Source organism: Pseudomonas sp. LBUM1664 (assembly GCF_059695895.1).
Genome location: NZ_CP166791.1, coordinates 2,340,354 through 2,569,319, shown reverse-complemented (window position 1 = coordinate 2,569,319; position 228,966 = coordinate 2,340,354). Strand labels below are relative to the sequence as shown.

215 protein-coding genes and 6 pseudogenes (2 of these 221 running past the window's edge) are annotated in these 228,966 nt (G+C 59.6%); 124 read left to right on the top strand and 97 right to left on the bottom strand.

Going from position 1 to position 228,966, the window contains the following annotated elements:
* Both ACA047_RS12150 and ACA047_RS12145 read right to left on the bottom strand, forming a co-directional pair.
* On the bottom strand, positions 1-34 hold the start of the coding sequence (locus ACA047_RS12150; protein WP_497359420.1) for an MATE family efflux transporter. 1,322 nt of this gene lie to the left of the window's left edge; only the first 34 of its 1,356 coding nucleotides appear in the window; the start codon lies at positions 32-34; the stop codon falls past the left edge of the window.
* Between the two features lie 75 nt (positions 35-109).
* Complete coding sequence (locus ACA047_RS12145) at positions 110-724, bottom strand: LysE family translocator (protein WP_497359419.1); 615 nt, start codon at positions 722-724, stop codon at positions 110-112.
* A 547-nt stretch (positions 725-1,271) separates the two neighbouring features.
* Here ACA047_RS12145 and ACA047_RS12140 point away from each other — a divergent pair.
* The 13 genes and pseudogenes from ACA047_RS12140 to ACA047_RS12080 form a co-directional block, all read left to right on the top strand.
* A pseudogene (locus tag ACA047_RS12140) lies at positions 1,272-2,216 on the top strand (methyl-accepting chemotaxis protein); the annotation flags it as partial.
* A gap of 10 nt (positions 2,217-2,226) precedes the next feature.
* Positions 2,227-2,595, top strand: coding sequence for a response regulator (locus ACA047_RS12135; protein ID WP_047227658.1), 369 nt, complete (start codon positions 2,227-2,229; stop codon positions 2,593-2,595).
* A gap of 15 nt (positions 2,596-2,610) precedes the next feature.
* Positions 2,611-2,895: an STAS domain-containing protein gene (locus ACA047_RS12130; RefSeq protein ID WP_497359418.1), complete on the top strand. Its 285-nt coding sequence runs from the start codon at positions 2,611-2,613 to the stop codon at positions 2,893-2,895.
* Between the two features lie 40 nt (positions 2,896-2,935).
* Positions 2,936-5,035 (top strand): chemotaxis protein CheA, encoded by a 2,100-nt coding sequence (locus tag ACA047_RS12125; protein WP_497359417.1) that lies wholly within the window; start codon positions 2,936-2,938, stop codon positions 5,033-5,035.
* Between the two features lie 33 nt (positions 5,036-5,068).
* Positions 5,069-6,727 carry a methyl-accepting chemotaxis protein gene (locus tag ACA047_RS12120; RefSeq protein WP_497359416.1) on the top strand — a complete coding sequence of 553 codons (1,659 nt, stop codon included), beginning with the start codon at positions 5,069-5,071 and terminating at the stop codon, positions 6,725-6,727.
* Positions 6,728-6,766: 39 nt separating this feature from the next.
* A complete protein-coding gene (locus ACA047_RS12115) occupies positions 6,767-7,303 on the top strand; it encodes a chemotaxis protein CheW (RefSeq protein ID WP_497359415.1) in 537 nt (178 codons plus the stop codon).
* Positions 7,300-8,136: a CheR family methyltransferase gene (locus ACA047_RS12110; RefSeq protein ID WP_497359414.1), complete on the top strand. Its 837-nt coding sequence runs from the start codon at positions 7,300-7,302 to the stop codon at positions 8,134-8,136. Before ACA047_RS12115 ends, ACA047_RS12110 begins: the two co-directional genes overlap by 4 nt.
* Positions 8,133-8,630, top strand: coding sequence for a chemoreceptor glutamine deamidase CheD (gene cheD, locus ACA047_RS12105; RefSeq protein WP_497359413.1), 498 nt, complete (start codon positions 8,133-8,135; stop codon positions 8,628-8,630). The genes ACA047_RS12110 and cheD overlap by 4 nt, the downstream gene beginning before the upstream one ends.
* Before the next feature lie 2 nt (positions 8,631-8,632).
* Positions 8,633-9,700 carry a protein-glutamate methylesterase/protein-glutamine glutaminase gene (locus tag ACA047_RS12100; protein ID WP_497359412.1) on the top strand — a complete coding sequence of 356 codons (1,068 nt, stop codon included), beginning with the start codon at positions 8,633-8,635 and terminating at the stop codon, positions 9,698-9,700.
* A gap of 607 nt (positions 9,701-10,307) precedes the next feature.
* Complete coding sequence (locus ACA047_RS12095) at positions 10,308-12,056, top strand: ABC transporter permease (protein WP_497359411.1); 1,749 nt, start codon at positions 10,308-10,310, stop codon at positions 12,054-12,056.
* 10 nt (positions 12,057-12,066) lie between these two features.
* A complete protein-coding gene (locus ACA047_RS12090) occupies positions 12,067-13,371 on the top strand; it encodes an ABC transporter ATP-binding protein (RefSeq protein WP_497359410.1) in 1,305 nt (434 codons plus the stop codon).
* 40 nt (positions 13,372-13,411) lie between these two features.
* Positions 13,412-14,488 (top strand): sensor histidine kinase, encoded by a 1,077-nt coding sequence (locus ACA047_RS12085; RefSeq protein WP_497360315.1) that lies wholly within the window; start codon positions 13,412-13,414, stop codon positions 14,486-14,488.
* Positions 14,475-15,122, top strand: coding sequence for a response regulator transcription factor (locus tag ACA047_RS12080; RefSeq protein WP_497359409.1), 648 nt, complete (start codon positions 14,475-14,477; stop codon positions 15,120-15,122). The genes ACA047_RS12085 and ACA047_RS12080 overlap by 14 nt, the downstream gene beginning before the upstream one ends.
* Here ACA047_RS12080 and ACA047_RS12075 read toward each other — a convergent pair.
* The gene (locus ACA047_RS12075) at positions 15,114-16,910 is read right to left on the bottom strand and encodes an FUSC family protein (protein ID WP_497359408.1); all 1,797 of its coding nucleotides are present in this window, start codon (positions 16,908-16,910) and stop codon (positions 15,114-15,116) included. The genes ACA047_RS12080 and ACA047_RS12075 overlap by 9 nt on opposite strands.
* 282 nt (positions 16,911-17,192) lie before the next feature.
* Between ACA047_RS12075 and ACA047_RS12070 the strand changes: the two genes are divergently transcribed.
* Both ACA047_RS12070 and ACA047_RS12065 read left to right on the top strand, forming a co-directional pair.
* Entirely contained in the window at positions 17,193-18,554 is a 1,362-nt protein-coding gene (locus tag ACA047_RS12070; protein ID WP_497359407.1) for an MFS transporter, read from the top strand.
* 104 nt (positions 18,555-18,658) lie between these two features.
* The gene (locus ACA047_RS12065; protein WP_497359406.1) at positions 18,659-19,471 is read left to right on the top strand and encodes an IclR family transcriptional regulator; all 813 of its coding nucleotides are present in this window, start codon (positions 18,659-18,661) and stop codon (positions 19,469-19,471) included.
* A gap of 78 nt (positions 19,472-19,549) precedes the next feature.
* On the opposite strand, the gene ACA047_RS12060 is transcribed toward ACA047_RS12065, so the two are convergent.
* A complete protein-coding gene (locus ACA047_RS12060) occupies positions 19,550-20,614 on the bottom strand; it encodes a hypothetical protein (protein ID WP_497359405.1) in 1,065 nt (354 codons plus the stop codon).
* A gap of 295 nt (positions 20,615-20,909) precedes the next feature.
* Between ACA047_RS12060 and ACA047_RS12055 the strand changes: the two genes are divergently transcribed.
* From ACA047_RS12055 to ACA047_RS12045, 3 genes are all read left to right on the top strand, one after another.
* Complete coding sequence (locus ACA047_RS12055) at positions 20,910-22,196, top strand: PucR family transcriptional regulator (protein ID WP_497359404.1); 1,287 nt, start codon at positions 20,910-20,912, stop codon at positions 22,194-22,196.
* 222 nt (positions 22,197-22,418) lie between these two features.
* Positions 22,419-22,841 (top strand): HIT family protein, encoded by a 423-nt coding sequence (locus tag ACA047_RS12050; protein ID WP_497360313.1) that lies wholly within the window; start codon positions 22,419-22,421, stop codon positions 22,839-22,841.
* Positions 22,842-22,971: 130 nt separating this feature from the next.
* Positions 22,972-23,625 (top strand): DUF998 domain-containing protein, encoded by a 654-nt coding sequence (locus ACA047_RS12045; protein WP_497359403.1) that lies wholly within the window; start codon positions 22,972-22,974, stop codon positions 23,623-23,625.
* A 150-nt stretch (positions 23,626-23,775) separates the two neighbouring features.
* Here ACA047_RS12045 and ACA047_RS12040 read toward each other — a convergent pair whose 3' ends face one another.
* Positions 23,776-24,708, bottom strand: coding sequence for a DMT family transporter (locus tag ACA047_RS12040; RefSeq protein WP_497359402.1), 933 nt, complete (start codon positions 24,706-24,708; stop codon positions 23,776-23,778).
* Between the two features lie 109 nt (positions 24,709-24,817).
* Here ACA047_RS12040 and ACA047_RS12035 point away from each other — a divergent pair, with 109 nt between their 5' ends.
* Together ACA047_RS12035 and ACA047_RS12030 are read left to right on the top strand one after the other, a co-directional pair.
* On the top strand, positions 24,818-25,684 hold the full coding sequence (locus ACA047_RS12035) for a LysR family transcriptional regulator (RefSeq protein ID WP_497359401.1): 867 nt from the start codon (positions 24,818-24,820) through the stop codon (positions 25,682-25,684).
* Between the two features lie 221 nt (positions 25,685-25,905).
* Positions 25,906-26,532, top strand: a complete 627-nt coding sequence (locus ACA047_RS12030) for a LysE family translocator (RefSeq protein ID WP_497359400.1) — start codon at positions 25,906-25,908, stop codon at positions 26,530-26,532.
* Positions 26,533-26,580: 48 nt separating this feature from the next.
* Here the strand turns inward: ACA047_RS12030 and ACA047_RS12025 are convergent, their stop codons facing one another.
* Entirely contained in the window at positions 26,581-27,354 is a 774-nt protein-coding gene (locus ACA047_RS12025) for a substrate-binding periplasmic protein (RefSeq protein ID WP_497359399.1), read from the bottom strand.
* A gap of 254 nt (positions 27,355-27,608) precedes the next feature.
* Between ACA047_RS12025 and ACA047_RS12020 the strand changes: the two genes are divergently transcribed.
* Positions 27,609-28,256, top strand: a complete 648-nt coding sequence (locus ACA047_RS12020) for a VOC family protein (protein ID WP_497359398.1) — start codon at positions 27,609-27,611, stop codon at positions 28,254-28,256.
* A gap of 184 nt (positions 28,257-28,440) precedes the next feature.
* On the opposite strand, the gene ACA047_RS12015 is transcribed toward ACA047_RS12020, so the two are convergent.
* The 12 genes from ACA047_RS12015 to ACA047_RS11960 all read right to left on the bottom strand — a co-directional run bounded on the left by ACA047_RS12015 (position 28,441) and on the right by ACA047_RS11960 (position 37,427).
* The gene (locus ACA047_RS12015; RefSeq protein WP_497359397.1) at positions 28,441-28,815 is read right to left on the bottom strand and encodes a hypothetical protein; all 375 of its coding nucleotides are present in this window, start codon (positions 28,813-28,815) and stop codon (positions 28,441-28,443) included.
* Positions 28,770-29,054 carry a LysR substrate-binding domain-containing protein gene (locus tag ACA047_RS12010; RefSeq protein WP_497359396.1) on the bottom strand — a complete coding sequence of 95 codons (285 nt, stop codon included), beginning with the start codon at positions 29,052-29,054 and terminating at the stop codon, positions 28,770-28,772. Before ACA047_RS12010 ends, ACA047_RS12015 begins: the two co-directional genes overlap by 46 nt.
* 175 nt (positions 29,055-29,229) lie before the next feature.
* Complete coding sequence (locus ACA047_RS12005; RefSeq protein WP_497359395.1) at positions 29,230-29,772, bottom strand: flavodoxin; 543 nt, start codon at positions 29,770-29,772, stop codon at positions 29,230-29,232.
* Positions 29,773-29,807: 35 nt separating this feature from the next.
* Positions 29,808-31,139 (bottom strand): ATP-dependent Clp protease ATP-binding subunit ClpX, encoded by a 1,332-nt coding sequence (gene clpX / locus ACA047_RS12000; RefSeq protein WP_497359394.1) that lies wholly within the window; start codon positions 31,137-31,139, stop codon positions 29,808-29,810.
* Entirely contained in the window at positions 31,132-32,016 is an 885-nt protein-coding gene (gene nifM, locus ACA047_RS11995; protein ID WP_497359393.1) for a nitrogen fixation protein NifM, read from the bottom strand. The genes clpX and nifM overlap by 8 nt, the downstream gene beginning before the upstream one ends.
* Positions 32,006-32,491: a nitrogen fixation protein NifZ gene (locus ACA047_RS11990; RefSeq protein WP_497359392.1), complete on the bottom strand. Its 486-nt coding sequence runs from the start codon at positions 32,489-32,491 to the stop codon at positions 32,006-32,008. Before ACA047_RS11990 ends, nifM begins: the two co-directional genes overlap by 11 nt.
* Before the next feature lie 13 nt (positions 32,492-32,504).
* Positions 32,505-32,852, bottom strand: coding sequence for a nitrogenase-stabilizing/protective protein NifW (gene nifW / locus ACA047_RS11985; protein WP_497359391.1), 348 nt, complete (start codon positions 32,850-32,852; stop codon positions 32,505-32,507).
* A 43-nt stretch (positions 32,853-32,895) separates the two neighbouring features.
* Positions 32,896-33,678 (bottom strand): serine O-acetyltransferase, encoded by a 783-nt coding sequence (cysE, locus tag ACA047_RS11980; RefSeq protein ID WP_497359390.1) that lies wholly within the window; start codon positions 33,676-33,678, stop codon positions 32,896-32,898.
* Positions 33,675-34,823 carry a homocitrate synthase gene (gene nifV / locus ACA047_RS11975; protein WP_497359389.1) on the bottom strand — a complete coding sequence of 383 codons (1,149 nt, stop codon included), beginning with the start codon at positions 34,821-34,823 and terminating at the stop codon, positions 33,675-33,677. Before nifV ends, cysE begins: the two co-directional genes overlap by 4 nt.
* Positions 34,824-34,859: 36 nt before the next feature.
* The gene (gene nifS, locus ACA047_RS11970; RefSeq protein WP_497359388.1) at positions 34,860-36,068 is read right to left on the bottom strand and encodes a cysteine desulfurase NifS; all 1,209 of its coding nucleotides are present in this window, start codon (positions 36,066-36,068) and stop codon (positions 34,860-34,862) included.
* Between the two features lies 1 nt (position 36,069).
* The gene (gene nifU / locus ACA047_RS11965) at positions 36,070-37,044 is read right to left on the bottom strand and encodes a Fe-S cluster assembly protein NifU (RefSeq protein ID WP_497359387.1); all 975 of its coding nucleotides are present in this window, start codon (positions 37,042-37,044) and stop codon (positions 36,070-36,072) included.
* Between the two features lie 59 nt (positions 37,045-37,103).
* Entirely contained in the window at positions 37,104-37,427 is a 324-nt protein-coding gene (locus ACA047_RS11960) for a HesB/IscA family protein (RefSeq protein WP_497359386.1), read from the bottom strand.
* A 385-nt stretch (positions 37,428-37,812) separates the two neighbouring features.
* Here ACA047_RS11960 and ACA047_RS11955 point away from each other — a divergent pair, with 385 nt between their 5' ends.
* Positions 37,813-39,045 carry an MFS transporter gene (locus tag ACA047_RS11955; protein ID WP_497359385.1) on the top strand — a complete coding sequence of 411 codons (1,233 nt, stop codon included), beginning with the start codon at positions 37,813-37,815 and terminating at the stop codon, positions 39,043-39,045.
* Here ACA047_RS11955 and ACA047_RS11950 read toward each other — a convergent pair.
* Positions 39,012-39,788 (bottom strand): 2OG-Fe(II) oxygenase family protein, encoded by a 777-nt coding sequence (locus tag ACA047_RS11950; RefSeq protein ID WP_497359384.1) that lies wholly within the window; start codon positions 39,786-39,788, stop codon positions 39,012-39,014. The two genes, ACA047_RS11955 and ACA047_RS11950, sit on opposite strands and share 34 nt — an antisense overlap.
* Positions 39,789-40,289: 501 nt before the next feature.
* Between ACA047_RS11950 and ACA047_RS11945 the strand changes: the two genes are divergently transcribed.
* Positions 40,290-40,508, top strand: coding sequence for a Nif11-like leader peptide family natural product precursor (locus ACA047_RS11945; protein WP_497359383.1), 219 nt, complete (start codon positions 40,290-40,292; stop codon positions 40,506-40,508).
* Positions 40,509-40,561: 53 nt separating this feature from the next.
* Here ACA047_RS11945 and ACA047_RS11940 read toward each other — a convergent pair whose 3' ends face one another.
* The 14 genes from ACA047_RS11940 to nifH all read right to left on the bottom strand — a co-directional run bounded on the left by ACA047_RS11940 (position 40,562) and on the right by nifH (position 52,297).
* Positions 40,562-41,326, bottom strand: coding sequence for a Rossmann-like domain-containing protein (locus tag ACA047_RS11940; RefSeq protein WP_497359382.1), 765 nt, complete (start codon positions 41,324-41,326; stop codon positions 40,562-40,564).
* Positions 41,327-41,425: 99 nt separating this feature from the next.
* On the bottom strand, positions 41,426-41,722 hold the full coding sequence (gene fdxB, locus ACA047_RS11935; protein ID WP_497359381.1) for a ferredoxin III, nif-specific: 297 nt from the start codon (positions 41,720-41,722) through the stop codon (positions 41,426-41,428).
* Positions 41,723-41,733: 11 nt separating this feature from the next.
* Positions 41,734-41,937 carry a CCE_0567 family metalloprotein gene (locus tag ACA047_RS11930; RefSeq protein WP_497359380.1) on the bottom strand — a complete coding sequence of 68 codons (204 nt, stop codon included), beginning with the start codon at positions 41,935-41,937 and terminating at the stop codon, positions 41,734-41,736.
* Positions 41,938-42,012: 75 nt separating this feature from the next.
* Positions 42,013-42,495, bottom strand: a complete 483-nt coding sequence (locus tag ACA047_RS11925; RefSeq protein WP_497359379.1) for a NifX-associated nitrogen fixation protein — start codon at positions 42,493-42,495, stop codon at positions 42,013-42,015.
* Positions 42,496-42,524: 29 nt separating this feature from the next.
* Positions 42,525-43,007: a NifB/NifX family molybdenum-iron cluster-binding protein gene (locus tag ACA047_RS11920; RefSeq protein ID WP_497359378.1), complete on the bottom strand. Its 483-nt coding sequence runs from the start codon at positions 43,005-43,007 to the stop codon at positions 42,525-42,527.
* Positions 43,004-44,386, bottom strand: a complete 1,383-nt coding sequence (gene nifN, locus ACA047_RS11915; RefSeq protein ID WP_497359377.1) for a nitrogenase iron-molybdenum cofactor biosynthesis protein NifN — start codon at positions 44,384-44,386, stop codon at positions 43,004-43,006. Before nifN ends, ACA047_RS11920 begins: the two co-directional genes overlap by 4 nt.
* A 10-nt stretch (positions 44,387-44,396) precedes the next feature.
* Positions 44,397-45,812, bottom strand: a complete 1,416-nt coding sequence (gene nifE / locus ACA047_RS11910) for a nitrogenase iron-molybdenum cofactor biosynthesis protein NifE (RefSeq protein WP_497359376.1) — start codon at positions 45,810-45,812, stop codon at positions 44,397-44,399.
* A gap of 176 nt (positions 45,813-45,988) precedes the next feature.
* Positions 45,989-46,720, bottom strand: coding sequence for a 4Fe4S-binding leucine-rich repeat protein (locus ACA047_RS11905; protein ID WP_497359375.1), 732 nt, complete (start codon positions 46,718-46,720; stop codon positions 45,989-45,991).
* An 8-nt stretch (positions 46,721-46,728) separates the two neighbouring features.
* On the bottom strand, positions 46,729-46,998 hold the full coding sequence (locus ACA047_RS11900; RefSeq protein WP_497359374.1) for a DUF6129 family protein: 270 nt from the start codon (positions 46,996-46,998) through the stop codon (positions 46,729-46,731).
* Between the two features lie 31 nt (positions 46,999-47,029).
* Entirely contained in the window at positions 47,030-47,764 is a 735-nt protein-coding gene (locus ACA047_RS11895; protein ID WP_497359373.1) for a dinitrogenase iron-molybdenum cofactor biosynthesis protein, read from the bottom strand.
* Positions 47,765-47,768: 4 nt separating this feature from the next.
* Positions 47,769-47,990, bottom strand: coding sequence for a putative nitrogen fixation protein NifT (gene nifT, locus ACA047_RS11890; protein ID WP_497359372.1), 222 nt, complete (start codon positions 47,988-47,990; stop codon positions 47,769-47,771).
* A 112-nt stretch (positions 47,991-48,102) separates the two neighbouring features.
* Positions 48,103-49,674, bottom strand: coding sequence for a nitrogenase molybdenum-iron protein subunit beta (gene nifK / locus ACA047_RS11885; protein ID WP_497359371.1), 1,572 nt, complete (start codon positions 49,672-49,674; stop codon positions 48,103-48,105).
* A 90-nt stretch (positions 49,675-49,764) separates the two neighbouring features.
* Positions 49,765-51,246, bottom strand: a complete 1,482-nt coding sequence (nifD, locus tag ACA047_RS11880) for a nitrogenase molybdenum-iron protein alpha chain (RefSeq protein ID WP_497359370.1) — start codon at positions 51,244-51,246, stop codon at positions 49,765-49,767.
* 169 nt (positions 51,247-51,415) lie between these two features.
* On the bottom strand, positions 51,416-52,297 hold the full coding sequence (nifH, locus tag ACA047_RS11875; RefSeq protein ID WP_497359369.1) for a nitrogenase iron protein: 882 nt from the start codon (positions 52,295-52,297) through the stop codon (positions 51,416-51,418).
* 390 nt (positions 52,298-52,687) lie between these two features.
* Between nifH and ACA047_RS11870 the strand changes: the two genes are divergently transcribed.
* Both ACA047_RS11870 and ACA047_RS11865 read left to right on the top strand, forming a co-directional pair.
* Positions 52,688-53,575, top strand: a complete 888-nt coding sequence (locus tag ACA047_RS11870; RefSeq protein ID WP_497359368.1) for an SIR2 family protein — start codon at positions 52,688-52,690, stop codon at positions 53,573-53,575.
* A 49-nt stretch (positions 53,576-53,624) separates the two neighbouring features.
* A complete protein-coding gene (locus ACA047_RS11865; RefSeq protein ID WP_497359367.1) occupies positions 53,625-54,188 on the top strand; it encodes a hypothetical protein in 564 nt (187 codons plus the stop codon).
* Between the two features lie 37 nt (positions 54,189-54,225).
* Here the strand turns inward: ACA047_RS11865 and ACA047_RS11860 are convergent, their stop codons facing one another.
* From ACA047_RS11860 to rsxA, 8 genes are all read right to left on the bottom strand, one after another.
* Entirely contained in the window at positions 54,226-54,948 is a 723-nt protein-coding gene (locus ACA047_RS11860) for a dinitrogenase iron-molybdenum cofactor biosynthesis protein (RefSeq protein WP_497359366.1), read from the bottom strand.
* A 66-nt stretch (positions 54,949-55,014) separates the two neighbouring features.
* The gene (locus ACA047_RS11855) at positions 55,015-55,281 is read right to left on the bottom strand and encodes an RnfH family protein (RefSeq protein WP_497359365.1); all 267 of its coding nucleotides are present in this window, start codon (positions 55,279-55,281) and stop codon (positions 55,015-55,017) included.
* Positions 55,282-55,303: 22 nt separating this feature from the next.
* A complete protein-coding gene (locus ACA047_RS11850; RefSeq protein ID WP_497359364.1) occupies positions 55,304-56,035 on the bottom strand; it encodes an electron transport complex subunit E in 732 nt (243 codons plus the stop codon).
* A 2-nt stretch (positions 56,036-56,037) separates the two neighbouring features.
* Positions 56,038-56,712, bottom strand: coding sequence for an RnfABCDGE type electron transport complex subunit G (locus ACA047_RS11845; protein ID WP_497359363.1), 675 nt, complete (start codon positions 56,710-56,712; stop codon positions 56,038-56,040).
* Positions 56,709-57,803: an RnfABCDGE type electron transport complex subunit D gene (locus ACA047_RS11840; protein WP_497359362.1), complete on the bottom strand. Its 1,095-nt coding sequence runs from the start codon at positions 57,801-57,803 to the stop codon at positions 56,709-56,711. Before ACA047_RS11840 ends, ACA047_RS11845 begins: the two co-directional genes overlap by 4 nt.
* Positions 57,800-59,266 (bottom strand): electron transport complex subunit RsxC, encoded by a 1,467-nt coding sequence (rsxC, locus tag ACA047_RS11835; RefSeq protein WP_497359361.1) that lies wholly within the window; start codon positions 59,264-59,266, stop codon positions 57,800-57,802. Before rsxC ends, ACA047_RS11840 begins: the two co-directional genes overlap by 4 nt.
* A gap of 20 nt (positions 59,267-59,286) precedes the next feature.
* A complete protein-coding gene (locus tag ACA047_RS11830; protein ID WP_497359360.1) occupies positions 59,287-59,805 on the bottom strand; it encodes an RnfABCDGE type electron transport complex subunit B in 519 nt (172 codons plus the stop codon).
* A 35-nt stretch (positions 59,806-59,840) separates the two neighbouring features.
* Entirely contained in the window at positions 59,841-60,413 is a 573-nt protein-coding gene (gene rsxA, locus ACA047_RS11825; RefSeq protein WP_497359359.1) for an electron transport complex subunit RsxA, read from the bottom strand.
* A gap of 443 nt (positions 60,414-60,856) precedes the next feature.
* Between rsxA and nifL the strand changes: the two genes are divergently transcribed.
* From nifL to ACA047_RS11785, 8 genes are all read left to right on the top strand, one after another.
* Complete coding sequence (gene nifL, locus ACA047_RS11820; protein WP_497359358.1) at positions 60,857-62,416, top strand: nitrogen fixation negative regulator NifL; 1,560 nt, start codon at positions 60,857-60,859, stop codon at positions 62,414-62,416.
* Between the two features lie 16 nt (positions 62,417-62,432).
* The gene (gene nifA / locus ACA047_RS11815; RefSeq protein WP_497359357.1) at positions 62,433-63,998 is read left to right on the top strand and encodes a nif-specific transcriptional activator NifA; all 1,566 of its coding nucleotides are present in this window, start codon (positions 62,433-62,435) and stop codon (positions 63,996-63,998) included.
* 48 nt (positions 63,999-64,046) lie between these two features.
* Positions 64,047-64,724: a thiopurine S-methyltransferase gene (locus ACA047_RS11810; RefSeq protein WP_497359356.1), complete on the top strand. Its 678-nt coding sequence runs from the start codon at positions 64,047-64,049 to the stop codon at positions 64,722-64,724.
* A 174-nt stretch (positions 64,725-64,898) separates the two neighbouring features.
* Complete coding sequence (gene nifB / locus ACA047_RS11805; RefSeq protein WP_497359355.1) at positions 64,899-66,401, top strand: nitrogenase cofactor biosynthesis protein NifB; 1,503 nt, start codon at positions 64,899-64,901, stop codon at positions 66,399-66,401.
* Between the two features lie 39 nt (positions 66,402-66,440).
* The gene (locus ACA047_RS11800) at positions 66,441-66,719 is read left to right on the top strand and encodes a 4Fe-4S dicluster domain-containing protein (protein ID WP_497359354.1); all 279 of its coding nucleotides are present in this window, start codon (positions 66,441-66,443) and stop codon (positions 66,717-66,719) included.
* 10 nt (positions 66,720-66,729) lie between these two features.
* The gene (locus ACA047_RS11795; RefSeq protein ID WP_497359353.1) at positions 66,730-67,179 is read left to right on the top strand and encodes an ArsC/Spx/MgsR family protein; all 450 of its coding nucleotides are present in this window, start codon (positions 66,730-66,732) and stop codon (positions 67,177-67,179) included.
* Complete coding sequence (locus tag ACA047_RS11790; RefSeq protein WP_497359352.1) at positions 67,176-67,769, top strand: nitrogen fixation protein NifQ; 594 nt, start codon at positions 67,176-67,178, stop codon at positions 67,767-67,769. Before ACA047_RS11795 ends, ACA047_RS11790 begins: the two co-directional genes overlap by 4 nt.
* 65 nt (positions 67,770-67,834) lie before the next feature.
* Positions 67,835-68,845: an FAD:protein FMN transferase gene (locus ACA047_RS11785; RefSeq protein ID WP_497360311.1), complete on the top strand. Its 1,011-nt coding sequence runs from the start codon at positions 67,835-67,837 to the stop codon at positions 68,843-68,845.
* 80 nt (positions 68,846-68,925) lie between these two features.
* Here the strand turns inward: ACA047_RS11785 and ACA047_RS11780 are convergent, their stop codons facing one another.
* From ACA047_RS11780 to gabT, 3 genes are all read right to left on the bottom strand, one after another.
* Positions 68,926-69,414 (bottom strand): Lrp/AsnC family transcriptional regulator, encoded by a 489-nt coding sequence (locus ACA047_RS11780; protein ID WP_135846009.1) that lies wholly within the window; start codon positions 69,412-69,414, stop codon positions 68,926-68,928.
* A 44-nt stretch (positions 69,415-69,458) separates the two neighbouring features.
* On the bottom strand, positions 69,459-70,115 hold the full coding sequence (locus tag ACA047_RS11775) for an HAD family hydrolase (protein ID WP_497359351.1): 657 nt from the start codon (positions 70,113-70,115) through the stop codon (positions 69,459-69,461).
* An 89-nt stretch (positions 70,116-70,204) separates the two neighbouring features.
* Positions 70,205-71,497, bottom strand: a complete 1,293-nt coding sequence (gabT, locus tag ACA047_RS11770; protein WP_497359350.1) for a 4-aminobutyrate--2-oxoglutarate transaminase — start codon at positions 71,495-71,497, stop codon at positions 70,205-70,207.
* Between the two features lie 286 nt (positions 71,498-71,783).
* On the opposite strand from gabT, the gene ACA047_RS11765 reads away from it, so the two are divergent.
* The 5 genes from ACA047_RS11765 to ACA047_RS11745 all read left to right on the top strand — a co-directional run bounded on the left by ACA047_RS11765 (position 71,784) and on the right by ACA047_RS11745 (position 76,881).
* The gene (locus tag ACA047_RS11765) at positions 71,784-72,710 is read left to right on the top strand and encodes a 2-hydroxyacid dehydrogenase (RefSeq protein ID WP_497359349.1); all 927 of its coding nucleotides are present in this window, start codon (positions 71,784-71,786) and stop codon (positions 72,708-72,710) included.
* Positions 72,711-72,849: 139 nt separating this feature from the next.
* Entirely contained in the window at positions 72,850-73,935 is a 1,086-nt protein-coding gene (locus tag ACA047_RS11760) for a hypothetical protein (RefSeq protein ID WP_497359348.1), read from the top strand.
* Positions 73,932-75,017: a DUF6161 domain-containing protein gene (locus ACA047_RS11755; protein ID WP_497359347.1), complete on the top strand. Its 1,086-nt coding sequence runs from the start codon at positions 73,932-73,934 to the stop codon at positions 75,015-75,017. The genes ACA047_RS11760 and ACA047_RS11755 overlap by 4 nt, the downstream gene beginning before the upstream one ends.
* Positions 75,018-75,272: 255 nt before the next feature.
* The gene (locus ACA047_RS11750; protein WP_497359346.1) at positions 75,273-76,130 is read left to right on the top strand and encodes a GNAT family N-acetyltransferase; all 858 of its coding nucleotides are present in this window, start codon (positions 75,273-75,275) and stop codon (positions 76,128-76,130) included.
* A 43-nt stretch (positions 76,131-76,173) separates the two neighbouring features.
* Positions 76,174-76,881: a cupin domain-containing protein gene (locus tag ACA047_RS11745; RefSeq protein WP_497359345.1), complete on the top strand. Its 708-nt coding sequence runs from the start codon at positions 76,174-76,176 to the stop codon at positions 76,879-76,881.
* A gap of 150 nt (positions 76,882-77,031) precedes the next feature.
* Here ACA047_RS11745 and ACA047_RS11740 read toward each other — a convergent pair whose 3' ends face one another.
* The 13 genes from ACA047_RS11740 to ACA047_RS11680 all read right to left on the bottom strand — a co-directional run bounded on the left by ACA047_RS11740 (position 77,032) and on the right by ACA047_RS11680 (position 92,838).
* Complete coding sequence (locus ACA047_RS11740; protein WP_497359344.1) at positions 77,032-78,111, bottom strand: tartrate dehydrogenase; 1,080 nt, start codon at positions 78,109-78,111, stop codon at positions 77,032-77,034.
* A 40-nt stretch (positions 78,112-78,151) separates the two neighbouring features.
* The gene (locus ACA047_RS11735; protein ID WP_497359343.1) at positions 78,152-79,609 is read right to left on the bottom strand and encodes an NAD-dependent succinate-semialdehyde dehydrogenase; all 1,458 of its coding nucleotides are present in this window, start codon (positions 79,607-79,609) and stop codon (positions 78,152-78,154) included.
* 251 nt (positions 79,610-79,860) lie between these two features.
* Positions 79,861-81,018 carry an acetylornithine deacetylase gene (argE, locus tag ACA047_RS11730; protein WP_497359342.1) on the bottom strand — a complete coding sequence of 386 codons (1,158 nt, stop codon included), beginning with the start codon at positions 81,016-81,018 and terminating at the stop codon, positions 79,861-79,863.
* Complete coding sequence (locus tag ACA047_RS11725; protein WP_497359341.1) at positions 81,015-82,169, bottom strand: NAD(P)/FAD-dependent oxidoreductase; 1,155 nt, start codon at positions 82,167-82,169, stop codon at positions 81,015-81,017. The genes argE and ACA047_RS11725 overlap by 4 nt, the downstream gene beginning before the upstream one ends.
* Positions 82,166-83,557, bottom strand: coding sequence for an FAD/NAD(P)-dependent oxidoreductase (locus ACA047_RS11720; protein WP_497359340.1), 1,392 nt, complete (start codon positions 83,555-83,557; stop codon positions 82,166-82,168). Before ACA047_RS11720 ends, ACA047_RS11725 begins: the two co-directional genes overlap by 4 nt.
* Positions 83,539-83,847 carry a (2Fe-2S)-binding protein gene (locus ACA047_RS11715; protein WP_497359339.1) on the bottom strand — a complete coding sequence of 103 codons (309 nt, stop codon included), beginning with the start codon at positions 83,845-83,847 and terminating at the stop codon, positions 83,539-83,541. The genes ACA047_RS11720 and ACA047_RS11715 overlap by 19 nt, the downstream gene beginning before the upstream one ends.
* The gene (locus tag ACA047_RS11710) at positions 83,844-85,688 is read right to left on the bottom strand and encodes an ABC transporter ATP-binding protein (protein WP_497359338.1); all 1,845 of its coding nucleotides are present in this window, start codon (positions 85,686-85,688) and stop codon (positions 83,844-83,846) included. Before ACA047_RS11710 ends, ACA047_RS11715 begins: the two co-directional genes overlap by 4 nt.
* 1 nt (position 85,689) lies before the next feature.
* On the bottom strand, positions 85,690-86,565 hold the full coding sequence (locus ACA047_RS11705; RefSeq protein ID WP_497359337.1) for an ABC transporter permease: 876 nt from the start codon (positions 86,563-86,565) through the stop codon (positions 85,690-85,692).
* Positions 86,562-87,518 (bottom strand): ABC transporter permease, encoded by a 957-nt coding sequence (locus tag ACA047_RS11700; RefSeq protein WP_497359336.1) that lies wholly within the window; start codon positions 87,516-87,518, stop codon positions 86,562-86,564. The genes ACA047_RS11705 and ACA047_RS11700 overlap by 4 nt, the downstream gene beginning before the upstream one ends.
* Positions 87,519-87,561: 43 nt before the next feature.
* Entirely contained in the window at positions 87,562-89,205 is a 1,644-nt protein-coding gene (locus ACA047_RS11695; protein ID WP_497359335.1) for an ABC transporter substrate-binding protein, read from the bottom strand.
* A gap of 86 nt (positions 89,206-89,291) precedes the next feature.
* On the bottom strand, positions 89,292-90,566 hold the full coding sequence (locus ACA047_RS11690) for an NAD(P)/FAD-dependent oxidoreductase (protein ID WP_497359334.1): 1,275 nt from the start codon (positions 90,564-90,566) through the stop codon (positions 89,292-89,294).
* A gap of 35 nt (positions 90,567-90,601) precedes the next feature.
* Positions 90,602-91,270, bottom strand: a complete 669-nt coding sequence (locus ACA047_RS11685; RefSeq protein ID WP_497359333.1) for a haloacid dehalogenase type II — start codon at positions 91,268-91,270, stop codon at positions 90,602-90,604.
* A 683-nt stretch (positions 91,271-91,953) separates the two neighbouring features.
* The gene (locus tag ACA047_RS11680) at positions 91,954-92,838 is read right to left on the bottom strand and encodes a LysR family transcriptional regulator (RefSeq protein ID WP_497359332.1); all 885 of its coding nucleotides are present in this window, start codon (positions 92,836-92,838) and stop codon (positions 91,954-91,956) included.
* Positions 92,839-92,934: 96 nt separating this feature from the next.
* Here ACA047_RS11680 and ACA047_RS11675 point away from each other — a divergent pair, with 96 nt between their 5' ends.
* From ACA047_RS11675 to ACA047_RS11650, 6 genes are all read left to right on the top strand, one after another.
* On the top strand, positions 92,935-94,071 hold the full coding sequence (locus ACA047_RS11675) for a DSD1 family PLP-dependent enzyme (RefSeq protein WP_497359331.1): 1,137 nt from the start codon (positions 92,935-92,937) through the stop codon (positions 94,069-94,071).
* Positions 94,061-94,459, top strand: coding sequence for a RidA family protein (locus ACA047_RS11670; protein ID WP_497359330.1), 399 nt, complete (start codon positions 94,061-94,063; stop codon positions 94,457-94,459). The genes ACA047_RS11675 and ACA047_RS11670 overlap by 11 nt, the downstream gene beginning before the upstream one ends.
* A gap of 153 nt (positions 94,460-94,612) precedes the next feature.
* Positions 94,613-95,797, top strand: coding sequence for an NAD(P)/FAD-dependent oxidoreductase (locus ACA047_RS11665; RefSeq protein ID WP_497359329.1), 1,185 nt, complete (start codon positions 94,613-94,615; stop codon positions 95,795-95,797).
* A gap of 27 nt (positions 95,798-95,824) precedes the next feature.
* Positions 95,825-96,655: a GNAT family N-acetyltransferase gene (locus ACA047_RS11660; protein ID WP_497359328.1), complete on the top strand. Its 831-nt coding sequence runs from the start codon at positions 95,825-95,827 to the stop codon at positions 96,653-96,655.
* Positions 96,656-96,847: 192 nt separating this feature from the next.
* Positions 96,848-98,308, top strand: coding sequence for an aldehyde dehydrogenase family protein (locus ACA047_RS11655; protein ID WP_497359327.1), 1,461 nt, complete (start codon positions 96,848-96,850; stop codon positions 98,306-98,308).
* A 74-nt stretch (positions 98,309-98,382) separates the two neighbouring features.
* Entirely contained in the window at positions 98,383-98,748 is a 366-nt protein-coding gene (locus ACA047_RS11650) for a VOC family protein (RefSeq protein WP_497359326.1), read from the top strand.
* A 23-nt stretch (positions 98,749-98,771) separates the two neighbouring features.
* Here the strand turns inward: ACA047_RS11650 and ACA047_RS11645 are convergent, their stop codons facing one another.
* From ACA047_RS11645 to ACA047_RS11635, 3 genes are all read right to left on the bottom strand, one after another.
* Positions 98,772-99,164, bottom strand: coding sequence for a GFA family protein (locus ACA047_RS11645; RefSeq protein ID WP_497359325.1), 393 nt, complete (start codon positions 99,162-99,164; stop codon positions 98,772-98,774).
* 68 nt (positions 99,165-99,232) lie between these two features.
* Complete coding sequence (locus ACA047_RS11640) at positions 99,233-99,976, bottom strand: CPBP family intramembrane glutamic endopeptidase (RefSeq protein ID WP_497359324.1); 744 nt, start codon at positions 99,974-99,976, stop codon at positions 99,233-99,235.
* A complete protein-coding gene (locus tag ACA047_RS11635) occupies positions 99,973-100,902 on the bottom strand; it encodes a LysR family transcriptional regulator (RefSeq protein ID WP_497359323.1) in 930 nt (309 codons plus the stop codon). The genes ACA047_RS11640 and ACA047_RS11635 overlap by 4 nt, the downstream gene beginning before the upstream one ends.
* A 140-nt stretch (positions 100,903-101,042) precedes the next feature.
* Here ACA047_RS11635 and ACA047_RS11630 point away from each other — a divergent pair, with 140 nt between their 5' ends.
* The gene (locus ACA047_RS11630; protein WP_497359322.1) at positions 101,043-101,453 is read left to right on the top strand and encodes a RidA family protein; all 411 of its coding nucleotides are present in this window, start codon (positions 101,043-101,045) and stop codon (positions 101,451-101,453) included.
* A gap of 89 nt (positions 101,454-101,542) precedes the next feature.
* On the opposite strand, the gene ACA047_RS11625 is transcribed toward ACA047_RS11630, so the two are convergent.
* The 3 genes from ACA047_RS11625 to ACA047_RS11615 all read right to left on the bottom strand — a co-directional run bounded on the left by ACA047_RS11625 (position 101,543) and on the right by ACA047_RS11615 (position 103,125).
* Entirely contained in the window at positions 101,543-102,022 is a 480-nt protein-coding gene (locus ACA047_RS11625) for a VOC family protein (RefSeq protein WP_497359321.1), read from the bottom strand.
* A gap of 85 nt (positions 102,023-102,107) precedes the next feature.
* On the bottom strand, positions 102,108-102,344 hold the full coding sequence (locus tag ACA047_RS11620; RefSeq protein ID WP_497359320.1) for a hypothetical protein: 237 nt from the start codon (positions 102,342-102,344) through the stop codon (positions 102,108-102,110).
* Positions 102,337-103,125 carry an MlaA family lipoprotein gene (locus ACA047_RS11615; protein WP_497359319.1) on the bottom strand — a complete coding sequence of 263 codons (789 nt, stop codon included), beginning with the start codon at positions 103,123-103,125 and terminating at the stop codon, positions 102,337-102,339. The genes ACA047_RS11620 and ACA047_RS11615 overlap by 8 nt, the downstream gene beginning before the upstream one ends.
* Before the next feature lie 168 nt (positions 103,126-103,293).
* Here ACA047_RS11615 and ACA047_RS11610 point away from each other — a divergent pair, with 168 nt between their 5' ends.
* Both ACA047_RS11610 and ACA047_RS11605 read left to right on the top strand, forming a co-directional pair.
* Positions 103,294-104,004, top strand: coding sequence for a response regulator (locus ACA047_RS11610; protein WP_497359318.1), 711 nt, complete (start codon positions 103,294-103,296; stop codon positions 104,002-104,004).
* Entirely contained in the window at positions 104,001-105,347 is a 1,347-nt protein-coding gene (locus ACA047_RS11605; RefSeq protein WP_497359317.1) for a sensor histidine kinase, read from the top strand. Before ACA047_RS11610 ends, ACA047_RS11605 begins: the two co-directional genes overlap by 4 nt.
* A gap of 16 nt (positions 105,348-105,363) precedes the next feature.
* Here ACA047_RS11605 and ACA047_RS11600 read toward each other — a convergent pair whose 3' ends face one another.
* Positions 105,364-105,771: a winged helix-turn-helix transcriptional regulator gene (locus ACA047_RS11600; protein WP_497359316.1), complete on the bottom strand. Its 408-nt coding sequence runs from the start codon at positions 105,769-105,771 to the stop codon at positions 105,364-105,366.
* Positions 105,772-105,923: 152 nt separating this feature from the next.
* Between ACA047_RS11600 and gstA the strand changes: the two genes are divergently transcribed.
* The 4 genes and pseudogenes from gstA to kefC all read left to right on the top strand — a co-directional run bounded on the left by gstA (position 105,924) and on the right by kefC (position 110,012).
* The gene (gene gstA, locus ACA047_RS11595; RefSeq protein WP_497359315.1) at positions 105,924-106,544 is read left to right on the top strand and encodes a glutathione transferase GstA; all 621 of its coding nucleotides are present in this window, start codon (positions 105,924-105,926) and stop codon (positions 106,542-106,544) included.
* 36 nt (positions 106,545-106,580) lie between these two features.
* Positions 106,581-107,420, top strand: coding sequence for an SDR family oxidoreductase (locus tag ACA047_RS11590; protein ID WP_497359314.1), 840 nt, complete (start codon positions 106,581-106,583; stop codon positions 107,418-107,420).
* Positions 107,421-107,672: 252 nt separating this feature from the next.
* A complete protein-coding gene (kefF, locus tag ACA047_RS11585) occupies positions 107,673-108,194 on the top strand; it encodes a glutathione-regulated potassium-efflux system oxidoreductase KefF (protein ID WP_497359313.1) in 522 nt (173 codons plus the stop codon).
* A 1-nt stretch (position 108,195) separates the two neighbouring features.
* Positions 108,196-110,012: pseudogene (gene kefC / locus ACA047_RS11580) on the top strand (glutathione-regulated potassium-efflux system protein KefC).
* Between the two features lie 10 nt (positions 110,013-110,022).
* Here kefC and ACA047_RS11575 read toward each other — a convergent pair.
* Positions 110,023-110,895 (bottom strand): aldo/keto reductase family oxidoreductase, encoded by an 873-nt coding sequence (locus ACA047_RS11575; protein ID WP_497359312.1) that lies wholly within the window; start codon positions 110,893-110,895, stop codon positions 110,023-110,025.
* A gap of 100 nt (positions 110,896-110,995) precedes the next feature.
* On the opposite strand from ACA047_RS11575, the gene ACA047_RS11570 reads away from it, so the two are divergent.
* The 4 genes from ACA047_RS11570 (at position 110,996) to ACA047_RS11555 (ending at position 115,129) form a co-directional block, all read left to right on the top strand.
* Positions 110,996-111,904 carry a LysR family transcriptional regulator gene (locus tag ACA047_RS11570; protein WP_497359311.1) on the top strand — a complete coding sequence of 303 codons (909 nt, stop codon included), beginning with the start codon at positions 110,996-110,998 and terminating at the stop codon, positions 111,902-111,904.
* Between the two features lie 153 nt (positions 111,905-112,057).
* Positions 112,058-112,438, top strand: coding sequence for a RidA family protein (locus ACA047_RS11565; protein WP_497359310.1), 381 nt, complete (start codon positions 112,058-112,060; stop codon positions 112,436-112,438).
* A gap of 268 nt (positions 112,439-112,706) precedes the next feature.
* Positions 112,707-113,264 carry an acyl-CoA thioesterase gene (locus ACA047_RS11560; protein WP_497359309.1) on the top strand — a complete coding sequence of 186 codons (558 nt, stop codon included), beginning with the start codon at positions 112,707-112,709 and terminating at the stop codon, positions 113,262-113,264.
* Positions 113,265-113,365: 101 nt separating this feature from the next.
* On the top strand, positions 113,366-115,129 hold the full coding sequence (locus ACA047_RS11555) for an L-lactate permease (RefSeq protein ID WP_497359308.1): 1,764 nt from the start codon (positions 113,366-113,368) through the stop codon (positions 115,127-115,129).
* Positions 115,130-115,271: 142 nt separating this feature from the next.
* On the opposite strand, the gene ACA047_RS11550 is transcribed toward ACA047_RS11555, so the two are convergent.
* On the bottom strand, positions 115,272-115,607 hold the full coding sequence (locus ACA047_RS11550) for a hypothetical protein (RefSeq protein ID WP_497359307.1): 336 nt from the start codon (positions 115,605-115,607) through the stop codon (positions 115,272-115,274).
* 338 nt (positions 115,608-115,945) lie between these two features.
* Here ACA047_RS11550 and ACA047_RS11545 point away from each other — a divergent pair, with 338 nt between their 5' ends.
* From ACA047_RS11545 to ACA047_RS11535, 3 genes are all read left to right on the top strand, one after another.
* Positions 115,946-116,896 (top strand): TAXI family TRAP transporter solute-binding subunit, encoded by a 951-nt coding sequence (locus ACA047_RS11545; protein ID WP_497359306.1) that lies wholly within the window; start codon positions 115,946-115,948, stop codon positions 116,894-116,896.
* 77 nt (positions 116,897-116,973) lie between these two features.
* Entirely contained in the window at positions 116,974-119,001 is a 2,028-nt protein-coding gene (locus tag ACA047_RS11540) for a TRAP transporter permease (RefSeq protein ID WP_497359305.1), read from the top strand.
* Positions 118,998-119,378, top strand: coding sequence for a DUF1850 domain-containing protein (locus ACA047_RS11535; RefSeq protein ID WP_497359304.1), 381 nt, complete (start codon positions 118,998-119,000; stop codon positions 119,376-119,378). The genes ACA047_RS11540 and ACA047_RS11535 overlap by 4 nt, the downstream gene beginning before the upstream one ends.
* Positions 119,379-119,407: 29 nt before the next feature.
* Here the strand turns inward: ACA047_RS11535 and ACA047_RS11530 are convergent, their stop codons facing one another.
* Entirely contained in the window at positions 119,408-120,538 is a 1,131-nt protein-coding gene (locus tag ACA047_RS11530) for an ATP-binding protein (protein ID WP_497359303.1), read from the bottom strand.
* Between the two features lie 263 nt (positions 120,539-120,801).
* Between ACA047_RS11530 and ACA047_RS11525 the strand changes: the two genes are divergently transcribed.
* The gene (locus ACA047_RS11525) at positions 120,802-121,773 is read left to right on the top strand and encodes an EamA family transporter (RefSeq protein WP_497359302.1); all 972 of its coding nucleotides are present in this window, start codon (positions 120,802-120,804) and stop codon (positions 121,771-121,773) included.
* A 206-nt stretch (positions 121,774-121,979) separates the two neighbouring features.
* Entirely contained in the window at positions 121,980-122,840 is an 861-nt protein-coding gene (locus tag ACA047_RS11520; RefSeq protein WP_497359301.1) for a CAP domain-containing protein, read from the top strand.
* 75 nt (positions 122,841-122,915) lie between these two features.
* Here the strand turns inward: ACA047_RS11520 and ggt are convergent, their stop codons facing one another.
* The gene (ggt, locus tag ACA047_RS11515) at positions 122,916-124,643 is read right to left on the bottom strand and encodes a gamma-glutamyltransferase (RefSeq protein WP_497359300.1); all 1,728 of its coding nucleotides are present in this window, start codon (positions 124,641-124,643) and stop codon (positions 122,916-122,918) included.
* 164 nt (positions 124,644-124,807) lie between these two features.
* On the opposite strand from ggt, the gene ACA047_RS11510 reads away from it, so the two are divergent.
* The gene (locus ACA047_RS11510; RefSeq protein ID WP_497359299.1) at positions 124,808-125,242 is read left to right on the top strand and encodes a GNAT family N-acetyltransferase; all 435 of its coding nucleotides are present in this window, start codon (positions 124,808-124,810) and stop codon (positions 125,240-125,242) included.
* A gap of 58 nt (positions 125,243-125,300) precedes the next feature.
* Here the strand turns inward: ACA047_RS11510 and ACA047_RS11505 are convergent, their stop codons facing one another.
* Positions 125,301-125,651 (bottom strand): hypothetical protein, encoded by a 351-nt coding sequence (locus ACA047_RS11505; RefSeq protein WP_497359298.1) that lies wholly within the window; start codon positions 125,649-125,651, stop codon positions 125,301-125,303.
* Between the two features lie 143 nt (positions 125,652-125,794).
* On the opposite strand from ACA047_RS11505, the gene ACA047_RS11500 reads away from it, so the two are divergent.
* The 8 genes from ACA047_RS11500 (at position 125,795) to ACA047_RS11465 (ending at position 129,979) form a co-directional block, all read left to right on the top strand.
* Positions 125,795-126,055: a hypothetical protein gene (locus ACA047_RS11500; protein ID WP_497359297.1), complete on the top strand. Its 261-nt coding sequence runs from the start codon at positions 125,795-125,797 to the stop codon at positions 126,053-126,055.
* Between the two features lie 2 nt (positions 126,056-126,057).
* Positions 126,058-126,393, top strand: a complete 336-nt coding sequence (locus ACA047_RS11495; RefSeq protein WP_497359296.1) for a DUF6388 family protein — start codon at positions 126,058-126,060, stop codon at positions 126,391-126,393.
* Positions 126,394-126,508: 115 nt separating this feature from the next.
* Positions 126,509-126,901 (top strand): sulfurtransferase complex subunit TusD, encoded by a 393-nt coding sequence (tusD, locus tag ACA047_RS11490; protein WP_497359295.1) that lies wholly within the window; start codon positions 126,509-126,511, stop codon positions 126,899-126,901.
* Positions 126,901-127,263, top strand: coding sequence for a sulfurtransferase complex subunit TusC (gene tusC, locus ACA047_RS11485; protein ID WP_497359294.1), 363 nt, complete (start codon positions 126,901-126,903; stop codon positions 127,261-127,263). Before tusD ends, tusC begins: the two co-directional genes overlap by 1 nt.
* Complete coding sequence (gene tusB, locus ACA047_RS11480) at positions 127,263-127,556, top strand: sulfurtransferase complex subunit TusB (RefSeq protein WP_497359293.1); 294 nt, start codon at positions 127,263-127,265, stop codon at positions 127,554-127,556. Before tusC ends, tusB begins: the two co-directional genes overlap by 1 nt.
* Complete coding sequence (locus tag ACA047_RS11475) at positions 127,553-127,888, top strand: TusE/DsrC/DsvC family sulfur relay protein (RefSeq protein ID WP_497359292.1); 336 nt, start codon at positions 127,553-127,555, stop codon at positions 127,886-127,888. Before tusB ends, ACA047_RS11475 begins: the two co-directional genes overlap by 4 nt.
* Positions 127,885-128,886, top strand: coding sequence for a glycosyl transferase family protein (locus tag ACA047_RS11470; protein ID WP_497359291.1), 1,002 nt, complete (start codon positions 127,885-127,887; stop codon positions 128,884-128,886). The genes ACA047_RS11475 and ACA047_RS11470 overlap by 4 nt, the downstream gene beginning before the upstream one ends.
* Positions 128,887-128,974: 88 nt before the next feature.
* Positions 128,975-129,979: a glutathione S-transferase family protein gene (locus ACA047_RS11465; protein ID WP_497359290.1), complete on the top strand. Its 1,005-nt coding sequence runs from the start codon at positions 128,975-128,977 to the stop codon at positions 129,977-129,979.
* A gap of 66 nt (positions 129,980-130,045) precedes the next feature.
* Here the strand turns inward: ACA047_RS11465 and cysG are convergent, their stop codons facing one another.
* The 6 genes from cysG to ftsK all read right to left on the bottom strand — a co-directional run bounded on the left by cysG (position 130,046) and on the right by ftsK (position 137,624).
* Positions 130,046-131,440 (bottom strand): siroheme synthase CysG, encoded by a 1,395-nt coding sequence (cysG, locus tag ACA047_RS11460; protein ID WP_497359289.1) that lies wholly within the window; start codon positions 131,438-131,440, stop codon positions 130,046-130,048.
* Positions 131,441-132,721: a serine--tRNA ligase gene (gene serS / locus ACA047_RS11455; RefSeq protein WP_497359288.1), complete on the bottom strand. Its 1,281-nt coding sequence runs from the start codon at positions 132,719-132,721 to the stop codon at positions 131,441-131,443.
* 15 nt (positions 132,722-132,736) lie between these two features.
* Positions 132,737-133,111, bottom strand: coding sequence for a fluoride efflux transporter CrcB (gene crcB, locus ACA047_RS11450; RefSeq protein ID WP_497359287.1), 375 nt, complete (start codon positions 133,109-133,111; stop codon positions 132,737-132,739).
* Positions 133,108-134,433, bottom strand: a complete 1,326-nt coding sequence (locus tag ACA047_RS11445; protein WP_497359286.1) for a replication-associated recombination protein A — start codon at positions 134,431-134,433, stop codon at positions 133,108-133,110. The genes crcB and ACA047_RS11445 overlap by 4 nt, the downstream gene beginning before the upstream one ends.
* 104 nt (positions 134,434-134,537) lie before the next feature.
* Positions 134,538-135,161 (bottom strand): outer membrane lipoprotein periplasmic chaperone LolA, encoded by a 624-nt coding sequence (gene lolA, locus ACA047_RS11440; RefSeq protein ID WP_497359285.1) that lies wholly within the window; start codon positions 135,159-135,161, stop codon positions 134,538-134,540.
* 57 nt (positions 135,162-135,218) lie between these two features.
* A complete protein-coding gene (gene ftsK / locus ACA047_RS11435; RefSeq protein WP_497359284.1) occupies positions 135,219-137,624 on the bottom strand; it encodes a DNA translocase FtsK in 2,406 nt (801 codons plus the stop codon).
* Between the two features lie 362 nt (positions 137,625-137,986).
* Here ftsK and ACA047_RS11430 point away from each other — a divergent pair.
* The 4 genes and pseudogenes from ACA047_RS11430 to infA all read left to right on the top strand — a co-directional run.
* Positions 137,987-138,139, top strand: a pseudogene (locus ACA047_RS11430) (thioredoxin-disulfide reductase); the annotation flags it as partial.
* 133 nt (positions 138,140-138,272) lie between these two features.
* Complete coding sequence (gene aat, locus ACA047_RS11425) at positions 138,273-138,953, top strand: leucyl/phenylalanyl-tRNA--protein transferase (protein ID WP_497359283.1); 681 nt, start codon at positions 138,273-138,275, stop codon at positions 138,951-138,953.
* A gap of 56 nt (positions 138,954-139,009) precedes the next feature.
* Entirely contained in the window at positions 139,010-139,717 is a 708-nt protein-coding gene (locus ACA047_RS11420) for an arginyltransferase (RefSeq protein ID WP_497359282.1), read from the top strand.
* Positions 139,718-139,817: 100 nt separating this feature from the next.
* A complete protein-coding gene (gene infA, locus ACA047_RS11415) occupies positions 139,818-140,036 on the top strand; it encodes a translation initiation factor IF-1 (protein WP_002553999.1) in 219 nt (72 codons plus the stop codon).
* A 278-nt stretch (positions 140,037-140,314) separates the two neighbouring features.
* On the opposite strand, the gene clpA is transcribed toward infA, so the two are convergent.
* Positions 140,315-142,585, bottom strand: coding sequence for an ATP-dependent Clp protease ATP-binding subunit ClpA (clpA, locus tag ACA047_RS11410; protein WP_497359281.1), 2,271 nt, complete (start codon positions 142,583-142,585; stop codon positions 140,315-140,317).
* 29 nt (positions 142,586-142,614) lie between these two features.
* Positions 142,615-142,977 (bottom strand): ATP-dependent Clp protease adapter ClpS, encoded by a 363-nt coding sequence (gene clpS, locus ACA047_RS11405; protein WP_003180089.1) that lies wholly within the window; start codon positions 142,975-142,977, stop codon positions 142,615-142,617.
* A gap of 241 nt (positions 142,978-143,218) precedes the next feature.
* Between clpS and cspD the strand changes: the two genes are divergently transcribed.
* The gene (gene cspD, locus ACA047_RS11400; RefSeq protein WP_497360309.1) at positions 143,219-143,470 is read left to right on the top strand and encodes a cold shock domain-containing protein CspD; all 252 of its coding nucleotides are present in this window, start codon (positions 143,219-143,221) and stop codon (positions 143,468-143,470) included.
* An 80-nt stretch (positions 143,471-143,550) separates the two neighbouring features.
* Here the strand turns inward: cspD and icd are convergent, their stop codons facing one another.
* Entirely contained in the window at positions 143,551-144,807 is a 1,257-nt protein-coding gene (gene icd / locus ACA047_RS11395) for an NADP-dependent isocitrate dehydrogenase (RefSeq protein ID WP_497359280.1), read from the bottom strand.
* Positions 144,808-145,288: 481 nt separating this feature from the next.
* Between icd and ACA047_RS11390 the strand changes: the two genes are divergently transcribed.
* The 12 genes from ACA047_RS11390 to ACA047_RS11335 all read left to right on the top strand — a co-directional run bounded on the left by ACA047_RS11390 (position 145,289) and on the right by ACA047_RS11335 (position 159,064).
* Positions 145,289-147,514, top strand: coding sequence for an NADP-dependent isocitrate dehydrogenase (locus tag ACA047_RS11390; protein ID WP_497359279.1), 2,226 nt, complete (start codon positions 145,289-145,291; stop codon positions 147,512-147,514).
* A gap of 135 nt (positions 147,515-147,649) precedes the next feature.
* Positions 147,650-148,096, top strand: a complete 447-nt coding sequence (locus ACA047_RS11385; RefSeq protein ID WP_497359278.1) for an NUDIX hydrolase — start codon at positions 147,650-147,652, stop codon at positions 148,094-148,096.
* Positions 148,097-148,155: 59 nt separating this feature from the next.
* Positions 148,156-149,280: a tRNA 2-thiouridine(34) synthase MnmA gene (mnmA, locus tag ACA047_RS11380; protein ID WP_497359277.1), complete on the top strand. Its 1,125-nt coding sequence runs from the start codon at positions 148,156-148,158 to the stop codon at positions 149,278-149,280.
* Positions 149,277-149,900: a high frequency lysogenization protein HflD gene (gene hflD / locus ACA047_RS11375; protein WP_497359276.1), complete on the top strand. Its 624-nt coding sequence runs from the start codon at positions 149,277-149,279 to the stop codon at positions 149,898-149,900. The genes mnmA and hflD overlap by 4 nt, the downstream gene beginning before the upstream one ends.
* 125 nt (positions 149,901-150,025) lie before the next feature.
* Positions 150,026-151,396 (top strand): adenylosuccinate lyase, encoded by a 1,371-nt coding sequence (gene purB, locus ACA047_RS11370; protein WP_497359275.1) that lies wholly within the window; start codon positions 150,026-150,028, stop codon positions 151,394-151,396.
* Between the two features lie 82 nt (positions 151,397-151,478).
* Positions 151,479-152,645 (top strand): ribosomal protein uL16 3-hydroxylase, encoded by a 1,167-nt coding sequence (locus ACA047_RS11365; protein ID WP_497359274.1) that lies wholly within the window; start codon positions 151,479-151,481, stop codon positions 152,643-152,645.
* Positions 152,638-153,063: a GNAT family N-acetyltransferase gene (locus ACA047_RS11360; protein ID WP_497359273.1), complete on the top strand. Its 426-nt coding sequence runs from the start codon at positions 152,638-152,640 to the stop codon at positions 153,061-153,063. Before ACA047_RS11365 ends, ACA047_RS11360 begins: the two co-directional genes overlap by 8 nt.
* A 169-nt stretch (positions 153,064-153,232) precedes the next feature.
* Positions 153,233-153,994: a secretin N-terminal domain-containing protein gene (locus tag ACA047_RS11355; protein ID WP_497359272.1), complete on the top strand. Its 762-nt coding sequence runs from the start codon at positions 153,233-153,235 to the stop codon at positions 153,992-153,994.
* Positions 153,995-154,451: 457 nt separating this feature from the next.
* Complete coding sequence (aceA, locus tag ACA047_RS11350; RefSeq protein WP_497359271.1) at positions 154,452-155,777, top strand: isocitrate lyase; 1,326 nt, start codon at positions 154,452-154,454, stop codon at positions 155,775-155,777.
* A 268-nt stretch (positions 155,778-156,045) separates the two neighbouring features.
* The gene (locus ACA047_RS11345) at positions 156,046-156,777 is read left to right on the top strand and encodes a GntR family transcriptional regulator (RefSeq protein ID WP_497359270.1); all 732 of its coding nucleotides are present in this window, start codon (positions 156,046-156,048) and stop codon (positions 156,775-156,777) included.
* A 121-nt stretch (positions 156,778-156,898) separates the two neighbouring features.
* Positions 156,899-158,188 (top strand): MFS transporter, encoded by a 1,290-nt coding sequence (locus ACA047_RS11340; protein WP_497359269.1) that lies wholly within the window; start codon positions 156,899-156,901, stop codon positions 158,186-158,188.
* A 27-nt stretch (positions 158,189-158,215) separates the two neighbouring features.
* Positions 158,216-159,064 (top strand): amidohydrolase family protein, encoded by an 849-nt coding sequence (locus ACA047_RS11335; protein WP_497359268.1) that lies wholly within the window; start codon positions 158,216-158,218, stop codon positions 159,062-159,064.
* A 164-nt stretch (positions 159,065-159,228) separates the two neighbouring features.
* Here ACA047_RS11335 and ACA047_RS11330 read toward each other — a convergent pair whose 3' ends face one another.
* Both ACA047_RS11330 and ACA047_RS11325 read right to left on the bottom strand, forming a co-directional pair.
* Entirely contained in the window at positions 159,229-159,933 is a 705-nt protein-coding gene (locus ACA047_RS11330; protein ID WP_497360307.1) for a methyl-accepting chemotaxis protein, read from the bottom strand.
* 198 nt (positions 159,934-160,131) lie between these two features.
* Positions 160,132-161,016: pseudogene (locus ACA047_RS11325) on the bottom strand (methyl-accepting chemotaxis protein); the annotation flags it as partial.
* A 1,040-nt stretch (positions 161,017-162,056) separates the two neighbouring features.
* Here ACA047_RS11325 and ACA047_RS11320 point away from each other — a divergent pair.
* The 15 genes from ACA047_RS11320 (at position 162,057) to ACA047_RS11250 (ending at position 178,917) form a co-directional block, all read left to right on the top strand.
* Positions 162,057-162,470 carry an NADH-quinone oxidoreductase subunit A gene (locus ACA047_RS11320; RefSeq protein WP_003203367.1) on the top strand — a complete coding sequence of 138 codons (414 nt, stop codon included), beginning with the start codon at positions 162,057-162,059 and terminating at the stop codon, positions 162,468-162,470.
* A gap of 10 nt (positions 162,471-162,480) precedes the next feature.
* Positions 162,481-163,155: a NuoB/complex I 20 kDa subunit family protein gene (locus ACA047_RS11315; RefSeq protein WP_497359267.1), complete on the top strand. Its 675-nt coding sequence runs from the start codon at positions 162,481-162,483 to the stop codon at positions 163,153-163,155.
* 72 nt (positions 163,156-163,227) lie between these two features.
* Positions 163,228-165,012, top strand: coding sequence for an NADH-quinone oxidoreductase subunit C/D (gene nuoC, locus ACA047_RS11310; protein ID WP_497359266.1), 1,785 nt, complete (start codon positions 163,228-163,230; stop codon positions 165,010-165,012).
* 2 nt (positions 165,013-165,014) lie between these two features.
* Positions 165,015-165,512: an NADH-quinone oxidoreductase subunit NuoE gene (gene nuoE / locus ACA047_RS11305; RefSeq protein WP_497359265.1), complete on the top strand. Its 498-nt coding sequence runs from the start codon at positions 165,015-165,017 to the stop codon at positions 165,510-165,512.
* On the top strand, positions 165,509-166,867 hold the full coding sequence (gene nuoF, locus ACA047_RS11300) for an NADH-quinone oxidoreductase subunit NuoF (protein ID WP_497359264.1): 1,359 nt from the start codon (positions 165,509-165,511) through the stop codon (positions 166,865-166,867). Before nuoE ends, nuoF begins: the two co-directional genes overlap by 4 nt.
* A gap of 138 nt (positions 166,868-167,005) precedes the next feature.
* Positions 167,006-169,720: an NADH-quinone oxidoreductase subunit NuoG gene (gene nuoG, locus ACA047_RS11295; protein WP_497359263.1), complete on the top strand. Its 2,715-nt coding sequence runs from the start codon at positions 167,006-167,008 to the stop codon at positions 169,718-169,720.
* Positions 169,717-170,724: an NADH-quinone oxidoreductase subunit NuoH gene (gene nuoH / locus ACA047_RS11290; RefSeq protein ID WP_497359262.1), complete on the top strand. Its 1,008-nt coding sequence runs from the start codon at positions 169,717-169,719 to the stop codon at positions 170,722-170,724. Before nuoG ends, nuoH begins: the two co-directional genes overlap by 4 nt.
* 11 nt (positions 170,725-170,735) lie before the next feature.
* Positions 170,736-171,284, top strand: a complete 549-nt coding sequence (nuoI, locus tag ACA047_RS11285; protein WP_003180051.1) for an NADH-quinone oxidoreductase subunit NuoI — start codon at positions 170,736-170,738, stop codon at positions 171,282-171,284.
* A gap of 9 nt (positions 171,285-171,293) precedes the next feature.
* Positions 171,294-171,794, top strand: a complete 501-nt coding sequence (gene nuoJ / locus ACA047_RS11280) for an NADH-quinone oxidoreductase subunit J (RefSeq protein ID WP_497359261.1) — start codon at positions 171,294-171,296, stop codon at positions 171,792-171,794.
* A gap of 4 nt (positions 171,795-171,798) precedes the next feature.
* Positions 171,799-172,107, top strand: coding sequence for an NADH-quinone oxidoreductase subunit NuoK (nuoK, locus tag ACA047_RS11275; RefSeq protein ID WP_003180046.1), 309 nt, complete (start codon positions 171,799-171,801; stop codon positions 172,105-172,107).
* Positions 172,104-173,957 carry an NADH-quinone oxidoreductase subunit L gene (gene nuoL / locus ACA047_RS11270; RefSeq protein WP_497359260.1) on the top strand — a complete coding sequence of 618 codons (1,854 nt, stop codon included), beginning with the start codon at positions 172,104-172,106 and terminating at the stop codon, positions 173,955-173,957. The genes nuoK and nuoL overlap by 4 nt, the downstream gene beginning before the upstream one ends.
* 39 nt (positions 173,958-173,996) lie before the next feature.
* Positions 173,997-175,529 (top strand): NADH-quinone oxidoreductase subunit M, encoded by a 1,533-nt coding sequence (gene nuoM / locus ACA047_RS11265; protein WP_497359259.1) that lies wholly within the window; start codon positions 173,997-173,999, stop codon positions 175,527-175,529.
* Between the two features lie 7 nt (positions 175,530-175,536).
* The gene (gene nuoN, locus ACA047_RS11260; protein WP_497359258.1) at positions 175,537-177,000 is read left to right on the top strand and encodes an NADH-quinone oxidoreductase subunit NuoN; all 1,464 of its coding nucleotides are present in this window, start codon (positions 175,537-175,539) and stop codon (positions 176,998-177,000) included.
* A gap of 132 nt (positions 177,001-177,132) precedes the next feature.
* Positions 177,133-178,242 carry an NAD(P)/FAD-dependent oxidoreductase gene (locus tag ACA047_RS11255; RefSeq protein WP_497359257.1) on the top strand — a complete coding sequence of 370 codons (1,110 nt, stop codon included), beginning with the start codon at positions 177,133-177,135 and terminating at the stop codon, positions 178,240-178,242.
* Positions 178,243-178,440: 198 nt separating this feature from the next.
* The gene (locus ACA047_RS11250; protein ID WP_497359256.1) at positions 178,441-178,917 is read left to right on the top strand and encodes a PA2171 family ribosome-binding persister protein; all 477 of its coding nucleotides are present in this window, start codon (positions 178,441-178,443) and stop codon (positions 178,915-178,917) included.
* Between the two features lie 56 nt (positions 178,918-178,973).
* Here the strand turns inward: ACA047_RS11250 and ACA047_RS11245 are convergent, their stop codons facing one another.
* The 7 genes from ACA047_RS11245 to ACA047_RS11215 all read right to left on the bottom strand — a co-directional run bounded on the left by ACA047_RS11245 (position 178,974) and on the right by ACA047_RS11215 (position 185,728).
* Positions 178,974-179,852 (bottom strand): LysR family transcriptional regulator, encoded by an 879-nt coding sequence (locus ACA047_RS11245; protein ID WP_497359255.1) that lies wholly within the window; start codon positions 179,850-179,852, stop codon positions 178,974-178,976.
* A gap of 220 nt (positions 179,853-180,072) precedes the next feature.
* On the bottom strand, positions 180,073-180,702 hold the full coding sequence (ycaC, locus tag ACA047_RS11240; protein WP_497359254.1) for an isochorismate family cysteine hydrolase YcaC: 630 nt from the start codon (positions 180,700-180,702) through the stop codon (positions 180,073-180,075).
* A gap of 143 nt (positions 180,703-180,845) precedes the next feature.
* Complete coding sequence (locus ACA047_RS11235; protein WP_497359253.1) at positions 180,846-182,684, bottom strand: amidohydrolase; 1,839 nt, start codon at positions 182,682-182,684, stop codon at positions 180,846-180,848.
* A 189-nt stretch (positions 182,685-182,873) separates the two neighbouring features.
* Entirely contained in the window at positions 182,874-183,497 is a 624-nt protein-coding gene (locus ACA047_RS11230; protein ID WP_497359252.1) for an antibiotic biosynthesis monooxygenase, read from the bottom strand.
* Positions 183,490-183,903 (bottom strand): DoxX family protein, encoded by a 414-nt coding sequence (locus ACA047_RS11225; RefSeq protein ID WP_497359251.1) that lies wholly within the window; start codon positions 183,901-183,903, stop codon positions 183,490-183,492. Before ACA047_RS11225 ends, ACA047_RS11230 begins: the two co-directional genes overlap by 8 nt.
* Positions 183,900-184,847 (bottom strand): LysR family transcriptional regulator, encoded by a 948-nt coding sequence (locus ACA047_RS11220; protein ID WP_497359250.1) that lies wholly within the window; start codon positions 184,845-184,847, stop codon positions 183,900-183,902. The genes ACA047_RS11225 and ACA047_RS11220 overlap by 4 nt, the downstream gene beginning before the upstream one ends.
* A 59-nt stretch (positions 184,848-184,906) precedes the next feature.
* Entirely contained in the window at positions 184,907-185,728 is an 822-nt protein-coding gene (locus ACA047_RS11215) for an alpha/beta fold hydrolase (RefSeq protein ID WP_497359249.1), read from the bottom strand.
* A gap of 382 nt (positions 185,729-186,110) precedes the next feature.
* On the opposite strand from ACA047_RS11215, the gene ACA047_RS11210 reads away from it, so the two are divergent.
* The gene (locus tag ACA047_RS11210) at positions 186,111-188,915 is read left to right on the top strand and encodes an ATP-binding protein (protein ID WP_497359248.1); all 2,805 of its coding nucleotides are present in this window, start codon (positions 186,111-186,113) and stop codon (positions 188,913-188,915) included.
* Here the strand turns inward: ACA047_RS11210 and ACA047_RS11205 are convergent.
* Positions 188,862-190,352 carry an ATP-binding protein gene (locus ACA047_RS11205; RefSeq protein WP_497359247.1) on the bottom strand — a complete coding sequence of 497 codons (1,491 nt, stop codon included), beginning with the start codon at positions 190,350-190,352 and terminating at the stop codon, positions 188,862-188,864. The two genes, ACA047_RS11210 and ACA047_RS11205, sit on opposite strands and share 54 nt — an antisense overlap.
* A 182-nt stretch (positions 190,353-190,534) precedes the next feature.
* Positions 190,535-191,485, bottom strand: coding sequence for a GlxA family transcriptional regulator (locus ACA047_RS11200; protein ID WP_497359246.1), 951 nt, complete (start codon positions 191,483-191,485; stop codon positions 190,535-190,537).
* Positions 191,486-191,773: 288 nt separating this feature from the next.
* Here ACA047_RS11200 and ACA047_RS11195 point away from each other — a divergent pair, with 288 nt between their 5' ends.
* Complete coding sequence (locus tag ACA047_RS11195; RefSeq protein ID WP_497359245.1) at positions 191,774-192,496, top strand: pirin family protein; 723 nt, start codon at positions 191,774-191,776, stop codon at positions 192,494-192,496.
* 77 nt (positions 192,497-192,573) lie between these two features.
* Here ACA047_RS11195 and ACA047_RS11190 read toward each other — a convergent pair whose 3' ends face one another.
* A complete protein-coding gene (locus ACA047_RS11190) occupies positions 192,574-193,605 on the bottom strand; it encodes a GlxA family transcriptional regulator (protein WP_497359244.1) in 1,032 nt (343 codons plus the stop codon).
* 277 nt (positions 193,606-193,882) lie between these two features.
* Here ACA047_RS11190 and ACA047_RS11185 point away from each other — a divergent pair.
* From ACA047_RS11185 to ACA047_RS11125, 13 genes and pseudogenes are all read left to right on the top strand, one after another.
* A pseudogene (locus tag ACA047_RS11185) lies at positions 193,883-194,965 on the top strand (HAMP domain-containing protein); the annotation flags it as partial.
* Between the two features lie 6 nt (positions 194,966-194,971).
* Positions 194,972-195,826 (top strand): methyl-accepting chemotaxis protein, encoded by an 855-nt coding sequence (locus ACA047_RS11180; protein ID WP_497360305.1) that lies wholly within the window; start codon positions 194,972-194,974, stop codon positions 195,824-195,826.
* A gap of 268 nt (positions 195,827-196,094) precedes the next feature.
* Positions 196,095-197,087, top strand: coding sequence for a SphA family protein (locus ACA047_RS11175; RefSeq protein WP_497359243.1), 993 nt, complete (start codon positions 196,095-196,097; stop codon positions 197,085-197,087).
* A gap of 58 nt (positions 197,088-197,145) precedes the next feature.
* Positions 197,146-198,327 carry an MFS transporter gene (locus ACA047_RS11170; RefSeq protein WP_497359242.1) on the top strand — a complete coding sequence of 394 codons (1,182 nt, stop codon included), beginning with the start codon at positions 197,146-197,148 and terminating at the stop codon, positions 198,325-198,327.
* 47 nt (positions 198,328-198,374) lie between these two features.
* Positions 198,375-199,820: a carotenoid oxygenase family protein gene (locus tag ACA047_RS11165; RefSeq protein WP_497359241.1), complete on the top strand. Its 1,446-nt coding sequence runs from the start codon at positions 198,375-198,377 to the stop codon at positions 199,818-199,820.
* A 322-nt stretch (positions 199,821-200,142) separates the two neighbouring features.
* Positions 200,143-200,994, top strand: a complete 852-nt coding sequence (locus tag ACA047_RS11160) for a fumarylacetoacetate hydrolase family protein (RefSeq protein WP_497359240.1) — start codon at positions 200,143-200,145, stop codon at positions 200,992-200,994.
* A gap of 3 nt (positions 200,995-200,997) precedes the next feature.
* Positions 200,998-201,819: an IclR family transcriptional regulator gene (locus ACA047_RS11155; protein WP_497359239.1), complete on the top strand. Its 822-nt coding sequence runs from the start codon at positions 200,998-201,000 to the stop codon at positions 201,817-201,819.
* Between the two features lie 21 nt (positions 201,820-201,840).
* Positions 201,841-203,487 carry a bifunctional 3-(3-hydroxy-phenyl)propionate/3-hydroxycinnamic acid hydroxylase gene (locus tag ACA047_RS11150; RefSeq protein WP_497359238.1) on the top strand — a complete coding sequence of 549 codons (1,647 nt, stop codon included), beginning with the start codon at positions 201,841-201,843 and terminating at the stop codon, positions 203,485-203,487.
* Positions 203,488-203,508: 21 nt separating this feature from the next.
* A complete protein-coding gene (locus ACA047_RS11145; protein WP_497359237.1) occupies positions 203,509-204,357 on the top strand; it encodes a VOC family protein in 849 nt (282 codons plus the stop codon).
* 72 nt (positions 204,358-204,429) lie between these two features.
* Positions 204,430-205,908, top strand: a complete 1,479-nt coding sequence (locus ACA047_RS11140; RefSeq protein WP_497359236.1) for an aldehyde dehydrogenase family protein — start codon at positions 204,430-204,432, stop codon at positions 205,906-205,908.
* An 86-nt stretch (positions 205,909-205,994) separates the two neighbouring features.
* Entirely contained in the window at positions 205,995-206,993 is a 999-nt protein-coding gene (locus ACA047_RS11135) for a helix-turn-helix domain-containing protein (RefSeq protein WP_497359235.1), read from the top strand.
* A gap of 47 nt (positions 206,994-207,040) precedes the next feature.
* Positions 207,041-207,664: pseudogene (locus ACA047_RS11130) on the top strand (HAMP domain-containing protein); the annotation flags it as partial.
* A gap of 72 nt (positions 207,665-207,736) precedes the next feature.
* Positions 207,737-208,525, top strand: a complete 789-nt coding sequence (locus ACA047_RS11125) for a methyl-accepting chemotaxis protein (RefSeq protein WP_497360303.1) — start codon at positions 207,737-207,739, stop codon at positions 208,523-208,525.
* Between the two features lie 125 nt (positions 208,526-208,650).
* Here ACA047_RS11125 and ACA047_RS11120 read toward each other — a convergent pair whose 3' ends face one another.
* Genes ACA047_RS11120 through ACA047_RS11110 form a run of 3 tightly spaced genes read right to left on the bottom strand, consistent with a single transcriptional unit; the run spans position 208,651 to position 214,390 of the window.
* Complete coding sequence (locus ACA047_RS11120) at positions 208,651-210,048, bottom strand: efflux transporter outer membrane subunit (protein WP_497359234.1); 1,398 nt, start codon at positions 210,046-210,048, stop codon at positions 208,651-208,653.
* Positions 210,045-213,191, bottom strand: coding sequence for an efflux RND transporter permease subunit (locus tag ACA047_RS11115; protein WP_497359233.1), 3,147 nt, complete (start codon positions 213,189-213,191; stop codon positions 210,045-210,047). Before ACA047_RS11115 ends, ACA047_RS11120 begins: the two co-directional genes overlap by 4 nt.
* A gap of 2 nt (positions 213,192-213,193) precedes the next feature.
* Positions 213,194-214,390, bottom strand: a complete 1,197-nt coding sequence (locus ACA047_RS11110) for an efflux RND transporter periplasmic adaptor subunit (RefSeq protein WP_497359232.1) — start codon at positions 214,388-214,390, stop codon at positions 213,194-213,196.
* 113 nt (positions 214,391-214,503) lie between these two features.
* On the opposite strand from ACA047_RS11110, the gene baeS reads away from it, so the two are divergent.
* Positions 214,504-215,919 (top strand): sensor histidine kinase efflux regulator BaeS, encoded by a 1,416-nt coding sequence (baeS, locus tag ACA047_RS11105; RefSeq protein WP_497359231.1) that lies wholly within the window; start codon positions 214,504-214,506, stop codon positions 215,917-215,919.
* 3 nt (positions 215,920-215,922) lie between these two features.
* Positions 215,923-216,606, top strand: a complete 684-nt coding sequence (locus tag ACA047_RS11100) for a response regulator (RefSeq protein ID WP_497359230.1) — start codon at positions 215,923-215,925, stop codon at positions 216,604-216,606.
* A 24-nt stretch (positions 216,607-216,630) separates the two neighbouring features.
* Here ACA047_RS11100 and ACA047_RS11095 read toward each other — a convergent pair whose 3' ends face one another.
* The 3 genes from ACA047_RS11095 to ACA047_RS11085 form a co-directional block, all read right to left on the bottom strand.
* Positions 216,631-217,080 carry a hypothetical protein gene (locus tag ACA047_RS11095; protein ID WP_497360301.1) on the bottom strand — a complete coding sequence of 150 codons (450 nt, stop codon included), beginning with the start codon at positions 217,078-217,080 and terminating at the stop codon, positions 216,631-216,633.
* A gap of 107 nt (positions 217,081-217,187) precedes the next feature.
* Positions 217,188-218,450, bottom strand: coding sequence for a HAMP domain-containing sensor histidine kinase (locus tag ACA047_RS11090; RefSeq protein ID WP_497359229.1), 1,263 nt, complete (start codon positions 218,448-218,450; stop codon positions 217,188-217,190).
* Positions 218,447-219,130, bottom strand: a complete 684-nt coding sequence (locus tag ACA047_RS11085; RefSeq protein ID WP_497359228.1) for a response regulator — start codon at positions 219,128-219,130, stop codon at positions 218,447-218,449. Before ACA047_RS11085 ends, ACA047_RS11090 begins: the two co-directional genes overlap by 4 nt.
* Positions 219,131-219,365: 235 nt before the next feature.
* On the opposite strand from ACA047_RS11085, the gene bamA reads away from it, so the two are divergent.
* Positions 219,366-221,732, top strand: coding sequence for an outer membrane protein assembly factor BamA (gene bamA, locus ACA047_RS11080; protein ID WP_497359227.1), 2,367 nt, complete (start codon positions 219,366-219,368; stop codon positions 221,730-221,732).
* Positions 221,733-221,866: 134 nt separating this feature from the next.
* Here bamA and ACA047_RS11075 read toward each other — a convergent pair whose 3' ends face one another.
* Entirely contained in the window at positions 221,867-222,568 is a 702-nt protein-coding gene (locus ACA047_RS11075) for a GntR family transcriptional regulator (RefSeq protein WP_497359226.1), read from the bottom strand.
* Positions 222,569-222,749: 181 nt separating this feature from the next.
* Here ACA047_RS11075 and ACA047_RS11070 point away from each other — a divergent pair, with 181 nt between their 5' ends.
* The 5 genes from ACA047_RS11070 to ACA047_RS11050 form a co-directional block, all read left to right on the top strand.
* Positions 222,750-223,583 (top strand): fumarylacetoacetate hydrolase family protein, encoded by an 834-nt coding sequence (locus tag ACA047_RS11070; protein WP_497359225.1) that lies wholly within the window; start codon positions 222,750-222,752, stop codon positions 223,581-223,583.
* A gap of 80 nt (positions 223,584-223,663) precedes the next feature.
* On the top strand, positions 223,664-224,584 hold the full coding sequence (locus tag ACA047_RS11065; RefSeq protein WP_497359224.1) for a VOC family protein: 921 nt from the start codon (positions 223,664-223,666) through the stop codon (positions 224,582-224,584).
* Positions 224,585-224,704: 120 nt separating this feature from the next.
* On the top strand, positions 224,705-226,324 hold the full coding sequence (gene mhpA, locus ACA047_RS11060) for a bifunctional 3-(3-hydroxy-phenyl)propionate/3-hydroxycinnamic acid hydroxylase MhpA (protein WP_497359223.1): 1,620 nt from the start codon (positions 224,705-224,707) through the stop codon (positions 226,322-226,324).
* A 67-nt stretch (positions 226,325-226,391) separates the two neighbouring features.
* The gene (locus tag ACA047_RS11055) at positions 226,392-227,753 is read left to right on the top strand and encodes an outer membrane beta-barrel protein (RefSeq protein WP_497359222.1); all 1,362 of its coding nucleotides are present in this window, start codon (positions 226,392-226,394) and stop codon (positions 227,751-227,753) included.
* Positions 227,754-227,814: 61 nt separating this feature from the next.
* A protein-coding gene (locus ACA047_RS11050; RefSeq protein ID WP_497359221.1) for an MFS transporter crosses the window boundary here: on the top strand, positions 227,815-228,966 show its 5' portion. Its footprint extends 105 nt past the window's final position; the window shows 1,152 of its 1,257 coding nt (coding positions 1-1,152); its start codon is at positions 227,815-227,817; its stop codon lies off the right edge, out of view.

Sequence of the window (228,966 nt, the reverse complement as noted above, 5' to 3'; positions counted from 1 at the left end):
TTTTCCAGAGGGGCAGATGGGTTTGGGTGGACATGGGGGCTCGTGGCAGAAGGTGGAGGATCCAGGATCAGTAATCTAGCTCAATCTGTGCATCGGGTTAATGACAGGTTCATTGGACCAATTGCCGAACCCCCAGCAGCCCGATCAACCCCCCACACAACCGGTCGATGAATTTCTTACTGCGCCGATAGCCCGAAGAAATCCGCGGCTTTGACAGGGCAAGCGTCACCAGGGTGTACCAGGTCGATGACACCACCCCCACCACCGCCAGCATTGCCAGGAACGTCGCGCTGGAGACGTGGGTCGGTGTCGCAGCGGAAAAAACCGCCGCAAAGAACGCCATGGATTTCGGATTGCCGATGTTTGTCACCACACCTTGCATGAAAGCCTGCCGAAAACTGCCAGCCCCGCTCTGAGTACCCGACACCGGACTGGCTCCGGCCTGACGCCACAGACGCCAACCGAACCAGATCAGATATCCGGCACCCAACACCTTGACCACCAACGCCGCCCAAGGGAATGCGGCGAAGACCACGCCGATACCGGCGATGGCACACGTGGCCCAGAACAGATTGACCAACACGATACCGGTCACCAGGGCCAGCGCCTCCAGGCGCGTCGCCGCCACAGCCTTGTGGACCACCGCGACAAAGTTGGGCCCGGGAATGATCACCCCAGCGATATAAACCACTAGCACCGTGAGAATGGCGGGACCGTCGATCATGAGCGTTCCTTTGCGTAGGCAGGCAGACGAAGCTATACCAAAACGAACCTTCAATACAGGACAGAGCGGCACAAATACCGAATGAGTGCGAGCGGATGATCTCGACATTTTGCAGACTGCGTCTAATTTTTGCTGGCGCAGTGCCACTGTCCGAGCAGGCCAACGCCTACGGCAATGCCAGAATCGGACGATCGGTCTTAAAGTCCGAGTGGGGGGCGCAGATAACCAGTTATTCGCAAATAACCTGTTTGCAACACTGTTCAAGGACCGAACCATGACGTCGTACCCACACGGTCATTCCCTTGCCCCAACCCCGCCACGCATCCTCTGGGGTGCAGTGCTTGTGGCCATGGGTGCAAGCGTCGGCACGCTGGCACTCAACGGTCCGAGTGCACAAAACATCGGTTTAAGTGCTGCGCTCCTGGCCCTTGGCCTGGGTGCTGGCGTGTGGGGCGCACGGTCTCAGCGTCGTCAGCTCGACAGCGCCGTCGCCGCAGCCACTGCCCGCCACGAGCTACACGCCGCCGAACACCTCACCCATAAAACCAACGCACAACTCAACGAAGTCATCCTCGGGGCCATGCCGATCTGGGCCAAGCAGGTGGAAAGCTCCCGGCAGCAGACCGAAACCGCCATCGTCTCGCTGACCAGCCGCTTCACCGGCATATCTTCACGCCTGGAAGACACCGTGCAAGCCTCGCAACTGGCGGCCGGTGAACTGGCCGGCAAAAGCAGTGGCGGTGCCGTGCAGGTGCTGGCCCAGAGCGAAAGCGAACTGGTCCAACTCATCGATTCCTTGAAGGCCACCCAAACCAGCCGCGATGAAACCCTGGCTCAGGTGCGTAACCTGACCGCCTACACCGGTGAACTGCGGACCATGGCCGCCGATGTCGCAGCGATTGCCGCACAGACCAACCTACTGGCCCTCAACGCCGCCATCGAAGCCGCCCGCGCGGGCGAAGCCGGACGTGGTTTTGCCGTGGTGGCCGACGCCGTGCGCAGCCTGTCGAGCAAATCCAGCGAGACCGGCCAACAGATGTCGGCCAAGGTCGACATCATCAATACCGCCATCACTCAACTGGTCCAGGCCGCCTCCAGCGGCGCGGACCAGGACAGCCATTCGGTGACCCACTCCGAAGAGAGCATCCAGCGCGTGCTGGAACGCTTCAAGAGCGTCACCGGGCGGCTCGCCGATTCGGCCGCCATGCTGCAACAGGAAAGCTTCGGTATTCGCGACGAACTCACCGAAGTGCTGGTAAGCCTTCAATTCCAGGATCGGGTCAGCCAGATCCTCAGCCACGTGCGCGACAACATCGAGGACCTGCATGTGCACATGCAGCAGGCCAGTCAGTCGCTCGATCAGGCTGTCGCCATCGATGCCCGTCAATGGCTGGCACGCATGGAAACCACTTATGCCACCGACGAGCAACGCCGCAATCACCACGGCAACTCGGGCGCGCAACAGATTTCACAGGAAATAACCTTCTTCTAGGAGAGCCTTCATGGCTAAAAGTGTATTGGTTGTCGACGACTCCGCGAGCGTTCGGCAGGTGGTCGGCATTGCGTTGAAAAGTGCGGGATACGACGTGATCGAGGCCAGCGACGGCAAGGATGCACTGGGCAAGCTCAATGGCCAGAAAGTGCACCTGATCATCAGCGACGTGAACATGCCCAACATGGACGGCATCACCTTCGTCAAGGAGGTCAAGAAGCTGGCCAGCTACAAGTTCACGCCGATCATCATGCTCACCACCGAATCCCAGGAGTCGAAAAAGCTCGAGGGCCAGGCCGCGGGCGCCAAGGCCTGGGTGGTCAAGCCGTTCCAGCCGGCGCAGATGCTGGCGGCGGTTTCCAAGCTGATTCTTCCTTGATCGTCGGAGGCTGCGATGCCCTTGCTGTATGAAGCACAAGGCGACACCGCGCAGGTGCAGATCGACGGCGAGCTGACGATCTACACCGCAGCCGACCTGGCAGCGCAGCTGCTGCCATGCCTGGGGAATACGCCTCGCATGGCACTGGACCTGTCACAAATTACCGAAATGGACGGCGCCGGCCTGCAACTGCTGCTGATGGTGTTGCGTGAGGCGCCGAAGACCGGCACTCACCTGACGCTGACCGGGCGCAGCAAGGCCGTCACCGAAACGCTGGAGTTGTGCAATCTAGTGGCCTAACCCACTGCACCGCCGGCCCGACACGACAAAGGATATGCGCGTGAGCATCAATCTCGATCAGGCACAACAAACGTTCATCGTCGAGGCACGGGAGTTGTTGCAGGCGATGGAAGAGTCGCTGTTGCAACTGGAAACCGACCCTGGCGACGATGATGCCGTCGGCGCGATCTTCCGGGCAGCCCACACCATCAAGGGCTCGGCCGGGCTGTTCGGCCTGGAACCCATCGTCAGCTTCACCCATATCGTCGAAGACGTGCTCGATCGCCTGCGCAACGGCAGCGTTGAAGTGGATGCCGGCCTGATCGCCGTGTTGCTCAAGTCCAGTGATCACATGCTGGAATTGATCAACGTGGTGGCCAACCAAGGCTCAACCCTGCAGCCACCGGCCCTGAAACGGGAAATGGAATTGTGCCAGATCCTGCAGGAGTACCAGTTGCCCGCGCCTGCCGTCGACCCGACACCGACGAGTGAAGCCCAAACAGACGAGCCATCCGAAACGAGGCTCTGGCACATTTCCCTGCACTTTGGCCTGGACGTATTCCGCAACGGCATGGACCCGCTGTCGTTCCTGCGCTACCTGCAAACCCTCGGTGAAATCGTCCACATCGCCACGCTGACAGACACAATGCCAGCCGCCGAAGCCTGGGATGCCGAGTCCTGCTACCTGGGCTTCGACATCGAGTTTCGCTCGGCCGCCAGCCACGGGGCGATCAACGAAGTCTTCGATTTCGTCCGCGAAGACTGCGAGATCGAGATCGTTGTCGTTGATGACGCCCTACCCCAGGCGAACACCGGCCTGGTTGCAACGGCTCAGGAGCAGCCCGACGAAAACACAGGGCTGGTCACCACCGGCGAGTTGATGCCAGACCAACGCAAGACGCCACGCATGCCTGCCCAGGTCTGCGCCGACAAACAGACCGTGACGAGCGACAGCAAAGCCAAGGACGGTACCTATGTGCGGGTCAATGCCGACAAGCTGGACGAGTTGATCAACCTGGTGGGCGAACTGGTCATCGCCAGTGCCGGTGCCAGCCTGCTGGCCCGCACCTGCCAGAACGCGCCGTTGCAGGAGTCCACCTCGACAGTGTCCGGGCTGGTGGAAGAAATCCTCGACGGCGCCCTGCGCCTGCGCATGATCCCCATCGGCGAAACCTTCAACCGCTTCCGCCGGGTGGTGCGCGATGTCAGCCAGGAACTGGGCAAGGACATCGACCTGATCATCAGCGGCGCGGAAACCGAGCTGGACAAGACCGTGGTGGAGAAAATCGGCGACCCGCTCATGCACCTGTTGCGCAACGCCATGGACCACGGCATCGAAACCGCCGAAGCACGACTGGCGGCCGGCAAGCCGGTCAAGGGGCATCTGCACCTCAACGCCTACCACGACTCGGGCAGCATCGTGCTGGAAATCGCCGACGACGGCGCCGGCCTGAACCGCGACCGGATCCTGGAAAAAGCCCAGGAACGTGGCTTGGTCGCCGCAGGCGCCAGCCCCACCGACCAGGAGATCTACAACCTGATCTTCGAACCCGGTTTTTCCACTGCCCAAGCCGTCACCAACCTTTCGGGACGGGGCGTGGGCATGGACGTGGTCAAGCGCAACATCACCCTGCTGCGCGGCACGGTCGACCTGGACAGCCAGCCAGGCAAGGGCACCGTGGTGCGCATCCGCCTGCCGCTGACCCTGGCGATCATCAATGGTTTTCTGGTGGGCATCGGCCAGTCCACTTACGTCATTCCGCTGGACATGGTCCAGGAATGCATCGAACTGAGCGAAGACGATGGGCTGACCAGCCGCGAACAAGGCTACCTCGACCTGCGCGGTGAAGTCCTGCCCCTGGTGTACCTGCGTGATCACTTCGACCATGAAGGCCCGGCCTCGCGCCGGCAGAACGTGGTGGTGGTGCGCTACGCCGAACTCAAGGCCGGGCTGGTGGTGGATGACTTGCTGGGTGAATTCCAGACCGTCATCAAACCCCTTGGCAAGCTGTTCGGCGCACTGCGCGGCATCAGCGGCTCGACCATCCTGGGCAGCGGCGCCGTGGCGTTGATTCTCGACGTACCGGCACTGCTCGCCCAAATCGCCCAAATAGAACCCCGTTACACCTCACCCCTATTACAACAAGCCAATGCTCGCTGACGCTTTAGCAACTCCATGGAGAGGTACTTCCCAATGAAATGGTTCTACGATCTTAGAATCGCCACGAAACTGATCACCTCATTTGTTGTGGTGCTGGCCCTGACCACCGTCATGGGGGTGTTCTCGATCATCCAGCTAGGCCAGGTGAACGGCACCACCATCGAGATGCGTGAAAACTGGATGCCTTCCATGCGTGCGGCCTCAGGCATGCGCTTCTTCGGGGCGAACTATCGCCTCAAGGAAAACCGCCACATTGCCGCCGATTCGGCACAGGAACGCACCACCATCGAGCAAGAAGCGGAAGACGCCAAAAAGGCCTTCGAAACGCGCCTGGCAACCTATGAAAAGCTGCTCTCCAACGCAGAAGACCGCCAGCTGTTCGAAACCACTCGCAATGACTGGACCGCCTATCTGGCGATCAGCAAGGACCTGTTTGCACTGTCCCGGCAAAATCTGACCGACGAAGCCCACGCGCTGCTCAAGGGCGAGTCCAAGCGTCAGTTCGACCTGGTGACCACCGACCTGCAAAAACTGGTTGAATTCAATGACGCCGGGGCCGGCGCAGCCAGCGAACACGGCACGCAGCTGTATGAACAAGCGCGCCTTTCAATTATTGCCGTGCTGATTGCTGCCCTGCTGGTGGGCCTGGGCCTGGCGCTGTTCATTTCGCGAATCATCTCCCGCCCCTTGAAGCAGGCCGCAGCCGTCGCCGAACAATTGGCCGAAGGCAACCTGAACGCGAAAATCGAAAGCGGCTCCAAAGACGAAACCGGCATGGTGCTCAACGCCATGCAAAACATGGTGGGCAAACTGTCCCATATCATCAGTGAAGTGCGTAACGCAGCAGATAACCTGGCCAGCGCCTCTGAAGAAGTCAGCGCCACCGCACAATCGATGAGCCAGGCCACCAGCGAACAGGCCGCCAGCGTCGAGGAAACCAGTGCTTCCATCGAGCAGATGAGCGCCAGCATCAATCAGAACACCGAGAATGCCAAGGTCACCGACGGCATGGCCAGCAAGGCCGCCAAGGAAGCCACCGACGGCGGCGAATCGGTGCAGCAGACCGTGGTGGCGATGAAGAAAATCGCCCAGCGCATCAGCATCATCGACGACATCGCCTACCAGACCAACCTGCTGGCGCTCAACGCGGCGATCGAAGCAGCTCGCGCCGGTGAACATGGCAAAGGTTTCGCCGTCGTCGCCGCCGAAGTGCGCAAGCTGGCCGAACGCAGCCAAGTGGCGGCCCAGGAGATCGGCGAACTGTCCTCCAGCAGCGTCGACATGGCCGAGAAGGCCGGGCATCTGCTCAACGAGATGGTCCCTTCCATCAACAAGACCTCGGACCTGGTGCAGGAAATCAGCGCCGCCTCCGAAGAACAGGCCGCCGGCGTGGCGCAGATCAACACCGCCATGACCCAGCTCAACCAGGTCACCCAGCAGAACGCCTCCAGCAGCGAAGAACTGGCCGCCACCGCCGAGGAAATGAGCAGCCAGGCCGAACAACTGCAACAGGCCATGAGCTTCTTCACCCTGGACACGCCGCCCAAATCGGCCGCCCAGTCTTTGAGGGTGGACAACACACCTGGCCCGTCCAGCCGCAAGCCGGCCCGGACCTCCGTGACCGTGTTGCCCAAAGCGTTTGCCTACAACATGGCCAGCGCACCAGACGAATCCGAATTCACCCGGTTCTGACCGTCCGTTCCCACAGGCTCGCTTAAAGGAGAAAAAGGCATGGGCGCCATCGCTACCACACGTCAAACCGCACTGGCGGTCGAGGAAGAAGCGCAATACCTGACGTTTATGCTCGGCACGGAGATGTTTGCCATCGGCATCCTGTGCATCAAGGAAATCATCGAATACGGCAACCTGACGGTGGTACCGATGATGCCGTCCTTCGTGCGCGGAGTGATCAACCTGCGCGGCGCGGTCGTGCCAGTGGTGGACCTGTCGGCGCGTTTCGGCCGGCAGAACTCGGCGATCACTCGGCGCAGCTGCGTGGTGATCATCGAGGCCAACACCGAGGACGGGCACGCACAGGATATCGGCCTGCTGGTGGACACGGTGTCGGCGGTGCTGGAAATCCCGGCGTCGCAAATCGAACCACCCCCGAGTTTCGGGGCAAAGATCCGCGCCGACTTCATCAGCGGCATGGCCAAGGTCGATGGCAAATTCGTGATCGTGCTGGAGGTGGGCCGGGTGCTGTCCATCGACGAGATGTCCCAGCTCGCCCAGTCCAGCCCCGCCGCGCAGGAAGTTGAAGCCCAGTGAGTACTGAAACCTGCAAGGACCGCACGGTGAACGCACTGGCGCTCAACGATCATGAATTCAGCCAGTTTCAATCCTGGCTGTACCAGGCCGCGGGCATCAACCTGTCGCCGGCCAAGAAGGCCCTCGTGGCCGGGCGATTGTTCAAACGCCTCAAACACTATGAGCTGGGCAGCTACGGCGAGTATTTCAAGCTGATCATGAACGGCCAGCGCACCGACGAATTGCAGGTGGCGCTGGACCTGCTCACCACCAACGAAACCTACTTTTTCCGCGAGCCCAAGCATTTCGATTTTCTGCGTCAGCATGTGCTGCCCAACGCGGCGCCGGGCAAGACCTTTCGCCTGTGGAGCGCAGCCAGTTCGTCGGGAGAGGAACCCTACAGCCTGGCCATGACCCTGGCCGAAGGGTTGGGCACCACGCCCTGGGAAGTCATTGGCTCAGACATCAGCAGCCAGGTGCTGGCCAAGGCTCGTGCCGGGCATTACCCGATGGAACGCGCTCGCACCCTGCCCCAACCGCTGCTGGTGAAATATTGCCTCAAGGGCACCGGCAGCCAGCAAGGCACGTTTCTCATCGACCGGGCGCTGCGCAACCGGGTCAACTTCATCCAGGTCAACCTCAACGACACCTTGCCGGAGCTGGGGGAGTTCGATGTGATTTTCCTGCGCAACGTCATGATTTATTTCGACCAACCCACCAAAAGCAAAGTGGTCGCCCGATTGATCCCTCGGCTCAAGCCTGGCGGGTATTTCATCGTGAGCCATTCGGAAAGCCTCAACGGCGTGTCCGATGCGTTGAAACTGGTGGCGCCATCGATTTATCGCAAACCATGAGCGCCGTGATGAGGGAAGTGGCCGAGGTTTACCTGGCACCGGGGGAGTTTCGCTTTGCCACTTGCCCGACCCGGCTGCGCACCATTCTCGGCTCCTGTGTGGCGATTACCCTGTGGCATCCCGAGCGCAAGATCGGCGGCATGTGCCACTTCATGTTGCCCAGCCGGGTGCGCTGCAGCACCGCCCTCAACGGCATGTACGCCGACGAAGCCATCGAGCTGTTCATCCGCCAGGCGCGGTCCCATCACACCGAGCCCGAGGAGTACCAGCTCAAGTTGTTCGGCGGCGGCGAGATGTTCCCCGAGCTGCAACGCCACGTGCCCTACGGCGATGTGGCGCGGATGAATGTCAACGCAGCGCTGGAGATGGCCGCCCTCTATCGCCTGGACCTGATCGCCCATGACATGGGCAGCACCGGCCACAGAAGCATCATCTTCGACCTTTGCAACGGCGACGTATGGGTCAGGCACCAACCAATAAGGACCCGGCATTAACCATGTCAAAAAAGATAAATGTATTGCTGGTGGATGACTCCGCCGTGGTCCGCCAGGTGTTGCTGGCGATCCTCAGCGACACGCCGGACATCCACGTCATGGGCGCCGCCTCCGACCCGATCTTCGCCATGGACAAACTGGCCCGCGAGTGGCCCGACGTGATCGTGCTCGACGTGGAGATGCCGCGCATGGATGGCATCACTTTCCTGAAAAAAATCATGAACGAACGCCCCACGCCGGTGGTGATCTGCTCGTCCCTGACGCCCAAAGGCGCGGAAACCACTTTGCAGGCCATGGCCGCCGGTGCGGTGGAAATCATCACCAAGCCCACCAGCGGTTTGAAGAACTTCTTGCTGGAGTCAGCGCCAGAGCTTGTATCGGCCATTCGGGCCGCCGCCCAGGTCAACGTCCGGAACCTGGGCAAGCGCCCTGCGCCGCTGACGCCTGCCGCCAAACTCACCGCCGACGCCATGCTGCCCGCCGCCAACGGCCACGCCATGGCGCAGACCACCGAACGCATCGTCGCCCTGGGCACCTCCACCGGCGGCACCCAGGCGTTGGAAGCAGTGCTGAGCGCCCTGCCGCGGGTATGCCCGGGCATCGTCATCGTCCAGCACATGCCGGAAAAATTCACCGCCTCGTTCGCCGCCAGGCTCAACAGCCTGTGCCAGATCGAAGTGCGTGAAGCCCGCAACAACGACCGTATCCACCCGGGCCTGGCGCTCATTGCCCCCGGCGGCAAACACATGATGGTGACCCGCAGCGGTGCGTTCTACCACGTGCAAGTGGTAGACGGCCCGCTGGTCAACCGCCATCGCCCTTCGGTGGACGTCCTGTTTCGCTCAGTGGCCAAATTCGCCGGCCGAAATGCCACCGGCATCATCATGACCGGCATGGGCGACGACGGCGCCCGGGGCCTGAAGGAAATGCTCGACGCCGGCGGCAGCACCGTGGCCCAGGACGAAGCCAGCTGCGTGGTCTTCGGCATGCCCAAGGAAGCAATCAAACTCAACGCCGCACAACGGGTGATGGGGTTGCAGGAGATTGCGCAGGTGATTTTGCACAGGTAGGCAGCAAGGACTGATCACTGCCACCCTGACCAACACAAAACCCGTGGCAAGGGAGCTTGCTCCCGCTGGGACGCGCAGCGGCCCCAAGATGTTGAGGTGATCGACCGGTAGATCGAGGTGTGAGCTTAGGGCTGCTTCGCCGCCCAGCGGGGATAAATCCCCTCGCCACAGGTTTCCCGCAACCTGCAGCTACACCGGAGAAATCGTCGCAAGCACTCCAATCAAAAGGGTCAACGCCAAAAAACCACCCAAAAAAATCGCCATCTTTGCCATGAGCACCCCTGGACAAAAAAATTGCAGTACATGGATCGCCTGGCAGGCAAACCGTGTACTTATTCTGGGGTGGAGAGTGGGTTCGTTACAGAGGCACCTGCCGCAAGAAAGTGCGGATCAGATGAAGCACTTCCAACCCATCGAACATGAGTACGCCCCTCGGTATACCAAAGTATATTTTCTTGTCCCTAGTCATTCTGGCCCTCCGCAACAGCAAAGCTTAATCTTGCCGGGTGTTAAACGTCGTCAATTAAAAGCGCTTTAACTTCATGTTTGCCAATGACCCTTGGCGAGCCCGTACCCCTGACTTTGAATCCTGTAAAAGAGGTGATCAATGCGCACTTCATTCCCAGCACCTGCATTGACTTCTTTCAAGAACAGGCAACACGTCGCCACCACTTCCTGGTGGGCCGATGTCGCCCTCTTTAGCCTTGCAGTGCTCTTGGCGGCCTTTATATTTTATGGCCTGGATCAAATGAGCCAGCCGCTCGGCGTCCTTGATTCATCGCCGTTATCGCTGGACCTGGCCTACCTGCCGGAATATACGCTGCGCACCACATTGCGCATGTTCATCGCGTTGTTTGCTTCATTTCTTTTTACGGTGGTCATCGCCACATTGGCAGCGAAAAGTCGCAAGGCCGCCATGATTATTCTGCCAGCACTGGATATTCTCCAATCCGTACCGGTACTTGGATTCCTCACCTTTACCGTTGTTTTTTTCATGGGCTTATTTCCAGGCAAACAATTGGGCGTGGAGTGTGCAGCGATTTTCGCCATTTTCACCAGCCAAGTCTGGAACATGACGTTCAGTTTTTATCAATCGCTCAGGACAATGCCTAACGATCTTTACGATGTCAGCCGACAGTTCGCGTTTTCACCGTGGCAACGGTTCGTCAGGCTGGAGTTGCCTTTCGCAACGCCGGGCCTGGTGTGGAACATGATGATGTCTATGTCGGGCGGCTGGTTTTTTGTGGTGGCTTCCGAGGCCATCACCGTAGGCAACACGACCGTCAGCTTGCCAGGTATCGGTTCATGGCTGGCACTGGCGATCGAACAGAAAAATATTGCCGCCATCGCTTGGGCAGTGTTGGCCATGGTCGGGGTAATCATCCTGTATGACCTGTTGTTTTTCCGGCCGATAGTGGCGTGGGCGGACAAATTTCGATTCGAACAGACCGCCTCCCAGAAGCGCCCAAGGTCCAGGGTTTACGATTTGCTGAGGTCGACTCGTCTGGTGCCGTTGGTGTTGCTGGCGCTGGAAGAGATAAAGACCTGGTTGTTTCTGGACAAAATCCCGAAGCTGCCTCGAATCCGATTCAAAACCAGCGCCCGTTTCAGCCGTGCGGCCGACTGGGTCTGGATAGCCCTGGTAGCCATTGTGTGCATGGTCGGCATTGTTCAACTATCGCGCTTCATTGGCAGCACATTAGGTTTAGAGGACGTCATCAGTGTATTTGGCTTGGGACTGACCACGATGTTGCGCGTCGGCGTGCTCATCGTTCTTGCCAGCGTGTTTTGGGTGCCCATCGGCGTCTGGATCGGCTTGAATCCACGCTGGGCCGAACGCTTGCAACCCGTCGCCCAGTTGCTGGCGGCATTCCCGGCCAACGTTTTGTTTCCGTTTGCGGTTGTTACCATCGTTGCCCTGAAGTTGAACCCCGATATATGGCTATCGCCGTTAATGATACTGGGCACTCAGTGGTACATCCTGTTCAACGTTATTGCAGGTGCCAGTGCTTTGCCGACCGATTTGCGCGAGGCAGCACGCAGCTTCCATGTGAGCGGTTGGCAGTGGTGGCGCCAAGTCGCGCTGCCGGGGATTTTCCCTTATTACGTCACCGGTGCCCTCACGGCAGCAGGAGGGTCGTGGAATGCCAGCATCGTCGCCGAGGCGGTTTCCTGGGGCAATGACCATTTGTACGCATCCGGGCTGGGTTCCTTTATCGCTCTGGCCACCTCGGCCGGGGACTTCCAGCGAGTAGCGCTGGGTGTTTCGGTCATGTCGATTTTTGTTGTGGGTTTCAACCGCCTGTTGTGGCGTCCCCTGTACGGTTTTGCCGAACGCCGGCTTCGAATTGATTGAGGGTGATCCAATGGAAGTAATAGACAAACGTTGTCTGGTCGACGTGCAGCAATTAGGGCATGTCTATGGCACTGCAGGCGGCGCCGAGCGAGTTGTATTGGACAATGTCTGCATGCGCCTGAACGATGGGGAAATCGTTGGCCTGTTGGGTCGTTCGGGGTCTGGAAAGTCGACCTTGCTACGCTCTATAGCGGGGCTGATTTCGCCCACCTCGGGCATGGTTGATTTTCCTGTCGATGCCCAAGGGGTATCGAGCTCGGTTCGCATGGTATTCCAGAGCTTTGCCCTGTTCCCCTGGCTGACCGTGCTGCAGAACGTGGAGATAGGCCTCGAGGCCTTGAACGTGGCGGTGCCTGAACGGCGGCGGCGTGCTTTGGCAGCCATCGACATGATCGGGCTCGATGGTTTCGAAAGCGCCTTCCCGAAAGAGTTGTCGGGCGGCATGCGCCAGCGCGTTGGCCTGGCGCGCGCCTTGGTGGTTGCCCCGGATATTTTGTTGATGGACGAGCCGTTCTCGGCATTGGACGTGCTGACGGCCGAAACGCTGCGCACCGATCTGCTGGAGCTGTGGTCTGAAGGGCGGATGCCGATCCGATCAATATTAATGGTCACCCATAACATCGAAGAAGCCGTCTTGATGTGTGACCGCATCTTGATTTTCTCCTCCAATCCGGGGCGAATCATGAGCGAAATCCCGGTCAATCTCAGTCAGCCACGCAATCGTGCGGATCCGGCTTTCCAAGCGTTGGTCGAGCACATTTATGTGCAAATGGCCGGGGGGGCAAATGCCGATTCTCCCCGCCAGGGCATGTTTGCCGGAACCGGGGTGGGAATGGTTTTACCGTTGATTTCCACCAACGCCGTGGCCGGGTTGATCGAAGCGGTACAGGACCATCCTTATGACGGTCAGGCGGATTTGCGTGAACTTGCAATGGGATTGCGGTACACCGCCAGTGATCTTTTTCCTGTCGCTGAGGTGCTGCAATTAATGCGCTTCGCCGAAATGCAGGACGGCGACATCTCGCTGCTGCCAGCCGGGCGACGTTACGCACATTCGGATGTAGATGAGCGCAAGCAGCTGTTTGCCCAGCACTTGCTTAAGTATGTGCCGTTGGTGGGTCATATCCGAAGGGTGCTGGATGACCGCCCTACCCGCACGGCACCCGCCAGACGTTTCCGTGATGAGTTGGAAGACTTCATGTCGGAACACGACGCCGCCAACACGCTGGACTGTGTCACTCAATGGGGACGCTACGCTGAGTTGTTTGCCTACGACGAGGTGGCGGATCAGTTCAGCCTGGACAACCCGTCCTGAGGTATAAAGTGCAGGGTTAAAGCCCTTGATAAATGGAGCGATGCGAGATGAACATTCAGTGAGAAGAACTCAGTTGGCATTGCGCCTGATGCTTTTGCTGGGGTTGGCGCTGGGCATTGCAGCGATCGACACCATTACCGATCTTGAAATTGCGGTTGGGGTATTTCAGATCGTGGTGGTGCTGATCGCAGTGAGGGTCTTGCCAACGCGCGCAGTGGCAGGCGTATCGATCATATGCATGGTATTGACGATCCTGAGTTATCGGCTCACACGCTTTGGTGATTCAGAAGCGGGATTGATCAATGTTTTGATCAGCCTCGCTGCCATCGCCGGCACCACGTATCTGGCGCTGCGTTTATCGGCAGCGATTCGCACAGTGCATCAAACCCGAGCGCACCTGGCGCACATTGCCCGAGTCAACATGCTGGGTGAGCTGGCCGCCTCTATTGCCCACGAAGTGAATCAGCCACTGGCTGCGGTTGCCGCCAGCAGCGGTGCCTGCCTGCGCTGGATGGCAACCGAACCACCCAACCTGCCCAAAGCCCATCAGGCCGTGGAGCGAATCATCGCCGATACGCACCGCGCCAGTGACATCATTGCCCGGTTGCGCGGCATGGCACAGCATCAAGCGCCGACCAAGCAGTGGCTGAACGTCGCCGACACGGTTAACACGGCGCTGCGACTGTTGGCCGGAGAGCTGAACGAGCAGAGCATCACGTTGCGCGTACATGTCCAGGAAGGGCTGCCCCCCATGCTGGTAGATGAGGTGCAAATCCAACAAGTGATACTGAACCTGGCAATGAATGGTGTCGACGCGATGCGCCAGGTTGAACTTGACCGCCGGATCCTGGAGGTTCAAGTAACGCTTGAGTCACGCCATCAACTGCACTTTTTTGTTTCCGATCAAGGCAGCGGTCTGTTATCAAGCGACTGTGAGCGGGTGTTCGACGCCTTTTACAGTACCAAACATGAAGGGATGGGAATGGGCCTGGCCATCAGCCGTTCAATCATTGAGGCACATGACGGGCGTATCTGGGCCTCGAGCAATCCACAGTCTGGCGCTACCTTCCATTTCACTTTGCCTGCCGTTGTAAGGGAATCCGATGAACGAAACTGACGTCGATGATCTTGCCGAATCGATGATCTACATCGTCGACGATGACAGCTCGGTGCGTGCATCGCTGCAAGACCTGCTGGCATCGGTAGGCTTGGCGAGCCTGGCATTTGGTTCTGCGCGTGAGTTCATGGACGCCGACCTGCCGGATACTCCAGCGTGCCTCATCCTGGACGTGCGGATGCCGGGCTTGAGTGGGCTGGACTTCCAGCAGGAAATGGCACGCTTGAATATCTTGATTCCGGTGGTATTCATCACCGCCCACGGCGATATCCCCATGTCAGTGAAAGCCATGAAGGCCGGGGCACTGGAATTTTTGACCAAACCTTTGCGTGAACAGGATCTGCTTGATGCCATCAGCCTGGGCCTGAGCCGTGACAAGCAAAGGCGTAAAGCGGCGGGGATGGTGGATGAGTTGAAGCGCCGTCATTGCACGCTGACTGACGGAGAGCGCGAGGTCATGGATTTAGTCGTGTCGGGGCTGCTGAATAAACAAGTCGCGGCTCAGTTGGGTTTGAGTGAAGTTACGGTGAAGGTGAGACGCGGCGCCTTGATGCGCAAAATGAATGCGGATTCATTGGCGACGCTGGTCAAGATGTCGGAGCGGCTCAAGGCTTCTCCAACTGCTTCAAGGTAGCTCAGCGCCAGTTTTCGTTTCGCTTACCCACTCGGCAGCCGCGAGCTTTTTCAAGCGGTGCTCTAATGCGCAGACTTGATGTTTATCGGCACAATGGTTAGCAACAAGTTGTGCAATGGCTGCGCATTCGAACGCCGTGATGAGCGTTGCAGAGGCATGTTTCTCCAGGCTAATCAGCCTTGAGAGAAGATCCCTGATCTGATCATAAGTTTGTGCCTGAGCACGTAAGCCAGGTGCATTCGACATCTTCAGTGCCAGGCGCGCGATACCCTTGGACAGTCGTTTGCGTTGGGAGCCGGGCGATGAAGGAACAAGCCATCTGTAGGTCAGTACGGCGGTGAACACCCCGCCAAGAATCGCGGCCATCTGCAGGAGGGAATGTTCGAAGGAGGTGTCCGTATGCAATCCAGGTTGAGCTATCAACAAAAAGGTCATATTCAGATCGATTGCCAATTTCGCTGTACCGGGGCGAGCCATCAGCAGCGCACCGATCATCAAGAATGGAGCGATAACGAGGGCCAGCTCCCAAACTACGTCAACCTCAGGCAACAGCCAGAAGCGGCAGACCACACCAAGAATTGCGCCAGCGATCGAACCAATAAGCACATCTTTTAGGGCTGCATTGGCGTGGTTATGACTGGAGAACAACGAGGCGAACAACACCGCCGTCATCACCATCAGAGGGCCGTCTGACCAATCCAATCCCCACCACACTGCGGTGGTGATACATATCGCGATCAGGGGTCTGGACGCGGCTAGACAAGTAGCGCGCCAATCGAGCTGTTTAAGTCGCTGCAACCCATCACTGCTTGGGGTTTGGACAGCATCCAATGAGAAAAAAACACGCTGTAGCTTTTTAACGAACAGCCTTTCTGCGGGCACGTTGTCAGCGAGTTTATGCACCTCAATGCTCACGGCGAGCGCCATCTCAGACGCCGACTTTGCATCAGTCACTTGCGACAGATCAGAGAAAACCCGGAGTGAGCCGCAAACATCGAAGTGCCTGCTTACGAGCAAATCGACAATCGCGTCCAGCGTGTCGCGAGCACGACGGGCGCGTAAACGCATCGTTCGCGAACCTGCAGCAACTTCGTCCAGAAAAAGATCAAGTGCGGCTATTTCCTGTAACAACGCACTTAAATCTTTCCCGTCGTGTGCGGTACGTGCCTGAAGGCTATTGAGACTGTAGTGAACACCTGAAACGGCCAACGCTTCGAGTCGGCTGTCCAAGAACTTCGGCGATGCGGACGCATCTGTAAATGCCCATGAAAAAAGAACTGAAGCCAGCACTCCGATGACCGTGCAATAGACTCTGCCAAGGGCGAGGTCTACATCAAGCACTGGGTCTAGCACACCAAATAACGCCACGATCGCTGCGGTATATCCCGCAAGCACAAAACCGTAATTTCGAAAATGTCGAAATTGGTTGCCTACCCCGGCGCACGCCGTGATCCAACCTGTCAATGCCAGCATCAGCCAGAGGTGATGATCAAAAAACACCGTCAGCAAAAGCCCACCCGCTAAAGCACCCACCGCTGTACCGATCAGTCGGGCGCCAATGCGCTCGATCAGGAGGCCTCGCGTGGGTTGCGCTACCAACCAGACCGTCATCGCGGCCCACCAAGGATGGTGCAGGTCGCAAACTTGCGCAAAGACCAGTGCCAAGAGGGCCGCCGTGGTGGTACGCAGACTGAACAGCTGTGCCGAACGCGAAGGCCACTGAAACCAAGACGGCGTAACAAACCGGCCAGCCAGCCGACGACATGATTGATTTATCCGTTTACTCATTTATGGCGCGACATCCCGCAGCTGACTTGAGAAAAATGTAGACACGCACGACTCATCACCTTGAATACGCTGACTGCTGCTCAATCGGGTTTCACGCAGGCTGGCCCCATCTTCCCGGACTCATTGAGGCACGCCGACTTCAAGCCTAAAAATAGCATAATTCCGATATTTTGGGATTTTGTATTATTTCCGCTTTACAGGATTTTCTCTTCGCAATAGATTTGACCTCAGTCAAGGGCACCGGCGTGCCCCAGACAACAAAAACAATAAGAGGTACATGCCATGCACGCTCCTACGTCTAACAACATCCTCTGCGACGTCGTGGATGCTCGCCCTATCTCCCGATTGCAATGGGAAGTCCTTGCCCTGTGCGTACTGGTCGCCGTACTTGATGGGTTTGACACGCAGATCGTCGGATTCCTGGTGACGGCCATGGCCTCCACCCTGGACGTGACCCCACAGGCCCTGGCCCCAGTGTTCGCGGCGGGTTTATTTGGCTTGATGCTCGGCGCGCTGCTGCTGGCGCCGATTGCAGATCGCTTGGGACGTAAAAAAATCCTGGTGTTGTCGATTCTGCTGTTTGGCACATTTGCGTTGCTGACCGCATTTGTGACGACCGTCTCGCAATTGCTCGTCGTGCGTTTCCTGACCGGAATAGGCCTCGGCGGGGCGATCCCTAATCTCGTTGCGCTGATCTCTGAATACAGCCCGCGGCGTTATTCGCGCAGTGCGGTCACGCTGCTGTTCTGTGGCATGCCACTGGGTGCCATGCTGGCTGGCTTGACCGTCAACCAACTCCTGGCGTCCTGGGGGTGGCAGAGCCTTTTCCTGATTGGTGGCGCACTGCCCTTGATGGTCGCCGTCGTCGTCATGTGGCGCCTTCCTGAGTCAGTGGAGTTCCTCAGCCGAAACCCCGGCAATCGCAATACCCTGCGCGCTATCATCAAACGGCTCGCACCAGACCTCGCCGAACTGCCCGCCAATCTCGGCCAAGTGCGCACACAGGCAGCCTCCTCGACTTCCCTGAGCAACCTTTTCAAAGCTGGCATGTGGCGCCGCACGCTGCTGCTCTGGCTACCATATGCCATGAATTTGCTGATTTTGTACTTCATCATGAGTTGGATCCCGACGCTGCTGGTCGCAGCCCATGCCCCCCTGAGCATGGGCATACACGCCATTATTCTCTTCAGTCTGGGGGGCGTGATCGGCTCGGTCATACAAGGCTGGCTGATGAACCGTTGGGGTTCGGTGAACGTGTTGACCATCGAGTTTATGGGCTACCTGACTATCGTGCTGGCCCTCAGCCAATCACCTATCTCGCTTTATTCGCTGTTCCCCGCGATGTTGGTTCTGGGTGTTTTGGTGCAGGGGGCACAGGCGGGTCTTAACGCGCTGGCCGCCGAGCTGTACCCACAGGAAATACGCTCTACCGGCGTCGGCTGGGCGCTCGGCGTCGGGCGCGTGGGCTCCATTGCAGGGCCTGTGTGCGGCGGCTTAATGCTGGCAGCGGGCTGGGTTTTGGCAGAAATCCTCAGCGCAGCACTGATACCAGGAGTCATCGCGCTGACGGCAATTACCCTGCTGCGCCTTGACCCCTCCAGCAAGCAAAAGCCAACACCTTCTCAGCCTGCGCCTCATCATTGATGTAATCAGCGGCGTGCCATGGAGGGTCACCCGCGATGAGATCGTCGAAATTGAAGTCGAGCGCTTTGGTATCCTGCGCAACAGTATTGTAGACGAGCGCTGACATGCCAAGACCGTTTGATTCCGATGACAACGCCGAGTACCTGGCTGACCCCAAAGGCTCCAGCCTGGAGCGGATGCTGCGAATCCTCGACCTGTTCACCGAGCGCCATCCCATCTGGACGATCGATGGGATGGGAAATGCGCTGGGGTTCACCCGTTCCACTGCCTACCGTTACGTACGCGAACTGACTGAAGCCAACTTGCTGTTTCAGGTAGATGCCGGTCGCTATGCCCTCGGTGCGAGAATCATTACCTGGGATCGCCAACTGCGCGTCAGTGACCCCTTGGTACGTGCTGCGCACGCCCTGGAGTCTACCTTTCCACAATGGGGTGCCGAGCAAATCTGGTTGGTGTGTCGACTGTTCAAGGATCAAGTGGTCTGCGTCCATCAGACCGGTAACCTGGCCAATGAGGTGAGCTATTCACGAGGGTCGCCAAGACCTCTGTTCATGGGTGCTACCTCCAAGGCGATCCTGGCCAACATGGGCTCGCGACGCCAAAGCCAACTGTTTCTGGAAAACCCGAGCGACGTCGAATCCAGCAACCTTGGCAAGACGTGGGAGCAGTTCCGGCGCTCGCTCCAACGCTTGCGCCGTCAAGGCTATGTGCTCAGTATCAGCGAAGTGGATGCTGGCGTCTTCGGCCTGGCGGCCCCGATATTCGACGGCGACGGCAAAGTCGTGGGCAGCGTTAGTTGCGTGCGTCCGACTTCACAACACGACAGCGAACAAGATGAAGTGCAAGGCCAGCAAATCCTCGCCCTTGCCGACAATCTTTCACAACTCACGAACACGCTGGCGCATAGACCAGAATAACTGGACTGATCAGCCCGGCAGTCAAGGAGGGAACAAACGCCGGGCGGATTGGCTTTTATGCCAACAAGGTTCTTGGAATTATTCGTCGCTGCCTAAGGCCGCTACCTGAGCCTCAATAGACCTGATGCTTTGTTTATCGGTAGCATTTTGGGGTGTAACGCCGTCGCCCAACGTCGCATGGAAAGGACAACCCATAAATTTCGGATCATTCTTATACATTTCGATGTAATGCTTGGGAAAATCCTTGTCCAGCTCCTGAATGTTCATTCGCACTTCAGCTTTTTCTTCACCGGACATGTTCATCCGCGCCTCGATATAGCTTTCAGTTGGATCGTCGGAGTTCATTTCCATCATGCCCAAAATGTAACCGGCTAATTGCGGTAGAAGCTCAGCTGCAACCGGGTCAGGGCGATCGACCTGCAGGGTGTCAAGCGTGGTGGTCAGTGACATGGCGCGTAGCAATTGATGGCCAAACCAATGCAATTCTTTGGGGAAGAAGCGGAAGACAAACTGTTCATGAATTGCCGTAATAATAAGGTTGCCGCGTTCCAGCTTAGGTTTTGGAGCGTTCTCGAAGGCTTCACAAAATTCGACCAACCCGTCAAAGTTATCAGGGTAGCCAGTGATTGGCTGATCGTTTTCAGCACGAAACAGGTTGCACATGTCACGCCAGAACAGGTGCGCCGCAATCTTCTCGTTCTCAGTGAGCCCCGGCGCGCCTATCTTCAACTTCAGACGGTGCATGGTGAGGGCGGTGAACGCGCACACGTACACGTAATCGTCGTTATAGGAGAAGGCACCGGGATACTTTTTGGCCCAATGCGCATGAAGATTATTGATACCTTCAACTGACTTGATCGTGCGGCTATCTTCAGGACCGTAGAACCACCACAGGGCATTGGCACTGCCGGTTTGCTCCACGCGTGATGTCGAACGGGAAACAACTTTACCCCCGTCTTCACGCCAAACAGTCTTCGATCCCCAGTCGGTGACGACAAAATTCGGGAAGGTCAAAGCGTAGATGAAGTTCTGCATGAAATCGTTCAGCCCGTAGCTGTTCGATAAACGCCAGATTTCAATGTAATCCTTGTGTGGGTCGAGGCTTTGGATTTTGGCTTGAATCCACTTTTTAGGGACGGACATGTTGATCCTCTCATTTTTAGCGACAAACAGTAGTTACGAAAAAGGGACCTTCGACTAGCGGCCTTTAGTTGCCAGACAAAAGCGGTCACACCGCAACGTCTGGGTCACCTTCATAGGGAGGTAACGCTGCTAACGATAGGACGTCGTCCCAGATGAGTCTCCAGTCTGTCGATCCAAATTCGAAAGGGGTTTTGGTACTGCAGTATTATGTCGACGCTATACTGCAATCACACGTTGCTCTGACATGCCACGTACCATTACATAAATAACTATTGCGATATGCAGGGAGTACGACTTGACCTGTGACCTCTATCATCACCTAAAGCCTAAAGCCTCAATTGAGGACGCTTTTTCTAATGCAGTAATCCAGCAACAACAGCTGAAATACGCGGTATTGAAAATGGGTGAAGGTGCGGTGGCTTGGGCGCTTGAGGAGGCGGTCAATTCCCTCAAGCGTCTACAGAGTGAATTTCAAATGGTGCCCGACTTGCCAGCTTCAGAAATACGTCTCAACCTTGAAACACTCATCCTCGATGTATTCATGAGCCCGCTATCGAGAAATAGTGAGCCTCTCACGCTGAAATTGATCCCTTCGATAGCGCGTCAAGCTACACGTCGTGAAGTCCCATTCAGCAACATCGTTAAAAATATGCGCGCCAATCAGATTATCTGGATCAATAATTTCTTCGCCGCGTCGGCGTTCAAGGTATTCGCACCGTCAACTGTTCAACGGTTAGTGACCAGCGGCGCAAGCGTGGTCGATGAGCTCATCGAGCACTTTGTACTTTGCTACCTGGACGAGCGCCAGCAGCTCATGGAAAGTCAAATTGCGAGACGGCGCGCCCTCGTGGAAAAGTTGATCGGCAATGCCGTCATTCTTCAACCATTCGATCTAGAGCAGATCAAAAATGACCATGATCTGGACCTTAACCATTACCATATCGGTATCATTATTTCTGATCTCGACCCCCAGCACAGCTCAGACTTGGGCAAATTACAACGCAATTTACAAGAGGCCATCAGCGGCGCCTCCCCATTGGTGGTTTCTTCTACTCAACACGTGACATGGGCCTGGATCAGTACGCCGCATCCCCCGACGTCGGCCCAATTAAAACGACTTGAAGAAACATTGGGGCTTTTAAGTGGGACTTACTGTGCGCTGGGCGAGCCTGCGAAAGGACCCGCTGGATTCAGACGGACCCATCTTCAAGCAAGAGATGTCAGCAGCGTTGCAACGACCTCGTCCATTAGGGGGGTTACGCGCTGGGCTGATCATGTTTTAACGATTCTGATTGGCCAGGATCTTGAAAAGGCCGCCTGGTATGTCGATTCCGTCCTCGGCCCTCTGGCGGACAAATCCCAGAAAGCCGCGGGCTACCGCCACACTCTCGGCGCCTACTTGCAATCAGGCAATAGCTTGCTCCATGGTGCCGAAGCGCTAGGAATTCACCGAAATACACTGGTGTACCGACTGCAACAGATCGAGCTGCTGTTGGACTACCCTATCAAGCAACGAGAACTCGAAATACGCTGCGCCTTACTCTTGGTCACACAGTACGACTTCCAGGTGCTTAAGGATTAAGCGCACCAGCAGGCGAAGGTTGACTCGTGACCACAGAGCCGGATTCACTGTGGCGAGGGTATAAATCCCCTCGCCGCAGGTTCCACGCGACGCGCATATAAGCGTATTGATGGAAAATGTCACATAGTTGAAGAAGTGACCATTATCGACAGGGAGTCCACTTTGGAGTTACCGCCGCAGTTCATCATCCATGAAACCACCCACTGGGTAATCAACCATCACATGGCATCCGCCCTGCCGGGTTATTTGATGCTCGGGGCCAAGGCCCACGTTAATTCCTTAGCGCAATTATCCGGACCAGCGCTTGCGGAGTTAGGTGGGCTAATGGCCGAAATCCAGAATGCTCTTGAAACGCAACTGAACCCCAAATGGCTTTACATCAGCCGATTCGGCCATGACCCCCGCTACCCCATCCACTTCCATTTCATTCCGGTGTACCACTGGGTCGAAGAACTGTTTTGGCAAGATGCGCGGTACAGGCTACTGGAAACCTTCGGGACTCCCGAAAATGCTCAGACACTGACCGATGGCGCGGAGCTGACGTTGTTCATTTGGCGCGAGTTTGGCGAAAGCCCCATGCCACCGGCCATTCAAGGGCCCTCGATCAGCCAGGTTATTGAATGTCTGCGCACGTCATTCAACTAATGGCACTGTCGCATGCGCAAGCTGCCTTGCAAAAAATCGGTAACGCCGCAGGGGTCCTACCAGCTAGCATAGCGGCCAGATTTTGCGTCACGCGCAAACGGCCATCACCTACGACAGGGAATGTCGCAACATGAAAACCATTGATCGGGCCTTGCTGGGGCTTGGCATACTGATTCCGTTCTGGCTATTTTTCGGTGTTGCTCTGACTGCACGGGCCTATCCAGGCTATAGCCACTTAGATCAAGCCATGAGCCAACTCGGCGCCGTGGGTGCGCCCACTCACAACGTCTCTGCCTGGGTGAACAATTTCCCGCTGGGCTTGATGTTCGTGCTCTTCGCAATAGGCGTGGCGAGACGGTTCAAGGCATCGCGGCTGGCCTTACTTAGCGCCGCACTGATCCTGGTTCATGGTTTGGCAAGCTTCGCGACCGGCTACTTTTCCTGTGACCAGGGCTGCGCCCCGGTCCAGGCGTCGAGCTCACAGCAAAACCACAATCTTGCGGGGCTGCTAATGTTCCTCTCACTCACCCTGGCGGCAGCGCTGTGGACGCTTCTCGGCAAACAACTGCTTTCGTCGTTCAGGTTCGGAATATTCTCGGCGATCTGCGTAATCCTGGCCATCGTGACGGTTACGCTGATGGCGACGGCATTGGCCGACGGTCACCTGTTCGGTCTGTACCAGCGGCTCAATTATGGGGTTTCGGTCGTCTGGGTTGCGTCATTGGCCATAGTTTCCTTACGTGAAGAAGCCGATGCCTATGTGCCAAGCGAGGCACTGAGATAACGCCAGATCATAAGTGTGGTGCTTCCTAAGGCCAACCTTAAAAAGTTGTCAGTGATTTCTTCGATTTTCCCCAAAGCGATCACCTGCCGTAGGACAGTGTTCCGTGGCACTCCATGTGGCTACAACACCCAACGTCATTGCCTACACTCGCTACAGAATCGACCGGCTTTTTGCTACTGTTGCCGGTTCAAGATTCAACGCAAGTACGCTCGTCAACACGATAACTGCCCCAACAATGACCATCGCCGACGGGCGTTCGGCCAGAACCAAAGAAGCCATAAACATGGCCGTGGGCGGTATCAGGTAAAGCGCCATGGAGGCACGGCTCACGTTGCTGTGCGCCAGCACGTAAGCCCAAGCGAGGTACGCAAGCGCGCTGGGGAAAATGCCTAAAATAAACACCGCCAGATTCACCGAAACCGAAGCGTGTTGCGCCGCGTTCAATATTCCCGGCGCGAAAATGAACAACGCAACGGTGCCCGACCAGACGGTGTAACAAACAATGGTCAATCCGTCGTAGCGATGGGAATGGCGCTTTTGCAAAGAGAAATACAAGCTCCAAGACACCGCTGCCAACAGGATCAGTAGTCCGTGCGCGTCGAGGTCACCAAGGCCACGATCACCCGTGACTACCACGGCAGCGCCAAGCAAGCCGCTCAGTACACAGATCCATTGCCAACCATTGACTCTATCCTTGAAGACAAAATGCGCCAGTAACGCGCTGAACAACGGCGTGGACTGAGCCAGAACACTGGCCGCCCCGGCACTGACGCCCCGCTGACCGTAGTTGAGGGCGATGTGGTGCAGACTCACTGCAAAGAAACCCAGCACCGCCAACAATGGCAGGTCCCTAAGTCGCGGCCGGGAAATGCCCTTCACCAACGCGACGAGGGCCATGAACACCGAGGCAATGAGAAACCGCATCAGCGCCAAGTGACCGGGCTCGTAAGCCTGCAAGCCGATGCGAATGCCAATTGGAGAATAGGCCCAGCAAAGAATCACAAACATCGTCGCCAGGATAATTTTCACGCTGGGTCTGCTGGGGTTCTTCAAGCCTTCAAACAGCACACAACGCGTTTTCATTAGAGTTCCTGCTCATTGAGCATCTGGCCGACTTGCCTCGAAGTATCAAAACCACCCCACTTCAGCACAAGTGACTTAAACTCAAACAACCATTCACTTTTGGTGAGCTATGGAACTGTCCCAACTGCGCATGCTCAGGACGGTCTACGACACCGGCAGCATCGCCCGCGCCGCCGAAGTGCTGCACTGCGTACCGTCCAACATCACTGCACGCCTCAAGTCCTTGGAGCGGGAGCTCGGCACGCCGTTGTTTTTCCGCGAGGGTCGTGGGCTGCGGATCAGCCCGGCGGGCGAGGTGTTTCTGAAGTACGCGACAAAAATACTGAACCTGACGGAAGAAGCCCGCCGCGCAGTAGCCCCCAACAGCGCGCCGAGCGGCCCACTGCGCATTGGCGCTATCGAGTCCAGCGCCACGGGCCGCCTGCCTCAGTTATTAGCCAAATATCACGCGCAGTACCCGCAGGTGTCCTTGGAATTGAGCACGGGGACTTGGACTCAATTGCTGGACGATATCCAGCATCACCGGCTCGATGGCGTGATCGTAGCGGTGGACATAGAGCGGCCCGGACTCAAGCGGGCCGTGATGTACCGTGAAGATCTGGTGCTCATCGCGTCCGAGTCCCACGGACCGTTACGCGGCGCGGCAGATCTGCAAGGCAAGGCGATCTTCATGTGGCCCACGGGCTGTCCGTATCGCTTTGCGCTGGAGCAGTGGTTACTGCGTCATGACCAAGTGCAACCGATCATCAGCATCGCCAGTTACGGTGCCATCGTCGGCTGTGTCAGCGCCGGCGCCGGTGTCTCGCTTGTGCCCCGGGGGATCTATGAACAGTACCGCCAGGGTGCGGGCTGGACAGGGTATGAATTCCCCGAGCTAACGGGTATCAATAACCTTTTCTACTGGCATGAAAACGCCGGCCGGCATCCTGCCAGAGAGGCGTTTTTAGCCATGTTGCAGACGGAGTTTGAGGGGTAGCGTTCAAACATTCCTCTGTGACGAATGGATAAATCCCCTCGCCATAGGTCCCTCATACCCGCGCCTGCAAGCGCACCGATGGAACATTTCACATCGTTGAAGGATCGACCCTGACCGCGGTATCGACAGGCCGCGCTCAGGTTTGCCTTTGCAAGAGCGCAAGGGCTACAGTTTGCGCTACGTGAGGCTGGACGCCTCGATCACGCTCAAGGAGAAACACCGTGTTTCCACTCGATATCTGGCTTGCCTACACCGCTGCGTGCCTGCTTTTGGTAATCGCGCCTGGTCCAGACAATCTGTTGGCCGTGGGTCGCGGCCTCAGCCAGGGGAAAACGGCCGCGATATTATCGGGATTGGCATCCGGCGCAGGAATTCTCTTTCATGTGACGGCCGCTTCGTTAGGCCTGACGCTGCTGATGCAGACCTCCGCAACAGCGTTCTGGATCGTCAAGTTTATCGGTGCCGGCTACTTGCTCTGGCTAGGTATCAAGGTGCTGCGCTCGCGTAGCCTACTTAGCTTTCATCCGGCAACTCGACAATCCCTGCCGAGCATTTTTCTGACTGGCTTCTTCTCCGCAGCATTGAACCCCAAGCCGGGCTTTTTCGTGTTGGCATTCATCCCGCAGTTTGTCGACCCGCAACGCGGCTCAGTGAGTATCCAAATGCTGGTGTATGGCGTGTGGTTTGCCGTACTTACGGCAGCTGGATTCGCACTCATGGGCGTCTTCGCCACTGCACTCTCCGGTTTTTTACGCCAGCGGCCACGGCTCGTGAATGGTCTGAACGTGGGAGCAGGACTGACCTTTGTGGCATCGGGGGTATCGATCGCGACCCTCAGCCAAAAATAGAGCATGGGCTCGCGGGGCGAGGGTCTTGCCCCGCGGAGTAAACAACCGTCAGCGGGCTTTCGCCGGTTCCGCGCTTTTTTGCCCGATAGCTTGCTCGTACCGACGCTGGATTCGCTCCAACTCGCCAGAGCGGCGCAGCTGTTCCAGGGCGCGGGCCCACGCGGCTACCCGTTCGTCTTCACTGTCGAGGCTGAAGGCGATGTACAGCGATGAGCGGTAGAGTTCGATGGGAATTTTTCGCAGCGTGCCGGGGGCGATGTTCAACTGGCGGCTGTAGTAAGCCACCCCCGCGTCAGTGTCACCTACGATGATGTTGGTGCGCCCGGCGAGCAACATGCGGTAGAGCTGCCGGCTCTCGGTTGCACTTTTGTCCAGGTTGTTGAAGCCCAGCGACTGCAGCATCTGAGGCACCAGGCCGGCATGCCGCGTGGTGATCTGCGGGGCGCGCAGCAGTTGCTCCAGGGAGTTCACCGGCGATGCATTGGCCAACTGATAGGGGTGAATGGACTCTTCCACGATCGGTCCGACCCACTTGTATAACGGCTCGCGTTCCGCCGTGCGGAACATGGAGTACATGATGGTCTTGTGTCGGCTCTTCAATATCTGGGTGGCTCGCATACTGGGCTTCAGCAGCACCTCAAAATCGTCCCCGGTCAGCGCCATGATGGCCCGAACGATCTCCGTGGTCATGCCGGTAAGCTGATTGTTCTCTTGGTAGTTGTACGGTGCCCATTCTTCAGTGACGACTTGATACTCCTCGGCCCTGGCAACAGTGCCGAGCAATAGACAGAGCAGCACTGCAGCAGGTGTCGAATGTTTCACGTGTTCTCCTGGTGGGCGGTTCGGTGCCGCAAGATAAGCATAGACCCAAAAACGCGTCTAACGCCCCCCGCTGGGCTGCGTAGGCAGCTTCCTCAAACTTGCCACGTCAATCAACCAGACTTTTCGCAGCCGGCATTTGGGCTGCTGCGCAACCCAGCGGGGATAAATCCCCTCGCCACAAATAGCCCCAACCCACGTCTGCAGTGATACCGTTGAGCGATGGATGAGATCTGCTCTAAGCAGGGGCTGAATAAATGAAAACCACTATCGATCACCTTGTCATCGTGGCACCGGACCTCGATACCGGCTGCGCGTTCGTGACTGGCGCATTGGGAGTCGACCTTCAACCGGGCGGCGCCCATTCGCGCATGGGCACCCATAACAGGCTGCTCCACCTTGGCCCTGCGCTCTACCTTGAAGTGATCGCCGTGGACCCCGGCGCTAAACGCCCGGATCGGGCCCGCTGGTTCGGCCTTGATCAACTCGGCCCCCATTCGCCCGCGTGCCTGGCGACATGGGTTGCACGGACCGATGATATCCATGCAGCTCGTCACGCTTGCCCCGACCTTGTCGGGGATGTTGAACCCATGACGAGAGGAACCTTGGACTGGCAAATAACCATACCGGCTGACGGAAACCTTCCCTTGGCCGGATCAGCACCCACCCTGATTCAATGGGCGCATGGACCTCATCCCGCGAGCACGCTTCAGGACAAAGGCTGCTCGCTGTTGGCATTGGACGTCTTCCATACTGATCCGGAAAAAATCAAAGCGATTTTGACGGCCATGAATTTTTCTGGTCCGGTTCATCTTCATGCACTTGAGGATGCTTCAACACCCTATCTGCTTGCGCATATTCAAACGCCAAGTGGCCTGAAGATATTGCCGCTTTCAGGCGCTTGATCAGCGCCTGGCAGACGGGGCCCATCTCAATGGGCCAATGCAAACGCCGAAGATGCCTGGCCTTTTCCATAGAGGCTCAATTTCGCAACAATGCTCAGAAGCGCCAGCGCGGCAAAAATGATGCTACTCCATACCAGATTTTGCGTACCCAGACTCGCGATGACCCAGCCCGCCAACGACGCACCTATCGTGATACCCAGGTTCGAGAATGAGATATAGAGGCTATTGGCAAACTCTGGCTGATGACCAGGCCCACGGAATGCAGCAGCCCCCACAAGACGGTCAATATAACCATTGCCGAGAATGATCCTCCGAGGAAGTAAACCAGTCCGTAGATACCGATATAAAGCACCGGATAGATGACCGTGGTACGTATTGCATTCTTTTGCAGCCAAGCGCTGAACAAAAAGTTACCAAACAAGCCGAACACACCAAACGCCATCAACAACAGATCACCGTCACCAAGCTCGGGCCTTACGCGGATCTCCTGATCTTCGAGACCCTTTTCCCCTTTCAGCAACCAGGTGGCGCGCGGCCTTTTCGCCATCCGATAATGCAATCGTGCTCCAGAAGATCGGTTTTGCTGTTGATCGACGGCCGGCCGCGCAGGTAGTCGGGATATGCACAAATCACGAGCTGTTGCTCCCCCAGTCTTCGCGCGATCAATTCAGGATCATCTTTCAGGTCACCAATTCTCACGACCAGATCAATGCCTTCGGCGACCATATCGACAGTGCGTTCTGCGAAAGTGATGCTCAGGTCCAACTGCGCATACTGACGCGAAAGTTCGATCAGCATCGGAGCGATAGCCGTCGGCCAAAAGCGGCCGGAAGGTCAATGCGCAGCCTCCCCCGCGGTTCGACTAGCCCCGTAGTGCAACACTCCTCTTTCAGGGGTATTTGAGGCAGACCACGCGAAGAAGCACAGAACACCGGCTGACCGCCCGAGAGCGGCCAGGGACTTCTTCATCGCTTCACAAAGTCAGATCGAATGGCCCGGAAATCAACTTCAACCAGCTGTCCAAACGCTGTTCGGTCAAACCGCCCTGGTTATCCAAGTCCAATGCCAGACCGACAAATTGCCCATCCACCACCGATTCGGAATGCTCGAACTCATAGCCGTCAACGGGCCATCTGCCCACCAGACGCGCACCACGGCTGGCGAAGAAGCTGTGCAGTTCGATCATCGCGTCAAGAAACTCCTCACCGTAGCCCACCTGGTCGCCCAGGCCATAGAGGGCGATGGTTTTACCCGTGAAATCGGCATCGCCTAGTTTGGGCAGGAACTCTTCCCAGCTCTCGTTCTCGCAATCGGCCGAAAGCCCCGGCAGCACACCGTCGCCCAGCGTTGGCGTCCCCAGGATCAGGTATGAATACTGGAGAAAATCTTCGGGGGTGGTGCGATTGACGTTCAGCGGGTCCGCCATGGTGTCATCGTCGAAGCGTTTTTTGATCAGTTTGGCGACCTTACGGGATTTACCTGTGTTGGTGCCGAAGAAAACTCCAATCCTGGCCATTGTTCACCTCTTGATTCAACTGTGGGTTAGCATTTTTAGAGCGTATCCAGCACCAGCTTCACAGCAGGTTGCGGCTCCCTGTCCGGTGAGGAGCGCGACTCGGTAAAGGCCTCCCCCTCTTCCATCAGTTCCTCGGTCACGATCAGGCTTTCGACGCCCTGCTCGTCCAGGTGCAATTGCAGGGTGCAGCGGCACAACCGCGGTTGCGAAGGCATGCTGAACATGACCGGCTGCAGGGCGTTTTCCAGTACCGTCCGCAGCCCGCGAGCACCGTTCTTGCGAGTCAGGGCCTGGGCGGCGATGAACGATAACGCATCGCTGGTGACGTCCAGCGTCACGCCCTGATAGGCAAACAGCTGCTGGTATTGCTTGATTAGCGCGTTGCGCGGTTCGGTGAGGATCCGCAGCAGCGTGGCGTGGTCCAGTTCCTGGAGGAACGTGATGATCGGAAAGCGGCCGATGAATTCCGGGATCAGGCCGAACGCCTGCAGGTCGTCAGGCAGCACAGAGGCGAGCAATTCGTCGATCGGCGGGCGCGCACGCTGAGTGACCGCCTGAAAACCGATACCGGAGCCCTTAGGCTGGACGCGGTTGGCCACCCACTCTTCCAGCCCGGAAAAAGCCCCACCGGCGATGAACAGGATATGGCTGGTATCCACCACCTGCTCTTCACTCTGATCACCGCGTCGAGATGATTTGCCCAGCCGAACTTCACTGCCCTCGATCATTTTCAACAGGGCCTGCTGCACGCCCTCACCGGAAATATCGCGCACGGTACTGCCCCCGCCGCTGCGCCGAGCCAGCTTGTCCACTTCGTCGATATAAACGATGCCCCATTGCGCCTGCTGCACATCACCACCCGCGGCGTCGAGCAGGCGGGAAATGATGCTGTCCACATCATCCCCCACGTAACCTGCTTGAGTCAGGGTGGTGGCATCGGCGGTAGCGAACGGTACGCCCAGGGTCCGCGCCAACGTGCGCACCAGCAGGGTCTTGCCAGTGCCCGATGGCCCGGCCATAAGGATGTTGGATTTTTCCAGCTCGACCGGCGAACCCAGTTGACAGGTCTCTTCGCCACCGCGGTTGAGCAGGCGCAGGTAGTGGTTGTATACCGCCACCGCCAGCGTCTGCTTGGCAGCTTGCTGGCCGATCACCGACTCGTCCAGATGCGCTTTGTAAGCCGCCGGGGTACGCAGTTTCGGCGCCAGTTGCTGGTTCTTGCGATGCTGCCCCCAACTGCTGATCACTTGATGGGCCAAGGTTACACAGGCCGCGCAGATGTGCCCTTCATTACCGGCAATCAACGGTACGCTGGGGGATTTTTCCGCGTCGCAAAATGAGCAACGAAGAGTCTCTATCTTAGCCATGGGAAATGCCCTGCCAAGCGTGATCGGACTGCAGCAGACGCTCCAGCCACTGGCGCTGATGGATCGAACGCCGGTGACTGCACAATTGTTCACGCAGCCTCGGCAATATGTCTTCCAAAGGGATCTGCACCGCTGGATGGATAGCCTCGCAGAACAACAGATGCAATCCCAACGGGCTTTCTACCGGCGGGCCGATTTCCCCGGCTTCGAGGGAGAACAGACAGGCATCCAACGTTGGATACAGGCCACCGGGCAGCACATGGCCCAGGCGTCCTTCCTGTAATGACGTCGGGCATTCCGAATACTTGAGTGCCTGTTCCCCGAAGCGCCCAGAGTCACGCTGCAGTCGCCGGGCAATCGCCTCGATTCGCTGCAAGGCAGCCTGCCGGGTGTTTTCCTTGAACTGCTGGTTGATCGTGACCAGGATGTGCCGGGCTTCCCGGGTCGCCGGACGCTTAAACTTGTCCAAATGGCTGAAGTAATAAAGGCTCGCCTCGGTGTCGCTGATGTCAGCGAGCGCTTTGCAGACCCGTTCCATAATCGCTTCGACTTTCAGCTCCCGGGCCAGTATCAGCCGTGCTTGTGCCTCATCGAGGGTGCTGTCCTCAAGAGCCATGGAAAGCGAATCGAGACGCTCATAACGGTTAACGATAAGGTTCCAGGCTTCGTCCACGATTGACGGTGCGATCACCACGCCTTGAGCTTCCTGGCTGTGCAGCACCGCATCTTCGATCAGTAGCTGGCGACTGACAATCCGGCGGGCCTCGCGCAACTGCTCGGCATCCAGTCTCGAAGCGGTGCAACCGAAATGCTCATGGGCGACCTTCAGCAGGTGATAGTGGCTGCCAACAGCGTCACGTATGTAGTCACTGCCCATCGCACGACTCCTCCCTTGTATCGATGATTGCCGGGCAATACGCACCAAGGCTTCTCTCGGGCACTTGCAGGGTGCGGCCGCTGCTGAACCAAACGTGATACTCGATACCCTTCGGCCCATCGCGCAGGACTTTTTCGACACTGCCCATCTCGCCTCTATCGACGACCACCTCACCTCCGATCGCCAGCGCACAGAGGGCGACCACTTCGTCGCGGAACTCGAACAGGTTCGGTATCCAGAACAGCGATGCCAGAATCAGTTCTTCCTCGCGACAACCGACAATCTTGCCGTCGTCAATAAAGTGCACGCGATAGATCAACTGATCCTGCAGGTAAGTGCCCACGTCATACACGCATCCGACCGCCCCCCGGCGCAGCAGCAGCGTGCCGGTTTCCTCGCCGGGGTAAGTGCCATCGTTGCGCACGTTGCGAATCACCCGCACGGTATCGCCATATTCGTAGAGCGGCAGGCTCATGGGATCGCCCTCTTCAGCTCAACAGATCGTCGATGGAAACGAAGGTGACTTGCGGTTCGTTCATCTTGAAAACCTTGAACACCTTCTCGGTCTGCGCATCGGAAGCGACAAAGTCGGTGTAGGCGCGGCCGAGCAACTGGCTGTAGATCGCCCGGCGCAATAGGTCCGGCTGATCTTGCAGGTCACCAGCGCTGGTCAGGTAATCGTGGTAGCGCTGCATGATGTGCAGACGGTTGACCTGCACCACCCCAGACTCGAATGGCACTTTGAAAAATTCCAGGAAGTCCTCGGCCGAAACCAGCTCCGCCATGGCCTCATCGAGGGTTTCGTCGTCCACCGCAACGATTGACTGCAGATTCATTGGTCGTATCTCCGCGTTGGATAAATGGATGGGTAGCGGCCGCTCACACACCGATATTCTTGTTGCGACGCAAGGTGCTATTCACCAGGGCAATGGCGCCACCGGGACAATCGGTCTCGCAGAACTGGTTGTCCGGCTCGCAGCTTTCATAGGGATTGGGCGCATACCTGGAGACCCGTACCTCCCGGGATTCGACCTTGCGTTCGAGCACGTCGATCCGCGCCAGCAGACAAGCGATGGCCTTGCCCACCGGATCGGGAATCAGGTGGTGATCCAGGTCGATGCCGTAAGGATTCAGTTGGCCTTGGCGCAGCCTCACGACCTTTCCGGGAATGCCTACCACCGTGCAGTCGGCAGGCACGTCTTCGACCACCACCGAATTGGCGCCGACCCGGACGTGATCGCCCAGGGTTATCGGTCCGAGAACCTTTGCCCCGGCGCCGACCATCACGCCGTCGCCCAAGGTCGGATGGCGCTTGCCCTTGCGCCAGCTAGTGCCGCCCAGGGTCACACCGTGATAGAGCGTCACGTCGCAGCCGATTTCAGCTGTTTCGCCAATCACCACGCACGCGCCATGGTCAATGAACAGCCGCGCACCGATGCGGGCACCCGGATGGATATCGACGTTGCTCAGCAGGCGGGCGAAGAATGCCAGCAGACGCGCCGGGTAACGCCACTCCCGCCGCCACAGACGATGACTGATGCGATACAACATCACCGCATGCACACCCGGATAGGTCGTCAATACTTCAAGACGCGAGCGCGCCGCCGGGTCGCGCTGGAACACGCACCCCAAGTCTTCGCGCCACTCGCTCAGCAGGCTCATGACAACCCCACGGCCAGCGGTGCGCTATCGGCGCACATCTGGCTGTAGAACGCATGCAGGTCCCGGGGTTGGGGGCTGCGCTTGGTCTGGGTAGAGAAACGGCGAATCCGCGCCAACAACACCGAGGTCTGCCAGTCCAGTAACGTGATGCCCAACTCCTGGTAGCTGAGCTGCACCATGTGCGCACCGGAATGCTTGCCCAAAACCATGCTGTGACTGCGGCCGACCTCATCGGGATTGAGCCCTTCGTAGTTGCTTCGATGTTTAAGCAGGCCGTCGACATGGATGCCGGCCTCATGGGTGAAGACGCCTTCGCCGACAATACTTTTATGCCACGACACTGCTCGCCCGGAGGCCTTGGCCACCACTTCGGAAATCACTGGCAGGCGCCGCAGATCGATACCGGTGTCGATGCCGTGCAGATGTTTGAGCGCCAGGGCGCATTCTTCCAGTGCGGCATTGCCGGCGCGTTCGCCCAGACCGTTGACGGTGGTATTGATATGGGTGGCTCCGCCCTTCACTGCCGCGAGGGTATTGGCCGTGGCCAAGCCGAAATCATCGTGGGCATGAACTTCAAGCTCCATATCCAGGCGCTTGGACAGAAAACGAAACTGCTCGTACATCATGAACGGCTCCATTACCCCCACCGTGTCGGCAAAGCGCAGCCGGATCGCGCCGGCCTGCTGTGCCACTTCACCGATGCGCACGATGAAATCCAGATCAGCCCGAGAGGCGTCTTCGCAACCCAGGCACACGTCCAGCCCGGCCATGCGCGCCTGCTCCACCAGGCGCCGGACCTCACCCAGCGCCCAGTTGCGATCCCGACCCAGCTTGTGTTTGAGCATCAGGTCCGAGACCGGCAGCGACAGGTCCACCATGCCCACGCCACTGTCCAGGGCGGCCAACAAATCGCTGTCACACATCCGGCACCAGGCCAGCAGGCGCGCGGGCAACCCCAGACTGGCAATGGCGCGCATCACTTCACGCTCCTCCTCGCCCATACTGGGGATGCCGATTTCAAGTTCCGGCACGCCCAACTCACAGAGGCCTCGGGCAATGGCGATTTTCTCTTCGGCATTGAATGCCACACCTGCGCTTTGTTCACCATCTCGCAAGGTGGTGTCATCAACGATCACCGTGTTCATGCGTACCTCCACGGATAAAGCGATGCTGTCCGAATCTCAGGCATAAACGGGGGCGAAACCTTGATCGTTTTCCACCGCAGGACCGTTGCCACTCCAATAAGGGGAAAGCTTGCGCAGTTTCGCGACAATGGCCGGCACCTCACGGATCACATGGTCGATCTCCGCTTCGGTGGTGTAGCGCGATAACGAGAAACGCACCGTGCCGTGGGCGGCGGTATACGGGATGTCCATGGCGCGCATCACATGGGAAGGTTCCAACGAACCCGAGGTGCAGGCCGAGCCACTGGACGCAGCGATGCCAACTTTGTTCAACAGCAGCAGGATGGCTTCGCCCTCGATGTACTCGAAGGCGATGTTGGCAGTGTTGGGCAAGCGGTTGCCGGGGTCGCCGGTGACGAACGAATAAGGCACCGCAGCGAGCACCGCCGCTTCGAGTTTGTCCCGCAGCCGGCGCACTTCAGTGTTTTCGTGGTCCATGAAAGCCAGTGCGCGTTCGGCGGCCACACCCAGGCCGACGATGGATGCAGCATTCTCGGTACCGGCACGCCGACCTCGCTCCTGATGACCGCCGCGCAGCAGCGGACGAAACCGTGTGCCGCGACGCAGATACAACACACCTATGCCCTTGGGCGCATGCAGCTTGTGACCGGACAGCGACAACATATGGATCGAGGAGTGTTGTAGATCCAGCGGGATCTTGCCGACTGCCTGGACCGCATCGGTATGGAACATGACCCCGGCTTCGTCGGCCATCAGCGCCATTTCCTCCACCGGGAAGAACGTTCCGGTTTCATTGTTGGCCCACATCACCGAAACGATCGCCACATCATCGCTGAGCAGGCTGGCATATTCGTCAAGGCTCAGACGTCCGCGCTTGTCGACCTTGAGTTTGTGCACGGCATAGCCTTCGATTGCCAGGTGATCACAGAGGCCCAACACCGCCGGATGTTCCACGGTGGTGGTAATGATGGTCTTGCGTTCCGGCTGGGCGCGGATCGCGGAGAGTATCGCCGTGGTGTCGGACTCGGTACCGCAAGAGGTGAAGATGATCTCCGAGTCATGCTCGGCACCGATCAGTTTCTGTATGCTCTGCCGAGCCGTCTTCAGAGCCAGGCCGACCTGGTTGCCAAAACTGTGCATCGACGAAGGGTTACCGAACTGTTCAGTGAAGTACGGCAGCATGGCTTGCACCACTTCGTCGTCGACGCGGGTGGTAGCGTTGTTGTCCAGATAGACACTATTCATCTCACACCTCTTGCGCGTTGAGTGAGTCTGCCGAACTCATTGGCACCACCTTGATGAACTCACCGAGCTCTTCCATCAGCCGCTGCTGGATGCCACTCAAGGTCATACTCGCCAGCTGGCAACCGGTGCAGGCACCACTGAGCTTGACGTAGACGTTCTTGCCATCGATATCCAGCAACTCGACGTCGCCGTTATCCCGTTGCAGGTTGGGGCGGATCGCTTCCAGCACGGCCTCAATGCGCCGCACACGCTGCAACGTACCCAGCTTGGGGGCTGCCGTGCCAGCAACCGGTGCGGGAGTCGCTTCGGCAGGGGCCGCCGGCGCGACTTCGGGCATTTCCAGGGGCACGATCTGCAGTTTCTTACCAGTCTTGGCACGGGTCGGCGCGGCGACGAAGCTCTCACCGCGGGCGGCCAGTTCTTCCACCAGAATCCGTTCGATGCCTTCATGACAGGAGGAGCAGCCGCCACCGGCCTTGGTGTAGTTGGTAACATCTTCGACGCTGGACAGATTGTTGGCGCGTATGGTGTCACGCACCATCACTTCATCCACGGCAAAGCATTTGCAAATCAGTGCGCCCTCTTCGTGGTCGTCTTCCAGCGCTTCGCCACGAAAATCGGCCACCGCTGCGCGCAAGGCTTCACGGCCCATGACCGAGCAATGCATCTTTTCCGGTGGCAGACCATCGAGGTAATCGGCGATGTCCTGGTTGCTGATCTTCAGAGCATCGTCGAGGGTCAGGCCCTTGACCATTTCGGTCAGGGCCGAGGACGAGGCAATCGCCGAGCCGCAACCGAAGGTCTGGAAACCTGCATCAAGGATGATGTCGGTTTTCACATCGACCTTGAGGGTCAAGCGCAGCGCATCGCCGCAACTGAGGGAACCGACATCGCCGGTGGCATTGGAGCTTTCCACCGCGCCGGCATTTCTCGGGTTGTAGAAGTGTTCCTTTACTTTCTCTGAGTAGTCCCACATGACGGCTGATCTCCCGATGAATCCAGGGTTGCCGACAATGCCGGCAATTGCGTGGTTGCCTAGCAGGCGAAAGATTTACCGCAGCCGCAACTGCTGGTGGCATTCGGGTTGGCGAAGGTAAAGCCACTACCTTCCATGCCTTCGACGAAATCCATGGTCACGCCACCGAGCAATGGTGCGCTGGCTTCATCGATCAACAAGGTAATGCCGTGGCAGTCGACAGTCTGGTCATCGGCATTACCGCTCTGCTCCAGCTTCAGACTGTATTTGAGGCCCGAGCAGCCACCGCTTTCGACCCGGATTCGCAGCCCGGCCACGGGCTTTTCGGTGCCGCTCATAAAGCGGTTCAACGCCGCCATCGCGCTTTCTGTCATGGTGATCATTGGCATCTCTCCTCGGCCGCAGCCGTTGCATGTTCCGACTTTGCAAAGGTTCCGGTGCAAGCCCGATGCCAGCGCATACCAACGATTTTTCATGCTTAAAATCAATAAGATAGAAACCACCACTGACACAAGCCGGGTGTCGTGAACAAGACCATCGGCCGCTCTTGTCGGGTTCACGACACAGCTTCGCCTTGGCCTGCGACAGCACGGCACAGCGGGCTGGCCCGTGCCTTGCACACAGGTCTTGAGGGTTCCTTGCGGGGTCAACCGCTCTGAGCCTTATGTTTTTGTCGGACGGACAAAATCAAGGGACGAAGACCGTTGCTCCTGCATGAATTCACATCCAATCAGATAACGGTGTTCGGGTTTATGCGAGGAAAATGAGATGTTTCGACATATGTTCCGCGCATTGGGCCAGCCTGATTACCGACGCTACTTCATCGGCCAGGGCATCTCCCAGATCGGCAACTGGATGCAGCAGATGGTCTTGTCATGGCTGGCCTGGTCCCAGACCGGTTCGACCTGGGCGCTGACACTGGTGGTCGCTTTCGGCCAGTTGCCTCTGCTGTTAATCGGCCCTCTGGCTGGCGTTTGGGCGGACAGCCATGCTCGGCACCCGTTGCTGCTGGTCTGTCAGACCCTCGGCGCGCTGCTGGCCGCAGGCTTGGCGCTGCTGACGGCCTGGCATGTCTGGCACATCGAAGTGCTGTTGAGCGCGGCATTGGCGCTTGGCCTGCTCAATGCGGTGGAAATACCAGTGCGCCAGGCTCTGCTCGGCAGTCTCCTGCAAGCCAGGGACATGCAGGGCAATGCACTGGCGCTGAACTCACTGTCCTTCAATGCCGCGCGCCTGATTGGGCCGCCATTGGCCGGGGTGGTGTTTGCGCAGTTCGGGGCGCAGATGTGTTTTGCCCTCAACGCCCTGAGTTATCTACCAGCGCTGTACAGCCTGTGGCGTATGCCCCAATTGCCAACACCTCGTATGCCGGAGATCGGCATTCGACAGGCCAGGCAGTGGATCCGACAGACGCCGGCGGCCCGTTGGCTGTTTGTGTGCGGCGCGGGCAGCAGCCTGGGATTGGCACCGTTCATGTCACTGTTGCCGGTCTATGCACAGAATGTGTTCGGCATGGGGCCTGTCGGGCTGGGTCAACTGCTCGGCGCTTCCGGGCTGGGCGCGTTGCTGGCCACCCTACTGCTGGCGGCGCGACGCAGCCATTGGCGGTTGGAGAACATCATCGGCGGCGGCGCACTGATCTTCGGTCTGTGCTGTCTGGGGTTTGCCGGCAATCATCGGATCGAACTGGCCTGGCCGCTGTTGATCGCAGCCGGCGCGAGTCTGGTGGCCTGCGTCACCACCAACGGCATCCTCTTGCAAAGCCTGCTGCCTGATGCTCTGCGCGGTCGGGTCATGGCCTTGTACAGCGTTGGCTATGTCGGTTGCATGCCCATCGGCAGTGCCTTGACCGGTGCTCTGGCAAGTGGCACCTCGGTACAAGGCGCCTTCAGCGCCGCCGGAGTCGGCATGCTGGCGCTGGGTCTGATCGTGGGCTATAAACTGCGCCCGGCCACAGACGCCAAACCTCAGCTCGGCTCCAGTTCGGTATCGCTGAAATAATGATTGAGATGCAGGTTGGCCGAACTGTAACGAGCGATCAGGCAACTGCGGCTGTCCAGGCTCGGCGCGTTGACCAGCAACCCTTGCTGCTGAATCAAGACATCGCCTTTGTTCAGCGCCAACAGCCGCGGAGCCTGGTCGACCAGGTGCTTTTGCAGCGTACGGGCGCCCTCCAGCAGGCGGATTTCCAACGCCTGCCAAGCCTCAAGGCTGGCACCCTCTTCGCGCATCTGCTGCAAGGTGGCGGCGAGCTGTGAATCCGCGGCCAACAGGCGCTGCAAGCACTGACGATTATTGGTGTGGCTGCCGGGAAACACGCTGAGCCCAGCCTCCAGCGGAATCGCCCGCAAAGCAATCCAGGCGCTGATGTGCGGCGTCGCATCGGGGTCGCACGCGTGGCAGGTGCGCAATTGCTGGGTGCTTTCCGGCGAGCCGATGCCTACCGGATAGCTGCGCTCCCCCGCCAGCATGTTGAGAATGCCCAATAATCTGTCGTGATGCACAAGCGTCATGATTGCGCTGCTGGCCTGACATTCATAGGCCTGGCGGCGACGCATGATTTGCGGGTGGATACGCCCGCCCACTCCCTGCTGGGGATTGGCTCGCAACAGGTAGGCCGCAACCGCTCCGGTCTGCTGGTCGATCAGCCCCGGCGCCAAACATTGACGCTGCACAACGAAGCCGTCGCGAGCGAAAGCGAAACTGTCCAACAGTGACACTGAAGCATTCTGGAGCTGGGGCATGATCGTTGACCTACTGTGACGGGACGAAGAAAGCTCAAACGAGAATACTTGTCATTACTACAAAGACAAAGGGTTATCTGTTTGCGTTTTCCGACTCAATTATTCGCTATATAGATTTATATATAGCCATAGCCCGAAGCAGTATGTGTGCCAGCATCAAATCTTGTAGAAACCCTGCAAGACCTGGACGCCCCGATGTCGGGATCAAGACGATCAGGGCAACAACAGCATTTTTTTGTAGGCTTTATGACACTGGTGAGGGCGTTCCAGTGGCGATCGCCTGTTCACCGTCATCGTCACCAGACGACGCTACGCATTGAGCACCGCTGCCGACTGTACGCAATGCGTCGCTGCGGCTTGTCGCAATCCCGACAATGCTATAAATACAACAACGCAACATATTGATTAAAAAAGATTAGTTCAGGCATCCAAGTTGCAATGGAGCCAGTGTAAGGCGCTGTCGCCTTGCTCCTCCAACCGCAACAGAGAGAGAACAACAGCATGCCTGTCAAAGTCATCAAATCTTTTTCGCAGAAGGCCCGCGCCGATCAGGCCCTGGGCGAGAAACTGAAATCCTGCGAAAAAATTCGCGAAGTGCTCGCGCTCGGTAAAGAGAACGGCTTCAACATCGACGAAGCATCGCTCTATCCGCCGAACGAACCACAGTTCACGGAAGATCAATTATCGGAAAAAATGGTCAAGGCGCTGCTGCGCGCGTGATCCCGACGCGCGTGGGGCACGGCTCCACGCGCCGCTACGAGTGAGCTGTTTCTTCAGGCATCGAGTGCCAACAGCGCGTATTGCACCGGCCCGCTGAACAAACGGGTGCCACCGCCTTCGGCGGCGACCCGCAGTGCTGCTTGAGCATCGAGCACGCGAACGCCCGCCAGATAGTTAACACCGAACTGCTGCCATTCCCGCAACCAGGGCAGGCTCGGCCCCATCAGTACCACTTGGGCATGACAGCTCAACTCCAGCAACCGCGGCAGGGTTTTGTTGGCGATACTACTGGCGCTGATAAATACCCAGTCAGCAGTGGGCAGCAGGTACTCGGCGGCGCTGTCCGGCAGGTCGCCCTCCTGCTGCTGCCGCTCAAGGCAGGTATAAGGGAAGCCCTGCCAGAGCGTTTCAAGACCCGGGTAATGACCAATGACCACGACCTTGCGGCCCAGCAGTTGCGGACGAAAGTGAGCGAAAACCCGCAGATGACCGGGCACATCCTCAAGAATCAGCTGCGCCTGGCTCGCGCAACCAAGCGGGGTGTTGATACAGGCATTGAGCACCGCCAAGCCGACCGCCGCTTCGGCATCATTCCAGGACAACAACCACCGACGCAGGGTCTGGCTCGGCTGGTCCTTGAGGGTGCCGGCCCAGCTCAGCGTGCGCGGCACTTGACGTGGGCTGAACGCGAAGCCGAGACTGCCCTCGACTTGGGCGATGGTCCAGTTGAGGCCCAGACACACTTGCTGCACAGCGGTGGCGTCATTCACGCCCCCCAGCAGCCAGTCGTAAAGGCGCGACTCACCGAGGGCTATCACAGCGCCGCCGGGGTCAGTTTTTCGTTCCAGGGCTCAGCGTCGAGCAAGTGTGCCTGAACAACGAATATAGGGAAGTCGGATGTGACCATGGCTCCTTCCTTAAATCGCAAGTGCTTCATGGGTATGACACTGCTTGGGGCAGACCCGGGCGCAGGACATGCAGCCGATACAATCCATGCCGTCCTGTACGCTCATGACCTGCATTTCGTCGTCCTCGTCATAATCGTCCTCATCCTCAAGCACGCTACTGCGCTCAATCAATGCAAAGACATTTCGCGGACAAACCTTGTAGCAGCGTCCACAGCCGATGCACTTCTTCGCATCCACTGATATCACAAAATGCGGCGTCCACTCACCGCCTCCCCGGGTCAGCCCGGTCACCACTGCCTGTTCCATACTGATCTCCTTCAGCCCGCCTGTTCCAGCCGTTTGCGCGCTTGGGCCCAGTCTTCACAGGCCTGATGGGTTTGCATCGCCAGTTGCGGCAACTGGCTGTAGTCAATCAGCAGACGATCCTCTACCAGGTCGTGAATCTGCGCCGCCCACTCGGTGGCGATGCGTTTTTTCTGGCTGACTTCTTTCTGCAGGGCCTTGAGTTGTTCATCAGTCATCGTCACCGTCCTCCTCTTTCCATCCGACGACAGCCACGGTACGGCGCCGCGGTAAACATCGCCTTGCTACGGGTGTTAAAGCTCGGCCACCGTGCGGTGTTCTGCAATCAACAGGGTCGCCTTACCCAGCACCTTTTCCGACTCCTCGATCAACGCGTCCAGAGAGTCGAAGCCGAAGCGGTGCACATCGCGCAAGGTCTTGTCCAAAGCAACCAGCTTTCCGACTACGATCATTGCCCGGCCAAACCCTTCGTGGCTGATGTTGATGAATGGCACCGCCAGCAAGCCGGTTTCACGCTCCATCATCTGGGCGATGGCGTTGTAGTACGCCTTGACCCGGGACAAGGTGGTTTCGTCCGGGTCGCCAACGATGGGAATGTTGCGGCGGCGTTCCTTGGTCAGCACCAGCGGGTCCACCACCCGCACGTCGCTCCAAGTGTCATAGGTGCCGTAGCTGTCCATGGAGCGCAGTTGCACGACCATCTGTCGAATGATCGGCTGCTGCAGAGCGGGGTCGTTTTCCGAAACCAGTTGATGCTGCTCGTTTATGTCATGCATGCCAGTGTCCTCGTAGCGAATGTTCTGGGCTATTCATCCCAGGCCTGATCGGCCATGGCCTGGAAACGCTGACCGTTTGCCCCCTCGATACGCTTGATCGCCCGCGCTAGCCAAGCCGAAGGTCCTTCGCGTAATTCGATCTGGAGAATCTCGATCAGCTCTTGAATATCAGTGGTCTGGGAAACCTTGACCGGTTGTACGCCAACGCTCAGCAACTGACGTATCGCCGATGCCCCACAGGCCCGGCAATACACAGCGATGCAGCCGTCGAGCAGATTCAGCTTGCTGACCAGCTTGTCCTCGTTGCCGTCCTGCTCCTGTTCCTGCTCGGCGAACTCGGCCACAGAAAGCACCTTGGCCCGGTCCTGATTGACGCCGTAGATCACAAAAGCTCGGGAGGAACCAAAGTGCTGGTCGACCTGCACTCGGTCCGCTGAGGCGAACGCCACTTTGAGCAACGTACCATCGTCTTCACCATCGACTATCTGCAACTTCCGCGTCGGCCCTTTCATGTCTCAGTGCCCCCTTGATGGATGTTCACAGTCGGTTTCTGTGCGTAGATAGAGTGGTAGGCGACGATCCCCGGATGATGCTCGACCACCAGGTTGGCGATATCGAACAGCACCTGACTGGTACCGCGATAACCCAGCCAGCAACGCTGAAACCCACCCAGCAGGTCGTATTGCGGAAACCCCATGCGCAACAGCGGGATGCCCAGGCGTTGCGCACAATCCAAGGCATGGCTGTTGCCCAGCAGCAATTGCGCCTGCGCGTCACGGGCACTGTGCTCCAGGTCTTGGAGATCGCCGACCTGAATCCGCTCCAGCGGTGAATTCGCCAGGCTCGGCGCACGCGCGGGAACCACCGCGCTCACCGTGTGTGCGCCCATGCCGCGCAGCAGGCGATCGAAACCCAGCAATAGATCAGGTTCGGCAGCAATCGCCACCCGGGCATCCCCGAGCATGAAATGGGTATCGAGCATACAATCCTGCAACTGACGCCGTTGACGCTGCCAGCGTTCCGGAACCGGATTGGCGCTGATATCGGCCAGCACCATCAACCAGGCGTCCACGGCGTCCAACCCCAGCAATAGGCCAAATCGGTAATCGGGCACGCTGCTCAAAGCCCGCAACGCATCGGCGGCGCCGTTCAGACTTTCCCCTACGACCAGGGTGGCGATGCTCTGGGACGCGCTCGCCAGCTCATCCACGCTCAGGCCGCCGGTGGTCAATGGGTTGAACGAAGCGGCGTCCAGGTGACCATCCAGCGAGCCCGACACGTCAGGAATCAACAGGGCGTGCAAGCCGAAGCTCTCGATGCTGTCGCTGATGAACTCCAGGTCGCTGGGTGTCAGGTTGGCTGAGCTCAGCACGTTGACTTGGCGCGGCCGCTGGCCCACGCGGCTGTGATCGTGAGGGATCAGGGTTTCGATGATGGCCTTGACTGCCAGCGCAAATCCGCTTTCGAAACAACCGGAGAAATCCGGGGTATTGACCGCCACCACGGCCACCTCGTTGAATTCATCGAAGGCCTGGCGAAACTCACGGACCGCCCGGTTCAGGTCGCAACCCTGAGTTTCCGCCAGACCGGTGCTGACCAGACCGATAAGCCGTGGGTGCTGTTTCTCGCAAATGGTTTGCAGCGCCTGGACGATATTTTCGTCGGCGCCCATCACCGACGAAGCCTGGTCCATGGCTGTGGTTTGCAAGGGTACCGGCTCGCGAAAATGCCGGACGAAAAACACCTTGGCGAACGCGGTGCAACCGGCAGCGCCGTGCATCAATGGCATGCTGCCCTGTATCCCGAGAAAGGCCAGCGCGGCGCCCATGGTCTGACTGGCCTTGAGCGGGCTGATGGCCAGGGCTTTGTTGCGATTGACGATCTCAGTCATGGTGATCTCCTCAGGCGCTGATGACGCTCATCGCAACGGTACTTTCGCGTATCCCGGCCCACGGCGCGGGACGACGTACCGATTCCCATACCGGGCTTTCCAGGGTCAGGCAGAGCTGGCGGACCAGTTCGAGCATGCCGATGTAACCGGCGTAGCCGAATTCACGCTCCTGGTTGATATCCAGAAACGGAATCCGCGCCTTGAGTGCCGTGTACATGTTGCGGCCACCCGCGATGAGGATGTCGGCGCGGTACTCCTCTACCGTGCGCAACAAGGCCCGGGGGTTGCCCTCCTCGAGCATCTTCACGTCATCGCCCATCAGCTCGCGAATGCGCGCCTTGTCTTCTTCGGTGGATTTCTTGGTGCCGGTGGCCACCACTTTCATGCCCAGATCCTGTAAGGCAGAAACCACCGACCAGGACTTCACACCTCCGGTGTAAAGCAACACCCGCTTGCCCTGAAGTCGTGCACGCCAGGGCTCCAGCGCCCGGTGAATCTTCGCTTCCTCGCGCTCGATCAGCGCTTCGGTGCGTGCGGTGAGGTCGTCGTCGCCGATCAGCCGGGCAAAATCGCGCAGGGATTGTGAGGTATCGGTAATACCGTAGAAACTGCCTTCGAACCACGGCGTACCGAAGCGTTCCTGCAGTTTTCGGGCGACGTTGAGCATGGCCTTGGAGCAGACCATCATGTTCACTTCGGCCGCATGCATGCTCTGCACTTCACGAAACCGTGCATCACCGGACAGCGTACACAACACCCGCAGTCCCAACTCATCGAGCAACGGCAGTACATGCCAGAACTCGCCAGCAATGTTGTATTCGCCAATCAAGTTCACATCATGCACCCGAACACCGTCTCGCTGGCTTTGCTCGGGTAATGGGTCGGGCTCACGGGTGCCGATCACATACTTGACCATCGCTTCTCCGGCGATGCGGTTGCCAAGGTTCTTGGTGCCGTAAAAACCGGCGGCATCCACCGGCACCACCGGGGTATTGAACTGTTCGCTGGCCGCCTTGCACACCGCATCCACGTCATCGCCAATCAGTGCCGGTACGCAGGTGTTGTAAACGAACACTGCCGCCGGGGCATGGCTCTTCACGACCTGACCTATGGCGTGGAACAGACGTTTTTCGCCGCGCCCCATAATCACATCTTGCTCGTTCAAATCCGTGGTCATGCCGACACGATACAACTGCGGCCCGCTGGAACGCGTGCCACGGTTATCCCAGGAGCTCCCGGCGCAGGCGATGGGCCCGTGGACGATATGCGCCACGTCGGCAATCGGTAGCAACGCGATCTGCGCGCCATCGAAGGCGCAGCCACCATCGGTCGCACCCGGCGCGGATTTGGCACAACCGGATTTCTCCTTCTTGTCATGGGCGCAAGCAGGCTCATTGAGCAACTCGGAAATGTCTTTGGCTTTCATCGCCTATCCTCAGGGTTGTCACATCGCACGCACCGGGCCCCATGCCCACCCATTCGTGAGAGCAAAGCCTGTACCAATCAATAAGCCATTGTTTTAAAAGTTCTTTATTACTTAAGTGCTTGTCGCAAAGCAGACGGTTGTCGGGTATGCAACACGCTGCTTTGCTCCATACATCGTCAAGACAGGCGCTCGGCAATCGCCGCCTGAACTTCAGGATCCTGCTCATCCAAGTCACGCAAGGCACTGAGTGGCGCGTTTTCAACAGCGGCCAGGCGCACGCTCCAGTCACAATCGTGAAGCAAGTCCAGCAAGTCTTCGCCGACCAGACGCGAAGCAACCAGGCGGCGTACTTCCGGTTCCGGGTCGTTGCTCATCAGGCCCAGGCTTTCCACTGGCAGACGGCGGGCGACAAATTTGCGCACCTGGCGGTCTTCGTCGCGCATGAAACGGAACAAACGGCCAGGGGCTATGCGCTGCACGACGTAGGCGCGAACCAGGTAATCGATGTCGGTGGCCATTCGTTCGAGCTGGTCCAGGGGCAAGCGGTCGGCGACGGTGATACGCACTTCCCGATCCGGGTCGTGAATCAGCTCGACCAACTGTTCCCGCGGTAGCCGATAGGCCACGGCGCGGCGTACGGCTTCGTCAGGGTCGTGGATCAAGGGTCCCAAAGATTCCAAAGGGGCATAACGCACGGCGATGGCCCGGCGCTCCCAAAAAGAGTCGCCCAGATAATTGACGGCCTGCTGGGGGTTGTTACGCAAGAAGCGGTCGATCTGTCGCCCGCTATGGGCCGCGATACAGATGTCGGCAGGTATGCACTGCCCCTGGACCAGTAACGTGTCACGAAAACAGCACGCACGACAGTCGCCGGTGGGCATCAGGCTCTGGCTTTCATCGTCTGCCATAGCGCCGTTCAAGCCTCTGTCACGTAGGCCAGGACGATCCCCGACGCAGTGCCCGGATCGTTGGTCAATACCGAGCAATGGCTGCTGGAGTTGACCAGATATACGTTGAACGCCTCGCGCTCGGCCACGGCACGGGCATTGGCGGCGATGTCGTCGTCGCTGCAATACGTGAAATGCACGCCAGGATAATTTCCGCGCAGGCGGGCGATCAATGCCTCATCCAGGCCACTTTTCTCGGTGGCGAGGATGACACTGTTCAACAACGACTGATCGATCATGGCTATCTCCTGAAGGGTGGTCGAGTGATGTTCAGTGGCCGTTGCGCAAGCGAACCCGCTGATCCGGTCGTGCGCCCATGGCCTTGGCAAGCCAGGGCGGAGCGCCTTGGGCCAGTACCCGTTGCAGTTTCTCGATGACCTCGCGTGTAGCGACCGGCTCGCGGACCTTGATCGGATGCATGCCGGCACGAATCACTCGGGCACTGGCCGCTCCACCGATGCTCAGGGTGTAGAGCAGATCGCAATCCGCCAGCAGTTCGGCACGGCGGGCGTGGCGCTGTTGCTCTTGCGCGATCGGCTCCGGGGTCCGTACGCCAATCAGGCGGCTGGCAATGGGTGAGACTTGATAGATAAGAAAACGCGTACAGCCGGAAAAATCTGCATCCAGGCGTTCGCCATGCTCCGAAGCGCAGGCGATACGCACCGAATCAGGCAGGTCGCCTTCGTGATAAGCCTGCGGGATTGGCAGCACGGGGTCTGGCATCTGCACCCCTCGCCCGCGCAGCAGGCTGATCGCCCGCTGCAACTGGCGCTCACTCAGTAGTAGCGTTGACCCACTGTCCTCACCCAAGACGCTCAGCAGACTGGCCCGCAGGCGCGAGACGCGCACCCGGCACAATCGCGCATCGGTCAATGGCTCGCCAGTAACGGCTAACAACGCCCGCACCATCCGCGCCGTATCGACCCCCGTCAGCTCACGCGCCGCCAGGGCAATGCGCAACGCCAAGTGCTCGGGTAAACGAGACCGATGCATGGCTGGCAACATGTCTTCAATCCTCGCTGGCACGTGTGGCACGCAACGTGATGGGCAGGTGCGGCGGCGTCGACAGCGGCTCCAAATAATAGGCGGTGCCGTCTGCCAAGGTGATTTTTCCGCCCCAGCAATCGGGACTGTCGTGTTCCAGGCCGACCACGATTTCCTCCAGATCCCTCTTGGCGACATAAAGGGTCAACTGACCTTGCGGGGTACGGCGGATCATGACACTCGGCATGCGTTGCTCCATGAAACCTGAGAGACGCTACCGGCCAAACCCGAGAGCTCGCCGGTGGCGTGGGAAGAAGAATGACCGGGGCTAAACCGCCCCGGCCATCGATAACCAAGAATCAGCGAATCAGGTCGTAGTTGAAGTCCGTGAGCTGCATGACACGCGTTTCTTCGTCCAGGCGTTCGAGCACCGCGTTGACCAGCGTGGTCAGCATTTGCATGGCGCCTTCATAGCCCAGGGTGGTCTGGCGATGCAGGTGATGGCGATCGAAGATCGGGAAACCGATGCGAATCAACGGCACCTCGAACGCCTTGCCTTTATGCAGCGTGTCGCGCTGGATGAACTTGCCGTAACTGTTGCCGATCATGAAATCCGGTTTATCGGTGAACACTAGCGAGCGCATGTGCCACAGATCCTTCCCGGCATACACGGTGCAGCCCTTGCCGTACGGCGAAGAAGCCAGCAGTGCGTCCATGGCTTTTTTCCAGCGCTTGTTGCTGTTGTTGCACAGGATATGAATGGGCTCAGCACCCAGTTCCAGCAGGAACTTGACCATGCCCAGCAAGTAATCCGGGTCGCCCCACAGCGCGAAGCGCTTACCGTGCAGCCAGGCATGGGAGTCGGTCATCATGTCCACCAGGCGACCGCGTTCGGTAGCCAGACTTTCCGGGATCGGCTGACCGGTGATTTCGCTGACTTTCATCAGGAACTCATCGGTCCAGTCCAGGCCCATGGGAATGTTCAGCTTGGGCACCGAGTGGTTCCAGGTTCCTTCGAGGAACTTGCGGGTCTTTTCCAGTTGCAGCGGCTGCAGCAGCAGGGTGTCGAAGGCGTTGGGCGCGTCCTTGATTTCAGCCTGGGTGGTGCCGCCCGAATACATGCGAAAGGTACCGTCGGCCGGGGTATCGAGCACCTCAGACGGGTCGGAAAGCAGCGTGCACTCCACGTCCATGTCCTTGAGCATGCGCTTGATCACCCGAAAGTTGCCCAAATAGGTTTCGAAGCCCGGCACGATATTGAGCTTGTGATTGCTGCCGACAATCTTGTCTTGCATGTGGTTGAGGGTGAAGTAGCGCAAGATCCCCTCGAACATGTTGTCCCAGCCGGTGATGTGGCTGCCGACGAAGCTTGGAGTATGGGCAAACGGCACCGGATAATCGTCCGGTAGAAAACCGCCCTGCCTGGCATTGCCGATGAAGGCGTTGAGGTCATCGCCGATGACTTCGGCCATGCAGGTGGTAGAGACGGCGATCATGTCCGGCTTGTAGGTTTCGCGACAGTTTTGCAGACCATCCTTCATGTTCTGCTGGCCACCGAATACCGCGGCGTCTTCAGTCATGGAGTCGGAAACGCAGGAGACCGGCTCCTTGAAGTGACGATTGAAGTACGAGCGGAAGTACGCCACGCACCCCTGGGAACCGTGCACATACGGCATGGTCTTTTCGAAGCCCAAGGCGCAGAGCACGGCACCGAGTGGCTGGCAAGCCTTGGCTGGGTTGATGGTCAGGGCTTCACGCTTGAAGTTCAGCTCCTGATATTCAAGGCTGGTGGTCCAGGTGAACACCTCGTCGACTTTGGCCTGGGAGTAACCCTCTTCAAAATCCCCACGCTTGCGGGCAAGCATGTCCTGATAATCGTCTTCGCGAAACAGCGGGTAGCTGGGTTTGATATTGTCGACTTGCTGGCTCATGACGCTCTCCTTCGCCTCACTCATCTGTGACGGCGATCACGGATATCGGCTGCGGGCAACCCCGCAGCGGATGAATACTCAAACAGGCAATCAGGCGCTGGCGGCGATCTTCTCGTCGGCTTCGGCGGACTTGTGCCATGGCGCGTGGATTTTCTTCCAGCACGGATTGTTCAGGGTCATGTCCATATCCTTGGCGAAAATGGCGAAGCCATCAAAGCCGTGGTAAGGGCCCGAATAATCCCAGGAGTGCATTTGCCGGAACGGCACGCCCATTTTCTGAAAGATGTACTTTTCCTTGATCCCGGCGCCGATCAGGTCCGGCTTGACGCGTTTGACAAACTCTTCGAATTCGTAGCCGGTCACATCGTCGTAGATCAGGGTCGCGTTGCCCATTTCCTTGAGGGTGCGGTCGTAGTCATCGCTATGACCGAACTCGTAGCCGGTACCGACCACTTCCATGCCCAAGTCCTCATAGGCCCCGATCACGTGGCGCGGACGCAGGCCGCCGACATACAGCATCACGCGTTTGCCTTCCAGGCGTGGACGGAAACGGTCGATGACCGCTTGCCACTCGGGCTGGTACTTGGCGATCACCTCTTCGCACTTGGCCTTGATACTGTCATCGAAGAACGCGGCGATGGCACGCAACGACTCCATGGTTTTAGTCGGGCCGAAGAAGTTGTATTCCAACCATGGAATGCCGTATTTCTCCTCCATGTGCCGGGAGATATAGTTCATGGAGCGGTAGCAATGCAGCAGGTTGAGTTTGACCTTGGGGGTCAACTCCATTTCCGACAACGTTCCATCACCGGACCACTGGGCCACGACCCGCAGGCCCATTTCTTCCAGCAGGATCCGCGACGACCAGGCGTCACCGCCGATGTTGTAGTCACCCAGGACGCAGACGTCATACGGGGTGGACTGGAAGGTGTCGTCGTTGTCGCGTTTGTCCAGCACCCAGTCACGGATCGAGTCGTTGGCAACGTGGTGCCCCAGCGATTGCGAGACGCCCCGGAAACCTTCGCAGCGCACTGGAACAACGGTAGTTCCGTACTCGGCGGCCTTCTTCTTGGACACCGCTTCGATGTCATCGCCGATCAAGCCGATGGGGCATTCGGACTGTACCGAAATACCCTGATTGAGCGGGAACAGCGTCTCAATTTCGTCAATCAAAGTGGCCAGCTTCTTGTCGCCGCCGAACACGATGTCCTTCTCCTGGAAGTCAGAGGTGAAGTTCATGGTGACGAAGGCATTCACACCGGTGGTGCCGATGTAGTAATTGCGCCGACCGGCACGGGAATATTGGCCGCAGCCCACCGGGCCGTGGGAAATATGAATCATGTCCTTGACCGGCCCCCAGACCACCCCTTTGGAGCCGGCGTAGGCGCAACCGCGGATGCTCATCAACCCTGGCAGGGATTTCTTGTTCGAGGTCAGGCATTTTTTGGATTGTTCGACCGTCGGGTCGTTAGGCACCAGGTGTTTGGCGCGGTCCTTACGAGCCTTTTCGGGGTAAACCTCCAGGACTTCCTGGATGAGGGATTCAACCTCTTCGCGTGACATACCAGACATGGTATGACCTCCTCTTGCCTTGCGTTCATATGCGGGTAACGGAGGGCCCGCACGGCGCAATACGCCATGCGAACCTCCGGCAGGGCCCATCTGCCCTGCCCCGTCCGATGAACCCTCACGGCCTGCCAGGCGTGGCTGGCATCAGACCAAGGGTTCCTAAGCAGAGCTATCAGGCAACGATTTCGTCGACCGCGGTTTTGCCGATAATGCTGACGTCCTCTTCATCCATGATCCCGAACTCCATCAACAATGCCTCAAGCTCGTCCATGGTGATCGGGGTTGGAATGACCATCTTCTTGTTGTTGACGATCTTGTTGGCCAACGAACGGTATTCGTCGGCCTGTTTGGCCTTCGGGTCGTACTCGATAACGGTCATGCGGCGGATTTCAGCGCGTTGCACGACGTTGTCACGAGGCACGAAGTGAATCATCTGGGTGCCCAGCTTCTCGGCCAGGGCGATGATCAATTCGTCCTCGCGATCGGTCTCACGGCTGTTGCAAATCAAGCCCGCCAGGCGAACGCTGCCAGAGTTGGCGTACTTCACGATGCCTTTGGAGATGTTGTTGGCCGCATACATCGCCATCATTTCGCCGGAGCAGACGATGTAGATTTCCTGAGCCTTGTTCTCGCGGATCGGCATTGCGAAACCACCGCACACAACGTCACCCAGTACGTCGTAGAACACGAAGTCCAGGTTCTCGTCATAGGCGCCTTCCTCTTCAAGGAAGTTGATCGCCGTAATCACACCGCGACCGGCACAACCGACGCCTGGCTCAGGCCCGCCCGACTCGACACACTTGATGCCCAGGTAGCCGACCTTGAGCACATCTTCAAGCTCCAGGTCTTCCACGGTGCCCGCTTCGGCCGCCATCTCCATGATGGTGTTCTGGGCCTTGGAATGGAGAATCAAGCGAGTGGAGTCGGCTTTCGGGTCACAGCCGACAATCATCACTTTCTTGCCGCTTTCGGCCATGGCAGCCACGAGATTCTGGGTCGTCGTGGACTTCCCGATCCCACCCTTGCCGTAAATAGCGCATTGACGCATTGCCATAATTAAATCCTCAGGTTTCGTTTCCACATGACTGTGGGCTGTAGGCACGAACAAGCCTGCGCAAAATGGACAAGTGCAGTGTTTGTGCCAGTCACTGAAGACAAACTTAATGGATTGTTTTTTAAAGAATTTATGATCTAAATAAAAGCTCATGGAACCGTGGCATACATAACAAAACACCGCCCCTGTAGGTCGCAATGGCAACAATCCAACAAAGTATTAATGCGCCGACGCGACAACTTTCCCGGGTGGCTGAAAGTGTGGCAATGACGACAATTTGTCTTGAACGCAACAGCGCTTGGCGGTGCTGATCGGACAGCATTATTCGCCATATCAAACAGTTGCCCGTGTACTTGCATGTGGTGCGCATATTGCGAGGTGCCTGCTCGAATGTCTGCACACCTACAGCGGGTAATCATCATGAACAATGGCGTTATAAAAGATATCGTTGCCGATCTCGGCAGCGGTACCCTGGCTCCCTATCTGGGTCCGGGCGTGCTGCACGGCGTAGTGGATCGAGTCTCCGGGCAGCCGATCCCGGCCGACAGCGACAGCCTGATCCTGGCCATGACCGCAGGCCAAGCCATGGCACCGCGCTTGATGTATGAGTTTTCCCGGGCGGCCATGCACATGGAGAATAAGAAAGGCCGTAGTTTCATTGAGCGTTTCCTGACACAAACCTACAGCGGCGACAACTGGACGCCATCGCCAGTGCATCGCTGGCTCGCCAGTCTGAACCTGCGTTATGTAATCGACAGCAATCGCGATACCCAACTGCAACTGGCTTATGTCGACCGTCCGCATACATTGATCGTCGGCGCCGCACGCATCGCTGCTACACCTTATCGCTTCGACCTCTTTGAGTTCGACGGCGAACATTACCGCCCCACCGACCTAAGTGAGGTCGATACCGACCTGCCGGTGTTGTTCAAACCACTGGGCACACCGTTACCCAAGCCGAACTACGTGGCCAGCGATGCCGATTTCGTCGACTACATCACTGAGCTGATGGGCGGCTTCGCCATTCCGCCCTGGATCAAGCTGCAACGTCGCAACAAGCGCTATCTGTTTCTGGGCATGCGCTTCAACCATGACACCGAACGCATGGTCATGAGCGACATGATCCATGACGCCGCACCGGACGCCGGCTGGGTACTGATCGCTGACCCTACCCCAAAAGAACGCAAGCTCTGCGAGCGCAAGCAATTGCAGTTGATAGAGGCCGACTGGAGCGAGTTGTTCACCTCGGCCATGAGTCCGCTCATCGAAACCGCCTGAGCGCTCACCGCGCCTCCCATCCCTTAGCTTGACCCAAGAGAGAAAAACCATGCTGCTGAAAAACTACGAATCCAAGAACCTGCTGTGCAATCTCAGTGTGCTGGGCGCAACTTCGACGCCGGACACCTTCGCCTATCGGGGAGACCTGGTGCTCGAAGAGGGTGATGTGGCGGACAACGCCGGCCGCCGCCATCCGCCGAAAACCGTAATCAAGCAGGCGATCCTGCTGACCCGCGCCGACAAACTGGAGATGGTCACGGGAGCCCTGGTGGAACTGAGCGACCTGCCGATGTTCATCGAACGCTACCAGGCCGATCTGTCCCCCCAAGCGGCGGTGATGTTCTACGTAGAGAACCTCGACAAGGCGCTCAAGGTCAATCTCGACGGCATGAATATCACCCTGCTGCCCCACGATGGCGGCGCGGTCTGGAACACCTTGATGGATGACCTGAAACTGGACAAAGACGACTTCAAGGGCCGCAGCATCGAGGAGAAAGTATGGGTCATGTACCAGGCGCTGCTGGGGTTCGCGCCCCGACTCGATACCTTGAGTTATGAAAATGCCCTGTCCCACGTGGTCACTCATCAACGAGAAGCCCGCGGCGCGATCTAGCCAGACCGCAGCGCAGGCTCCGGCAACAGGCTATCGCTCAGGTAGCCTCTTGCGAACGCTCGAAGCGCACCCGTTGTTCAGCACTGGCACCGAGCAACTTGGCCAGCCAGGGTGGCGGCGACTGACGCATGACCTGTTGCAGTTGGGCGAGAATGTCGGCCGCCGTAGCGCCTTCGTTTTTCTTGATCGGATATAGCCCGAACTTGATCACCTTGGCCGCTGCCGGGCCGCCGATAGACACCACGTAAAGCACCTGGCAATCCTGGATCAGCTCCGTGCGCCACTTGTTGCGGTCTTCGGCGAACTCGGCGTCGAGTGTCGAACGAACATCCACCAACTGGAAGCTGTCGGTACTGACCTGATAAATCAGAAAGCGCAGGCAAGAACCAAAATGGCCGTCGAGCCGCTCGCCGTTGTTGGAAGCGATGGCCACACGAATCGAATGCTCGGGTATCACCTCAAGCGGCGTCGCCACCGGCAAATGCTGGCTATCACCCTCCCCCCAGAGAATGCGCACCGCCTCCTTGATGCCCGGCATCTCGATGCCGATATCCTCGCCGTCCTCCTCACCCTCCAGATTAGCCAACCCGGTCTTGATGTCGGTCACCGTCACCGTCTGCAAACTGGTTTCGGTGAGCTCACCGGGCACCCGCTGATGCAGCACATCGAGCAAGCGTGCGACACTGACGCCGGGCATGGCCCGGGCCGCCAGGGCTATGCGTAAAGCGGTTTCACGGTTCATGTTCACGGTTGCATTCATTTCAGACCTCCTGGGGCTGGGTGCAAACAGTTGAACGCCCGATGGTTTGGCCCCGGGCGCGCACTGTCACTCTTCGTCGTCATCCTCATCGTCTTCGTCCAGCACCCGGGTAATGCGCTGGTAGATCTCCACCCGATCCCCCTCCTTGAGGGGGCTGTCGAGCTTCACGAATTTGCCGAACACTCCGACCTTTTGCGCATCCAGGTTGATCTCCGGGCAACAGCACAGCACCCCGGACTGTTCGATGACCTGCGCCACTGTGGCGTCGTCGTTGACCTGGCAAGTGAGCAACAACGGTGGCGAGGGCACGGCATACACCACATCGACTTTCATGGTTTTCTCCTCGGTGAATGACTCATCGCAGGACGATCAATTCACCATGGGTGATGATCCGCCGCTGGGCGCGTTTTTGATCGAAGACGCGTTTGGCGGCCAGTAAAAAGCCAAGCACGATGAACGCCCCTGGCGGCAGGACCACCACCAGGATGCCCTGGTAATCCGGGATGATGGTCATCTCCAGCCATTTGAAATGTGGGCCCAGCAACAGCGAGGCCTGGGAGAACAACGTGCCGCTGCCGATGACTTCTCGGATCCCGCCGATCACCGTCAAGAACCAGGTGAAGCCGAGGCCGATGCCCGCCCCGTCTAGGAATGATGGAAATATCGAGTGTTTGAGGGAGAACGATTCGGCGCGACCGAGGATCGCGCAGTTGGTGACAATCAGCGCGATAAACAGCCCCAGTACTTTGTACAGTTCATGCATCCAGGCGTTCATGGCCATGTCGATGATGGTCACCACCCCGGCGATGATCCCGATCATCAGTGGATTACGCACTTGCGGGGAAATGGTGTTGCGCATCATCGAAATGATCACGTTGGTACACACCAGCACCGCCGTGGTGGCAAGTCCCATGCCCAGGCCATTGGTGGCCGTGGAGGTGACGGCCAGGGTCGGACACAAGGCGAGGAGTTGCACCAGCGTGACGTTGTATTCCCACAGCGCAGCGGTAAAGAAACGCCAGACCGACTTGTGCTCGACAGCAGTGCTGCTGCCGCTGGCGGTGGCATCGGGTGAACAATGACTCATGATCAGGACTCCTTGGGGGGTTCGACAGAGGTTTGCTTGAGGCGCTCCAGATGGCGCTGCTGGAACTTCAGCGCCTGAAGAATTCCCTTGACCACCGCCCGGGGGGTGATGGTGGCGCCGCTGAACTGATCGAACTGCCCACCATCTTTCTTCACCGCCCAAGCCTTGAGTGGGGTATTACTCAAGGACAGGCCGTCGAAACGCGTGATCCAGTCGCTTTTGGCGACGTCGATGCGATCGGCCAGACCGGGGGTTTCCTTGTGCGTCAGAACCCGCACGCCGAGGATCCGACCGTCGCTGGCAATCGCGATCAACTGCACGATCGGCCCACCGTAACCGATGGTATTGACGCTCAGGGCCACGGCGGTCAACTCGCCCTTGAGCCGCGCCGGGAACACCTCCACATCGCCCAGCACCTCATCAGTCACATGAAAGGCATCGCCCAGTGGGTTGTTGTCATAGAGATCAGCGGGCAGTACCTGACGCAGTACGGCCAGACGGTCTTCCAACTGTTCACCGGTGATGGAATTCCGGGTTGAGACATCGGTGATCAGCAAGGCCAAGGCCACCAGGGCGCAGACCACTGCCAGGGAAACCCCTTGATAGGCCAGCTGCGTACGCCACCGCTCCAGTCGCGTGGGGGATGGAGGGGTCGATTCAATCTGTTCGGCACTCATACCTTGTCCACCTCTTTGACTTGTCGGGTCCAATTGGCAACAGCCAGAGGCTTGCCACGCACGTTACGACCGTAGGCACGCGGACGGCAGTAGCGGTCGATCAGGGGTGTCAGGGCGTTCATGAACAGCACAGCGAAGGCCACCGCTTCGGGGAAGTTGCCCCAGGTGCGAATCACATAAATCAGAACGCCGCTCCCGGTGCCAAAAATCAACCGCCCCTTGCGCCCCACCGGTGACGTAACCGGATCGGTGGCGATAAACAACGCGCCCATCATCAAGCCGCCAGAGGTCAGGTGATACAGCGCTCCGGGGTAACGCAACGGGTCAATCTGCTGAGCCAGGGCAGCCAGCAGCGCCACGCTGAGCAACATGGTCAGGGGGATCTCCCAGTGAATGATGCGCAGCGCCATCAGCCAGGCTGCGCCCAGGATCAGCAGCAGTTCCGAGGTTTCCCCCAGGCTGCCGCCGCTATGACCGAGAAATGCCGACAACGGCGAGAAGTCCTGGTCGAGGATTTCACTGACGGTGTGGTGCAGGGTCATCTGGGTCTTGAGATTGCCCAAGGCCGTGGCACTGGAAAAACCATCGGTTTGCGGCATGCCGATGAAGGTGATCCGCAGGCCTTCGAGCAAGTCCGGCGAGCCCGAGATCAATAGCGGATGTGGCAATACCCAATGAGTCATCTGCAACGGAAACGAAATCAGCAACGCCACTCGGGCCAGCATCGCCGGGTTGAACAGGTTCTGGCCGATGCCGCCGTAGACCTGCTTGCCCAGGCCGATGGCGAACAGGCTGCCACCGGCGCCTATCCACCACGGCGCCCACGGTGGTAGGCACAGCGCCAACAGCCAGCCAGTAAGCAGTGCAGAGCCATCCCACAAACGGGTCATGGGTTGCTTGAGTAAATACAGGCAGGCGGCTTCCACCACAACCGCGCTGAGGCAAGTCAGCACAAACAGGTTGATGGCCGGCCAGCCGAACAGATAGCAACCGAACACCGTGGTCGGTAACAACGCCAGGCAAACGTGAAACATAATGCGGTTGACCGACGAACGATCATGGGCGAAAGGTCCTGCGGCGGGATTACTCATGGCAGAACCTCTTCATTGCTCTGGACGGTTTTGTTGCGATTGGCCTTGGCCGCTTTCGCCGCTTTGCGCTCGGCCTCTTCACTGGCCGTGCGCAGGGCGCGGGCTTCGGTAGCCTGCTTGATGTAATCGCTTTTGCGCATTGCCTCGCGGCGTTCGTCCTGTTGCCCCATGCCGTATTGGAAGAACTGCACCAACGGGATGTGCGACGGACAGACGTAGGAGCAGCATCCGCAGAGGATGCAGTCGCGCAGCCCATATTGGCTGGCGGTGTCGAAATCGTCGTTGCGGGTATGGGCGACCATCTCCATGGGCATCAGGCCCATCGGGCAAGCATCCATGCAGCGCGAACAACGGATGCACGGCGAGGCTTCGCTGCGCGGGACTTCGCTGCTGGTCAGCGCCAGCACTCCCGTCGCGCCCTTGATGACGGGGACCTGGGTCGACGGCAAAACCACCCCCATCATCGGACCGCCGAGCAACAGACGCCGGGGATCCTGGGTCAGACCGCCACAGGCGTCGATCAGCGCCTGTACCGGGGTGCCAATGGGCACTTCGAGATTCTGCGCGGTGGCGATACAACCACCGGCCACGGTCAGAACCCTTGAGATCAAAGGTCGACCGAAACGTAGCGCCTGCTGGATCGCATAGACCGTGCCGACGTTGTGCACCAAGACGCCGACTTGGGTGCTGCGTCCGCCTGCCGGCACTTCGCGACCGGTGATTTCCTGGATCAATTGCTTGGCCGATCCCATGGGATAGCGCGCTGGCACCGGAACCACTTCGATGGAGCCATAAGGCGCGCTGGCCAGGTACATCGCCGCTAATGCCTCAGGCTTGTTGTCTTCAATGGCGATCACGATGCTATAGGCGCGCAGGATGTGCTGGATCAACCGCGCGCCGTCGACGATATCGACAGCCCGTTCACGCATCAGGCGATCGTCGGTGGTCAGGTACGGCTCGCACTCGCTGCCATTGACCAGCACCGTCTTGATCTCGTGCCGGGTGCCCTGCTTGAGCTTCACCGCCGCCGGAAAAATTGCCCCACCCAACCCGACGATGCCGGCCGCCGCGACTCTGTCAGCCAGCACCAACGGATCTTCGTCAAAGGGATTGGCCGAGACGTCCAGGTCGATCCAGCGGTCCTGGCCGTCACACTCCAGCACGATGCCGTTGGTTTCCAGGCCCGAAGGATGCGGGGCCAGAATAGAACCGATACGCAAGATCTTCCCCGAACTGGGCGCGTGCACGGGCGCCGACAGCTCAGACGGTGAACGGGCCAGCAGTTGCCCCTTGAGCACGTAGTCACCGACCTTGACCAACGGCAGCCCCTCGGTCCCCGCATGCTGGCGCAACGGCAAGGACAGACGGGGCGACAGCGGTACGCTGCCGATGGGTAGCAAGGCCGAATGCGCCTTGTTGGACATGGGGTGAATACCGCCGCGTACACGAGCGAAATTGAACATAGCTAACTCCGTCAGTCGACTCAGGCAAGCTGGGGCTTGGCCCAGTGCCAGGTGTCCAGAGAGACATTTTGCGGACTCAAGGAAACGCAATTTTCCGGGCAAGCCTGTTGGCATTTGCCGCAGCCGGTGCAGGCGCTCTGCAGGACACTGTGGATCTGCCCATTGGCGCCGACGATGGCGTCGGTCGGACAGACTTTGTAGCAGCGGGTGCAGCCAGTGCATTGGGCCTTATCGATGCTGGCTATCAACGGCGCACTCATCTCTCCATCAAGGGGCACGCCCAGCAACTCGGCCAATTGTCCGGCCAGAGCCATGCCGCCCGGCGGACAGCAAGTGACCGGCGAGCGCCCTTCCACCAGCGCAACAGCCGCTGCGCTACAGCCGGGAAAACCGCACTGGCCGCATTGGCTGCCCGGCATCAAGTCTTGCACCTCCTTGAGCAGCGGATTCTCATCACCCACCGCAAAGATCCTCGCCGCAACACCCAGCCCTCCCCCCAGCAGCAGGCCGATCAACGCGAACACCAAGATTGCAACCATATGCCCTCCTCACCGACCACTGCCGGTCGTAGTGATCAGATCAACCCGCCAAACCCCATAAAAATCAGCGCCAACATGCCCGCAGTGACAAAGGCAATCGGCGGACCGCTGAAGGCAGCAGGAATGTTCGAAACCGTCATGCGCTCACGCAGGCCGGCAAAAATAATCATGATCAGGGAGAAACCCAGCGACGAGCCGAAGCCGAACAGCCCGGCCTGCAGCAAAGAGTGGCCTTCACGCACACTGATGAGAGGTACGCCGAGCACCGCGCAGTTGGTGGTGATCAGCGGCAGATAGATGCCCAGGGAGCGATACAGTTTGGGGCTGGTCTTGCGCACAGCCAGTTCGATCAGTTGAACCACCGCGGCAATGATCACGATATAGGCCAGGATCCGCAGAAAGCCGATCCCCAGTGGGTGCAGCACCCAGTGTTCGACCATCCAGCTGGAAACGCTGCCCAGGGTGATAACGATCGTCGTCGCCACCCCCATCCCCAGGGAAGATTCCAGCTTGCCGGACACGCCCATGAACGGACACAGGCCCAGGAACCGCACCAATACCACGTTGTTGACCAGCACGGTGCTGATAAGAAACAGCAAATAGTCCATGACACTTACCCATCTCTTCGCGAATCACTGTCCAGGCGCCATATCGGCTCGGGTTTGCGAAGGGGGGTTTTGCATCAAATATGCCATGGATCGACTGGCGCGTTTTTTCAGGGAAAAGGCCACCTCTGACTGACCTGGATCAATAGACACTCAGAAAAAACGCTCATAGATGTAGATAAAAATTGGCTGCATGTAGGTTTTGCGACAGAAGAGTTCGACTAAGGCAACGCCTCTGTGGGCTTTCGGACAAAAGGCCCTACACAAAGTCCATCAAAGCTGTGCGCCTGCTCCACAACCACAACCAATCCATTGATAAATCTAGATTTTAATGCACGGCACAGTGCTTGCAGACTAGCCAGGTGACGTTGCTTCAGACGCTGACCCCGGCATTGATAAGCGCAGGTCGCGTCCCTGCATCCAGGCATATTGATGAGGTTGAGCGCATGACCCAAGCCAAATTGACACCTGATAACTCGCTTCCGCCTGACAACACCGCTCCCGCCGGCCTGACGCCGCAAGTGTTCCAGCAAGCCGTGGAACATGCGCCTATCGCGATCTCGATCACCGACCTGCGGGCGAACATCCTTTATGCCAACAGAGCATTCACTAGCATCACCGGCTACAGCGCCAGCGACATCATCGGCAAAAATGAATCGCTGCTGTCCAACGGCACCACGCCCAAGCTGGTCTATCAGGCGCTGTGGAGTCGGCTGGCGCAGAAAAAATCCTGGTCCGGCGTGCTGATCAACCGCCGCAAGGACGATCATCTCTACCTGGCCGAGCTGACCGTGGCGCCAGTGCTGGACCAGGATGGCGAGACCATCTACTACTTGGGCATGCATCGCGACACCAGCGACCTGCACGAACTCGAACAACGGGTCAGCAACCAACGGCTGTTGATCGATGCGGTAGTCAATTCCGCCCCGGCAGCCATCGCGGTGCTCAATCATCAGCATCGGGTACTGTTGTTCAATCCGAGCTTCAGCCGCCTGGCCCGGGATCTCACCAGCGACGGCTCGCCGGAAAACCTCGTGGCCTTGCTGCGCGACAACCTGCCGGAACCTTTCGAAGGATTGGAAAAACACGGCAAGAACTTCGCGGGCAAGGAAATCTCTTTTGACCTGGGCGCACGCTCGCCGCGCTGGTTGTCCTGCCATGGCACGGCCGTGTGCATTGAGGACGAGCGAGCCGACGTGTTTTTCGCCCCCGGTGAGGAACGCCACCTACTGCTGACTCTCAACGACATCTCCGAACTGCGCCAAAAACAACAGGACTCCCATCTCAACGCCCTGAAAGCGTTGATGGCCGAAGAAGAATTGTTGGACGGCATGCGCGAAACCTTCAATGGCGCGATCCATCGCCTTCAAGGGCCGGTCAATCTGATTGCCGCAGCGGCGCACATGCTCGAGCGACGGCTGGGTGACGAAGGCAAGAACGACGCAGTGCTCAAGGCGATGCTCGAAGCCAGCGCGGCGGGCATGGAGGCGCTGGAAAGCCTGGTTGGTTCGATCCCGGTGCGGGTGGCCGACAGCAAGATGCCGGTGAACATCAATCAACTGATCCGGGAAGTCATCACCCTGTGCACCGACCGGCTACTGGCCCAGGGCATCGTCGTCGACTGGCAGCCCGCCCTGCGCCTGCCATGGGTGATGGGGGGTGAAAGTAGCCTGCGCAGCATGATCAAGCACTTGGTGGACAACGCCATAGATGCCATGAGCCAGAACCATTGCAGCCGCGAATTGCTGATCAGGACCCGGGTAGAGAACCAGCAGGTGGTACGCCTGGAAATCAACGACAGCGGCCCCGGTATTGCGCCGGAGTTGATGTTCAAGGTCTTCCAGCCGTTCTTCAGTACCAAGCCGCCGCACAAGGCCGGACGCGGCATGGGCCTGGCCATGGTGCAGGAAATCGTCAATGAGCATGCTGGCATGGTGCATATCGACAGCAGCTACCAGCAAGGCTGCCGGGTCGTGGTTGAACTGCCCTTCTCGATAGCTCGTTGACCAGGAGGCCTTGCCGATGAATACCCACCTCGCCCAACGTCCTGTCCTGCCGACGCGGCTGGAGCTCTACGACGGCCAGCTGCAAGCCCTTTCGGGCATCGCCCGGATTCTGTACCGCGAACAACAGATCGAGGTGGTGCTGACTCAGATCCTGGCGATCATGCACAACGACCTGGGCCTGCTGCACGGCCTGGTTTCCATCTGCGACCCGGCCCAAGGCACGCTGCAAATCGGCGCCATCCACAGCGACGCCGAAACCGTGATGCATGCCAGCGAAAGCGTGCGTTACCGGATTGGCGAAGGTGTACTCGGCAACATTGTCAAGAACGGCAGCAGTGTGGTGCTAGGCCGCATCTCCTCGGAACCGCGCTTTCTCGACCGGCTGGCCCTGTACGATCTGGAGATGCCGTTCATTGCCGTGCCGATTAAATCCCAGGACGGCAGCACCATCGGCGTGCTCGCCGCGCAACCGGACAGCCGCGCCGACAGCCTGATGGCCGACCGCACTCGCTTCATGGAGATCATCGCCTGCCTGCTTTCACAATCGGTACGCCTAGTGGTGAATCAGGAGGATGGCCGGCAGGTCAAGAACGAGCGCGATGAACTGCGCCGGGAAGTGCGCGCCAAATATGGCTTCGAGAACATGGTGGTGGGCCATACCGCAATCATGCGCCGCATATTCGACCAGGTCCGGCGAGTCGCCAAATGGGACAGCACAGTATTGATTCTTGGCGAATCAGGCACCGGTAAAGAATTGATCGCCAGCGCCATTCACTACAATTCGCCCCGCGCGCACCACCCACTGGTCAAACTCAACTGCGCGGCACTGCCCGAATCACTGCTGGAATCGGAGCTGTTCGGCCACGAGAAAGGCGCGTTCACTGGGGCGGTGAAGCAGCGCAAGGGACGCTTCGAACAGGCCGACGGCGGTACGCTGTTCCTCGATGAAATCGGGGAAATCTCGCCGATGTTCCAAGCCAAACTGCTGCGCGTTTTGCAGGAAGGCGAACTGGAGCGCGTAGGCGGTAGCCAGACTGTACGGGTCAACGTGCGCATCGTCACCGCGACCAACCGCGACCTGGAAAACGAGGTGGAAAAAGGCAAGTTTCGCGAAGATCTTTACTACCGTCTCAACGTCATGGCCATCCGTGTGCCGCCGCTGCGCGAGCGTATTGCCGACCTGCCGGAGCTGGCTGAGTTCCTGATCGCCAAGATCGCCCGGCAACAAGGGCGCAAGCTGACGCTCACCGACAGCGCCATACGCCTGCTGATCAGCTACCGCTGGCCGGGCAACGTGCGAGAACTGGAGAACTGCCTGGAGCGCTCATCGATCATGAGCGAAGACGGCACCATCACTCGCGACGTGATTTCCCTGACCGGCCTGGACAATGACACCCAACCCCTGACTCCGCTGCCGGACATCGACCTGAGTGACGACTCCATGGACGACCGGGAACGGGTGGTCGCCGCGCTGGAACAGGCCGGCTGGGTACAAGCCAAGGCCGCTCGCCTGCTGGGCATGACGCCGCGGCAGATCGCCTATCGAATCCAGACCCTCAACATTCACATGCGCAAATTATGAGGCCGTTGCCTCTGAGCTTGCCGGTCCATTGGACAAGGAAGCAATCTCATGACCGATACCGACAACATCCTGTGGCTGCAACTGTGGCGCGAACATCGCATTGCGTTCCATCAACACGTCGTCAACCCACTGCTGGCACGGTTCTGGCCGGCGCTGGGACTGACCACTGACAATCGGGTCTTCGTGCCCTTGTGCGGCAAAAGCCTGGACATGCTCTGGCTCGCCAAGCGCGGTCATGAGGTCATCGGCATCGAACTGAGCCCTTTAGCGGTGCGGGCTTTTTTCAACGAAAACCATCTGCATCCGACACGCTGCCAAACCGAGCATTTCACCCTGTGGCAAGCCGGTCGGATCAGCATCTTGTGCGGCGATTACTTCGCCCTCAGGCCTAGCGACCTGGGGCACATCGATACGGTCTACGACCGAGCCTCCCTGACTGCCCTGCCCCCCAGCATTCGCGCCGAGTACATCGCGCAGTTGCGGCGGATCGTCCCGAACACCGCCAATGTGTTCCTGCTGACCGTGGAAGACGCTGATGCCGCAGACAGCCGGCAACAGGCCATGGGCATCGACCGGGAGCTCAGCGCGCTTTACGCCGCAGATTTCGAGATCGAACTGGCCCATGTCGAAAGCCTGTACGAAACGCACCCGGACGTTTTGGACAGCGAAGCAGCACCGGTCCAGTACAAGGTCTATCGGCTCAAAGGCAGAACCCCCGAGGCATAACGGGGCTTGTCAGTTGTGCGACACGCCCCACTCATTAGCCCCGCGACATTGTGGGATGCCGGACAAACAGCATTTAAAAATCCATGAAATATTATTTTAAATCAAAGCATTGAAAAACAGGCACGACACTTGCTGATACCTCTTTAGACAAAGGCGCCTATCCGGAGAATCAGCATGGAACTCAGCGTACTTGGGCAAGACAACAACGAACATCCTGCCGCGACCGGATGCACCTCGGGTTCCTGCGGCAGCACGGACGATCAGCTCTCGCATCTGCCGGACAGCATCCGTCAGAAGGTGCAGAATCATCCGTGTTACTCCGAAGAAGCTCACCATTATTTCGCCCGCATGCACGTGGCGGTGGCGCCGGCCTGCAACATCCAGTGCCACTACTGCAACCGCAAGTACGACTGCGCCAACGAGTCGCGGCCGGGAGTGGTTTCAGAAGTACTCGACCCGATACAGGCGGTGAAAAAGGTCAAGGCCGTGGCCGCGACCATTCCACAGATGACCGTGCTCGGCATCGCCGGGCCGGGCGACCCGCTGGCCAACCCGCAGCGCACTTTCGAGACCTTCCGCCTGCTCAGCGAACAGGCGCCAGACATCAAACTTTGCGTCTCCACCAATGGCCTGGCCCTGCCAGAACTGGTGGACGAACTGGCCCAGTACAACATCGACCATGTGACCATCACCATCAACTGCGTAGACCCGGAAGTCGGCGCGCGGATCTATCCGTGGATCTTCTGGAACAACAAGCGCATCCGCGGCAAGAAAGCCGCGAAGATTCTCATCGAGCAACAACAAAAAGGCCTGGAAATGCTGGTGGCGCGGGGGATTTTGGTCAAGGTCAACTCGGTGCTGATCCCTGGCGTCAACGACGAACACCTCAAGGAAGTCAGCCGCGTGATCAAGGCCAAGGGCGCTTTCCTGCATAACGTCATGCCGCTGATCTCCGAAGCCGAGCACGGCACCTTCTTCGGCATCATGGGCCAGCGCGGCCCAGAGCCTGAAGAGTTGCAGGACCTGCAAGATGCCTGTGTCGGCGATATGAACATGATGCGCCACTGCCGCCAATGCCGGGCCGATGCCGTGGGGCTGCTGGGCGAGGACCGCGGTGACGAGTTCACTCTCGACAAGATCGAGGAAATGGACATTGATTATGAAGCGGCCATGGTCAAGCGCGCCGCCATCCACGCGGCAATCATCGAAGAGCTGGACGAGAAAGCCAGCAAGAAGGCCCGCCTTGCGGCCATGTCGGTGCCTACTGTCGCCACCCGCCAATATCGCCCGGTACTGATGGCCGTGGCCACCAGCGGCGCGGGCCTGATCAATCAACACTTCGGCCATGCCCGGGAGTTTCTGGTCTATGAAGCATCGGCTGGCGGAGTGCGATTCATCGGTCATCGCAAGGTCGAGCAGTACTGCATCGGCGACGACAGCTGCGGCGAAAAGGAAAGCGCCCTGATCGGCAGCCTGCGAGCCTTGAGGGGCTGCGAAGCAGTGCTGTGTTCGAAGATCGGTTTCGAACCCTGGAGTGCGCTGGAAGCAGCGGGTATCCAGCCCAACGGCGAACACGCCATGGAACCTATCGAAGAGGCGGTGCTGGCGGTCTACCAGGAACTGATCAGCAGCGGGCGGTTGGATACTCAGGCCTCGGTGCTGCAGGCCAAAGCCTGATCCCCCCTGAGAACGTCACGTGATACGAGGAGGTGGAACATGGCGCTGAAAATAGTCGAGTCATGTGTCAGTTGTTGGGCTTGCATTGACGTTTGTCCAAGCGAAGCGATCAACTCGGCACCGACGCAGTTCCTGATCGATGCCCGCAAATGCACCGAATGCGAGGGCCACTTCAGCGAGCAGCAATGCGCGAGTATCTGCCCGATAGAAGGTGCGATCCTGCTCGCAGACGGCAGCGAGGCCAATCCGCCCGGGTCCCTGACGGGCATACCGCCGGAACGCATGCTTGAAGCGATGCGCGAAATCCAGGCGCGCTAAGGAGGTCATCATGTCGTGTATCGTTTTTTTTGAAAAACCCGGCTGTGCCACCAATGAGCTGCAAAAGCAGTTGCTGCGCTCCAACGGTATGGAAGTCAAGGTGCTCAACCTGTTCAGCCAGGTTTGGACCCGGGAAACCCTGCTGCCCTACTTCGGCGAGCGGCCGGTGGTGGAGTGGTTCAACACCTCGGCACCGGCCATCAAGTACGGCGACCTTAACCCCAGCACGCTCGACCGTGAAACAGCATTGTCCCTGATACTCGCCAACCCGCTGCTGATCCACCGCCCATTGATCCGCGTCGGTGAGCATTACATGGTCGGTTTCGACCTGGTGAAACTCAACGCCATGCTGCCCTGCCATGGCACTTTTCCCATCAACAGCGCCGTCTCGCTGGAGGGTTGCAGCCATGGCCGGGACTCCCATATGGGTTGCGTGCCACTGGCCGAAGTGACGCCATGAACATCGCCGCCGGTCGTATCCTCGAGCCAGACGTTCACGCGCCGCCCAAATCCGCGTCGCAATCCAACCATGCCTGGCTGAAGCAGATCATCCTGGCCCAACGAGCACACCGCTCCTGCCTGCCACGGCACCTGGGCCTCTGTCCTGAAGTCTACGAGACGATGATCAAGCTGCACTTCGCCGAGTCACCCAAGCTGCAAAACCTCGGCGATATGCCCAGGGATGAGCAAAACGAAATCCGCGAGGAGCTGCTTGAACTGCGCCGTGACGAATGGCTGGAGCTTTCCCTGCTGCTGCTTGACGGCCGACGCGGTCGCGAGCAGGAAGAAGTATGGCTAGCCGATATCGTCGCGGCCGCCTGCCTGGGCGGCAATCACCTATGGAGGGACCTGGGCCTGGCATCGCGCCAGCACCTGCGCGAACTGCTGAACCAGAATTTCCCGCGGCTGGCCAAGCGCAATGTCCAGGACATGCGCTGGAAAAAGTTTCTCTACAAGCAATTGTGTGAACGGGACGGCGGCTACGTCTGCCGTGCGCCCTCCTGCGGAGTCTGCCCAACTTACGATGAATGCTATGGGGAGGAGTCATGACCGACGACTGCACACATATGAGCATCGATGAGGCACAAACCCTAAGGGCCAGTAAACCCCGCCAAATGATTGCCACCCATTTGGGCTGGGCATTGCTGGCTACGCTGCTGGTCGGCTGTGGCGAGCGCCTCGAAACCTTCGGCGGACCGACCATGGGGAGCCGCTATACCATCAAGTACGTGCGCACGTCCTCCGGCCCATCCCCCTCCGAAGTCCAGAGCAGGGTCGAGGCGGTGTTGCGCGAGGTCGATGAACAGATGTCGACCTATCGCAAGGACTCGCTGGTGTCGCGTTTCAACCAGTTGCCGGCGCAAAGCTGCATGCCCCTTCCCGCCCAGATGCTCAGCCTGGTCAGCTACGCCAGCGAGCTTTCCGAAGGCAGCCAGGGCGCCTACGACCTGACCGTCGAGCCGCTGATGAACCTCTGGAGCTTTGGCCCCGATGCACAGGGTGAACGTGTACCGAGCGCCGCCGAAATCGCCGAAGTGCAGCAGAACATCGGCTATCGACACCTGCGCATCGTCGATCAGCAGTTGTGCAAAGACACCGACGTCAAACTGGACTTCGACAGCATCGCCGCCGGGTTCACCGTGGATCAGGTCTCGGCACTGCTGGAACAGATGGGCGTGCACAGCTACCTCACGCAAATCACCGGCGAACTCAAGGCCGCCGGCCACAAGCCCGACGGCAGCCCTTGGCGCATTGCCATCGAAGCGCCGCGTAACGACAAACAGGTCGCGCAAATCAGCCTGGACCTGGACGGCTACGGGGTCTCCACCTCGGGCGACTATCGCAACTACTTCGAAGCCAGCGGCCACCACTACTCGCATATCATCGACCCGGCAACAGGTGCGCCCATCACTCACAACCTCACCTCGGTCACGGTGGTCGATCCCTCAGCCCGCAACGCCGATGGCCTGTCCACCCTGCTCATCGTAATGGGCCCGGAGCGAGGCTACCAATACGCCCTGGCCCACCAGATTGCCGCGTTGTTCATCACCCGCGACTCGAAGGGTTTTGTCAGTCGCAATACGCCGGCGTTTGAGGGATTACTGGCGGGAAAGAGCACGAATTGAGCTCCTGTTCAACGCTCCTCTTCCAGGGAATATTCGAGGCGGACCAACGAAGAGGCAAGGTTCCTGGGCGTCGACCGCCATCAATGACGCAAGAGTTTACGCAGCGGGATCTCGTCTTTTCGTACAGGCGACTTGATGACGATGTAGCTGAAATACTTGGAGATGCCGATGTTCTTGTCCAGCAGGCTTTCCATCACGTCCTGGTAGTCCTGGATGCTGCGGGTCATAAAGCGCACCAGGTAATCGTAGCCCCCGCTGATCAGGTGACATTCGAGCACTTCATCGACCAGACGGATATTGGATTCGAACTTGGCAAAGTCCTCGCGCTTGTGGTCGCTCAAGGTGATCTCGGTGAATACCGTCACCGAATCAGTAATCTTGGCCAGATTCAGATGGGCCTTGTAGCTGGAGATATACCCCAACGACTCAAGCCGCTTCACTCGCTGCAAACATGGGCTGGCGGACAAGCCCACGGCATCGGCCAGGCTGACGTTGGTCATGCGGCCGTCTTTTTGTAGCTCTACCAAAATGCTGATGTCGATCCGGTCCAGTTTCGCTAAACCTTCCATCGCCTACCTCTTGCCTACCGTTGTAAGACAATCTTCTAACAAAATCAGCGTCGTAAAGACAGCTGATGCTGAGCGACCAGATCAGCCATGCTGTTGATGCAATAGTCGGCCGCGCACGGCTTCGAGGGTTTGCCATGGCTGCGACAGATCAGACAAACAGCGCCAACCTCCCGCGGGCGGGCGCCAGGGCGGGTCACTTGGAGAATAGCCTGGGCATCAAGATCATTGGCCACCAACCAATCGTGATCTTGCAGGGGGTCACTGGCCAGGGAAATAAAATCGTCGGGCTCAATGCCCAGACGCTCGCACAGCACACCGCGATCCTCCGCATCACGATCGCCCTGCACCAGCAGACGATAGAACTTGCGCAGGTAGAGCATCGCGCCCGGCGCATCCTCGAACAGCGACCAACTGGCGGCCGACCGGGCGAAGCTCATGCCCTCCTCCCAACTGACGTTGAGCTTCCAGCGTTCAGCCAATTGACGGTGGGCGAAACACAGTAAACCGCTGAAGCCCAGCTCGCCGAAGCGTGGATACAGGGCTTGCAGTACTTCATCAAATTCAGCCAGCACCTGTGCCTTGTCCGGCGGCTCGCCATGGTTTTCCAGCAGCGGCTGCAATGCCGTCCAGACACCGGAGTCTCGATCCACCAGGACCTCATCGCAGTCGATCAACAACGCCCGATATTCAGTCAGCCTCATGGGTAAAGCCTCCGATGATGTCCCATCAATCCACGCTCCATTTATTGCCATTGACGCTTGCCTCGGCAAACGTCACCAACGGATGGCGTTCACTTCAAGACGCGTGCCAACGCCGCCTCGAGAATCTGCAATGCTTCGTCAATCTGCGCTTCACTGGTCACCAGTGGCGCAAGGAAACGCAATACGTTGCGGTATACCCCGCACTTGATCACCAGCAACCCACCCGCCCGGGCTTCGTCGATCAGACGCTGATTAAGGTCGGCATCGGGGGTGCGCGCCTCGTCATCCTTGATCAGTTCGATTGCCAACATGAAACCGCTGCCGCGCACGTCGCCAATACGCGGGTAACGGGCTTGCAAGCGCAACAGGCCCTGACGCAGACGCGCGCCCAACACTTCGCCACGCGCCAGCAACTGTTCTTGCTCATAGGCTTGGATCACCGCCAACGCCGCGGCGCACGACAGTGCATTCCCGCCGTACGTGCCGCCCAGGCCGCCGGGGAGTGGTGCGTCCATGATCTCGGCCTTGCCGACCACACCTGACAGTGGCAAGCCACCGGCGAGGCTTTTGGCGACCGTGACCAGATCCGGTTGAATACCCGAATGCTGGAAACCGAACCATTTGCCAGTACGCCCAAAACCAGTCTGGATTTCATCGAGGATCAACACGATGCCGTGTTTTTCAGTCAGTGCGCGCAGGCCCTGAAGGAACTCAGTGGGTGCCGAGAGGAAACCGCCGTCGCCCTGCACCGGTTCGATGATGATCGCAGCGACCCGCTCAGGCGCCACTTGCGTGGCCAACAATTCGTCCAGCGCCTGGAGCGCCATCTCGCTCGTGACACCACGATAGGCATTGGGATAAGGCGTGTGAAAGACCTCTGGTGCAAACGGCCCGAAATTCTGTTTATACGGCTGGCTCATCCCGGTCAGCGTGGTGCCGAGCAAGGTCCGGCCATGGAACCCGCCGCGAAAGGCGATCACCGCCGAGCGGTTGGTGTGGGCACGGGCGATTTTCACGGCGTTTTCCACCGCTTCGGCGCCAGAGGTGAAAAATGCCGCTTTATAGGCGTGCTGGCCACCGATCATTTCGCACAGGCGCTGGGCCAGGTCCAGGTAAGGTTTGTAGGCCACCACCTGGAAGCAGGCATGGGAAACTTTTTGCAACTGGGCCTGCACCGCCGCGACCACTTTGGGGTGATTGTGACCGATGTTCAGCACACCGATGCCGCCGACGAAATCCAGGTAGCGCTTGCCGTCCACGTCCCATAATTCCGAGCCTTGGGCCCGATCGATCACCAGCGGGTGTGCGGTGACCAAACCACGTGGCACGAATTGATCACGCTGACGGAGCAAACTTGGGGTTTCTTCGACTTTACTGTTCATGGCATTTCCCATCGTGAGCCTCGCAACCAGAAAGCGGCTGCGGTGTGTTCACAGGTTAAGCGTTCGACGCGATTGTCTAAGCCGAACTTGGTCACTGAGAAATTCGGATCGACTGTTTACACCCCGACAAACAGCAGAATCCTCCAGCGGCATCTCGCCCCATGGAATCTGCCGAGATGGGCACTCTACAACGCAGCGTGGTGCTTCTACGCGGGCCCTTTCGACAGATCCTGCTCTGGCGTTGAGGCATGCTGGATACTTTCCTATTTCATGCGAGAAGTGATCCATGGCCCTGCTTTACAAAGCTGACCCGGTACGCGGCGAACAATGGCAGCGCCTGTTCGCCGAACACGCTCCGGATATCGAATGGCGTGCCTGGCCGGACATCGGCGATCCGCGGGATATTCGTTACCTGGCGGCTTGGCAGGCACCGGACGAAATCGAAGCAGCTTTACCGAACCTGGAGGTTCTGTTTGCCCTGTCGGCCGGAGTGGATCAACTCGACCTCGGCCGTTTGCCCGCGACACTGCCGGTGGTGCGCCTACTCGACCCCGGCATCAGCCAAGGCATGTGCGAATACGCCAGTTTTGCCGTGCTCAGCTTGCACCGGGACATGTTGCGCTACCGCCAGCAACAGGCCGAACGGCGCTGGCAGGCACACCGGCTGGTTCCCGCACAGCAGCGCCGGGTCGGGGTCATGGGCCTGGGTTTGCAGGCCAGGCACATACTCGCCACCCTGAGCACCTTTGGTTTCGCCCTGTCGGGCTGGGCCCGCAGCGAGCATCAGATTGCCGGCGTGGACTGCTTTGCCGGCACCGAGCAACTGCCGGCCTTCCTCGCCCAGTGCGACATCGTGCTGTGCGTCCTGCCGCTGACCGAGCAGACCAAAGGGATCCTCAACCGCCAGCTGTTCCAACACCTGCCCACAGGCGCGGCGTTGGTCAACATGGGCCGCGGTGGGCACCTGGTAGAAGACGATCTGCTTGAAGCGCTCGCCAGCGGCCAACTCAGCGCGGCGGTACTCGACGTCCTCGAACAGGAACCGGCGCAGCCGGACCATCCGTTCTGGAACCATCGGCAGATACTGCTGACTCCGCATATTGCGGCGATGACGCAACCCGAGAGCGCATTTGGCGTGTTGCTGGAGAATATCCGTCGGCATCAACGGGGAGAATCGATGCAGGGTTTGGTTGATCGCGAGCGAAGCTATTGACGGCTTGAATGGCGTGGCACCTGTCACGCCTCAGCAAAATCGTGTCCAACTGCTGTCTTTTTTATAAAAAACAGCAGCTATGTAGACGCCCATCAAAGTGATAGCATTTAGCCTTCAATCATCTGAAGGACCAGCATGCATGAATCAAAATACAAGGGCACAACGACTGGATAAGCTTCATAAGCTTGTGACTGCCTACACCCGCGAAGCTCATGAGGAAAAACTCCTATCCAAGGATCACGTTGCGCTCGCTTGGTTCACCCAATTTAAATATCTGAATCCGGTTGGCTGGGCCATCGATCCAAATAAAATTCCTTACATAGCCGCCACTGCGCTGGTTGACAGTTATTCCTGCCTCCCGCGAAGACCAGACATGGCATTTACCTATCTGTGGACCGCTATCAACAGTTGTTACAACGATCTCTATATGAAGTCTTCTGCCAATGCGGAAAGCTTAGGAGATTCGAAAGCCATTGAAAAATCCCTGACTGAAATCAACAAATTCATGCAATCCCAAATTGCATTGCCATCTGAGACCCCACAGCCCTCCGCTTTCATCACACCTCAAGAAATAACACTGGATTTCATAAGCCACATACCGGACAAGACATTACATTTCGTTGCGTCTTACATCCTGAAAGGCATGGCTATCGAGAGACACAATGCGCGTGCCACAAAAAAGACAGACGAGATAAGAAAAATCCACATCTCCTCATCCTACAAATCTTTTAAAAGCAAATTCCAGGCAATGTCTAACCATTTCTACTGGACATACGGCAAGGCCTATTCCGCGCTATGCACCATTACTGAGACCCCAGACAGAACGGACGTAAACTTTGGAATAAGCGACGACGAAAAATCTCGAAAAATTACGCATGCGCTTGGAAAAGAGATAAGAAAAATACTCACCCAGGCACCTGCTATTGAGCAGTTTGATGATCTTGGCAAGCCAAAAGCAAAATCGCCCTCTCTTTCCTCAGACGCTCAAAAATTAGAGTTTCTAGTCTTTTGCCTTCTATACGCTGCTAGAAACAACAGCGCTCACGGCAATGTAGCCTCCCGGGTGAATAGCATATTCTCAGACAGTAAAAGCATTGTGGCCGCCACGTGGATGTTCTTATTCGGCTATTTCTACCTTTCATTGATTCTCCTATGCTTAGGTTCCATTGAACCAGACGACTTGTATATTCATCCCTTCAACGTTTCCTTATTAGATCAAAAATGATAACACCCGAACTTAAAGCATTGAATGGTGAGCGCTTTGACTTCGACAATCTCGCTGACCAAAATGACTTCATGCGAAGCGAGGTAGAATTTTGGAAACCCAAAATCAAAAGCCTCCAAAAAAACGGTAAATCCGATGCCCATCAGGCCCTAAAAAACATAGAAAGCTCGGTAGCAATTTTTGAATATTACCTCGCTATGGAAGAGCATTATTTTCTCGACGAGGAACAACCAGAAGAGGAACTCTCTGATGTCTGGATTTATAGCAACTCCCCCGCCACACTCAAATGGCTAGAAATTTATTCGAACGACCCCGCTGTTGCCGGAGGTTTCTACGATGCAATCTTCCTTGGAAAAAGTGATCACTTAGATTCATTTAACGACCTCACCGGATACTTGGCCGCTTACGAGTTCAAACTCCCCCTACAGAACTCTTTCGCAAAACGTTCTGCGTCAGAAGCTGCGGTTATTCGTGGCATTCATTCAAATTTTTTCAAAATAAAATCCAAACTTGTAAAAAAAGCAAGAAAGGAAATGAGTCAGTTTGCCGAGTGGCAGAAAAAGGAAGAGGATGCCTGGGCAACGCGTCTTGAAACGCTTGAGTCCACTTATCAGGAAAAGCTTCGCCTGGAAGGCCCTGCTACATATTGGGCAAAAAAAGCAAGTGAACACCAAGCACGCGGCTATGTCTGGACTGGCGTGCTCGGCGTAACCTTGTTTTTCTCCATCATTGGCTTATGGACATCCTTCAATCTATGGTTAAGTGGCGACCGCACACCAATTGCTCTCAATCAGATTGAAGGCGCGCTCATTTTCGTAGCACTTCTCTCAACATTGGCTTTTACCGCCAAGACACTTTCCAAGTTGGTTTTCAGCGCATTCCACCTTCAACGTGACGCAGAAGAACGAGAGCAGCTCACGCACTTATATCTGACGCTAAGCAAAGACACACACGTTGACGAAGAATCGAGAAAAATCATTCTCCAGTCCTTGTTCAGTCGCTCGGAGACAGGACTTATCTCTAATGAATCCGGGCCGACCATGCCCGGGCTGAGTGACCTGCTGTCCGCCTTCAAAAAATAACTAATAGCCAACTGAAAGGGCGTCCTGCATTTGCTTACGGCGCCTTTCACTTTTGGCCCACCTGTGAACCCCGGCTCAGTATTTACTGCCGACCTGGCGGCTCATTTGAGCAAAAAATGTGGCCGGCAGTGCCGTTGCTTACGGAACATACCGAATCAGTTTTCGACCCTTGTCAGGCCTTGTTGCAGGTGAGATACAAGCACTTTCAGCGGATAAAAATCCATCCGACTACGTGCTTTTTCAATGGGATCTGCCATGTCCATTTCGCAACGCCCTACCTACTTCTATCGGCCCATGACCGCGGCCGATGTACCCTCGGCGCACGCTTTGTCTGTGCAGTTGAAATGGCCTCATCGCCTGGAGGACTGGGCGATGTTGCAGCGCGTCGCCCAGGGTTTTGTCGTGGATGACCAAAAGCGCTTGATCGGTACCGCATTTGCCTGTGCGCAGGGGCGCTACGCCACCATTGGCCTGGTGATTGTCGATGATGAGTACCAGGGCCAGGGAATCGGTCGCAGGCTGATGGAGTTGGCGCTTGAGGCCTGCGGATCACGGACCGCCATACTCAATGCGACGCTGGCCGGCGCCCCACTGTATGCCAGCCAAGGCTTCGTTGATTTTGGGCATATCCAACAACATCAGGGGCAAGCGCTGGCGCTCGCACCCCAGGACCTGACGGCTGGCGAGCGCTGCCGCCCGCTGACCGAAGCCGATCAGGCCGAGCTGATCAAACTGGCCAATGCCGGCAGTGGCCTGGACCGACAGGCCGTGCTGAATGACCTGTTCGATGTCGTTGAACATTCAGTGGGCATAGAACAGGACGGCCAATTGTGCGCCTTTGCACTGCTGCGCCCCTTCGGCCGAGGTCGCTGCATCGGCCCGGTCATTGCCCAAAACCCGGAGCAGGCCAGGCACTTGATCGCGGTGCTGCTGGCTCGGGTACCGGACGCGTTCGTTCGCATTGACATCCCTTCTAACAGCGGCCTGGCCCCTTGGCTGGAAGAGGCCGGGCTCAAGCACGTCGACACCGTCGCCCAAATGGCTCGCGGCACTCCCCCGCAGGCTAGCGGCGCAGTGCAACAGTTCGCGCTGGTAACCCAGGCCATTGGCTAAAAAATCCTGAGCTTTATCAACGTTTTGCTGGAGAATCACCTTCATGCTCGAACCCACTGCAGTGCTGTTGGCTCACGCCGACGGCAGCCTCGCCTCAACCGCATTCACCCCCGGATCGTTGTCGGCCAACGATCCGTTCGACAGACTCATCGCTTATGCCGGGACACAGGGTATGGCTGCCGGTGTGGTCCGGGCGGGCGGTCGATTCAGCGTCGATCAATACCCTTTCAGCGAAACGATCGTGGTGCATGCCGGTGGCGTTACGCTGCGCAGCCAGGCGCAAACGCTGCAGCTCAAGCCAGGAGAAAGCGCAGTGATCGCCCGCGGCACGTCGCTGCTGGTCGAAGCGCAACCCGAGTCTCTCTGGGCATTCTGTGCCGATACCCAGCTCGCTGAAACAAGCAATCCCGGGCTCACAGCGCTCCCTGCACACACCCTGCTTTCGCCATCAGCGGCACCTGATGAAGCCATTCTGCTCAGCCCGACGCCGCAATGTCGCTCGCACAATCTGTTTGTCGAAGAGGCGACCAACCTACGCATCGGTGTCTGGGATTCGACGCCCTACACCCGCCAATCCCGGCCACACAAACTGCATGAACTGATGCACCTGCTCGAAGGCCGCGTCACCCTACAGACAGCCGACGGGAGCGATCTGACGATAAACACCGGCGATACGGTGTTCGTGCCCCTGGATGCACCTTGTGCCTGGAAAAGCAGCGTCTATGTGCGCAAGGTCTACGTCGTTAAATAGTAGCGCCGACGCCATCGCGAGCAGGCTCGCTCCCACAGGGGATTTTTGGTGGATGTGAATCCTGCGGCCAACCCCAGAACAAAAAAAGCCCGCAGTGTGAGCGGGCAAAAGGTGTCGCAGGTTAGTCAGGTTTCCCAGCCGCGTGAAGCGTCAAAGCGCTGCGGCGATGGCCATGCCGACATCCTGGGTTGAGCCCTGCCCGCCCAGGTCGGGGGTGATTGGCCCTTGGGCAATGACCTGCTCGATGGCCTTGAGAATCCCGTCATGGGCTGCGCGATAACGCTCATCACCGTTACCCAGGAAATCGAGCATCAACGCGCCGGACCAGATCATCGCAATCGGGTTGGCGATGTTCTGCCCATAGATGTCAGGCGCCGAGCCGTGCACCGGTTCGAACAGCGACGGGAAGCGCCGTTGCGGATCAAGGTTGGCCGACGGTGCAATGCCGATAGTGCCGGCGCAGGCTGGGCCCAGGTCGGACAGGATGTCGCCGAACAGGTTTGACGCCACCACCACATCGAAGCGGTCCGGCTGCAAAACGAAGCGCGCGCACAAAATATCGATGTGCTGTTTGTCCCACTTCACATCGGGGTATTGCTCAGCCATCAACGCCGTGCGCTCGTCCCAATACGGCATGCTGATGGAGATCCCGTTGGACTTGGTCGCCGCCGTCAGGCGTTTGCGCGGCCGGGTTTGGGCCAGGTCGAAGGCGAACTTGAGAATCCTGTCGACACCACGCCGGGTAAACACCGACTCCTGAAGCACGAATTCGTGCTCGGTGCCTTCGAACATCTTGCCCCCGACGGAGGAATATTCGCCCTCGGTGTTTTCGCGGATCACGACGAAATCGATGTCCCCCGGCTCGCGCCCGGCCAAAGGGCACGGCACGCCTGGAAACAGGCGCACCGGGCGGATGTTCACGTACTGATCGAAGTCGCGACGGAACTTGAGCAGCGAACCCCACAGGGAAATATGGTCCGGGACCTTGTCCGGCCAGCCCACGGCACCGAAGTAAATCGCATCAAAGCCTTTGAGCTGCTCGAACCAGTCGCTGGGCATCATCTGCCCATGCTCCAGGTAGTAGTCGCAGTTGGCCCAATCGAGCACTTCGATACTCAGCGCCAACTGCCACTTTTTCGCAGCCTGCTCCAATACCCGCAGCCCTTCAGGCAGGACCTCCTTGCCAATGCCGTCGCCGGCGATAGCGGCGATTCGAAATGCTCTGCTCATCAATCGTGGTTCCCTAGTGTCTGTTCAAACGCTGACCGCATCACAGCCCACCGATGTGGAAGGCTTTGACTTCAAGGTATTCATCCAGGCCGTATTTACTGCCCTCACGACCCAGCCCCGATTGTTTGATGCCACCAAATGGCGCGACTTCCATGGAGATGATCCCGGTATTGAGGCCAACCATGCCAAATTCCAACGCCTCGCCGAATCGCCATGAACGGCGCAGATCCTGGGTGAAGTAATAAGCCCCCAGGCCATACGGTGTGGCATTGGCCAGGGCCAGCGCCTGCTCCTCGGTGGTAAAGCGCATCAGCGGGGCAACCGGGCCAAAGGTTTCCTCGCTGGCCAGCAACATGCCGGCGTGGGCGTCGCCAAGCACCGTTGGCTGGACGAACTGGCTGTCGCCTGAGGGAACACCACCACAGAGCAGGCGCGCGCCCTGACTCAACGCATCGTCGATATGCCGGGCGACTTTGTTCACCGCCGCCAGGTTGATCAGCGGGCCGATCATGACGTCTGCGTCCAGACCATTGCCGACCTTGAGCTTGCCCACCTCCTCCACCAGGCGCTCGGCGAAACGTTCGTAAATACCGTCCTGCACCAGAATGCGGTTGGCGCACACACACGTTTGGCCGGCGTTGCGAAACTTGCTGAGCATGATGCCGGCCACGGCCTGCTCCAGGTCCGCGTCGTCGAACACAATGAACGGTGCGTTGCCGCCCAGTTCCAGGCTCAAGCGCTTGATGTGTTCGGCGCTCTGACGCATCAGCAGTCGCCCGACCGCCGTGGAGCCGGTAAAGGAAATTTTGCGCACTGTCGGGTTACCGGTCAGTTCTTCGCCAATGCCGGCGGGCATGCCGGTCACGACGTTGAACACCCCGGCCGGAATCCCGACCCGCTCGGCCAGCACCGCCAGTGCCAGCGCCGACAAGGGCGTCAGGTCCGAGGGCTTGACGATGACCGGGCAACCCGCCGCCAAGGCCGGTGCGCATTTGCGGGTGATCATCGCATTGGGGAAATTCCACGGCGTAATGGCCGCGCAAACACCGACCGGTTGCTTGAGTGTAAACAGGCGACGGTCGCCGCTGGGCGCCGGTATGGTCTCGCCATAAACCCGCCGGGCCTCTTCGGCAAACCATTTGACGAAACCGGCTCCGTAGCGAATTTCACCCTTAGCTTCGCTCAACGGCTTGCCCTGTTCATAGGTCATGATCAGCGCCAGGTCGTCGAGATTGTCGACCATGGCTTGATACCAACGGTCCAACAGCGCAGCACGTTCTGCCGCAGGCCGCGCGCGCCATGCCGGCCAGGCACGCTCGGCGGCTTCGATGGCACGCCGGGTTTCCACGCCCTGCATGGCCGGCACACGGACGAGCACTTCGCCGGTCGCCGGATCGATGACGTCCAGGGTCGTGCCGCTGTCAGCAGCGATCCACTGCCCATCGACGTAGGCCAGGTCTGCTAAGAGGCTGGGGTCTTTCAATTGGTTCTTGAGCATGGTCGTGTCCTGTTCCGAGGTATTTCCAGTCTAAGGAGATGCCGCGGAGCAGGATGCTGAAAGCGGATTTTGGGCAGTGTTGGATGCTGTAATTCATGGCGAGACGGCAGGCTCTACCGAAGACCGAACCCTGTGAGAGCAAAGCTTGCTCGCGATTGCGGTGGATCAGGCAACACTAAAACCGTGTCATCGTTCATCGCGAGCAAGCTTTGCTCCCACAGGGGTGCTCACACATTAATTCGGTGTATGGCTCAGAGTTTCAAGGAGCCGAGCAACCCCTCCAGAAACCGCTCCCCCGCTTCCATCTGGCTGATTTCGATGAACTCGTCAGGCTTGTGCGCCTGTTCGATGGAGCCCGGGCCGCAGACCACTACTGGCACATCCAGGCGCTGTTTGAATAAGCCGCCCTCAGTGCCGAAAGACACCTTGGCGGTGCCGGTGTCTGGGGCGGCGAAGTTTTTCAGGAAGCGCACGGCTTCGACGCTCGGGTGGGTATCGAGGCCCGGATAGACGTTGAGGGTCTGGATTTCGATATCTGCGACGCTGGAGAGCTTTTTGGCCTCGCGTACGATCACTTCGGCGCGCTCGCGCAGTTGCTCCAGGAACTGATCCAGATCGTCGGCCGGCAGGTTGCGCACTTCGAAATCCAGGGTGCACAGGTTCGGCACGATGTTCAGCGCCTTACCGCCGACAATCTGCCCGACATGCACGGTGCTGTAGGGCACGTCGTAGTCCGTATCCTGGGCGCCCTGCTCTTGCAACTGCTGCTGGCTCTGGCGCAACGCGGCGATGAAATCGCAGGCCACGTGGATCGCGTTGACCGAACGCGGCGCCAGCGACGAGTGCGCCTCCAGGCCACGGCAGTAGGTACGATAAGAGCCCTTGCCCTTGTGTCCGAGCACGAATTGCATGTTGGTCGGCTCGCCGATCACGCACAAAAACGGCCGCACTGGCGCCAGGTGAAGCACGTCGAGCAGACGGCGGACACCCACGCAGCCGATCTCTTCGTCGTGGGAAAGTGCCAGTTGCAGCGGTCGGCTCAACGAATGGTCAGCGGCATCAAGCAGGGTGTCGATGGCCAGCGCGATAAACCCTTTCATGTCACAGCTGCCACGACCGTAGACCCGGCCATCCCGCAGCGTCGCCTGGAACGCGGGGACAGTCCAGGCCTGCCCCGCCGCCGGCACCACGTCGGTGTGCCCGGAGAGCAAAATCCCCGGCAACTCCCGCGGACCAGTGCTGGCGAAAAGATTGGCCTTCTTGCCGCTTTCGTCCTTGACGATCAGCGACTCGATGCCCTTGCTCAGCAACAGATCGCGCACGTACTCGATCAGGGCCATGTTCGACTCTGAAGAGACCGTTTCAAACGCCAGCAGGCGTTCGAAAATGGCTAAAACCCGGGGTTTCATGAGGCCTTGCTCCGTTGCTCGGCTGAAAGGGCGAACCGGCGGATAGAGAACGGCTCGATCGACGTGCTGGTGCTGCCGGTGCCGATCAGTTCAGCCATGACGTCGCCGACGCCCGGGCCGAGCTGGAAGCCATGACCGCAGAAACCGAAAGCATAAAACAACCCATCGACAGTGCCACTGGGCCCCATCACCGGCAGGGAGTCAGGCAGATAACCTTCGATGCCGCTCCACACGCGAATGATGTTCAGATTGCCGACACCTGGCAGCAGGCGCCGCATCTGGTCCAGTTGGTTGAGAATGCTGCGCGGCTCGACATAGGCCCGGCGGTTGAGCATGTCCGGCTTGCTGCGATAGCCGCCGCCGATGACGATGTTGCCCCGTGGAATTTGACGGAAATAGATCACTTCTTCAGGAATCTTGGTGAAGACGCCAATCACTGTCGGCAAGGCATAAGGGACCGGTTCGGTGACGGCCATTTGTGGGCCGTGGGTGTCCAACGGCACCGGCTCGCCGAACTGCGCCGAGAGTTTCTGGCCCCAGGCGCCCGCGGTAATCAACAGCTGCTCGGCGCTGAACTGGCGGCCATCGGTGGTGGTGACGCTGAATCCGTCACCGATCTTCTGCACCTCGGCCACTTCGGTCCGCTCTTCGATGCGTGCGCCGAGTCGCCGGGCGGCCCTGGCAAACGCCGGGGCCGCCAGACGTGGGTTGGCGTGCCCATCGTGAGGGGCATAAGAGCCGCCTTTGACGTCCTTGCCCAGGAATGGGAAACGCGCGTGCAGTTCGCTGCCACGATAGATCTTCAAGTCCAGCTGTGCCGCTTCGGGCGCTGCCGCGTAGGCCTCGAGTTCAGGGATTTCATCTTCGCGATAGCACACACGCATGTGCCCGCTGGCAATGAACTCCAGGTCGTCGTCGATCAGCTCCGGCAGGCGCTTCCACAGTGCCCAGGAACGGTTCGCCAATTCCAGCTGACCGAGATAACGCCCCTGGCGCCGCACGTTGCCGAAGTTCACGCCGCTGGCGTACTGACCGATCTGGTCACGTTCCAGCAAGATCACCGACCGGCCCCTTTGACGCAGAAAAAACGCCGCCGCCGACCCCATCAGCCCGCCGCCGACGATCACCACATCAGCTTTGTGTGCCGTCATGAGGTCACCTCCCGGGTGAGCATCGAAAGCGGTTTGACCGGTGCCTGGCCACGTTGCCGGCCCACCTCTTGCACGTTGACGCCGGCTGCTGCGGCAATCACTTCAGCCCCGGCCTGGGAGCAATAACGTCCCTGGCAGCGGCCCATGCCGACCCGGCTGAAAGCCTTGGCGCGGTTGACTTCACAGGCGCCCTTTTCGCTGACAGTGCGGCGCAACTCGCCGGCACTGATCATTTCGCAACGGCAGACGATGGCTTCGTCCGGCAGTGCCTTGGCTTGCGCCGCAGGCCAGGGAAACGCCTGGGCCAGACCGAGACGAAAATCATCCATGACTTTGAGCGCCCGGTGCTGCTCGGCGACGTGCGCGGCGTCCACCGGCTGGTGCAGATCGCTCAACAACGCCATGGCGACCAGGCACCCGGCGTGTTCGGCCGCATCAGCGCCACGGATCTTCGAACCATCGCCCGCGGCATAGACACCGCTGACCGAAGTCCGGCCCTCTTCGTCCGTGTCCAGCAACCATTGGCCTGACGCCTCGTCGAAGCGCAGAAGGCAGCCCGCCAGGTCGGCCAGTTGGGTTTCCGGGCGCAAGTGATAACCCAGCGCCACCGCGTCGCACGCCACCGTCAAGGTCTCACCGCCGGCCGTGCGTACGCGCACGCCACTGACCCCGGTGGCCGCCTCGCCCAGCACTTGCAGCGGTGAGATGCCCAGGTGCACCCTGACTTTCGCCCGATACAACTGCGCCAACAGTTTCATGCCGGTGAACAGCAGTCCTGGGCGCGCCATGAGTTTGGGCAACGCTTTGATGCGCTTGCTCAACGGCGACGTGTCCAGCACTGCCGCCACGTTGGCGCCGGCCTTGAGGTATTGGCTGGCGACCAGATACAACAGCGGTCCGCTGCCCATGAACACCACGCGATGGCCAATGGAGACGGCCTGGGATTTGAGCGCAATCTGCGCCCCGCCGAGGCTGTAAGTACCACCCAATTGCCAACCCTCAATCGGCATCAAACGGTCGGTGGCGCCGGTACAGAGGATCAGCGCGTCGTAATCCACCGTCGAATATATGCCCTGGCTGACGCAGCACAGTTGCCCGGGCGTCAGGTTCCACACCAGGGTGTCCGGGCGATAGTCGATCTGTGGGCGCAGGCGGTCGAAGCTTTCGTGCAGGTCCAGGGCTTTGCCCGCCTCGGTGCCATACAGCGTGGCGTAGTTGCGCGTGAACCCTTCAGGCTGACGACGGTAGATCTGCCCGCCATCGCGACGGTTCTCGTCGATAAGGATCGGTTTGATGCCCGCCGCGACCAGGGTCTGGGCACACCGTATGCCGGCAGGGCCGGCGCCGACGATGACGACTCGATGAGTGCTCAGCCGCGCAGTGGCCATATCGCCTCCGGTTGTGTGGTGATGATGTCCAGCCCTTCGCGCACTTCATTGGAGCAAGCACGCAGGCGTTCGCCGCTGCGGGTCCAGACCCAGCAATCCTGGCAGGCGCCCATCAAACAGAAACCGGCACGACTGCCCGGATCGAATTCCGATTGGCGCAACGCCCGGCCCTGGGTCAGCAAGGCGACCATCAGCGTGTCGCCCTGCAACGCCTCGATAGGTGCACCATCCACTTTCAATTTGACGATGGGCCGGCCCTGTTCGGCCAACCTCACGAAACGACCGTTCATGCGTAGGCTCCCACGATCATGCTGTTTGAATCCTGTTGGGTCTTGAGCAACTCGCCACTGTCGTGATGACAGAGAACTTCACTGCCGCCGTCGATGACTCGCCGAGGCGGCGCGGTGTGGTTACACAGGCCGTCGACCCGCACCGGACACCGATTGAGGAAGGTGCACAGCCCCGGCGCATTGGCCCTTGCGCTCAAGGGCGGGAGGGTGCCGCACGTCGTGGCGCCACACGTTTCCAGCCAGCCTTGGCGCAACTCCGGCACCGAATGGATCAACAGGTCGGTGTAGGGATGAAATGGCGCCTGGGCGAACGATTGCCGTGTGCCCGCCTGAACCTTGTGGCCGCTGTACATCACCACAATGTCATCGCACAGCGCTCGCACCGTGGAGATGTCGTGGCTGATGAACAGGTACGAAACCCCCAGCTGCTGGCGCAGGTCGCGCAGCAGTTCGAGAATCGCCGCGCCGACCACGGTATCGAGCGCCGAGGTCACCTCATCACACAAAATCAAATCCGGCTTGGCCGCCAGCGCCCGAGCCAGGTTGACCCGCTGCTTTTGCCCGCCGGAGAGTTCGCTCGGGCGGCGTTCAGCCATCGCGCGCGGCAAACGAACGAGATCCAGCAGCTCACCGATGCGCTCACGCAGCGCCGCGCCCTTGAGGCCGAAATACATCTTCAACGGCCGGCTCAGGATGGTGCTGACGCTGTGCATCGGGTTGAGCGCGGTGTCGGCGTTCTGGAAGACCATCTGGATGCGTCGGAACTGCTCGTCGGTGCGTTCGGACAGGCTGCCGCCCAGCAGCTGGCCATCAAACGTCAACCCGCCGAGGGCCGGGGTCAGCAACCCGGCGACCACCCGGGCCAGGGTTGATTTACCCGAGCCCGATTCACCAATCACACCGATGGCCTGGCCTCTGCGCACGGTCAGGTCGATCTCTTCAAGTACCCGGATCGACGGCATGCCGTGCTGATTCTTGTTGCCGTAGCCGGCGGTCAAGCCTTTGATGGTCAGCAGCGGCGTGTCCTCGGCCACACCGCTGGGCGGACGAATCGTCGCATCCGGCCGCGCCGCCGCCAGCAAGCTGCGGGTGTAGGCATGAGCCGGCCCCTTGAGTAACGGCGCGGTGGCGCTCTGTTCAAAGATCTGCCCACCGTTGAGCACCACGATCTGATCGGCCATTTGCGCCACGACTGCAAGGTCGTGGGACACGTAGACCGCCGTCGCGCCCCGCTCATGCACCACCCGTTTGAAGGCGCGCAACACGTCGATCTGGGTCGTCACATCAAGGGCCGTGGTCGGCTCATCGAGCACCACCAGCAGCGGGTCACTGATCAGCGCCATGGCCGCCATCACCCGCTGCAGTTGCCCGCCGGACACTTGATGGGGGTAACGCTGACCAATGCGGTCGGGGTCTGGCAATGCCAAATCGCGGAACAATTCGATGGCCTTGGCTTCGAGCGTGGCCCGGCTGCCCAAGCCATGAATCAATGCACCTTCCACCACTTGGTCGATAAGTTTTTTGGCCGGGTTGAACGCCGCGGCGGCACTTTGGGCGATGTACGACACACGATTGCCGCGCAGGCCTTGCAGCTCACGCTCATTGAGGGCCAGCATGTCGTGCTCGCCGATCTGCACCACGCCGCCAGCCAAGCGGCAACCGCGCCGGGCATAACCGAGCAGCGCCAGGGCGATTGTGGTTTTGCCGGAGCCGGATTCGCCAATCAGCGCCAGCACTTCACCTTTTTCCAGGGAAAAACTCACGCCCTTGACGATCTCCACCTCACCGCGCTCGCCACAAGCGACCACGCGCAGGTTCTCGACTCGGATCAATTCGCTCATATCAATGGCCTCCCGTACGTCGATTGCGCCGTGAAGACAGTCGGTCGATAAACAGATTGACGCCAATGGTCAGGGTGCCGATGGCCAAGGCCGGAATCACAATGGCCGGTGCGCCCTGGTTGAGGCCGCCGATGTTTTCACGCACCAGCGAGCCAAGATCCGCATCCGGGGGCTGCACGCCCAGACCGAGAAAACTCATGCCGCTGAGCAGCAGCACAATGAAGCCGAAGCGCAAGCCCAGGTCAGTCAGCACCGGGTTGAGCATGTTGGGCAGGATTTCCACGCAAGCGATGTACAGCCGTCGCTCGCCACGGGTACGGGCCACTTGCACGTATTCCAGGGCCTCGATGTTCACTGCCATGCTGCGGGCGATACGGAACGCGCCCGGGGTGAAACTCAGCACCGCCGTGCAAATCAGCAGGGTCACCGACGAGCCGAACGCCGAAACCATGATCAGCGCCAGCATCTTGCTCGGGATCGAAATGAAAGCGTCCATCAGGCGACTGATCAGCTCATCCAGCCACTTCGGCGAAACCACCGACAGCAGCGCGCAACCGGTGCCCAGCCCGCTGGCCAGCACCGCCGCCACCAACGCCAGGCCAACGGTGAAGCGTGCCCCCACCAGGATCCGGCTGAGCATGTCACGCCCCAGGTAATCGGTGCCTAACAGATGAGCAGCGCTGAAGCTGTCGAATACGTTGTCAGAGACCACTTCCCCCACCGGGTGCGGTGCCAGCCACGGCCCAAAAATGGCCACCAACAACCAGAACACACACATCGCGGCCCCAATCAGGCCCAGCCAGGACGTTCTATGGGAGACCTTGCCCAAGCCCAGCTCGGGCGCCGCAGGCGGCGATTTCACCATGAGATTGTTCATTGGTTTCTCAGCCTCGGATTGGAAAGGATCGCGCACAAATCAGCAATCAGCACCAATGTCAGGTACGCCGTGCAGAACAACATGGTGCAGGCCTGGACCAACGCCATGTCGCGGTTGGTCACGGCATCGACCATCAGGCTGGCGATGCCGGGATAGTTGAAAATGGTCTCGACGATCACCACTCCGCCCAGCAGGTAGGACAGGCTCAAGGCGATGGCATTGGCAATAGGCCCGATGGCGTTGGGCAAGGCATGGCGCAGGACCACCCGCACCGCACTCACGCCTTTGAGACGGGCCATTTCCACATAGGCACTGTCGAGCTGATCGATCACCGCCGCCCGGGTCATGCGCGCCATCTGCGCGACGATCACGCAACACAGCGTCATGACCGGCAAGGCGTAGGTGCGCATGAATTGCAGCGGTGAGGTGATCTCACTGGAATAGGACAGCGCTGAAAGCCAGCCCAGGTTCACTGCGAAAATCAGCACCGCCAGGGTGGCGACCAGGAACTCCGGCACCGCCACCATCGTCAAGGTGAAAAAGCTCAGGAAGCCGTCGATGCGACCACCGCGGCCCATCGCCGAGCCGATGCCCAGGATCAAGGCCACCGGCACCGACACCAGCGCCGTGGCGGCCGCCAGCATCAGGGTGTTGGGCACCCGTCCAGCCATCAGCTCACTGACCGGCGTGGCGTTGGATACCGACACGCCCATGTCGCCGCTGAGCAGGTTCATCAACCAGTGCAGGTAACGCAACACTCCAGGCTGATCGAGGCCCATTTTCACGCGCAGCGCCGCCACCTGTTCAGGCGTGGCGAATTGTCCGAGGGACTGTTGCGCCGCGTCTCCGGGTAAAACCGCCGTGATGGCGAACACCACCATCGATACGATCAACAGGGTCACGAGCGCAGCGCCCAGGCGCCGGCCGATCAGCCACAGTGTGTTGCTATTCATCACCCTACCCCTCGTGCCATGTCACGCAGCCAAACAACGCTCATCAAGCGTCCAGCCAGACTTGCTCGGCGAACATGTAGCCCATGAAACCACCCAGCGGGTTGGTGCCATAGCCTTTGACACGCTGGTCGACGCCATCGATGTTGCTGATGAACACGGGGATGCCGATGCCGCTGTGGTCATGCACCAGGGTCTGCATGTCGGCGTACAGCTTGCCGCGCTTGGCCTCGTCGGTTTCTCCCCGAGCCTGGACCAACAACTGGTCGAACTGCGGGTTTTTCCAGCCGGATTCATTCCACGGCGCGGTCGACTGGAAGAATTGCGAGAAGATCATGTCGGCGTTGGGCCGTGGGTTGATATTGCCGAAACTCAGTGGGTGCTTGGCCCAGTGGTTGGACCAGTAACCATCGCTCGGCAGGCGGTTGACGTCGAGCTTGAGCCCGGCCTCCTTGGCCGATTGCTGCAGCAGCACGGCAACGTCCACCGAACCGGTGGCGGCCGGCGAGCACATCAGCGGCATGCTGATATTTTCCATACCCGCCTTCTTCAGCAGAAAGCGCGCCTTCTCCGGATCGTAAGTGCGTTGTGGCAAGTCGGCATTGTAGAAACGTGAGCCGGGCGCAATCGGATGATCGTTGCCGACCCGGGCGAAACCACGGAATATCGCCGACTTGACCTGTTCCCGGTCCAGCAGCAATTTCATGGCCTGGGTGAACTCCGGGCTTTGGCCTGGCATCTGGTCCTGACGAATGATCAAGTCAGTGTAGTTACCCGACGGCGAGTCTACGACCCGATGGGTGCTGCTAGCCTTGATGCGAACCGTGGAGCGCGGGTTGACCTCGTTGATGATCTGCACATCGCCTGACAACAGCGCGTTGACCCGGGACGGTTCGTCGGCAATGCCGATGAATTCGATCTCGTCCAGGTACGGCAAACCCGGTTTCCAGTAGTTGGCGTTGCGCACACCAATCGAACGCACCCCCGGCTTGAATTCCTTGACCTTGAACGGACCGGTACCGACGCCCTGGCTGAAGTCGCTGGTGCCCTCAGGGACGATCAGCATATGGGAAACGGCAAGAATCGACGGCAGTTCAGCGTTCGGGCCGCTCAATTGTATTTGCACTTCATGGGTGCCAGTGGCTTTGACTTCGGAAAACTGTTCTGCCAGCGGCAGGACCTTGGAGCCGGTGATCGGGTCCTTGTGCCGCAGCAAGGAAAACACCACGTCAGCGGCGGTCAGCCCCTTGCCGTTGTGGAAGGTCACCTCCTTGCGCAGGGTAATCACCCAGAGCGTCGCGTCGGTGGTGTCGATGCGTTCGGCCAGCTCCAGTTGCGGCACCATGTGGCTGTCGAAACGTGTCAGACCGTTGTAGAACATGTAATGGCGTACGTAGTCCGTGGACGATGAGCCTTTGGCCGGGTCCAGGGTATCGGCGGTGGAACTGGAGATGCCGGCGACACGGATGCGCCCACCAGGCTTGCCTTTGCCAGGGCTTGCCTCTTCATCGGCAAACAGCTTGCCGGCGGCGCCGAACAAGCTGCCGGCGCCCGCCACGGCTACGCCCGCCAGCCCCAACATCTGCAATGCATTGCGGCGTGACATGCCGCGATTGAGCCCTTCGAAAACACGCAGACTTTCTGTGCCAGTAATCAACTGGCCGTCGATGCTGTTTTTCTTGTCAGTCATGTCGGTTCTACCTTTCGCAAATGATAAGGGCTCGGTTGCGCACGATTAACGCAACGTAGATGAAACGCCAAACAACGCCATGAAACTCAGTGTAGGTAGTCCTGCAGACGGTAATACGCGCCTACCAGCGGCAGGAACCAGGGCTTGCCGAAATGCCCGGGGATAGCCGGCCAGTCGAGTTCGCGCCAAGGGTTGGCCTCGACCTTGCCGGCCATGACCTCGGCCATGACCTGCCCCATGTGCACCGACATCTGCACACCGTGGCCGCTGTAGCCCATGGAGTGATAAACCCCTCCATGCTGACCGGCCCGGGGTAAACGGTCGGACGTCATGTCCACCAACCCGCCCCAGCAGTAGTCGATTTTCGTTTTGGCCAACTGCGGGAACATCTGCACCATCGCCGCTTGCAGCACCTTGCCGCTCTTGGCGTCGGAAACGCTGTCAGACATCGCAAACCGCGCACGGCCGCCAAACAGCAGACGGTTGTCCGGGGTCAGGCGAAAGTAGTTACCGATCATGCGGCTGGTGACATAGGAGCGCCGTTCCGGCAGCAGGACGTCGATCAGCGTCTTGGGGAGCACCTCGGTGGCGACTACGAAACTGCCCACCGGAACGATTCGGCGCCGATACCAACCCAAGCCGCCCTGCTGGCATGCGCCGGTCGCCAGCAAAATTTGCGAAGCGTGCAGCGCACCCTTGTTGGTGTTGACTTGATAGCCGCTGGCGCTGGCCTTCCAGTCCTTTACCGCCACACCCTGGAAGATCAACGCGCCGTGACGGGCTGCCGCCTCGGCCAGGCCGACACCGAAGCGCCCGACATGCATTTGCACGCCGTTGCGTTGCAGCAGGCCACCGTGGAACTGGGCCGAATTGACCTCCGCCCGGGTCTCTTGCGCTGACAGCAACTCGACGTCGGCGTCGACCTCCTTGCGGATCAGTTCACAGGTGCGCGCCAGTCCTTCGTAGTGCATCGGCTTGGCGGCCAGTTTGAGCTTGCCGTTGCGCTTGAGGTCGCAGGCAATCTGCTCTTGTTCCACCAGCGAGACGACGCTCTGCACGGCGCTTTCATAGGCCTGGTAATAGGCACGCGCTCTGTCTGCGCCGAGGCTGGCGGTGAGTGCCACGTAATCCTGGGCAACGCCGGTACTGCAATGCCCACCGTTGCGCCCCGACGCCTCGCCAATCACCCTTCCCGCTTCCAGCACTGCCACACTGGCCCCCTTCAAGGCCAGGGCCCGGGCCGCGGCCAGACCGGTGAAACCACCACCGACGATGGCGACATCGACCTGCGCGGGCAACCCGCCGAGCTGAGCACCCATGAAGGCCGGTGCGGTATCGAGCCAATACGACTCACTGCCCATGTCTAACCCCTTTCACCTTGAAGAGTGCGCTGAACTCAGAGCCCGACCAGGCCGGCCAATCCGCCGATGTCCGGGATCTGGTGGTAGCCATACACGGCATTGGCCGGTTGTTCATGACCACGGGCCACGAAAGCCTTGTTCTTGATTTTCATGTCATGAGCCGGCATCAGGTCATAACGGAAGCTCGACGACACATGCAGGACGTCTTCCGGCCCACAGCCGAGGTTATCGAGCATGAACTCGAAGGCTGCCAGGCGCGGCTTGTAGGCCTGAGCCTGCTGGGCGGTGAAGACTTTATGGAAAGGCGCGCCGAGCTTGGCCACGTTGGACATGATCTGCTCGTCCATCGCGTTGGAAAAAATCACCAGGGGAATCTTGTCGGCGATTTTCGAAAGACCAGCCGGCACATCGGCATGCGGGCCCCAGGTGGGTACGGCGTCGTAATAGAGCTGGCCTTCACCCCGATATTCAACACCCCAACGCTTGCAGACACGCATCAGGGAAGTCTTGATGATTTCATCGTACGGCCGCCAGTCGCCCATCACCTGATCCAGACGATAAGCGGAGAAATCCTTGACGAACTGGTCCATCTGCCCGGCATCGACACGATCGGCGAACAGCTCGCGCGTCATGGTGCCCATCTGGAAATTGGTCAACGTGCCGTAGCAGTCGAAGGTGATGTACTTGGGTCGAAGAAAGCTCATGAGTACGGTCCTGGATTGTTGTTGAAGGCATGACGAGGCAAACATTGACGCCGCTCGTGAAGCATCGGTGCAACGCTGCAGCACGTTTTTATTACAACACCATGAGACCGTGGATAAACGGTTAAAAATACCGGCCGCTTGGTACAAACCACCGTTTTGCAGGGTTCGCTCAGCAGACTTTGCGGGATGCTCCAGACACGGGCGCTGCGCCCGTATTTCTGTGCCTTTGCGGGCAGTTATGGTGCGAAAACCACCCCCGTAAAGGCCTCCCTGCGGCAGAATCTACGCCCGGAACCGGGCCGCTTCAGCATTTGCTGTGGGATGTACCACCGTCATCGCGAGCAGGCTCGCTCCCACACTGTTTCTGGAGTGAACGCAGGATTGGTGCCCACCGCAAATCCCCTGTGTGCGGGCTTGCTAGCGATAGCGGTGGGTCAGCTTGCATTCGTGTTGAATGTGCCGATGCCATCGCGGGCAAGCCTTGCTCCCACATGGGTTCTTGGGTGTTCGCAGATCCGGCGTTCACCACAAATCCCCTGTGGGAGCTGAGCTTGCTCGCGATTGCGGTGGGTCAGCTTGCATCGATATTGGATGTGCCGCCGTCTTCGCGAGCAAGCCCGCTCCCACACTGTTTCTGGGGTGAACGCAGGATCAGTGCCCACTGGGGCCGACGTACCTTTTATTCAGGCTTTCAATTCAGCCTCTAGAAAGCTCACCAGGGCCTGCACCCGTGCGCTGCGAAGTTTGCGCGAGGGCACCAGCAGATTGATCGGGGCACTGTCGAATTGCCAATCCGCGAGCACCCGTACCAGGCTGCCATCCGCGATGGCTTTACTGACGTCCCATTGCGAACGCAGCACCAACCCCAGGCCTTGCTCTGCCCAGCGCCGGGCCACACTGCCATCGTTGCTCAGCAGCGCAGGCTTGATGCGCAGTGTTTTGCGCCCCTGCTCATTACGCAGATGCCACAGCGTGACATCCTCATCGTTTTCGCGAATGCAAATGCAGCGGTGTTCGGCGAGCTGGTCTGGCGATGAGGGCGTGCCGTACTGCTCCAGATAGGTGGGACTCGCGCATAACCAGCGGTTGTTTTGCGTCAGGGGCCGGGCGACCCACAGGCTGTCGTTGAGAGTGCCAATGTGAATCACCGCATCGCTGTCGTGACGATCGGGCCAGGGCGTTTCCCGCAGATCCAGCTGCAGGCACAGCTGTGGATGCAACCTGGCAAAACGCGCCAGCAACGGCGCGATGCGTTGGCGTCCATACCCAAACGGCGCCGCCAGCCTGAGGGTGCCGACCAGTTGATCGTCCTGCTGCTTGAAGGACTCGGGGAGCGCCTCCAGCTGTTCCAGCAGCAGCGCGCCCTGACGGGAGAAACGCTCGCCGTCGGCGGTGAGACTCAGGCGCCGGGCATCGCGGTTGGCCAAGGTCACGCCAAGCAGTGTCTCCAGTTTGCGCAAGCGCATGGACAGCGCCGGTGGCGAAACGTTGAGCGCCCTGGCGGCGGCACTCAAAGATTCGGAGCGCGCCAGTGTCACGGCCATACGCAGGTCTTCGATGGTGATCATTCAGTTCAACTTAATGATTGATGACACTGCATTGAACCACAGCTTCACGCCGGCTGAGTAGAGTCGAGCCTGTTCCCAGCCATCCGAGCCCTGTTCATGCCAGCCTCCATTGCCTCCCTCGATACCCCCGTCGCGCTCATTGACGTGCCGCGAATGCAGCGCAATATCCGCCGCATGCAGCAGCGCATGGATGCTTTGGGCGTGCGTTTGCGTCCCCACATCAAAACCAGCAAATGCCTGCCAGTGGTTCAGGCGCAGCTCGCGGCGGGCGCCAGCGGTGTCACCGTTTCCACCTTGAAGGAAGCGCAGCATTGTTTCGCCGAAGGCATCCAGGACATCTTTTATGCCGTGGCCATCGCACCCGGCAAACTGGCTCAGGCCCTGGCGCTCAGGCGCCAAGGGTGCCGCCTGAGCATCCTGACGGACAGCATGACGGCGGCGCAGGCCATCGTCGATTTCGGTCAACAACACGACGAAGGTTTCGACGTCTGGATCGAAATCGATTGCGACGGCCATCGGTCCGGCCTGCGGGTCGAAGACGACTCGCTCGTCGACATCGCGCGGATACTCAGCGAGGGGGGCATGCAGCTGTGCGGCGTGATGACCCATGCCGGATCCAGCTACGAACTCGACACGCCCCAAGCGCTGCAAGCCTTGGCCGAACAGGAACGCTACGTCTGCGTCAGCGCTGCCCAACGCATCCGCGAAGCCGGGCTGGCCTGCCCGCAGGTCAGCATCGGCTCGACGCCCACGGCATTGTCGGCGCTGAGCCTGGAAGGCGTCACCGAGGTTCGGGCAGGTGTCTATGTGTTCTTCGATCTGGTGATGCACAACATTGGCGTCTGCCAAGCGCACGAGTTGGCGCTGAGTGTGCTGACCACCGTCATCGGTCATCAGAAAGACAAAGACTGGATCATCACTGATGCGGGCTGGATGGCCATGAGTCGTGATCGGGGTACACAGCGCCAGCAACGCGACTTCGGCTACGGGCAGGTGTGCACCGAGGCCGGCGACTGGATCGAGGGCGCGTTGCTCACCAGCGCCAACCAGGAGCACGGCATCATCACCCTTGAAAACGCCGAGGATGTCGATATCACAGTGCGCTTCCCGATTGGCAGCCGCCTGCGCATCCTGCCCAATCATGCCTGTGCGACGGGCGCGCAATTTCCTCATTACTGCGCCTGTGACGCCACGGGCGAAATACACACGTGGAGTCGTCTGCATGGCTGGTGAGTTCGAGTTGATTCACACCCCCCACGCCGCCGCTCCGGGCGGGCATTACGCCCAAGCGGTGTCGCACCAGGGGGTTTTGTATGTGTCCGGACAACTGCCAGTACGCGCCGACGGCAGCCACAGTGTCGACCAACCCTTCGAGGTGCAGGCCTCCATCGCCCTGGAGAATCTGATGGCGATTCTCCGAGAGGCTGGCCGGGGTCCGAACGACCTTTTGAAGGTGACGGTCTATGTCGCCGGCATCGAACACTGGCCCGCTTTCGACCGGATCTACGCCCGCTATTTGGGTGAACACCGGCCAGCACGCGCGGTGGTGCCAGTCCCGGCCCTGCATCATGGATACCTGATCGAAATCCAAGCGCTGGCGTGTGCGGACGCTATTCCTTAGGGCATCAAATGAACCTGTGGCGAGGGAGCTTGCTCCCGCTTGAGTGCGAAGCGCTCACAAGAAGGGCCTGCTGCGCAGTCCAGCGGGAGCAAGCTCCCTCGCCACAATGAATCAGTTTCACAATCGGCCACTGAGGTCCATCGAGAGAACATCATGAAGCCACAGAAAAGCGATGTACTGATTATCGGCGGCGGCATCATGGGGTCGGCGTCGGCGTTTTTCCTGCGCCAGCGCGGACACTCGGTGACTTTGCTCGAACGCGACCTGGTCGGCCAGTACGCCAGCGGCGTGAACTTTGGCAACGTGAGGCGCCAAGGCCGATTCCTCGGTCAACTGGAACTGTCCAACCGTTCATACGGGTTATGGAAACGGCTTCCCGAGTTGATCGGCGATGACCTGGAATTCATCCCCAGCGGTCATATGCGCGTCTGTTATCGTGAGGACGAGATCGCCGAACTTGAAGCCTACGCGGCCGCCCCCGAGGCCCGCGAACTGGACTTGCAGATCATCACGGGCAAGGCCTTGCACGAGCGTTTCCCGTTCCTCGGCCCGGAGGTCAAGGGTGGCTCCTACGCACCTCACGACGGCCACGCCAACCCGCGCCTGGCGGCACCGGCATTTGCCCGCGCGGCAACCCGCGCCGGGGCGAGCATCCGAGAACGTACCGAAGTCGCCCAAGTGCAAAAGGTGAATGGTGAATTCCAAGTGACCACCACCGATGGCCAGCTTTTCATCGCGCAGCAACTGCTTATCACCGCGGGCGCCTGGGGGGCAAAGCTGTCCGAACAATTTGGCGAAGCCGTGCCACTGCAAGCCAATGGTCCCCAGATGTCGGTCACGGAGCCAGTGCCCTACGCCTTGCCGACGGTGATCGGGGTTTTTACCAAAATAAAGGAAGAGGTGATTTATTTCCGGCAGATCCCCCGGGGCAACATCATCATCGGCGGTGGCAACCGTTGCAAACCGGACATGATCAACCGTCGCGCCTACTTCAAACCGGAAAGTCTGCTCAACCAAATGCAGCAAATGAGTCGCCTGCTACCAGGGGCCGGGAATCTCAACATCATCCGTGTGTGGAGCGGTATCGAGAGCTATACGCCGGACTCGCTGCCGATCATGGGCCCAAGCGGCAAGGTGGACGGTCTGTTCTATGCCTTTGGTTTCTGTGGGCATGGCTTCCAACTCGGCCCAGGGGTCGGCGATGTCATGGCCGAATTGATCAGCACCGGCAGCACCCGAACCTTGATCAGCCCCTTCGATATTCGCCGTTTTACCGAACCGGATAACCCTGCAGCGTCTCAATTTGCAAGCATTCCAAGCACCGGAAAACTTGTCTGAACCCTTCATTACCTGCGAGCAAGCGCCATGTCTGTCTATCAATATCGCCCTGTCACCGCCGCCGACATCCCCGCTGCCCACGCCCTCTGCGTGCACCTGAAATGGCCCCATCGCGAGGAAGACTGGGCCATGGTGCAACGCACGTCCGAAGGTTTTGTCGCGCAATACGAGGGTCGACTGGTGGGTGTGGCATTCGCCTGCCACCAGGGTGCTTATTCCTCCATCGGGCTGGTGATCGTCAGTGATGAACACCAGGGCAAAGGCATCGGTCGTCGTCTGATGAACCTGTGCCTGGATGCCGTCGGCTCACGTACGCCGATCCTCAATGCCACCGTCTCTGGCGCGCCGCTCTACGCAAGCCTGGGGTTCGTAGACTTCGCTCGCATCCAGCAGCATCAGGGCATTGCGCAGCTACCGGCGCCCTCCTCCTCGGTTTGTCGGATCTTGACCCCGGATGATTACCCGAGGTTGATCGAACTGGCCAATGCCGGCAGCGGACTGGACCGCACCGTCGTCCTCAATGACCTGCTCCCGGTCGCCCAATACAGGGTCGGAATCGACGTCGATGGGCAGCTACAAGGCATTGCGCTGCTCCGGCATTTTGGCCGTGGCCATGTCATCGGCCCGGTGGTCGCACAGAACCTCGAACAGGCCCAGGACATGATTACCCACCTGCTGCGCTTGATACCCGACGCATTCGTGCGCATTGACGTTCCGGCCGATTGCGGGCTGGTCCCCTGGGTGGAAAGCCTGGGTTTGCAGTGCGTCGATAAAGCACCACGCATGGTCCGTGGCACACCTGCGCAATCGAGCGGTGGCATCCAGCAGTTTGCCCTGGTGACTCAAGCCATCGGTTAACAAGTGGACGTTTTTGTGCCCTGAAACGGATGCAGATGTTTTGCAACGTTAGCTCGGCAGATACAGCAGATTATCCTTTGCCGAGGTCAAGAACGGCACATGCCATTCGGGCCGCTTTGTTAGTTTATTGAGCAGATACGGCACACCGATCTACCGCCGGTTGCGCCATTACCGCTCCAGGGAGCCCGTTGGATGACCACCCAATCTTCGAACAGCTACAGCGTCGACCCGCAAACCTCCCAGCAGTTTTATATCAATGGCCGCTGGTCGTCCCCGACGCATCCGGCAACGCTGCCGGTGGTCAACCCGGCCACCGAAGAGGTTGTCGCCGAGGTCGCCCGAGGCTCCAGCGAGGACGTCGACCGGGCGGTTGCGGCGGCGCGTGCAGCGTTTCCCGGCTGGTCCGCGACCCCGGCAGCCTCCCGCGCCTTGGTCCTTGGGAAAATCCACGAGCTGATCCTCGAGCGCAAAGAAACGCTTGCCCAGGCGCTGTCTATGGAAATGGGCGCGGCCATCGGCTTCGCACGGGCCATGCAAGTGCCGCTCGCGGCCGAACACGTGCGGGTGGCCCGTGACCTGCTGTCCACCTATGCTTTTCGCAAGGTCGAGAACGGCACTGCCATTGACCGCGAACCCATCGGCGTCTGCGGCCTCATCACGCCGTGGAATTGGCCGCTGTATCAGATCACCGCCAAAGTCGCCCCGGCGATTGCCGCCGGCTGCACCGTGGTTTTGAAACCGAGTGAACTGTCACCGCTGAGCGCCCTTCTCTTCGCCCAACTGGTGCATGACGCAGGTCTTCCAGCGGGCGTCTTCAACCTGGTGAACGGCAGCGGTGCCGAAGTCGGCGCGGCCATGGCGGCGCATCCCGACATCGACATGATCTCCATCACCGGCTCAAACCGCGCGGGCGCGCTGGTAGCCCAGGCCGCCGCCCCTACGGTGAAGCGCGTCACCCAGGAATTGGGCGGCAAATCGCCGAACGTGCTGCTGCCCGACGCCGATTTCGCCAAAGCCGTGCCGCCGGGGGTGATGTCGGCGTTCCGCAACGTCGGCCAGTCCTGTAGCGCACCGACCCGAATGATCGTGCCCAGGAACCGCTTGGCGGAAGTCGAAGCGTTGGCTGGCGCAACCGCCAGCGCGATCATCGTGGGTGACCCACAATCGGAAGCAACGATACTCGGCCCCATCGCCAATGAGGCCCAGTTCAATCGGGTGCAAACCATGATCGAGGTGGGCCTGAGCGAGGGCGCAAAACTTGTTTGTGGCGGCCCCGGACGTGTGCCGGGCTTCGAAAAAGGCTTCTACACCCGACCGACTGTTTTCTCCCAGGTGGACAGCGCCATGCGCATCGCCCAGGAAGAAATCTTCGGCCCGGTGCTGTGCATCATCCCCTATGACACGGTGGACGAAGCGGTCGCCATCGCCAACGACACCGTCTATGGGCTCGGCGCCCATGTACAGGGCCAGGACCTTGAGCTTGCACGCGCCGTTGCCTCGCGCATCCGCGCCGGGCAAGTGCTTTTGAATTACCCGGCGTGGAACCCAATGGCACCGTTTGGTGGGTACAAGCGCTCAGGGAATGGGCGTGAGTACGGTGTGCATGGGTTTGAGGAGTTTCTCGAGATCAAGGCGATTGTCGGGTTTGGTTGATTGCATGAATTGCTTTTGAGATCGAATGGTTGTTAGATCCAGGATCGTTTCAGCAAACAGCCAAGGAGGCGCTCATGGGCGTTCGAGGTAAAGACCTTCAAATCGACAACATCGAGTTCAACGTCAACGACATTGCCAGAAGCAAGGCTTTTTATGGCAACGCGTTCGGCTGGACTTTCATCGATTACGGCCCGACCTACACCGAGTTCAGCGATGGTCGAATGACAGGTGGGTTTACCACGGGAGAACCTGTCCGACCGGGCGGGCCGTTGGTCATCCTATACGCCGATGATCTTGCCCAGACCCAGCGCAAACTCAAAGCTGCAGGCGCCACCATCAGCCGGGAGACCTTCTCATTCCCCGGCGGTCGGCGCTTCCACTTCATCGACCCCGATGGTTATGAGTTGGCTGTATGGTCGGCTAGCGAATCGCCTGAGTAACATCGCGGATAGCCGAGTGCGCCCTACTCCTCAAAGCGCCCCGTGGCCTCGCGATCATGCTCATATCGTTTCTTGAGTGGAAACGGTGGCAACCAGGACTCGCGGCGCACGACCCAGCTTTCGTAGGTGGGCATCAGTTGATCAGGGGCGTCCAACGATCCCAGGTTCACTTCGATTTCGTCGCCGGTGCGGGCGAATACCGATGAGCCGCAGCGAGGGCAGAAAAACCGCCCGGCGTAGTCCTGTGTTTCGCCCATGATCGTCACCGCATCCTGGGGGAACACGGCAGCGGCGTAAAACAAGGCCCCATGATGCTTGCGGCAGTCGAGACAGTGACAGAGCCCGACACGGTAGGGGCGCCCCGAGGCTTCAAGTCGAACGTTGCCGCACAGGCAACCGCCGGTGAATCGGTCCATGCTGCATCTCCTCTGCAATCGAGCGGCCGGGTATAGCCTCCGACCGACCATGCCGGTGCTGGTTTAACTCAAAAATACCCGGCCATCGGCACTGCGATCAGCAATATCGCGGTTCCATGAGTCGCCGTCGACGCCACCACCCCGTAGCGCATGCGAATGAGCCCGCAGGCCACACCTTCAATCAGCGTGAAGAGCAAGATCGGCCAACCGAGTTGGGTGACGCTCAAGGCGAGAAAGGCATGGAGCGCCGAGAACGCCACGGCACTGATCAACACCGCTCGCAGCGCGCTGACGTGCAGCTCGAAGTAACCCTGCAGGAAACCACGAAACAGCACTTCTTCCAGTGCGTTGGCCCCATAGGCGAGCACCGCCATACCCAGCAACCAAGTCCAGTAATCCGCAATCGCAGCCGTTTCAATGCCTTGAAAAAACCGCAGTGGCAAACCGATCAAACATCCCGCGCCGATGCCCAGGGCCAACCCAGCCAATCGATTACCTTTGAACACAACAACCAGCTGCCACAAGTCTGGCAACAGGCGAGCGATCAGCATGACCAACACCAGCGACACACCACCCAGCATGGCCAGCACAAACGGGTTGGCCAGAAAACCGATCTGCAAATCGCCACTGAGCGACCACATGCGCAGCGGCGTCATCACGTCGCGCATCAGCACAAACGCCGACACCAGAATCACGATGCGCAAGCCTGTCTGGGTCTTTGGCGTTAAACCGAACCAGAGGCCGAACAGCACAAGGCCCGGTGTCAGGTAAATTGCGTAGTCCAGCAGTACGGCGATTGCTTCGGCAATCATTGGGCTCTTCCCTTAGTCTCAACAGGCGCATGTTGCGCCATCAGCTGCGCAACCCATTCGATGAACACTCGCAACTTGGCGCTAATGTGCCGGTTTGGAGGATAGGCCACGTAGAGCGGCATCGGGTCGAGGCGCCAGTCTTCGAATAGGGGCACTAAGTCCCCCAGAGCTTCGTGAGCCCTGGACATGTACTTGGGTAGCCAGATAACGCCCAGGCCAGCCAGGCCAGCCGCGAGGTAGGCGTTGCCATCGTCGACGGCCAGCACGTAGCGCCCCTTGACCTGGAGTTGCTCGCCGCTGTTGCGCATGGCATAGGGCAACGCTTTGCCAGTGCGCGCCCACAAAAAACCAACAATGCGATGCTGCGAATCTTCCAGCTCCAGCGGATGCGAAGGAACGCCCATACGGGCCAGGTAGCTCGGCGCGGCAAAGACGCCTAGGGCCAGGTCGCCGACGCGTCGGGCGATCAGCGACTGATCCACCAACTCGCCGCCGCGCACCACGCAATCGACGTTTTCATCGATCATGTCCACGATGCGGTCGCTGACGCCCATGTCGATCTGGATGTCCGGGTATCGCTCATAAAACGCCGGTAAGGCCGGCACCAGGATCATGGCCGCCAGCGGGCTCGGCACGTCCACCCGCAGCCGCCCTCGGGGCAGCGCTTGAGCGCCGGACAAGCTGGTCTCGGCATCGTCCATGTCGGCCAGCAGTCGAATCACCCGCTCGTAATAGACGGCGCCGTCAGCGGTGACGTTGACCTTGCGCGTCGTGCGGTTGAGCAACTTGACGCGCAACCGTGCCTCCAACTGCTGCACCAGTTGGGTCACGGTGGTCTTGCTCATGTGCAAAGTTTCGGCCGCCTTGGTGAAGCTGCCCGCCTCCACCACTCGAGCGAACGCCTGCATCGCATCAAAACGATCCATTTGTGCCTCGTATCGATCAGATTGTTTGGTGTTCACAAACAGTGATCACCAAGGTTGCTCGTTTATCGCCTGGGTACAAGCCCCTAGAGTGCTTTCATCGTTGGTTTCGGGTCGATCTTGACCCTTTGATAGAGGCACCTATGACGCAGCGTGATGTTGTTTTTCCAGCCGGACGCCAGGCGCTTTATGAGCGCAATCGCTATTCTCCGGCTATTCGCTCCAATGGCTTTTTATTCGTGTCGGGGCAAGTCGGCAGCACCGAAGACGGCTCGCCAGAACTCGATCTGGAGACCCAGGTCCGCAAAGCGTTCAATAATCTGAAGGCGATTCTCGCCGCTGCCGATTGCACCTTCGACGATGTCATTGACGTCACCGTCTTCATCGTCGATCCCGAGTCGACATTCGAGACAATCTGGAAAGTGGTGCCCGAATTCTGGGGCAGCGCACCGCATCCGACACTGACGGGAGTGGGCGTGACGTGGTTGTATGGTTTTCAGTTTGAGATCAAGGTGATTGCCAGGTTGCCTGAAACTGCCAAAAGGGTGAGCTGACCTGCGGTGGGTCAGCTGACGGCGATGTTGGCTGTGCCGGCGTTTTCGCGAGCAGGCTCGCTCCCACAGGTGATTGACAGTGACCACGGTTAACCTTTCAACGCCGCCTCAATCGCGGCAATGTCGATCTTGGTCATTTGCATCATGGCGTCGAAGGCGCGCTTGGCGGCTGCTCGATCGGGATTGGCTATCGCAGTGGTCAGAATACGCGGGGTGATCTGCCAGGAAATGCCCCATTTGTCCTTGCACCAGCCACAGGCACTCGCCTCGCCGCCGTTGCCGATAATCGCGTTCCACAAGCGGTCCGTTTCGGCCTGGTCATCGGTTGCTACCTGGAACGAAAAGGCTTCGTTGTGCTTGAACATCGGGCCGCCGTTCAGCCCGAGGCAAGGAATCCCCAACACCGTGAATTCCACCGTCAACTCATCGCCCTGCTTGCCCGCCGGATAGTCGCCAGGCGCGTAATGGACGGCTTGCACCGCACTGTCGGGGAATGTCGCGGCATAGAAATTCGCAGCGTCCAGCGCGGTGCCGTCATACCAGAGACAAATCGTGTTTTTGTTATTCATCCGGGTTCTCCGAGGGGGGGACTGGACGATAAAGTCTAGCAGCGCTCCTGAAAGCCTAGCGAAATGACCGACAGCCCGAGGATGTTCACCCAGCCCCCCGCTCCCCGTTATTGACCATCCAGCGAATCATGTTCGCCAGCGGCACCCGATGATGCTGGATGACGCACCAACTGACTTGCTCATGGCGGTACAGCTCGACGTAGCGACTGAGCAATACGTGACGGCCATCCTCGGCCAGCCGTAGTTCAACTTCGCGGCAATGCAATGCACCTTGGCCGGACGTTCTCATTCGCCGATGCAATACCAGCGTCTCGTTACTCATCAACAGCCTCTGCACCCTGGCAGTGCGAGGTTTCGTGGACGACCGCGCCCAACTTCCCCTGCGCGACAAAATCGGCGCGCCGCTGTGCCACCGCATCTCGCAGCGCCGTGTAGTAATCGGTTTGGGTCTGCAACTCGTCTGTCAGCGGGAACGCCTGTGCACGACCATCGACGATGCCACCTGCGGTGTTGATCGTGCCCAGCGTGTCAACGGTATCGCTATTACTGCCAAACGGATCGACTGCAAAACTCACCACTTTGCCCGTCACATCCCTCAGGTTGGCGGTCCCCAGCAGCGGCAGTTCAACAATCGGCCCAGGGGCGATGTTCCAGACACCGAACGTCTGGCCGAAATCGGCCTCGTGGCGCTCGATGCCAAGCTTGCCCGATACATCGATCAGCCCAACGATGCCCACGGTCGTATTGATAGCGAACCGCCCCAAGGTATTGACCGAGCGTTGTACATTGCCTTGTAGCAAGTCATTGATGAACACCTTGGGCTCGCCGAAGTTTTCGACGAAGTTGTGAACGCCAGTCTGCACGACTTGCGGAAGTTTGAGATAACCACGGGCAACGGGAGCCAGGGCGTAGTCATCCACTGTCCGGTTGAAGGCAAAGATGCCTCGATTGATGGGCTCTGCAGGATCATGAACGGTATAGGTCGCGCGCTCACAACTGCCCGCAGATGCAGCGGGCGTACTCGTGCAGCCGCTGGCGAATGCCGCCAACACAACGACTAAAGAGGATTGAACAAGTAACGGCGAGGATTTGATGATCGGCATACATGGCGCTCTCGGCAAAGGAATGGAGTGATCCTGCCTCTGTTTTTTTGCCTGAAGATTTCCAGAACATTGCTCGCCGGCAACTTTATTACCGGATTGAAATATATGACGCAGGCCATGGATTGCCCCTAGTATCCCCTCCTGTATTCATTGCCCAGCGTGCCCACCGTGAGCCATTTATTACTAGTGGACGATGACCTCGAAGTCCTCGCCCTCTTGCGCAAATTCCTTGAGCAACATGGCTATAGCGTGGAAGTGGCCGCCGACGGTGCCGCCCTGTGGCAAGCGGTAGAACGACAGTTGCCGGACCTGATCATCCTCGACGTCATGCTGCCGGGAGACAGTGGACTGGTCCTCTGCCAGCGACTGCGGGCCGAGCATACGGTCGGCATCATCATGCTCACGGCCATGGGCGAGTTGAGTGACCGTGTCGTTGGCCTGGAGCTGGGGGCGGACGATTACCTGACCAAACCCTTCGACGCGCGAGAACTCTTGGCCAGGGTCCGTGCCGTACTCAGGCGCACCGGCGAAGCCAAGGGCACATTGAACGACGCCTCCCGGCTGATTCTGGAATTCGAAAACTGGCAACTGGATGTCACCCGTCGCGAGTTGCGCTCACCGGAAAAAGTCATGATCCCGCTGTCTACCGGGGAGTTCGAACTGTTGTTGGTATTTGCCGAACACCCGCGCCGGGTGCTCACCCGCCAGCAACTGTTGGACATGGCCCGCGGCGAGACGTACGACGCGTTTGACCGAAGCATCGACGTCCAAGTCAGCCGGCTGCGCCGCAAGCTGGAGACTGATATCACCGGCGCGTCCATGATCCGCACCGTTCGCAACAGCGGCTACCTCTTCAGCCCCCACGTGATGAAACGATGAAGCCGTCTCGCTCAGGCCCTCATCGCCCACGGGACACGGTGGCGCGCTGGATCGCCCTGACCACCATGGTTGCCATGCTGACATTGCTGGCCCTGAACGAGCTGTTCAGCCTCTTGGCCGGGGCCTGGGCGCGTCCGCCCCTGATGGAAACCGGCCTGATGGAAAAGGTTGCGGCCATCACCCGCATCATCGACTCAGTCGCGCCCCAACAACGGCCCGATATTGCCAGGGCGGCCAGTGACCAGGCGTTCAGCGCGCAATGGTTACAGCGGTATGAAGAGGCACGGTTGCCGCTGATTGACGATCCAGAGTTCAGTGAGGGCTCGGTGCTCTTGCACCAACTGCTGGGCAGACCCAACGCCAGGATAGAGGCCTACGAGCCGGGCGACTGGCCGGGCAATCAACCGGCCAGACGCTACGCCGTGGTGATTGAGTTAACCGACCATTCGTGGGTGATATTTTCCGTCCCCTCGCGCAGTTGGGGGCTAGGGGAATGGGCACGCAACCTGATCATAATCTCGCTGATTCTGCTATCGACTTTCATCGTGGCCCTGATTGCCACGCGGCATCTGGCAACGCCGCTGGAACGCTTTGCCGAAGGCGCCAGGCGCTTTGGCGTGGATCACAAGGCGCCCCCCATCCCCGTCATCGGGCCGCACGAAATCCGCCAGGCGATCCTCGCCTTCAACGCCATGCAAGCCCAGCTCAAACACTTCCTTCAGGACCGCACGCAAATGCTTGCCGCCATCTCCCACGATCTGCGAGCGCCGTTGACTCGCATGCGCCTGCGCGGGGAATTCATCGAAGATGCCGAGCAGCAATCCAAACTGTTCAGGGACGTGGATGAAATGCAGGCAATGGTCAATTCTGCGCTGGAATTCTTCCGCGACGACGCACGACTTGAACATGCCACCGCGTTCGACCTGGCTGAACTGCTGCACACCGTCGTCGACGATCTCAAGGATGCCGGCACCGACGTTTCATTCGACGGTGCCCCTCGGTTTGTTTATGTAGGCCGGCCCATCGGGATCAAACGGGCCTTGGTCAACTTGATCGACAACGCGATCAAATATGGAAGCGAACCGAGTGTTCAACTCAAGGCCGGGACCGAACAGGTTGAAATTCGCATCCTGGACCGAGGGCCAGGCATCGCGCTGCAATACCATGAGCAGGTGTTCGCGCCCTTCTTCCGCCTCGAGGGTTCACGCAACAAAAACACCGGCGGCGTCGGGCTGGGCCTGTCGGCAGCACGGGCGACGGTTCTTGAGCATGGAGGGACACTGACCCTGAGGAATCGACGGGGTGGCGGGCTGGAGGTCAAGGTCTCGCTGCCACTGAATTGAATAGAGGTGGGCAGCACTACGTCGCTGAAGCGCTGTCTTGCGAAGTCGCGTCATTATCGCCGCTGGCTGCCGTTTCAGATGTCTGCTGCTGCTTGAGCTTATAGCCAATCCGGGCGATTTCATCGATTGCCGGAAGCAGCTCCTGACCCAACGGGGACAGGCTGTACTCGGCTGAAGGCGGCGAAGTCGCCATGACCGTGCGGATAACGACGCCCTTCTCTTCCATATCCTTGAGTCGGCCTGACAGCATCTTCGCTGAGATGCCGGGAATGTCCGCGCGTAACTCACCGAAGCGACGAGGGCCGCCGCTCAGGTTCCAAAGCACGCTCGGGGTCCAAGCACCACCCAGCAGCCACATGCAAGCACCCACCGCACAGTCCGGCATTGGCTTGGCTACTTTGCTTTTGCGCATTTTCAAAGACATTTTTCCACTCGCCCTGTCGATTCAGATTTCCGAACTATCACTACGTTACCGAATGGAAACCGGAGAATGAAGGTAACATTAAGTTACTAGCTATACAAAGGTAACCTCGGTGATAGCATGAGGACCTCCCCCACCAGAGAATCCTTATCACCATGAAACTTTATTATTCGCCCGGCTCCTGCTCGTTAGCGACCCACATCGTCCTTCGCGAAGCAGCGGTACCCTGCGAGCTGGTGAAAGTCGATTTGTGGCAACACCAGACCGAGTCCGGCGAGGACTATTACACAATCAACCCCAAAGGCGCGGTCCCAGCCCTGGTATTCGATGACGCAGCGGTGCTAACAGAAGGCGTTGCGGTCTTGCAATACTTGGGCGATCACTATGCCCCGTCACTGCTCCCAGCAAACGGAACACTGGAACGTGCGCGCCTGCAGGAGATACTCAATTACCTGGCTTCTGAATATCACAAAGCCTGGACCCCATTGTTCTACCTCGCTGCGCACGCGGATCCATCAGAAGCCCAGCGCCCAGTCATCGCCAAGCAGACTTACCTGAACGCAATACTGGCCGATGGTCGCGCTTATCTCCTGGGCGAAACCTTCAGCGTTGCCGATGCCTATCTTTTTGCTGTCACGCGTTGGTCTACCAACTTCGGCATTTCACTCGACGCTCAACCAGCGTTGAAAGCGTTCATGGCACGCGTCGAAGCGCGTCCCACCGTCAAGGCCGCGCTTCAAGCCGAAGGGCTGACCGAGCTGTTCACCCAGGCTTGATTCAGGCCCATCGCAGATCCCTTTTTGGAGAATGAAATGTCGAACAAAATCCTTGTTCTCGGTGCAACAGGTACGGTCGGTAGGCCACTCGTCAACGGCCTGATCGCCAGGGGCGAAAAAGTGAAAGCCGCCTCTCGCGGTGGACAGCCAGTGGAAGGTGCTGAAGGTGTGGTTTTTGATTTCAGCGAGCTGGCTACCATCGCTGCCGCCCTGGAAGATGCGGACCGCGCGTATGTGCTGTTGCCCTCCGGTTATTTGGATGTGCAGGACCTTCTGCTGCCTTTCATCGAAGCCGCAGCCCAGCGTAACGTTAAAATCGTCTTCCAGAGTGTCATCGGTGTCGACGCTGACGACTCCATCCCCTACCGCCAAGTCGAAATCGCGCTGAGCAACAGCGGGACGCCCTTTGTCATCTTGCGTCCCAACTGGTTCAGCGACAACTTCCACACGTTTTGGAAAGCGGGTATCGACCACGGTCAGATCGCACTTCCCGCCGGTAACGGCAAGTCGAGCTTCATCGACGCGCGGGACATTGCGGCCAGCGCCATCGCCGCACTGACCTCCACTGCTTTCGATGGCCAGGCGTTCAACCTGACAGGTCCGCAGGGCCTGTCCTACGCCGAAGCGGCTGCGGTACTTTCCAACATCGTGGGCAGAACGATTCGCTATGACGCCATCTCGGACGAAGCTTTTATTGAACTTCTGAAGGGGTCTGGCGTGCCGGCGGACTATGCAGCTTTCATGGCGTCCATCTTCTATCCGGTACGTGAAGGCTGGACCGAGGCTGCAACCGACGATGTAAAGACCCTGACGGGTGTAGCGCCTCGTACATTGGAAACCTATGCACACGATCATGCAGCGCGGCTGAAAGCGTAATCACCTGGTGCACAACGGCGGCCTATGTGCCGCCGATTAAGACGTGTTGAGCACACAAACCGGCGAATAATGCTCTAAACAATCAGCGCCTTCCTCGATAGGATGTCCGGCCGGTAGGCTTGGACCCTGTTCCAGGAAGGCGCTCTTGTTTGTATCACTCGGCTGAAATAGTCGAGAGCAATCGTTCCCCATCGCTCGCGCTAACCACAGGCAAGGATCGACGGAGCCAACTGAACACCAAGGATTTCACCGATGATTCTTATCATTTACGCGCACCCCTATCCCGAAAAATCACGGGTCAACAAAGAGATGCTCAAGCGAGTGTCGAGCAATCCGGACGTGGTCATACGTTCCCTGTACGACTTGTATCCAAACTTCGATATCGACGTCGAGGCGGAACAGCGAGCGGTCGAACAGGCACAACTTGTCGTACTTCAACACCCGATGTACTGGTACAGCTCCCCGCCCCTTTTGAAATTGTGGATCGATAAAGTGTTCACTCAAGGTTGGGCATACGGTAGAGGTGCCGTCGCCCTCAAAAGCAAGAGCCTGCTGTGGGCCGTCACGACAGGTGGCGAGCACGATCATTTCCAGATAGGTGACTACCCAGGTTTTTCGGCGTTGGCCCAACCCCTCCACGCAACGACCCTCTATTGCAACATGCGCTGGCTGGAACCGGTGGTGGTCCACGGCGCCTATGCCGATGCCTGCGACTCCCAACACGCCCAAATCGAGCACTATTGCGCACGCCTGGCCTCCTGGAAGGAAGATTGATATGGAGACTCACAGTCTGATTGAAATGCTCATTTACCTGGGCTCGGCGGCGTTGATCGTGCCTATCGCCGTCAGGTTGGGACTGGGTCCGGTATTGGGCTATCTGCTTGCCGGTTGTGTGATCGGCCCGTGGGGCCTGAAGCTTGTGACAGACGTCAAGGCCATCCTGGAATTTGCGGAAATCGGTGTCGTCCTGATGCTGGGCTAGAACTCGATCCAAAACGGTTGTGGGCGCTGCGCAAAATGGTGTTTGGCGGAGGCTCTCTGCAGATGCTCGCCTGTGGCGCGGCTATCGCTCTGTTTTGCGTTGCGCTTGGGCTGGACTGGACCGCAGCACTGTTGGTAGGCCTGACACTGAGCCTGTCCTCCACGGCAATCGCCATGCAGGCGATGAACGAACGCAACCTGACCGCCACCGCCGTTGGGCGCAGCAGCTTTGCGGTGCTGCTGTTCCAGGACATCGCAGCCATTCCCCTGGTGGCCATGATTCCTTTGTTGGCGGCCCATGGTGGTACTCCTTCAGGCATCGACCTGGCGATATCCATCGCCAAAATCGTCGCTGCAATCAGTATCGTCGTACTGTTGGGGCGATACGTTTCTCGACCGGCCCTGCGCTTCGTTGCACGATCAGGCTTGCGGGAGATTTTCAGTGCCGTAGCGCTGTTTCTGGTGTTCGGCTTCGGTTTGCTCCTGGAAGAAGCCGGCCTGTCGATGGCCATGGGCGCATTCCTCGCCGGGGTATTACTGGCCAGCTCTGAATACCGACACGCCCTGGAAAGCGACATTGAACCCTTCAAAGGCCTGCTGCTGGGCCTGTTCTTCATCGGCGTCGGCATGTCGATTGATTTCGGCACCCTGATCAATGCGCCGTTGAAGGTCATCACCCTGACCTTTGGTTTCATCCTGATCAAGCTGCTGGTGATCAAGTCAGTGGGTCGATTCCTGAATGTTCCAGCAGGCCAGCGCTCATGGCAGGCGGTGTTGCTGGGCCAGGGAAGCGAGTTTGCCTTTGTGGTTTTCGGCGCTGCGACGGTCGCCGGACTATTGACCGATCAATGGGGAAAAAGCCTGACCCTGGCGGTGGCCCTGTCCATGTGCCTGACGCCCTTGCTCATCCTGCTGCTCGGTCGAATAGAGTCCGCCACCAAGAAAGACAGCCAGGAATCGGACCTCATCGACCAGCAGAATCCGCGGATAATCATCGCGGGGTTCGGCCGCTTTGGGCAAATCGCCGGGCGCCTCCTGATGTCCTGCGGCGTCGACGTGGTGGTACTGGATCACGACCCTGACAACATTGAAACGCTACGTAAATTCGGCGTGAAAGTATTTTATGGCGATGCCACGCGCCTTGACTTGCTGCAAGCGGCCGGCGCGGCCCAGGCGGTTGTGCTGATCAACGCAATAGACGATCAGGAAGACAACTTGAAGCTGACCCGGTTGGCTAAAGAGCACTTTCCAGCGTTGAAGTTGGTCGTGCGCGCGCGGGACATGGGACACATCATCAGCCTTCGGCAGATGGGGGTGGATGCGGCCGAGCGGGAGACCTTCGAAAGCGCACTGTCATTGGGTCGAAGTGCGCTGGTGCAGATGGGTGTAGGACATTACGAAGCCCGTGAAAGAGCAGACCAGTTCCGACGACTGAATCTGCAAATGCTGGATGAAATTGTTGCCCAGCCGGCCGATGACCTTAACTTCAGACACGACGCTTATCGGCGCGCGAATGCGCTGCTGACGGAAATGTTCAACGAAGATCGTGCTCGCCCGCTCAACAACTGGTCTGAAAAGCATCGGCCCGAGGTGGATGAACGCCACAGCTAAACGGCGCCCTTCAGCCTGCCGGGACCAACCCATCCAACTCATCCAACATCTGCGGCGGGATCGCCAGCTCACTTGCCGTGAGGTTTTCCCGCAGATGCGCCAGCGACGACGTACCCGGTATGAGCAGGATATTGGGCGCGCGTTGCAGCAACCACGCCAGCGCGACACACAGGGGCGACGCCTCCAGGCGCGCCGCGACGCTGGAGAGGGTTTGCGATTGCAGCGGTGTAAAGCCGCCCAGCGGGAAGAATGGCACGTAGGCGATGCCCTGCTGGCCCAGTTCGGCAATGAGTTGCTCGTCATCCCGATGGGTCAGGTTGTAGTGGTTCTGTACGCAGGCCACCTTGGCGATGCCCTGGGCCTGCTTGACCTGCGAGGCGGTGACGTTGCTCAGCCCCAAGTGCCGGATGAGGCCCTGGCGCTGCAGTTCGGCCAGTGTCGTGAACGATTGCTCGATGGACTCTTCCGTAGGCGAATGCAGGTCTCCCCACACCCGCAGGTTGACCACGTCCAGTACCTCCACGCCCAGGTTACGCAGGTTATCGTGGACGGCACGGGTCAACTCGGCGGGGCTGTAGGCCGGGTCCCAGGAGGCGTCGGAGCCGCGAACGGCACCGACCTTGGTCACAATGACCAGGTCCTTGGCGTAAGGGTGCAACGCTTCGCGGATCAGCCGGTTGGTGACATAAGGTCCATAGAAGTCGGCGGTATCAATGTGGTTAACCCCCGCAGCCAGGGCTTCGCGCAACACAGCAATCGCCGCTGCCGGGTCTTTGGGAGGCCCGAACACATTGGGCCCCGCCAACTGCATCGCGCCATAGCCCATGCGATTGACCCTGCGCTGGCCGAGTAAAAAAGTGCCTGCTTTGCCTGCAATACTCATTTCGTGCCCCTCGAATCAATGTGAGTGAGTCGACTATAGGCGTTGACTACTCCATTGATAATCAGGTGCAATCGGCACGGGCTGTACGGTGGAGAGAACAATGGTGACGGATATTCAAGACTTGCTGTCCTTTGTGACGGTGGTTAATGCCGGGGGCTTTCGCGAAGGTGCGCGGGTAAGCGGCAAGTCCGCCTCGAGCCTGAGCGATGCGGTAAGGCGGATGGAAAACCGGCTCGGGGTGCGTCTGCTCAACCGCACCACTCGCAGCGTGGCGCCGACCGAAGCCGGGGCCAGGTTGATGGAGCGCATCGTGCCGGCCCTGGGTGAAGTCGAGTCGGCGATGGATGTGGTCAACGACTTTCGCGACCGCCCCTCGGGCACCCTCAAGTTGAACGTGCCGGTCAGCGCCGCCAGGCTGGTGTTGCCCTCGATCATCACGCCGTTCCTGAAAAGCCACCCCGACATCCGCCTTGAAGTGGTCGCCGAAGAGAGCTTCGTCGACATGCTCGCGGCCGGTTGTGACGCAGGCATTCGCTATGACGAGCGCCTTGAGCAGGACATGATCGCCATCCCCATCGGCCCACGGTTCCAACGCTTCGCAACAGCCGCCTCACCGGCGTACCTCGACGCCAGGGGCCGGCCCGAACATCCACGGGACCTGCTCACACACGCCTGTCTACGGGGCAAGTTCCCCAGCGGCGCGATGCCGCCCTGGGAATATGAACGTGACGGCGAAACCGTGCGCGTCGACCCCAGCGGCCCGTTGATTGTCCGTATCGGCGGCGCGGTTGACCTGTCGGTACAAGCCGCAGTGGATGGGTTGGGCATCGTCTACCTGTTCGAGGACTGGCTACGGCCCTACCTGGACAGCGGCGTGCTGGAACCCGTCCTTGAACCCTGGTGGCAGCGTTTTACCGGGCCGTTTCTCTACTATCCCGGTCGCCGTTACCTGCCCTCTCCATTGAGGGCTTTTGTGGACTTTATCCATGCAGACCGGAATTCGCGCTAAGACCTGGCTTTTGGAAACACGACAGCATTTTTCCGTGGGTCGCGCCAAGGCAAGCCCCCTGGTTCAACAGTGAGCGGTAAACTGCCCCCGACACCATCAGGCCGGTCGCTTGCGATGCGAGCGCCCAATATTTCTTTCGAGCAAGAGACTTCCATGGCGAACCAAGACATCACGTTCATCCCTGATCCGGACGCGGACTCTATTTCCTCCGACGTCGCCGGCTTCGGCGGCCTACTGGTCTCCACCCAAATTCCCACTCGTGCCGACGGCAGCCTGGAGCTGGGCGACATCACCCAGCAGAGCGAGTGCACGTTGCAGGCGCTCAAGACTGCACTGGAGGGCGCCGGCAGTTCCATGGATCGGGTGCTGCACTTGACCATCTACCTGACCGACATGGCTGACCGCGCCGCATTCAATGAGGTTTACCAACGCTTCTTCGCCAAGCCGTGGCCGGTTCGCGCTGCGGTGGGCGTGGCGGCGCTGGCAGTTGAGGGCATGCGCGTGGAAGTGACTGCGATGGCGGCCAAGGGCTGAAGCCTGCGAGTTCCTCTTGTGCGAGAGGTTACGTGGGAGCAAGGCTTGCCCGCGACGAAGCTGACGCGGTCTCTCGCTGGAACCGAGGTGCCTGCGTCGCGAGCAAGCTTTGCTCCCACCAAACTCCCTCGCCACAGGCTCTTGGTGAGCCTCGAACCGCAAGACATGCCCCAAAAGCGCGTTTTCCAGGAAAACAGTCATTTGCACACCTAGCCCAGGCCACGCCACACGTCTAAAGTGCGGCGTTTTCTACCCTCGCGGCGTATCTATGAATCTCTGGTTCCGACTGTTGCTGATGCTGTTTCGTCGTCCCTGGCGCAAGCCAGCGGCTCCCCTGGACACCACCGTAGTACGCATGCGCGTATGGCCGTTGGACCTGGACCTCAATCGCCACGTCACCAACGGGCGCTATTTCACCCTGGCCGATGTCGGCCGCATGGATTACGTGCTGCGCAGCGGCGCCTACAAAGTGGCGTTGCGCAACCGTGCGGTGCCGATCGTGGGGGACGTCTGGGGCAAGTTTCGGCGGGAGTTGAAGCTGTTCGAAGCGTTCGAGGTCCACACCCGGATACTGGGCTGGGACGAAAAGTGGACCTTCATGGAACACCGCTTCGTAAGCCAGGGGCGCGTGGTGGGTGTGGTGGTGATGCGCGGCCTGTTTCGCTCGGCCCGGGGCACGATTGCACCAGGGGAGTTTGTTCGGGCGCTGGGACTGGCCGAACAGTCACCGGCCATGGCGCAATGGCTCAGCGCCTGGTCGCAAAGCTGCGATGGCTTGAGCCTTGAGCTTCGAGCGCAGGAAGGTGAGCGCGCCGATCCGCGCTAGCCGGCACCACCTGCCCCAATCCCTGCCCCAAACCCCACCTATACTCTTCTGCCAATCCCCCAGGGGTCTGCACTTCCAACAATAAAAAGCAGAGGTGGAACATGGTCTGGCAACAAGTCTACGATCCCTTCGGTAATGCGGTGCTGTCGACGCTCCTGGCGGCGGTTCCGGTGGTGGTGATGCTGGCGTCTCTGGCGTTCTTTCATATCAAGGCGCACCTGGCGGCGTTGTTGGCCCTGGCCTCAGCCTTGCTGATCGCGATTTTCGCCTTCGGCATGCCGGCCGGCATGGCCGGTTCGGCGGCGCTCTATGGCGCGGCGAACGGGTTACTGCCCATTGGCTGGATTGTGCTCAACATTATTTTCCTGCATCGGCTGACCACCGAGAACGGTTCGTTCAAGGTCCTGCAGGATTCCCTGGCGCGCATCACCGACGACCGGCGCCTGCAATTGCTGCTGATCGCCTTCTGCTTCGGCGCGTTCTTCGAGGGCGCGGCCGGTTTCGGTACGCCGGTGGCAGTGACCGGGGCGATCCTGATAGGCCTGGGCTTTTCGCCCCTCGCCGCCTCGGGCCTGGCACTGATCGCCAATACCGCGCCGGTGGCATTTGGCGCCTTGGGTACACCCATCATCACCCTGGCCAAGGTCACCGGGCTGGATGAAATGGAACTGTCGATGATGGTGGGCCGGCAGTTGCCGTTTTTTTCGGTGATCGTACCGTTCTGGCTGATCTGGGCCTTCGCCGGGTGGCGCAAGATGCTGGAAATCTGGCCCGCCATTCTGGTGGCCGGTGTCAGCTTCGCCGTCCCGCAATTCCTGGTGTCCAACTTCCACGGGCCGATGCTGGTGGATGTGATTGCCGCACTGATTTCCATGGCCTGCCTCACCGGCTTTCTCAAGGTCTGGAAACCGGCCACGGTGCACACTTCCGCCGCGTTGTCGGGAAGGGTCGATGACTCGAAAATCGAGGCGAGCGAGGATGAAAAACCGCTCGCCAGCGGCGCTTTTGCCAGCGATGCACGTCCGGCGGTGCTGCGAGCCTGGATGCCGTGGATCATCCTCACGGTGTTCGTGTTCGCCTGGGGCACCCAGGGCTTCAAGAACCTGTTCGATACTCGCCCGGCGATGGACCCGCAAACCCAATCGGCCAGGCTCGACCCGCAGGGCAAGCCACTGCGCGAAGCGAATCCGATTTTCTCGCCCATGGTCACCTTCGGTACCATCCACCAGCAGATCGAAAAAGTCCCGCCCGTGGTGCCCCAGCCTAAAACCGAAGAAGCGATCTACAAGTTCAACTGGTTCACCGCCACCGGCAGCGGCATCTTCCTGGCGGCCATTCTCGGCGGCTTGTTGATGGGTTATTCCATCCCGCAGCTGGTGCACCAGTACCTGCGAACGCTATGGGTGGTGCGTTATTCGCTGATCACCATCGTGGCGATGCTGGCGCTTGGATTTCTTACCCGCTATTCAGGCCTGGACGCCACCATGGGCCTGGCCTTCGCCGCCACGGGTATTTTCTATCCCATGTTCGGCACGCTGTTGGGTTGGCTCGGCGTAGCGCTGACCGGCTCGGACACCGCATCCAACGTGCTGTTCGGTGGCTTGCAACGAGTGACGGCGGAGCAGTTGGGAATCAGCCCGGTGTTGATGGCCGCGGCCAACAGTTCCGGTGGGGTCATGGGCAAGATGGTCGATGCCCAATCGATCGTGGTGGCCTCCACCGCTACCCGCTGGTACGGCCACGAAGGGGAAATTCTACGCTACGTGTTTTTCCACTCAGTGGTGCTGGCGATTCTGGTGGGGGGGCTGGTGACGTTGCAGGCGTATGTGGCGCCGTTCAGTCATATGGTGGTGGGAGGACGTTGATGGGCTGAGAAGAAAAGGCTCATCGATGATTGAGGTTTTGTGGCGAGGGAGCTTGCTCCCGCTGGGCTGCGTAGCAGTCCTGATTTTGCGATTGTTGCACAATCGAGCGGGAGCCAAGCTCCCTCGCCACAACAGCGGTGTCTTACTGAACGTTTTTCAGCTTGACCACATCGCCGGACACCGAGGTGGTGTAACCGGTCAGGACCCAAGCCCAGAACCAGTTTTCCTGCACCTGGGTGTTGATCATGGCGTCGCCGCCCTTGGCCTTGATCGCCGCGTTCTGAGCGCGCACGAAACGGTTGTTCTGCTGGATCGGGATCACGCCGAACAGCAGCAGGCCAGTGGCCTTCGCTTCACTGTGGCCAACCACGGTGTATTGGCTGCTGTCGTATTGCTGGGTCTTCATCGGGGTGCCGGTGCAACCCGCCAGGGCCAGACCGAGCAGTGCGCAGGCGGCAACTTTGCTGAGGTGTTTCATTGAATACTCCATGAGAAAACGCCCGGGATCCATCTCTCGGGCGGCGAGTACTCTAACCGATTGTAACAAAATTGACATTATCCACGCACAACCTGAAAAACCGCCTGAGAGGCTCAAGGCAGAGCCACCCGTCAGGTACCTGTGGCACGGCCCCACTGCTTGTTTTTTCTCTCTCAGCCAGACAGTTAGCAAATATCCAGCCCGAGACGGAACCTGTGGCGAGGGGATTTATCCCTTCACCACAAAAAACCTTCGTAACGGCCTAACTCGCCACCGCCCGAGTTTCGACTACAGTGGAAAGACTCTGCATAAAGCCATAACAAGACGGAGAGTTCCCCATGCGAGTCAACAAACGCTGCATCCTTCTGGTCGCCGTCGCTGCCCTGGTGGTCACGACCACCGTCCAGGCCGCCCCGGTGTACATCAACATTCTGACAGGGGGCACCAGCGGCGTTTATTACCCGATCGGGGTTGGGCTGTCGCAGATCTACAGCAGCGCAATCGAGGGATCCAAGACTTCGGTGCAAGCCACCAAGGCCTCGGTTGAAAATCTGAACCTGCTACAAGCCGGGCGCGGGGAACTGGCATTGGCCTTGGGCGACTCAGTGGCGGATGCCAAGAATGGCGTGGAAGACGCTGGCTTCAAGGCACCACTGACCAAGCTTCGAGCCATCGCCGGCGCCTACCCCAACTACATCCAGATCGTCGCCAGCCAGGAGTCCGGCATCAAGACCCTGGAGGACCTCAAAGGCAAGAGCGTTTCGGTCGGCGCGGCGAAATCCGGCACCGAGCTCAACGCCCGGGCGATCTTCAAGGCAGCGGGGCTGGCCTACACGGACATGAAGGTCCAGTACCTACCGTTCGCCGAATCGGTGGACCTGATCAAGAACCGCCAGTTGGACGCCACGCTGCAGTCCTCCGGTCTGGGGATGGCGGCCATTCGTGACCTGGCTTCAACCATGGCGCTGAATTACGTGTCGATTCCCACCGATGTCGTGGAGAAAATCGGCAACCCGGCGTATCAGAGCGCAATGATTCCGGCCAACACCTACGACGGTCAGACCAACGCCGTGCCGACCGTGGCCATTACCAACATTCTGGTCACCCGAGAGGATGTCTCGGACGAGGTGGCCTATCAGATGACCAAGCTTCTGTTTGAAAACCTCAACCGCCTGGGCACTTCCCATTCGGCGGCCAAAGATATCACCCTGCAAAACGCCGCGAAGAATCTGCCGATCGCGCTCCACCCCGGGGCCGAGCGCTACTACAAGGAAGTTGGCGCGCTGTAACCCATACGAGGCAACGGCGCTGGCCACCGTTGCCCCGTCGTGCTCCCCCGCGGATGTGAACAGAAGGCACGCACCTGATGAATGAAGACCAACACGGCATCGCCACGGACCCGCGGGACTGGCCAAAGACACTGTTTTACGTGGCCTTACTGTTTTCAGTATTTCAAATTGTCACCGCCGCGTTTTCCCCCGTCTCCAGCATCGTCCTGCGGGCAGTGCATGTCGGTTTTCTGCTGTGGGTGGTCTTCCTCTGCTACCCGGCCTATGGCAAGAATCGCCCCTGGCAACCCCTGGCTTGGCTCTTGAGCCTGGCAGGCGTCGCAACAGCCCTTTATCAATGGGTGTTCGAGGCTGACCTGATCCAGCGTTCCGGCGACCTGACCACTACAGACATGGTCATAGGCATTATCCTCATCGTGCTGGTGTTCGAGGCGGCGCGGCGGGTAATGGGCATAGCGTTACCGATCATTTGCGGCCTGTTCCTGGCCTATGGCCTGTTCGGCGAATACCTGCCGGGCGACCTGGCCCATCGCGGCTATGGCTTCGATCAAATCGTCAACCAGTTGTCCTTCGGCACTGAAGGGCTGTACGGCACGCCAACCTACGTGTCGGCCACTTATATATTCCTGTTCATTCTGTTCGGTTCTTTTCTTGAAAAAGCCGGAATGATCAAGCTGTTTACCGACTTCGCCATGGGTCTGTTCGGTCACAAGCTGGGCGGGCCGGCGAAAGTGGCCGTGGTGTCATCGGCACTGATGGGCACCATCACCGGCTCGGGCATCGCCAACGTGGTGACCACTGGGCAATTCACCATCCCGCTGATGAAACGCTTCGGTTACAAGGCGGCATTTGCCGGTGGCGTGGAAGCCACCTCCAGCATGGGCAGCCAGATCATGCCGCCGGTGATGGGCGCGGTGGCATTCATCATGGCCGAAACCATAAATGTGCCGTTCGTTGAAATCGCCAAGGCTGCGTTGATACCCGCATGCCTGTACTTCGGCTCAGTGTTCTGGATGGTTCATCTGGAGGCCAAGCGCTCCGACCTCAAGGGATTACCCAAGGACCAGTGCCCCAGCGCCTGGGGCGCGGTCAAGGAAAACTGGTACCTACTGATCCCGCTTGGAGTGCTGGTCTACCTGCTCTTTTCCGGGCGCACACCGCTGTTCTCCGGCATGGTGGGGCTCGCGTTGACAGCCATCGTGATTCTCGGCTCGGCGATCATTCTCAAAGTCTCAAACTACGCCCTGCGCTGCGCATTCTGGATCGCACTGGGTGTGCTCTGCGTCGGCTTTTTCCGGCTGGGCATCGGTATCGTCTTTGCGGTGATCGGAGTGCTGGTGGTGACCTGCTGGTTCATGAAAGGCACACGGGAAACCCTCACCGTCTGCCTACACGCCCTGGTGGACGGAGCGCGTCATGCCGTTCCGGTGGGGATCGCTTGTACCTTGGTGGGTAGCATCATCGCGGTAGTCTCGTTGACCGGCGTAGCCTCTACCTTTGCCGGTTACATCCTGGCCATCGGCAGGGACAACCTGTTGCTGTCGCTGATCCTGACCATGCTCACCTGCCTGGTGCTGGGCATGGGCATACCGACCATTCCCAACTACATCATCACCAGCTCGATCGCTGCGCCCGCCCTGCTGGAATTAGGCGTGCCGTTGATCGTGTCACACATGTTCGTGTTCTATTTCGGCATCCTCGCGGACCTGACGCCGCCAGTGGCGCTGGCCTGTTTTGCCGCCGCTCCTATCGCAAGGGAAAGCGGCCTGAAGATCAGCTTCTGGGCAGTGCGCATCGCCCTCGCCGGCTTCGTCATTCCATTCATGGCGGTTTATAACCCGGCGCTGATGCTTCAGGACGACAACTTGTGGATGACGGCGTACATGCTGATCAAGACATTGCTAGCCGTCGGGCTCTGGGGAATGGCGTCCACCGGATTCCTGCAACAGAAAATGCCCATTTGGGAACGCCTGATGTGTTTTGCCGCCGGCGCGTTGCTGGTGGTGGCGCTGCCACTGACTGATGAGATCGGCTTCGTGCTGGGTGGGCTACTGATCTTCCAGCACATCTGGCGCTCGCGCCGCGTCGGGTTGGCCAAGGCGTGATCGGTTTGTGCCTGGGCCTGTCCGGTGTGGTTTGGGCCCAGCTTCCAATTGCCGATTTCACGCTGGCGTGGAACCACACCATCGAGAAAATCCGCTGGGAGGAAGACTACCGCGTCACCGGGCAGGGTCTGGTCCTGGGCGAGGCCAGGGTCAGGGGTAATGGCGCCGGCATGGAGATTCCCGAAGGCGCCCAACTGAAAAACGGCAGTTGGCACTATCAACGCCAGTTGCCGCCCCTGCAACCACTGAAACTGGGGCGTACCCCTCAAGCCGGTGACTACCAGTTGTGCTTCGATGGCAATTGCCGGCCGATGAGCCATTGGTTGGGGCCGCCTACAGCACGTCAGCCGACTGTGGAGCTATGGAGTTGCGGATAGTCTGACAAGTCGATCAAGACAACACACCATCAATCCGCGTGGAGCGGAATCCGAACGGTAAAAGTGGTGCCCACTCGCGCTTTTGAATGAACTTCGATGGTGCCCTTATGGGCCGATACGATCGCCGAGGCGATATACAGGCCAAGCCCCAGCCCGGCCGTAGAACCGTACTGCATGTCACCGCTGCGCAGATGCCGGATCATCGGGTTGAAGATACTGGCGATGGCGTCTTTCTCGATCGTCTTGCCCTGGTTGTTGATCGCAATGACCGCCGTATCCCCGTCGCTGCTCAACGAAACAGTAATCGGCGCACCGTCAGTACCGTGCTGGACAGCATTGCCAATCAGGTTGGCGAACACCTGTTCGATGCGTGCCTGATCAAAAAAACCTTCCAGGGGACCGGTCGTTTCAAAGACGATTCTGCTTTCCGGATGATAGGCCCGCGCCTCCTCCACCATGCCTTCGCAGGCCTCCACCAGGTCACCGTTGAAGCGCTGCACCGGAATGCCCGACCCCAGCTGGGTACGGGTGAAATCCAGCAGATCGCCGACGATCTTGGTGGCCCGCTTGACGCTGGTGTAGATGCGTGAAGAAATCTTGGTGGCTTTGGCGGGCAGGTCTCCAGCCCGCAGCAGCACCTCGGAGCTCAACAGGATCGCACCCAAGGGGCTTCGCAGGTCATGCCCCAGAATCCCGAGAAAGATGTTGCGCGCCGCATCGACGGCGCCCGAATAACTGACGACGGACTCAGCCAAGGCCTGATCCACGGCCTCGTTGAACCGAATCACGTCGGACATGACCTGTTTGTCGACCACCTTCGTGTGGGGCATCCAAAGCATGAGCACGCTGGTGCGCAGCGCCCGATACTCCGAGACCATCTGCTCCACCGTAAAACCCGAAGACTGGCGAATGACCGCATGGGTTTCGGCAGCGGTTTCGATGTCTGCCGCCGGGGCGTCACCGTGAGATTTGGCCACCTGCTCCTTGACCGTCTGCGAGGTGCGCAGGTCGGCGGCGATGGTTCGCAACATCTGCTCGGCGTGGTCGCGCAGAGCCACAGAATCCATACCAATGGATGCCGGCGTGATGGTCTTGGCGAAGTCTTCCCACGCCTGAAGGATCGGCTCGATATTGTCGACAATGAAATCAGCCAGGCGCATGGATTGCTCCGCAAGAAGGGGTAAATCAAAGGGTGCGGTGCTGGAACAACGCAACAGTCAGGTTGTTGTACAGCAAACCGGGGGGACAATGTGCGCGGTCTTCTGAAGGATCGCGATGCGCAGGTAAAAGGTCGTCGCAATTTGGGTACTTGTCTCTTTGAACCCTATACGGTACAAATCCAATCAAGTTGTACGACAACCTATAACTATAATAACCGTCCGAGACGTCTTACTTCGGCGGTCCGCCTTTGAGACATCCTGCCATGACCCGCCCCACCGCTGTACACAACACCCCCACCCCGTTACCACGCCACCTCGCGGTGCTCGTTCTGCTGTGCATGGGGTGTGCCTTCGCCGGTAACCATGTCGCCGCGCGGGCGGCATTCGATGACGGTGCCGGTGTGTTACTGGCGATCCTGCTGCGCTCGGGCGGGACCTTGCTGGTATTGGCCGCAATGGTGCTGTGGCAACGCCAGAACCTGCGCCTGCCAACGGGAGCCTGGCGTTGGCAGTTGACACTGGGACTGTTGATCGCCGCCCAGAGCCTGTGCCTGTACTCAGCCGTGGCCCGAGTGCCAGTGGCGCTGGCGCTTTTGGTGGGTAACGTCTTTCCGATCCTGCTGGCGTTGCTGACCTGGGCGCTCGGCGGGCCACGCCCCACCGCACGCACCGCCGCGTTGATGGCGATGATTCTGCTGGGGCTGGTGTTCGTGCTGGAAGTACCGGCCCGGCTATCGTCGGGACAAAGCGTCGGCCCGCAGTGGCTGATGGGTGTTGGCCTGGCCTTCTGCGCCGCCTGTGTGTTCGCTTGCGCGCTGTGGATCACCGACCACAAGCTGTCCCAGGTGCGCGGCTCGGTGCGCAGCCTGCTGACGATCTTTATCGTCTTCAGCAGCGTCAACCTCGCTGGCCTGACCGGCGCCCTCCCCGGCGGCTTCGACCTGCCGGCCACCAGCACCGGCTGGTTCGCCCTGGCGACCCTGGTGGTGCTCTACGGCACCGGGTTTATCGTACTGTTCATTTCCGTGCCCCGCCTGGACATGCCACGCAACGCCCCGGTGATGAACATCGAACCACTGGCGACCCTGCTGATCGGCTGGCTGGTGCTGGACCAGATGCTCAACCCGGGCCAGGTGATCGGCGGCGCGATCGTGGTCACCGGCATCGTGCTGCTGACCTATCGCAAGGTTGAACGGGTTAAAGCGCCTGTGGCTGAATCGGCTGGACGCAGCTAGTCCATCTGTTGGCCACAATGGTCTTGCACACGCCCACAGATAAGTCCCCGCCCCCCTGAAACTTGTTTTCAAACCCACAGTCCTACCCCAGCCCTGAAAACGTCGCGAACCCACAGCGAGGCATTTCCCAGGGTTGATCCGCTCCAGGCTTGCAGCTTCAAGCTTGGCGCTTAAAGCTGCTCCTCCCCTTCCGAGCCGTTCGTCCCATGCGCCACACTGTTCGCTCTCGCCGCTTCGCTTCGCTTTGCCTCTTAACCCTGCTTCCTCTATTCGCTAACTGCGCCCATGCCCGGGGCGAAGGGCAATTGGTGCACGCCATCAACGACTACCGTAGCCAGTCCCAGCGTTGTGAGTGGCGTACGTTGCGCGCCGCGCCGCCACTGATGCTGCGCTCGAACCTGGCCTTGCCGATCGCCTTTCGCGGTGCCCTGCGGGAAAGTTTGAAAGGTGCCGGCTATCTGGCCATGACCGTGCGCAGCATCCGCCTGACTGACGCACGGGACGCCGAAGAAGCGTTCGACATGTTGGCGGACGAGCACTGCGCAGCGCTGCTGGATAATCAGTACACCGACATCGGCGTCAACCGTGTCGGTGATGAATGGCGAGTGGTCCTGGCGCAGCCCATGGGTGGCGCCCGGGTGAGCGACGCGGCTTCAGCAGACAAGACGTGGCTGGCCCAGGTCAACGCGGCGCGGGCCAAGCCTCGGCTGTGTGGTCGTCAGCGCTTCGCCGCGGCCCGACCGCTGAGCTGGAACGCCGCACTCGGGACTGCCGCCCAGGGGCACAGTCGGGCGATGGCCCGTGACAACTATTTTGCCCATCGCGACCCGGACGGCCGTTCCGCCGCTGACCGCGCCAAAGGCGCTGGCTTTCGTGGCCGCCAGATCGGCGAGAACATCGCTGCTGGACAAGGCTCACCCAGCCAGGCCATGCAAGATTGGCTGGCCAGCCCCGGGCACTGCGCCAACCTGATGAATCCGATGTTCACCCAGGTTGGCGCGGCCTACGCCAGCGACTCACGCAGTGATGCGGGGATTTACTGGACGATGATGTTTGGCGCGCCTTGAGGGTGACGTGAACCATTAAGCCATTGCCCTGCGAACACAGGAGTGGCGAGCAGACCGTCGGCCACCCGCAGAAAATTAATAACCCAACGATAACCCCGTGTTGCGGCGTGGGTCGTTGGCGCCATAGAAGCGGTTCTTGCCCACCGGTTTGCCGCCCAAGGACGGCGCGCCTACCAGGATCGCGGCAATGTGGTTGGGGTCCTGTGGGCCGGCGAACTTATGCCCCCAGCTTTCCAGGATCTTTTGCGTGTCGGGGCTGGCAGCGAAGGTTTCCAGATTGGTTTGCTCCGGCATCCACTGCTGGTGGAAACGTGGCGCGTCGACGGCTTCCTGAAGGTTCATGCCGTAGTCGATCACGTTGAGGATGGTCAGCAATGTCGCGGTAATGATGCGGCTACCGCCCGGCGTCCCCACCACCATCACGGTCTTGCCGTCCTTGGTGACGATGGTCGGGCTCATGGACGACAGCGGTGCCTTGCCCGGCGCGATGGCGTTGGCTTCCCCTTGCACCAGGCCGTACATGTTAGGTACGCCGACCTTGGCGGTGAAGTCGTCCATTTCATCGTTGAGAATCACCCCGGTCTTGCTCGCCATCACGCCAGCGCCAAACCAGTCGTTGAGGGTGTAGGTGACGGAAACGGCGTTGCCCCACTGGTCGACAATGGAGTAATGAGTGGTGTTGCTGCCTTCGTGGGGTGCCACGCCGGGTTTGATTTTCTGCGAGTCGCCGGCCTTTTGCGGGTCGATCGCGGCCCGCAGTTTGGCGGCGTAGTTTTTGTCCAGCAGATGGTCGATGGGGTTCTTCACAAAGTCCGGATCACCCAGGTAGCTGTTGCGGTCCACGTAGGCGTGGCGCATGGCTTCGATCTGATAGTGCATGCCCTGGGCCGAATGGAAACCCAGATCCTTCATCGGGTAACCGTCGAGGATGTTCATGATCTGGCACAGCACCACCCCACCGGAACTGGGCGGCGGCGCCGAGACGATGTGATAGCCGCGGTAGTCGCATTCCACCGGGGCCAGTTCGCGGGTCTTGTATTTGTCCAGGTCGGCCTGGGTGATGATGCCTTTGTTGGCCTGGCTGGAAGTGACAAGGGCATCGGCGACCCAGCCTTTATAGAAGCCATCGGCGCCCTTGGCGGAGATTTCCCGCAGGGTCTTGGCGAGGTCTTTTTGTACCAGTTTCTGGCCAACCTGCATCGGCTCGCCGTTGTGCAGGAAGATGGCGCCTGAGTCGCGCATGTCTTTCTTGAAAACGTCGGTAGCGGTGTCCAGCAGATCGACATCACCCTGCTCCAGGGTGAAGCCTTCATCGGCGAACCGGATGGCCGGGGCGATCAGTTCGGCGCGGGGTTTGCTGCCGTACTTCTGCAACGCCAGCTCCATGCCGGATACGGTGCCGGGCACGCCCACCGCCAGGTGCCCACGGGTGCTGAGATCGGGAACGACGTTGCCGTCCTTGTCCAGGTACATGTCAGCCGTGGCGGCCAGAGGGGCCTTTTCGCGGAAATCCAGGAACGTCTTGCGACCATCGGCCAGTTGGAGGGTCATGAACCCGCCACCGCCCAGGTTACCCGCCGCGGGATACACCACCGCCAAGGCATAGCCCACCGCCACCGCCGCATCCACGGCATTGCCACCGCTCTTGAGCACGTCGACGCCTACGTGAGTCGCCAGATGCTGGGCAGTGACCACCATGCCGTTCTCGGCAGCGACCGGGGCCTGGGAGGCGGCCTGCGCGTACAGACAGCTGAGGGTCAGCGACGTGGCAACGAGCGTCCGGGCAAAGGATTCGAACTTCATGAGTCGGTTTCTTCTTGGCTTAAAGGTCGGGGATCGCGTCAAGAGCATTAGGCAGTATGGCCCGGTTTGCGTAATGCGCCTGTTCCCCGTCGGCCGGGTTACGCCACGGCCTCCTTTGGGATAGGCTCGTGCAGCTCATCTTTTACTGCAAAAGGACATCGCCGATGACGCTACGAATCGAACGCACGGACACCCCTACCGACGAAGAACGCCAAGCCATCCTCGCCCCGCTACGGGCCTACAACACGGCCAAGACCGGCGGATCGGCGCCCGAACTCGTCGCCTGGCTGGTGCGCGACGAACACAGCGACGCCATAGTAGGCGGGCTCTACGGACGCGTGTTTTTCCGCTGGCTTTATATCGAACTGCTGGTGGTGCCGGACCAGGCCCGTGGCCAAGGCACGGGTTCGGCATTGATGCAGATGGCCGAAGACCTGGCCAGGGAGAAGAACTGCGTGGGCATCTGGCTGGACACCTTCGACTTTCAGGCGCCGGAGTTCTACAGGAAACACGGTTTCACCGAAATCGGTGAGATCAGCGATTACCCACCGGGCCACAAGCGTTTCTTCTTCCAGAAACGCCTGGCTAATGCCGATTGAAACGCAAACCCTGTGGGAGCGAGCCTGCTCGCGATGGCAGGCACCTCGGTCTAGCCGCTTACAGACAAGTCGCCAACGCCGCCAACCGGCGCTTGGCCACAAAATCGTCATGCTGGGCGTAGTAGCTCAACGCCGTGCCAGTGCCGTTGGTTTCCACATCGACAAACGATTCAGCCGAGCGGGTGTACACCGTCGAGCCACCTTTCTTGCCAGGTTGCAGGTAAGCGCCGGCATCGACGCCGAACACCGCTTCGTCCTGCCAGGAAAATTGCACGCACTGAGCCACGACCTGCTCCGGCTTGTCCGAAGTCAGCGTCTTGTAAGGAGCCTGGGTCCGGGCCTGGTTCATTGCCGAACTTACGCAGCCGGCCAGCACGGTTGCGGCCACGGCCACCATCAACATTCGCATTGCGTTCACTCATCGAGAAAAAAATCGAACTGTAGCACTGCGGCCCAAGCCTTCGTGCTGCTTTACTGAAATTTACACGCGACATCGGCCGACGATTCGCGCAACCTGTCGCGCCATTGCCACCTGCCATCGCGGAACAACCCATGACACCTAACGCAGAGTTCTACAAACCCACCGCCGAATACGCTGACAAACTGATCAGCCAGATCGGCCAGACACCGGCCTGGATCGCCAAGCGAATCGGCGTCACCGACAAGCGGATTCGCTACATCCTCGACGGCGAACGCACCGTCAAGGGCGAAACCACACCGATCCAGATGACCTACACCGAACAGTTTGCCCTTGAGTGCCTGGCGGCTGCGGCCAAGGCCAGCAAGAAACAGTCTTCATCAGCCAAGGAGTGACCATGGCGGCAACCGAACAGCAATATGAACGAGCCCTGGAAAAATTTCTCGATGAGCGCCCCGAGCTGCGCGTCGAACTGGACAACCTCAACCCGCTGCTGGCCCAGGCCAAAGGCGAGACAGCCGCGCAGTATCGCGCTGAGCGGTTGCATGAGGCGTTCGAAGCCGAGGCCGAGCGCCTGGGCCTGTTCGCCTGGGAGCTGACCCTGCAACTGACCGCTACCTCGCCCCTGGACTACCAGGCCCAGCGCATGGAAGTGCACAAGGAAGTGGCAGAGATGGCGGGAATGGAATGGGCAGAATATTGCGAGTTGCACGGACTCAAAAACGAACATTGAGCCCCTGTGGCGAGGAAGAAAGCTCCCTCGCCATAGGGTCTCGACCCTTTCCTGGCAATCGCCCCCCCGCCCATAAAGCTTTATTATGGCCGCAGTTTTGCTGATCGAGTCTGTCATGAAGTTCGCCATCGCGCTGTTTTCCGCCGCCCATGCGCCCTCCTCGCGCCGGGCCTTGCTGTTTGCCCAAGCCGCGCTGGCGGGCGGGCATGAAATCGTGCGGCTGTTTTTCTATCAGGACGGCGTCTATAACGCCGCCAGCAGCGTCGTCACGCCTCAGGACGAACAGGACCTGCCGCAGCAATGGCGCGCTTTTGTCAGCGACAACCGGCTCGACGGCGTGGTTTGCATCGCAGCGGCGTTGCGGCGTGGCGCGTTGAACGCTGAAGAAGCCCAGCGCTACCAACGTTCGGCGGTCAGCGTCGAGGCACCCTGGGCCTTGTCCGGCCTGGGTCAGCTGCACGATGCGATCCAGGACGCCGACCGTCTGATCTGTTTTGGAGGCGCGTAATGGCCAAGTCGTTATTGCTCATCAGCCGCCAGGCCCCATGGTCGGGTCCCGGCGCCCGTGAAGCGCTGGACATCGTGCTGGCCGGCGGCGCGTTCGATCTGCCCATCGGCCTGTTGTTTCTCGATGACGGTGTGTTTCAGCTCGCCGTCGGACAGAACGCCAAGGCTGTCCAGCAAAAGGACCTGAGCGCGAATTTGCAGGCGTTGCCGATGTTCAGCGTCGAAGACCTTTTCGTCTGCGCCGACAGTGCCGCCGAACGCGGTGTCGCCACCGATGCCCTGGCCCTGGGCGACATGAAAGTGCTGAGCGCACCGGACATCGCCGCGCTCATTGACCGTTACGACCAAGTGATCACCCTCTGATGTCGACTTTGCATGTGTTGTCTCATTCACCCTTCAGCGATAACCGCCTCGCCAGTTGCCTGCGGGTACTGGGGGCCCAGGATGCACTGCTGCTGTGCGGCGACGCGACTTACGCGTTGCAACCAGGCACTGTTCCATTTGAAGCGTTGCAGGTCAGTGGCCTGAAGCTGTTCGTTCTCACCGAAGACGTTCAGGCCCGAGCCTTGCAAGTGCCTAAATGGGCCGAGGCCATCGACTACCCGGCCTTCGTCGAGCTGTCGATTGAGCATGACAAGGTCAACACCTGGCTATGAACGTGCTGAACGTGGGCGAACGCGCCATTGCGCTGGACAAGGACGGCTACCTGGCCGACCTTAACGACTGGTCCGCCGACGTGGCCACTGCCCTGGCGGGTGCCGAAGACATCGAGTTGAGCCCCGAGCACTGGGAGATCCTCCAACTGCTGCGCGGCTTCTACGATGAATTCCAGCTCTCTCCCGCTACTCGGCCGCTGATCAAGTACACGGCGCTGAAACTGGGCGCGGACAAGGGCAACAGCCTGCACCTGAACCGATTGTTCAAAGGCACTCCCGCCAAACTCGCCGCCAAGCTGGCGGGCCTGCCCAAACCGACGAATTGCTTATGACCGACTTCCCATCGCTGACCCTTGAAACCCCGGCCGAACATCCGTTCGCTCAATTCGTGCGCATCCTTGGCAAAGGCAAGCGCGGCGCCCGCAACCTGACCCGCGAAGAAGCCCGTGAGGCCATGGGCATGGTGCTGGACGACAAGGTCGAGGACACCCAGCTCGGTGCCTTCCTGATGCTGTTGCGGCACAAGGAAGAAAGCGCCGAGGAAATGGCCGGCTTCACCGAAGCCCTGCGTGAACGCCTGGACGTCCCGGCGTTGACGGTGGATCTCGACTGGCCGACTTACGCCGGCAAGAAGCGTCACCTGCCCTGGTACCTGCTGGCAGCCAAGTGCCTTGGGCAGAACGGCATGCGGATCTTCATGCACGGCGGCGGCGCTCATACGGCGGGCCGGCTCTATACCGAGCAGTTGCTAGGTTTTTTGAACATCCCGTTGTGCCGCGACTGGCAGCAGGTCGGCACCGCACTGGACAACGGCGGCCTGGCCTTCATGCCGCTGGTGGACTGGGCGCCGCAAATGCAACGCATGATCGACCTGCGCAACACCCTGGGCCTGCGCTCGCCGATCCATTCCCTGGCGCGGATTCTCAACCCACTGGGAGCCCGTTGCGGGCTGCAAAGTATTTTCCACCCTGGCTATCAGGCGGTACATCGCGATGCCAGCGGGTTGTTGGGTGACACCACCATCGTGATCAAGGGCGACGGTGGCGAGATCGAGATCAACCCGGACGCCGACAGCCACTTGTACGGCACCACTGCCGGCGCCAGTTGGGACGAAGAATGGTCGCGCCTGGCCGAGCAGCGCCACGTCAAACCGGACAACCTCGACCCCGAGCACTTGAAAGCCATCTGGCGCGGCGACGTGGAAGACAGCTACCCGCAACTTGCGTTGATCGCCACCATGGCCCTGGCCTTGCGCGGCCTGGGTTTGGCCCGCGAGGAAGCGTTCGACAAGGCCCGGCAATATTGGGATGCCCGGGACCGTTCGATTTAACCGATCATTAACGCCCAACCTTTGCGCTTTTTGTTCGAACCTATCGGAATAGACTCGTCTCCAACGTTTGTTGGCCGAGGAGATCGAGATGGGTTTGTTAGTCGAAGGCCGCTGGCAGGATCAGTGGTATGAAAGCAAGGACGGCACGTTCCAGCGCGAACAGGCGCAACGCCGCCACTGGATCACCACCGACGGCAGCGCCGGCCCCACGGGCGACAGCGGGTTTGCCGCCGAGGCCGGGCGCTACCATTTGTATGTGTCCCTGGCCTGCCCCTGGGCCCATCGCACGCTGATCTTTCGCAAGCTCAAGGGTCTGGAAGCGCTGATCGATGTCTCGGTGGTCAGCTACCTGATGCTGGAAAACGGCTGGACGTTCGACAAGACTCACGGCTCCACCGGTGACAAGCTGAATAACCTGAGCTTCCTGCACCAGCGCTACACCGCCGACACGCTGGATTACACCGGCCGCGTCACCGTGCCGGCGCTGTGGGACAAACAGCAACAGCTCATCGTCAACAACGAATCAGCGGAAATCATCCGCATGTTCAACAGCGCCTTCGACGGGCTGACCGGCAATGGGTTGGATCTCTGTCCCGAGCATTTGCGCCACGATATCGATGCGCTGAACGAGCGCATCTACCCAGCAGTGAACAATGGCGTCTACCGCGCCGGATTCGCCACCGCCCAAGCGGCCTATGAAGAAGCGTTCGACGCACTGTTTGCCGAACTGGACCGACTGGAGGCGTTGCTAGGGACCAAGCGTTACCTGGTCGGCGAATACCTGACCGAGGCCGATATCCGGCTGTTCACCACGATCATCCGCTTCGATGCGGTGTATTTCGGCCATTTCAAATGCAACCTGCGGCGCATCGCCGACTACCCGAACCTGTCGAACTGGTTGCGGGAGTTGTATCAGTGGCCGGGGATTGCAGAGACGGTGGACTTCACCCACATCCAGGGTCATTACTACGGCAGCCACAAGACCATCAATCCCAATGGGATCGTACCCAAGGGGCCGAAGCAGGACTTCATGGTTGCCCATGATCGGGAGAGGTTGAGTGGGAAAGGGATTTGGCTTGGAGACCGGGGCTGATCCTACTTCTTCGTTGCAGCTGAAGGCCCCATCGCGAGCAGGCTCGCGATTGGGGGCGACTCGGTCTTAGACCTGCCCTTGAGCCCCTTCAAACCACGCCAGTTTTTCGCGCAGTTGCACCACTTCTCCAACGATCACCAGCGTCGGCGCATGCACTTCGTGTTCGGCCACCAGCCGCGGCAAGTCCGCCAGGGTGCCGGTGAACACCCGCTGGTTAGACGTCGTGCCTTGCTGGATCAACGCCGCTGGCGTATCCGCAGCGCGACCGTGTTTGATCAGCTCGTCGCAGATCATCGGCAGCCCCACCAACCCCATGTAGAACACCAGTGTCTGGGCCGGGGATACCAGGTCTGCCCACGGTAGGTCACTGGTGCCGTCCTTGAGGTGGCCGGTGATGAAACGCACAGACTGAGCATAGTCGCGATGGGTCAGCGGGATCCCGGCGTAAGCCGCGCAACCACTGGCGGCGGTGATGCCCGGAACGACCTGGAACGGGATGCCATGGGCCGCCAGTTCTTCGATCTCTTCACCGCCGCGACCGAAGATGAAGGGGTCGCCACCCTTCAACCGCACCACGCGCTTGCCTTGTCGGGCCAGGTCCACCAATTGCTGGTTGATCTGATCCTGAGGCACGGCGTGCTCGGAGCGACGCTTGCCAACATAAACCCGCTCGGCGTCACGCCGGCACAGTTCCAGAATCGCCGGAGCCACCAGGCGATCGTATAGCACCACGTCCGCCTGCTGCATAAGGCGCAGGGCGCGGAAGGTCAGCAGGTCCGGATCACCCGGCCCGGCGCCCACCAGATAGACTTCGCCCGGCGCGTTCGGCGCCTGGCCATTGATCTTCTCGCGCAGCAAGCGCTCGGCCTCGGCGCCCTGCCCGGCCAGTTGCCGGTCGGCAATCGGGCCCTGGAACACCTCTTCCCAGAACGCCCGACGTTGTTGCACGTCCGGAAACAGGCCTTTGACCTGGCTGCGAAAACGCGCCGCCAGCCCGGCCAGTTGCCCATAAGTCGAAGGAATCCAGGTTTCCAGCTTGGCCCGGATCAGCCGCGCCAGCACCGGCGCATCGCCGCCGCTGGAGACCGCGATCACCAACGGTGAGCGGTCGACAATCGCCGGGAAGATCACGCTGCATAAAGCCGGCGCGTCCACCACGTTGACCGGCACGCAACGCTTATGGGCATCGGCCGAGACCTGAGCGTTGAGCGGCTCGTCGTCGGTGGCGGCGATGATCAGGCCGCAGCCGTCCAGGTCCGCCTCAAGGTAACCGCGCAGGACACATTCACCACCGCTGCCACTGACCAGTTCCCGCAACTGCGGTTCGATCTCGGGTGCGACCACCCGCAGCAGCGCACCGGCATCGGCCAGCAGACGGGACTTGCGCAAGGCAATCTCCCCGCCGCCAACCACCAGCACGCGGCTGCCGCGCAGGTTGTGGAACAGTGGCAAATAGTCCATTTAACCGATGACCTCGATGCCGCCCATGTACGGTTTCAGCACTTCGGGCACACGGATCGAGCCGTCGGCCTGCTGGTAGTTTTCCAGCACCGCCACCAGGGTACGACCCACCGCCAGGCCGGAGCCATTGAGGGTATGGACCAGTTCCGGCTTGCCGGTTTCCGGGTTACGGAAACGCGCCTGCATGCGACGGGCCTGGAAGTCACCGCAGTTGGAACACGACGAAATCTCGCGGTACTTGTCCTGGCTCGGGATCCAGACTTCCAGGTCGTAAGTCTTGACCGCGCTAAAGCCCATGTCGCCGGTGCACAGCGCCAAGGTGCGATACGGCAGTTCCAGCAGTTGCAGAACCTTCTCGGCGTTGGCGGTCAGGCCTTCCAGCGCTTCCATGGACACCGACGGCTCGACGATCTGCACCATCTCGACCTTGTCGAACTGGTGCTGGCGGATCATGCCGCGGGTATCACGGCCCGACGCCCCGGCTTCGCTGCGAAAGCACGGCGTGTGGGCAACGAACTTGATCGGCAGTTGCTTGGCGTCGATGATCTCGCCCGCCACGATGTTGGTCAGCGACACTTCGGCGGTCGGGATCAGGTACAGGTCGGCTTCGCCTTCGCGGCTGATCTTGAACAGGTCTTCTTCGAACTTCGGCAACTGACCCGTGCCCTGCAAGGCTGGCGCCTGGACCAGGTACGGGGTGTAGGCTTCTTCATAGCCGTGCTCGGTGACGTGCAGGTTGATCATGAACTGCGCCAGGGCGCGATGCAGACGGGCAATCGGCCCGCGCAACAGGGCAAAACGGGCACCCGACAGCTTGGCGGCGGTTTCGAAGTCCAGCCAGCCGAACTTCTCGCCCAGGGCCACGTGGTCCTGCACCGGGAAATCGAACGCTTTGGGCGTACCCCAGCGGCGCACCTCGACGTTGCCCTCTTCGTCTTCACCCACCGGCACCGATTCGTGAGGCAGGTTCGGGATGCCCAACAGGATCGAATCGAGTTCGGTCTGGATCGAATCCAACTCGACCTTGCCGGCATTCAACTCGCCCGCCATGCGCTCGACATCAGCCATCAGCGGCGCGATGTCTTCGCCGCGCTGCTTGGCCTGACCGATGGACTTGGAGCGCGCGTTACGTTCAGCCTGCAGGGCTTCGGTGCGGGTCTGGACGGTCTTGCGCTGTTCTTCCAGCGCTTCGATGCGCGCGACGTCCAGGGCAAAGCCACGGGATGCCAGGCGGTCCGCTACGTCCTGAAGGTTGCTACGTAACAGTTTGGAATCGAGCATGTCGGTCTCTCGTTATCAAAGTTTGGTCAGGGACAGGCCGGCCCAGGTGGCGAGCAGCCCGCCGAATACGCTGATGGCCGCGTAGCCCAGGGCCAGCGGCACCTGCCCGCTTTCGAGCAGGCGCACCGTATCCAGTGAAAAGGATGAAAAAGTCGTCAGGCCGCCAAGAAAGCCGACCATCAGCCCCGCGCGCACCTCGATGGGCACTTCCGGGCGAATCAAAAACAGACCGTATAGAACGCCGATCAGCAGACAGCCCACGATATTAACGGCCAGCGTCGCGGTATAGAAGTGCCGAGGCCAATTTGCGTTGACCCAGTTGCCGGTCGCGAAGCGCAACAACGTACCAGCGATACCGCCAGCGGAGACTGCAAGAATCAAGGGGATCAAGGTTTTCTCCGCTGCCGTGGACTCATCCGGTCCAGTTGCGCCAAGTGATTGAGCTTCTCGCCGATCTTCAGCTCAAGGCCACGGGGCACTGGCTGATAGAACGGCTGGGGCTCGAGTTCTTCGGGAAAATAGTCTTCACCGGCGGCATAAGCGTCCGGTTCGTCATGGGCGTAACGGTATTCATCGCCGTAGCCCAGCTGTTTCATGAGCTTGGTCGGCGCGTTACGCAGGTGCAACGGCACTTCAAGGGAACCGTGCTCGGTGGCGCTGCGCATCGCCGCCTTGAAGCCCATGTACACCGCATTGCTTTTCGGCGCGCAGGCCAGGTAAGTGATGGCCTGGGCCACGGCCAGCTCGCCTTCAGGGCTGCCGAGGCGCTCCTGCACATCCCAGGCCGCCAGGCACAGGCTCAGGGCCCGCGGATCGGCATTCCCGATGTCCTCACTGGCCATGCGCACCACTCGTCGCGCCAGGTACAACGGATCGCAACCGCCGTCGATCATTCGCGCAAACCAGTACAAGGCAGCGTCGGGATTGGAGCCACGTATGGATTTGTGCAGCGCCGAAATCTGGTCGTAAAACGCTTCGCCGCCCTTGTCGAAGCGTCGGCGGGTATCGCCCAGCAGGCTTTGCAGCAGCTCGACGCCGATCTCGCTATTGTCTTCGGCCAGGTCCGAGGCGTTTTCCAGCAGATTGAGCAACCGCCGGCCATCGCCATCGGCGGCAGAAAACAGCATCTGGAAGCCTTCATCGCTGAGGCTCAGCTGGCGCTTGCCCAAGCCACGCTCTTCGGTCAGCGCCCGGTGCACCAGCTTGCGCATCGCCGCCTCGTCGAGGCTCTTGAGCACATAGACCCGAGCCCGGGACAGCAAGGCGTTGTTGAGTTCGAACGAGGGGTTTTCGGTGGTTGCACCGATGAAAATCAGCGTGCCGTCTTCGACGTAGGGCAGGAACGCGTCCTGTTGCGACTTATTGAAACGGTGCACTTCGTCGACGAACAGGATGGTGCGCTTGCCGTACTGCCCGGCCTGCTGCTTGGCCACTTCCACCGCCTGGCGGATTTCCTTGACCCCGGCCAGCACCGCCGAAACCGTTTCGAAATGAGCGTCCGAGACTTCTGCCAGCAGCCGAGCCAGGGTGGTCTTGCCCACACCCGGCGGCCCCCAGAAAATCATCGAATGCAGCGCGCCCTGCTCCAGCGCTTCGCGCAGGGGCTTGCCACGGGCGAGCACATGCTCCTGGCCGACGTACTCATCCAGGTTGGCCGCGCGCAGGCGAGCGGCCAATGGCTGGGCAATCGGAGCGCTTCGAAACAGGTCCATCACTGCTTATGCAACCTCCACTGGGTCCTGTTGCCGATCAATCAAACAATTGAACACCGCCGCCCCCTTGTGGGAGCGAGCCTGCTCCCACAAGGGCTCTGCGTTTATTCCTGGATCACGTCCGCACCCTTGGGGATGTCGAACTTGAACTTGGACGCAGCGATCGGCTCGTTGGCCTTGACCCCGGTGAACAGGATATTGGTGCGCTGGCCGACGCTGTCGATCAGTTGCATGTCATTGACCAGGCCGTTGCGGAACGACAGGCGCAGGCTGTCAAACAGGCTGTCCTTGGTCTTGGGCTTGAGGGTGAAGTCAATCACGCCACCCGCTTCTTTGGAGCTGATGTCGAAGCTCTGGCTGATTTTGGAAATATCACCCGAAAGCAACAGCGCCGGGGTCTGGGTCAGACGCTGGTCGAGGGTCTTGATGGTGACCTGCTCCAGGTCCGGGTCCCACAAGGAAACTTTCTTGCCATCGGACACCATCAGTTGTTCAGCCGGCGCATCGGTGTGCCAGTAGAACAGGCCCGGACGCTGCAGGGCCATGTCGCCGGCGGTTTCCTGCAACTGGGTGCCGCTGCCGTCGAGGGTCAGTTGGGAGAAGCGCGCGGTCAGCGTCTGGGAACGTTCCAGCAACTGGGTCAGGCGAGCCACGTCCTTTTCATCGGCATGGGCCGACAAGGTGGTCAGGGCCAGTACGGGCAACAGCAACATGCGAATCAGGCGCATGGGAGTCCTCATGAAGGGTGGAAGGTCGAGCGGCGTGTCGCCAGGCCGCTCAGGTCGTTAATCGCGCATCGGGCCCGGCGCCAGTACTTCGCGCGAGCCGTTGGTGTTCATGGCCGTCACGACCCCGGCCATTTCCATGGCTTCGATCATGCGTGCGGCGCGGTTGTAGCCGATCTTCAGCTTGCGCTGAACGGCGGAAATCGAGGCCCGGCGGCTTTCGAGGACGAACTGCACCGCTTCGTCATAGAGCGCATCGGTTTCAGCATCATCGTCGCCACCGCCACTGCCGCCCTCGAAACCGCTGCCGGCTTCTTCGACACCGGCGAGGATGTCGTTGTTGTATTCAGGGGCGCCACGCAACTTCCAGGCCTCCACCACGCGATGCACTTCGTCATCGGACACGAACGCGCCGTGAACACGGATCGGCAGGCTGGTGCCCGGCGGCATGTAAAGCATGTCACCGTGCCCAAGCAACTGCTCGGCACCGCCCTGGTCGATGATGGTCCGGGAGTCGATCTTGCTCGATACCTGGAATGCCATGCGGGTCGGAATGTTGGCCTTGATCAGACCGGTAATCACATCCACCGAAGGCCGCTGGGTGGCAAGAATCAGGTGGATACCGGCCGCCCGGGCTTTCTGGGCGATACGGGCGATCAGTTCTTCAACCTTCTTGCCGACGATCATCATCATGTCGGCGAATTCGTCCACCACCACCACGATGGTCGGCAGCTTGTGCAACAGCGGCGCTTCATCGTGGATGTTTTCGCGGTGGTACAGCGGGTCGGTCAGCGGCGTGCCGGCTTCTTCGGCCTCCTTGACCTTGGCGTTGAAGCCGGACAGGTTACGCACGCCCATCTTCGCCATCAGTTTGTAGCGGCGTTCCATCTCGGCGACGCTCCAGCGCAAGGCGTTGGCGGCGTCCTTCATGTCGGTGACCACCGGGCACAGCAGGTGCGGGATGCCTTCGTAGATCGACAGCTCAAGCATTTTCGGGTCGATCATGATCAGCTTGGCGTCTTCCGGGCCGGACTTGAACAGAATCGACAGGATCATCGCGTTCACACCCACCGACTTACCGGAACCGGTAGTACCGGCCACCAGCAGGTGGGGCATTTTCGCAAGGTCGGTGATGACCGGCTTGCCGCCGATGTCGTGGCCCAGGGCCAGGGTGACCGGCGATTTGTGGTTGTCATACTCAGGCGTCGACAGCACTTCGGAAAAACGCACGATCTGCCGGTCTTCGTTGGGAATCTCGATGCCTACGGTGGTCTTGCCGGGAATCACTTCCACCACCCGCACGCTGGTCACCGCCAGGGAGCGCGCCAAGTCCTTGGCCAGGTTGGAGATACGGCTGACCTTCACGCCAGCGGCCGGCTGAATTTCGTAACGAGTGATGACCGGGCCCGGGTGAATCGAATCCACCGAAACCTCGACACCGAATTCCTTGAGCTTGATTTCCAGCAGATGGCCGACGGCCGCCAGGGATTCGGGGGAATAGTTGAGCTGTTTCTTTTCGGCCGGGTCCAGGATCGAGATCGGCGGCAAGGTGCCCTCCACCGCGCTGTCGACGAACAGCGGCGCCTGTTTCTCTTTCTGTACGCGCTTGCTCTGCTCCGGCGCCTTGGTCGGCGCCATGGTAATGACCGGTGGCACCTGTTTTTCACGCTCGGACATGTGCTTGCTCAGGGCCTGCTCACGCTCGATCAGACGCTCCTTGACCTTGGCCTGCTCGCGCTTGTCCGGGACCGTCGGGGCCACCACGTCGTGGACCCGATCGTCCACTTCACGCAGTTGCGCCACCAATTGCTTGCGTTCGGTGCGCGCCGCCCACCAGCGATTCATGGCGCCCTGGATCAGTTCGATCAGGTCGAGGGTGATCTTGCCGGTGACGTCCATGACCTTGAACCACGACAGGTCGGTGAACACGGTCAGGCCAAATAGGAACAGGGCAATGAACAGCAGTGTGCTGCCTTGGATGTTCAGGGCATTTTTGGCCAGATCGCCGAGGCTTTCCCCCAGCGCACCGCCCGCCCCGGCCGGCAGACCGGTGGGCGCATGAAAATGGATATGGGCCAGCGCGGCCCCGGACAGCACCAGGAACACCAGGCCGATCAGGCGCCAGGAAAACAGCCAACCGCTCCATTCCCACTGCTCGTGGCGCTGGCGGAAGATCTGATACGCCTTGATCGCCAGCAGCAACGGGAAGATGTAGGCGAAATAGCCCAGCACCATGAACAGGATGTCGGCGCTGTAGGAACCGGCCGGACCGCCGAAATTCTGCACGTCGTCGATCTTGCTGTTATGGCTCCAGCCCGGGTCGTCCTTGCCGTAGGTCAGCAGGGCCATCATCAGGAACAGGCACAAGGCACCGATGGCGATCAACGCACCTTCCTTGAGCCGGTAGTGCAGTTGCTGGCGCCAGAGCGGAACGACTGTTTTGGGTGCTGCGGTGGATTTCTTCAAAACGCTTCTTTTCCTGCGCCAATGGCGCGTCCATCTGTTGAATGACTAAAAAAACTGCTCATGACAAGCAGGTAAAAAAAGTGAATGTGCACAACCGGTACTACTTTTACCACTGTGACCTGCATCCAGAAAACCACAGGGTGTTGCCGAAGATTCGATCTTTAGCCCATCCTGCGTTCAAAACTCAAGCATTGTACGGGTTTGTCAGCCCCAAGGCATTGCCCGCACGCATGGTTACGGCATAGCCAGAAATAGGGTGCACAGGTGTCAATTGGAGCATGCATTCTCTTTTGTGACAAAGGCTTATGAGGTGTTTTTTATGAGCGAAGTGAAGCATTCACGCTTGATCATCCCGGCTCCGGCCCGGCGATGCCGAAGACCTGGCCAGCCCAGTGCTGACGGAACGCATGCAGCGGCACGCCGAGCGCTTCGACACACAGATTGTCTACGACCCTATCCACACCGCCAAGTTGCAACACAGCCCATCGGCGACGGCGGCACCCTACACCTGCGACCGACATTGAAAGCGCGTTCGATGCGCAGAAGTATCTCGATGACATCCCTGCCGTTTGACGGTTAACCTTTAGGCGGGCTCGCTTGTATGTATGTAGGCCCTCTGCGCCCTCCCCTTCTGCAAGCTGGATAACAATGCTGACCTGGTTACAACGCAACTCTTTCGATTTCCCACCTCTGGAAAAAGCCATGCGCGACCCGAACGGGCTGCTGGCCGCCGGAGGCGATCTGTCCGCAGATCGGCTGATCCAGGCCTATCGCCACGGCTGCTTCCCGTGGTTCTCCGAGGGTCAACCCATCTTGTGGTGGTCACCGGATCCACGCACGGTGCTATTTCCCGACGAATTGCATGTATCCCGCAGCCTGAGCAAACTTCTGCGCAAGCAGCGCTACAAAGTGACGTTCGACAAAGACTTTGCGGCAGTCATCAACGCCTGCGCCGCGCCGCGGGACTATGCTGAAGGCACCTGGATCACCGAGGCCATGCAAGCCGCCTATCTGGAACTGCATCGGCGTGGCTTCGCCCATTCGGTGGAGGTCTGGGACCAAGGCCTGCTGGTGGGCGGCCTGTACGGCCTGGCCATGGGGCAGCTGTTTTTTGGCGAATCGATGTTCAGCCGCGCCGACAACGCATCGAAATTCGGCTTCGCGACTTTGGTCCAACACCTCAAGGCAGCCGGTTTTGTGCTTATAGACTGCCAGATGCCCACTGAGCACCTGCACAGCCTGGGCGCCCGCTCGATCCCCCGCGCGACGTTCGCTGGCTATCTCAAGGCGCATCTGGACCAACCCAACCACGCAACCTGGGTTTGCTGAGCGACATTCGCGCTCCTGGCTTACACTTAGATTTACAGCTTATCCGAGGGTTGATCATGACCGAGTTGGCGCGCTTGAAGTTCTATGCCACTCAGCCCCACTCTTGCAGTTACCTGCCAGAGGAGCAGGCCACGACGCTATTCCTCGACCCTAGCCAGCCCATGGATGTGCACGTCTACGCAGACCTGTCGGAGATGGGCTTTCGTCGCAGTGGCGATCACCTCTACCGCCCCCATTGCCAGCATTGCAATGCATGCGTACCGGCACGCATTCCCGTGGCGCAATTTACGCCCAATCGCCAGCAGAAACGTATTTTCAAGCGCAACGCCGATCTTCAGGTCCGGCCGGCCAAGCCGCAGTTCAGCGAGGAATATTTCGACCTGTACCAACGCTATATCGAGCAGCGCCACGCCGACGGCGACATGTACCCGCCCAGTCGAGATCAGTTTTCGACCTTTCTGGTGCGCGATCTGCCGTTTTCGCGCTTCTATGAATTCCGCCTTGAAGGACGACTGCTGGGCATTGCCGTTACCGACTTGCTGCCCAACGGGCTTTCAGCGGTGTACACCTTCTATGAGCCGGACGAAGAACGACGCAGCCTGGGACGTTTCGCCATTCTCTGGCAAATCAACGAAGCGCGGCGCCTGGGGCTCGAAGCGGTGTACCTGGGATACTGGATCAAGAACTGCAAAAAAATGAATTACAAGACCCAATATCGGCCCATCGAACTGCTGATTAACCAGCGATGGGTTGTCCTTAGTTAGAACCCCTTGGCTTGCCCCCCCTTTTTCGGGCACAATGCACGCCGCTTTTGCCTGGCGCAGTTGCACCGGGCCATTCACTGGATACCGAGGGCTTTACTGCATGTCGAAAGAAGACAGCTTCGAAATGGAAGGCACTGTCGTCGACACCCTGCCCAACACCATGTTTCGTGTGGAGTTGGAAAATGGGCACGTCGTAACCGCGCATATCTCCGGCAAGATGCGCAAGAACTACATTCGTATTCTTACCGGTGACAAAGTGCGCGTCGAGCTGACGCCCTATGACTTGAGCAAAGGGCGCATCACTTACCGCGCTCGCTAACAAGTCAATACAAAACGCCCGGCTGATGCCGGGCGTTTTTGTTTGTCCGCGCTAATAATCACCTCACCACCCTGTGGGAGCGAGCCTGCTCGCGATGAGGCCGGCACATTCGACATTAATGCAAGCTGACCCACCGCTATCGCGAGCAGGCTCGCTCCCACAGGAGATTTGTGGTGGATGCAAATCCTGCAGCCACCCCAGCACCTACAGGGCTGGGTGTTTTCTGAAGTTAGCAAAAAGGCGCCTTTGGGCGCCTTTTGCTTTATTGCTTCTAGCGATCAGGCCATTTCGGCCGTGGTTTCGAAGTCGAAGGTCAGTTCACCGTCCTTGATGTCGATGTGAACCACACCGCCATGCTCGGCCAGTTCGCCAAAGAGGATTTCCTCGGCCAGCGGACGCTTGATCTTGTCCTGGATCAGGCGTGCCATCGGCCGTGCCCCCATCGTCACATCGTAACCCCCCGCCGCCAGCCAGCTGCGGGCCGCATCGGTGACCTCCAGCAGCACACGCTTGTCTTCGAGCTGCGCCTGAAGTTCGGTAAGGAACTTGTCCACCACGCTTTTGATGACCTCATGGCTGAGGCGACCAAACTGGATAATGGTGTCCAGGCGATTGCGGAATTCAGGCGTGAAGCTCTTCTTGATCACTTCCATCGCATCAGACGAGTGGTCCTGATGGGTGAAACCGATCGAAGCGCGGGCTGCAGTTTCGGCACCGGCGTTCGTGGTCATGATGATGATCACGTTGCGAAAGTCTGCCTTGCGCCCGTTGTTGTCGGTCAGCGTACCGTGGTCCATGACCTGCAGCAGCAGGTTGAAGACTTCCGGATGCGCCTTCTCGATTTCATCGAGCAACAGCACGCAGTGGGGCTGCTTGGTGACGGCCTCGGTCAGCAGGCCGCCCTGATCGAAACCGACATAGCCCGGAGGCGCACCGATCAGACGCGAAACGGTGTGACGCTCCATGTACTCGGACATGTCGAAACGAACCAGCTCGATGCCCAGTGCCTTGGCCAGTTGCCGCGCGGCCTCGGTCTTGCCCACACCGGTAGGCCCGGCGAACAGGAAGGAACCCACCGGCTTGTCCGGAGACTTGAGACCGGCGCGGGACAGTTTGATGGCGGTCGACAGCGAGTCGATGGCCGCATCCTGACCGAACACCGTCAACTTCAGGTCGCGTTCCAGGTTACGCAGCAGCTCCTTGTCGGAACTGGTGACGTGCTTGGGCGGAATCCGCGCGATTTTCGCCACGATGTCCTCGACCTGAGGCACTTCGATGCGTTTGACGCGCTTCTCGACCGGTTGCAGGCGCTGATAAGCACCCGCCTCGTCGATGACATCGATGGCCTTGTCCGGCATGTGCCGGTCATTGATATAACGCGAGGCCAGCTCAGCGGCGGCGCGCAGGGCTTCGTCACTGTACTCAATGTTGTGGTGCAGCTCGAAACGCCCCTTCAGGCCCCGCAGGATGCCAATGGTGTCTTCCACCGAAGGCTCCGACACATCGACCTTCTGGAAACGCCGGGCCAAGGCTCGGTCTTTCTCGAAGATCCCGCGAAACTCTTGGAACGTAGTCGACCCGATGCAACGGATATCGCCCGAGGACAGCAGCGGCTTGAGCAGGTTCGAGGCATCCATGACGCCACCGGACGCAGCCCCTGCACCGATGATGGTGTGGATTTCGTCGATGAACAGGATCGCCTGCGGACGTTTTTTCAGTTCGCCGAGCAACGCCTTGAAGCGCTTCTCGAAATCGCCGCGGTACTTGGTACCAGCCAGCAAGGCACCCAGGTCGAGGGAATACACCACGCTGTTGGCCAGCAGGTCTGGCACTTGGTTGTCGACGATGCGCTTGGCCAGGCCTTCGGCAATAGCGGTTTTACCCACGCCCGCCTCGCCCACCAGCAACGGGTTATTCTTGCGACGCCGAGCCAGGATCTGTGCGACGCGCTCGACTTCGGCCTCACGTCCGACGAGCGGATCAATACGACCCTGACGCGCCAGCTCATTCAGATTACTGGCATAGGCATCCAGCGGATTGCCTGAAGAAGAAGACTCGCCGCCCTCGTCGTCCTGCATATCCTGCTCACCCTCGGAATGATCGCCATGCCCCGGCACCTTGGAGATGCCATGGGCGATGTAGTTGACCACATCGATACGTGCAACGCTCTGCTGCTTGAGCAGGAAAACCGCCTGGCTTTCCTGTTCGCTGAAGATAGCAACCAGTACGTTGGCACCGGTCACTTCACGCTTGCCCGAGCTCTGGACATGAAAGACAGCACGCTGCAGGACACGCTGGAAGCCCAGGGTTGGCTGGGTTTCCCGATCTTCGTCATGAACGGGGATCAGTGGCGTGGTGGAGTCGATGAACTCCTGCAGATCATGCTTGAGTTTATCGAGGTTCGCGCCGCAGGCACGCAAAACGGTGGCGGCAGCCTCGTTATCCAATAGGGCCAACAGCAGGTGTTCGACGGTCATGAATTCATGACGCTTCGAACGAGCCTCCTTGAAGGCAAGATTGAGGGTGACTTCGAGCTCGCGGTTTAACATAGCTTCACCTCATACCCAAGTGGTCGGCGTTAACCGTCCTTCTCGATTTCACAGAGTAGCGGATGCTGGCTTTCCCGGGCGTACTGGTTGACCTGCATGGCCTTCGTCTCGGCGATGTCGCGGGTAAACACTCCACATACTGCCCGTCCCTCTGTATGGACGGCCAGCATGACCTTGGTCGCCAGCTCGCGATTCAGGTTAAAAAACACCTCGAGCACTTCGACGACGAAATCCATCGGTGTGTAGTCATCGTTGAACAAAACCACCTTGTACATCGGCGGCGCCTGTAATGCAGGCTTTGCTTCCTGAACAGCAATGCCTGCGGAATCGTCGTCGTGTAGATCCGGGCGATCCTGATTGAATGTTAGTCGAATCTGGCTGACTGCATGCATGGAAAGAAAGGTTCGTTTAGTTGGCGAATACAGTGATGGGGGCGCCTAGGGGCGATTTCAACCGCGACCACCCGGTCACCTTGACTATCGGGAAAACGGTGTTACAACCAATAGAGCCCACCGTGGGTTAAAAAGGTCCGTGGAATCTATCCTGTTTGCAAGATTAGACTGCGGATGAACTGGATGATACTCCAGTGATGGGGTGCGTTGCAGAGGGATATGGGTTATGTCGGTCGTCAAGATGAGTGGCAAGGTGAAATGGTTCAACAATGCCAAAGGCTACGGCTTTATCCTCGAAACCGGCAGGGAAGAGGACCTTTTCGCCCATTACTCGGCAATCAACATGGAAGGCTATAAAACCCTGAAGGCCGGGCAGCCTGTGACATTTGAAGTCATCCAGGGTCCCAAGGGCCTACACGCGGTCAATATTGCACCGATCAAAGAAGACGCCCCCCTCGTCCCCGTCAAGGTCAGGATCACTGAGACCCACTGACCGACGGTCACTGCCCAGATAAAATAAAAATGCCCGACTCGATCACTCGAGCCGGGCATTTGTGCTGAGCGCCGATTCGCTTACATGTGCGAGATCATTGCATCGCCGAAGCCCGAGGAGGACATCAGCTTGGCGCCTTCCATCAGGCGTTCGAAGTCATAGGTCACGGTCTTGGCCGAAATTGCGCCGTTGGTGCCCTTGATGATCAGGTCGGCCGCTTCGATCCAACCCATGTGACGCAGCATCATTTCCGCCGACAGGATCAGCGACCCCGGGTTGACCTGGTCCTTGCCGGCATACTTGGGCGCGGTACCGTGGGTGGCCTCGAACATCGCCACGGTGTCGGACAGGTTGGCGCCCGGCGCGATACCGATACCGCCCACTTCCGCCGCCAAGGCATCGGAGAGGTAGTCACCGTTGAGGTTCAGGGTCGCGATCACGTCATATTCGGCCGGACGCAGCAGGATCTGCTGCAGCATCGCATCGGCGATGGCGTCCTTGACGATGACATTTTTGCCGGTTCTCGGGTTCTTGAACTGCATCCACGGCCCGCCGTCGAGCAGGGTCGCGCCGAACTCCTCGGCCGCCACTTCGTAGGCCCATTCCTTGAAGGCACCTTCGGTGAACTTCATGATGTTGCCTTTATGCACGATCGTCAGCGAATCGCGGTCGTTGTCGACAACATACTGCAAGGCCTTGCGGGCCAGACGCTGGGTGCCCTGCTTGGAAACCGGCTTGATGCCGATGCCGCAGTTTTCGTCGAAACGGATCTTGGTCACACCCATTTCTTCTTTCAGGAACTTGATGACCTTGGTGGCTTCGGCCGAACCGGCCTTCCACTCGATGCCAGCGTAGATGTCTTCGGAGTTCTCGCGAAAGATCGTCATGTCCACGTCGCCAGGCTTCTTGACCGGGCTCGGCACACCTTCGAACCAGCGCACCGGACGCAGGCACACATACAGGTCAAGCTGCTGACGCAGGGCCACGTTCAGCGAACGGATGCCACCACCGACCGGCGTGGTCAGCGGGCCCTTGATGGAAACCACGTAGTCCTTGACCGCGTCCAGGGTTTCCTGGGGCAGCCAGGTATCCTGATCGTAAACCTGAGTCGCTTTCTCACCGGCATAGACTTCCATCCAGGAAATCTTGCGCTTGCCGCCATAGGCCTTCTGAACCGCAGCGTCCACAACCTTGATCATGACCGGACTGATATCAACGCCAATGCCGTCGCCTTCGATGAAGGGGATGATCGGGTTGTCGGGAACATTAAGAGAATGGTCTGCATTGACGGTGATTTTGTCACCGACGGCCGGAACCTGAATCTTTTGATACCCCATGCTGAACTCCATTGCTTGGATTGAACATCTGGCTGCGTTCGAGCGTACCCCAGTTGAATCGGCGCGCAAACCCTACGTTCGACTCATCTGGCACAAAGCGGTGCAGTTCGCCGCGTACAAGCCTGAAAACCAAGGGAAAAGCGCCAAACATGAGCATAGCTCGCCTGCCCCGTCCTGCGACGTTTAGACCAATGGACGAGTACGGAAGTATATGAACCATCGGCAGATTGCCAGCTACCTATGTATAATGCCGCCGCTGACCATCGGGTCACGCCGGCTGACCGCTCTATCATAGGAGTTTTGGCCCGTTTAAAGCCGGTCCGCTACCGCGGCCCGACCGCTTGACGCTCGACTGATGCACCCAACATCACCGCGAAGAAAACTCGACATTCGGCTCATGGATGACTTTGAACGAACGCGCTTACCCGGCGCCCCTCGAGTTTCTGCGCATGCTTTAGCAAAGAAGAGAGTTAATCCGAATATGCCCACCCGCTCGAAGATCATCTATACCTTCACCGACGAAGCTCCCGCCCTCGCCACCTATTCGCTGCTGCCGATCGTCGAGGCCTTTACCGCTTCGGCCGATATCGCCGTGGAAACCCGCGATATCTCCCTCGCAGGGCGCATCCTGGCCAGCTTCCCCGAGCAACTGGGTGACAAAGCCGTAGCCGACCACCTCGCCGAGCTGGGCGACCTGGCCGTCACGCCTGAAGCCAACATCGTCAAGCTGCCGAACATCAGCGCCTCGGCACCGCAACTGCAGGCCGCGATCAAGGAATTGCAGGCCCAGGGCTACGCACTGCCGGACTACCCGGAAACCGTAACCAGCGACGCCGACAAAGAAGCCAAGGCCCGTTACGACAAGATCAAGGGCAGCGCCGTGAACCCGGTCCTGCGCGAAGGCAACTCCGATCGTCGCGCCCCGCTGTCGGTCAAGAACTATGCCCGCAAGCACCCGCACAAAATGGGCGCCTGGGCTGCCGACTCCAAGTCCCACGTGGCCCACATGAGCGCCGGTGATTTCTACGGCAGCGAAAAAGCCGCCCTGATCGACGCCGCGGGCAGCGTGAAGATCGAGCTGATCGCTCAGGATGGCACTGCCACTGTCCTGAAGGAAAAAACCACCGTACAAGCCGGTGAGATCCTCGACTGCGCCGTGATGAGCAAAAAAGCCCTGCGCAACTTCATCGCCGCTGAAATCGAAGACGCCAAGCAAAAAGGCGTGCTGCTGTCGGTTCACCTCAAGGCCACCATGATGAAGGTCTCCGACCCGATCATGTTCGGTCAGATCGTGGCCGAGTTCTACAAAGATGCCCTGGCCAAGCACGCAGAAGTGCTGGAGCAGATCGGCTTCAACCTGAACAACGGCATTGGCGACCTGTACGCCCGCATCAAGGCCCTGCCGGCCGAGCAGCAGGCGCAGATCGAAGCTGACATCCAGGCGGTCTACGCTGAGCGCCCATCCCTGGCAATGGTCAACTCCGACAAAGGCATCACCAACCTGCACGTGCCGAGCGACGTCATTGTCGACGCCTCGATGCCGGCCATGATCCGTGACTCCGGCAAAATGTGGGGCACCGATGGCCAACTGCACGACACCAAGGCGGTGATCCCGGATCGCTGCTACGCCACCATCTACCAGGCGACAATCGAAGACTGCAAGCAACACGGCGCCTTCGATCCGACCACCATGGGCAGCGTGCCGAACGTTGGCCTGATGGCCAAGAAAGCCGAAGAATACGGCTCCCACGACAAGACCTTCCAGATCAAGGCCGACGGCGTGGTGCGTGTTTCGGACAGCAACGGTCTCACCCTGCTGGAGCAGAGCGTCGAGGCTGGCGACATCTTCCGCATGTGCCAGACCAAAGACGCACCGATCCAGGATTGGGTCAAACTGGCCGTCAACCGTGCTCGCGCCAGCAGCACCCCGGCGATTTTCTGGCTGGACCCGATGCGCGCCCATGACGGCGTGATGATCGAGAAAGTTCAGGCTTACCTGAAAGGGCTCGACACCACTGGCCTGGACATCCGCATCATGGCGCCAGTCGACGCGATGAAGTTCACCCTGGCCCGCACCCGCGAAGGCAAGGACACCATCTCGGTGACCGGCAACGTACTGCGCGACTACCTGACCGACCTGTTCCCGATCATGGAACTGGGCACCAGCGCCAAGATGCTGTCGATCGTGCCGCTGATGAACGGCGGTGGCCTGTTCGAAACCGGCGCTGGCGGTTCGGCGCCCAAGCACGTTCAGCAACTGTTAGAAGAAAACTTCCTGCGCTGGGATTCCCTGGGCGAGTTCCTGGCCCTGGCCGCGTCCCTCGAGCATCTGGGTGTGACGTACAACAACCCTAAAGCCCTGGTGCTGGCCAAGACCCTGGACCAGGCCACCGGCCAGTTCCTGGACAACAACAAGTCGCCATCGCGCAAAGTCGGCAACATCGACAACCGCGGCAGCCACTTCTACCTGGCGCTGTACTGGGCCCAGGCCCTGGCCGCCCAGAGCGAAGACACAGCCCTGCAAGCACAGTTCAGCCCGCTGGCCAAGACCCTGACCGAGAACGAAGCGACCATCGTCGCCGAACTCAACGCTGTACAGGGCAAGCCAGTGGACATCGGTGGCTACTACCACGCCGACGCCGAGCTGATCAGCAAGGCCATGCGCCCAAGCAACACCTTCAACGCGGCGATTGCTGCGCTGGTCTAAGGTTGTAAGGGAACATCACAAACCCCGGCCTGGTGCCGGGGTTTGTGTTTCTGGCCTTCACACATTTCCCCTGTGGGAGCGAGCCTGCTCGCTCCCACATTTGACCGTGTTTGAATATTGAATCGAGGACGCTTCATGGACTGGAAACCCCACATCACCGTCGCCACCATCGTCGAAGACAACGGCCGCTTCCTGATGGTGGAAGAATCAAAAGGCGGACGAGCGGTGCTCAACCAGCCCGCCGGCCACCTGGACCCAAACGAAACCCTGATCGAAGCCGCCGTGCGCGAAACCCTGGAAGAAACCGGCTGGGACGTCGAACCCACCAGCGTGGTGGGCATTTATCTGTACACCGCCCCGAGCAATGGCGTGACCTACCAGCGGGTCTGTTTCGCTGCCAAGGCCTTGAGCCACCACCCCGGCTATCAACTGGACGACGGCATCCTGGGCGCCAAATGGCTGACCCGCAACGAACTGCTCGAACAGCGCGACCACTGGCGCAGCGAGCTGATCATCCGCTGTATCGACGATTATCTGGCCGGCCATCGCCACAGCCTGACGCTGATCCGTCCTTCTCTTTAGCCTTGCGCGCCCGGGCCTGATAGAATCGCGTCCTTTTTCAAGACACTCATTGAATTCCTATGCGTGATCCAGCCCCTTCTGACACACCAAAGAAGCGCGTCATTGTCGGCATGTCCGGCGGCGTGGACTCTTCCGTTTCCGCCCTACTGCTGATCGAGCAGGGTTATGAGGTGGAAGGCCTGTTCATGAAGAACTGGGAAGAAGACGACGGAACCGAATACTGCACCGCCATGGACGACCTCGCGGACGCCCAGGCCGTTTGCGACAAGATCGGCATCAAGCTGCACACCGCCAACTTCGCCGCCGAATACTGGGACAATGTGTTCGAGCACTTCCTGGCCGAATACAAGGCCGGCCGCACGCCGAACCCGGACATCCTCTGCAACCGTGAAATCAAGTTCAAGGCGTTCCTCGACTACGCCATGATGCTGGGTGCCGACCTGATCGCCACCGGCCACTATGTGCGCCGCCGCGACGTCGATGGCCGCACTGAACTGCTCAAGGGCCTGGATCCGAACAAGGACCAGAGCTACTTCCTGCATGCCGTGGGCGGCGAACAGATCGCCAAGACCCTGTTCCCGGTGGGCGAACTGGAAAAGCCCGCAGTGCGCGCGATTGCCGAAAAGCACGACCTCGCCACCGCCAAGAAGAAGGATTCCACCGGAATCTGCTTCATCGGCGAGCGGCGCTTCAGCGACTTTCTCAAGCAATACCTGCCGGCCCAGCCGGGCGAAATCAAGACCTCCTCAGGCGAGGTCATCGGCCGTCACCACGGCCTGATGTACCACACCATCGGCCAGCGTCAGGGCCTGGGCATCGGCGGGCTGAAAGATGCCGGCGAGGAGCCGTGGTACGTTCTGATCAAGGACCTGGAGCACAATGAGCTGATCGTCGGCCAGGGCAACGACCATCCGTGGCTGTTTTCCCGCGCCCTGCTCGCCTCCGACATCTATTGGGTCAACCCGATCGACCTCAGCGCGCCGCGCCGCCTGACGGCCAAGGTACGTTATCGCCAGAGCGACCAGCCCTGCACCCTGGAAAAAACCGCCACTGGCTACCGCGCCACCTTCGATGACCCGCAGCGAGCGGTCACACCCGGCCAGTCCGTGGTGTTCTACGACGGCGAAATCTGCCTGGGCGGCGGCGTGATAGAAGTCGCAGAGCCCTGGAGCAGCAAGGCATGACCCCGACCCAGGAGCAACTGACGGCGTTGGGCGGTGTGTTTCTCGCCGCCGTACTGGTGGACAGAATCGCCAGGACCGGCCAGGCCACCGAAGCGGGCCTGGGCTGCATGCTTGGCAGCCTGCTGGTTCGCGACCCCAAGGACACCCTGGAAGTCTACGGCGGCGACGACCTGAACCTGCGTGAAGGCTACCGTGCGCTGGTCGGTGCCCTGGAGCGCGACCCCAGCGCCCTGCAACGCGAGCCGCTGCGCTACGCCCTGTCGATGCTGGGCCTTGAGCGCCAGCTGGCCAAACGCGACGACCTGCTGGACACCATCGGCAAGCGCCTGCCGCAGATTCAGTCCCAGGTCGAACACTTCGGCCCGTCTCACGAAAACGTCATCGCCGCCTGCGGTGCGCTGTACCAGGACACCCTGAGCACCATGCGCCAGCGCATCCAGGTGCATGGCGACATGCGCAACCTGCAGCAACCCAGCAATGCTTCGAAGATCCGCGCCCTGTTGCTGGCCGGGATTCGCTCGGCACGGCTGTGGCGGCAGTTGGGCGGCCATCGCTGGCAGCTGGTGATCAGCCGACGCAAATTGCTTAAAGAGCTTTACCCGTTGATGCGCAACGAATAAGTCGCCTCAACCCACTTTTTGTACATCGTTACGCGTAATACGCCGGTCAGTTGGCGACGGACCGGCGATTGTTTTCATGTATGATACGCGCCCCATTTCGTTGCCCGACTGCCCGAGAACACCCCATGCAGCTCTCTTCGCTCACTGCGGTTTCCCCTGTTGACGGCCGCTACGCCGGCAAAACCCAGGCCCTGCGCCCAATTTTCAGCGAGTACGGCTTAATCCGTGCCCGCGTCCTGGTTGAAGTGCGCTGGCTCCAGCGCCTGGCCGCCCACCCTGCCATCGGCGAAGTCCCGGCGTTTTCCGCCGAAGCCAACGCGGTGCTGAACACCCTGGCAGACAACTTCGCGCTGGAGCACGCCGAGCGCGTCAAAGAGATCGAGCGCACCACCAACCACGACGTCAAAGCCATCGAATACCTGCTCAAGGAGCAGGCGGCCAAGCTGCCGGAGCTGGCCAACGTCAGCGAGTTCATCCACTTTGCCTGCACCAGCGAGGACATCAACAACCTGTCCCACGCCCTGATGCTGCGCGAAGGCCGTGATGAGGTGATGCTGCCGCTGATGCGCCAGACCGCCCAAGCCATCCGTGAGCTGGCGATCCGCTTCGCCGACGTACCGATGCTGTCGCGCACCCACGGTCAACCGGCTTCGCCGACCACCCTGGGCAAGGAACTGGCGAACGTGGTGTACCGCCTGGAGCGCCAGATCGCTCAAGTCACCGCCGTGCCACTGCTGGGCAAGATCAACGGCGCCGTGGGCAACTACAACGCCCACCTGTCGGCCTACCCGGACATCGACTGGGAAGCCAACGCCCGCGCCTTCATCGAAGACGAGCTGGGCCTGAGCTTCAACCCGTACACCACCCAGATCGAACCGCACGACTACATCGCCGAGCTGTTCGATGCCATCGCGCGTTTCAACACCATCCTGATCGACTTCGACCGTGATATCTGGGGCTACATTTCCCTGGGTTACTTCAAGCAGCGCACCATTGCCGGTGAAATCGGTTCGTCGACCATGCCGCACAAGGTCAACCCGATCGACTTCGAAAACTCCGAAGGTAACCTGGGCATCGCCAACGCGCTGTTCCAGCACCTGGCGAGCAAACTGCCGATCTCCCGCTGGCAGCGCGACCTGACCGACTCCACCGTGCTGCGCAACCTGGGCGTGGGTTTTGCCCACAGCGTCATCGCCTACGAAGCCAGTCTCAAGGGCATCAGCAAGCTGGAACTGAACGAACAGAAAATCGCCGCCGACCTGGACGCCTGCTGGGAAGTCCTGGCCGAGCCGATCCAGACCGTGATGCGTCGCTACAACATCGAAAACCCGTACGAAAAACTGAAAGAGCTGACCCGCGGCAAGGGCATCAGCCCTGAAGCGTTGCAGACTTTCATTGATGGCCTGGACATGCCTGCCCAAGCCCGCGACGAGCTGAAGAAGCTCACGCCGGCCAACTACATCGGCAACGCAGCGGCACAAGCCAAGCGCATCTGATCCACCGCTAGGTCCTGAGACGCCCGGCCGCGCCGGGCGTTTTTATTCGCATCTGAAAAGTAATTTTTTCAATAGGTTACACATGAATCCTGATATTCCTCTGCAACTCCTCGGCGGCATCACGGCACGGGAGTTCCTGCGTGACTACTGGCAGAAAAAACCGCTGCTGATCCGTCAGGCGATTCCTGACTTCGAAAGCCCGATCGATGCCGATGAACTGGCCGGCCTGGCCCTGGAAGAAGAAGTCGAATCGCGCCTGGTGATCGAGCACGGCGAGCGCCCTTGGGAATTGCGTCGCGGCCCGTTCGCCGAAGACGAATTCAGCAAACTGCCGGAGCGCGAATGGACCCTGCTCGTGCAAGCCGTCGATCAGTTCGTACCGGAGGTCAGCGAACTGCTGGAACACTTCCGCTTCCTGCCGAGCTGGCGCATCGACGATGTGATGATCAGCTTCGCCGCCCCGGGTGGCAGCGTTGGTCCGCACTTCGACAACTACGACGTGTTCCTGCTGCAGGGCCATGGCAAGCGCAACTGGAAAATCGGCCAGATGTGCGACTCCGAAAGCCCGCTGCTGCCCCACGCCGACCTGCGCATCCTCGCCGACTTCGAGGCCACCGACGAGTGGACCCTGGAACCGGGCGACATGCTTTACCTGCCGCCGCGCCTGGCTCACTGCGGCGTGGCCGTGGATGACTGCATGACTTACTCGGTGGGCTTCCGTGCGCCGAGCGCCGCTGAAGTGCTGACTCACTTCACCGACTTCCTCGCCCAGTTCCTGCCGGACGAAGAGCGCTACACCGATGCCAATGCGCAGCCCGTGGCCGACCCGCATCAGATCCAGCACGACGCCCTGGACCGCCTCAAAGGCCTGCTGGCCGAGCACATGAGCGACGAGCGCCTGCTGTTGACCTGGTTCGGCCAGTTCATGACCGAGCCGCGCTACCCGGAACTGGTGGTAGGCCCGGAGCTGGAAGAAGACGACCTGCTGGCCGGCTTGGAACAAGGTGCGGTAATCATCCGCAACCCGAGCGCCCGCCTGGCCTGGTCGGAAGTCGACGACGACTTGCTGCTGTTCGCCAGTGGCCAGAGCCGTTATCTGCCAGGCAAGCTGCGGGACCTGCTGAAAATGATCTGCGCCGCCGACGCACTGCACATCGAAAACCTCGGCCCATGGCTGGCCGATGAGGACGGTCGCGGCCTGATCTGCGAGCTGGTCAAGCAGGGCAGCCTGGGGTTCGCCGATGAATAAAATTCACGTTCGTGTCGCAGACTGGCAAAAGGATAACGCCGAGATCCGGCGCATTCGTGAGACCGTGTTCATTGCCGAGCAATCCGTGCCACCTGAGCTGGAATGGGATGCCGACGACCAGAGCGCGGTGCATTTCTTGGCATTCGAAGGCGACTTCCCCATCGGCACCGCTCGCCTTTTGACCGACGGCCATATCGGTCGTGTCTCGGTGCTCAAGGACTGGCGCGGCTTGAGGGTGGGCGATGCGCTGATGCACGCGGCGATCACAGAAGCCGAGAAGCGTGGGCTCAAGCAGCAGATGCTCAGCGCCCAGGTGCAGGCCACGTCGTTCTACGAGCGGCTTGGTTTCGTGGTAGTCAGTGAAGAGTTCCTGGAAGCAGGGATTCCCCATGTGGACATGGTGCGGCATTCGGCCTGACACCTTGTGGCGAGGGAGCTTACTCCCTCGCCACAAGAGCATGATGCAACACCCCAAAACGCCCCGCCATCACCCGATGCCGGGGCGTTTTGCCGTCTAACATTCAACTTGCCCCATCCGGGGCCGACAAACTGGCAATATCAAGCCTTTGTCTTGCGGAGAAATGGACATGTCCCTACGCACCCTGCTCACCACCCTGCTGCTCGGCTGCAGCTTGTCGGTCATGGCCGCCACGCAAATCGTGCCGCTGAACTACCGCACCAGCGCCGACCTGCTGCCGGTGGCGCAGAACTTTATCGGCAAGGACGGCCAGGTCAGTGCCTATGGCAATCAACTGATCGTCAACGCCGAGCCTGGCAAAATCGAAGAGCTCAAGCAATTCCTCGCCCAGCTCGACACCGCCCCCAAGCGGTTGCTGATCACCGTCGACACCAACGAAAACAACCTGCAAGGCGACCAGGGCTACTCGATTAACGGCGCCGCCCCCAGCCAGACCCGCATCATCAACCGCAGCACAGCCAGCCGTGAAGGCGGTGTGCAGCAGGTGCAAGCCAGTGAAGGCCAGCCAGCGCTGATCCAGGTAGGCCAAAGCGTGCCGTTCACCAGCACCCAGACCGACACCTATGGCCGCCTGCAAAGCCAGACCGAGTACCGCAATGTCACCCAGGGTTTTTACGTCACGGCCAGCGTCACCGGCGAGACCGTTCATCTGAGCATTAGCACCAATCGTGACCGAATGAGCCAGGAACGTCCCGATGTAGTGAACGTTCAAAGTACCGACACAACTGTCAGCGGCCGCCTGGGTGAATGGATCACCCTGGCGGGTGTGAATCGTCAGACTCAGGCCGACAAACAGGGCGTGACCCGCAGCTACTCGACTCAGGGCCGCGACGACATGATTCTGCGGGTCAAGGTCGACACCCTGAACTGAAGCACCAAAAACTGACTGATGAGTCGTATTAGACTAAAGATGTAGTGCTACAAAAAAAGCACTACAAAACGTTTGACGAGCCAAAAAACCGAAGGCATGATGGCCTCGCTCCCGCTAATCAGGGGCCCTGGCAAGGGCCTTCGGGTCGATGCTTGCAACTACCCTGCGAGCCGATTCGTGTCTGTACCGCCCACAAGGTGTGTTTGACGAGGTTGCGACTGGAACGAAGTTGTCCCGAGGGACGGAAGCGTAACTAGGTAACCCGGCATCACTCTGAGTTCGTATAAAGGCCCACGACGCCCGAATGCGCCCGCAGTCCGCCTCTACCTGCTCACTTTCCCCTCGAGCCTATCGTTCATCCCGTCGCCTCCCCGCCTGAACCGACTTGACCGTCCAACCCCTGGTCGGCAGGAGCAGGAATTTTCCACCCCAGACCTATGCGACGAGGTTTATCTCCATGGCACTGACACGCGAACAGCAAATTGCAGCCCTTGAAAAAGACTGGGCTGAAAACCCGCGCTGGAAAGGCGTGAAGCGCAATTATTCCGCTGCTGACGTCGTCCGTCTGCGTGGCTCGGTTCAACCTGAGCACACCTTTGCGAAAATGGGCGCCGAGAAGCTGTGGAACCTGGTCACCCAGGGCGCCAAGCCAGCCTTCCGTCCCGAGAAAGATTTCGTCAACTGCATGGGCGCCCTGACCGGCGGCCAGGCCGTACAGCAAGTCAAGGCCGGTATCCAGGCGATCTACCTGTCGGGCTGGCAAGTGGCTGCGGACAACAACTCCGCCGAGTCGATGTACCCAGACCAGTCGCTGTACCCGGTGGATTCGGTTCCAACCGTGGTCAAGCGCATCAACAACTCGTTCCGTCGCGCCGACCAGATCCAGTGGAAAGCCGGCAAGAACCCGGGCAACGAAGGTTACATCGACTACTTCGCACCGATCGTGGCTGACGCTGAAGCGGGTTTCGGCGGCGTACTGAACGCCTACGAACTGATGAAAAGCATGATCGAGGCAGGCGCCGCCGGCGTTCACTTCGAAGACCAACTGGCTTCGGTGAAGAAATGCGGCCACATGGGCGGCAAAGTATTGGTACCGACCCAGGAAGCCGTGCAGAAACTGACCGCAGCCCGTCTGGCCGCCGACGTTGCCGGTACGCCGACCATCATTTTGGCGCGTACCGACGCTAACGCGGCTGACCTGCTGACGTCCGATTGCGACCCGTACGACCAACCGTTCGTGACCGGCACCCGCACCCAGGAAGGCTTCTACAAAGTGCGCGCCGGTCTTGACCAGGCGATTTCCCGCGGCCTGGCCTACGCGCCGTACGCCGACCTGATCTGGTGCGAAACCGCCAAGCCGGACCTGGACGAAGCGCGTCGCTTTGCTGAAGCGATCAAGAAGGAATACCCGGACCAACTGCTGTCGTACAACTGCTCGCCTTCCTTCAACTGGAAGAAAAACCTGGATGACGCGACCATCGCCAAGTTCCAGCGCGAACTGTCCGCCATGGGCTACAAGCACCAGTTCATCACCCTGGCTGGTATTCACAACATGTGGCACAGCATGTTCAACCTGGCGCACGACTACGCCCGCAACGACATGACCGCCTACGTGAAACTGCAAGAGCAAGAGTTCGCTGACGCCGCCAAGGGCTACACCTTCGTGGCTCACCAGCAGGAAGTGGGCACTGGCTACTTCGACGACATGACCACCGTGATCCAGGGTGGCACCTCGTCGGTGACTGCACTGACCGGCTCCACCGAAGAAGAACAGTTCCACTGATCCACACGCTGCCTTGAGTAAGCGGCCCTTGCGGACCGAATAAAAGCTAACCGCAAAGCCGACGATCTGACGCCCCGACTGGTTCGGGGCTTTTTTTCGTCGGTTTTCAGCGCTTAATCCTCAGACGATAAAATTCACCAGACGTTAGGCACCACAATCCTGCGCGCCCCTTGCAGGGGATTGTGCCCTTCTTGACAGATAGCGTTGGCAGGGAAATACTTGGCCGCAAATTCATATAGATGACCATATAACAAGGAAAATAACGTCGATGAATCCACTATCCAGTGATGTTCGTCTGCCGCTCTACCAGCGCCTGCGTGATCAATTGGCTGAACAGATTGCCAATAATCGTTGGCGCCCTGGCGAGGCCATTCCCACCGAAGCCGCGCTTTCAGCGGAATACCAACTCTCCACCGGCACCGTGCGAAAAGCGATCGACGCGTTAGTCAGCGAGGGGATTCTGGAGCGCCAGCAAGGTCGCGGTACTTTTATTCGTCGACCTCAATTTCAATCATCGCTATTTCGCTTTTTCCGCTTCCAGACCGTTGCGGGCGAGCGCCGGGTTCCAGAAAGTCGCATTTTGTCTATCGAGACAGTGGCTGCCCCCTCTGCGGTGGCCCAAGCATTAGGGCTGCCAGTCGATGCGCCGGTGATTCGTATTGTCCGTGTGCGTCTGCTCGATGATCACCCAGTGCTTGCCGAAGATATCTGGCTGCCGCGCGACCGCTTTCAACTGCTGCTGGAAGTCGACCTGAATCGCAAAGGGCCACTGCTTTATCCAATCTACGAAGAAACCTGCGGTCAGGTGGTCGCTTATGCCGAAGAATCCCTCACTGCCGAATCGGTCAGCGACGTGCACGCGCGATTGCTGCAAGTGCCGGTCAACAGCCCGGTGGTGGTGATCGAGCGCCTGGCGCGGGACTACGCCGGCAATCCCTTGGAGTGGCGTCGTTCTCGCGGGCACGCCGCGCATTTCCGTTACAGCGTGGAAATCCGCTGACCCCATAGGTTGAGCGGCGAGTCCCTCGCCGCTGCCTTTAGTGTTTTGTTTGCCATGACTGGCCCTGTAGCGGCGCGGTTCGCTCTCGGCTGCCTCACGTTTCACTTATAAGGACAAAATCATGTTCAGTTGGTATCGCCAAGTCACTGCGCGGGAGCGTAAAACGTTTTGGGCCTGTTTCGGCGGTTGGTCGCTCGATGCGCTGGAAGTACAGATGTTCGGCCTGGCGATACCGGCGTTGATCGCCGCGTTCGCCTTGACCAAGGGTGATGCGGGGCTGATCAGCGGCGTGACACTGGTCACCTCGGCCATCGGCGGCTGGGTCGGCGGGACGCTGTCAGACCGCTACGGTCGGGTGCGCACGCTGCAATGGATGATCTTGTGGTTCTCGTTCTTCACCTTCCTGTCCGCCTTTGTCACCGGTTTTCACCAACTGCTGATGGTTAAGGCGTTGCAGGGTTTCGGGATTGGCGGGGAGTGGGCCGCCGGCGCAGTATTAATGGCCGAGACCATCAACCCCAAGTACCGCGGCAAGGTCATGGGCACCGTACAAAGTGCCTGGGCGGTGGGTTGGGGGCTGGCGGTCGGCGTCTTCACGCTGATCTATTCGTTCGTGCCCCAGGACATGGCCTGGCGGGTGATGTTCATCGTCGGGCTGTTGCCGTCGTTCCTGATCATCTGGGTGCGGCGCAACGTCGAAGAGCCCGACAGCTTCCAGCGCCTGCAAAAAGAACAAGTGATACCGCAGAGCTTCTTCAAGTCCCTGGCCGGGATCTTTCGCCCGGAACTGATCCGAGTGACGTTGTTTGGCGGGCTATTGGGGCTGGGCGCGCACGGCGGTTATCACGCGGTGATGACCTGGCTGCCGACCTTTCTCAAGACCGAGCGCAACCTGTCGGTGCTCAACTCTGGTGGCTACCTGGCGGTGATCATCTTTGCCTTCTGGTGTGGCTGCGTGGTCAGTGGCTTGTTGATCGACCGCATTGGCCGGCGTAAAAACATCGTGCTGTTTGCGCTGTGCTGTGTGGTTACGGTTCAGTGCTACGTGTTCCTGCCGCTGACCAATACCCAGATGCTGTTCCTGGGGTTCCCGCTTGGTTTCTTCGCAGCAGGTATTCCGGCCAGCCTCGGGGCCCTGTTCAACGAGCTGTATCCAGCAGACGTGCGCGGCGCCGGTGTGGGGTTCTGCTACAACTTTGGCCGGGTGCTCTCTGCGGTGTTCCCGTTCCTGGTCGGCCACATGAGCGACTCCATGTCCTTGGGTTCGGCGATCGGCATTGATGCGGGGATTGCCTATGGCGTGGCGGTGATCGCGGCACTTTGCCTGCCGGAAACCCGTGGTCGCTCCCTCGAAGCCTCGAATGAGTCGGTGAAAACCACGGTCAATGGCGACGAGCGCGCCCGAGCCTGATGATCCTTACTTTCGAAAGACGAAACCATGCTTGATACCTGTTCTACGCCGATCACCGGCATTGATAGCCATGCTCACGTGTTTAGTCGTGAGCTGAATTGGGCCGCTGCTCGGCGCTATACCCCGGGCTACGACGCCACGCTTGTACGGTACCTCAAACACTTGCTTGCCCATGGACTGAGTCATGGCGTGTTGGTGCAGCCGAGCTTTCTGGGCACCGACAACAGCTACCTGCTGGCTGCGCTGCGGCAAGCTCCTGAGCAGTTGCGAGGCGTTGTGGTGCTAGAGCGAGACGTCAGCCGGGTCATGTTGGACGACATGGCTCGGCTGGGGGTGGTTGGCGTTCGCTTGAACCTGATGGGCAAGGCTCTACCTGAGTTTCGAGAAACTGCCTGGAGACACTTCTTCGGCCATCTCGCCGAGCTCGGCTGGCATGTTGAACTGCACCGACAGGTTGCGGATGTGCCGGGATTGATTCGTCAACTGATGCCGTTCGGCGTCAAACTCGTGATTGACCACTTTGGTCGTCCCGATGGGCGTTTGGGCCTTGATCAGCCAGGCTTTCCCGAGATGCTGGAACTGGGACTCACCGGGCAGATCTGGATGAAGGTTTCCGGTATCTATCGTTTGGCAGGTACGCCGCAACAGAATCTGGAATTTGCTAAGAAGGCATTGCCACTGCTGGAACAGAGCTTCGGTCGTCAGTTGGTGTGGGGCAGCGATTGGCCCCATACGCAACATGAAGAGAGTAATAATTTCGGTACGGTGGTGGAGCAGCTTCAAGCGCTGGAGTGCTCGACTGAGCTTGTGCGGTCGCTGCTAGTTGACGCCCCCCAAGCGTTATTTGGGTTCAACGGCAATGAGCGATCAACATGACACGAGCCCGACAGGACTAGCCAGCCAGGTGGTGAGTCCTGCGGGAGTCTTGATTGAACAATAGTCAGATTTCCAAGCGATGCAACCTGGGTGTGCCAACCGGGGATCGGGACGACCGTTGCCTAAATTGTCAGTTAGAGCACGGCCGCCAGAACGCCCCGTTTTCACACCTTGAAGTGACTGACCAGCTGCTGCAACTGGTTACCCAGACGCGCCAGTTCGATGCTGGAGGCAGCGGTTTCTTCGCTGGCTGAGGCGGTCTGTTCGGATACATCGCGCACATTCAGGATACTGCGGCTGATTTCCTCGGCCACCGAGCTTTGTTGTACCGCCGCGGCGGCAATCTGTTGGTTCATGGCCTGGATGCCAGAAACCGTCTGGGTGATGTTGCCCAGGGATGCGCCGGCTTTGCATGCCAATTCCACACTGCTGTCGGTCAGTTCGCGGCTACTTCGCATGATACTCGATACCTGGCGCGTGCCGTTCTGCAAGCCCGCCACCAGGCTTTCAATCTCTTCGGTGGATTGCTGGGTACGCTGGGCCAGCCCACGTACTTCGTCGGCGACCACGGCAAAACCGCGCCCGGCGTCACCCGCGCGAGCGGCCTCGATGGCGGCGTTAAGGGCCAGCAAGTTGGTCTGCTCGGCCACCGCCCTGATCACGTCCATGATCTTGCCGATGCGCCCGCTTTCTTGCTCCAGCTCGTTCATCGCGTCGGCTGAGCGCCCGACTTCGCTGGCCAAGCGCTCAATCTGAACGATGGCTTGCGCGACCACTTGGTCGCCGATACGGGCCTGTGCATCGGCCTCTGATGCGGCTGCGCAAGCTTGTTCGGCATTACGCGCGACTTCATGCACGGTGGCCGACATTTCGTGCATGGCGGTAGCCACCTGGTCGGTCTCGGTCTTCTGACTATTGACCCCGGCACTGGTCTGCTCGGTGACAGCCGATAGCTCTTCGGCGGCACTGGCGATCTGGGTGACGCCATCACGGATGCCACCGATCAGGTCGCGCAAGGTGCTGCCCATGCGCTGAATACCTTGCTGCAAGACACCCAGCTCATCACTACGAGTCACGACCATGTGTTGCGTGAGGTCGCCTGCTGCAATGCGATCGACCACCGCCAATGTGTCCTGCAACGGCCGTGTAATCTGGCGGGTGATGATCAGGGCGGCAAAAATCCCCAACAACATCGCCAAGGCAGTACAGCTCAGTTGCAGGATGCGGGCCTGGGCGCTGTCTTCGTCACGGGAGACCAGTTGGCTGGCATACATTTCGTCAGACAGACGGGTGATGGTTTCACCCAAATCGACAGTGTCCTGCACGGCCTTGCCAATGGCCTGATTGCTGGCAGTGAAGTCCTGCACCGAACGGCGGTAAGCAATCAGCGCGGTTTCCAGCTGCTTGATGGTGTCGGCATAGGTCGGGCCGAAAGCGCTGTTGAGGGTTTCGATGCCCTTGAGCGCATTTTCGAGCTGGCGGGTGGCGGCTTGTTCGGTGGTGCTATTGGGGTTGCCGGTATAGCCACGCACTTCATAACGCACCAGCGCCACGTCCTCTTTGGCCTTGAGGATGATCCTGTACAGCTCAAAACGGCGCTCATCCGAGGCAGGCATTGCTTGTACGTCATTGATGACCTTGGCGATCAGCGCGGCACCCTTGACCGCATTGACGCCCATCTCCTTGCGCATGGCTGCGTCATTGCGATAAGCCTCGCGCATCGTATTCAGTGCCACTTGATACTGCGTACTGGCCTGCTCGATCAGCGCAAGTTTTTTCAGATTTTCAGGTTTCTTCAACTCGTTTGCGAGGCTTTTTTGCTTGGCGACAAACTGCTCCAGCGACGCCTGGATCAATGCACCCTTTTGTTCATCGCCCTTGTCCACCTGGTATTGCAAGCGAGCCCTGCGCAGGTGATCAAGACGGTTGCCGAGCTCGGTAATGCTGGTCATTCGATCAGTACGCTCGATCATCTTCCCCAGGCTGAACCAGCCGGTCGCGGCCAGGATAGCGGTCAGAAGCAGCACAACGGCAAAGCCCAAAGCCAGCTTGAGCATAACGCTCATATTCGCGATCCAAGAGTTCATGACATTCCTTTGGTAATCAGCCGCGAACGATGAAAACTGGCGCGGTTATCTAAGAAGGGGCCGGTAGTCTAACCAGTATTGATATAGATGATTAGATGAATAAGGCATAAAGATAGCCATTTGATATCAATCCTTCAAGGGAAAGTCGACGATAGCTAGATTGGGCGAGCGCTAGCGAGCAAAAATCGGCACGAGGCCGGGCTTAAGGCACTAAAGCAGTGTCGCTTAAACGCGGAAATCCCCAGGCCACAGGTTTTGTGCTGGCTCAACTGATCGATCTGACGGACCCGGTTTTTTTTCACCCGGTTTTTCTGAAGCAACCTACTCTGTAAAAGCAAGCCTGCATCTGTGGGAGCCAAGCTTGCCCGCGATGAACGATAACGCAGTCTGCCTCGGGACAGCGTTGCCGGAATCGCGAGCAAGCTTGGCTCTCACAGGAGCAGTCTCCATGCAGATCCAGCGCTCACCGAAACCCTACCTCGCAAAACTTCGGCGCACTGTCAGAAAAATTGATCGAACGCAGCATTGGGCAGTCCGAAAAGGAGTAAAACGTCCAGCGCTGACAATTGCAGTAGCGGCGATGTAAGACAGCCGCTCAGGCATAACACTAAGTGCATCGTGAAAAGGTCACCACAAACAATAACAATTATCATTTGGAAGTCATTATCATTGTTACAACCCGCACAAAATATTATTGATGAATAGACGGCCAGCGCCCGCCGGGCCGGGGCCGCAGGGTCCTGGAGGCGTGCTATGTCCTTATTCCAATAAATAATTTCGCTATAGGAATTTTACTTGCCCGGTGTTTAGCCATAAAATCACCGCGATTGATTGCTGCGACATATCGTCACTGCGTTATTTCATTCAAGCTCAGAGACCTTTGCTCTCTGTTAAGGATTTCCAGCATGTCCGAAGCGACAGGACTCATGGCCCACAACTGGGGCTTTGCCATTTTCCTTCTGGGCGTTGTTGGCCTGTGTGCTTTCATGCTCGGCGTATCGAGCCTGCTTGGGTCAAAAGCCTGGGGCCGCAGCAAAAATGAACCGTTCGAGTCCGGCATGCTGCCTACCGGTGGCGCCCGCTTACGGCTCTCAGCCAAATTCTATCTGGTCGCGATGCTCTTCGTGATCTTCGATATCGAAGCCCTCTTTCTCTTTGCATGGTCTGTGTCCGTCCGCGAAAGCGGCTGGACCGGATTCGTCGAAGCTCTCGTTTTCATAGCAATTCTGTTGGCAGGTCTTGTCTACCTTTACCGGGTGGGGGCGCTTGATTGGGCTCCGGAAGCTCGGCGCAAGCGGCAAGCGAAGCTGAAACAATGAGGCTTTGGCAATGCAATACAATCTCACCAGGATCGACCCCGATGCTCCTAACGAGCAGTATCCGATTGGCGAGCGGGAAACCGTCGCTGATCCGTTAGAAGATCAAGTCCACAAAAACATCTTCATGGGCAAGCTCGAAGACGTGCTGAACAGCACGGTCAACTGGGGTCGCAAGAACTCCCTGTGGCCGTACAACTTCGGTCTTTCGTGCTGCTACGTGGAAATGACCACCGCCTTCACGGCGCCCCACGACATCGCGCGCTTTGGCGCCGAGGTGATCCGGGCATCGCCGCGCCAGGCGGATTTCATGGTTATCGCCGGTACCTGCTTCATCAAGATGGCGCCGATCATCCAGCGTCTCTACGAGCAAATGCTCGAACCGAAGTGGGTTATCTCCATGGGTTCGTGCGCCAACTCCGGTGGCATGTACGACATCTACTCCGTCGTTCAAGGGGTGGACAAGTTCCTGCCCGTGGACGTCTACGTGCCTGGCTGCCCGCCTCGCCCTGAAGCTTTCCTGCAAGGCTTGATGCTGTTGCAGGAGTCGATTGGCCAAGAGCGACGCCCGCTTTCCTGGGTCGTTGGTGATCAAGGCGTCTATCGCGCCGAGATGCCATCGCAAAAGGAACAGCGCCGCGAACAGCGAATCGCAGTCACTCACCTGCGCAGCCCCGACGAAGTCTGATCCAGCTCTGTTCCTGAACAAGTAACGAGAACCTGGCTTCATTCTTTACGTGACCGAAAGCGATAAATAACCATGACTACAGGCAGTGCTCTGTACATCCCGCCTTACAAGGCAGACGACCAGGATGTGGTTGTCGAACTCAGTAACCGTTTTGGCCCCGAGGCGTTCACCGCCCAGCCGACCCGCACCGGCATGCCGGTGCTTTGGGTTGCCCGCGCCAAACTCGTCGAAGTCCTGACCTTCCTGCGCAACCTGCCCAAGCCGTACGTCATGCTCTATGACCTGCACGGCGTGGACGAGCGTCTGCGCACCAAGCGTCAAGGGCTGCCCGACGGCGTCGACTTCACCGTGTTCTACCACCTGCTGTCGATCGAGCGTAATAGTGACGTGATGATCAAGGTCGCCTTGTCCGAGAGCGACCTCAGCGTGCCGACCGTGACCGGGATCTGGCCGAACGCCAACTGGTACGAACGCGAAGTGTGGGACATGTTCGGGATCGATTTCCCCGGCCATCCACACCTGACGCGCATCATGATGCCGCCGACCTGGGAAGGTCACCCGCTGCGCAAGGACTTCCCGGCCCGAGCCACCGAGTTCGACCCGTTCAGCCTGTCCCTGGCCAAGCAACAGCTCGAGGAAGAATCCGCGCGTTTCAAACCCGAAGACTGGGGCATGAAGCGTTCCGGGGCGAATGAGGACTACATGTTCCTCAACCTCGGCCCGAACCACCCTTCGGCCCACGGTGCGTTCCGCATCATCCTGCAACTGGACGGCGAAGAGATCGTCGACTGCGTGCCGGACATCGGTTACCACCACCGTGGCGCCGAGAAGATGGGTGAGCGTCAATCCTGGCACAGCTACATTCCGTACACCGACCGCATCGATTACCTCGGCGGCGTGATGAACAACCTGCCGTACGTGCTGTCGGTCGAGAAACTGGCCGGGATCAAAGTACCGGAGAAGGTCGACGTCATCCGCATCATGATGGCCGAGTTCTTCCGCATCACCAGCCACCTGCTGTTCCTGGGAACCTACATCCAGGACGTGGGCGCCATGACCCCGGTGTTCTTCACCTTCACCGACCGCCAGAAGGCCTACACGGTGATCGAAGCCATTACCGGTTTCCGCCTGCACCCGGCCTGGTACCGCATCGGTGGCGTTGCCCACGATCTGCCGCGGGGCTGGGAAAAACTGGTCAAGGACTTCGTCGAGTGGATGCCCAAGCGCCTGGACGAATACACCAAGGCCGCCCTGCAGAACAGCATCCTCAAGGGCCGTACCATCGGGGTGGCCGCCTACAACACCAAAGAGGCCCTGGAATGGGGCGTCACCGGTGCAGGCCTGCGCTCCACTGGCTGCGACTTCGACCTGCGTAAGGCACGTCCTTACTCCGGCTACGAAAACTTCGAATTCGAAGTCCCACTGGCCGTCAATGGCGATGCCTACGACCGCTGCATGGTTCGCGTCGAAGAAATGCGCCAGAGCATCAAGATTATCGACCAATGCATGCGCAACATGCCGGAGGGCCCGTACAAGGCGGATCACCCGCTGACCACGCCGCCGCCCAAAGAGCGCACGCTGCAGCACATCGAGACCTTGATCACGCACTTCCTGCAGGTTTCGTGGGGCCCGGTCATGCCGGCCAACGAATCCTTCCAGATGATCGAAGCGACCAAGGGCATCAACAGTTATTACCTGACGAGCGACGGCGGCACCATGAGCTACCGCACCCGGATTCGCACCCCAAGCTACCCGCACCTGCAGCAGATCCCTTCGGTGATCAAAGGCAGCATGGTCGCGGACTTGATCGCGTACCTGGGTAGTATCGATTTCGTTATGGCCGACGTGGACCGCTAAGCATGAACAGCACGCTTATCCAGACAGACCGTTTCGCCCTGAGCGAAACCGAGCGCTCGGCCATCGAGCACGAGCTGCATCACTACGAAGACCCGCGCGCGGCGTCGATCGAAGCCCTGAAGATCGTTCAGAAGGAACGTGGCTGGGTGCCTGATGGCGCGCTCTACGCCATCGGCGAAATCCTCGGCATCCCGGCCAGCGACGTCGAAGGCGTCGCCACCTTCTACAGCCAGATCTTCCGCCAGCCAGTGGGCCGCCACATCATTCGCGTCTGCGACAGCATGGTCTGCTACATCGGCGGCCATGAGTCCGTGGTCGACGAGATCCAGAGCAAGCTGGGCATCGGCCTGGGCCAGACCACCGCCGACGGTCGCTTTACCCTGCTGCCGGTGTGCTGCCTGGGCAATTGCGACAAGGCCCCGGCACTGATGATCGACGACGACACCTTCGGTGACGTCCAGCCAGAAGGTGTCGCCAAACTGCTGGAGGGCTACGTATGACCCTGACTTCCTTCGGGCCCGCCAACCGCATCCAGCGTTCGGCCGAGACCCATCCTCTGACCTGGCGTCTGCGTGACGACGGCGAAGCGGTATGGCTGGACGAATACCAGGCCAAGAACGGCTACGCCGCTGCACGCAAGGCGTTCACCGACATGGCCCAGGACGACATCGTCCAGACCGTGAAAGACTCCGGCCTCAAGGGTCGTGGCGGCGCGGGCTTCCCCACTGGCGTGAAGTGGGGCCTGATGCCCAAGGACGAATCCATCAACATCCGCTACCTGCTGTGCAACGCGGATGAAATGGAACCCAACACCTGGAAGGACCGCATGCTGATGGAGCAACTGCCCCATCTGCTGATCGAAGGCATGCTGATCAGCGCCCGTGCGCTGAAAACCTACCGCGGCTATATCTTCCTGCGCGGCGAATACACCACCGCCGCCAAGCACCTGAACCGTGCCGTGGAAGAAGCCAAGGCCGCCGGCCTGTTGGGCAAGAACATCCTGGGCAGCGGTTTCGATTTCGAGCTGTTCGTGCACACCGGTGCCGGGCGTTATATCTGCGGTGAAGAAACCGCGTTGATCAACTCCCTGGAAGGCCGCCGTGCCAACCCGCGCTCCAAGCCGCCCTTCCCTGCCGCCGTTGGCGTGTGGGGCAAGCCGACCTGCGTGAACAACGTCGAAACCCTGTGCAACGTGCCGGCGATCATTGCCGACGGCGTGGACTGGTACAAATCCCTGGCCCGCGATGGCAGCGAAGACATGGGCACCAAGCTCATGGGCTTCTCTGGCAAGGTCAAGAACCCTGGCCTGTGGGAACTGCCGTTTGGCGTCACCGGCCGCGAGTTGTTCGAAGACTACGCAGGCGGCATGCGCGACGGCTACAAGCTCAAGTGCTGGCAGCCTGGCGGTGCCGGTACCGGTTTCCTGTTGCCCGAACACCTGGACGCACAAATGTACGCCGGCGGCATCGCCAAGGTGGGCACCCGCATGGGTACCGGCCTGGCCATGGCGGTGGACGACAGCGTCAATATGGTGTCCTTGCTGCGCAACATGGAGCAGTTTTTCGCTCGCGAATCCTGCGGCTTCTGCACCCCTTGCCGTGATGGCTTGCCATGGAGCGTCAAGCTCTTGATGGCCATCGAGAACGGCGAAGGTCAGCCCGGCGACATCGAGACCCTGCTGGGTCTGGTGGGCTTCCTCGGCCCAGGCAAGACTTTCTGTGCTCACGCACCGGGCGCCATTGAGCCGTTGGGCAGCGCGATCAAATATTTCCGCCCTGAATTCGAGGCCGGTATCGCGCCAACCCGCGCCGGTGATCTCAATCAGGTGGTCACGCCGACCATGGTCGGCGCGTAACAACGCTTTAAAAGGCGAAGGGTCCGTGCCCTTCGCCTTTCGTCCGATGACGCCTTTGAAGGCTGTTTGGATTCGGACGAATAACAAGATTCCATTAGCCACGCCCGCTGACACCGGGCCAACGAAGAACTTTGAACCATGGCCACTATCCACGTAGACGGCAAAGAGCTCGAAGTCGATGGCGCAGACAACCTGTTACAGGCGTGTCTGTCGCTGGGCCTCGACATTCCTTATTTCTGCTGGCACCCCGCCCTTGGCAGCGTTGGCGCCTGTCGCCAGTGCGCGGTCAAGCAGTACACCGACGAAAACGACAAACGTGGTCGGATCGTCATGTCCTGCATGACCCCCGCCACTGACGGCAGCTGGATCTCCATCGACGACGAAGAAGCGAAAGTGTTTCGCGCCAGCGTCGTCGAATGGCTGATGACCAACCACCCTCACGACTGCCCGGTCTGTGAGGAAGGCGGCCACTGCCACCTGCAAGACATGACCGTGATGACCGGCCACAACGAGCGCCGTTATCGCTTCACCAAACGCACCCACCAGAACCAGCAGTTGGGCCCGTTCATCTCCCACGAAATGAACCGCTGCATCGCCTGCTACCGCTGCGTGCGTTTCTACAAGGACTACGCCGGCGGCACCGACCTGGGCGTATTCGGCGCCCACGACAACGTGTACTTCGGTCGTGTTGAAGACGGCACCCTGGAAAGCGAGTTCTCCGGCAACCTCACCGAGGTCTGCCCGACCGGTGTGTTCACCGACAAGACTCACTCCGAGCGCTACAACCGCAAGTGGGACATGCAGTTCTCGCCGAGCATCTGCCATGGCTGCTCCAGCGGCTGCAACATCTCCCCGGGCGAGCGCTACGGTGAACTGCGTCGTATCGAAAACCGCTTCAACGGTTCGGTCAACCAGTACTTCCTGTGTGACCGTGGCCGTTTCGGCTATGGCTACGTCAACCGCCCGGACCGCCCTCGCCAGCCGCTGCTGGCCAACGGCGCCAAGCTGAGCCTGGACGAAGCCCTGGACAAGGCCGCCGAACTGCTGCGCGGTCGCAACATCGTCGGCATCGGCTCGCCACGGGCCAGCCTGGAAAGCAACTACGCCCTGCGTGAACTGGTCGGTGCCGAGCACTTCTACAGCGGTATCGAAGCCGGTGAACTGGAGCGCATCCGCCTGGTGCTGCAAGTGCTCAAGGACAGCCCGCTGCCCGTACCGACGATGCGCGACATCGAAGACCACGACGCCGTGTTCGTCCTTGGCGAAGACCTGACCCAGACTGCCGCCCGCATGGCCCTGGCCTTGCGTCAGTCGGTCAAGGGCAAGGCCGAAGACATGGCCGACGCCATGCGCGTCCAGCCGTGGCTCGACGCCGCCGTGAAGAACATCGGCCAGCACGCACTGAACCCTTTGTTCATCGCAAGCCTGGCTGAAACCAAGCTCGACGACGTGGCCGAGGAATGCGTCCACGCCGCCCCCGACGACCTGGCACGCATCGGTTTTGCCGTGGCCCACGCCCTGGACGCCAGCGCCCCGGCCGTCGACGGCCTGGACAGCGAAGCGGCCGCACTGGCCCAGCGCATTGCCGCTGCCCTGCTGGCCGCCAAGCGCCCATTGATCATCGCTGGCACCTCCCTGGGTTCCAAGGCGCTGATCGAAGCGGCCGCCAACATCGCCAAGGCATTGAAGCTGCGGGAGAAGAACGGCTCCATCAGCCTGATCGTGCCCGAAGCCAACAGCCTCGGCCTGGCCATGCTCGGTGGCGAATCGGTTGATGCGGCCCTGCAAGCGGTGATCGACGGCAGCGCCGACGCCATCGTGGTGCTGGAAAACGACCTGTACACCCGCACTGACAACGCCCGAGTGGACGCCGCCCTGAACGCCGCGAAAGTGGTGATCGTCGCCGACCATCAGAAAACCGCCACCGCCGACCGCGCCCACCTGGTGCTGCCGGCGGCGAGCTTCGCCGAAGGCGACGGTACGCTGGTCAGCCAAGAAGGCCGCGCCCAGCGCTTCTTCCAAGTGTTCGACCCGCAATATCTGGACGCCAGCATCCTGGTACACGAAGGCTGGCGCTGGTTGCACGCCCTGCGCGCCACCCTGCTGAACCAGCCGATCGACTGGACGCAACTGGACCACGTCACCGCAGCCTGCGCTTCGAGCTCCGCGCAACTGGCGGCAATCGTCGACGCTGCACCGTCCGCCGCGTTCCGTATCAAAGGCCTGAAACTGGCCCGTGAACCGCTGCGCTACAGCGGCCGCACCGCCATGCGCGCGAACATCAGCGTTCACGAACCGCGTACCCCGCAAGACCAGGACACCGCGTTCTCGTTCTCCATGGAAGGTTACTCGGGCTCCGCCGAACCGCGCTCACAAGTGCCGTTCGCCTGGTCGCCGGGCTGGAACTCGCCGCAAGCCTGGAACAAGTTCCAGGACGAAGTCGGCGGTCACCTGCGTGCCGGTGACCCGGGCACTCGCCTGATCGAAAGCCAGGGCGACGGCCTCAACTGGTTCGCCAGTGTGCCGCGTGCCTTCAACCCGGCACCGGGCACTTGGCAGGTCGTGCCGTTCCATCACCTGTTCGGCAGCGAAGAGAACTCTTCCAAAGCCGCGCCGGTGCAGGAACGCATCCCGGCCGCCTACGTATCGCTGGCCAAGTCCGAAGCCGATCGACTGGGCGTCAACGACGGTGCCCTGCTGAGCCTGAACGTTGCCGGCCAGACCCTGCGTCTGCCGCTGCGCATCAGTGAAGAACTGGGCGCCGGCCTGGTGGCCCTGCCAGCCGGTCTGGCGGGTATTCCACCGGCGGTATTCGGCAAAACCGTTGACGGTCTGCAGGAGGCAGCGCAATGAGCTGGTTCACCCCTGAAGTGATCGATGTGATCCTGACGGTCCTCAAGGCCATCGTGATCCTGCTGGCCGTGGTGGTCGCAGGCGCCTTGCTGAGCTTCGTCGAACGTCGCCTGCTGGGCTGGTGGCAAGACCGCTACGGTCCGAACCGTGTTGGCCCGTTCGGCATGTTCCAGATCGCCGCCGACATGATCAAGATGTTCTTCAAGGAAGACTGGACGCCGCCGTTTGCCGACAAGGTGATCTTCACCCTGGCACCGGTGGTGGCCATGAGCGCCTTGCTGATCGCCTTCGCGATCATCCCCATCACCCCGACCTGGGGCGTGGCGGACCTGAACATCGGCCTGCTGTTCTTCTTCGCCATGGCCGGCCTGTCGGTGTATGCGGTGCTGTTCGCCGGTTGGTCGAGTAACAACAAGTTCGCCCTGCTGGGCAGCCTGCGGGCCTCGGCCCAGACCGTGTCCTACGAGGTGTTCATGGGCCTGTCGCTCATGGGCATCGTGATCCAGGCCGGTTCGTTCAACATGCGCGAGATCGTCGAGTACCAGGCCCAGAACCTGTGGTTCATCATTCCTCAGTTCTTCGGGTTCTGTACGTTCTTCATCGCCGGCGTGGCCGTGACTCACCGTCACCCCTTCGACCAGCCAGAAGCGGAACAGGAACTGGCCGACGGTTACCACATTGAATATGCCGGCATGAAATGGGGCATGTTCTTCGTCGGTGAATACATCGGCATCATCCTGATCTCGGCGCTGCTGGTGACGTTGTTCTTTGGTGGCTGGCACGGTCCGTTCGGCATCTTGCCGCAACTGTCCTTCGTCTGGTTCGCCCTCAAGACCGCGTTCTTCATCATGCTGTTCGTCCTGCTGCGCGCCTCGATCCCGCGCCCACGCTACGACCAGGTGATGGACTTCAGCTGGAAATTCTGCCTGCCGCTGACCCTGATCAACATGCTGGTGACCGCTGCGATCGTTTTGATGAACGCGCCTGCGGCCGCGGTTCAGTGAGGATTTGACCCATGTTCAAATATATTGGCGACATCGTTAAGGGTACCGGTACCCAACTACGAAGCCTGGTCATGATCTTCGGCCATGGCTTTCGCAAGCGCGACACCCTGCAATACCCTGAAGAGCCGGTCTACCTGGCGCCGCGTTATCGCGGCCGCATCGTCCTGACCCGCGACCCCGACGGCGAGGAGCGCTGCGTGGCCTGCAACCTGTGCGCCGTGGCGTGCCCGGTGGGCTGCATCTCCCTGCAGAAAGCTGAAACCGAAGACGGTCGCTGGTACCCGGACTTCTTCCGCATCAACTTCTCGCGCTGCATTTTCTGCGGCCTCTGCGAGGAAGCCTGCCCGACCACCGCGATCCAGCTCACGCCGGATTTCGAAATGGCCGAGTTCAAACGTCAGGACCTGGTGTACGAGAAAGAAGATCTGTTGATTTCCGGTCCCGGTAAAAACCCTGATTACAACTTCTATCGTGTTGCAGGTATGGCCATTGCCGGTAAGCCCAAAGGCGCCGCGCAGAATGAAGCCGAACCGATCAACGTGAAGAGCTTGCTGCCTTAAGGAAGAAAGATGGAATTCGCTTTCTATTTCGCATCGGGTATCGCGGTGGTGTCCACGCTTCGTGTGGTCACCAACACCAACCCTGTGCACGCCCTGCTCTACCTGATCATTTCGCTGATCGCCGTGGCCATGACCTTCTTCGCCCTCGGCGCGCCGTTTGCCGGTGCCTTGGAAGTGATCGCCTACGCTGGCGCCATCATGGTGCTGTTCGTGTTCGTGGTGATGATGCTGAACCTGGGCCCGGCCGCGGTCCAGCAAGAACGCTCCTGGCTCAAGCCCGGCATCTGGGCAGGACCGGTGATCCTCGCCGCCCTGCTGCTGGGTGAACTGCTGTATGTGCTGTTCGCTCACCAGAGCGGCCAGGCCATCGGCCACACCACCGTAGGCGCCAAGGCCGTGGGCATCAGCCTGTTCGGCCCGTACCTGCTGGCGGTCGAACTCGCCTCGATGCTGCTGCTTGCCGCAGCCGTCACGGCGTTCCATTTAGGCCGTAACGAGGCGAAGGAGTAATCACATGCCTGCTATCCCTCTCGAGCATGGTCTGGCGGTTGCCGGCATCCTGTTCTGTCTCGGTCTGGTTGGCCTGATGGTCCGCCGTAACATTCTGTTCGTGCTGATGAGCCTGGAGGTCATGATGAATGCCTCCGCCCTGGCCTTCATCGTCGCGGGCGCTCGCTGGGCCCAGCCGGATGGACAGATCATGTTCATCCTGGTGATCAGCCTGGCAGCCGCCGAGGCCAGTATTGGCCTGGCGATTCTGTTGCAGCTGTATCGCCGCTTCCACACTCTCGATATCGACGCTGCCAGCGAGATGCGCGGATGAACCTGATCTTTCTGACTTTCGTATTTCCCCTCATGGGTTTCCTGCTGCTGTCGTTTTCACGCGGCCGCCTCTCGGAAAACCTTTCGGCGCTGATTGGCGTGGGTTCCATTGGCCTGTCTGCCATCGTCACGGCCTACGTGATCTGGCAATTCAACGTCGCTCCACCCGAGGGTGGTGTGTACGTGCAGGTGCTGTGGCGGTGGATGGCGGTGGAAGGCTTCACGCCAAACTTCGCCCTATACCTGGACGGCCTGTCGGTGACCATGCTCGGCGTGGTGGTCGGCGTGGGTTTCCTGATCCACCTGTTCGCCTCCTGGTACATGCGCGGTGAAGCCGGTTACTCGCGCTTCTTCGCCTACACCAACCTGTTCATCGCCAGCATGCTGTTCCTGGTGCTGGGCGATAACCTGTTGTTCCTGTATTTCGGCTGGGAAGGCGTGGGCCTGTGCTCGTACCTGTTGATCGGTTTCTACTACAGCAACCGCAACAACGGTAACGCCGCGCTCAAGGCGTTCATCGTGACCCGGATCGGCGACGTGTTCATGGCCATCGGCCTGTTCATCCTGTTCCAGCAACTGGGCACGCTGAATATCCAGGAACTGCTGGTCAAGGCACCGGAACACTTCAAGGTCGGTGACTTCTGGATTGTCCTGGCGACCCTGATGCTGCTGGGCGGTGCCGTCGGTAAGTCCGCGCAACTGCCGCTGCAAACCTGGCTGGCGGACGCAATGGCCGGTCCTACCCCGGTGTCGGCCCTGATCCACGCCGCCACCATGGTGACCGCCGGTGTCTACCTGATCGCCCGTACCCACGGCCTGTTTGCCCTGGCGCCAGACATCCTGCACCTGGTCGGCATCGTTGGTGGCGTGACCCTGGTGCTGGCCGGTTTTGCCGCGCTGGTACAGACCGACATCAAGCGCATCCTCGCCTACTCGACCATGAGCCAGATCGGCTACATGTTCCTGGCGCTGGGCGTCGGCGCCTGGGAGGGCGCGATCTTCCACTTGATGACCCACGCCTTCTTCAAGGCCCTGCTGTTCCTTGCTTCCGGTGCGGTGATCGTTGCCTGCCACCACGAGCAGAACATCTTCAAGATGGGCGGCCTGTGGAAGAAACTGCCGTTGGCCTACACCAGTTTCATCGTCGGCGGCGCAGCCCTGTCGGCCTTGCCACTGGTCACCGCCGGCTTCTACTCCAAGGACGAGATCCTCTGGGAAGCGTTCGCCAGCGGTAACCAGGGTCTGCTCTATGCCGGCCTGGTGGGTGCATTCATGACCTCTCTGTACACCTTCCGCCTGATCTTCATCGCGTTCCACGGTGAAGCCAAGACCGACGCCCACGCCGGCCACGGCATTGCCCACTGGCTGCCGCTGTCGGTGCTGATCGTGCTGTCGACCTTCGTCGGCGCCATGATCACGCCACCGCTGGCCGATGTGCTGCCACAAAGCGTCGGCCACGCCGGCGGCGAAGCCAAGCACAGCCTGGAAATCGCCTCGGGTGCCATCGCCCTGGCCGGTATCCTGCTGGCTGCCCTGCTGTTCCTGGGCAAGCGTCGTTTCGTCACGGCGATCGCCAACAGCGGCATCGGGCGTTTCCTTTCGGCCTGGTGGTTCGCCGCCTGGGGCTTCGACTGGATCTACGACAAACTGTTCGTCAAGCCATACCTTGCGATCAGCCACATTCTGCGCAAAGACCCGCTCGACCAGACCATTGGCCTGATCCCGCGCATGGCCAAGGGCGGCCACACTGCCCTGAGCCGTACCGAGACCGGTCAACTGCGTTGGTATGCGGCTTCCATGGCGGCTGGCGCCGTGCTGGTTATCGGCGCCATCGTGCTGGTAGCGGTCTGATATGAACCTTGCGAACTTGCGAAAGGAAACGAGCCCGTCATGATTCTGCCCTGGCTAATCCTGATCCCCTTTATCGGCGGCCTGCTGTGCTGGATTGCGGAGCGTTCCAGCTCCACCCTCCCGCGCTGGATTGCGCTGCTGACCATGTCCCTGGAACTCGCGCTCGGCCTCTGGCTGTGGGCGACCGGCGACTATTCATTCGCTCCGGCCCCTGGCGCCGATCCGACCTGGGCGCTTGAATTCAAGCACGTCTGGATCGCACGCTTCGGCATCAGCGTGCACCTGGCCCTCGACGGCCTGTCGCTGCTGATGATCCTGCTGACCGGCCTGCTGGGTATCCTTTCGGTACTCTGCTCCTGGAAAGAGATCCAGCGTCACGTCGGCTTCTTCCACCTGAACCTGATGTGGATCCTGGGCGGTGTCATCGGCGTGTTCCTGGCGCTGGACCTGTTCATGTTCTTCTTCTTCTGGGAAATGATGCTGGTGCCGATGTACTTCCTCATCGCGCTCTGGGGTCACAGTTCTTCGGACGGCAAGAAAACCCGGATCTACGCCGCGACCAAGTTCTTCATCTTCACCCAGGCTTCCGGCCTGATCATGTTGGTGGCGATCCTCGGTCTGGTGCTGGTCAACTTCAACAACACCGGCGTGATTACCTTCAACTACGCCGATCTGTTGAAAGTGCAGATGTCCAAGACCACCGAGTACGTGCTGATGCTGGGCTTCTTCATCGCTTTCGCGGTGAAGCTGCCCGTGGTGCCGTTCCACTCCTGGCTGCCGGACGCCCACGCCCAGGCACCGACCGCTGGTTCCGTGGACCTGGCCGGTATCCTGCTCAAGACTGCGGCCTATGGCCTGCTGCGCTTCGCGTTGCCGTTGTTCCCCAATGCCTCGGCCGAGTTCGCGCCGATCGCCATGACCCTGGGTCTGATCGGGATTTTCTACGGTGCGTTCCTGGCCTTCGCCCAGACCGACATCAAGCGCCTGATCGCCTTCTCCAGCGTTTCGCACATGGGCTTCGTGCTGATCGGGATCTACTCCGGCAGCCAGCTCGCCCTGCAAGGCGCGGTGATCCAGATGCTGGCCCACGGTCTGTCGGCCGCAGCGCTGTTTATCCTCAGCGGCCAGTTGTACGAACGCCTGCACACCCGGGACATGCGTGAGATGGGTGGCCTGTGGTCGCGCATCGCTTACCTGCCGGCCATCAGCCTGTTCTTCGCAGCCGCGTCCCTGGGCCTGCCGGGCACCGGTAACTTCGTCGGCGAGTTCCTGATCCTGATCGGCACCTTCGTCAGTGCGCCGTGGATCACTGCCATCGCCACGTCCGGCCTGGTGTTCGGTTCGGTCTACTCGCTGATCATGATCCACCGCGCCTACTTCGGCCCGTCCAAGTCGGACGAAGCGCTGCGCGGCATGGACGGTCGCGAACTGATCATGGTGCTCGGCCTTGCGGTGCTGCTGGTTTACCTCGGCGTTTCCCCGCAACCGTTCCTCGACACCTCTGCCGCCACGATGCATGGCGTGCAGCAGTGGCTCGGCACCGCCTTCTCTCAACTCGCTTCGGCCCGGTAAGAGCGCTATGGAATTCACGATTCAACACTTTATCGCGCTTGCGCCGCTGTTGATCACCAGCGCCACGATCATCGTGGTGATGCTGGCGATCGCCTGGCGGCGCAATCACTCACAGACCTTCCTGCTGTCGGTGGCGGGGCTGAACCTGGCCCTGCTGTCGATTCTGCCGGCGCTTAAAGTCGCGCCATTGGCGGTGACGCCTCTGCTGCAGATCGACAGCTTCGCCTGCCTGTACATGGCGCTGATCCTGGTCGCCACCCTGGCCTGTGTCACCCTCGCCCACGCCTACCTCGGCGACGGCGGTTCGGGTTACCCGGGCAACCGCGAAGAACTGTACCTGCTGATCCTGATGGCCGCCGCCGGTGGCTTGGTGCTGGTCAGCGCGCAGCACCTGGCCAGCCTGTTCATCGGCCTGGAACTGCTGTCGGTGCCGGTCTACGGCCTGGTGGCCTACGCCTTCTTCAACAAGCGCTCCCTGGAAGCTGGCATCAAGTACATGGTGCTGTCGGCAGCCGGTTCGGCGTTCCTGTTGTTTGGTATGGCCCTGCTCTACGCCGAGGCTGGCACCCTGAACTTCAACGGCATCGGCCAGGCCTTGGCGGCCACCGGCCTGCCTAGCCCGATCGCGCAACTGGGCCTGGGCATGATGCTGATCGGTTTGGCCTTCAAGCTGTCGCTGGTGCCCTTCCACCTCTGGACCCCGGACGTCTACGAAGGCGCCCCGGCGCCAGTGGCGGCGTTCCTCGCCACCGCCTCGAAAGTGGCAGTGTTCGCGGTGATGGTGCGTCTGTTCCAGATCTCGCCAGTGGCCAGCAGCGGTGTGCTGAGCAACGTGCTGACCATTATCGCCATCGCGTCGATCCTGTTCGGTAACCTGCTGGCTCTGACCCAGAGCAACCTCAAGCGTCTGCTGGGTTACTCGTCCATCGCCCACTTCGGTTACCTGCTGATCGCGTTGATCGCCAGCAAGGGCCTGGCCGTGGAAGCCATCGGCGTGTACCTGGTCACCTACGTGATCACCAGCCTCGGCGCGTTCGGCGTGATCACCCTGATGTCCTCGCCGTACAACGGCCGCGACGCTGACGCCCTGTACGAATACCGCGGCCTGTTCTGGCGCCGTCCGTACCTGACTGCCGTGCTGACCGTGATGATGCTGTCCCTGGCCGGCATCCCGCTGACCGCGGGTTTCATCGGCAAGTTCTACATCATCGCCACCGGCGTCGAGGCTCACCAATGGTGGCTGGTCGGCTCCCTGGTGCTGGGCAGTGCCATCGGCGTGTTCTACTACCTGCGCGTGATGGTCACCCTGTACCTGATGGAACCGAACCTGCGTCGCCACGATGCCGAGTTGCACTGGGAACAGAAGGCAGGCGGCGTGATGCTGCTGGCCATCGCCCTGTTGGCGTTCTTCCTCGGCGTGTACCCGCAGCCGTTGCTGACCCTGGTTCAGCAGGCGGGTTTGACTGGCTGATCGGCTAAGTGTCGTAGCCATGAAAAATGCCCGTATCGTGAGATACGGGCATTTTTTTTGGGGGATGTAGAAGCGGCCGACGCCGGGCTATCCTGAGTCGGTTGACCATCAACGTCACGAAGGGGAAAGGGTTTGGGCATCGACATCGACTGCGTGGTGGTGGGCGCGGGCGTCATCGGCCTCGCCGTGGCCCGGGAAATGGCCCTGGCCGGTCACGAAGTGCTGCTGATCGAGGCCAGTGAGGCCATTGGCATGGGCACCAGTTCACGAAACTCCGAAGTCATCCACGCTGGCATCTATTACCCACCGGGCAGTCTCAAGGCGCAGTTGTGCGTCGAAGGCCGACAAAGGCTGTATGACTATTGTGAAAGCCACGGGGTCGCGACCCGCAGGCTCGGCAAGTTGATCGTCGCCAAGGATCAGGCGCAGGTGGCCGGGCTCGAGGCGTTATTGAAACGCGGTTTGACCAATGGTGTGGACGACCTGCGCCTGCTCGATCAACAGCAGGCACTGGACCTGGAGCCGGCACTGGCGTGTGTCGCCGCGCTGTATTCGCCCTCCACCGGTATCGTCGACTCCCATGCCCTGATGCTGGCCTTGCAGGGCGATGCTGAATCGGCCGGCGCGAACATCGCATTCCACACGCCTTTGCTAAGGGCTCGGATCATCGACGAGGGCTTGCTGCTGGAGTTGGGCGGCACGGCGCAGATGAGTGTGTCTTGCCGGCGACTGATCAACGCCGCCGGCCTGCAGGCGCCTACCCTCGCCCGCCGCATCGAGGGCCTGCCGCCACAATCGGTGCCCGATGATTATTTGTGCAAGGGCAACTACTTCAGCCTGGCCGCACGCGCGCCCTTCCGACATCTGGTCTACCCCGCTCCGGAGGCCGCCGGCCTGGGCATCCACATGACCTTGGACCTGGCGGGCCAGGCCCGCTTCGGCCCTGACATCGAATGGGTCGAGGGCGAAGACTACCGGGTCGATCCGGCCCGGGCCGAGGCTTTTTACCCTGCGATTCGCAATTACTGGCCCGGCTTGCCGGACCAGAGCCTGCAAGCGGGCTACAGCGGCATCCGCCCGAAAATCTGCGCTCCGGGCGAGCCTGCCCGCGACTTTCTCATCAGCGGCAAAGCCGAGCATCAGGTGCCGGGGCTGATCAACCTGTTCGGGATTGAATCGCCGGGGCTGACGTCTTGCCTGGCGATTGCCGGTCGGGTCCGGCAACTGATCGAAAGCGTTTAGCCATCAGCGCAAAGTGCAAGGCATTTTCCCCGCTCTCATGCAGCTTGCACGAACATAAAAAAAAGAGTCAACACAACTAACTGTTTTTAAACGGTTTTTTATTACACTTCGGCTGGCACGGCTGATGCAATTTACCTTTTACGCGGCGTCGGCGCTTGAAGCTGACCCGCATCCGTGATGAATTGCCAGGAGCTACTTATGAACGCCATCGACCTGTTGAAAGCCGACCATGAACGCGTCAAAGCCATTCTGACCCAACTGAGCGAATCCACTGATCGCGCCGTCAAGAAGCGCACCGATCTGTTGGCAAAATTGGAAATGGAAATTTCCATCCACACCCGTCTGGAAGAAGAGATTCTTTATCCGGCTTTCAAGCAAGCAGGCAGCAAGGACGAGGCCGAAATGTATTACGAGGCCAAGGAAGAACACCGCACCGTCGATTCGCTGGTCCTGCCGGACCTGAAAACCACCGATCCGACCCAGCCGGAATTTGCCGGCCGCGTGAAAGTGGTCAAGGAACTGCTTGAGCACCACATCGAAGAAGAAGAGAAGGAGATGTTCCCTCAAGCAAAAAAACTGCTGGGCAAAGCAAAACTGGATGCCCTGGGTGAAGAAATGGAAACCATGAAAGCGCAGTACAAAAAAGAACTGAGCAGCGCTAACCTCGCTGCCTGATCAAAGCGCCGTGGATGCTTCAGCCGTCATATGACGGCTGAATGCGTTACGGCGCTTTATTGCATCTGTTCGCGCAAGAATTCCACCAGCGCCTGCACCTGGCGTGAACTTTGACGATGTTGCGGGTAAACCGCCGACAGCGTCAGCGGCTCGGTCTCAAAGCCCTCCAGCACCTTGATCAATCGACCGTCCTTGAGTGCCTCCCCGAGGATAAAAGTTGGCAGGTAGGTAATGCCCATTGCGGCGATGGCCGCATCCCTGAGCAAATCGCCGTTGTTGGCGCGCATGCGTCCCGTGACCTCCAGCGTCAACGGTTTGCCGACACCCGCGAATCGCCACTGGACCTGGCGGCTGTGTCCATAGGGTAGGCAGTCATGATTGCGCAAGTCTTCAGGTCGCATGGGTGTGCCCCGTTGCGCCAGGTAGGCCGGGCTGGCGCAGTACACCCGTTCGATGGTCGCGATGCGTCGCGCGATCAAGGTCGAATCTTCCAGCACGCCGATCCGCAGCGCCAGGTCATAGCCCTCCCCCAGCAGGTCCACCGAGCGGTCGCTGAGGTCTACCTCTACGCTGACGTCTTGATAGCGCTGCAGAAACAGCGGCAACAGGCTGCTCAGGTGCGTCACGCCAAAGGACAGCGGTGCGCTGAGACGAATGGTGCCGCGGGGCTCGTTGGTCTGGCCGCTGATGCCCTGCTCCACCTGTTCGACTTCGCTGAGCAGGCGCAGCGCCGCTTCGTGATAGCGCTGGCCCAGGGGCGTGACGTCCAGCCGTCGCGTCGAGCGATTGAGCAGGCGTACGCCCAGGCGCTGCTCCAGTTCCATGAGCTTGCGGCTGACAAACTGCTTGGACAGCCCCAACTTGTCCGCCGCAGCAGTGAAACTGCCCGACTCCATGACCTGGGCAAAGATGCGCATTTCTTCGAAGGGGTTCATTGTCATTCCAGGGTGGACAGTCCGGATGTTCTGTTGGGCATTGTGGTCGGGTTGAGGCAGGTTGGGAAGGTGTTGGATGTGCCGCCGTCATCGCGCAGCCGCAAGACCTGTGGGAGCAAAGCTTGCTCGCGATAGCGGTGGATCAGCCTGAAAGAAGTGGATGCCAAGCGCAAAAAAACGCCCGCACAAGGCGGGCGTCGTCCAGCAGCAATCACTCAGCTTACTTGGCAGCCATCGCCGAATAGCTGTTCATCAGGTTGCGGTAGTTCGGGATGCGCGGCGACAGCAGGTTCGCCAGGCCTTCCATGTCGTTACGCCAGTCACCCTGAAGCTCACACGCTACCGAGAACCAGTTCACCAGCTGCGCACCCGCGGCCGCCATGCGCGCCCAGGCCGCTTGCTGCACGGTTTCGTTGAAGGTGCCCGAGGCGTCGGTGACCACGAAAACTTCAAAGCCTTCAGCCAGCGCCGACAAGGTTGGGAACGTCACGCAAACGTCGGTCACCACACCGGCGATGATCAACTGCTTACGGCCGGTAGCCTTTACAGCGTTGACGAAATCTTCGTTGTCCCAGGCGTTGATCTGGCCTGGACGTGGAATGTACGGCGCATCCGGGAACAGCTCTTTCAACTCCGGCACCATTGGGCCGTTCGGACCATTTTCGAAACTGGTGGTCAGGATGGTCGGCAGTTTGAAGAACTTCGCCAGGTCCGCCAGGGCCAGGACGTTGTTCTTGAACTCGTTGGGCGAGAAGTCCTGGACCAGGGAAATCAGGCCGGTCTGGTGATCGACCAGCAGGACGACCGCGTCGTCCTTGTTCAGGCGTTGGATAGCGGAAACGTTGCTCATGGGATGACTCCTTTGGATGGGTACTTCAAAAACTGTGGGAGCGAGCCTGCTCGCGATAGCGCAGTGTCAGCTTGCGAAGACGTCGGATGCGCCGACGCCTTCGCGAGCAAGCCCGCTCCCACAGGGGGATATCTGTGTGTCAGTCAGAAGGCGAAGCAGGAGCAGCCAAACGCGCCCCAGAAACCTTGGAAATCGCTAACCGGAACGTTCGACAGCCGCGCCCGCTCATGGCTATGGGAGTGCACCGTGCACGGACCGCTGCACTGGTGAACGTGCGCCTGCAACGGTGAAGTCGGGCGCCAGTGACCCGGGACCTTGACCACCGGCGACCAGTCCGGCAGTACCGGGACGCTGGCCGGCCCAAGTTTTTCGAAGTCGCCGGCGGCATACACCACCTTGCCGCCCACCACGGTCAGCACGGACTCGATCCACTTGATGGCTTCTTCCTCGACGCTGAAGAAATCCGCGCTCAAGGCCACCACGTCCGCCAGTTGGCCGACCTTGATCTGGCCTTTCTTGCCCTGCTCCGACGAGAACCAGGCGCTGCCATGGGTAAACAGCTCCAACGCGGTCAGGCGCGGCAGGCCTTCTTCGTGCAACGACAGGCCACCCACCGTGCGGCCACTGACCATCCAGTACAGCGAGGTCCAGGGGTTGTAGCTCGACACTCGGGTGGCGTCGGTGCCAGCACCTACCGGCACGCCTTCGGCCAGCATGCGCTTGATCGGCGGCGTGGCTTCGGCGGCCTTGGCACCGTAGCGGTCGACGAAGTATTCACCCTGGAAGGCCATGCGATCCTGGATCGCGATACCGCCGCCCAGCGCCCGGACCCGTTCGATGTTCTGCGGCGTGATGGTCTCGGCGTGGTCGAAAAACCAGGGCAGGCCGTTGAACGGAATGTCACGGTTGACCTTCTCGAACACATCGAGCATGCGGCTGATGGATTCGTCATAGGTGGCATGCAGGCGGAACGGCCAGCGTTGCTCCACCAGGTGACGGACCACCGGCTCCAGATCCTGCTCCATGCCGGGCGGCAGGTCCGGACGCGGCTCCAGGAAGTCCTCGAAATCTGCCGCCGAGAACACCAGCATTTCACCGGCGCCGTTATGCCGCAGGAAATCATCGCCCTGGTGCAACTTGACGCTACCGGTCCAGTTCTTGAAGTCAGAGAGTTCTTCCTTGGGCTTCTGGGTGAACAGGTTGTAGGCGATGCGCACCGTCAACTGCTGCTCCCGCGCCAACTGTTCGATCACCGCATAATCGTCCGGGTAATTCTGGAAGCCACCGCCAGCATCAATGGCGCTGGTCAGCCCCAGTCGATTGAGTTCACGCATGAACTGGCGCGTGGAGTTGACCTGGTACTCCAGGGGCAACTTCGGCCCCTTGGCCAGGGTCGAGTAAAGGATCATTGCATTGGGCCGTGCCACCAACATGCCGGTGGGCTCGCCCTTGCTGTCGCGGACAATCTCGCCGCCCGGCGGGTTCGGTGTGTCACGGGTGTAGCCGGCCACCCGCAGCGCCGCGCGGTTGAGCAAGGCACGGTCATACAGGTGCAACACGAACACCGGGGTGTCGGGGGCGGCCTGGTTGAGTTCTTCCAGGGTCGGCATGCGTTTTTCGGCAAACTGAAATTCGTTCCAACCACCCACTACCCGAACCCACTGCGGTGTCGGCGTGCGATCGGCCTGGTCCTTGAGCATGCGCAAGGCATCGGCCAGGGACGGGACCCCTTCCCAACGCAGCTCCAGGTTGTAGTTCAGGCCGCCGCGGATCAGGTGCAAGTGCGAGTCGTTGAGCCCGGGAATGACGGTGCGGCCCTTGAGGTCGATGACCTGGGTGCCGCTGCCGCGCAAGGCCATGGCCTGGGCGTCGGTGCCCACGGCAACGAACGTGCCCTGGCTGATGGCCACGGCACTGGCCCGTGGATTTTCCCGGTCTACGGTGTGGAATTGACCATTGAACAGAATCAGATCGGCGTTCATCGGATTTCCCTTCGACAATGGATGTGCGGACACATCAAGATAAATACAGTCCGTGGCGAGGGAGCTTGCTCCCGGTGGGCTGCGAAGCGGCCCCAAAAAGAGCGGACGCTACGCGCCCGAGCGGGAGCAAGCTCCCTCGCCACAACAGTGCTTGGCACAACAATGTTTGGCACAACAGCTCGGCAATGCTTATTCCAGGTGTTCGTGGGCCTTTGAGGCTTGGAGCCAGGGCGCGAACAGCCGGGTCGCCAGGGGCATGCACACGTACACCACCGAGATCACGATGGTCAGGGTGATCAGGAACGTGGCGACCAGGTAGTTGGAGAGAAACCCATTGAGCTTCAACAATGGCCCCCAGATCAGTGGCACCAGCAAGGTGTGCGGCAAGATGACCAGCAGCGACACCACGGCCTGTTTCCAGCGCGGCGGCGGTGTGGAGGCATCCGCCAAGGGGGCGAACCAGAATTCCTTGTGCGGCGCGATTTCGGTCTGGTCACCGTCGGCCAGCAAGGGAGTGGCCTCCTCCACCAGTTCGCGGCGCTCGGGCGAATCCAGCCAGCGTTGCATGGCCTCGGTGGAGCAGAAACGCAGTACGCAGGTGAACAGCGACAAGCCACCCTGCTTGCCCCGGACCACATCCACTCCCAGGTGCCCCGGCCGTTGACCGGCCACGCGTACGATGCGTCGCAACCAGACCTCGTAGGCCGCGTCCTGACCGGCCTTGATCCGGTGCTTGACCACCAGGGTCACTATTTCGTCGAAGCCAGGTTTGGCAGGGCTCGCAATGGGTTCAACGGTTTGAGATTCAGACATGGCGAAGCACTCCAACAAAACGGGTGTTCAGCGCCAGGCGTCCAGGCCCGGCGATGAATACGCTGGTAAATACAATCAGCAGCAACCAGCCGAACTGCCCTTCTTCCAGGCTCCACTGTGTGTGCACCACCAGCAGCGCCACGGCCAGCAGAAACAGGATAGGCAGGCACGCCAGGCGCACCAGGACACCGGTCATGATCAGCAACGGACACAGCACCTCGGCAAAAATCGCCAGGATCAGGGTGGGCGCCGCGCCAAGGTGAAACGGGTCTTCGATACGGGTCAGTTCAACGCTGTAATGCAGCAGCTTCGGCAGCCCATGGACCCACAGCAAAAACAGCGCGCCGCTCAGGCGCAGGCATAACAAGCCCAGATCCTGCAGGGGGCGTTCGTCAGAGAGGTTCATCGGTGAGCGCCGTGCGGGTCCGTCGCGGCCGTTGTCGGCAACGGTTGGGACATGTGGGTGGCAATGCGCGAACGCAGCCAGCGCTCGGCCGGGTCGTTGTCATGCACACCGCTCCAGACCATCGACAGCTCGGCGGCATTGATCTCGAACGGCGGATCCTCGGCGCGCAGCGCACAGCCTTCCACCAGCGCGCAGGCCGCGTAGTCGGGCACGGTGGCGATCAGTTCGGTGCCGGCCAGCAAGGCCCGCAGCCCACTGAATTGCGGCACCGCCAGCACCACTTTGCGGGCCCGGCCGATACGGGCCAGGTCCAGGTCGATGTTGCCGCTCAGATCGCCCGAGAACGAAACCATGGCATGAGGCCGCGAGCAGTATTCGTCGAGGGTCATCGGCCCCGGGCGCTTGTCGCCGCGCAGGATCTTGCAGGGGATGTCGCGCAGTTTCTTGCGCTTGGCGTTGGCCGGCAAATCCGTGGTGTAACTGACACCGACGCTGATTTCGCCGCTGGCCAGCAGCGACGACATCAACAGAAAATTAGCCCGACGCACGACCACTATGATGCCGGGCGCTTCTTCGCGCAGTTGGGTCAGCAAGGGTGGAAACAGCCCGAATTCGGCATCGTCGGATAGACCGATGCGAAACACGTCAGAACTGGTGGACGGATCGAAAGCCTTGGCCCGGCTGACGGCGCCGGAAATGGTATCCATAGCAGGCTGCAGCTCCTGCAGAATCGACAGGGCCCGCGGGGTCGGTTCCATGCCGCGACCGTGGCGTATCAGCAGCGGATCATCGAACAGATCCCGTAGCCGCCCCAGCGCCGCGCTCACCGCCGGCTGGCCCATGAACAGCTTTTCGGCGACGCGGGTCAGGTTCTTCTCGAACATCAGCGCCTCGAAGATCACCAGCAGGTTCATGTCGAGACGGCGTAGATCGTTGCGATTCATGGGTTTCGATCCTTTGAATACAAGGTACCGGCGCGGGTGTCAGCCCGCGCCGGCACACTTCAGCCCTGGATGAACGCCAGCAGGTCCGCGTTCAGCCGGTCCTTGTGGGTATCGGTCAGGCCGTGGGGTGCGCCTGGGTAAACCAGCAGCTGTGAGTTTTTGAGCAACTTGGCGGCCGCGATGCCGGCGGTTTCGATCGGCACCACTTGGTCGTCATCGCCGTGAACCACGAGGGTCGGCACGTCGATATTGCGCAGGTCTTCGGAAAGGTCCGTCTCCGAGAACGCCTTGATGCAGTCGTAAGTGTTTTTGTGACCGGCGAGCATGCCCTGCATCCAGAACCAATCGATCATGCCCTGGGACACTTTGGCACCCGGCCGATTGGCGCCGAAAAACGCGCTGGCCACATCTTTGTATAGCTGAGAACGGTCAGCCAGAGAGGCTTGGCGGAAACCGTCGAACACTTCGACGGGCAAGCCACCAGGGTTGGACGGGGTCTTGACCATCAGCGGCGTCACTGCCGAGATCAGCCCGAGCTTGGCGACGCGAGCGGCGCCGTGGCGGCCGAGGTAGCGTGCCACTTCGCCACCGCCGGTGGAGAAGCCCAGCAACACCGCTCCGTTCAGGTCCAGCCGCTCGATCAGCTCGGCCAGGTCATCGGCGTAGGTGTCCATGTCGTTGCCGTCCCAAGGCTGGCTGGAACGCCCGTGCCCGCGGCGGTCATGGGCGATCACCCGGTAACCGTTGGACGCCAGGAACATCATCTGCGCCTCCCAACTGTCCGAGTTCAACGGCCAGCCGTGGCTGAAAACCACCGGTTGACCAGTGCCCCAGTCCTTGTAGTAAATCTCGGTGCCGTCGCGGGTGATGAAAGTGCTCATGACATGACTCCTTGAGGTGGGTGGATCGTTCAATGGTCCGGCCACAGGCGTCATCTGCGTGAGTTAAACGTTGTTAATTTTTTCGGGACTGCGGTGTTAAAAAACCGCTTTCGTGGCGAGGGAGCTTGCTCCCGCTGGACTGCGCAGCAGCCCTCAAACTGACACCTCGGCGTGTCAGATTTATTGGGGATTGGGCTTTTGGGGCCGCTTCGCGGCCCAGCGGGAGCAAGCTCCCTCGCCACAGGTTCTTCTGTTGGCAACCACAGGGGTCTGTGGCTGGCACGCAGCCCCGGGAAGCCTCGTCGCCGTTGCGCTTGAAGCCAAACCTGAGGAATATGCTCGGGTAAAGCCCCTGCACCGGGATCAGAACATTGAGAGCAACATGAGCCAATTCCTCAGCCTGCCCGTCGAAAAGACTGTGCATTTCGGCCCTTACCGGGTCCATCCGCGCCAACGCCTGGTGCTGGAAGCCGGGCAACCGTTGCGACTGGGGCGGCGGGCGGTGGAGATTCTGCTGGTGCTGCTCGAACACGCCGGGCAGGTGGTGAGCAAACAACAATTGATCGCCCGTGTCTGGCCCAAGAGTGTCGTGGAAGACACCAACCTGCGGGTGCACGTCGCGGCACTGCGCAAGGCGCTAGGCGATGGCCAGGCCGGCCAGCGTTACATCGTCACCGTGGCGCAACGCGGCTACAGTTTTGTCGCGCCAGTGTCACTTGAGCCACTCGAGCAACTGGCGCGCATCCCTCACCCTTCACTGGCCTGTAACCTGCCGCTGCCCTGCACCCGAATGATCGGACGCCAGGCATTGGTGCAAAGCCTGGTGGACCAGTTACCGCGCAAACGCTTCATCACCCTGGTCGGTACCGGAGGCATCGGCAAGACCACTGTCGCCCTGCGGGTTGCCGAACGGCTGATCGGCCACTACCACGATGGCACTTATCTGCTGGACCTGGCGGCGCTCAGCGACCCGACCATGATCGCCCCCAACCTGTGTGCGCTGCTGGACCTGCCGCTGCATGACGGCGACCCGCTGGACGCCATCGCCCGGCAGGTCAAGGAGCGGCATCTGTTGCTGCTGATCGACAACTGCGAACACCTGATCGATACCGTCGCCCAGCTCAGCGAAACCTTGCTGCGCGGTGCCCCTCACCTGCATATCCTGGCCACCAGCCGCGAAAGCCTGCGGGCCGAAGGCGAACACGTGCAGCGTCTGGATTCCTTGGCGTTCCCGCCGAGGGAGATGCCCATCGAGGGATATCCGGCCCTGGAGTACCCGGCGTTGCAATTGTTCGCCGAGCGGGCGCTGGCCAGCCATGACGGCTTCGAACTGACCGACCGCGAGGTGCCGTTGGTGGTCGACATCTGCCAGCGGCTGGACGGCATTCCCCTGGCAATCGAATTGGCCGCTGCTCAGATCGGCCCCTTCGGGCTGGTGGAGCTTCACCGGCAACTGCAGAGCAGCGTCGCCCTGCTCCACCACGACACCGCCACACCGCGTCAACAAACCCTGCGCGCCACGCTGGACTGGAGCTTCGCGCTGCTCACCCCGTGCGAGCAGACCTGCCTGCGGCGGCTGGCGGTGTTCATGGGCAGTTTCAACCTGGCGTCGGCGGCGGCGGTGATCGTCGGCCAGCATGTCGCGCCCGACCAGGTGCTGGTGTCGGTCAGCCAACTGGTCGCCAAATCGTTGCTCAACGTAGAAATTGGCGATGAAGAAGTGCGTTATCGCCTGCTGGACACCACCCGCAGCTACGCCTTGGAAAAACTCGCCGAAGCCGGGGAACTGCCTACCAGCCGGGAGCGCCACGCCGAGCGCTGCCTGACGCTCATGGAACAGGCCGAAAACGACTGGAAGAACACCCCCACGCGGCTGTGGATCGACCGCTATGCAGCCTATCGCGACGACATTCGTGCAGCACTCGACCGGGGGTTGGCCCCCCAGGGCTCCCACACCATAGCGATCCGCCTGACCGCCCGTACCCTGCCCCTCTGGCAGGAGCTGTCGCTGCTCAAGGAGCACGGGCTGTATGTCAGAAAAGCGCTGAAATTATTACGGGCCAGCCCCACGCCGTGCCCAAAGCTGACCCTCGCCCTGGAACTGGCCCGCGGCAGTTTCAACTACCACACCGAGGGGGGTACGCCGACCACCATCAGCGCCTTTGTCACTGCCCGGCAACTGGCGCAGCAATGCCAGGACCTGACCGGCGAGCTGCGGGCCGTGTCGGGGCACATGACCGTCAACCTCAGTTGCGGCAACTACCAACAGGCGCTTGAACAAAGCCAGGATTTCGACCGACTGGGCCTGCACGCAGACCCGATCCTCTCCTTGAGCACCCAACGCCTGCGCGTGCTGGCGCTACATTTTGCCGGCGACCAGAGCGCGGCGCGACGCGATGCCGAGCAAGTGATCCAGCGTCTGGCCCAGAGCGGTCACCTCAGTCATTTCACCCACGGCTTCGGCGTGCAATACGATCAGAGCGTGGCCGCGCTGACGATTCTGGCGCGCATCCTCTGGCTGCAAGGGTTTGCCGAGAAAGCCCGGCGCACCGCCAACCTCGCGCTGCAGATCGCCTTGCAGATCAACCACGGCACTTCGATCTGCTACACCCTGGCGATGAGCGGTTGCGTGATCGCGCGCTACAACGGTGACCATTTAATTGCCCGGCAAAGGCTCGAATTGTTGCACCACCAGGCCAAAAAACATTCAGTGATGTTGTTCAACGACTGGGCTCGCCATTACGCCTGTGCATTCGATGGCGAAACCCTGGAGGCAAGCCCGACCACGGCCGGGCTGATCCAGGACATCGTTGTCACACTGCGCGCCGACTTCGTCAGCCCGGCGCAAATCGAGCGTGCCCACAGTGGTGCCGCAGGCTGGTGCTCGGCGGAAATCCTGCGGGCCAGCGCCGAAGCCTTGCTCGCGCAGAACGACCGATCGCTGGAGGCGCGCGCCGAAGACCAGCTGCTGGCCGCCCTGGCCGTGGCCCGCCGCCACAATGCCCTGGCCTGGGAACTGCGCAGCGCCCTGTCCCTGGCCCGGTTATGGCAACGGCGGGGTCAGGCGCACGCCGCGCTGGATCTGCTTGGGCCAGTCTATCGGCGTTTCAACGAAGGCTTCGATACCCCCGACCTACAGGAAGCCGACGCGCTGCTCCAGCAGTTGACTCGACGGCTCGGGCCTTGAACGGCGCTTGCCCCACGCTTCTTGCAGCACGTACTGCCGATGGAACAAATGCCATTGGCCACAGCGCCGCAGTTTTTCCCGGGCATAGGCGCGGGTGGTCTGAAGCAGGTGATAGCGCTCCCCTTCGGGACCCTGCTCCACCATCAGCAGGGATTGACTGACCAGCCGTGCCAGCAGTTCGGGCAGTTGGTCCATGCCCAGCTCAGCGCAACTGATCACGGCCATCGCGGCCTTTAGGGTAAACGGCGCATCGAACACCGCCAGACGCTGGAATGCCGCTTGTTCGTCGCCACTCAAGCGTTCGAAACTCCAGTCCAGCGTAGCTTCCAGGCTTTGGTGCCGGGCCTGCGCGGTACGCCTTCCGTGACTCAAGAGTGATAGGCCATGGACCAACTGCTCCAAGACGCCGGACACGCCCAAGGTGCCGACCTGGGCCGCCGCCAGCTCCAGCGCCAGCGGCAACCCGTCCAGGCGCTGGCAGATCTGAGCAATGGTCACCAGATCGCGGCCACTTGGCTTGGAGCCTTGCTGCAGGGCGCCGACCCGATCAATCAACAACTGCACCGCCGGGCACGCCACTATCTGGTGCTCAGCTTCAAGGGGGGACGCCACTGCCAAGCCGGGCAGTGGCACGACCCGTTCATCAGTGAGGTTCAGGGGTTCGCGGCTGCTGAGCAGCAGCGACACCCCTGGTGCCAAGGCACGCAGCGCCAGGGCAAGTTGGCGGCACGCATCGAGCACATGCTCACAGCCATCGAGCACCAACAACATCCGACACGGCGTTAGCTGCTGGCCCAAAGGTCCGCACGCCAGACCGAGGGTGCGAGCAACCTGCGCCGACACCTGCGAGGGGTCGCTGATGGCGGACAGATCAACAAACCAGGCACCGTCGTCAAAGTGTTCCAGCAACAGCTCCGCCACCCGCAACACCACGGTGGTTTTGCCGACGCCGCCCGGGCCGGTCACGGTGGTCAGGGGTTGACGGGGCACTTCGCCCAGCAACCGTCCCAACACTTTATCGCGACCGATCAACGGGCTCAGGCGTGCGGGCAGGTTATGTCGCTCGGGCAGTCTGGCGACAGGCCGTTCGACGTCCCCTTGCGCAACCAAAGGCGCCGTAAAGCAATAGCCTTGCCGGGGATGATTGAGGATGTAGCAACAACCGTCCCGTCCGTTACCGAAGGCCCGCCGTAGCGCCGCGATATGCACCCGCAGGTTGATCTCTTCCACGACCCTGTCAGGCCAGACGCGCGCGATGAGCGCCTGCTTGCTGACGAAGGTGCCGGCGTGTTCAACCAGCACCTGGAAAATGTCCAGGGCGCGTCCGCCCAGCGCCAAGGGCTTGCCGTCACGGGTGACCAGTCGCTGCTGCCGGTAGAAGGTAAACGGACCGAAGCCCACCGCCGGCTCGGTATCGGGTTTGACGAAACTGTTCATGGGCGATCCAGCGCCGGATAACCGGTCCGGGCATGGCGTTGCGGATCACCGAACGCGTCTGCCCTGGCTCCTGCGCATCCTTTCCAGAGGGTTCGCCTTTATCTTGGCAGCCACCAGCCAGAGGACAATGCTGGCGCAGGGAGCGTCACGGACATCGCGGTGCCCTGGACGGACACCAGGGCTCAACTGAACTGCTGGCGATACTGCACCGGGGTCAGGCCGAGCTTTTCACTGAACAGAAAACGCATGTGCCGCACACTGCCGAACCCACTGCGAAATGCCACGGTCTTGAGGGGCAAGTCCGTGGTTTCCAGCAACTGACGGGCCCGGTCGATGCGCGCGCCTTGCAGGAATTCCATGGGCGTCATTTTCACTTCACGGGCGAATACCCGGGCGAAATGCCGCGAGCTCATGGCGGCCAGTGCTGCCATGCGTTCGATGGTGAAGGGTTCCTCCAGATGCTCCATCACATGATTCTGCACCCGGGTGATGGCCGACTCCTGCGTCGCCACCGCCGCCACCAGAGGGCTGAACTGCGCTTGCCCACCCTGGCGTTTCATCACCACCAGCAACACCTTGGCCACATCCAGCGCCACTTTGCGCCCGTGGTCTTGCGCGACGATCGACAGTGCCAGGTCGATACCGGCGGTGACGCCGCCGGAGGTGATCAGGCGCCGGTCCTGCAGGAAAATCTTGTCGGTTTCTACCAATGCCTTGGGAAAACGCCGGATCAGGCGTTCGGTGTAATGCCAGTGAGTGGTGACGCGGTAACCGTCGAGCAACCCAGCCTCACCCAGCACAAAAGCCCCGGTGCAAATAGAGCCGTAGCGCGTGGCCCGTTGCGCCGCGGCCCGCAGCCAGGTGTGCAGCCCCGGATGCGGGTCGTTATAGGCCCCCGGCCCGCCCGGCACCAGCAACACGTCATAGGCGGCCCAGGCCTGGTCAATGTGAATATCGGTCTGTACCACCACACCGTTGGACGCCCGCAAGGGCCCGCGCTCGGAGCCCAGGGTCAGTATCTGATAACGGTGATCCGGCTCAAGATAACGATTGGCGATGGAAAACACTTCAAGCGGCCCGGCCATGTCGAGCAGCAAAAAATCCGGAAACAGCACCATTGCGACGGTTTTCATCGGGAATACGCCAAAAAATCCAGGGAAGCACAGCAGAGCCTAACGACCGCCAGATGAACCTTGTGGGAGCGAGCAGGCTCGCTCCCACAGGGTTTGTATCGTTTATCAGGCCAGGTCCCAACATTATGGCCAAGCGAAGCGTCTGCTGACGAGAGCCGTCTATTGTCCACTCAAAACGGACAGTATTTCGTTTTCCATCTACTTATTGAACAATCCGATAACCATTAACCTTCTTCTGAACCCGGCGAACGGCCAGAGCCACCGCCCACAGAAATCAGGAGAACTACCATGCTGACTCTTCGCAAAGCTTCGGACCGCGGCATCGCCCGCCACGGCTGGCTGACTTCGTTCCACACGTTTTCCTTCGCCAGCTACCGTAACGTCAACGAACAAGGCTTCTCCGACCTGCTGGTCATCAATGACGACCGGGTCGCCGCCGCCAAAGGTTTCGGCCAGCACCCTCACCGCGACATGGAGATTTTTTCCTATGTGCTCGAGGGCGCCCTGGAGCATAAGGACACCCTGGGGACGGGCTCGGTCATCCGTCCGGGCGACGTGCAACTGATGAGCGCCGGCAGCGGCGTGGCCCACAGCGAGTTCAATCACAGCGCAGACGAGCGGGTGCACTTCCTGCAAATCTGGATCGTGCCCAACGTCAGTGGCGCCACGCCACGCTATCAACAGGAGCACTTCAGCAGCGAACAGAAACGCGGACGCCTGCAATTGATCATTTCCCCGGACGGCGCCGATGGCTCGCTCCACGTGCGCCAGGACGCACGGGTCTACGCCGGGCTGTTCGATGGGACAGAAAGCGCCACCCTGACCCTGGCAGCTGATCGCTACGCCTATGTGCATGTGGCCCGAGGCAACGTCGAACTTAATGGTGTTCCATTACAGGAAGGTGATGGCGTGCGGGTGCGTGCGGAGCAGCTGCTGACATTGGGCAACGGCCAGGATGCCGAAGTCTTGGTGTTTGATCTGCGGCCGCAGGAATTGCCGCAAATGCCATGAGTTTAGAATCCGCTGCCCATAAAAAACCGGTGCCTTTACAGGCACCGGTTTTTCCGTTCCAAGCGCTGCGACTCACTCTATTTGCGCGTAAACGTCGCACGATAGCTACCGGGCGGAACACCGAAAAAATCCCGAAAGCGACGCTGAAAGTGCGGGGAGCTGACGAAGCCCGTAGCCACCGCAATTTCTGTCACTGACCGATTGGTTTGCTGGATGAGTTGGCGAGCGCGTGTCAGGCGCAGTTCCAGGTAGTAACGCGTTGGGGTCGCGCCGAGAAAGCTGCAAAACCGCCGCTCCAACTGACGCTTGGAAATCTTGACGCACACCGCCAGCTCATCAATGGTCAAGGGCTCCTCTACGTTTTGCCACATCAGTTCCAAAGCCAGCTTGAGACTTTCCGGCAACGTCGGGTCCGTCTCGATGAAGACCGCAGGCAAGTCCGTCGCATCATCGCCAGACTCATCACACCGAAGAATTTCCTCGATTGCGCTCACCAGCGCCTGCCCTCCCGTCTGGCGGATCAACTGGAGCATCATGCGCAGCGAACTGTTCGCACCGGCGCAACTGACCCGCTGCCGGTCAACGACATAGGCACGGCCGCAAACCTTCACGTGAGGAAACATCTCCGCCATCGTGGCGCGACTCTCCGGGTGAACAGCGCATTCAAATCCATCAAGCAGGTTGGCATCGGCCACAAAAAAAACGCCGTTCCAGAGCCCACCCAATATCGCCCCGGACGCCGCATTGGCGCGCAACTTGCGGCGCAGCAACGCAGAGCTTTGCAACTTCACGCGAAAGCCCCCGGCGACGATCAGAACGTCTTGATTATCCGGCAGCTGCGCCAACTCGGTGTCGGTAGAAATGACAATCCCCAGATCACTCGTCACCTGGCACCCCGACGCCCCTACCGTCAGCACCTCGTAGAGGGGCATGTCGCTCATCAGGTTGGCGGTCACCAACGCGTCCACCGCACCGGTAAAGGACATCATCGAGAAATTGTCCATCAATACAAACGCGACGCGAATCGGAACCTGGCTGGCAGGTGACGACCCGAGCGGCCGATAAGCCATGTTCTTGTTTTTAAGTACGCTTTCGAATGCGCTGGGCATAGGGCCTCGTTGATACATGAAGGCGATCGGGACTTGTTTCACGCTCGCGCCTTGAGCAACAGCTCAAGGCGTATCGAGCCGCTGGCACCATCTTCCAGATTAGCGACGCTGACGGCAATCACCTCGCTACACCGGGCGCCGACCGCTCTAAAGTGCGTACATTTTCAGCCGATAGGTTGGGAGTAAGCATGGGCGCTATCCCCCTTTTCAGCACTTGCGACCCTCACCGCTACTGTTTGCGCCATACCAACACTTATAAACACCTGCGGGAGAAGACATGAATATCAAACAGAAGCTGACCTGGGCGTTCGCGGCCATCGCCTGCCTCCCGGTTATCCTGGTGGCGGTGCTTGTCGTGTTGAACCTGCGCGACGCCGCAAAAGCCAACTTCCTGGACAGCAGCGGCCGTGAAATCCGCCAGATCGATAACGGGATGAAGCAGTTTTTCGACGGTATCAGCCAGAACGTCGAATTCTTCGCCAAAGACCCGCGAATCGTCTCGAGCAAGGATTTGAAAAACTACGCCGGTGCCGACGCTGCACAAATTCCTCTCCCTGAGAACAACAAACAGCTTTTGGAGATCTTCGACAGATTCGCCAAGAGCCATCCGACCACCGCCTATCTTTCCCTGGGGCTGGCCGATGGTGGTTATGCCAGTTGGCCCGACGACCCCAAAATTTCCAATTACGACCCGCGCGTGCGCCCTTGGTACAAGGCCGCCATCGCCGCACCCGGCACCACCGTGCGCACAGACGCCTATTACTGGGCGCCGGACGATGTGTCGCTGATCGGCATCGTACACACCGTCGCCGACGCCACCGGCAAGCTGGTTGGCGTTGTCGGCCTGGACGTGTCGCTCAAGCAACTGACCGAACTGGTCAAAAACATCAAGTTGGGTGACAGCGGCTACCTGATGCTGATCGAAGCCAGCGGCAACGTTCTGGTTGATCCCAGCGATGCCAAGCACAACTTCAAGCCCCTGGCTGACCTGGGTCCCAACTACGCCGCACTTGCCAAGAGCAGCGATGGCGTGACCCAGATCGAGATTGATGGCGTGTCTTACATGGCCAACGTGGTCAGTTCCAAAGGCTTGGGCTGGCGCTTCATTGGCCTGATCAAACGCGACGAAGTGATGGCCCAGGCCTCAAGCCTGACTTGGTTGATAGCCGCCATTGCTGCCGCGCTGGCGGTGGTCTTCGCCATCGTCGGTGCCAGTTTCGCCAGCATGATCGTGCGACCGATTCGCGGCGTTGCAAACGGCCTGCAGGAAATCGCCGAAGGTGAAGGCGACCTCACCCGCCAACTCACTGTGCAGGGCAAGGACGAAACCGCCACCCTGGCGAGCTGGTTCAACCAGTTCCTGGGCATGATCGCGCAACTGGTGCAACGCATCGGCAGCGCGTCTTCGGACCTGCAAAGCGCGGCGGCCGACACCAGTGAAGTAGCCCAGAACATGAACGAAGCCGCAGGGCGCCAGCGCCAGGCGGTGGAATTGGTCAGCACCGCGTTCAACGAGATGGTCGCCACCGCCAACGAAGTGGCGCGTTCCTGCAGCCAGGCCGCCTCCAGTGCGGACGCGGGTTACCGTGATGTGAACGATGGGCAGCATCACATCGGCGAAGCCACCGGCAGCGTGCTGAAACTGAGCGAGGACCTGCAACAGTCGACCCAGACCATGCAGGCGCTTGAACAGGACAGCAAGAACATCAACACCATCCTCGACACCATTCGCTCGATCGCCGAACAGACCAACCTGTTGGCCCTCAACGCTGCCATCGAAGCAGCACGCGCAGGTGATCAGGGCCGCGGGTTTGCCGTGGTCGCCGACGAAGTTCGCGCCCTGGCACGGCGCACCGCCGATTCCACCGGTGAGATCGACAGCCTGCTCGGCAACCTCGCGCGGCGCACCCAGGAAGTGACCCAACAAATGCAGGGCAGCCTGCAAGTGTCACAAACCAGCGTTGAACGCATCCAGCAGGCTCGCGACAGTTTCGAAAAGATCCGCACCTCGGTGGACTCGATTCGCGACCAGAACACTCAGATCGCCACGGCGGCAGAGGAACAACACCAGGTGGCCGAAGACATCAACCGGCACATCGCGCAGATCCATGCCGATGCGCAGTTGGTCGAGGAGTTTGCCCACTCGGCGCAGACCGGATCGGGGCGTTTGACGGATATTTCCGGGCAGCTCAAGGGCTTGGTTGGGCGCTTCAAGTTCTAACCTGTCGTTAGCTCAGAGCCAAGGACGGCTCGATGTAATCGAATCCCCCCGCGATACAACACGCCATGTAAAGCACTGGCCCGCTCAAGAAAGCTCCCCTCTCCGCCGTTCAGGCAGCACCGGGAGATTAACCCCATCGCCGTCCCGCATGATGGCACTCCCAGTCAACTCTGGCCGCTGCGCTCAAGCATCACGTACATCCAGGCACTAAAGTCCAAGTGCCAGGGGAAAATACCCCGCTCACAATACCAATAATAGAGCCACTTCGATGAGTCTGACTAAATCCTTGCCAGCGTGCCTGGCACTCAGCTTCGCCTCATTTGCCGCCCATGCAGCAGATGGCCCACCACCACCTTCGGTAAGTCAGCCCAGCGGTATCAACCTGGGTGGCACCAGCTTTTATGACGGTTTCGCCGGACCACCCGGGCTGACGCATCAGACCTATCTGAAGTTCAGCACCGCTAGCAGCATCAGGACCAACGGAGGCAAGAACAGCGGCTCCTTTGATGATCCAAAGATCAACGTCATCACGATGATCAACCAACTGAGCTATTACTCACCCGACACCATCGGAGGGGGGGCGCACTTGGGCTGGAGTTTGTTGGTGCCTGTCGTGTCCCTGGACGGTGACTTTGGTGACAACGGTGCCAAGCTCAAGGATAACGCCACCGGCCTCGGTGATGTCACCGTTGGGCCGCAGATCCAGTTCGATCCGATCGTCGACGCCACCGGCAGGCCGGTTTTTGTGCAGCGTGTGGCCTTCGATACCATCCTTCCGACGGGCAAGTACGACAAACATAAAGACCTGAACCCAGGCTCCAATTACTTCTCCCTGAACCCCTACTGGGCAGCGACCTGGATGCCTGCGCCTCGTTGGGAGGTGAGCTGGCGGTTGAACTACCTGTACAACTTCAAGAACGACGATCCGGCGAGCAGTTCGGCGCAATATTTCGAAGGGCAATCGGTACGCGACACCCAGTCAGGGCAGTCGGCGTGGAGCAACTTCACCGTCTCGTATGAGGTATACCCAAAGGTCTCGGTCGGCATCAACGGCTACTACTTCAGGCAAATCTCGGATGACAAGGTCAACGGAAACACAATGACCGACTCCCGGGAAAAGGTATTGGGCTTTGGCCCGGGCCTGTTCTGGAAAATCACCGAAGACAAAGCCTTTTGGCTGAACACCTATAAAGAGACCGGCGTCGAAAACCGCTCCCGAGCGGATTACCAAGTGCAGGTTCGCTACGTTCACAAGTTCTGACTGATGTGTGCGCCCGCTCCTGCATGAGGGGCGGGCCCTTTACCCGAGGTGATGCTCCATGAACGCGCTCGACTCCATCGACAGCAAAAAATCATTGGGCGCTATCTGCCTGATGATGGTGATTTCCCTAGGGACGCTGCAAATCCAGCCTATTCTGGGTGGCGCGTTTATCGACCAACTCGGTTTACCGCTCAACGCCATAGGCGCCATTTTCGCAGCAGAACTTATTGCGATGGCCATCGCTTGCGGCGTTTGCGCCATGTTCATGGTGACCGTCGACCGGCGCCGCTTCGCCCTGGTTGCCTTGCTGATCCTGGCACTGGGCAATCTGGCCAGCACGCAACTCCACAGCCAGACCGGCTTACTCATTTGCAGAATGATCTGCGGTGCAAGCGGCGGCGCCGTTATGGCGGTCGTTTACGCCACAGCAGCGCTGCGCACCTCTAAAGATGCAACGTTCGCGGTCATCAATATCGGCAACCTACTTTGGGGCATGTTGCTGGTGACCTCCATGCCCATGATCCTGAAGTTATTCGGCGTCAACGGTGCATTTTCCCTATTGGCTATCACCAGCGTGCTCGCGGTGTTGGGTTGCTGGCGGGTGCCTAAGCACTACCCCGAAGCACATCGCTCGGCCAACATCGCGACTCCGCCCTTTGGTCTCACGTCCATCTTGTTGATCATGCTGTTTGCGCTGCTGTTTTTCGGACATTCCGCCCTGTGGGTTTACCAAGAGCGCATTGGCAAGAGCATTGGCCTGGAGCCGCAGCAGATTGGTGGCATTCTTGGCGGCAGCATCCTGGCCGGGGCCCTGGGAGCGGGGCTCGCCGGGCTGATCGGACGTCGCCTGGGTCTATTGTTCCCGCAACTGTTGAGCTTCGGCACAGCGTTGCTGGCGACCTTGGTCATGGTTTATGGCGACAGTACCGTTGCGTTTGCCGCCACGGCTTGCCTGATCCATATGGTGTGGTTTTTCAGCCTGCCTTACCTGCTTTCCATGGCAGCCGAACTGGATCCTTCCGGTCGACTGGCCGGCCTGGGCAACGCTGCAATTTTTGTCGGCCAAGGGCTTGGCCCGTTTGGTGCGGCACTTGTCGTCGGTGAGGGACATTTCCGAGCGGTCGGATGGCTGGCCGCCTCAGCCTATTTGATCGCCTTGGTTATCTCTTGCCTGGTCGTTGCACGCTTTCGTCGAGGCGTGAAGCCTTCCGGACCGGCAATGTCCCCTCAATCGGCCTGAGCTTGCACCCTGAACATCAACGAATCGCACATTAATGAGATTGCCTGATGAGTACTCCATTTCCCAAAACACCTGAATTTTCCGGTGCTCTTTATACGCCCAGCCGTGTAGAAGCAGAGGTGTTCGACCTCGAGATTGAAGGTGACCTTCCCGCTGCGATCCGCGGGGCCTTTTATCAGGTCTCGCCAGACCCGCAGTACCCTCCGATGTTGGGCACCGATATGTTTTTCAACGGTGACGGCGTGGTCAGCGGCTTCTACTTTGCCGACGGCAAGGTCTCGATGCGACGTCGTTATGTGAAGACGGATCGTTTAATGGCTCAACGCCGCGAAGGTCGCTCGCTCAACGGCGTCTATCGAAACATCTACACCAATGACCCGCTCGCGGCGAAGAACAACACCACCGCCAATACGACCGTCATCCCACACAACGGCGTCCTCCTTGCGCTCAAAGAAGATGCCATGCCCTGGGCGATGGATCTCGAAACACTGGAGACCCTCGGCGAATACACGTTTGACGGGCAGATCAAATCAGCGACGTTCACCGCACATCCCAAGCTCGATCCGGTATCAGGGAACCTCTTGGCAAACAGTTATGAAGCCAAAGGGGACGGCACGCCAGACCTGGCGTATTTTGAAATTTCGCCTGACGGAAAGTTGCTGCATGAGATCTGGTTCCAGGCACCTTATGCGGCCATGGTCCATGATTTTGCGGTGACCGAACGGTATGTCGTATTCCCGCTGATTCCATTGACGGTTGACCTCGACCGCATGAAAAACGGGGGACCGCATTTCGAATGGCAACCCGATCTTCCTCAGCTTTTCGCGGTCGTGCCACGCTATGGACGCGCGGAGGATGTTCGCTGGTTCAAGGGCCCCAAGGAAGGTTTCCAGGGCCATACGCTCAATGCGTTCGATGAAGACGGCAAGATTTACATCGACATGCCGGTCACTGGCGGGAACATCTTCTACTTCTTCCCCCAGGCGGACGGCTATGTCCCGCCACCTGAAACGCTGTCTTCAAGCCTGATGCGCTGGACCTTTGACCTGAACAGCTCGCAGGACGACATTCAACCGCAGCCACTGACTGACTACCGCTGCGAGTTTCCAAGGTGCGATGACCGCTACATCGGCCGAAAGTACGAGCACGGCTTCCTGCTCGCCTTTGATCCACAGCGCCCCTACAACCCTGCGAATGGACCGATGCCGTTTCAGTTCTTCAACCTGCTGGCTCACATCAATCTGAAAACAAACACCACCGACGCCTGGTTTCCCGGTGACAGCGGATGCTTCCAGGAGCCTATTTTCATTCCGCGCTCTCCAGAGGCAGAGGAAGGAGACGGCTACGTCGTTGCCCTGCTCAATCTCATCGCACAAGCCCGTAGCGAACTCGTAGTGCTGGACTCTCGCGACATGGCAAGCGGCCCCATTGCACGCATAAAAATGCCGTTCCGGATGCGCATGTCGCTGCATGGATGCTGGGTACCGAGTTGAGCTGACGCATGCTGTGTAGCCGTTGTCGAACACAGGCTTGGGCAACGGCTACAGCTTCCACCAGGGCTTAACTGAAGGGTTATTGGCCCACCTCCCCTTTTCTACTGCGCACAACACCGTTGCCATCCGTACACCACGGATGGCACGCGTTGCTGTACCTCCTCCCTTTTACCCCCCAATGGTTCACAAAAAACCAAAACAGACAAATATTCCATATTCTAGGATTTATGTATAAATCCTACTTTACAGGATTTGTTTGCAAGACTAGATTAATCCTCATTGACCCCGTGCCCATGCACCCCCTTTCTACCAAGGAGACTCCATGAAATTCGCGAGCTTTGTTGTTCAAGGTCGTAGCACCTTCGGCGTTGTCGAGGGCGATCAGGTGATTGACCTGGAATCGGTCAAGCCAACCTTCGGCACCGATCTCAAGCAAGCCATCGCCAATAACCGCCTGGGCGAGCTGACCAGCGCCGTCCTGGCGGGTCTGCCACGTATTCCTCTGGCTGAAGTGACTTTCCTGCCCGTTATTCCGAACCCGGGCAAAGTGCTGTGCATTGGCATCAACTACGCCACTCATGTGCGCGAAACCGGTCGTGATATGCCGACCTACCCAATGATCTTTACTCGCTTCGCCGACAGCCAGACCGCCCACCTGCAACCCATCGTTCGCCCAAAAGCCTCGCACAAGCTCGATTTTGAGGGTGAGCTGGCGGTGGTGATCGGTAAAGCGGCGCGTCACGTCAAGCAAGCCGACGCACTGGACTATGTAGCCGGTTATGCCTGCTACAACGATGGCAGTGTCCGCGACTGGCAGAAGCACACCATTCAGTTCGTACCCGGCAAGAACTTCCCGAACACCGGCGGTTTCGGCCCTTGGTTGGTGACCAGCGATGAAATCGGCGATCCACAGAACCTGGAGCTGACCACCCGCCTCAATGGCGAAGTGATGCAGCACACCAGCACCAGCGACATGATTTTCGATGTGCGCAAGCTGATCGAATACTGCTCCACCTTCACCGAACTGGCCCCAGGCGACGTGATTGTCAGCGGTACCACCGGTGGCGTCGGCGCGTTCCGTGAGCCGCCGGTGTGGATGAAGCCAGGTGATGAAGTCGAGATCGAGATCTCTCGAATCGGCATCCTGCGCAACAGCATCGCTGACGAGCAGTAAACCATGGTCAAACTACAGCCCTTGGAGCGACTGCCAGAACAGGAGGCCGACACCAAAGGCTCGAGCCTGGAGCGCATGCTGCGGGTACTCGACCTGTTCACCGAAGAGAGCCCGATCTGGGCTGTGGACGACATGGGCGGCGCATTGGGTTTTACCCGTTCGACGATCTACCGCTACGTGCGCGAGCTGGCCGAGGCTAACTTGTTGTTCCAGGTCGAGGCCGGCCGTTACGCGCTGGGCGCCCGGATCATTACCTGGGATCGTCAGCTGCGCTTAAGCGATCCCCTCGTGCGCTCCGCACAAGCGCTGGAGCCGAGTTTTCCACGGTGGAGCGAGCAACAGGTCTGGCTGATCTGCCGGCTGTTCAAGGACCAGGTCGTCTGCATACATCAGCACGGCAAATTGTTCAGTGAGGTCAGCTACTCCCGCGGCTCACCCAGACCCTTGTTCCTGGGAGCGACGTCCAAGGCCATCCTCGCCAACATGACCTCGCGCCAACACAGTCAGCTATTTCTGGACAACCCCGAGGAGTTGCGCGTCAGCCACCTTGGCCAAACCTGGGAGCAGTTTCGCCGTTCGCTGCAGCAATTACGTCGCCAGGGATATGTGGCCAGCGCAGGAGAGGTTGACGATGGCGTCTATGGCCTCGCTGCACCGATCTTCGACGCAGATGGCAAGGTCGTCGGCAGCATCAGCTGTATTCGCCCCATTCAAGAACGTGACAGTGCTCAGGAAGAAGGACAAGGACAGCAGATCCTCGCCCTGGCACAGAACCTGTCGCAGCACATGGCTGCGCTCGCCCACAGCCCCAAGCAACTGGACTGAGCCACCCGGAAGGGAATAACAATGACAACCCTCAAAAGTTTCACCACCCAGGTACTGATCATCGGTGCCGGTCCTACCGGACTGACCCTGGCCAACCTGCTTGGCCAGGCCGATGTGGATACCTGGATCATCGATCGCAAGCCGGGCACCGTGACCGAACCACGGGCCGTTTCGATCGATGACGAGTCCTTGCGCACCATGCAGGCCATCGGGCTGGATGAAGCCGTGCTGCGTGATGTGGTGCCTGGCTACGGCGTGCATTATTTCACCCGGCCCGGCGGTCGCTGCTTCGGCAAGGTCGAGCCAACAGGCAAGCTGTATGGGTTCCCCAAGCGCAACGCATTTCGCCAACCCCTTTTCGAAGGTACCCTCAAGGTTGGCCTGGAGCGTTTTACCAGCCTGAAGGCACGATTCAGCCATGATCTGGTGGAGTTCAGCCAGGGCCCTCACGGCGTGCGTGCGCTGATTCGTGACGCCGATGGCCAGATGATAGAAGTCAACGCGGCCTATCTGGTGGCCTGCGACGGCGGCCGTAGCCCAGTACGCAAACAGCTCGGGATTCAGATGGTTGGCTCGAGCTTCTCGTCGCGCTGGCTGGTGGTCGACACCGATCAGGATGACGACCCGTTCTGGCAAACCCGCGTGTATTGCGATGCAAGGCGTCCTGTCGTTGAAGTGCCAGGCCCGCACCGTACTCGCCGATTCGAGTTTCTCCTCAAACCGGAGGAAACGGATGAACAAGCACTCAACGAAACGTACCTGCAGGCGTTACTTCGCCCATTCAAGGGTGACGCCCCGGTTTCCATCGTGCGCAAGACTGTTTATACCTTCCATGCCCGGGTCGCCGAGCGCTGGCAGGTAGACCGCGTGTTTCTCGCCGGCGACGCCGCGCATCTGACCCCGCCCTATGCCGGACAAGGCATGAACAGCGGTGTTCGCGATGCCCATAACCTGGGCTGGAAGCTGATCAGCGTCCTGAAAGGAAAAATGTCTGAAACCGCCCTGCTGTCTTACGAAAGCGAGCGCCGCGATCATGCATGGGCCTTGATCAAGCTGGCCTTGAACCTCGGCGTGGTCATGGCACCGGCAACCGTCCTTCGCGCTCGCCTGATAAGCGGTGCATTCGCCCTGATCGGTCTGTTGCCACCGTTGCGGGACTATTTCCTGCAGATGCGCTTCAAGCCTAAACCGCGATTCACTAAAGGTCTGGTATTGACCGAGGGCGACGCTGGAGCACTGTCCTGCGGACAGATGTTCCCTCAGCCGATGCTCACCGACACCCAGGGCCACGAACGTCTACTGGACGAAGCCATCGGCGCCGGCTTCGCCTTGATTCAATACGGCGACCATACCCTGCAACGTATCGATGAACTCAAGCATGGCTTCTGGAACCATTTGGATGCCAAACGCATCCTGATCCTTCCCGAAGACGTCAAGACCATCCCTTCGATTCCTGGCTGCACGGTGCTACAGGACCGTGAGGGCTTGCTCAAAGGAATACTGGGCGACTCAAACAGGTTTTTGCTACTGCGCCCTGATCGCTATATCGCCGCCATCTTCGATAAGGCCACAGAGACAAAAGCTGCCGAATCGTTGCAGTCGCTGTTTGGCATCGCCATGGCGAGAAGCAGCGAAATCGAGTCGGGCATCGCCCCCGTCTTTCACTGAACCTTCAGCACAGAGGTGTTTATGCAAACACTCCAGACTTGCACACCCGCCCGCCTTTGCTACTTGCACCTGGCGAGCAAAGAACCGCAACAGCAAATCGATTTCTATCAGCGGATGCTAGATATGGACAGCCTGGCGCAGGCCGATGGCAGCTGGATACTCAGCGGCCCGCAGCGTGCCATGCTTGTGTCCCCTGCCGACCACAGTGGTCTGCTCGCCGCAGCTTATGACCTGGGTAACCAGACTCGACTGGGAGAGCTACGGGTTCGCCTGATCGAGCACGATTGTGCTGTCGAAGACATCGATTCGCCGTTGCTCGAACCGGGTGCCTTTCTGATCCGAGACCCTCAGGGCCGGCAAACGATATTTGGCGTCTCTCGCGCCGCTGCCCAGGCTGATCGGCAAGGCATGCCTGGTCGCCTGCAGCACGTGGTATTCCAGACCACTGAACTGGAAGCCATGATCGATTTCTACGTCAATACGGTGGGGTTTACCATCTCCGACAATGTGGTCGATGAGCAGACCGGCCAGCTCACGACGTGCTTCCTGCGCTCGGACGATGAGCATCATTCCCTGGCGTTCTTTCGCGGTTCCAAAAACGAGTGGGATCACCACTGCTACGAAACCAACGAATGGAATGACATCCGCGACTGGGGCGATCGCTTCGCCAAGGAACGTATCACCCTCTTCTTTGGCCCCGGCCGGCATGGGCCGGGCAACAATCTGTTCTTCATGGTGGTCGATGCCGATCGCAACCGCCTGGAGTTCTCGGCCGAACTCGAAGTAACCGATGCCTCCCGCCAGCCCGGTGTCTGGCCGCAGGAGGAATACACGCTCAATTCCTGGGGTCGCGCCTGGATCAGGACTTGAGCACTTTTCTACGTACGACGTTTCGCCTAATCGTCCTTAATGGACGCGGCCACCTGCCTAAAAGGTAAGACTATGACAACTCAACATTTCACCCCCTATGCCATCAATGGCGACCAATACATCGACGGCGCCTGGCGTGCAGGTCGTTCCTCACGACGCCTGGATGACCGCAACCCCTTCAATGGCGAACAACTGCTGGAAATGCCTCTGGCGTCAATTGCCGATCTGGATGACGCCTATCAGGCTGCACAGCGTGCGCAAAAGCCGTGGGCGCAACTGCATCCAACGCAGCGTGGCGCACAACTTGAAAAACTGGCCCACGTCATCCAGAACCGCAGCGAAGAAATCATCGACTGGCTGATTCGTGAGTCCGGTAGCACCCGTATCAAGGCGAGCATGGAATGGCAATTCACGCTGAACCTTGTTCGTGAATGCACAACGATGCCGATGCAGGTTGAAGGACGGATCCTGACGAGCTTCAAGCCCGGCGAGCAGAGTTTTGTCTTTCGTGAACCCTTGGGTGTGGTCGGTGTGATCAGCCCGTGGAACTTTCCGCTGTACCTGAGTATGCGTTCGGTAGTACCGGCACTGGCGCTGGGTAACACCATCGTGCTCAAGCCGGCCAGCGACACCGCCGTGACCGGCGGCCTTCTGATTGCCCACTTGTTTGAAGAAGCAGGCTTCCCGAAGGGTGCGCTCAATGTCGTGGTCGGCGCCGGTTCGGAGATTGGCGATGCCTTCGTCGAGCACCCTGTCCCAAGCCTGATTTCCTTCACCGGTTCCACGGATGTGGGTCGCAATGTCGGCCGGATCGCCACCGGCGGCAAACACATCAAGCGCGTAGCGCTGGAGCTGGGCGGTAACGCTCCGCTGGTGGTGCTGGATGACGCGGACATTGAAATAGCGGCGCACGCCGCAGTGGTCGGGCGCTTCCTGCACCAAGGCCAGATCTGCATGAGCGTCAACCGGGTGATCGTCGACCGCTCGCTCTACGCCGACTTCTCGGCGCTGGTCGTGGAACGCGTGCGCAATCTCAAGACCGGCGACCCCGCCAAGGCAGACACCGTGATTGGTCCGGTGGTCAATCAAAGCCAGCTCGATGGCCTGCTGCGTAAAATCGAAGCAGCCGGGAGCGCCGGCCTCAAGCAGCTTTTAGGTGGCCAGGCGTCCGGGCTGGTGCTGCCTGCCCATGTATACGGTGACGTAGGGGCCGATCAGGAACTGGCGCGCGATGAAACGTTCGGGCCGGTGCTGCCGTTGATGGTCGCTGAAAACGAAGCCCATGCCCTGGAGTTGGCTAACGCCAGCGAGTATGGCTTGTCCAGCGCGGTCTTCACCCGGGACATGGCCCGCGGCTTGAATTTTGCCCGTGGCATCGTGGTCGGGATGACCCATATCAACGACATCACTATCGATGATCAGCCCAATGCGCCCTTCGGTGGTGAAAAGAACTCCGGCCTCGGACGCTTCAATGGTCACTACGCCCTGGATGAGTTCACCCGCGCCCATTGGGTGACCTGGCAGCCCGGGAGCCATAACTACCCGTTCTGATTATTTGCCAGTCCTGAGTTGCCAAGATTGGGCAAGTGTTGATCCCGTTGCCCAATCAGCAGAACAATAAAAAATAGAGGCGAAAAATGAACAATTTAGCCTGTGTGTCCACCGATCAAGTTGTTCGCTCCGACCGACTGATGAAGTGGAAAGAGTTCATGAGCGATCACCTGGGTCGCACGCCGGACTATATAAAGCGTCTGGAGTCGACGCTCATCGACCCGTTGCACAACAGCGACTTTCAGGGACGACTGGAGTATGGAGACCTGGGCCAACTGCGCTTCTGTCGAATGACCGCCAGCGCCCATCGATATTCACGCCATCTGAGCAAAGCGGTCGACTCACTCGACACCACGCGTATGTTGATCATGCAGATCGCGGGCGTCAGTCATTTCGAGCAAGGTCAACAGAACAGTGTATTGGCACCTGACGAGATGCTATTGGTCGACTGTGGCAAACCTTTCAGCGTTACCAGCACCCAAGGCTGCGAGCACTTCATCGTGCTGCTCCAGGGGAAACCTGGACAGCCCGTGCAAACAGGCGATATGCACCTTAACGGTCGCAACGGGCTGGGCCGGATGATGATGCATCTGGTCAGTGATGCTTACAACCAATACCCCCTGCTCAACAGCAACTCGGCCGCGCTGATCGGCGACAGTATCGCCGCGCTTCTGGATAACGTGCTGAGGAATAAACAGGAAGAAAAGCAACTCGAGCACGACTTCCGCTTCTTCAAGCAAAACCGCCTCAAGGCGTATATCGAGCGCCACCTGGCCGACCGCGACCTGACCATCGAACGCATCGCCAACGCCGAACAGTGTTCGGTGCGCAGCTTGCACCGAGCCTTCCAGGATGAGTTGGGGTGCAGTGTCAGCGAATACATCTGGCAACGGCGTCTGTCGCGCTGCGCCGAAGACCTGCGCAACCGGGAACATGCCCATCGCTCGCTCACCGAGATCGCCTATGCCTGGGGCTATGGCAGCAGTTCTCACTTCAGCAGGCATTTCAAATCGACGTTCGGCATGTCACCTCGGCTATTCCGAGATACCGCAAGCGATAGCAGAGAGAAGTCGACGGCTGCATAAAGTCTGCTTCAAAAAAACGCTCCCATCATAAAAAAAAGAGATCGAGCATGAAACAGTCGCTAGCGGGCAAAATGATGATGACGCTTACCTTGGTCATGCTCTGCGTTTCAATCACCGTCGCAACGCTCAACTATCAATTCACCCGCACAGAGTTGAGCAATCAGCAGCGCAAGCAGGCCACTACATTGCTTGAGCTTGCGGCCCAGTCCTTGAGCGAACCGCTCGCAACAGGCAATCAGGCGCAGATCAGCAATCTGTTGGACGAACTCCTGCGCGCGCCCGGCGTTACACGGCTGACGGTGAACGATTCGCGCACCCATCGTTTAACCTCGGCCCAACAGAACATCACGACCCACGTCGCCATTACGCTGAACACACCGGTGATTTATCAGGGCCAGTCGCTGGCTACGCTGGAGGTCGATTTCAACGACCAGGCACTCAGAACGACCTTGAACACGGTATTGCTGCAGAATCTGGTGGTGACCACGATCGTGCTATTGGCCACCCTGGTAACCGTATGGCTACTGACACGGCGCCACATCCTGCGACCGGTCAAGGAGGTCAGCCAAAGCCTGGCACAGATCGCTCGAGGGGAAGCTGACTTGAGCAAACGCCTGGATGCGGGTTCTCACGATGAAATTGGTGAATTGGCTGCCAACTTCAACCTGGTGCTTGAACGGCTGGCGAACCTGGTTGCAGATGTCGGGTTTGTCTCCCAGGTGCTCGATCAGCATGCCAGTGAAATGGACAGGACCACCGGCCACACTGCACAGGCTACGGCCCAGCAAGTGCAACAGGTCGAATCCGTGGCGGCGTCGGTACAGCAACTCGCTCAATCAGCCAGCCAAGTGGCCAGACACGCCTCGAGCACCAGCGAACAGACGCGCGAGTCAGCTGCCCATGTCCGGGAAGGAAACGTCATGATGGACGCCAGCCAGCAAATGGTTGAGCGCCTCGGGACACAGATAACCCATACGGCCGGGAAACTGGGGGATTTGATGCGAGACAGCGAGGGGATTGGTGCGATGGTCGTCACTATTCGCGCAATCGCCGAGCAGACCAACCTCCTGGCCCTCAATGCCGCCATCGAAGCCGCACGGGCGGGTGAGCAGGGACGAGGTTTTGCCGTGGTCGCCGACGAGGTGCGGGCCCTGGCGCTAAAAACTCGCCAGTCGACTGAGGTGATTGAAACTATCGTCACCCAACTGCAAGGCGCGGCACATCATGCACGCGATGCCATGGACGGTTGCCAGCAGGCGCTGAAGGATGCGGTGGATACCTCACGGCAAGTCGGTGAGTTTCTGACGCGGATCAGCGAGAGCATTCAGGGCATCAATGAAATGAACGAACACATTGCCTTGGCTGCCGTGGAACAGAGTGCTGTCGCGGAAACGGTGAACGAAAACATCATCACCATTCACCGTTTGAGTGATGGCGTCTGCCACTATGTCACCGAGTTGGCCGAGGGTGCACGCGGCCTGAACAAGCAAAGCCAGTTACTGCACCACAAGGTCAGTTCTTTCAAGGTGTAGCCAGTGATGCCTGTTGGCGTGGAGCAACCCGCAATCCGGGTACTTGAGGGGTCAAAGACGCGCCCCTCAAGCATTCATCCCCAGCACTTTAGCGCCGGCCCATTCACCGTGGCCGGCACTGGCCGTCAATTCCAGCCGCCACCCATCACCTTGTACAACGTCACGCGGTTGCTCTGTTCAGTCAGGCGCAGACTGATGAGGTCCTGCTCCGCGCTGTACAGTGAACGCTGGGCGTCCAAGGCGTCGAGATAGCTATCCGAACCGGCACGGTATAGAGCGTCGGACAGTTCGAAGCTTTTGCGGCTGGCGTCGGTCAATGCTTGCTGGGCCTCGATGCGGCGGTCCAGTGTGCTGCGCACGGCCAAGGCGTTGGCCACTTCCTTGAAAGCGCTTTGCAGTGTTTGCTGGTAGGTCTGCACCTGAATCTCGCGCTCGGTCTTGGCCTTGTCCAGGGTCGCACGGTTACTGCCGCCATCGAAGATCGGCACGCTGATGCTCGGGGCAAACGTCCAGGCGCCACTGCCGGACTTGAACAGACTGGACAAGGCCGCGCTCGAGGAACCGGCGCTCGCCGTCAGGCTGATGGTCGGAAAGAATGCCGCACGGGCCACACCGATGTCGATATTGGCAGCCTTGAGCGTGTGTTCGGCGGCCAATACATCCGGACGCCGTTGCAACAGGCTGGACGGAAGCCCCGCCGGCACTTGAACCAACGCCGCAGCAGACGCCAGACTGTCGCCCGGCATCAGCTCATTGGGAATATCACTGCCCACCAGCAGACGCAGGGCATTTATATCCTGGAGAACCTGGCTTTCATACTCAGCCACGTCGTCCCGGGCCGACTCCACAGAAGTTTGCGTCTGCGCCACAGACAGAGCAGAAGAACCACCCAAGTCGAAGCTGCCCTTGGTCAACTCGTAGGTCTTGAGCTGACTGTCCAAGGTCTCCTGGGCCAGGCGCAACAGTTCTTTGTCCGACGCCAGGGTCAACCAGGCCGTCGCCGTTTCGGCCACCAGGGTGATCTGCGTGCTGCGCCGGGTTTCAGTCAGTTCAAGGTAGTCCTCCAGCGCTTCGCCCTCGAGGTTGCGTACCCTCCCGTACAGATCCAATTCATAACTGCTCACCCCCAATTCCGCGCTGTAGTCATGACTGGTAGTCGCCGAGCCAGTGGTGGACAACGAGCCGGGCGTGCGGCTGTGGGTGCCACTGACGCTGGCATCGATCGTAGGCAAGGTGTCGGCTCGCTTGATACGGTATTGGGCCTGTGCTTTTTCGACGTTCAGGATGGCCAGACGCAGGTCGCGATTGTTCTCCAGAGCCAGGGATAGCAAGCGCTTCAGACGGCTATCAGTGAAAAAGTTTTTCCACTCGATATCAGCGGCGACCTCCCCCTTTGGTGTGTTGGTAGGCGGCAGCCATTGTTCGGAGACCGGTGCTTCAGGACGCTCATACTTCGGCACCAGATTGATACAGCCACCGAGTAGCGCAAGGACGGCCACCAGTGGCCAGCGAAACTTGATCATGCATCACCTGACTGGGCGGATGGGACAGAGGTCGAAGCCGGGGAAACGCGGCTAAAACGACGGCGAATCTGCAAGAAGAACAATGGTACGAAGAAGATCCCCAGCACTGTGGCGGTGAACATGCCGCCCAGCACGCCGGTACCGATGGCCTGGCGTCCGGCGGAACCGGCGCCGGAACTCAGGGCCAGAGGCAGCACACCAAACATGAACGCCAGGGACGTCATGAGAATGGGTCGCAGGCGTTGCCGCACGGCGATCAGTGTCGCCTCGCGCAAACTGTGGCCCTGCTCCTGCAGGTGTTTGGCGAATTCGACGATCAGAATCGCGTTTTTGGCCGACAACCCCACGGTGGTCAATAGCCCGACCTGGAAGTACACGTCGTTGCTCAAACCCGTGAAACGGGTTGCCAGCACCGCACCAACCACGCCCAACGGCACCACCAGCATCACCGAGAATGGCACCGACCAGCTCTCATAAAGCGCGGCCAGGCAGAGGAACACAAACAACACGGATATTGTATAAAGCAACGGTGCTTGCGAACCGGAAAGGCGCAACTGATAAGACTGCCCGGTCCACTCGTAACCGACGCCTTCTGGCAACTCTTTGATAATCGCTTCCACAGCATTCATGGCGTCACCGGAACTGACCCCCGGTGCCGGATCACCGACGACCTCCAGTGAAGCGTTGCCGTTGTAGCGTTCCAGCAACGGTGAGCCATAGCTCCACGAACTGCTGGCGAACGAAGAAAACGGCACCATGTCATCGTTGCTGTTGCGCACGAACCAATGATCCAGGTCGGCCTCCTGCATCCGCGACGAAGCCACGCCCTGAACGTAGACTTTCTTCACCCGACCCTGGTTGAGGAAGTCATTGACGTAACTGCCGCCCAACGCCGCGGACAAGGTGTCATTGATGTCACTGGTGGTCAGGCTCAAGGCCCCGGCCTTGCGATCATCGATGCTGATCTTGAGCTGCGGTGCATCGTCCTGACCATTGCTGCGCACACCCAGCAGTCGAGAGTCTTTGTTGGCCAGCTCGATTAACTTCTCCCGCGCCGCGACCAACGCATCATGCCCCACGCCACCGAGATCCTTGAGTTGCACGTCGAAGCCGGACGTCTGTCCCAGCCCCCGAACGGCCGGCGGTTGCATGACGAACACACTGGCATCGCCGATGCTCGACAGCGCTATGGTCGCCCGCTGCGCAAAGGACGCCGCATCCTGCCCTTTGCCCTTGCGCTCACTCCAGTCCTTGAGCCGGATAAAAGCACGGGCAGAGTTCTGGCTATTGCCGTTCATGCCCAGGCCGGAAATGGTGATCAGAGCCTCGACTTCCGGTTGTTCGAGCAAGTAGTCTTCGAACTGCTTCACCACCGCTTGAGTGCGGCTCTCCGTGGCGCCCACTGGCAACTGCACCTGCCCCATGAGCATGCCCTGGTCTTCATCAGGCAGAAACGAAGTTGGCAGGCTGACATAACCGACCACCGCTACCAGTAGCAACACCCCGTAGACCAGCCAACTGAGGCGCCCACGCTCAAAAATAGCGTCCACCCGTTTTTTATAGGCCTCGGCACTGCGTTCGAAAGTACGGTTGAACCAGCCGAAGAACCCGCGTTGAGCACCATGGCCCTCGGCATCGGTCGGTTTGAGCAGTGTTGCGCATAGCGCCGGCGTCAGCGTCATGGCCACCAGCACCGAAAGCACCATGGCCGAGACAATGGTCACCGAAAACTGCCGGTAGATGATCCCTGTAGAGCCGCCAAAAAAAGCCATGGGAATAAACACGGCACTGAGGACCATGGCGATGCCGACCAGGGCGCTGGTGATTTCATCCATCGATTGGCGCGTGGCGTCCAAGGCTGACAGCCCCTTCTCGCCCATCACCCGCTCAACGTTCTCTACCACCACAATCGCATCGTCCACCAACAGGCCGATGGCCAGGACCATGGCAAACATGGTCAGGGTGTTAATCGAATAGCCGAACAGCGCCAGCACACCGAACGTACCCAGCAGCACCACTGGCACGGTGATCGCCGGGATCAAGGTGGCCCGCAGGTTCTGCAAGAACAGGAACATGATCAACACGACCAGGAGGATGGCCTCGCCCAAGGACTTGACCACTTCTTCGATGGACAGGCTGACAAAGGGCGTGGTGTCGTAGGCAATCACATTTTTGAGCTGCATTTGCGTCGGATAGAACGGTTCCAGCTCCTTGAGCTTGGCCTTCACCGCTTCGCCGACGTTCAGCGCATTGGCGCCAGCGGCCAACTTAATACCCATGGCGGCGGCCGGCTTGCCGTTGAGGGCGGTACTGATGTCATAGCTTTCACTGCCCAGCTCGATCGTCGCGACATCACTCAGCAATACCACAGAACCATCACTGGAAGACTTAACCACAACATTGCGAAATTCTTCGACGGTTTGCAGCTTGCTGCGAGCGCTGATCGTGGCGTTCAACTGCTGCCCTTTCACCGACGGCAAGCCACCGAGCTGACCGGCGGACACTTCTGTATTCTGCGCCTCCAGGGCACTGCTGATATCCGAGGGCATCAGCGAGTATTTTTCCATAAGGGCGGGGTCCAGCCAGACGCGCATGGCATAACCCGATCCCAATGTCGTTACATCACCGACACCATTGATACGACTGATGGAGTCGAGCAAGGTGCTGGAAATGTAGTCACCGATCTGGGTGCCGGTAACGGTTGCATTGTCGGAGGTCAGGGCAACAATCATCAGGAAGTCCGTCCCGCCCTTGGTCACCGTCAGACCTTCGCTTTGCACCGTTTGCGGCAGTCTCGACTCGGCCTGTTGCAGCTTGTTCTGCACCTGCATCTGAGCCACATCCGGGTTTGTGCCGGCGGTGAAGGTCAGTTTGATGGTGGAACTGCCGTCCGAGCTGCTGCTGGCTGACATGTAGGTCAGGTTATCCACGCCTTTCATCTGCTGTTCGATAACCTGGGTCACCGAATCTTCCACGGTCTTGGCCGAGGCACCGGTGTAGGTAGCAGAAATCTGAACCGTCGGCGGCGCGATGTCCGGGTACTGCTCCAGCGGTAACTGACTGATCGACATGGCCCCGGCGAGCATGATGACGATGGCGATGACCCAGGCAAAAATCGGCCTATCAATAAAGAAGCGCGCCATGTTCAACCCTCCTTCGCGATGGCAACAGGCGCTGATTTCGGCGTACCGCTGCCAGTGGTGGAGTTCTGCGCCTCAACTGAATCACCGACTCGGACTTTCTGCCCGCCCTCGACAATCACCTGGTCACCCGCATTCAGGCCAGCCGTGACCCACCACTGGTTGTCCACGGCGCGGTTGATGGTCAACACGCGCTGCTCAACCTTGCCATTGACCACCACCAGCACCGAGGTCACGCCACTGGCGGCGCGGTTCACTGCCCGTTGTGGAATCAAAATCGCTTTGTCGTCCCGAGCCTGCTCCAGCACCGCCCGCACGTACATGCCCGGCATCAACAGCCGGTCCGGGTTGGCGATTTCAGCCCGCAAGGTCACCGTGCCCGTGCCTTCGTCGACACTGAGCCCGCTGAACTTCAAGCGACCTTTTTGAGAGTAAGTGCTGCCGTCATCGAGCTTGAGGCTGATCGGCGCCTCGCCTTCGCCGTTACTTTGGAGCGCACCGCTGGCCAGGTCGCGCTTGAGGCGCAACAGCTCGCTGGTCGATTGAGTGACGTCAACGTAGATCGGGTCCAACTGCTGCACAGTCGTCAGTTCGCTGTCCTGATTGGCAACCACCAACGCACCGGGAGTGACCGTCGAGGTTTCGATTCGCCCGCTGATGGGTGAGGTGATGCGGGTATACGCCAGGTTGATGCGCGCGGTATCCACATTGGCCTGCCCCTCCAGCACTTCAGCTTCGGAGGTAGCCACATTGGCCTGGGCATCCTCGTTGTCCTGCTGGCTGATGGCATTGATCTTCACCAACTCCGCATCACGCTTGGCAGTGACCTGGTAGGATTTCAACGTGGCGCGAGCCTTGGCCAGGGCCGCCAGCTCTTGAGCCAACGAGGCTTTGTAGGACGCTGGGTCCAATTGATACAGCGCCTGCCCGGCCTTGACCTCGGCACCTTCGACAAACAGCCGCTGCTGGACGATACCGTCAACCTGTGGGCGAATCTCGGCAACCTTGAACGCCTTGGTACGCCCAGCCAACTCTGTGGTCAGCATCTGACTTTGAGGCTGTACGGTGATGACTGACACCTTGGCCGGCGCTGTCGCGGGCGGCGATTCGCCGCCGGAGCAACCACTCAAGACGAACAGAACGATCAGGGACAGTAACGCGGCGGCGGTCACCAAGGATTTGGTGAATAATTTTGTCGACATAAATGCCTCTGCAAGACGGGATGGCGCAAGCTAGCCGCCATACTGCGAGGCAAATGTGCAGGAAAATTGAAGATTGCCCGCCACCCTTGAATCTTCGCCGCACCAGGGCCTAAATGGACGGGCCATTCACCGACCTGCCCGAGCCTATGAAACTGAGCATTTCCACCAAGCTGTTTATTGCGGTATCGGCCAGCGTGCTGCTCGTCACCCTGAGCATGGGCATGGCCAACGGCTGGAGCTTTGGCAAAGGCTTTCTCGACTACCTCAACGAACAGGCCCTGTTACGCATGACGCCAGTGCTGCCACGCCTGGCGAGCGCCTACGAGCGCGAAGGCAGCTGGGAATTCCTGCGCAACCAGCCGGAACGCTGGTTCGAACTCATGCGCCTGCCAAGCGACAGCCCCACCGCCCCACTGCGACCCGTCCTGCCCATGTCCGACCTGACCGGCGCGGTGCTTCGCATCGCCCTGCTGGACCAGCAAAAGAAACTCGTCATGGGCTACTCGGCGATTGCCGATGACGCCTTGATGCGCCCGATCGAGGTCGCCGGTAAAACCGTCGGCTGGCTGGCGGTGACGCCGTTCCAGAACGTGACCGAAGCCGGTGGCGAACGCTTTCGCCTGTACCTGGTGCGCATCAGCCTCGTCGTGGGCCTGCTCTCGTTATTGCTGGCGATGCTGATCGCCTGGTGGATCGCCCGCACCCTGCTTGACCCGGTCAAGCGGGTGGCCGCCGCCACGCACCGACTCGCCGCCGGGGAATACAGCAACCGGGTGTCAGTGTCCTCCAATGACGAAGTGGGCCAGTTGGCGCGTGACTTCAATCAGCTTGCGTATACGCTGGAGCGCAACGAAAAAATGCGCCGGGAGTTCATGGCCGATGTATCCCATGAACTGCGCACGCCGTTGTCGGTATTGCGCGGTGAACTGGAAGCCATCGAGGACGGTGTGCGCACCCTCGATCAGTCCTCGATGAAATCGCTGCAAGGCGAAGTCGGCATGCTCAGCAAACTGGTGGACGATCTGTATGAGCTGTCCCTGGCCGATGTGGGCGCGCTGACTTATCGCAAGAGCGAATGCGATCTCAACGAACTGCTGGATGTTTGCGTGGCGATGTTCCAGGAGCGCTACAACACCCGACGCCTGCGCCTGGAGTTGGAGCTGCCGGCTCTGCCGTTAAAGGTGGAGGCCGACCCCAAGCGCTTGCAGCAACTGTTTGGCAACCTGCTGGAAAACGCCGTGCGCTATACCGATGAAGGCGGCCTGCTGCGCATTCGTGCGGCCAGCGATGGCAATGTCGCGCGCATCGATTTCCTTGATTCCGGCCCTGGGGTCGACGCAGAACAATTACCGCGGCTGTTCGAGCGCTTTTACCGCGGCGAAACCTCACGCAATCGCGCCAGTGGCGGCGCCGGCCTGGGGCTGGCCATCTGTCGCAGCATCGCCCTGGCCCACGGCGGCAGCCTCAGTGCCGATCACTCTCCTTTGGGCGGCCTTTGGCTGACCCTGTGCCTGCCACGGAACGCCTGAACCATGGTCAACGATAGCCCGATCCTCATCGTCGAAGACGAACCCAAGCTGGCCGCATTGATGCGCGACTATTTGATCGCCGCTGGCTATGCAACCCAATGCCTGGACAATGGCCTGCAGGTGGTGCCGGCAGTACGCGCTTGCGAGCCGCGCCTGATTCTTCTGGACCTGATGTTGCCTGGGTGCGACGGTCTACAGGTGTGCAAGGAACTGCGCAGTTTCAGTGCCGTGCCGATCATCATGATCACCGCTCGCGTCGAGGAAGTGGATCGCCTGCTCGGGCTGGATCTAGGCGCCGACGATTACATCTGCAAACCCTTCAGCCCCCGCGAAGTGGTGGCCAGGATCAAAGCCATTCTGCGGCGCAGTCCGCATTTAGTGACGTCTGCCGCTGCGCGCCTGCACATTGATGAAGAGCAGTATCAGGCCTCCCTCGACGGCATCGCAATGGACCTGACACCCTCGGAACTGCGCCTGCTCAGCACCCTCGCCCGCTCTCCGGGACGGGTGTTTTCCCGGGATCAGTTGCTCGACAGGATCTACTCTGATCACCGGGTGGTCACCGATCGCACGGTCGACAGCCATATCCGTAATCTGCGGCGCAAGCTCGAACAAGCCTGCCCTGGAGAGCACCCTATCGAGTCATTGTATGGGGTGGGTTATCGGTTTCAGCTCGTCGACGCTTGAAGCGTCGCTGAGCCTGACACTTATTTATTGATCGGCCGCGTAGATGACGGTTTGCGCGCTGACGGATGCATCAGGGCGGCGGGTGAAGTAGGTGTCGCCTTCGTCTGTCTGGATCTCGTAGTCAACCTTGCTGGCGATACGGCCCGTAGCATGGGCATGCTTGATGATTTTCAGCACCCGCTGAAACTTCACGCTCTGGGTGCCATTCTGGACAGGCCCCGTGAGCACATTGACTGTTTGAAACCAACCTTCATCTTTCTTGTTCGACACAAGGCTGTCGGTCAGTGCCTCAAAGCGTTCCAGACGGGTAAAGCCCCAGAGCGTCTGCTCCTCGACGGTTTTGCCTTTGGCGATGGAACCCGTGAATACAAAAAGGTTGATGGCCGGATTGTCTTCGCAAAAGAAGTCATAAGGCACCAGTCCGTCAACCATTTTCTTGCCGGAAACGAAGCCCTTTTTATGAACCAGAAACATGACCACCTCCACGCTAAAACATCAGCAAACGCTGAGTAAGTTTGAGCGGAAAGTCTACTTAGGCAGGGCGTACAGAGCCGTCAAGCCAATGTAATATCGTGTAAAGATCATGCCCGATGGGGCAAGCTGATTTCCACGGTCAGCCCACCGAATGGCTCATTGCGCGCCATGATCGTGCCACCGTGTATTTGCGCGGCCCTTGAAGCGATCGCCAGGCCCAGCCCGAAACCGGCACTGGCCTCGTTCAGGCCACGCTCGAACGGGTGGAAAATCTCCTGCAGCCGCTCGCTTTCAACACCCGGCCCATGATCGGTAATCTGCACCGTCAGACAACTTGTCTCGGGATTGACCTCAGCCACGACAACAACAGCCGTGTTCGGCGTGGTATAGCGCACCGCGTTTCGAATGACGTTCTCGAAACACCGATACAGCAACTCGCCGCTGGCCCGGCTGACAAAGGCCGAGCACGTTTTCAGGCTGACCCGGCATCCTTTCATTTGCGCCTCGAATTGAGCGTCCTCGACGATCACCGACAGCAACTCGATGATATCGATTGGCTCGCGCTCGATACTCTCGGGCCGACCCTGCATGCGTGCCAGGGTCAACAACGCCTCGATCAGCGTATCCATGCGCACCGACTCACGATCGATGCGCTCCACCATTTCCAGGCGTGCCGGATCTTGCTGCAGCAGTCCGATGGCTGCTTGCATGCGCGTCAACGGTGAGCGCAGTTCGTGAGAGATGTCGTGCAACAAGTGTTGCTGAGCCTCCACCAGCAGCCTCAACTGGTTGGCCATCCGGTCGCAATCCTCGGCCAGATCGACGATTTCATCGCGGCGCCTGCCCATCATCGGCTTAACCCGGGTTTCAAAGCGCCCCTGGGCCACGTCGCTCATCGCCCGACGAAGATAGGCCAACGGCCATGCCAGGTAGTACGCCAGATACCCGCTGAACAGTGCACTCATGACCGTGCCGACGATCAACGGAGTCCAGTGCCCTGGCCCTCTGTCACCGTCCATATCCACGGTATGTGAAGCCCTGAGCGATAGCACAGCGCCGTCCTTGCTGATGACCGCCCGCTCATAGGCTGGCTGCGGAACCGGAGACCCTAACAGCAATTGACCGGCACTGTCATACACGCCAATGGCCTGGTCATCGGGATGCTTCCACACCGCCAAAAGCTGCCGGCCCGACTCGATACCAAACTCTCGCAGCAGCTGTTCTTCACTGAAAACGATCGTCTCCAGATGAGGACCTCCGGGCCTGGAAGTGCCCAGCACCAGAAACCCCAGCCCGACCAAAAACGTCAGGGTGGTGGCCAGCCAAAACGCCAGGAACAGCTTCCAGAACAGCCGGCTGGGTTTCATCATTCAGCGATCAACAGGTAACCGAGGCCACGCACGCTCTGGATCCAACCCTTGGCGTCGGGTCGCGGACCCAGCTTCTGACGAATGCTGCTGATGTGCACATCGATACGCCGGTCGTAGCGGGTCAAGGGGCACCCCAACGCATTCAGCGACAGGTCCTGTTTGCTCACCACCTGCCCGGCACAGCGGGCCAGTTCTTCGAGCAGGCTGAACTCGGTGCTAGTCACCCCCAACTCGCGCCCATGCCATTGAGCCTGGCGCTTGCCGGGCCACAAGACCAACGGGCCGGTTCTGATCACTTCGGTGGTTGGCTGGTCCGCCGGCTGCACCCGACGCATGATTGCCCGCAATCGCGCCACCAGTTCCCCCGGCGAGCTGGGCTTGGGCACATAATCATCGGCGCCCAGTTCCAGGCCGGTGATCTTGTCTATGTTGTCGCCACGGGCCGTGAGCAACACGACCGGGACCTGGCTCACGGCCCGAATGCGCCGGAGCACCTCGATACCCGACAGCCTCGGCAACATTACGTCCAGCACCACAATGCTGTAACGACCGGACAGCGCTTGAATCTCGCCCTCCTCGCCGGTGTGCACCGCTGTCGCCTCAAAGCCTTCACGCTCCAGGTATTGGCTGAGCATACCTGTCAGTTCCTGGTCATCATCGACTAGCAATACGGAGGTCATGGCGAGCTCTTGAGTGGGTGTCGGCGCATTATCGCCCCTGCGCCGTACACCGTCACGCGCCGGGCCAACCTTTACCTAACTTGACACTTGGTTAACCGCACCAAACGCACCGAACTTTTATGCTGCACCTCCACCAGCCTGCTCGCTCCGCGGTGATTCGTCTTGCTGTGATCTTGCTGTGAGATACCCGCGTCCACCTACGCTGCTTGACGATGTGTTCTGGAATAAGATCTTGATGAATTTTTCGCGCCTGTTCTGCTCGGCTGCACTTCTACTCAATGTCACACTTGCGCACGCCCAAGACTTCAAAATTTCCGATATTCGCATTGATGGCCTCCAACGCGTTTCCGCAGGCAGTGTGTTCGGTGCCTTGCCATTGAACGTCGGTGATGAGGCGGACGATCGCCGCCTGCTGGAGTCCACTCGCGCGCTGTTCAAAACCGGCTTCTTTCAGGACATCCAGTTAAGTCGCGACGGTGATGTTTTGATCATCAAGGTCGTCGAACGTCCGTCGATCGCCAGCATCGAGATCGAAGGCAACAAGGCGATCTCCACCGAAGACCTGATGAAAGGTCTCAAGCAATCCGGGCTGTCCGAAGGCGAAATCTTCCAGCGCGCCACTCTCGAAGGGGTTCGCAACGAGCTGCAACGGCAGTATGTTGGGCAGGGTCGCTACTCGGCCGCGGTCGATACCGAAGTGATTGCACAACCGCGCAATCGTGTGACCGTGAAAATCAAGATAGACGAAGGCTCTGTAGCCGCGATCCAGCACATCAACGTGGTGGGCAATACCGTCTTCACCACAGAAGAATTGACCGACCAATTCACCCTCAAGACCAGCAACTGGCTGTCGTTCTTCAGGAACGACGACAAGTACGCCCGTGAAAAGCTCTCCGGTGACCTGGAGCGCCTGCGTTCCTATTACCTGGATCGCGGTTACATCAACATGGACATCACATCGACCCAGGTGTCCATCACCCCGGACAAGAAACACGTCTTCATCACTGTCAACGTCAACGAAGGCGAGAAGTACACCGTTCGTGACGTCAAGCTCAGTGGTGACCTGAAAGTGCCTGAAGACCAGGTCAGGTCGCTGTTGCTGGTTCAAAAAGGCCAGGTGTTCTCGCGCAAGCTGATGACCACCACCTCGGACCTGATCACCCGTCGCCTCGGTAACGAGGGTTACACCTTCGCCAACATCAGCGCCGTGCCGATCCCGAACAATGCAGACCACACCGTCGATATCACCTTCGCCGTGGATCCGGGCAAGCGTGCCTACGTCAACCGCCTCAATTTCCGGGGCAACACCAAGACCGACGACAAGGTACTGCGCCGTGAAATGCGTCAGTGGGAAGGTGGTTGGGCATCGACCTACCTGATCGACCAATCCAAGACCCGCCTGGAACGCTTGGGCTACTTCAAGGAGGTCAACGTTGAAACGCCAGCGGTAGCGGGTGTCGATGACCAGGTCGATGTGAACTACAGCGTTGAAGAACAGCCGTCCGGCTCGATTACTGCCAGCATCGGCTTCTCCCAGAGCTCCGGCCTGATCCTCGGGGGTTCGATCACCCAGAACAACTTCCTGGGCACCGGCGATACCGCCAGCCTGGGCCTTACCCGCTCGTCTTACCAAAGCAAGTACAACATCGGTTTTACCGACCCCTACTTTACGCCGGACGGCGTAAGCCTGGGCTATAACGCGTTCTACAGCGCCACCGACTACAACGATTATTACGATGACGATAACTCGTACTATTCCATCAACAGCTACGGCGCCGGCACCACAATCGGCTACCCGATCAATGAAACCTCACGGCTGAGCTTCGGCGTGACGGTGCAACATGACAGCATCGAAGCAGGCACCTACAGCGCCGATGAGATCTACGATTTCATCCAACGCGAGGGCAGCGAGTTCACCAACCTCAAGGCCAATATCGGTTGGTCGGAATCGACCCTGAACCGCGGCGTGCTGGCCACCCGCGGGCACTCGCAAAACCTGAACCTGATGATGACGGTCCCCGGCAGTGACCTGAGCTTCTACAAACTCGATTACACGGGGCAAACCTTCCTGCCAGTGACCGACACCACCTCACTGCGGTTCCATACCAAGCTCGGCTATGGCAACAGCTACGGTTCAACGGACGGCCTGCCGTTCTATGAGAACTACACCGCCGGTGGCGAGGGTTCGGTACGCGGCTTTGAAAGCGGCACCCTTGGCCCGCACAGCACCCCGGCCACAGGTAACTATGCCAGTGAAGGACAGAAGTATTATTCCGATCGGGACACCGAATCACTGGGCGGCAACATCCTCATCACCGGGGGTGTGGAATACCTGTTCCCGATGCCGTTCATCAAAGACAATAAATCCTTGCGCACCTCGGTGTTCTGGGACGTCGGCAGCGTCTACTCCAACAAGTGTTACCTGAGCACCACCCAGGACTGCGATGGGATCGATCTCGCCCAGATGGCCAGTTCCGTGGGCGTTGGCGTTACTTGGTACAGCCCGCTGGGCCCCTTGAGCTTCAACCTGGCACTTCCGGTTCGAACGCCTGATAACGCGGATACACAGGTGTTCCAGTTCTCCATGGGGCAGACGTTTTAAGCCGGGGAACAAGGGCATAGGGGACGACCTTCATAGGCCGCTCCCCTACCATACCCGGCATGCGGATCTGCACCGGGCGGTTCGAATGTTCGATGAAAATGGATCCGAGCCTTTGGTCGAGAAGACCGTCGAAACTAGCCCAACAATGCGTGCTTGAGCACTGAATCGGTCGTGATTTGATAGTGGTTCGAGAGCAACTCGCACGCCAGGTCGATGTCTTTCGCCAGCGCTGCATCCATCAATTGACGGTGTTCGTGGGGCACATCACGTACGGCACTTTCAACGTAGTGCATCGATAGAAACCGATAGCGCGAGGTCTGGTCGCGCAGGGACGAGCACAGGCGCAGCAGTGTTGGAGAATGGCAGCTGGAGATCAGCGCCTGATGGAACACCTCGTGAGCATTTTCCCATTCCGGTTTTAGCAGCCGCTCAGGTCCTTCGACAATGGTCAGGCGATCCATCCGGTGGTGCGCGGCAAGGACGCGGCTCTCCCACTCTACATCGCCCTGGCGAATTGAATCGGCCAACGCCTTGCATTCAATGTGCAATCGAGCGGCAGTGATGTCGGCGATTTCTGCTGCAGAGATCCGGCCGACGCTAAAACCTTTCTGATCGGCCGCGCAGACAAAGCCACTGCTAGCCAAGCGCGACAACGCTTCGCGCAAAGGAATCACCCCCACCTCGTAGGCTTCAGCCAACTCCTTAAGGCGCAGTCGACTGCCTGGGGCCAATTGGCCATTGATGATGTCCTGGCGAATCCGGGCTTCCAGCTGCGAGGCCATGGTGCGCTTTTCAGTGGGTTCGGCCGGTTGCCAGTTAATCAGTGGGGAATTCACGTTCAACTCCATTTTTTGCTTATCTGCACGAATCATACACAGAATGGATAATTTCTCACATTCACAAAAATATATATTTTTCTGTTGACGGCATATTTTTTTGACTTTAGCTTTGGGGTCACGCAGTCGGTAATCCCCCTTCACTGCCGACGCTCATTCAAACCAACAAGAGAAACCTGCCATGCGTTACGTCCACTTCCTCAATCAAGGTCAACCTGTCCTGGGTGTCGTCAATGCCGAAGGCGTGCGCGTACTGGGTTGTGAATCTCTTGAGTCGCTGCTGGCACGAGGCGTCGACCTGACCACTTACGGTGCCGACGCCAAAGGTGAGTTGGTAACCATCGACGAAAATGCTTACCTGCCGCTCATGCAGCGTCCGACCAAAATTGTCTGTGTGGGTTTGAACTATGCCGACCACACCAAAGAGTCCCCTTACGCTCAGCCGAGCTACCCGACCCTGTTCCCCCGCTTTAACTCGAGCCTGACGGCCCATAACAAACCGCTGATTCGTCCACGCATCTCCGACACCCTCGACTATGAGGGTGAAATGGCGGTGGTTTTGAAAAGCGGTGGCCGTCACATCAAGAAGGAGGATGCACTCAATCACGTCGCCGGTTACGCGCTGTTCAACGAAGGTTCGGTACGTGACTACCAATTCATCTCGCCCCAATGGACCGTCGGCAAAAACTTCGATAATACCGGCGCGTTTGGTCCGGTCCTCGTGACGGCAGATGAGTTGCCAGCGGGAGGTAAAGGTTTGCTGCTTGAGACGCGTGTGAACGGCAAGGTCGTCCAATCGGCCAACACCAACGACATGCTGTTCGACGTGGCGACTATTATTTCTACGCTGAGTGAAGCCGTGACGCTGGAAGCCGGGGACGTAATTGTCAGCGGTACCCCGGCCGGCGTGGGTTTTGGCATGAATCCAAAGGTCTATCTGAAAGCGGGTGATGTGGTCGAAGTGTCGATCGAGGGCATCGGCAAACTGGTCAACCCGGTTGTCGACGAAGTCTGATAACGAACAGGCTTCAACTCGACGCAGGGCCGCCCCCGCCCCTGCGTCACCACAACAAAAATAATCAAATGGTGGCAATCATGAGCGTGTCGCATGGTGTGCATTCAATCGATCATTACGCGCTGAACGTTCCGTCCCTGGACGAAGCCTGGCAGTTTTTCGACAGTTTTGGCCTTGACGTTCAACGTGAACCTAATCAGCTCCTCTTGCGAGCAACCGACGGCCATGTCTGGGCCAAAGTCTTCCCTGCCGCCTCCAAGTCGCTCGCTTATCTGAGTTTTAACTGCTACGAGCAGGATTACGCAGCCTTGCGCCAGCAGATCGAAGCCGCGGGGGGACGTTTTGAAGACCGTCCCGAAGCCGGAATCTGGTTCCGCGACCCGGACGGCAACCTACTGCAGGTAAAGGTCGGCGATAAAACCATGCCCGACCAAAAATCAGCTTCTCACAAAAGCACTACTGCGCCCGACAGCCGCGGTGCGACGACCCGCGATGCCATGGCGAAGGTGCACCCTCGTCGCCTATCACATGTCATGTTGTTCACCCCAGACGTACTGGGTGCATTGGATTTTTACGGACAGGCCCTGGGCCTGAAGCTCTCCGACAAGTCGTTGGATCTTATCGCCTTCAGTCACGCTCCCCACGGTTGCGACCATCATCTGGTGGCGTTCGCCAAGAGCAGCGCCAAGGGCTGGCATCACGCCGCATGGGAAGTCGACAGCATCGATGAAGTCGGCACGGGTGCTTCGCAAATGGCCGCGGCGGGACACGCAAAAGGCTGGGGTATCGGCCGTCACTGCCTGGGCTCCAACTACTTCCACTACGTACAGGATCCGTGGGGTTCGTTCTGCGAATACTCGGCAGACATAGATTACATTTGCGAAGGCAGCCAATGGCCGGCCGGCGATTACCCGACAGAAAATTCTCTGTACCTATGGGGCCCGGACGTGCCGAGCAACTTCATTTTCAATACCGAAGCGGATACCCCTGCCCCCGCCTGAGGTGCACAGCCGCAGAGTGTTTAAACAACCTGAAGACGCCTGAACTGCGCGAGCCTCCTGTCTTGCGCAACAGGCCCGGCTATGCCCGGAAATCATTGCGAAGTACACGAGGCACAGATCATGAATCAGCAAACCACAGTCGATGTAGCCATCGCCGGTTACGGTCCTGTAGGCCAGACCCTGGCCATTCTGTTAGGCCAGATGGGGTACTCGGTCGCCGTGTTCGAACGCTGGCCACAGCTTTACCTGCTCCCACGTGCAGTATTTTACGATCATGAGATTCGCCGAATATTTCTCGCCATGGGCCTTGGCGAAGAACTCGCGAAAATCTCCCAGCCATCGGCACGCTACCAGTGGTTCAACGCGGACTGGAAAGTCCTGGTAGAGATCGATTGGTCGGCTGAATCCATCAGCGATGGACCGTTCGGTTATCTGTTCAACCAGCCGTTATTGGAAGCGGCCCTGGACCGCAAGGCAAAAAGCATTGGGAACGTGCAGATCCATCAGGGCTGGGAAGCTACAGCACTGAATCAGGATGCCGATGGTTGTGACATGGTCCTCAATCGGGTCATTCGCGAAGACGGCAAGTTCTCACTCGGTCAAGAGCAGCAAAGTGTCCGCGCTCGCTACGTGATCGGAGCCGACGGCGCCAACAGTTTCGTGCGCCGGTCGTTGGGCGTTGAGTGGCAGGATTTGGGCTTTCAGGAAGACTGGCTGGTGGTCGATTTGCAGCCTAAACCCGGTGTGCAACTGGATGTGCCGGACATCGGTCAGTGGTGCAACCCCAAGCGCCCCACCACCATGGTTCCTGGTGGCCCCGGTTATCGCCGCTGGGAATTCATGCGCCTGCCTCACGAAACCATCGAAGACTTGCAGGACACCGACAAGGTCTGGTCACTGCTGTCGCGCTGGGTCACGCCAGACACCGCTGACCTGGTGCGCCACGCGGTCTATCAGTTCCGCTCGCGCATTGCCTCGAACTGGCACTGCGGTCGAGTGATGTTGGCCGGTGATGCGGCCCATGTGATGCCACCGTTCATGGGGCAAGGCATGTGCTCGGGGATACGGGATGCATGGAATTTGTCCTGGCGCCTGGATTTGCTGTTGCGCGGTTTAGCTGACGACTCCTTGTTGGACAGCTACACACCGGAGCGCAAACCGCAGATCCGCGCCGTGATCGAAGCATCCATGGCCATGGGCAAAGTCGTCTGCGTGTCCGATCCAGTCAAGGCGGCCGAGCGCGACGCAGCGTACTTGAGCGGCAACGTTGCGCCAGTGCCACCGTTCCCGGGTTTAACCGATGGTCTACTGCAGAAGGATGGCCCAATACGCGGCATGCTCGGGGTCCACGGGTCGATCGAAATGGATGGCAAGGTCAGTCGCTACGACGATGTCATCGGGCGCGGCTTCCACTTGGTGGTGATAGGCGATCAGGACCCTATGGCAGTGCTCGCCCCTGAGCAATTGGCGTTCCTCCACGACTTCGACTTTAAAGTCGTTCGACTCGCAGAATCGGCGGACCGCGCCAAGGGCATTTACCGAGACGTCTCCGGTAAATACTTGCAGTTCATGTCTGAGGCCGGTCTCAAAGCGCTCATCGTGCGACCCGATTATTACTGCTATGGCGCAGTCGCAGAGCTGTCTGCCCTGCCCAAACTGCTCAATTCACTGCGCGAGCAGCTACAAAAAAGCCACCACCAAAACCTCGCCACCGACAGCGCTAAGACTTGCCGCGCTTGACGCTGGAGGCATGAGGGCACGGACGCCCCGCCGTTAGAAATCTGCCAACAATAACAAGAGACAGATCATGAAAAACATCAAAGTGAAAACGCTTGGTGCGGTTTTGGCCGCCTTCGCAACGCTCAATACCCACGCCGCCGAGCCCCCTGAAACGGGTGAAGGCTCGCTGTTTCGTAGCCTGTTTGGTGACACGCTGGAGAAGGATTACGGGATTCAGGTCTCCGGTCTGTTCGACATTGGATACTCTCGTAACAATCGATCAACACACGATGAGCGCCAAGACGGTTTGAGCAATTTGCCGCTGGTGGGGCTAGCGGATGAAGGCTTGGAATGGGGCGGCCTGCACCTGTTCGTCGACAAGGCCCTCAAGGGTGACATGGTGCCACGTGTCACGCCGCTGCCCGGCCCTGCGCCGAGCGAAGCATCCTTCGGTTTCACCTTCGAAATGAACTACGGCCGTAACGCTCAATTCGCCGGCACCCAAGGTTGGGACGCGCATTGGGGCGTCAATTCACCGGGCGATGATGATTCGACCAAGGCTAAGCGCAACAAACAGAAATTCCTTGCTGTTCCCAATATCGCCGCGATGGCCTACTTGCCCTACGGCCCTGGAGTGACGGCCATGGCCGGGGTGTTCGGCCCGGCGATCGGTTACGAGATCCCACCCAACGTCCGAGCCGCGCGCAACACCTTTGCCAGCAAGACCTACGCCTTTGTCAGCGAGCCCGGCACCGTGGCCGGGGGCTTGCTGGGTACACGGTTGTACAACGGCGAATCATCGATTCTGGGCACGGAAATGGGGCTGGTTCAAGGCTGGAACAATCTACGGGACAACAACGACAAGAAGTCACTGATAGGCGCTTTGCGTTGGCGTACCGCAGATATGCAGACCTGGATCGACTATGAATTTATCCTCGGCGATGAACAAAACGACAGCTACAGCGACGTGCAGTCACCGACCTCGCGCCTGGTATCGCCAAACAACCAGTTCAAACAACAGCACTCACTCAACGGCTGGCATCGCTTCGACTCGAACTGGTCGATGGGCGCAGAAGTCGTCTACGGCCACCAGGACGGGGATGGCAAAGCCACGACTGTCGACGTCATCAACGGCCCTGGTTTCGACGGGGCTCATTGGTGGGGGGCCAACGCAGTGCTCACCTATCAGCAGCGCCCGGACCTTGCCTACTCAGTGCGGGCCGAACATTTCGCCGACCCCGATGGTTTCATTTTGCTGCCGACGTCCACCGCTCGCGGCAACTTCAACGCCCTCACTGTCGGCCTGCGGTACGACCTGAACAAGTACATCTCGCTACGTCCTGAAGTGCGCTACGACGCGTTCGATGGCAATGCCGACGATCACCCGTTCGGTTCCGGTCGTGACCGCACGCAGTTGACCGGCCTGGTTGAAGCGTTGGTCTATTTCTAAAACCCCAGGCGGCCGGGTACTCCTACGGTCGTCACACCTAAACTCCATCCGAGTAACAACCATGAATAACAATAACCACGCGTGGGATGTGCGCTACGAGTTTAAAGCCGTATCCCTGCTGGCCCTGGGCTTCGGGCTGGTGGGCCTGGACCGCTTCATCATCCTGCCGCTGTTCCCGGTGATGATGAAAGACCTCGGCTTGAATTATCAGGACCTGGGCAACGTGACGGCGATCCTGGGCTTGGCCTGGGGGATCTCTTCAATCTTCATGGGCAGGCTTTCCGATCGAATCGGTCGACGCAAAGTGCTGATTCCAGCGGTGCTGGTGTTCTCACTGCTTGCAGGCCTTTCCGGTCTGGCGACCGGCATTGGTGGGTTAATGTTGATCCGGGCGATTATGGGCATCTCCGAAGGCGCCTTCACGCCAACCGCGCTGGCGGCTACCGCCGAGTCGTCTCATCCGCGTCGCCGGGGCATGAACATTGGCATCCAGCAGGCGTTTTTCCCCATCCTGGGGCTTGGCCTTGCGCCCATTCTCGCCACACAACTGTTGCTCGTCGTGCCATCGTGGCGCTGGGTGTTCGTCATCGTTTCGCTGCCAGGCTTCTTGCTGGCATTGGCGATGTACCGTTATCTACGGGAAACGCGCGAAGTCACGCCGGAAAAAACCGAAACCCATACTGCAGTGGATCACCCACGCTGGCTGGATGCCTTGCGCTATCGCAACGTACTGCTGAACATCGTCGGAATGTTCTGCATGCTGACCTGCCTGTTCGTGATCAGCGTGATGATGCCCAACTACCTGATGGACCATTTGCACCTTGAAGTGCAGCAGATGGGCTTCGTCATGTCGGCTATCGGACTGGGTGGTTTTCTCGGGCAATTGATCATGCCTGCCGTGTCAGACCGTATCGGTCGTAAACCTGTGGTGCTCATATCGTTCGTCGCCACCGGCGTGTTTCTTTGGTTGCTGATAGGTACCGGCGCCGAACCGATAAAGTTGTTCGCACTGCTGTTTCTGACGATTTTTTTCAACTTCAGCATGATTTGCATGACGGTCGGGCCACTCACCAGTGAATCCGTTCCAGGCGCTCTGACGTCGACAGCTACCGGGTTGGTGGTGGGCATCGGTGAGATTTTTGGCGGCGGTGTCGCTCCCGCTATCGCGGGTTACATCGCACAGCATCACGGCATCGAAAACACCCTGTACCTG

What these genes read in the sequence shown, in the direction of transcription:
- ACA047_RS11735 (WP_497359343.1), bottom strand. Translation starts at nt 79,609, where the DNA reads ATGCTCAAGAACCAATTGAAAGACCCCAGCCTCTTAGCAGACCTGGCC.
- ACA047_RS11560 (WP_497359309.1), top strand. Translation starts at nt 112,707, where the DNA reads ATGAATCTCTGGTTCCGACTGTTGCTGATGCTGTTTCGTCGTCCCTGG.
- nuoM (WP_497359259.1), top strand. Translation starts at nt 173,997, where the DNA reads ATGATTCTGCCCTGGCTAATCCTGATCCCCTTTATCGGCGGCCTGCTG.
- ACA047_RS11715 (WP_497359339.1), bottom strand. Translation starts at nt 83,847, where the DNA reads ATGAACGGTCGTTTCGTGAGGTTGGCCGAACAGGGCCGGCCCATCGTC.
- ACA047_RS11070 (WP_497359225.1), top strand. Translation starts at nt 222,750, where the DNA reads ATGCGTTACGTCCACTTCCTCAATCAAGGTCAACCTGTCCTGGGTGTC.
- ACA047_RS11140 (WP_497359236.1), top strand. Translation starts at nt 204,430, where the DNA reads ATGACAACTCAACATTTCACCCCCTATGCCATCAATGGCGACCAATAC.
- ACA047_RS12085 (WP_497360315.1), top strand. Translation starts at nt 13,412, where the DNA reads ATGCGAGATGAACATTCAGTGAGAAGAACTCAGTTGGCATTGCGCCTG.
- ACA047_RS11545 (WP_497359306.1), top strand. Translation starts at nt 115,946, where the DNA reads ATGCGAGTCAACAAACGCTGCATCCTTCTGGTCGCCGTCGCTGCCCTG.
- rsxC (WP_497359361.1), bottom strand. Translation starts at nt 59,266, where the DNA reads ATGTTCAATTTCGCTCGTGTACGCGGCGGTATTCACCCCATGTCCAAC.
- ACA047_RS11360 (WP_497359273.1), top strand. Translation starts at nt 152,638, where the DNA reads ATGAATAAAATTCACGTTCGTGTCGCAGACTGGCAAAAGGATAACGCC.
- ACA047_RS11365 (WP_497359274.1), top strand. Translation starts at nt 151,479, where the DNA reads ATGAATCCTGATATTCCTCTGCAACTCCTCGGCGGCATCACGGCACGG.
- nifV (WP_497359389.1), bottom strand. Translation starts at nt 34,823, where the DNA reads ATGAACACGGTGATCGTTGATGACACCACCTTGCGAGATGGTGAACAA.
- ACA047_RS11705 (WP_497359337.1), bottom strand. Translation starts at nt 86,565, where the DNA reads ATGAACAATCTCATGGTGAAATCGCCGCCTGCGGCGCCCGAGCTGGGC.
- ACA047_RS11330 (WP_497360307.1), bottom strand. Translation starts at nt 159,933, where the DNA reads ATGTCGGCCACCGTGCATGAAGTCGCGCGTAATGCCGAACAAGCTTGC.
- ACA047_RS11145 (WP_497359237.1), top strand. Translation starts at nt 203,509, where the DNA reads ATGCAAACACTCCAGACTTGCACACCCGCCCGCCTTTGCTACTTGCAC.
- ACA047_RS11925 (WP_497359379.1), bottom strand. Translation starts at nt 42,495, where the DNA reads ATGCATGACATAAACGAGCAGCATCAACTGGTTTCGGAAAACGACCCC.
- ACA047_RS11245 (WP_497359255.1), bottom strand. Translation starts at nt 179,852, where the DNA reads ATGAACCCCTTCGAAGAAATGCGCATCTTTGCCCAGGTCATGGAGTCG.
- cspD (WP_497360309.1), top strand. Translation starts at nt 143,219, where the DNA reads ATGAGTGGCAAGGTGAAATGGTTCAACAATGCCAAAGGCTACGGCTTT.
- ACA047_RS11855 (WP_497359365.1), bottom strand. Translation starts at nt 55,281, where the DNA reads ATGAAAGTCGATGTGGTGTATGCCGTGCCCTCGCCACCGTTGTTGCTC.
- ACA047_RS11100 (WP_497359230.1), top strand. Translation starts at nt 215,923, where the DNA reads ATGGTCAACGATAGCCCGATCCTCATCGTCGAAGACGAACCCAAGCTG.
- nifD (WP_497359370.1), bottom strand. Translation starts at nt 51,246, where the DNA reads ATGTCTGGTATGTCACGCGAAGAGGTTGAATCCCTCATCCAGGAAGTC.
- ACA047_RS12100 (WP_497359412.1), top strand. Translation starts at nt 8,633, where the DNA reads ATGTCAAAAAAGATAAATGTATTGCTGGTGGATGACTCCGCCGTGGTC.
- ACA047_RS11635 (WP_497359323.1), bottom strand. Translation starts at nt 100,902, where the DNA reads ATGGATCGTTTTGATGCGATGCAGGCGTTCGCTCGAGTGGTGGAGGCG.
- ACA047_RS11125 (WP_497360303.1), top strand. Translation starts at nt 207,737, where the DNA reads ATGGACAGGACCACCGGCCACACTGCACAGGCTACGGCCCAGCAAGTG.
- ACA047_RS11895 (WP_497359373.1), bottom strand. Translation starts at nt 47,764, where the DNA reads ATGTTGCCAGCCATGCATCGGTCTCGTTTACCCGAGCACTTGGCGTTG.
- nifL (WP_497359358.1), top strand. Translation starts at nt 60,857, where the DNA reads ATGACCCAAGCCAAATTGACACCTGATAACTCGCTTCCGCCTGACAAC.
- ACA047_RS11115 (WP_497359233.1), bottom strand. Translation starts at nt 213,191, where the DNA reads ATGGCGCGCTTCTTTATTGATAGGCCGATTTTTGCCTGGGTCATCGCC.
- serS (WP_497359288.1), bottom strand. Translation starts at nt 132,721, where the DNA reads ATGCTCGATTCCAAACTGTTACGTAGCAACCTTCAGGACGTAGCGGAC.
- ACA047_RS11170 (WP_497359242.1), top strand. Translation starts at nt 197,146, where the DNA reads ATGAACGCGCTCGACTCCATCGACAGCAAAAAATCATTGGGCGCTATC.
- ACA047_RS11220 (WP_497359250.1), bottom strand. Translation starts at nt 184,847, where the DNA reads ATGAATCGCAACGATCTACGCCGTCTCGACATGAACCTGCTGGTGATC.
- ACA047_RS11685 (WP_497359333.1), bottom strand. Translation starts at nt 91,270, where the DNA reads ATGAGCTTTCTTCGACCCAAGTACATCACCTTCGACTGCTACGGCACG.
- ACA047_RS11955 (WP_497359385.1), top strand. Translation starts at nt 37,813, where the DNA reads ATGTTTCGACATATGTTCCGCGCATTGGGCCAGCCTGATTACCGACGC.
- ACA047_RS12075 (WP_497359408.1), bottom strand. Translation starts at nt 16,910, where the DNA reads ATGAGTAAACGGATAAATCAATCATGTCGTCGGCTGGCTGGCCGGTTT.
- ACA047_RS11795 (WP_497359353.1), top strand. Translation starts at nt 66,730, where the DNA reads ATGTCGTGTATCGTTTTTTTTGAAAAACCCGGCTGTGCCACCAATGAG.
- nuoL (WP_497359260.1), top strand. Translation starts at nt 172,104, where the DNA reads ATGAACCTGATCTTTCTGACTTTCGTATTTCCCCTCATGGGTTTCCTG.
- ACA047_RS12060 (WP_497359405.1), bottom strand. Translation starts at nt 20,614, where the DNA reads ATGTCCGTCCCTAAAAAGTGGATTCAAGCCAAAATCCAAAGCCTCGAC.
- ACA047_RS11205 (WP_497359247.1), bottom strand. Translation starts at nt 190,352, where the DNA reads ATGAACAGTTTCGTCAAACCCGATACCGAGCCGGCGGTGGGCTTCGGT.
- argE (WP_497359342.1), bottom strand. Translation starts at nt 81,018, where the DNA reads ATGAAACCCCGGGTTTTAGCCATTTTCGAACGCCTGCTGGCGTTTGAA.
- ACA047_RS11620 (WP_497359320.1), bottom strand. Translation starts at nt 102,344, where the DNA reads ATGAGTAACGAGACGCTGGTATTGCATCGGCGAATGAGAACGTCCGGC.
- ACA047_RS11665 (WP_497359329.1), top strand. Translation starts at nt 94,613, where the DNA reads ATGAAGCCACAGAAAAGCGATGTACTGATTATCGGCGGCGGCATCATG.
- aceA (WP_497359271.1), top strand. Translation starts at nt 154,452, where the DNA reads ATGGCACTGACACGCGAACAGCAAATTGCAGCCCTTGAAAAAGACTGG.
- icd (WP_497359280.1), bottom strand. Translation starts at nt 144,807, where the DNA reads ATGGGGTATCAAAAGATTCAGGTTCCGGCCGTCGGTGACAAAATCACC.
- ACA047_RS12135 (WP_047227658.1), top strand. Translation starts at nt 2,227, where the DNA reads ATGGCTAAAAGTGTATTGGTTGTCGACGACTCCGCGAGCGTTCGGCAG.
- ACA047_RS11865 (WP_497359367.1), top strand. Translation starts at nt 53,625, where the DNA reads ATGCTGCTGAAAAACTACGAATCCAAGAACCTGCTGTGCAATCTCAGT.
- ACA047_RS11785 (WP_497360311.1), top strand. Translation starts at nt 67,835, where the DNA reads ATGATTGCCACCCATTTGGGCTGGGCATTGCTGGCTACGCTGCTGGTC.
- ACA047_RS12130 (WP_497359418.1), top strand. Translation starts at nt 2,611, where the DNA reads ATGCCCTTGCTGTATGAAGCACAAGGCGACACCGCGCAGGTGCAGATC.
- ACA047_RS11320 (WP_003203367.1), top strand. Translation starts at nt 162,057, where the DNA reads ATGTCCGAAGCGACAGGACTCATGGCCCACAACTGGGGCTTTGCCATT.
- ACA047_RS11525 (WP_497359302.1), top strand. Translation starts at nt 120,802, where the DNA reads ATGACCCGCCCCACCGCTGTACACAACACCCCCACCCCGTTACCACGC.
- ACA047_RS11190 (WP_497359244.1), bottom strand. Translation starts at nt 193,605, where the DNA reads ATGCCCAGCGCATTCGAAAGCGTACTTAAAAACAAGAACATGGCTTAT.
- ACA047_RS12120 (WP_497359416.1), top strand. Translation starts at nt 5,069, where the DNA reads ATGAAATGGTTCTACGATCTTAGAATCGCCACGAAACTGATCACCTCA.
- nuoN (WP_497359258.1), top strand. Translation starts at nt 175,537, where the DNA reads ATGGAATTCACGATTCAACACTTTATCGCGCTTGCGCCGCTGTTGATC.
- ACA047_RS11905 (WP_497359375.1), bottom strand. Translation starts at nt 46,720, where the DNA reads ATGGCAGACGATGAAAGCCAGAGCCTGATGCCCACCGGCGACTGTCGT.
- ACA047_RS12080 (WP_497359409.1), top strand. Translation starts at nt 14,475, where the DNA reads ATGAACGAAACTGACGTCGATGATCTTGCCGAATCGATGATCTACATC.
- nuoJ (WP_497359261.1), top strand. Translation starts at nt 171,294, where the DNA reads ATGGAATTCGCTTTCTATTTCGCATCGGGTATCGCGGTGGTGTCCACG.
- ACA047_RS11810 (WP_497359356.1), top strand. Translation starts at nt 64,047, where the DNA reads ATGACCGATACCGACAACATCCTGTGGCTGCAACTGTGGCGCGAACAT.
- tusD (WP_497359295.1), top strand. Translation starts at nt 126,509, where the DNA reads ATGAAGTTCGCCATCGCGCTGTTTTCCGCCGCCCATGCGCCCTCCTCG.
- nifN (WP_497359377.1), bottom strand. Translation starts at nt 44,386, where the DNA reads ATGACTGAGATCGTCAATCGCAACAAAGCCCTGGCCATCAGCCCGCTC.
- ACA047_RS11345 (WP_497359270.1), top strand. Translation starts at nt 156,046, where the DNA reads ATGAATCCACTATCCAGTGATGTTCGTCTGCCGCTCTACCAGCGCCTG.
- ACA047_RS11605 (WP_497359317.1), top strand. Translation starts at nt 104,001, where the DNA reads ATGAAGCCGTCTCGCTCAGGCCCTCATCGCCCACGGGACACGGTGGCG.
- ACA047_RS11800 (WP_497359354.1), top strand. Translation starts at nt 66,441, where the DNA reads ATGGCGCTGAAAATAGTCGAGTCATGTGTCAGTTGTTGGGCTTGCATT.
- ACA047_RS11135 (WP_497359235.1), top strand. Translation starts at nt 205,995, where the DNA reads ATGAACAATTTAGCCTGTGTGTCCACCGATCAAGTTGTTCGCTCCGAC.
- mnmA (WP_497359277.1), top strand. Translation starts at nt 148,156, where the DNA reads ATGCGTGATCCAGCCCCTTCTGACACACCAAAGAAGCGCGTCATTGTC.
- nifW (WP_497359391.1), bottom strand. Translation starts at nt 32,852, where the DNA reads ATGAATCTGCAGTCAATCGTTGCGGTGGACGACGAAACCCTCGATGAG.
- bamA (WP_497359227.1), top strand. Translation starts at nt 219,366, where the DNA reads ATGAATTTTTCGCGCCTGTTCTGCTCGGCTGCACTTCTACTCAATGTC.
- tusC (WP_497359294.1), top strand. Translation starts at nt 126,901, where the DNA reads ATGGCCAAGTCGTTATTGCTCATCAGCCGCCAGGCCCCATGGTCGGGT.
- nuoE (WP_497359265.1), top strand. Translation starts at nt 165,015, where the DNA reads ATGAACAGCACGCTTATCCAGACAGACCGTTTCGCCCTGAGCGAAACC.
- ACA047_RS11505 (WP_497359298.1), bottom strand. Translation starts at nt 125,651, where the DNA reads ATGCGAATGTTGATGGTGGCCGTGGCCGCAACCGTGCTGGCCGGCTGC.
- ACA047_RS11830 (WP_497359360.1), bottom strand. Translation starts at nt 59,805, where the DNA reads ATGGTTGCAATCTTGGTGTTCGCGTTGATCGGCCTGCTGCTGGGGGGA.
- ACA047_RS11165 (WP_497359241.1), top strand. Translation starts at nt 198,375, where the DNA reads ATGAGTACTCCATTTCCCAAAACACCTGAATTTTCCGGTGCTCTTTAT.
- ycaC (WP_497359254.1), bottom strand. Translation starts at nt 180,702, where the DNA reads ATGAGCAACGTTTCCGCTATCCAACGCCTGAACAAGGACGACGCGGTC.
- aat (WP_497359283.1), top strand. Translation starts at nt 138,273, where the DNA reads ATGCTGACCTGGTTACAACGCAACTCTTTCGATTTCCCACCTCTGGAA.
- ACA047_RS12095 (WP_497359411.1), top strand. Translation starts at nt 10,308, where the DNA reads ATGCGCACTTCATTCCCAGCACCTGCATTGACTTCTTTCAAGAACAGG.
- ACA047_RS11210 (WP_497359248.1), top strand. Translation starts at nt 186,111, where the DNA reads ATGAGCCAATTCCTCAGCCTGCCCGTCGAAAAGACTGTGCATTTCGGC.
- ACA047_RS11755 (WP_497359347.1), top strand. Translation starts at nt 73,932, where the DNA reads ATGATAACACCCGAACTTAAAGCATTGAATGGTGAGCGCTTTGACTTC.
- ACA047_RS11420 (WP_497359282.1), top strand. Translation starts at nt 139,010, where the DNA reads ATGACCGAGTTGGCGCGCTTGAAGTTCTATGCCACTCAGCCCCACTCT.
- ACA047_RS11570 (WP_497359311.1), top strand. Translation starts at nt 110,996, where the DNA reads ATGGTGACGGATATTCAAGACTTGCTGTCCTTTGTGACGGTGGTTAAT.
- ACA047_RS11055 (WP_497359222.1), top strand. Translation starts at nt 226,392, where the DNA reads ATGAAAAACATCAAAGTGAAAACGCTTGGTGCGGTTTTGGCCGCCTTC.
- nuoF (WP_497359264.1), top strand. Translation starts at nt 165,509, where the DNA reads ATGACCCTGACTTCCTTCGGGCCCGCCAACCGCATCCAGCGTTCGGCC.
- nifB (WP_497359355.1), top strand. Translation starts at nt 64,899, where the DNA reads ATGGAACTCAGCGTACTTGGGCAAGACAACAACGAACATCCTGCCGCG.
- ACA047_RS11745 (WP_497359345.1), top strand. Translation starts at nt 76,174, where the DNA reads ATGCTCGAACCCACTGCAGTGCTGTTGGCTCACGCCGACGGCAGCCTC.
- ACA047_RS11590 (WP_497359314.1), top strand. Translation starts at nt 106,581, where the DNA reads ATGTCGAACAAAATCCTTGTTCTCGGTGCAACAGGTACGGTCGGTAGG.
- cysG (WP_497359289.1), bottom strand. Translation starts at nt 131,440, where the DNA reads ATGGACTATTTGCCACTGTTCCACAACCTGCGCGGCAGCCGCGTGCTG.
- ACA047_RS11175 (WP_497359243.1), top strand. Translation starts at nt 196,095, where the DNA reads ATGAGTCTGACTAAATCCTTGCCAGCGTGCCTGGCACTCAGCTTCGCC.
- ACA047_RS11520 (WP_497359301.1), top strand. Translation starts at nt 121,980, where the DNA reads ATGCGCCACACTGTTCGCTCTCGCCGCTTCGCTTCGCTTTGCCTCTTA.
- ACA047_RS11655 (WP_497359327.1), top strand. Translation starts at nt 96,848, where the DNA reads ATGACCACCCAATCTTCGAACAGCTACAGCGTCGACCCGCAAACCTCC.
- ACA047_RS11760 (WP_497359348.1), top strand. Translation starts at nt 72,850, where the DNA reads ATGAATCAAAATACAAGGGCACAACGACTGGATAAGCTTCATAAGCTT.
- nifH (WP_497359369.1), bottom strand. Translation starts at nt 52,297, where the DNA reads ATGGCAATGCGTCAATGCGCTATTTACGGCAAGGGTGGGATCGGGAAG.
- ACA047_RS11790 (WP_497359352.1), top strand. Translation starts at nt 67,176, where the DNA reads ATGAACATCGCCGCCGGTCGTATCCTCGAGCCAGACGTTCACGCGCCG.
- ACA047_RS11470 (WP_497359291.1), top strand. Translation starts at nt 127,885, where the DNA reads ATGACCGACTTCCCATCGCTGACCCTTGAAACCCCGGCCGAACATCCG.
- cheD (WP_497359413.1), top strand. Translation starts at nt 8,133, where the DNA reads ATGAGCGCCGTGATGAGGGAAGTGGCCGAGGTTTACCTGGCACCGGGG.
- purB (WP_497359275.1), top strand. Translation starts at nt 150,026, where the DNA reads ATGCAGCTCTCTTCGCTCACTGCGGTTTCCCCTGTTGACGGCCGCTAC.
- ACA047_RS12010 (WP_497359396.1), bottom strand. Translation starts at nt 29,054, where the DNA reads ATGCTGATCGAACTTTCGCGTCAGTATGCGCAGTTGGACCTGAGCATC.
- ACA047_RS11195 (WP_497359245.1), top strand. Translation starts at nt 191,774, where the DNA reads ATGCTGACTCTTCGCAAAGCTTCGGACCGCGGCATCGCCCGCCACGGC.
- infA (WP_002553999.1), top strand. Translation starts at nt 139,818, where the DNA reads ATGTCGAAAGAAGACAGCTTCGAAATGGAAGGCACTGTCGTCGACACC.
- tusB (WP_497359293.1), top strand. Translation starts at nt 127,263, where the DNA reads ATGTCGACTTTGCATGTGTTGTCTCATTCACCCTTCAGCGATAACCGC.
- ACA047_RS11550 (WP_497359307.1), bottom strand. Translation starts at nt 115,607, where the DNA reads ATGAAACACCTCAGCAAAGTTGCCGCCTGCGCACTGCTCGGTCTGGCC.
- ACA047_RS11565 (WP_497359310.1), top strand. Translation starts at nt 112,058, where the DNA reads ATGGCGAACCAAGACATCACGTTCATCCCTGATCCGGACGCGGACTCT.
- ACA047_RS12020 (WP_497359398.1), top strand. Translation starts at nt 27,609, where the DNA reads ATGAAAACCACTATCGATCACCTTGTCATCGTGGCACCGGACCTCGAT.
- hflD (WP_497359276.1), top strand. Translation starts at nt 149,277, where the DNA reads ATGACCCCGACCCAGGAGCAACTGACGGCGTTGGGCGGTGTGTTTCTC.
- ACA047_RS11660 (WP_497359328.1), top strand. Translation starts at nt 95,825, where the DNA reads ATGTCTGTCTATCAATATCGCCCTGTCACCGCCGCCGACATCCCCGCT.
- ACA047_RS11945 (WP_497359383.1), top strand. Translation starts at nt 40,290, where the DNA reads ATGCCTGTCAAAGTCATCAAATCTTTTTCGCAGAAGGCCCGCGCCGAT.
- ACA047_RS11335 (WP_497359268.1), top strand. Translation starts at nt 158,216, where the DNA reads ATGCTTGATACCTGTTCTACGCCGATCACCGGCATTGATAGCCATGCT.
- ACA047_RS11680 (WP_497359332.1), bottom strand. Translation starts at nt 92,838, where the DNA reads ATGATCACCATCGAAGACCTGCGTATGGCCGTGACACTGGCGCGCTCC.
- nuoI (WP_003180051.1), top strand. Translation starts at nt 170,736, where the DNA reads ATGTTCAAATATATTGGCGACATCGTTAAGGGTACCGGTACCCAACTA.
- ACA047_RS11615 (WP_497359319.1), bottom strand. Translation starts at nt 103,125, where the DNA reads ATGCCGATCATCAAATCCTCGCCGTTACTTGTTCAATCCTCTTTAGTC.
- fdxB (WP_497359381.1), bottom strand. Translation starts at nt 41,722, where the DNA reads ATGGAACAGGCAGTGGTGACCGGGCTGACCCGGGGAGGCGGTGAGTGG.
- ACA047_RS11725 (WP_497359341.1), bottom strand. Translation starts at nt 82,169, where the DNA reads ATGACGGCACACAAAGCTGATGTGGTGATCGTCGGCGGCGGGCTGATG.
- ACA047_RS11315 (WP_497359267.1), top strand. Translation starts at nt 162,481, where the DNA reads ATGCAATACAATCTCACCAGGATCGACCCCGATGCTCCTAACGAGCAG.
- ACA047_RS11870 (WP_497359368.1), top strand. Translation starts at nt 52,688, where the DNA reads ATGTCTGCACACCTACAGCGGGTAATCATCATGAACAATGGCGTTATA.
- baeS (WP_497359231.1), top strand. Translation starts at nt 214,504, where the DNA reads ATGGACGGGCCATTCACCGACCTGCCCGAGCCTATGAAACTGAGCATT.
- mhpA (WP_497359223.1), top strand. Translation starts at nt 224,705, where the DNA reads ATGAATCAGCAAACCACAGTCGATGTAGCCATCGCCGGTTACGGTCCT.
- ACA047_RS11920 (WP_497359378.1), bottom strand. Translation starts at nt 43,007, where the DNA reads ATGAAAGGGCCGACGCGGAAGTTGCAGATAGTCGATGGTGAAGACGAT.
- ACA047_RS12065 (WP_497359406.1), top strand. Translation starts at nt 18,659, where the DNA reads ATGCCAAGACCGTTTGATTCCGATGACAACGCCGAGTACCTGGCTGAC.
- ACA047_RS11250 (WP_497359256.1), top strand. Translation starts at nt 178,441, where the DNA reads ATGAACGCCATCGACCTGTTGAAAGCCGACCATGAACGCGTCAAAGCC.
- ACA047_RS11645 (WP_497359325.1), bottom strand. Translation starts at nt 99,164, where the DNA reads ATGGACCGATTCACCGGCGGTTGCCTGTGCGGCAACGTTCGACTTGAA.
- ACA047_RS11215 (WP_497359249.1), bottom strand. Translation starts at nt 185,728, where the DNA reads ATGAGCACTTTCATCACCCGCGACGGCACCGAGATTTACTACAAGGAC.
- ACA047_RS11840 (WP_497359362.1), bottom strand. Translation starts at nt 57,803, where the DNA reads ATGAGTAATCCCGCCGCAGGACCTTTCGCCCATGATCGTTCGTCGGTC.
- ACA047_RS11555 (WP_497359308.1), top strand. Translation starts at nt 113,366, where the DNA reads ATGGTCTGGCAACAAGTCTACGATCCCTTCGGTAATGCGGTGCTGTCG.
- ACA047_RS11475 (WP_497359292.1), top strand. Translation starts at nt 127,553, where the DNA reads ATGAACGTGCTGAACGTGGGCGAACGCGCCATTGCGCTGGACAAGGAC.
- clpS (WP_003180089.1), bottom strand. Translation starts at nt 142,977, where the DNA reads ATGCATGCAGTCAGCCAGATTCGACTAACATTCAATCAGGATCGCCCG.
- rsxA (WP_497359359.1), bottom strand. Translation starts at nt 60,413, where the DNA reads ATGGACTATTTGCTGTTTCTTATCAGCACCGTGCTGGTCAACAACGTG.
- nuoK (WP_003180046.1), top strand. Translation starts at nt 171,799, where the DNA reads ATGCCTGCTATCCCTCTCGAGCATGGTCTGGCGGTTGCCGGCATCCTG.
- ACA047_RS11765 (WP_497359349.1), top strand. Translation starts at nt 71,784, where the DNA reads ATGGCCCTGCTTTACAAAGCTGACCCGGTACGCGGCGAACAATGGCAG.
- ACA047_RS11720 (WP_497359340.1), bottom strand. Translation starts at nt 83,557, where the DNA reads ATGGCCACTGCGCGGCTGAGCACTCATCGAGTCGTCATCGTCGGCGCC.
- ACA047_RS11150 (WP_497359238.1), top strand. Translation starts at nt 201,841, where the DNA reads ATGACAACCCTCAAAAGTTTCACCACCCAGGTACTGATCATCGGTGCC.
- ACA047_RS11990 (WP_497359392.1), bottom strand. Translation starts at nt 32,491, where the DNA reads ATGAGCCTGCCGCTCTACGAATATGGCGATACCGTGCGGGTGATTCGC.
- ACA047_RS11095 (WP_497360301.1), bottom strand. Translation starts at nt 217,080, where the DNA reads ATGTTTCTGGTTCATAAAAAGGGCTTCGTTTCCGGCAAGAAAATGGTT.
- ACA047_RS12090 (WP_497359410.1), top strand. Translation starts at nt 12,067, where the DNA reads ATGGAAGTAATAGACAAACGTTGTCTGGTCGACGTGCAGCAATTAGGG.
- ACA047_RS11495 (WP_497359296.1), top strand. Translation starts at nt 126,058, where the DNA reads ATGGCGGCAACCGAACAGCAATATGAACGAGCCCTGGAAAAATTTCTC.
- ACA047_RS11860 (WP_497359366.1), bottom strand. Translation starts at nt 54,948, where the DNA reads ATGAATGCAACCGTGAACATGAACCGTGAAACCGCTTTACGCATAGCC.
- lolA (WP_497359285.1), bottom strand. Translation starts at nt 135,161, where the DNA reads ATGCGCCTGATTCGCATGTTGCTGTTGCCCGTACTGGCCCTGACCACC.
- ACA047_RS11155 (WP_497359239.1), top strand. Translation starts at nt 200,998, where the DNA reads ATGGTCAAACTACAGCCCTTGGAGCGACTGCCAGAACAGGAGGCCGAC.
- ACA047_RS12035 (WP_497359401.1), top strand. Translation starts at nt 24,818, where the DNA reads ATGGAACTGTCCCAACTGCGCATGCTCAGGACGGTCTACGACACCGGC.
- ACA047_RS11845 (WP_497359363.1), bottom strand. Translation starts at nt 56,712, where the DNA reads ATGAGTGCCGAACAGATTGAATCGACCCCTCCATCCCCCACGCGACTG.
- ACA047_RS11465 (WP_497359290.1), top strand. Translation starts at nt 128,975, where the DNA reads ATGGGTTTGTTAGTCGAAGGCCGCTGGCAGGATCAGTGGTATGAAAGC.
- nifM (WP_497359393.1), bottom strand. Translation starts at nt 32,016, where the DNA reads ATGGGCAGTGACTACATACGTGACGCTGTTGGCAGCCACTATCACCTG.
- ACA047_RS12045 (WP_497359403.1), top strand. Translation starts at nt 22,972, where the DNA reads ATGAAAACCATTGATCGGGCCTTGCTGGGGCTTGGCATACTGATTCCG.
- ACA047_RS11085 (WP_497359228.1), bottom strand. Translation starts at nt 219,130, where the DNA reads ATGACCTCCGTATTGCTAGTCGATGATGACCAGGAACTGACAGGTATG.
- ACA047_RS11110 (WP_497359232.1), bottom strand. Translation starts at nt 214,390, where the DNA reads ATGTCGACAAAATTATTCACCAAATCCTTGGTGACCGCCGCCGCGTTA.
- ACA047_RS11390 (WP_497359279.1), top strand. Translation starts at nt 145,289, where the DNA reads ATGCCCACCCGCTCGAAGATCATCTATACCTTCACCGACGAAGCTCCC.
- ACA047_RS11200 (WP_497359246.1), bottom strand. Translation starts at nt 191,485, where the DNA reads ATGAAAACCGTCGCAATGGTGCTGTTTCCGGATTTTTTGCTGCTCGAC.
- ACA047_RS11160 (WP_497359240.1), top strand. Translation starts at nt 200,143, where the DNA reads ATGAAATTCGCGAGCTTTGTTGTTCAAGGTCGTAGCACCTTCGGCGTT.
- ACA047_RS11780 (WP_135846009.1), bottom strand. Translation starts at nt 69,414, where the DNA reads ATGGAAGGTTTAGCGAAACTGGACCGGATCGACATCAGCATTTTGGTA.
- ACA047_RS11710 (WP_497359338.1), bottom strand. Translation starts at nt 85,688, where the DNA reads ATGAGCGAATTGATCCGAGTCGAGAACCTGCGCGTGGTCGCTTGTGGC.
- ACA047_RS11950 (WP_497359384.1), bottom strand. Translation starts at nt 39,788, where the DNA reads ATGCCCCAGCTCCAGAATGCTTCAGTGTCACTGTTGGACAGTTTCGCT.
- nifS (WP_497359388.1), bottom strand. Translation starts at nt 36,068, where the DNA reads ATGAATAGTGTCTATCTGGACAACAACGCTACCACCCGCGTCGACGAC.
- ACA047_RS11355 (WP_497359272.1), top strand. Translation starts at nt 153,233, where the DNA reads ATGTCCCTACGCACCCTGCTCACCACCCTGCTGCTCGGCTGCAGCTTG.
- ACA047_RS11650 (WP_497359326.1), top strand. Translation starts at nt 98,383, where the DNA reads ATGGGCGTTCGAGGTAAAGACCTTCAAATCGACAACATCGAGTTCAAC.
- gstA (WP_497359315.1), top strand. Translation starts at nt 105,924, where the DNA reads ATGAAACTTTATTATTCGCCCGGCTCCTGCTCGTTAGCGACCCACATC.
- ACA047_RS11065 (WP_497359224.1), top strand. Translation starts at nt 223,664, where the DNA reads ATGAGCGTGTCGCATGGTGTGCATTCAATCGATCATTACGCGCTGAAC.
- nifA (WP_497359357.1), top strand. Translation starts at nt 62,433, where the DNA reads ATGAATACCCACCTCGCCCAACGTCCTGTCCTGCCGACGCGGCTGGAG.
- ACA047_RS11530 (WP_497359303.1), bottom strand. Translation starts at nt 120,538, where the DNA reads ATGCGCCTGGCTGATTTCATTGTCGACAATATCGAGCCGATCCTTCAG.
- ACA047_RS11090 (WP_497359229.1), bottom strand. Translation starts at nt 218,450, where the DNA reads ATGATGAAACCCAGCCGGCTGTTCTGGAAGCTGTTCCTGGCGTTTTGG.
- ACA047_RS11575 (WP_497359312.1), bottom strand. Translation starts at nt 110,895, where the DNA reads ATGAGTATTGCAGGCAAAGCAGGCACTTTTTTACTCGGCCAGCGCAGG.
- clpA (WP_497359281.1), bottom strand. Translation starts at nt 142,585, where the DNA reads ATGTTAAACCGCGAGCTCGAAGTCACCCTCAATCTTGCCTTCAAGGAG.
- ACA047_RS11740 (WP_497359344.1), bottom strand. Translation starts at nt 78,111, where the DNA reads ATGAGCAGAGCATTTCGAATCGCCGCTATCGCCGGCGACGGCATTGGC.
- ACA047_RS11540 (WP_497359305.1), top strand. Translation starts at nt 116,974, where the DNA reads ATGAATGAAGACCAACACGGCATCGCCACGGACCCGCGGGACTGGCCA.
- nifT (WP_497359372.1), bottom strand. Translation starts at nt 47,990, where the DNA reads ATGCCGAGTGTCATGATCCGCCGTACCCCGCAAGGTCAGTTGACCCTT.
- kefF (WP_497359313.1), top strand. Translation starts at nt 107,673, where the DNA reads ATGATTCTTATCATTTACGCGCACCCCTATCCCGAAAAATCACGGGTC.
- clpX (WP_497359394.1), bottom strand. Translation starts at nt 31,139, where the DNA reads ATGGCTAAGATAGAGACTCTTCGTTGCTCATTTTGCGACGCGGAAAAA.
- nuoG (WP_497359263.1), top strand. Translation starts at nt 167,006, where the DNA reads ATGGCCACTATCCACGTAGACGGCAAAGAGCTCGAAGTCGATGGCGCA.
- ACA047_RS12145 (WP_497359419.1), bottom strand. Translation starts at nt 724, where the DNA reads ATGATCGACGGTCCCGCCATTCTCACGGTGCTAGTGGTTTATATCGCT.
- ACA047_RS11850 (WP_497359364.1), bottom strand. Translation starts at nt 56,035, where the DNA reads ATGAGTCATTGTTCACCCGATGCCACCGCCAGCGGCAGCAGCACTGCT.
- ACA047_RS11960 (WP_497359386.1), bottom strand. Translation starts at nt 37,427, where the DNA reads ATGATCACCATGACAGAAAGCGCGATGGCGGCGTTGAACCGCTTTATG.
- ACA047_RS11385 (WP_497359278.1), top strand. Translation starts at nt 147,650, where the DNA reads ATGGACTGGAAACCCCACATCACCGTCGCCACCATCGTCGAAGACAAC.
- ACA047_RS11120 (WP_497359234.1), bottom strand. Translation starts at nt 210,048, where the DNA reads ATGATCAAGTTTCGCTGGCCACTGGTGGCCGTCCTTGCGCTACTCGGT.
- ACA047_RS11510 (WP_497359299.1), top strand. Translation starts at nt 124,808, where the DNA reads ATGACGCTACGAATCGAACGCACGGACACCCCTACCGACGAAGAACGC.
- nifU (WP_497359387.1), bottom strand. Translation starts at nt 37,044, where the DNA reads ATGTGGGACTACTCAGAGAAAGTAAAGGAACACTTCTACAACCCGAGA.
- ACA047_RS11700 (WP_497359336.1), bottom strand. Translation starts at nt 87,518, where the DNA reads ATGAATAGCAACACACTGTGGCTGATCGGCCGGCGCCTGGGCGCTGCG.
- ACA047_RS11690 (WP_497359334.1), bottom strand. Translation starts at nt 90,566, where the DNA reads ATGGGCAGTGAGTCGTATTGGCTCGATACCGCACCGGCCTTCATGGGT.
- ggt (WP_497359300.1), bottom strand. Translation starts at nt 124,643, where the DNA reads ATGAAGTTCGAATCCTTTGCCCGGACGCTCGTTGCCACGTCGCTGACC.
- ACA047_RS11630 (WP_497359322.1), top strand. Translation starts at nt 101,043, where the DNA reads ATGACGCAGCGTGATGTTGTTTTTCCAGCCGGACGCCAGGCGCTTTAT.
- ACA047_RS12115 (WP_497359415.1), top strand. Translation starts at nt 6,767, where the DNA reads ATGGGCGCCATCGCTACCACACGTCAAACCGCACTGGCGGTCGAGGAA.
- ACA047_RS11340 (WP_497359269.1), top strand. Translation starts at nt 156,899, where the DNA reads ATGTTCAGTTGGTATCGCCAAGTCACTGCGCGGGAGCGTAAAACGTTT.
- ACA047_RS11445 (WP_497359286.1), bottom strand. Translation starts at nt 134,433, where the DNA reads ATGGACCTGTTTCGAAGCGCTCCGATTGCCCAGCCATTGGCCGCTCGC.
- ACA047_RS11600 (WP_497359316.1), bottom strand. Translation starts at nt 105,771, where the DNA reads ATGTCTTTGAAAATGCGCAAAAGCAAAGTAGCCAAGCCAATGCCGGAC.
- ACA047_RS11225 (WP_497359251.1), bottom strand. Translation starts at nt 183,903, where the DNA reads ATGAACCTCTCTGACGAACGCCCCCTGCAGGATCTGGGCTTGTTATGC.
- ACA047_RS11930 (WP_497359380.1), bottom strand. Translation starts at nt 41,937, where the DNA reads ATGACTGATGAACAACTCAAGGCCCTGCAGAAAGAAGTCAGCCAGAAA.
- nifK (WP_497359371.1), bottom strand. Translation starts at nt 49,674, where the DNA reads ATGAGCCAGCAAGTCGACAATATCAAACCCAGCTACCCGCTGTTTCGC.
- ACA047_RS11640 (WP_497359324.1), bottom strand. Translation starts at nt 99,976, where the DNA reads ATGATTGCCGAAGCAATCGCCGTACTGCTGGACTACGCAATTTACCTG.
- nuoH (WP_497359262.1), top strand. Translation starts at nt 169,717, where the DNA reads ATGAGCTGGTTCACCCCTGAAGTGATCGATGTGATCCTGACGGTCCTC.
- ACA047_RS11675 (WP_497359331.1), top strand. Translation starts at nt 92,935, where the DNA reads ATGCCAGCCTCCATTGCCTCCCTCGATACCCCCGTCGCGCTCATTGAC.
- ACA047_RS11695 (WP_497359335.1), bottom strand. Translation starts at nt 89,205, where the DNA reads ATGACTGACAAGAAAAACAGCATCGACGGCCAGTTGATTACTGGCACA.
- ACA047_RS11670 (WP_497359330.1), top strand. Translation starts at nt 94,061, where the DNA reads ATGGCTGGTGAGTTCGAGTTGATTCACACCCCCCACGCCGCCGCTCCG.
- ACA047_RS11230 (WP_497359252.1), bottom strand. Translation starts at nt 183,497, where the DNA reads ATGTCTGAATCTCAAACCGTTGAACCCATTGCGAGCCCTGCCAAACCT.
- ACA047_RS11235 (WP_497359253.1), bottom strand. Translation starts at nt 182,684, where the DNA reads ATGAACGCCGATCTGATTCTGTTCAATGGTCAATTCCACACCGTAGAC.
- ACA047_RS12040 (WP_497359402.1), bottom strand. Translation starts at nt 24,708, where the DNA reads ATGAAAACGCGTTGTGTGCTGTTTGAAGGCTTGAAGAACCCCAGCAGA.
- ACA047_RS11900 (WP_497359374.1), bottom strand. Translation starts at nt 46,998, where the DNA reads ATGATCGATCAGTCGTTGTTGAACAGTGTCATCCTCGCCACCGAGAAA.
- ACA047_RS11775 (WP_497359351.1), bottom strand. Translation starts at nt 70,115, where the DNA reads ATGAGGCTGACTGAATATCGGGCGTTGTTGATCGACTGCGATGAGGTC.
- ACA047_RS11750 (WP_497359346.1), top strand. Translation starts at nt 75,273, where the DNA reads ATGTCCATTTCGCAACGCCCTACCTACTTCTATCGGCCCATGACCGCG.
- ACA047_RS11180 (WP_497360305.1), top strand. Translation starts at nt 194,972, where the DNA reads ATGATCGCGCAACTGGTGCAACGCATCGGCAGCGCGTCTTCGGACCTG.
- cysE (WP_497359390.1), bottom strand. Translation starts at nt 33,678, where the DNA reads ATGAGCCTGCTGAGCGAGTGGCGCGAAGACTTGGGGTGCGTGTTCCAG.
- ACA047_RS11625 (WP_497359321.1), bottom strand. Translation starts at nt 102,022, where the DNA reads ATGAATAACAAAAACACGATTTGTCTCTGGTATGACGGCACCGCGCTG.
- ACA047_RS11500 (WP_497359297.1), top strand. Translation starts at nt 125,795, where the DNA reads ATGACACCTAACGCAGAGTTCTACAAACCCACCGCCGAATACGCTGAC.
- nuoC (WP_497359266.1), top strand. Translation starts at nt 163,228, where the DNA reads ATGACTACAGGCAGTGCTCTGTACATCCCGCCTTACAAGGCAGACGAC.
- gabT (WP_497359350.1), bottom strand. Translation starts at nt 71,497, where the DNA reads ATGAACAGTAAAGTCGAAGAAACCCCAAGTTTGCTCCGTCAGCGTGAT.
- ACA047_RS12070 (WP_497359407.1), top strand. Translation starts at nt 17,193, where the DNA reads ATGCACGCTCCTACGTCTAACAACATCCTCTGCGACGTCGTGGATGCT.
- ACA047_RS12005 (WP_497359395.1), bottom strand. Translation starts at nt 29,772, where the DNA reads ATGGCCAGGATTGGAGTTTTCTTCGGCACCAACACAGGTAAATCCCGT.
- nifE (WP_497359376.1), bottom strand. Translation starts at nt 45,812, where the DNA reads ATGAAAGCCAAAGACATTTCCGAGTTGCTCAATGAGCCTGCTTGCGCC.
- ACA047_RS12050 (WP_497360313.1), top strand. Translation starts at nt 22,419, where the DNA reads ATGGCATCCGCCCTGCCGGGTTATTTGATGCTCGGGGCCAAGGCCCAC.